Below are 230,686 nucleotides of genomic sequence, written 5' to 3'. Positions count from 1 at the left end.
GGCAGCTCTCCAATACAAAAAAAGCGAGCGGCAAATATGCCGCCTGCCCTAATGGACAAATCGAGAAAACTTAGAACAGCTTCTCGTTCGGTGGCTTGACGCCCTTCATCCGAATATAAATCGTGGCCTGTCCGCGGTGATGGGTCTGGTGCTCGAAGGCCTTGGCGTAAGCAAGCCCGCGGGTCATGTCGCGGCCGAAAAGTTTGACGGATGCGTCCATGTCGGCATCAGAAAGACCATCCAGCGAAGCAAGCATGAAGTCGTAGCTTTCGTTCACTATTTTCGTCAGAGATTCCTTGGTGGTGAAATCTTCTTTTTCCAAATTCTTGCCTTGGTACGGATTGGCTTTACCCGACGCAGCGGACGCAAAATTGAAATTGCCATTGGCCAGGTGTAGCATCTGCTCCCGGAACGACCGGATTTCGGGGGTAGGTTTGTAGTCGAGCCCGTCGGCGGGCATAGTGTCAAGGTACTCCTGCGTGAAGGCTTTGGCGCGCTGCCAGTCGGCAACCATCTGGGACACCGAGCCAGCAGGCTGAAAACTGCTCAAGCCCAGGAAGGCGGCTACTAAAACGAGTGAGATAGAAAGGATTTTCATGGAAATTAGGGTTGGTGAACGTATAAGCTACCAAGATACGCAATTTTCTAAGTACCTGGTTTAAGGTACCTTTCATTTTATCCGGCCATATTTTTTCATCAGATCCAGTACTTTCTCCCTGGGCAATGCCTGTATGGTATGTCCCTGGGTACCCGAAGTAGTTTCGGCCATGAAAAGAGAGTTGACGATGGCTTCTTCGGTAGCTTCAATGGCGGCCAAAAACAGCGGCGACACATAGTCGTTATGCAGCAAGGTCACGGCTGACGTGGGTTGGGTAGCTTCATAAGGAATGCGATAGGCCGTTGAAAAAGCGACGACGTAGTCGCCGCTGCCGTTGGAAGCGATGCCGCCCGTTCGGGCCAGACCCATGATAGCGCGTTTGGCCAGGCGTTTCAGGTTACGCGCGTCGAGGGGCGCGTCCGTCGCTACGATCATCATGCAAGAGCCGTCCGACGATTTGTCCAGCGTTTCCTTAAACGAATATTGCCCGAGCTCTTCACCTACGGGTACCCCGTTGATTTGCAAGACTCCGCCAAAGTTGGTTTGTACCAGTACCCCCACGGTGTAGCCGCCAAGTTTTTCGGGCAATTTGCGCGAGGAAGTACCTATCCCTCCCTTCCAGCCAAAGGCCACGGTACCCGTACCAGCACCCACGTTCCCTTCGGCTACGGCACCGCTTTGGGCTTTTTGAATTGCTTGCAGCACGTGTTCTTTTTTTACGTGGCGTCCCCGGATATCGTTTAACCCGCCATCGTTGGTTTCGCCTACCAGTGGATTCACCGAGCGTACTTTTTCGTTGCCAGCCTGTTGCAAGGTCCAGTCAATCAATGCATCGGCGGCCGTCGGAACGCTAAGGGTATTGGTCAATATAATGGGTGTTTCGAGGGTACCTAGCTCCTCCACTTGCGTAGACCCCGCCAGCTTGCCGAAGCCATTGCCTACGTATACCGCCGCCGGGACTTTCTGCTGGAATACGTTGCCGTCGTGCGGTAGAATGGCTGTCACGCCCGTGCGCACGTCCTGCCCTTGTACTAAAGTTACCTGCCCTACCTTCACACCGGCTACGTCAGTAATGGCGTTGTACGTGCCGATGGGAAGCACGCCGATTTTTATACCCTGAGCGCGGGGACGGAGTTGGGCGGAGGTACCTGTCACGAGAAAGAAGTGGAGGAAAGCAGTTAGTAGAAACGAACCCCTGAACGGAATTGAAACTAGCTTCATGGGGTAAAAGAACTGATTAATTCCAAAGAATCGGTACAAGTGATTCATATGAAGCAAATTTCCTGTCCTGGGTGATCAATGTAAGGTCTTCGCTAATTGCTTGAGCGATTAACATGCGGTCAAAAGGATCGTTGTGATAAAGAGGAAGCGTTTCAAGGCGTGAGTAATGTTTGAAAAAGAAACCCAGGTCCAGGAAGTCATTGTTTATACTGAGCTGCTGAAACTCCGATACGGGCGTCGAAAAACGGAGTTTTCCTGTCATTGATTTTATAGTCATTTCCCAGAATGAGGCATGGCTGACGTAAATTATATTTGATGGATTGATTATTTTTTCCAACACATCAGGATTCAATTTGTGGCTCTCCTCAGCATGCCAAATCAGAATATGTGTGTCAATGAGATAATTCATCCTGTTCGGTGCCATCAAAACCGGGTGGGATAAAATCATCGAAATCTTCCGAAACGTAGGTAATGATACCTTTGCCCCAGCCAGGCTCCCGTGGCTTGGTAGGTCGAGGGTCTTCAAGTAACTTCCTTACGGTATCCAGCAATTTCTCGTCTTCCAGTTCAGAGATTTTTGAGATTACTTCCTTTTTTATTTTTTCTATATTCATGGGCTTCTTTTTAGTACGAATATAGCGTTTTATTTGAAATTAGTTCACCGACCCATTCTACCGTTGCTGACAAACCGGACAAAAGTAGGTCGTGCGCCCGCCCACTCGCATGATTTCCAGTTCGGAGCCGCAGCGCGGACAGAGCAGATGCTGTTCGGAATTGGCGTAGGGTGAGGTGTCCCAGGCTCGCGCGTGGATCAGGAAAGATTCGGGGAAATGCGCGTAGCGTGCTTCCTTTTCGATAGCCGTTAGCAGTACTTGCTGTATGGCTTCACGCAGTGCTTCAACCTCGGTAGTGGACAGTTCATTGGCAGGTTTTTCGGGATGGATGCGGGCCTGAAAGAGCAGTTCGTCGGCGATCCAGTTGCCAACGCCTGCGGCCACGCTCTGGTCAAGTAAGGTGGATTTGATGACTGATTTTCGGTTGACCAAGGCAGCTGCCAATTCTTCCACGGTCAGTTCCAGGGCATCTTTCCCGATTTTCTTGCTTTTCAAAAAAGCATCTACATCCTCTACCAGGCCTACGCGCTCAAATTTGCGCGGACAGATAAAACCCAGATTGAATCCGCCCCGGAAATAAAATACGATGCGCGCATGACGCGGGCGATCCAGCGAACTATGGTAGTACTCCAGGCTGCCCGACATCCCAAAATGCATCCGCACTATTACACCCGGTTTATCCGTAAAAACGAACAGATTTTTACCCACGCGTCGGGTACCTGTGAAGGAAACCCCACTTAAGGTTTCGGCCAGGGTAATCGGGTCGGTGGTAAGGAGTTTGGTGTCTTCTACGTCAAGGGCTTCGATGGGCTGGTGCAGGCAGGTAGCTTCCAGGTACTGCCGGTAGCCTTCGACTTCGGGTAATTCGGGCATTTAGATAAAAGGAAATGGGTAGTGGAGAATTGCTAATGCTAAACAGCCCGAATGCAAAAATGTTGTGCCGGAACGTAATGGCAGATAGTTTTAGGCAAAAGCCAAGGGATAAAGTTTGCGCTGTTCGTGTAGCAACTTTTCATAAGCTACCGCTCCGGCTGTAAAATTGATCCAGCCCAGCCAGCATGAGAAAGGGATCATTAACAGCCACGTACCTTCCAGACTGGGTAACAACCACACATAGCCGATGTAGTAGGTTAGATAGAGGTTAAGAGTCGCCCCAAAATGCAGGACACCGTTGTATTGGATACCCAACAATTTATACTCCTTGCGAGGATTTTTTTTGAAAAAATAGTACACGGATAATAAGGCAGCCAGCAAGGCCAGTACTCCATTGGCAGCGAGGAAAGTAGAAGGCGTCAGCTGGTCAAAGGCTATGAACAGAACCAAAGACAGGACTAGTGAACCGATAACATTGGGAAGCACAAAAAGCCTTTTGATCGCTTTCCAGAACAAGAGCCTGTTCATTTGATTGATCGCTTTGGCTTTTTCCTCTATTACTTCCGTAAACCCAAAAATCCCGAAACCCTGATACACACGCTGTAAAGCAGCATCAAACGTAATGTCCGGTGAAGCGGCCTGCCGTTGCTCTATTTCGCTGGCCAGGTGATCGACAAGTTCCAACTGCACGTCGTAGTAGTCCACGTACTTTTTCTTTACAAATTCAAAAAGTGCGTCAATTTGTTCGTCAGTGAGGGGGAGTGGGTTAGGCATGAGAATTTTTATTTTATAATAAATCAATAAGCTACTGGAAAACGGCTTTTCTAGCTTATCCCAGACTAAGTTTCGGACCTAGCAGAATCTGCATATGCCGCAGGAACTCTTCCAGCTCAGCCAGGCGGTTGACGGTTTCAGTTTGGCCTTTAGGCGTGATGGAGTAGTACTTGCGGAGGCGATTTCCGGTAGGTACCACCTCGACCGTTAGCAGGCCGTCAGCTTCCAGTTTGTGCAGGGCCGGGTACAGGGCACCTTCGTTGATGCTTACTTCTTCGGCAGTTAACTCCTTAACCTTTTGGGTCATTTCGTAGCCGTACATCCGACCATTTTCTTCCAATAGTTTAAGGATTATGGTCGTAAGGGTACCTTTGTAAAGTTGAGAATTGTTCAAAATAAGGCGTTAAAAGGGTAATAGCAGGCTTTCGATCAAATAGGACACCAGGAAAACTGGCCCTATGGGCCTCTTGGGCCGACATTCAAGAAACACAATTATAAACAGGAAAAACAAATATATACCTCAGAATATGATGCATCAAGGATTTATGTAAAAAATAAAACCACTGGATTCTTGACCAACGGGTTTGAAAAGCAGTTCCCGCAAATTTTCCCTAATTTTGCCGGGTACCTAGTGGCCGATTAACAATCACTGTCAACTGTCCACCATCAACTGTCAACTGAATACATGCTGAGCGAACAGGAAATTCTACGCCGCCAGAAGCGCGAGGAACTGATGAAACTGGGGATCGACCCCTACCCCGCCGAAGAGTACCCGGTGAACGCCACGGCGGCGGATATTCATAAAAACTACGAGAACAACAAGCTGGACTATAAAAGCGTGACGTTGGCCGGACGGCTGATGAATTTCCGCATCATGGGCAGCGCGTCCTTTGCCGAATTGCAGGACAGCACCGACACGATCCAGCTCTACTTCCGTCGCGACGACCTTTGTCCGGACGATGATAAGACGCTATATAACACGGTTTTCAAAAAACTGCTTGACATTGGCGATATCATCGGCATCAAAGGCTTCGTATTCACCACACAGACGGGCGAAATTTCGGTTCATGTGCAGGAATTCACAGTATTGAGCAAGTCGTTGCGCCCGCTACCCGTTGTGAAGCGCGACGAGGAAGGTAATATCTACGACGGATTCACCGATCCAGAATTAAGGTACCGTCAGCGCTATGTGGATTTAATCGTGAACCCACAGGTTCGGGAGGTATTCCGGAAACGCTCGCGTATCATCACTACTATGCGAAGCTATTTTGATGAAAAGGGCTGGCTGGAGGTGGAAACGCCCGTGTTGCAGGCCATTCATGGCGGGGCCGCCGCGCGCCCGTTCGAGACGCACCACAACGCGCTGGATATGAAACAGTACTTGCGCATTGCCACGGAGTTGCACCTCAAGCGGCTGATTGTGGGTGGATTTGAGGGGGTGTACGAATTCGGCAAGCTGTTCCGCAATGAGGGCATGGACCGTACCCACAACCCCGAGTTTACGACCGTCGAGCTATACGTAGCCTATAAAGACTACGAATGGATGATGCGGATGATCGAGGAATTATTGGAGAAAGTAGCCGTTGCCGTAAACGGTACCACCAAAACAATTTTTGGCGAAACTGAACTGAATTTTGCCGGTCCTTATCCACGCCTGAGCATTACGGATGCCATCCGACAGTATACCGGGCTGGACGTGGAAACCATGGACGAAGCGGCCATCCGGGACCAATGCCGCGCCTGGGGAATGGATGTGAACGAGACAATGGGTAAGGCCAAGCTCATTGACGAGGTGTTTGGCGAGAAAGTAGAGGAACACATCATTCAGCCAACGTATATTATCGATCATCCGGTGGAGATGTCGCCACTGACCAAAAAACACCGCAGCAAAGCCGGCGCGGTGGAGCGATTCGAATTGTTCGTAAATGGTAAGGAAATCGCCAACGCCTACTCGGAGTTGAACGACCCTATCGACCAAAAGGAACGTTTCGAGGAGCAGTTGAAACTGAAAGAACGCGGCGATGATGAGGCTATGGCCATGGATGACGACTTCCTGCGGGCCCTCGAATACGGCATGCCACCTACCTCGGGCATTGGCATCGGCATCGACCGCCTGGCCATGCTGCTGACTAATAATTCCAGCATTCAGGAAGTGATTTTCTTCCCACAGATGCGTCCTGAAAAGAAAGTAGAGGTAGCTACCGACGCTGATTACGAAGCCGTAGGGGTACCTGTAGTGTGGGTACCTGCTTTACAGAAAATGGGTTTCCATACGATTGAATTGCTCAAAGCCGCTAATCCCAATAAAGTTTTCAATGATTTGGGTGGTATGCGCAAAAAACTGAAGATAGACGCCCCTATGCCTAAAAAAGAAGAGGTAGAGAGCTGGATTTCGTAGGTATGGCTCAACAAAAAGACCGCAGCAGCGCCGCGGTCTTTTTGTGTTTTACTGCCGGAAAAAGTAAAAACTATATCTTACTTACTTGCACAGCGTTCAGTCCTTTTTTGCCCTCAACGACTTCGTACTCGACGCGGTCGTTCTCACGGATCGTGAGGCCGCCTAGCCCCGTCACGTGTACAAAAATGTCTCTGTTTGTGTCGTCTTCAACGATGAAACCGTACCCCTTGGCTTCATTGAAAAATTTCACAGTACCTGTCTGCATGATAATGGAATAATAAGGTTAAAAAATTCACTAACTCTTTATTCGCAAAGAAACAAAAATTGTTTGGAAAACAATGAGTCTGACCAAACAATTTGATTATGCGCGCGTTAAGACCGCTATAAACAGACGGTACAATCGAGTTGGAGTTTATAAATCCAATTTGCTTTCAAGCGTTTGAATGGTTAATTTGAACCTCAAATAAAATTAAAACCGTATGGAACGGATTCGTTATTTTGTCGAAAACCAGGTGTTTGGGGTATGCGCCAGGTTGGGGGAGAAGCTGAATTTCTCGGCGAGCAGCATTCGGCTTTACTTTATTTATGCGTCCTTTCTGACCTTCGGTTCGCCGATCATCCTCTATTTGGTACTTGCGTTCTGGATGGAGGTACGCAAGCATCTGCGACGTCACCAGAGTCCTACGATTTGGGAGTGGTGAGAAGGTCTGGCAGTACCATTCAGTGGGGTAGTTTGGAAAAATACCGATTGCCTTTCACAAAATACTCCCAAACCACACTTCTGGTATAGAGTTTGACCCGACTTTTTGGGTTTTTTTTGATTTTTTTGAGCCGGGGAATGAATCCATAAAAAGCAAAATGAGCGCGCAGGATTGCGCCCACGTCAGGCCATGCGCCCGCCATCATGAATCGGATACTGGAAATTCCGTCCAGCATCAGCCGCACCAGGATCACCTTAGTCGTTTGCCCGGCAGGCATGTTTTTATAAATCATCATCAGATTGTTGCGGTAGTTCAGGAAAGTCTTGCGCGGATTGGATTTGTGCAAGGTACCCCCACCCACATGGTATACCTCGCTATTCCCGCAGCACACAATGCGCCAGCCCCGGTTAAGCAACCGCCAGCAGAGGTCTATTTCTTCCATGTGCGCAAAAAAACGCTCGTCGAATCCCCCTGATTCCTGAAAAGCATCAGACCTGATGAACAGGCAGGCTCCTGTGGCCCAAAACACATCTACCGTAGCATCGTATTGACCGTGGTCTTCTTCGCAGGTATCAAATAAGCGCCCCCGGCTGTAAGGGTACCCCAGGTAATCCATGTACCCTCCGGCCGCTCCGGCGTATTCGAAGCGGCTTCGGTTACGAAAGTCTTTGATTTTGGGCTGGCAAGCCGCGACGTCGGGGTGAACATCCATGTAATCTAGTACCGATGTCACCCAGCCCGGTGTAACCTCTACGTCGGAGTTCAGTAGGATGAAGTAGTCAGCCTGGATGTGGGCGAGGGCGTAATTATAGCCGCCAGCATACCCTTTGTTATCAGGAATCACCAGAACCCGTATGTCGGGTACCTGGCTTAGCCAGGCCAGCGATTGATCGGTAGAGGCATTATCGGCTACCCATATTTCGCAGCCCTCCGAGTACTGCCGTACGAACGGTAGAAACTTTTCGAGATATAATTGCCCATTATAGTTCAGGATAACAATGGCTACATGTTTCATCAAATAGATCCGGCTTTGAAACCGGAAACAGTACGTCGTGCGGTGGTGTGCCCTTACGACGGTGGTGAGGAGGGGACTTGAACTAAATTCTTTTACTTCATCAGATTACCCAGGTCCATACCCGGAATATTGGGTAGTAGGCCTTCGGTTGATTTCTGCAGGTGTTCCTTTATTTTGGGCTCAATATTTTCCATGGCCTTATTGATGGCAGCGACCAGCAAATCCTGTAGCATTTCCTTGTCATCGGGCTTAATCAGGTCGTTGTCAATTTCCAGGCCTACTACTTTTTTCTGGCCGTTGACGGTGACCCGTACCAGTCCGGCGCCCGATTCTGCCGACTCGGTGATGCCGCTCAGCTGTTCCTGAGCCTCTTTCATGCGGGCCTGTAGGTCTTTCATTTTACCCATCATACCCATCATGTCTCCCATATTTCCAAACATAGTCTCTTGGTGTTTAGTGTATTCTTAAGCAGATAGCCAACGGTTATTAATGCTACGTAAAAGAAGAAGTGCGGGCTCTAAGATTGTACAGGAAAAGAAACCTATTCTACTTCGATACTTTTGTAACGTCCGACAGTGCGTAGCACCACCGACAAAGATAAGACCTTTACCGTAAAAGCAGAACGGTCCCGCTCTTGACAAATTCGACACCCGTGCTGTCGGTGATGATCACTTTGTACACATACTGCCCCTGGGGAGCACGGTTGCCCTGAATCATGCCGTCCCATCCCGTAGCGGCGTCGGTAGTTTGGAAAATGGACTGCCCCCAGCGGTTGTAAACTACTAACTGGAAATTATCGTAAAATGTCCCGCTGGGTTTAAAAAAATCATTCATGCCGTCGTCATTGGGCGAAAACGCGTCAGGCATGAAAAGGGCAGCTTCCCGACGGAAAAGAATCACATTGGAGTAACTCAGGAAGGCTCCGTTTTTGGAGCGAACCCGGACCTGGTAGTTGAATTCCTGCTCGTTGGGATCGTCAAACTGGGGATTGTAGGTCGTGTTGGAGCCTACGCCCGTTTCAGTCGAAGCCCCTCCTTTATTCAGTTTTATTACGAAATACGAGTCTACATCGTCGGTAAAGGGGGCTTCGCTGGTCCACTGAATGTTACTACCTGCATTTTTCAGATACACCGTACAAATGGGTTCACTGGGGTCAGAGCGGTTGCCGCAGGCATTTTCATACAGAATCCGGTAGCAATACGATTGCTGCGACGTGAGGGCCGTGCCATCGGTATAACGGTTTCCATTTTGGGTTTCACCTATTTCCGTGAAGCCGGCGTTTGGGCCATCCGCCCGTTCAAAAATCATTTTGAAGCTAGGGGTAGTTCCCTGCGCGGGCGGAAAAGCAATCAGCGAAACGCTGCCATCCTGTTCCACGCTTACAATCGCCTGGCTGACAGCATCGGGTTTGATATCCGATTTTACCGTTACTTCCACAGGTACCGCATTCGATTGGGCTTTATCCGTTATGGCTATGATCTGATAGCGGTACGAAAGACCGCACTGCAGGTTGTTATCTACGTACGAAACTTCGTCGATATCATCGAAGCTTTTCACACGTATTCCATTTCGCAGCAGCTCGTACCGCTTGAATCCCGATGGAAGGGGATATTTCGTCCACGTGACAAGATTTCGTTCATTTTCGGCTGTACCATTCATTACGATGGTACATACCTCATTGGATTCGCTAAAATTGCCGCAGGCATCCGTTGACCTGATTTTAATGCAATGCACCTGCTTGGGGTCCAGCCCGGGTAGGGTGAGCTGTTGTTGGCCCCCTTTAGAACTTTTGACATTGATTGGCGCATAGGTTCCCGCCCCGGTCTTGACCAGAACCTCTGACTCAACCCCTTCGATACCCCCAAAAGTAAGGCCCACCGTGCCGTCAGCCCGGGCATCTAGCTCACTGATAACTACGGCCTCCAGTTTGCTGCCATTTACTACTACCGACAGAATGGTGGAAGCGCTTCCCGAGCAGGAACCCGGATTAGTAGTATAGGTACCCTTATATTGGACGGGACGTGTGCCACTGCCGAAAAAAGTATGCTCTATTTCCAGAGAACCACGTGTATTCACATAGACCAAAGGCGAGCCATCAAACCAGTCAACTGTAATCTGATCGTACTGTTTGGTGGTACTATCGTCGGCAAAGGTAAGTTTGATCTTGCCGCCCGGGCACGAGGAGTAGGTTACCTTGGGGGGCGTGTTGTCGCGGACGATTACTTCCCGGCAGGCGGTTATGCCCGTAGCGCCGCTACTTCCTACCTGCAGTATACGATAGGTGCCCGGTTTGGTATAGGTAAATGTTCGGTTTGTTGTCGTGGATGGATTTGCTTCGCCTTTGTAATCAAAATTATAGGCTATATTGTTAGCGCCTGCTACGGTATTGGCCACTGTTACCAGGAAAGGAGCGCAGCCTGTGATAGGCGCAGTACCAGTATCAAAGTTGATTGTAAAACCTCCTCCCCCGGTCTGGCACAAATCCTGCCCCCTCACCGTAGCCAACTCTCCGATGCCCAACCACAGCAGCCCAACCCACAGGATATTGATCCTACGATATGCCATTCGTACTTCAAGTAAATAGTGCTTCAAAACCCGCCGAAAAAGTAAGTGAATGTGTTCCCAAATGCGCCTTGACGAAACGGAACGGGCCAAACCTTTGTTTCTCAACTATCAAAAGTAAGACTTTCTGCCCGAAGGAGATACCTTTACGAGCTAAAACGCCCTGAACGTCTAAACTATTTTTCATCAAGTGAACTAATGAACAACAATAGTAACAAAATCCACCTCGACTCGATTGAAGAAGCCATTGAAGACATCAAAGCGGGTCGCCTAATCATTGTGGTAGATGACGAAGATCGTGAAAATGAAGGCGATATGATTGGCGCTTCCGAGCTGATCACCCCCGAAATGGTCAACCTCATGGCCCGCGAAGGCCGGGGGCTGATTTGTGTCTCCCTCACCGAGGAACGGTGCCAGGAGCTGGGACTGGAAATGATGGTAGGCCACAACACAGCGACGCACGAAACGGCCTTTACGGTATCGGTGGATCTGCTGGGTAATGGCTGCACAACGGGAATTTCGGCCTCCGACCGAGCTAAAACCATTCGTGCCCTTGTAGATTCCGCCACCAAGCCCGAAGATTTGGGTCGCCCCGGTCACATTTTCCCCCTGAAGGCTAAGCAGGGTGGTGTGTTGCGGCGCACCGGGCACACTGAAGCTTCGCTGGACTTTGCGCGCCTGGCCGGGTTGGCTCCCTCGGGTGTGCTGGTGGAAGTACTCAATGAGGACGGTGCCATGGCGCGTCTTCCCGAACTGCGGGTGATTGCCGACCGACTGGGGATGAAGCTCGTTACCATTAAGGATCTGATCGAGTACCGTTTGCAGCAGGAAACCCTCATCAAACGTGAAATCGGGGTAGACATGCCCACCGAATGGGGGCACTTCGACCTGATCGCCTACCGTCAGCTCAATACCAACGATCTGCACCTGGCGCTGGTGAAAGGCACCTGGGAAAAAGACGAACCCGTGTTGGTGCGCGTGCACTCTTCCTGTGTGACAGGCGACATATTCGGCTCCTGCCGCTGCGATTGCGGCGGTCAGCTCCACGCCGCTATGGACATGGTGGATAAGGCCGGGAAGGGAGTCGTCGTATATATGAATCAGGAGGGGCGTGGCATTGGCCTACTCAATAAGCTGAAAGCCTATAAATTGCAGGAAATGGGACGGGATACCGTGGAGGCGAATCTGGAACTGGGCTTGCCCATGGATGCGCGTGACTACGGTGTGGGGGCGCAGATTTTGCGTGATTTAGGCATATCTAAAATAAAATTGATCTCCAATAACCCCAAAAAACGCGTAGGATTGATGGGTTACGGGCTGGAAATTGTAGATTCCATTGCCATCGAAATAGCCTCCAACCCTCACAACGAGCGGTACCTGTTGACCAAGCGGGATAAAATGGGCCACAGCCTGCTCAATCTCACGCTGGCGGGTAATAAAGGGTAATTCGCTGCACTATGAAAAATGATAGGAAGCCAGCTGTCCAACAGGCTATCACCGACACGGACATACTCAAATGCAGCCGCGCAGTACAGGCCCTGCGCCCGCATCTTACGGATGCGGTATACCCCGAAGCCGTCCGGCAGACGCTGGCCGACAACCGAACCATGGTATTCATTGAAGAACAGGGCGAAGCCGCGGCAGTAGCTGTGTTTGAGTTAGGCTATAACTTGTTTCGGGGGAGGTACCTTTACATCGATGATCTGTCTACCTTACCCGAATACCGGGGTAAGGGCTACGCCGGGCAACTGATCGACTGGATACTCGATTACGCCCGTCAGGAGAATTTCGACGAAGTACACCTGGATTCGGGTGTCAATGATGCCCGTACCGATGCCCACCGCCTGTACCTTACTAAACGCTTCAAAGTTACGAGCCTGCACTTCACCATTAAGTTATAGCGTTTTTACTGCCCGTATATTCTGATAAAGCATGGCGAGACCTTCAACCCAAAAATGGATTGAAATTACGGGACAGACGGGTCTTGTCGCTATTGGCATAGTCTATTCCCTGATTGGGCTGCTGACTTGTGCTGCCGCCCTTGATTTCGGGGATCAAAGCCAGCAAGGGAAGGTTTCCCAGGTACTTGCCTGGATTCAGGAGCAGATTTTCGGTCAAATTCTGCTGGCCTTCATTACCTTGGGACTGCTCTGTTATACGGTATGGCGATTCGTCGAAGCTATTCTGGATACGGATCAAAAAGGTACCAGTATTCACGGACTGGCACTGCGGGTATCCTACCTTTCCTATGGCGTGGTGTATGCTGCCCTGACCTACTTTGCCGCCAGGCTTTTATTCAGCCAGGGCAGCGAAAAAAAAGAATTGACGGATACGATGAATGAAGATACCCGACAGAATCTTGCGCAGCAGCTCCTGGAGCTACCCTTCGGGCGTTGGATACTGGGCGGCCTGGCCGTGGGCACAGCGGGTATTGGCGTTTTCCAGATCTACCTTGCCCTATCCGGTACCTACCGGCAAATCATCGAGGAGAAGAAAATAGATACCCAGGCCAAGGAAATCCTGGTTCGATCGGGAATCGTGGGGTATGTCGCCCGGGCCATCGTATGGCTTATTGTGGGGTACTTTCTTTTGCAGGCCGCCCTGCATGCCGATTCCAGCCAGGCGGGGGATACCGACACGGCATTGAACTACCTGGAGTACGAATACGGCTCCCTGACACTGGCCGTGGTAGGCCTTGGCCTGGTCTGCTACGGAATATTCCAGTTTGCCCGGGCCCGGTACCAGCCCATCGTCAAAGGGTAGAGGGTACCTTCGGGCTTCCTGCTGTGGGCAAAATCTTTCTGTTAGCAAAAGCCGGTGGAATGGTTTTAGTAACGACCGGGACATAAAGCCGGTCCGGCTTTTCTCCACACGCTTCTCAACCTATCTACATTGCTACTATGACTGACTCTTTACTAAGCACTCCATCCCAACGGCAGTGGATCGAAGGCGCGGCCCGCACTGGCCTCGTGGCCAAAGGCATCGTATATTCTTTAATAGGTACCCTCACCTTCATGGCTGCCTTCGAACTGGGTACCGGTGATGATAAGGGAGGTAAATCGCAGGCGCTCAAATGGCTTCAGAAACAGCCTTTTGGGCAGGTTTTATTGGGACTTACGGCCATCGGACTACTATGCTATAGTATCTGGCGATTTGTCGAAGCTTTTCTGGATACCGAAGATAAAGGGAATGACGCCAAAGGCCTGGCCGTAAGGGCCAGGTATGCTTTCAGCGGCCTGATGTACGGCGCATCGACGTATTATGCGGCCAAACTGCTGTTTGGTGGATCCAGCGGAGAAGGTAAGGATACACGTGAAACGATTGCCCAGAAACTGCTCGAACAACCCTTCGGCCAGTGGCTGGTAGGCATCGTGGCCGTGGGGGTAATGGCCGTGGGCGTATACCAAATCTATTATTCAATCTCGGATAAGCACCGCAAGAAAATCCAAGAGTCGAAGGTCGATAAGCGGGTGAAGGAAACCTTGCTCAAGACCGGGAAAGTGGGCTACATCGCCCGGGGTATCGTATGGTTGCTGATAGGGTACCTGTTTCTAAAAGCCGCCATCCAGTCCGATTCCAGCGAAGCGGGTGGCTCCGATTCCGCATTCAGTTTTCTGGAACAAGAGTATGGCTCCTGGATTCTGGGTGTGGTGGCGCTGGGTTTGTTGTGTTATGGTATCTTCATGTTCGTGCGGGCAAGGTACCAGCCTGTCAATACACAGTAGCTTCACAGCATCGTTCATCGTTTCTTCCTTTTTTTGATAAAATAAAATCCCCGCGGGCAACCCTGCGGGGATTTTTGGCATTTCTGAAATGGAAAGCAATCCAAGAAGGAAGTTTCCAACCTTTTGCCAAGGGGTTTCCTCTTGATTGAAAATACAAGTCACGGACAGGAATGGCTTGTCTGACTAACTTTAGCCTACGGCAACTTGCTAAACCCTACTTCCCGATGCTGAAAAACTATTTTATAATTGCCTGGCGCAATCTGCTGCGAAACAAAATGCTTTCCTGCATCAACATCGTTGGGTTGGCTCTGGGTATGGCGTGTAGCCTGTTGATTGGAACGTACCTTTGGCATGAGTTCAGTTTTGACCAGTACAACGAGCATGTCGAGTCCATTTATCGTGTTGTCACCCGTTTCAAAACCGCGGACTCGGACGACGGCGTGGCCACGTCGGGCTTCGACGTGGGCCCGCGCCTCCAGGGTGCCTATCCCGAAATTGTGAACAGCGTTCGCTTCAAGTCGATGGCGGTAGCTACCATTCAGTTGGGTGATGAGGTAGTCAATCAGGAAGATGTGTACTTTGCCGATAGCAGCGTTTTCGACGTATTCTCCTATCGTTTGGTTTCGGGCAGCAAGGCGGCGTTGGCGGCGCCCAATAGCGTGGTTCTCACCCAACGCCTGGCTCAAAAATATTTTGGCACCAGCGAGCCGCTGGGCAAAACACTAAAAATCAACGATCAGCCGTACACCGTCACGGGGGTTTTGGAGAATCTTCCCGCCAATACGGATTTGAAATTCAGCGCGTTGCTCAGTTGGAAAGACGATCCTTCTACCGAAGAAGATGTTTTTGACACGTCCTGTTATACCTACCTGTTGTTCCAAAAGCCACAAAATGCTGAAGATTTTGGCAAAAAGCTGGCCGACTTCGACCGGAATCAGGTAAAGCCGCGCGTGAAAGCATTAGGCTACGATTTCCAGGTCGAACATCAGGTACAAGCCTTGGCCGACCTGCATTTTGTGGAAGGATGGTACGACGATAACCCAAAGGGAAACCGTACCTACCTCGCTATTTTTCTGGTGGTGGCGGCCTTTATTCTCTTTGTGGCCTACATCAATTTTGTCAATCTGCACACGGCGCAGGCGACCCAGCGTCGGAAGGAAGCCGGCGTGCGAACGGTGGTGGGAGCCAGGAAAGAGCAATTGATCGGTCAGTTTATGGGAGAAGCCTGGCTGATTATCGGCATCGGAGCCAGTTTTTCACTCCTGCTGATTTTATTATTCCGTTCTCTATTTGAGCAATTTACGGGCATTTCGCTAGCGTTTCCAGGGTGGCAGTTTGTCGGTCTTGGGGTGGGCGTCATCGGTTTGGCCAGTATTGTAGCGGGTTTGTATCCCGCGCTGTTTTTAGCTACGAAACCCACCTCGTTCATCATCAAAGGAAAGTCAGGTACCACAGCAAAGCAGTACGTCCGAAAGGCCTTGGTGGTGGTTCAATTCACAATTTCCGTCGTGCTGATCGTCAGTACCCTGGTCATCACCCGGCAAACGGATTTCCTGCGCAGCAAAGATCCGGGATTTTCGAAAGAACAAGTCCTGGTGATCGGCGTTCCCCCCGAAGAGACGATCGCGCAAAAAATGCGGGCCTTAAAAGCCACGCTGGCCAAGGACAGCCGGATCGAAGCCGTATCGCTGGGGCTAAGTCCTATTTCGGAGGATGGGTTGGTCGGTGTGATCAAAGAAAGCGCGGGCCAGAAAAGCGAGCGATTCGTCAAATTCGCCCGGGTAGATGAGGACTACCTCGATTTGCTAAAAATCAAACTAATCGCCGGGCGTAATCTGAAGCCCGCCCAGAGTGCTGAAAAAGAACTAGAAGTTATTGTCAACGAGAGTTTTGTAAAATGGATGGGCTGGCCCCAAGATAAAGTCGTGGGCCACGTGATTCCGCTCGTTGCTCCCCCGGACGAAATACTCGCGACTCAACGCGTCGCGGGTGTGGTGGCCGACTACCACTTTGAATCGCTGCACAAGCCCGTCGAGCCGCTCATGCTGTACTACCAATCCGACCGTCCGCTGAATGTTCTGATACGGGTGAAGCCGGAAAGGCTGGCCGTTATTAAATCCATTTGGAAAAACCTCATTCCCGATTATCCCTTCGAAGCGCAATTTCTGGATGTTGCTTTCGATCAGCAGTACCAAAGCGAGGAGAAAGCAAAAACACTACTAAGCTGGTTGACCGGGCTCATTATCCTGATCGCCTGCCTGGGCCTGTTCGGCCTGGCCGCCCTCACCGCCGAGCAGCGCACCAAGGAAATTGGTATCCGAAAAGTGTTGGGAGCCAGCGTGAATAGTATCGTAGCCTTACTCTCGAAAGATTTCCTGAAATTGGTCGTAATCGCCATCCTCGTCGCCAGTCCTATCGCCTGGTACGCCACGGATGTGTGGTTGCAAGGTTTCGCGTACCGTATCGACACTGGTTGGTGGGTCTTCGTACTGGCAGGTTTGCTGGCCGTCGGGATTGCACTATTTACAGTAAGTTTTCAAAGTGTGAAAGCGGCAGTCAGAAATCCGGTAGAATCATTGCGAAGCGAGTAGTCAATTTTCACAAACGCACTCGACCCCGGAAGAATCAAAATAATGTATAACCAGTTGGGAATTATCTATTGAAAGAGATCGTCCGTCAATGCCAACGGGAAAACCCTTTCGCCCAAAAGCGTCTGTACGATCACTATGCCCATCGGCTCTACCGCCTGTGTTGCCGCTACGTGCCGAATCCGCTGGAAACCGAAGAGGTACTCATGAATGGTTTTCTGAAAATATTCCGGGCGATTGTCGATTTTGAATACCGCAGCCCCGATGAACTGGAAGTGTGGCTGAAACGAATCGTGGTCAATGAAGCCCTCATGCATCTGCGCAAAACCAAGTCGGAGAAATGGCTTTTTGCGGAACTGGATTCATCCGAAACTACTGCTGCTGTTTCGCAAGCCTCCAATGCAGAGGGCGATCTGCACGCCGAAGGGATTCACGAGCTGATTTTGTGCCTGCCCGACGGGTACCGGACGGTATTTTGCCTTCACGCGCTGGAAGGATACACGCATCAGGAAATAGGTACCCTGCTGAACATCAGCGAAAATACGTCCAAGTCACAACTCAGCAAGGCGCGGGTCGCTTTACAAAAATTACTAGTCAAGAACGGATACAGCTATGAACGATAACGAACTGGATGACCTTTTCCGGAGCAACGCGGACTATCTAGCCGATCAGCCGCCCCGCGATTTTGATAAGGATGCCTTCTGGCAGCACCTGCAAACGGCCATTCCCCGCAAGGCAGCCCCCCGGAAAAAATCGCGCGTATGGGGATGGGCGGCAGCGGCCGTACTCCTGGCCGGAATGTTTGGTGGAATTTGGTGGATTTATGTCGAAAGTGAGGTAGAAAATCAAAAATGGGCGCGGCAAGCAGAAAAAACTCCCGTCCCGAAAAGTACGGAACGGATAGCCAGGGTACCTCAGGAAATACCCAGTGCCGTCGAAAGTAAAAAATCTCGACCCCAGTCTATGTCCCCACAGAAGGAGGTGTCACAAGAGAAAGGTACCCCCCCAAGGTACCCCTCGCCGAGCCCCGAAAAAGCAGCGCAGGAAGTGCCCCTACGTTCCCCACTTCCTGAAAAAGAACCGGTAAGCTTGGCGATCAAAGAGTTTGCTAGGCCGGACACCCTCACAGGAGTCGACGCTCCGATGCCCGAAGTTGCGCCGGTTTTTTCCGGGAAACCTACGTATCGGGTCGTGCACATCAATGAAATTCGAGAGCGCAAACAGCAGGAAGCCAAAGCCCGTACCCGCATAGCTTTCCGGATTGGCTTGCCCTCAGCTTCCCGCGTGACGACGCAGTCCGACCACTTGTCACCGCTGTCCATACCCATTCAGAACTAACAACCAGTCTTTTAAAATATCCATTTAATCGTAATCTCATGAACAGAATACTCGTATGCATCGCTCTCTTGCTGGGGAGCGTCAGGGACCCCCTTTTGGCCCAAAATGACTTTCCTGACCCCAATTTTGACACAAAACTGGATGCGGAGGCTTTCAAGAAAGAGTACCCCAGCTTGCTGGATGCTACCTCGTTCGAGGTAAAATTGTCAAAAGGAAATATTCTTCTGCTGATAGGCAAAAAGTACTCCCAGCTGAAACTCGTGCAGCGGCCCGATTTGCTGGTACGTCAATTTTGGGCGGAGTACAGCCCAGTGATCGAAAAGCTGCCCGAGGATACCGATGGAACATCAGTGCAGTATGTTTTGAATGATGACGATGACGAGCCCCAACTGCGTTGGAAGAAATACCCGCAGGGTACCCCTGACTTCACGGTTGTGGATAAGGAACTGGTCCGCCTGAAAACGGTACAAGATACCCTGCACATCACGATGAACAAAGCCGACCAGCAGGCCGAACTGTACCTGCTGGCCAATGACCTCAGAGACATACCGCTGCTTTTGGACGAGATTCGTGAGAAAACGACCTACCTCCTGACCAGCATGGAAAAGCGAACCGATCCCGTAGTCCTTGACCGCTCGCCCGAAGTCTACGGCCGTTACCTGGGCAACCGGCAGGTACAGCTGGTCAATTTTGGCTCGGATATGCTGATCTTCAATCCGCGCGTGGGGCTGGGGTACATCCGGGGCCATTGGATGACCTCTCTCGACTTGGGAGCCACGCTCTACCTGGAAAAGTCGCCCATCAAACCTACCGTAGGGTACCAGCATCAGTACTTTTTCGGACAAAATGCAGAGGGTGGTTTCAAGGCCTACCAAAACGGCTTTGTGCTGGCGGGATTATCATTCTTCAAAAAATCGGAGAAGGGTACCATTGGCCGCAAGCCCGTGGTACAAACCGGGCAACTCACGGTGGGGTACCTGGTGCAGCGAAGGGGTACCTACTACGAGCCCCGTACCTGGCGGGTTACCGGAGCGATCGACCTGACGCCCCACCTCAGAGTTGCGCCCGAAGTATATTTCAACGGTACATTCAAAAACCTGACTCCGGGCCTGCGACTGTCGGTAGGGCTTTGAGGAGGATTTTTTCGAAATCAGATGAGGGATAAATTGCTTTGCGATTTGTACAAAATAGACAGGGGCGTTACTCTATAATCGTAGGATGAACTACCGCTGGATTTGGATAAGGTAAGTAAAATCACCCTCCTACCTATCTTTTCCGAAGAAACTGTTTTCACGAAATGATAAAGTACCTCCTTTCCCTCTTCATCCTGGCCGCTACCCTGATCAGCTGCAACCGCTCCGAAAACGACAAGCCCGTGATCGGCGTGACCATGCTGAGCATGCAGAACGAATTCATCGTCAACGTGAGCGACGAGATGGAGAAAAAAGCGCAGGAAGCCGGGGTAGAACTCATCACCGTCGACGCCGAGCGCTCGGCGCTCAAGCAGATCGAGCAGGTGGAAAGCTTCATCGCGCAGGGCGTGGATGCGATCGTCATGAATCCCTGCGAGGTAGAGGCGAGTTCGCCGGCCGTTACCAAAGCGCAGGCGGCAGGTATTCCCATCATCAACGTCAACTCTGAAACCGCCACCCAACCCACCGCTTTTGTGGGTTCCGACGATGTCGAATCGGCTCGCATCGCCATGAAGTACATTGCCGACCGACTCGGCGGCAAGGGTAACGTGATCATGATTCACGGCTACATGGGGCAGGCCGCCCAAATCAAACGCGAGCAGGGCGCCCGCGAAATCCTGAAGCAGTACCCTGGCCTTAAGCTCCTCGCCAGCCAGACCGGCGAGTGGGACCGTGCCAAATCCATGTCCCTGATGGAAAACTGGATTCAATCATATGGCGGACAGATCAATGCGGTTTTTGCTCAGAATGATGAAATGGGAATGGGTGCCCTCAAAGCCCTGACCGACGCGGGTCTGAAAGACAAAATCGTAGTCGTCAGCATCGACGCCATTCCCGACGCCCTGCAAGCCGTGCAGAAAGGTACCCTGGATGCCACTGTTTTCCAAAACGCCCAGCAGCAGGGATCGCAGGCTATCGAAACAGCTTTGAAAATCATCAACAAGCAACCCTACGAAAAGGAAATCCTCGTGCCGTTCCAGTTGGTGACGAAGGAAAACGTGGCGGAATTTATGAAATAGGGGGCCATTTTTGTCGGATATTCTTGCGAATTTTGTCAGGAACTCGCATCAACTACAATCCGCTCATGCCTTATTCTCTTTATTTCAACGGTGAAATTCTGCCGAATGAAACGCCCCTGCTCGAAACCAACGACCTCGGCCTGTTGCGTGGCTACGGCATGTTCGACTACTTCCGCACCTACCAGGGGGTACCTTTCCGCTGGGACGATTACTGGGCACGCTTCGCCAACTCGGCCCGATCGCTGCACCTACCCCTGCCCCTGACGCAGTCCGAAACCGCGGACGTACTAACGGATCTGTACAAACGCGCCGGAGTGGCCGAGGTGGCCTTCCGCTTCGTCCTCACGGGAGGCTACGCTGCCGACAGCGTGACCGTCTCGCAGCCCAATTTCCTGATCCGCTGCGAGCCGCTGCCCAAAGACAATCCCACCGCCATGCGCGAGGGCATCAAGGTGCTGCCCTACGACTATGTGCGCGATTTGCCCGAAATAAAAACCACCAACTACCTGCACATGATTTTGCAGGCCGCCGAGCTTAAGCGGCAAGGTGCTACGGATTTGCTTTTCCATAAGAACGGCGAAATCAGCGAGCTTACCCGTAGCAACGTCTTCATCTTCAAAGGCGATACGCTCATCACGCCCGATCGCAACGTCCTGAATGGCATCACGCGCCGGGCCATGCTAGAGCTGGCCGCTCCGCATTTCGAAATACAGGTACGTCCCGTCCTCTTCGACGAAGTCCTCCACGCCGACGAGTGCTTCACCACCAGCACCACCAAGTGGGCGCTACCCATCGTGCAGATCGGCGACCGCACCATCGGCTCAGGTACCCCCGGCCACCGGACCCTGCTGATGCAAGAATTGTTTACGAAGCTGGTGGAGGCATGGGGTAGGTGAAAACTGATGGTTAGATTAATCCTATGAAATTTTACGTTGATACATCAGTTTGGGGAGGACACGAAGATGAAGAATTTGAAGAATGGACTAAACCTTTTTTCGAACAAGCCAGGCAAGGAAGGTTCTCTATCGTTTTGACCGATTTAACCCTGCGAGAATTAATGCCTGCCCCGGATCGAGTACGCCAATTGACCAATACAATTCCCGATCCGTTTTTAGAGTTGGTTTCTTTAACCGAAGAGGCCGAAATACTTGCCGGTCATTATATAAACGAAGGGGTATTAACTCCAAAGTTCGAGAGCGACGCCCAACACATTGCTATGGCTACCATTCTAAAAGTGGATAGCCTGATTAGCTGGAATTTTAAACACATGGTTAACTTCTTTCGAATTAAACAATATAATTCGATAAACCTTAAATTTGGTTATCAGATTATTGATATCAGGACACCTAAAGAAATAGTTTATGGAAATGGAGATCAAAAAGAAATTTAAAGCGGTTGATTTCATGCGACAGGTACGGAACGATTTGTCAGCCTTGTATCACGCTGACAAAGAGCGGTACCATGATGAATTAAAAAAATCGATGTCGGACTTTCTTGCTGATCGAAAAAAAACGCTCTCTGGCGAAGGGTCATGATTGGCCAGAATAGAGGGACTTCCGTAGGGCTGCAAACGGAAAAGCACGGACTCACAACCTTTACGATCACCCTAATGAATGGTAGAACCATGAAGCTTTCCTTCCTGAAATTAGCTTTGACAATTTGTACGCTGAGTAGCGCATTCGCGCAAAATACCAACCGGGTACTAGCTCTCTTTCCGGAAGGAACGGTATTACATGGCAATATTCCCTACAACAGCGATACCCTGAAAAAACATTTGCTGGATATCTACCTACCGGCCAAAACGCAGGGGAAAATTCCGCTGGTAGTGTTTATACATGGCGGCGGCTGGCTGGTGAACGACAAGTACGCCGACATCGGCTATATGGGAAACACCGTTTCGGCTCTGATCAACAACGGCATGGCCGTAGCCTCCGTTGACTACCGCTTTGCTTCGCAGGCCCAGTTTCCGGCCCTGATTCAGGACTGCAATCAGGCGCTGAGTTTTCTTACTAAGAACGCTGAAAAGTACCAGCTGGACGTCAACCGGATTGCCCTCATGGGCTTCTCGGCGGGTGGGCATCTGGCCTCCCTGCAGGGACTGGCCAATAACAATAAGGTATCGGCATTTTTCATGAACGGCAAACCGCAGCAGTTCAACATCAAAGCCGTGGTAGACTACTACGGCCCCGCCGAACTGGCCTCTATGCCCAGCAGCGAAGACCCCAAAGCTCCGGAGGCCATTCTCTTGGGCGCTACCCCTATCGCCCGGCCCGATTTGGCTAAGGCGGCTAGTCCGGTTACGTACGTAGACAAAAATGATCCGCCCTTCCTGATTTTTCACGGTGAAAAAGACGACATGGTACCCAATCGCCAGTCGAAACTCCTGAGTGGCTGGCTCACGTCCGTAGGTGTGAAAAATGAACTGATCATTGTCCCCAACGCCCCGCACTTTGGCAAGATGTTCGATATTCCCGAGTATCGCGACAAGGTGATTGGTTTTTTACAGGCAGCTTTGAAGTGAGACGGATGCCTATTATCCGAAATAGAATTCACTATTTTTTGTTGATCATAGCTACCATCGGCCTGGGCCTTGCTTCCCGATCTTCTTTTATCCCTTCCCTGATCTACCCCTATCTGGGTGATGGGCTCTATGCCCTGATGATCTATTTCATGATTGGCTTATTTGGCCAAAAGCCCCTTTCCTGCGGGTGGCGGCGCTGTGCGTACTGGTATGCTACTGCATCGAATTAAGCCAACTGTACCAGGCCGACTGGATCAATACCCTACGAAGTACCCGACTGGGTGGACTCGTATTGGGCTTTGGGTTTCTTTGGAGTGATCTGGTCTGTTATTTCGTAGGCACCTTGTTGGGCGTGGGGCTGGAGTATGTATTTTTAAAAAGGTATATTTGAGAGAACAGCCGATCCTTTTGAAAATCAAAAGTTATAATGCAATGCTGCCGGATTTTGAACTTTGTTGTGTCAACTTATAGAATCACTTTTAAATAGTATAGCCCATGAATTCAATTTACAAAGCCCTTTTTGGCAGCATCTTTTTTTGGTGTGTTTCAGCTTCCGGTTACGGACAAACTACCCCCCAAAAACATCTGCCGATTATTGATGTGCACGTACATGCCATGAAAGTAACCTCACAGATCGGAGATTTGTGTCCGTGGTTTTTGAGCAACATGCCGGGAGGGGATCCCAACGAAAAAGCGCCGGCCTTTTTCAGTACAGAATGTGCCAGCCCTTTGAAGGCCGCCAAATCAGATCAGGAATTTCAGGATTCTCTGATCGAAACCATGAACCGGCTCAATATGACCATTGTGGCCAGCGGAGACGCTACCATTATCCGCAACTGGCAAAAGGCAGCCGCTCCCAACCGGGTCATACCAAGCATCGGAATCAGCAATTCAGAACAAATGTCGGTGGTGGCGTTTACCGATTCGCTTTCGTCAGGCTTCTATAAGGTCATGGGCGAGGTGGCGCCTCAGTACCAGGGTATGTCGCCCAGTGATATGAGTCTGGATGCGTATTTTGCTGCCGCCGAAAAATTGAATATTCCGGTTGGGATTCACATGGGAACCGGGGGCAACGGAACCATCAATATTACGAATCCAAAGTACCGGGCCTCGATGGGCAACCCGCTGCTGCTCGAAGATCTGCTGGCCCGTCACCCGAAGCTCAAAGTGTGGGTCATGCACGCCGGCTACCCCATGGCAGACGAAATGATTGCCCTGATGGGGGCCAATGCCTACGTTTATGTGGACATTGCCGGCATGATATGGAGTTATCCGTTGGCTGAAGTAAATGATTACATAAAGAGCCTCGTGCAGGCCGGATTCGGTAAGAGAATACTGTACGGCACTGACCTGATGATTTGGCCCAAGCTACTCGAAACCTCCATCGGGGTCATAGAAAATGCCAACTATCTGTCCTTTGACCAGAAAAGGGATATTCTATTCAATAATGCCGTTCGGTTTTTCAGGTTGGATGAGAGTAAGTACAGGTAGGGGTGATTTGTAGGGAAGCCATCACTGGACGAATTCCGGAAATCTTGCTGTATGGAACGTTTGGCCGGCTAGGAGATTAGTTTGCATTATTTTAGGTGTATGGTTCGCGTTACAAACGCTATGGGATGCAACTCCCAATTACAAATTGGGGTTAACTGGGATCTGCGCATGAGAGTATTCGCGTTGCAAACGAGAAACGACTCAACACCGATTGTAAATCGGTGTTAGCGGGGGAAATTACTATTTCTTAAGCACCTCGCCTATACCTCGCAAGCCGTCCTTAGTACTTTCCCTTAATAGTACGTCGGATACTGGATTATCGCCGAATACCTTTTTGATACCCGCGCTTGCAAGCCCTTTAACGAACCAGCCCATAAAATAGTCTGATGCAGTTGGCTCCACCGGTTGTGTTCTTAATTCCCATGAGCCTTCTGAATTACTAGCAACATAGTTTGCATAATCAGGATTAGAATGTGGCAGTCCGGGTGTCCAAGCAACTTCTAAATCAACACCGGGATTTACAAATTTATAACCAGGATAAGGTATGTATGAATCTTTTTGTTCACCTGACTGAACTTTCAATTCATCATATTTTTGACCTGGATTCCAAACTACATCAGTCCATAAGCCATTCTCAATGACAAATTTATATCCAACAACGGGCATCCAAAGCCCCTCTTTTTCTGTCGCCCAGGCATTATATCCGGGATATACCTGCCCGGGTTCCCAAGTAGTCTCAAGATTATCATTGTTCACAAATTTATATCCCGGTAAAGGTTTCCAACTACCTTCTTGCTGGACAGAAACTACTTTGAAGTTTGGATGAAGTAGGCCCGATTGCCAAACAGTATTGAGATCACCATTCTTATCGTTTGCAAACTTATAACCCGGCAAAGGTCGCCATTTACCAGTTTCTTCTATAGCCACTACATTAAATTCTGGATGAAACATTCCAGGTCGCCATGTTACTTTGTTTTTCTCCCAGAAATAATGAGTTTCACTCATTTCTGGGGAAGGCGGTGAGGGAAGAACTCCCTCAGGCGTACTCATCCAATGAAAGTCATCTATACCAGGATCAGCAATATCCCAAGTGTATCCTGGGGCTGGTTGTACTTGAAAAATATCAACAAGCTTAGTTTCAGATAAAAAAACAATTATACCGTGCCAAAGAATAGCTCCTCCCAAGCAAAGACTGAGAAAGGATTTTAAATTTTCCATTGTCCTATGATTTAGTTTAACGCATTATTGTATCGTCAAGGCTTTGCTTTCTCTGCCCGTCCCGATTTGCAATCGGGACGGTTCGCCGCGCGATGCTGTGCCCTCGCATTTGCAATACTAATACTCTCATCGTATTGCGAACGCGAAACGACCCAACACCGGTCGCAAATCGGTGTTAACGGGTGGGGACCACAAGTCAGGGTGTGCGATTGCCTGCCATCTTCTTCCTCAAAATTTCCAAATTCGATTTTGCAACGGAATTATTAGGATCGATCTGAATGGCCTTTGAGGTAGGCTTTGGCATAGTCAGGCTTGAGTTGGATGGCCCTGGTGTAGTCGCGCACGGCCTCCTCGTGGCGGCCCAACTCATCATAGCCGTTCCCCCGGTTGAAGTAGGCGCTGGCATCCTTGGGATCGAGCTCGATGGCCCTGGTGTAGTCGCGCACGGCCTCCTCTCGGCGGCCTTGCTTGTGATAGCTGACCCCCCGGTTGAGGTAGGCGCTGGCATAGTCAGGCTTGAGTTGGATGGCCCTGGTGTAGTCGCGCACGGCCTCCTCTCGGCGGCCCAACTCATCATAGCGGTTCCCCCGGTTGAGGTAGGCGCGGGCATCCTTGGGATCGAGCTCGATGGCCCTGGTGTAATCGCGCACGGCCTCCTCGTGGTGGCCTTGCTTGTAATAGCTGACCCCCCGGTTGAAGTAGGCGATGGCGTCTTTGGGGTCGAGCTCGATGGCCCTGGTGTAGTCGCGCACGGCCTCCTTGTGGCGGCCCAGCTCGTAATAGCTGTCACCCCGGTTGAGGTAGGCTTTGGCATCCTTGGGATCGAGCTGGATGGCCCTGGTGTAGTCTTGAATCGCGCCTGAAATGTTGCCACTTTCATATTTTATGTTTCCTGAATTAATGTAATTATCGGCTGTCTGGGCTTTGAGCGGAGTTGTCCAGATCAGAAATACATATAGACTTATAATTCTTTTCATGTTTCTTCTTTTTTAGGTCGAATGAGGAAATGATGGTAAAGCTCACTCAGGCAATGGACTAGCCGAATTACTTGCGGCATCTTGTGCCTTTCCAAAGCTCCATTGGCCTCAGCATCATCGTTGGCAGATTGCGGACCACAAGTCAGGGTGTGCGATTGCCCGCCATCTTCCTCATATTTTCTAAATTTGATTTTGCAACGGCATTTTTAGGATCGATCTGAATGGCCCTGGTGTAGTCGCGCACGGCATCTCCTTGGCGGCCCAGCTCATTATAGCTGCCCCCCGGTTGCAGTAGGCGCGGGCATCCTTGGGGTCGAGCTCGATGGCCCGCAAACCTAAACCTGCCTGACTAGGGCGGTTGACTTGTCAGCCACGACCCGCCCAACGAGCAAAAAAAGCCACACTTTTGGGGCGTGTGGTCTGTCGCCGAGACGCTGGCAAACAAGCACTTGATGGGCCTGCCACCCAACTGGCAGGAGGGGCGTAGCACCTTTAGCCCCCTGCTCAGTTGGGCTGAAAACATTAAAGCTCGGCGAGCAACCTGTAGCCCGAAAGATGGAATGGCGAAGCGGACTACACTGCCAAACTTATATCCTTTATTTAATTTACTTTTCTCATACGAATATTGAACCGACTATTCTCATCGACTATCTCGACCAGATACCTTTCATTGCCATATACTAAAGTGGAATAATCTTGCTGTATGGTATAGCCATTTGAGATTAATTTTTCTACAAAACTATCTTTTTTAAAAGAAGAGTAGCCTAATAGATTTATAGTTTTATTTTTTATACCAAAATATGAACTCACGCTATTTTCTCCGTTTTTACAAGCAACAACAAAAAATTCATCATTATATGCTACATACCCTTTTTTTGAAACAAAATTACCTAAGTCAGAAAATGGCATATCAACCATTTTTTCATAGTCTGAAATAGTAAATTCACTGCATTGTGCAAAAGTAGAATTAATCCTAAGAGGCAAAATTAGAATCAAGCAAGTAATCATTCGTGGCAAAGGTTTAATTTTTCTCATGTTTTTGGCTAGTAAGATAAATTCTAATTATTGATAGATGAATTAACCTGTAAAGTCGTTTGCTCGCTCCTAAGCAGTCTTCGTAGAAGACTATTTATCATAGAGTTATAAAAAAATACACTAAAAAACCAGATCATTGACAATCAGTCAACCGGACCGATCTCAACTTGTGGACATACGCAAGGAGGCGACATAGGCCACGGTGAGGCACTCAATTATTCATAAATACATTGATCCGGTATGAGACTCCATTATTTTCTTTCACTACACTCATATTCATGTAATATTTAGCACTTTCATACTCTTTGACGTCTTCCTCTGATCCAGTATATTTATAACCGCGATTCACTAACGACTTAGCTATCGCATCAAATTCAGCTTTACTTGGCGTCTGATAATTGGCCTGTCCTATACGCATAAATCGAATATTCCATGGCCCTTTATCGGTGAAAATTGCATAACTGTAGAGAGGTATATTCGGATTTGCCATGGGCAACAGTTTGTAGCCTTTTTTTCTGCTACTACTTTGTTCTTCGCGACATCAGATTCGCTGACTAATTCTAATTCCGATAGAGAATAAGCCATTGAGTTGGTTTGGGCAGCAAGATTTGTCCATATGCTTGTGCCAATGGACACTAAAAGGATAGTACGTATAGTTTTCATACAAATTAGGTTGGATTCAGGGATAAAAAGTCGGACAAGATCAACTGGTCTGAGTACTGGGATTTACTAAACTTGATGGTAGTTTTCAATGTCCGCATCATAGGTGGCCCTTCGGTTACGGTAACATTATACGTACCCACGAACTGATCCCGTGGATCAACAACATCGTCTTTCTTGCTGCAACCTATGGCCAGTGCCAGTAAGATGAGGTGGAAAGGATAAAGTGTGGTCTTAATTTTCATATGAGTTTTACACCTATATGCTCAGTGGTTTTTGTTTCTCTTGGTTATACTCATTCAATGTTAAATAAAATCACAAACAGACGCCAAGGCGGGCATACAGACTTGGCAATCTTCTTTCCCAATATCACTATCTACTTTCCGGACACCAGCCTGGCTTCAAAAACGATCGATTCAGCTCTCTCCCAGTTCAGCCTGATTTGAGTTAAATTTCTCATTATCAGTAAATTTGGTAGTTGATATGGTGAAAAGCTCTATTTTTACAGTTTACTCCTTCCGGGTAAGATCATTTTCAATATCGATGATACATTTCAAGAGCAGCATCTGGCTTCTGGTACTTCTGGCTGTGTCGGACCTATCAATTGCTCAGCCTCAGGCCGGTATACCTTTGCAGCAGGATAAGCTGAATTATGCCAAAGAGGTGGAACGTGAAGCCCTGGCAAAGAAAGACACGCTGCTTTTGGCCGAAGTCTATTACCTGTATGGCAAAATAAATGTAGATGCCAAGAACTATTTAAAGGCAAAGAGCTATTTCATACAATCCCTACAAATTGTCGAACAAAAGCATCAATTTGACAAGGTCAGTAGGATTTACGGGCGGCTGTCCTGGTTGGAACGGGAACAATTGAACATGGTCAAGCAGCTCGAATATGCCCGTATATCATTGGCTTATGCCAGATTGGGAACCAGGAAAAGCCTTATGTCTGCTTATCAGGAAATGAGCGAGGGCTATATGGCTGTTTGTCACGATAGTTTGGCCAGGTACGGTACACATCCGTTACAGGATAGTGTATTTTACTATTGCAAACTGGCTACAAAAATAGCATACGAATTGAAGGATTCGGTTTCAATTGCAGGCATGAGCGGACAGTTAGGCAAGATTTACGGGTTCCAGCATAATCCCCGGGCATTCTATCATTATCAGGTTGCATTGAAAATGCATGCAGCACGTAACAATACTTTTGGACAGATCGCCACCAGCCAGCAACTTGCTTATACCTATCTGCAATTTAACCAGCCTGATAAAGCCTATCCACTGTTACAAAAGGCAAATGCATTATATAATGCAATGAAAATCAGGGCATTTAAAGCAGAAATGGATTTCAATAGCCTATACATGGAATATTACAGGCAAAAAGGGAAGTGGCAAAAGGCATTTGAGCAGTCACTAAAGGTACGCGCCAATGAGAGAGATCAAATGACCGCTGACCGAAATGGTGCTGTCAGCAGGTTGACTATTGCGTATGAGGCAAAGTATGAGGCAAAAAAGAAAAAAATACTGATTGAAGCTAAGGAGAGAGAGCTGCTGTTAAGTAAACAGAAACTACAAGTACAAAACTGGTCTTTACTTATTCTGCTGGCATTACTTTCAGTTACTGTCGGAACAAGTATCGTTTTGTACCGTACTTCCAAAAAGAACGAGCGATTGAGCCAACAGAATGAAACCTTGGTGCAGGAACAAAATCACCGCGTAAAAAATAATTTGCAGCTGATATCAAGTCTTTTAAGATTGCAGGTGAATGGACTCGATGATGATAGTGCCAGGAATGCCGTCGAGGACAGTCAACGCCGGATCGAAGTAATGAGTTTGCTCCAACGGAAACTATATGATGGCGAAGATGTGGTTAATGTCAACGTGGCCGATTTTGTCGCTGAACTGGTAGATTTGGTACTGCGAGCATTTAATCAGGAGCAAGTTGAAGTCGCATACCATATTGAACCCAACGTGAAGCTACCAGTTGATCATATGATGCGGATTGGTTTGATCATCAATGAATTGATTACGAATGCCTGTAAATATGCGTTTCCAGATAATCCAAAGCCTGCACTTCAAATTTCTGCCCAAATCGTGCAGAAGACATTTCATCTAGGTTTTACCGATAACGGACCTGGTTTTACCAGAACAAACCCGCCTGTTAGATCTTTTGGATTGCGCTTAATTCAAATGCAGGTAGAGCAATTGTTTGGTACCTATAGGATGGAAACCAAAGGCTATTTTCAATTCGATATGAAATTTAATCTCATTCAATCCTTTCAATTTCGAGGCAAGCCAGTATAGTTTAGACACATGAAAGCACTTAAAATTCTGATCATCGAAGACGATATCGTGATCGCTCATGATATCAAAGAAACATTGGAAAAAGGAGGTCATGTGGTAACCGATATTGTCCGTAACAAATCTTCTACCCTGACTGCAATAAGGAATACCCCTCCTGATATAATTTTGATTGATATCCGTTTAGAACATTCTCCCGAGGATGGTATCGATATTGCCCATCACATTTTGGCAACAACCCCTACGCCCATCATATATCTGACCGGGTATTCTGAAAAACCCACTATTGATCGTGCCAAGCAAACACAGCCGGCAGCGTATTTGCTTAAACCATTTCGGAATGAGGAGCTTGTAATTCAAATTGAACTAGCCTACTATAACTATCAGGCCTCGTTTGCAAACTCCGCCGATCCATTTTTATCGGATAGTTTATATTTACCAGTTAAGAATGGGCGCGGGTATTCAAAAATACGGAAAGATGACGTACTTTATTTAAAAGCGGATAGAGCTTATGTCGAAATGTATATGGTAGGCGAGTCGAAAGAAAGGGCTTATGCAATGAACCTGGGTTATATGGCTCAATTTTTCACAGCTCCCAATTTTTACAATCTTTCCCGATCGTTACTGGTTAACCTTGACCACGTTGAGCACATTGAAAAAGGTAAAATTTATCTAAAAGGCAGAGATAATCTCCCAATCGAATTTCCGGAAGCTCACTATAAACGTTTAATCCAGCAGCTTGCCATAGTTAGAACGCCAAAGAAGCGTTAATTAAAATGAAATGGATTTGGCAAAGTACACTGGCCTTATTTTACTTTTAGCCCCAAAAGTAACATAAGAAAATCTCTATGTTACTTTCTAAGCGTAACTGAACATAACAGATTAGAGGAGAAACCTATAGTAGCCTTATCCTCAATCCTCCCGCCCCTCCTTCCGGTTTGCATCCGCCATTCTCACGATCTTGGGCGTAAACTTCGCCAGTACCTCCACTAATTCACTTTGCGCAGCGATGACGGTTTCGATGTCTTTATACACCATCGGGGCCTCGTCGAGGTCGCCGCCGATGAGCTGAATATCGGCTTCCTGTAACGCTTTATTCAACTGTGCATGAGTAATGCTGTTGAGTGCCTTGGTCCGTGACATCAGCCGCCCGGCCCCGTGCGAGGCCGAATTGATAGAATCAGCGTGGCCCCGGCCCCGTACCACAAAGCCGGGTTTGGTCATTGAGCCGGGGATAATACCCAGTACATCGGGCCCGGCGGGGGTAGCGCCCTTGCGGTGCACCATCACCTCGCGGCCATCGGCCAGTTGCTCCTTCCAGGCAAAGTTGTGGTGGTTTTCGATCATCGTCAGCGGTTTTTGGCGCAGGGCTTTGGCAATTTTGTTGTGGATTTCGTGGTGGTTGGCCGAGGCATACTCCCCCGCCAGATTCATCGCAATCCAGTACTCCTGACCTTCCTCTGTATTCAGGTCGAGCCAGGCCAGGTGCGCCGCCTGTTTGGGCAGGTGGGTTTTCTGCATGGCCAGTTTGGAGTAGTAGTTGGCTACATTCCCGCCAAAACCCCGCGAACCCGAATGCGACAGCAAAGCCATATATTGCCCGGGTGGCAGGTCAAGGCCGTTGGTAGCCTGCTCGCCATATACGTCCACAATGCCCCACTCCGCAAAATGGTTGCCCGTGCCGGAGGTACCCAACTGCCGATAGGCCTTGTCTTTCAGGTCACGGATTATCTTGGTAGCCTGCCATTCGGGCAAGTCCATCACGCTCTCGTCGTGCTTGTCGCGCACTTCGCCACCCATGCCGAACTTAGTATTCTCGACCAGCGTCTTTTTTAGTAAATGTGGTTCGCGCTTCAGGAAATCCGGCGACAGGTCGAAAACAGACAGGCACATCCGGCAGGCGATATCGACGCCCACAGCGAAGGGAATTACGGTATTGGGTTCCGTGGCAAGTACCCCGCCAATGGGCAGGCCGTAGCCCTGATGGGCGTCGGGCATGAGCGCCCCGGCCACCGAAATGGGCAGACTCGCGGCCGTTTCCATTTGCAGCAGGGCCCCTTCTTCGATATACTCCCGGCCAAAAATGGCGTAGGGTAGGCGCTCCGTCCGCAGGTCAAAGGCCGTTGTTTCCTGCTTTCCGTCGGCTTGAAGCGGGTAGGGCGTTGGCTCCGGCGGCAAGTAGGTTGCCCCGGCTTCGCTCAGCGGCACGGCGATGCCCTGTTTGTTAAGGTCATAAATAGCCCGGGCCAGATTAGTGACCTTGTTTTTGGAATAGGCGTACTTTTTAGGATTCTGGAGCATCTGCGCCAGCAGGCCCAGTGCTTTTTCTTTGGGGTAGTTGGCGCGTTGGACCAACCCATTGGCTACGCGCAGGAAAGTGGCGTGCAGGTGGTCGGGAATGGCCGCAAGTACCAATATCTCGTCAAGAGTAATTTCGGGATTTTCCATAATCAGATTGTTTAACCACCAAGCACCCAAAGAATGGTACCAGGGTACCTTTGCCTCGAGCGCTTGGTGGCAGGTTTTTTAGTTTTTAGACGAAACAAAAATCTGCTTCAGCTGGTCGATGACCTGACCGCTGCCGGAAACCGAAATGGAGTTGATTTTTTCGGCGATTTTTTCGACGTACTCCATTTCCTTCAGCTTCCACAGCATCTCGTTGTCCTCCATCAGTTTGGCCGTATTCAACAGGCTGCGGGTAGAGGCGGTTTCTTCCCGACGCATGATGATGTTGGCCTGGGCTTTCTTTTCGGCCATCAATACCTGGTTCATGATGTCGCGCATATCGCCCGGCAGGATAATGTCGCGTACCCCGCCGCCACTCAGTTCGATGCCGAGTTGCTCCGCTTTCGCGGCGGTTACCTGCAGAATGGCCTCGGCCATGTCGGCCTTTTTGTCCAGCAATTCGTCCAGGGTCAGTCCGCCGATGTAGGCCCGCAGGGCCAGCTGCATCTGTACGTACAGCTGCTTGTCGTAGTCTTTGTTCTCGACCAGGGCCTTAACGACATCGCGGACGTGGTACTGCACGTAAAAGCTGAGCCGAATCGTGGCTTTGTCTTTCGTCAGGATTTCCTGACCCGAAATTTCCATTTGCTGTCGGCGCGTGTCCACTTTCAGCACGTGGACGGGCGTGTTGTTTTTCCACCAATGGTACACGCCGGGTTCCAGCACGCTATCGAATTTCCAGTCGATGAAAAGTACCCCTTTGTCGTGACCTTCGACGGTGGTAGTCCGCACGTAGGCACTCAACGGCTGCGGCATCAAGGACGCAAGATCCACTTCGGCCGGAATCGCCAATTGCGTGACGTCCAGAATCTGGTACCGATAGTTCTTAACGCCTTTCCAGTAGGCCCAGCGACCTTTTTGGAGAACCGCCCGGAACATTTCGTTCTCGTACTGCAACGCGATTTCGCCATCTCTTACCTCTAACACATCCAGTTCGGCCGCAATTTCGGGGTACGAAAGCAGTACCGTCAGATCACGGGGCGGGTTTTGCAGTAAATCCCCCCGCTTGTAGAAATACAGCGTTTCGTTGGGCCAAATCCAGTGCTTACCCGGCAAAAGTACCTTATGGAAGTCGCCGTTTCTGAACAATAACCCAATTTCCTGGGTCTGGATGCGTACAGTTTTCATGGTTATTATGGATAAAAAATAATTGCTACATAAACCAGCCAGAGGCTACCCATTCAGCCTACGCGGAGGCAGGTGGCGACAACCTTCGGGAAAGGGATTCGGAAAAAGGGTTCAGAACCGGATGCCAACGTGTAAGTAGTTGGCGATACAGATCTTGAATGCTTTTCCAGAAGCGGCCTTCCGGCCCGGCTAACCCCGCTCTGCCCACGAGCGTCGACTCAATGATAGGGTACCCGGCAAGCCGGATACGCTACGGGGTAGCATCTGCTGGTTTTTTACTTGGTGGCCATTTTTTATGAAGTGGCCTGCTTCGCCTTCCAACGGATCATCTGTTTAGGATGATAGCGGGATTCGAACCCGCATTGGTCTGTTGCTCTACCCGATTGAGCTACCTTGCCGAAGCAAGAGGAGGACTCGAACCTCCAACCCACAGGTCATGAGACGATAAACGATCCGTAGCCGACAGCATATCGTCCGTCAGCGACTCCGACACTATGGGGCTATTCAGAAACCCACATCCGGTTCGGCTACGTTGCTTTCGTCGCTACAAAGGTTGGGGCTAAGTGCGCAGTGTTTTTGCGCAGATGAAAAAACTTTCTATTTTTCTGCAAAACATTTCTTTCTGACCATGCCCGCCAACCGCAACGCCCTCGTCCGCTACAAAACCATCGACGCCTGTCTGCGCAACCGGCAACGTAACTGGACCCTTGACGACCTGATCGAAAAGGTTTCGGAAGCGCTTTATGAGTACGAGGGCATCGATAAAGGCATCAGCCGCCGCACGGTGCAGGCGGATATACAGATGATGCGGAGCGATAAGCTGGGGTACTTTGCGCCCATCGTCATCCGTGAGAAGAAGTACTACACCTACGAGGACCCTCATTACAGCATCACGAACATTCCGCTGTCGGATGGTGATCTGGCGCGAATGAACGAAGCCGTGGAGATTTTGAAGCAATTCAAGGGCTTTTCGCACTTCACGGCGCTCAACGAAGTGGTGCAGAAGCTGGAAGACCACGTTTTTTCGACGGCCCGGAAAATGGCCCCCGTCATTGATTTCGAGAAAAACGAAAACCTGAAAGGACTTCATTTCCTCGACGATTTGTACCAGGCCGTGGTGCAGAAGAAAGCAGTTCAGCTGACCTACCAGTCGTTTTCGGCCCGTGCCCCGCAGACCTTCGTCTTCCACGTGTGGTGGCTGAAAGAATTCAAAAATCGCTGGTTTGCGGTGGGCGTGCGCACGGAGCAACGGTACATTACAAATCTGGCGCTGGACCGGATCATCGACATTACTCCCACCTACGAAGAATACCTGTCCAATCAACTGATCGACCCGGAACAGTACTACCGCGACGTCATCGGGGTTACGGTGAGTGGAAACCTTCGGCCCATTAAAGTGAAGTTATTTGTCGCCCAGCTTCATGCGCCTTATGTCGAAACCAAGCCGCTTCACCATTCGCAGCAGGTACTGGAGCGAAACGCCGAGGGTGTCGTCATTCAACTCAAAGTGCAGCATAACTACGAGCTGGAAAAAGAGATCTTGGGCTTTGGCGAGGGCCTGATCGTGCTCGAACCCGAAAAGCTCCGACAAATTATCAAACGACGATTGAAGGAGGCGCTGGCCGTCTATGAGTAGTGATCGAGGTTTAGGCAGGCTCACATACCAAGCAAGGTGTGCAACCAACCAAAGTACCCCGTCCGGGAAAGCCTGAGGGGTACTTTGCCCGAAAAAAAGTATATTTGGAAAAACAACCTACCGCTATGGAAGCCATCACCGGACAAATTCCCGAAACCCTGCTGTACGAAGAATTCGGCGGGCGGAAGTACTACCGCCGGGGCTATCGCCAGATACTTTTGGGACTAAAAAATGAAAGCGAGATTATGGGAAGCAGTGTTTTTCAATCGCTCATTGTGTCGGCGCTGATCTTTTATTTGAAAACCATCCTGCCCAAAAACCACTATTGGGTGCAATCCAGCGAAGCCGGGCTTCATCTCGACCGCGCGGAGAACCTTGCCAATGACATTGCCATCGTAGAAAAAAGTAAACTGAAAGACCCCCGCTCTTTGAAGTACAATGATGTACCACCCCGTTTCGTCATTGAAGTAGATATCAAAATAGATCCTAGAGACTACTCCGCTGAACCGGCCGTGGGTTCAGATATGGACTACATCCTCCAAAAATCGGAGCAGTTGCTGAAATTCGGCGTGGAGGGCATTGCCTGGATTCTGACCCCGAGCCGCAAAACGCTTCTGATGCGCCCTAACCACCGCCTTGAAGTCTACAACTGGACCGACGAGGTACCCCTCTTTGGTGAGTATGCTTTCTGTCTGCAAAGGATTCTGGAAGAGGAGGGGATTTTGCCGGAATCTGAGTAGTGGGCTGCAAATTGGCGGGAGCGGGGGATGCAGTGAGTTGGTTAAATCGTTATGACGACTTTTCCACGGGCATTTCCCTCGCCCAGATAGCGCACTGCCTCCGAAACTTCATGCAGTGGATAGGTTTTATCGATCACTGGCACAACACTACCGGCCTCGAAAAGTAGATTCAATTCGTGCAGATCCTTTGGGTTGGGTTTATGCATCAGGAGGCCAATCTGCTTTCCTTCCGGCTTTGACCAGCTTCCCAGGGTAGCTGCCTGTAGAAGAGTCATGATTGAACCGCCTATCAGTACGTAGCGACCCCCGGGCTTCAATGCTCGCCGACAATCGGCAACCGAATGGCGGGTTACCATGTCCAGAATCAGGTCGTAGGTTTGCCCGGTTTTGGTAAAGTCCTGCTCCCGGTAGTCGATGACATGATCCGCGCCGAGCGAGCGCAGCAGGTCCAGTTTGTCGGCGCGGTCGACGCCCGTTACTTCCGCTCCGGCCACTTTGGCCATCTGCACCGCGAAGGTACCCACGCCCCCACCGGCCCCGTTGATAAGCACCTTCTTTCCGGCCGCGAGCTGCCCCTGCCGAAGTCCCTGCAAAGCGAGTACCCCCGCCTGAGGGGTAGCGGCGGCCTGCTCAAAAGTCATAGTGGGTACCTTGCGCGCCAGCACCTGGGCAGGCGCGCACGCATACTCGGCGAAAGCTCCGAATCCGCTGCCGGAGATATCGCCAAAAACCTCATCGCCCGGCCGGAATTGCGTGACCTCCTTTCCAGCCGCCTCCACCCGTCCGGCGATGTCGGAGCCGATGATGGGGTACCTAGGCTTGAACAGACCGAACATGAGCCGATAAATACGGGGGCGGCCCGTCACCAAATCCCAATCCCAGGAATTGACCGAGGCGGCCTCCACTTGTATTAGTACCTCATGGGCTTTGGGGACGGGCGTGGGTACCTCCTGCTGAGTAAGTGACTCAGGGGCTCCGTAGTGAGTATACACAATTGCTTTCATCGGGGATGGTTTGCGTTTTTGCCGGCGACATGCCTGAAAAGCACGCGTTCTTGCTCCCGAAAGTTGGGTAATTTGATCAGGAAACTACCTCAAAATGTGATAAACGGCTTATTATCAAATCTATTCAATAAGGATTATCTACACAGAAGAAATCCGTTGCTTGCCAGAACGCTGGACTTGCTAGGGTACCCAGTACTTGGCACAAAAAAAGTATATTTGAAGAAAAACGGCTTAGTCCATAGAAACCAGGAGTGATTACATCAGTTAAGGTACCCCAACTCACTTAAATTCACGAAAATCTAGTTAAAGCGGGTTGTGTAGAGCATTCATGGGAGTATTTGTATAGTAGTGCCCGAGACTATGCGGACCAAAAAGGGTTACTGACTATTGAGCTGATTTAAAGTTATGTACAGTCATAGACTGTGATTATATTGAACCACCAGCGGACGCCGCGCGGTCGCAGACTGGCGGTAGCGGGCTACAGTCTAAGACTGTATTTGTTTTTAGCCACCAGTTTCAAACTGGCGGCAGCGAGAGAGCAGTTTGTTAGTGAATTGATCCAGTGAACAGTACAGTCAAAGACTGTATTTATTTTTAGCCACCAGTCGCAGACTGGCGGCAGCAAAAGAAATAATAAATTGTTTTTATCTTAACTATTTATGGACAGTATAGTAAGCTTTATTTTTGGTGGCATCTTGTCTGTTATCATAGGCTGGATTTTTTATAAAAAATCTATTAAAAAGAATTCACTATTTGCTTATTTAGACTATTTCTCAAAGCTATTTGAAAATGTGGAGCCTGAAATTAAAAAAGATTTGAAAATTATTTATAAGGAAAGGGAAATTCAAGACTTATATATAGTGCAATTTACACTCGAAAATAATGGAAATAAACCCATTAGAGATTTAATTGAACCTATTAAATTGTCAATTGATGAAGAGTTTGAGTTAATGGATGCTAGCATTTCTGATGTTTCACCAACAGGAAGAAACATTGAATTAAAGCAAGATTTAAATAGTAATTTGATAAATATTTCATTTTTGTTATTAAACCCAAAAGATTATTTTTCAGTTAGAATATTATTTAAAGGAAATGTTTTAGATTATATTAAAAGTAAGTACAAAAGAGAACGTGGAATCACAGATGAGAATAAGCACCAGTATAAAAATTTTGAATTCGATGAAAAGGATATGATTGATGATTTTGTTCTAAAATTAACGATAGATGAACTACCTCCCACTCTACATATTGAAAAGCAAAAAAAAATAAATAAGGATGAGATTAACTTTAATGTGACAAAATATATATACTATATTTTTATTGGAATCTCAATGGGTTATGTTATTTGGAAACTAACAAATGCAGAAAAAAATTATTTTATATTCAATTATGAGGAGTTTTTCAATGGATATGAGGCATGGTTAGTTGAAGGTAATTTTTTTAAAATTTCGCTGTTTTTTACTTGGGGACAAATTATATATTATATATTTGTAGGGTCGCTATTAGTACTATTCGCTATTGGAAAAAAAATAAATAATTTGTTTTAAATAAAATATTTACCCCGCTACCGCCAGTCTGCGACTGGTGGTTTAAAATAATCCAAGTTTTTAACCGCGCGGCGTCCGCTTGAACCTTTCGGCTGGATTACTTTGCTACCAAATCCAGAAAATCTCTTGTCCTGATGACATTGACCAGCGGGAATCCTGTATCTTTCAGAAGATTGTAGTGCTTATCGTCCGTTACCAGATAGTCGGCTCTCCCGTTCAATGCGCAGTCAACAAACTTGTTGTCGTCGACATCGGTGGTGATGATCGACCAATTGAAATAGATGTCGACCCTTTCCACGTCGGGAGAACGTAGCAGAAAATTAGACGTATTCTCCGCCACTGCAGTGTTTGTCTTTTCTTCTAATTTTTCGACATACTCATTTAGTATGTCGTTCGTAATCAGTAGCTGAATGCTGCCTTCCAGCAAAGCATCAAAAATCGGGCGATACTGGGAGCGTTTCCCAATACATACCAATAAGCTATTCGTATCAAGCACTACGCGCATCCTGACTACTCGGTTAGCCAATCATTCATGGTGTCATTGGACCAGCCGTTGTCGTCCCAGAGTTTTTCAAACTCAGATGAAGCCTTGTCAGCAAAATGCCTGGCAAGCAAACGCTTTACGGCTAACAACTCTTCCTCTGGCAAATTCAGGCTATACAATTGAAGCAACTCCAATTGTAAATTTGTAAGCGGTTTTTGTAATACAGTCATGGTTTTCTTTATATTATAATCTGATCTGAAATTAAGCATATTTTTGCAAATGGTACTATTGTCCCGCAATCGCCGGTCTGTAACCGCGCGGGAGGCGCTCGTCCGGCATCCGCTGGTGGTCAAACATACTCCAACTTGAAATACCCATGAAATACAAAATACTCATTCTCCTAGCCCTTACCATCCTCACCACCGCTACCCAAGCCCAGCCAAACCAAAAAAACGTTTTCCCGGACGGTACCCCCATGTCCGGCTGGTTTCTGGATTACAGCAAGGTACAACTGAGCGGCCTGGGCAAGCAGTACGTCATCACCGACTTCGGGGCCAAGCGGGACAGTACCCTGGTGCAGACGCAGGTCATTCAGCGCACCATCGATGAGGCGGCGCGGCAGGGTGGTGGTGTGGTGGTGATTCCGAAGGGTACCTTTGTGAGCGGCGCGCTGTTTTTCAAGCCCAAAACGCATTTGTACGTAGGCGAAGGAGCCAAACTGAAAGGCTCGGACGACATTGCGGACTACCCCAGCCGGCCCTCGCGCATGGAAGGGCAGAGCCTCGACTACTTCCCGGCGCTGGTCAACGCCTACGGGGTCGATGGCTTCACGATTTCGGGCAAGGGTACCCTCGACGGCAACGGCCTGAAATACTGGGAGGCGTTCTGGCAGCGGCGCAAGGAGAACCCGCAATGCACCAACCTCGAAGTGTCGCGGCCGCGGCTGGTGTTCATCTGGAACTGTGACGACGTGCAGGTGCAGGACGTCAGTCTGCACAACGCGGGCTTCTGGACCAGCCACTACTACCAATGTACCAACGTCAAGATTCTCGACCTGCACATTGCGTCGCCCCACGCCCCCGTCAAAGCGCCCAGCACCGACGCCATCGATATTGACGCCTGTACCAATGTGCTGGTGAAAGGCTGCTACATGTCGGTCAACGACGACGCCATCGCGCTGAAAGGCGGCAAAGGTCCGTGGGCCGACACTGATCCCAACAACGGCGAAAACGTGAATATCCTGATCGAGGATTGCGAGTTTGGCTTCTGCCACGCCGCCCTCACCTGCGGCAGCGAAGCCATTCACAACAAAAACATCGTGATGCGGAATTGCCACGTCAACGAGGCTATGCGGGTACTGTGGCTCAAAATGCGGCCCGACACCCCGCAGAAGTACGAGTACATTACCGTAGAAAACATCAAAGGCCAGGCTCACAGCCTCATCTACGTCAAGCCCTGGACCCAGTTTTTCGACCTGAAAGGCCGCAAGGAGGTACCTTTGTCCTATTCGGAGCACATCACCCTGAAAAACATCGATATGAAGTGCGATATTTTCTTCGATATTGCCATCACCGAATACGATAAGCTGTCCCAGTTTACGTTTGAGGACGTAAAAGTAGAAGCGAAAAATGCCGCCTACGACAAAAGCATCATCGACGGCCTTACTTTCAATAATGTAGTGGTGAATGGAAAAAAGATTCAGTAGAAAAGTCAGTTTGTTCCTGCGTATTGGCCTGTTCGTCTGCCTTGGCGGTTCGGCCTTTGCCCAGCCCGTCCACGTGACATTTTTCGGTTCATCGGTATGCTACGGCACGGGCGCCGAAAAGAATCACGGCTACGCCTGGCAGTTTTTCCACAGCGGCGCCATCGACACCACCCGCTTCCGGTACTTCAACGCCTCTACGGGCGGCGACAATACCTTGAAAGTCGAGAAAGAAGACCGCCTCGGCAAGAAGCTGTACCCTACCGATCCCGACATCGTGGTACTCGGCTTATCGCTGGGTAACGAAGGTATCCTGAACCCAAAAGACGACAACGGCCGGGAGCAGATTCTGGAGCAGTACCGCAGCCGGTTGCTGGCTTTGGCCGATTCGCTGCATCGCGCGGGCATGCAGCCGGTCATTGTGAATTGCTACGCCAATAACAATTTCGGCGCGCCGCACTACGAAGCCACCCAACGCATGAATCGCCTGATCAATACCTGGCCCTACCCGAGTGTCAACGTGCTGGGTACCATCGACGATCTGACCGGAAAATGGGTCGAGGGCTACTGGAACGATGCCCTGCATCCCAACACCGCCGGTCACCGCGAAATGTCGTACGCCCTAGTTCCGTCGCTGTTTGCGGCCATCCGGCAGGGCAAGAAAACACCGGCCTACGACTGGAATAAAAGCTATGCCACCTTGCTGAATAAGCATAAAGTCGAAATGCCCTTGCGGCTCGACCTGACGGGTATCCTGCATTCATTTACACTGAGTTTCCGGTTCAAAGCGGCGGCTGAGGGTACCCTCGCCGGTTTTGTTGCCAACGGGCAACGGCAGGCTATCGACATTACCGGGTCTGAGATTCGCTACAAAAATCTTTCTACAGCCTACCCCCAGGACCCGCAAGCCTGGACGCACGTGGTGCTGAGCCACAGCTACGCCAATCAGGAAACCACGCTGTTTGTAAACGGCGAACGGGTGGGTAGCGTGGCGGAACAATTTGCCCCAACTCAGGTCTTTTTCGGCGGCACCGCTGCTACTCTCGATCTGAAAGACATCGCCCTGCACCGCGCCGCCCTGAACGAAAGCGAAGCGCTCGATCTGTTCAACAAGAAATTCATTCAATCGAGTCTGGAATTTTACAATCCCCTCACCCACGTTCCGACCGGAAATGAGTTGGACAACTATGCGCAGAGCCTGAACCGCATGAAACTAGATAAAGAGGTATCGTTAGAGCGGCAGGCCGTCGACTGATAACTGGGGAAAAAGGTACCTAAGCACGTCATTTCTTGTCTCCCACTGTGCAACCCGCCTACCTTGGAGCGGTTGCAGCGGCGAATAATTGAATGGATAGTGCTCCGCAACCCGCTTTTGGGAAATGGCACACTATTTTAGGGACGTTTTTGTTTGATCCGCTGCGTTAAAAAAAGCAACCGTCCCCACGAAGTTCTGATTGGATTTCAAGAAAATTACTAAGGCCTGGTTGTTTTTTGCCGAACCTATATGGAATCGCCGTGGATTCAGCAATACAATTATTCACAAAAACAACGTAATTTTTTATGAAAAAAGCAAGTGAGTGGACGCGCAGCATCATGCGGGTAGGTATGGCAGTGCTACTGGCAGGATGTATAGGTGCTTGTACGGATAATACTTCGCCCCGGCCAGCCAGCCAGACTGTGGTAGATGTACTATCGGGGAATAGCGATTTTTCTATTTTAAAAGACGCTGTTGAATACGCGGGATTGACGAGGGATCTTCGCCTGAACACAGTGACCGTGTTTGCTCCTACGAACGCGGCCTTCCAGGCATCAGGATTTGCCGATGCGGCGGCGGTAAAAGCACTGCCCGCCAGTACTGTAAAATCACTACTGCAGTATCACATGATTGGGTTTAATGTTCCTTCCTCGCAACTAGTCGTGGGTAAAAACGAAGCGGTGACTACTCTGCAAGGAGGCAACGTGTATGTTACTAAACTGGATGCCAATTCGGGAGTGTCGGTCAACAATGCCCGGGTAACCAAAGCCGATATGCAGGCCCAAAACGGCTTGATCCATGTGATTGATCGGGTGCTGATGGTACCCACCCAGAACCTGCTGGAGATCGCCCAGGCCGATCCGAACCTGACGTACCTGGTGGCTGCCGCTACCCGTGCCGCAGCGAGCAACCCGGCTGTAGTCAGTGCGCTCACCTCGACGAAAAACGTTTATACTGTTTTTGCGCCGACCAATGAAGCATTCATCGCTGCTGGTTTTCCGACCCTTGCTTCCATCCAGTCAGCCCCAGCGGCAACGCTTGCGGGTATCGTCCTCAACCATGTCATTGCTGACCGTGCTTTCAGCCCTACGCTGGTCAAAGGAGAGGCCAATACGGCGTCGGGTGGGAAACTGGCCGTGGATGTCAGTAATGGTGTGACGGTCACCAGTAAAGGAAATGCGCAGGCTTCCAAAGTGGTTAAAGCCGATATTCTGGCTACCAACGGAGTCATACACATCATCGACCGCGTTTTGCTCCCCTGAGAAGAAAGTGGTTAATGAATGAAGTTATCGGAGGCAGGGGCGATGAAAATTCACCTTCCCTGCCTCCGATTAGTGTATTGCATGATATAGCCAAACTACATTCTGCTACCTTTGGTACTGGATTTCAAAACCAGTGCTATGCGTTTCTCCTACCTCTGTCGCGCCCTGCTGTTGAGCATTGCCCTGCTCTCGGGTGCTCACTCGGCTTCTTCCCAAATCCGGCAAAAGAAAGCCCTCTTTGTAATCGTAGATGGTATTTCCAGCGATGTGATCGAGAAAATCGATACGCCCAATCTGGACGTCATCGCCGCAGTGGGCGGGTACACCCGCGCCCATGTTGGGGGCGACAAGGGTACCTACTCGCAGACGCCCACGATTTCGGCGGTGGGGTACAACAGTCTGCTGACGGGTACCTGGTTCAATAAGCACAACGTACCCGACAATGCCATCAAGGACCCCAACTACCACTACTGGACCATCTTCCGGTTTCTGCATGAGCAGTACCCCCATAAGAAAACCGCCGTGTTTTCGACCTGGCTCGACAACCGCACCAAGCTAGTCGGCGACGGCTTACCTCAAACCGGCCATCTGCGCATTACCTACCCATTCGATGGGTTTGAGCTGGATACGATCCATTTTCCCCACGACCAGGAGAAGCACTACATCCGCACGATTGATGAGGAGGTGACCAACGAAGCCGCCGCCTATGTCCAGTCCGACGGTCCGGATTTGAGCTGGGTGTACCTGGAATTTACGGATGACATGGGTCACCGCTACGGCGACAGCGAGCAATTCCACGAGGCCATCCGGCTCATGGACGATCAGATGGGGCGTCTGTGGAAAGCCATTCAGTTCCGGGAGAAAAACTTTGCCGAGGATTGGCTGTTCATCATCACCACCGACCACGGTCGCGACGCCAAAACCGGCAAAGGGCACGGCGGGCAATCGGACCGGGAGCGCAGTACCTGGATGGTCACCAACGCCAAAAACCGCAACGTGCAGTTTACCTCTACACCAGACATATCCACGCCGGGAATCGTAGACATCATGCCCACGCTGGCCCGGCATCTGGATATTACCCTGCCCAAAGAACAAGCCTTCGAGATTGACGGGGTACCCCTGACCGGCCCCCTTTCGGCGCAGCAACTTTCTGCCACCAAAAGCGACAACCACATCAACCTGACCTGGAAATCAGTAGCCAAAGCCGGAAAAGCCAAGATCTGGCTCACTACGACCAATCAATTCAAGGAGGGCGGCCGGGATCGCTATCTGCTGATGGCTGAAGTACCCCTCACCGACGAAAAAGCCCGGCTCGATGTCTCGAAAGTACCCTCGAAGTTTTATAAGATTGTGCTGGAAGGGCCGGATAATGCGTTGAATACCTGGGTGGTGGAGTAAGGGGTACCTTTACACACGACGCTAACCGATTACCCCGCAGGCGATTTAAGGTAGCTTGTGGTAGGTATTCCTCGGTTAGCGTATTTTTTTTAATTGAGCTGTGTAGGTAACTTAGCAAGAATAACTTGGCTCAGGGATTTAGCGCATATTTTCTTACTTATCCAACTTTCAAAAGTTTACGATTTCAAATGCCCAAATTCAATTACCCCGTCAGCAATCCGTTTGAGGCCAGAGCCGTGACCGAGCCTACATTCGAGGAGAATATCTTCGAGAGTGACCTTTATGTGGACCTCGACGAGATACGCGGTAAGGAATATTTGCGCGACATCAAGTTCGACTTGGGAATCAGTTCAGACGGAACATTAACTACCACCCACGAATACGTAAAACTCATTTTTTCCGGTCACATTGGTTCGGGTAAGACCGTCGAATTGACACGCCTCCACCATCAGTTGAATAAGCCAAAGGAGTACTTTTCTATTTTCATTAGTATTGAAGAAGAGCTCGAAATTTCACGATTTGAAGCCGAGGATTTTTATGTACTGCTTATATCAAAACTGTTGCAAAGACTGGACGAAGAAGGAGTTACCCGCAAGTCCAAGTCTCTCGAAGAGTTGTCTAGCCTATTTCTAAGTGATGAGGAAATAAAAAAGGAAATCAGCGAGACTTATAAAGATGAATTGGAGGGTAAAGTAGGATTGGAACTTAACTTTCTCAGTATCTTCAAAGTGGGTGGGTTGCTGAAAAACATTTTGGGTAGTGAAACTAAAACGTCCCGAACGATCCGGCAAACTACCCGCAAGAACTTACTCCGACTGATTCAGCTCTTCAACGATTACCTGTCGGATATTCGGGAAGATGTCATTAAAAAGGGTTTGGGCCAGGATATTTTGTTTGTGGTAGATGGTTCCGAGAAAATCACATTCGACAAGTACGAAACGTTATTTGTAAAAGATGCCAGCGTGTTGATCAGTCTGAATGTCAATATGATCATGAGTGTGCGCATCGATGCTTTTTATCAGATCGAGAAGTCGCCGATCAAGTTCACGAGCCAGTACATTGTGCCCATGATCAAGACGGAGGAGCCGAAAGCAAAGGAAGCCTTATGCGACATCATTACCAAACGTATCGACTTCGCTACGTTTTTTGAGAACTGGGAAGCGTTGAATGCCTGCATTCATTATTCGGGCGGCTGCATTCGGCAATTGTTTCGGGTAGTGAACGCTGCTATCCGAAAAACCCGGGGTGAGCGGAAAATTACGACCGAGGTAGTTGAAAATGTGGTAAAGGAGATTGGTAACACGATGCGGGAGAGCATTGACAAAACCTACATTGATGTACTGAAAAGCAACGATTACGAACCTGCCGACGCCAAAGTAAAGGAAATGTTGTATGGTCTGTTGCTTTTGAAATACAATGGTATCCGTTCGATCAGGATCAATCCGATTTTAGAAAAATTCATGCGAGATGGCGGAGAACTTTGAGCAAAATAAAGCCCACAACGCCGAACTGCTGGAAGAAGCGCAGTTTGTGCTACAGCAACGCACCGAGCCGAACATCGTCCTGATGAGCGCGAGCGACTATAGACTGCAACGGAAAATGGTGGAACGACTCAAAGCAAAACTACCCGAATACCAGTTTTACGATATCGACTTAACGCCCTTCAAAGTAGTATCGCTTCATAAAGCTCTGCAAGAACATCTTCCCGCCAAAGTTCTCTATTCTCCCCCCATTACCTTTTGCGTCAACGTTTTCGGTTTGGAAAACAGCCGCCTGGCTTCTGAGGATGGGAAAATCATTGATTCGGGCATGATTGCTCAGTTAAACTACGAACGGGAAGTTGTTTTCCGAAAGCCCAACTACCTCACAATTCTGTGGGGCGATCATGATTTCTTCGTGCAGCTGCAGCGACAGGCTCCCGATTTTTGGAGTTGGGTGACGTATTATTTTGAGTTTAAGCAGGAGGAGGTTTACGAGGAGGTAATTTTTGAAAAAGAATCTGTTCCCGAGTTTTCTGCCAGACTACCCGAACGTGAAGAATACATTAGAAGTTTGGAAGCGAAATTAGAAAGCTTGCCATTGAAAGATTCTGATAAGTCGCGTACAACGCAGGAACGAATAAATTTATATAGCCTTCTAGCAGAGGAGTATGCAAAGTATTTTGATTTTGAAAATTCTTGCAGATACTATGATAAGGCTATTGGATTATTGGAGCAAATAGAAGAAAAGGAAAATATTTTAACTAAATTAATATATGATTATGGCACCTTAAATTTAAAATTCAAAAAGTTTGATAGGGCTATTGTTCTATACAAGAGAGTTTTGAATAATATTATAGAGCAAAAGGATTTAATAAATATAGGCAATACATACCATCAAATTGGATCAGTCTATGAAATGCAAGGTGATTGGGTAAATGCCTTAATGAATTATAGCAAAGCACTTGATTGGAATGAAAAAACATTTCAATTAGAATTTATTGGTGGAACCTTTCATCAAATTGGAATGGTATTTCATCAAAAGCAAGATTGGAATCAAGCACTGGAAAGTTATCTTAAAGCAATTTACTGGAATCAGGTATCAAAACAATACTTTCAGTTAGGCGGTAGCTATCATCAAATTGGGAGATTATACGAAAGTCAAAATATTTGGGATTTGGCATTGACAAACTTTAATGAGGCTTTGAAATGGAAAATTGAGACAAATCAAGATCATGAAATAGGAAGTACATACCATCATATTGGAAGAGTTTATGAAAGCTTGAAAGACCATGACATAGCTTTAAAACATTATCAAAATGCTCTGAAATGGAAGCAAGACACAGGGCAAATTAATGAGTTGGGAAGTACTTATCACCATATTGGAATAAATTATGAAAAAAAGAAAGAATGGGTTCTGGCAATAAAAAATTTTGAATCTGCTTTGAATTGCTACATAGCTTCAAAGCAATACGATCAGATGGCTGGGACTTATTATCATATAGGAAGAGTAAAGGAAGAGCAAAATCAATTCAATGAAGCCTTGCGAATGTTTGTTAGGGCAATTCACATAATTCCTGATAATTCGAAACAAAAATATGAAATGTTAAAAGAAGCTATTCAGCAAGTAAAAATCAAAATCTCAGAGGGTCAGTCCACTAATGTACATTCTTAATTTTTCTCATATCATTTGCAGAATGATCCATCATATAAGCAGCTTTTTATGAAAAAATTCTTACTATCTATTCTTCTTCTGATAATTATATCAGCAACACCAAAACTCCACGCCCAAACTACCCCCACCTGGCTGCGCTATCCCAGTATTTCGCCCGACGGCAGCACCATTGTCTTTACCTACAAAGGCGACTTGTGGAAGGTACCTGCTGCGGGTGGCAACGCCACGCCGCTCACGCTGCACGAGGCGCAGGATTTCATGCCGGTGTGGTCACGCGATGGGAAGAACATTGCCTTTGCGTCGGATCGTTATGGGAATTTCGATGTGTTCGTGATGCCCGCCACGGGCGGCGAGCCGAAGCGGTTGACGTTCCACTCGGCGGATGAGTTTCCCTATGATTTTTCACCTGATGGTAAAACCATCGTGTTTGGCTCAGCGCGGCAGGATTTGGCGGCCAATCGTCAGTTTCCCACGGGCTCGCAGCCGGAATTGTATAAGGTACTTACCCAGGGCGGCCGGGTGGACCAGGTGTTCAGTACACCAGCCGAGGACGTAAAGTACAGCAAGGATGGCAGTAAGCTGGTGTATCACGACAAAAAAGGCGGCGAGAACGCCTGGCGCAAGCACCATACTTCGTCCATCGCGCGGGATGTGTGGGTATACGATACCAAATCGGGCAAACACACCAAGCTCACGACTTTTGCCGGGGAAGACCGCAACCCAATTCTGAGCGACGACGGCAAGACCGTTACGTTCCTCAGCGAGCGGCAAGGTTCGTTCAACGTACACCGCTTTTCGATGGACAATCCCGCGACCGTCGAAACGCTGACTTCCTTCAAAAAGCATCCCGTCCGTTTCCTGAGCCGTGCCAACGAGGGTACTTTGTGTTTCAGCTACGACGGTGAGCTGTATACCCTGAAACCCGACGCCAAGCCGCAGAAAGTCAATGTCCAAATCGCCTCCGACGCCCGCAGTAACAACGAAAAGGTAATGACGGTGAGCGGCAACGCGCGCGGTATGGCGGTGTCGCCCAACGGCAAGGAAGTGGCCTTCATCTATCGGGGTGAGGTATTCGTCACGGCGGTGGAAGGCGGTATGACCAAGCGCATTACTCACACGCCCGAGCAGGAGCAGGAAGTGAGCTTTTCACCCGATGGTAAGGCGCTCATCTACGCCTCCGAGCGCGGCAATAGTTGGAACATCTACGAATCCCGCATCAGCCGCAAGGAAGAACCCTATTTCTACGCTTCCACGGTGCTGAAAGAGACGCCGATTATTGAAAATAAGCAGGAAAACTACCAGCCTGTGTACTCGCCCGATGGCAAGGAAATCGCCTACATCGAAGACCGTATGACGCTGAAAGTATATAATCTGGACAGCAAGAAATCCCGCACCCTGCTCACCAACCAGGAATTGTTTTCGATGCGCGACAACGACCAGTACTTCCAATGGAGCCCCGATGGCAAATGGATCGCTTTCGATTACAGCGTTCCCGGCATCGCCAGCGGCGAAATCGGCCTGATTGCTACCGATGGCAAGGGGAAAGTCGTGAACCTGACCGAAAATGGTTTTCAGGACTACCGCGCCAAATGGGTGCAGGGCGGCAAAGAAATCCTATGGTTCAGTACCCGCGACGGCCTACGCAGTCAGGCGCAGAGCGGCGGCGCGCAATCGGACGTGTACGCCATGTTCTTAACCCAGAAGGCATTTGACGATTTCAATATGAGCAAGGAAGAGGCGGCTTTGGCCAAGGATATCGAGAAAGCGGCCAAGGGCGATTCGACGAAAAAAGATTCCACAAAAAAGAAAGAAGTACCTAAGGACTCGACCGTGACGATTGACTGGGACGGACTGGACAGGCGTAAAGCCAAACTGACGATCCACTCATCGAGCCTGGCCGACGCACTGCTGAGTAAAGACGGTGAAACGCTGTACTACCTCGCCAAATTCGAAAAAGGCTACAACCTGTGGAGTACCAATCTGCGCACCAAGGAAACCAAGCAGGTACTGGTAATGAATTCGGGCAGTGGCTCGATGGATTGGGACAAGGAGCAGAAGAATATTTTCCTGAACGCCGATGGCAAAATCCTGAAAATAGATCCTGAGAAAGCCAAACAGGAAACCATCAAGATCAACGGCGAAATGATGGTGGATCTGGCCGCTGAGCGGCAGTTCATGTTCGACCACGTGTGGCGGCGCACCAAAAGTACTTTTTACACGGCCAGTATGCACGGCGTGGACTGGGACAGCTATCGCCCCGATTATGAAAAGTACCTGCCGCACATCGGCACCAATTTCGAGTTTGCCGAAATGCTCAGCGAACTTTTGGGCGAACTTAATGTCTCGCACAGCGGTGCGCGGTATAGTACTTCCAATCCCACCGACGACGCTACGGCGGCGTTGGGGGCTTTTTACGATTATGATTACAACGGCAACGGCGTCCGGGTGACGGAGGTCGTCAAGGGCGGACCGCTGGACAAGGCCGGTTTCGACGTGCAGCCGGGTACGATCATCGAAGCGATCAACGGCGAGACCATCGCGCCCGACCGCGATCTGGCGCAGTACCTCAACCGCAAGGCCGACCAGAATACGCTGCTCACCTTGGTGGAAAATGGCAAACGCCGCGACATCGTGGTGAAGCCCATCAAGCCGTCAGAAGAAAGCCGCCTGCTGTATACCCGCTGGGTGAAGCGCAATCAGGAGGAAGTCGAAAAGCTGAGCAAAGGTACTTTGGGCTACGTACACATCCCGGGCATGAACGACGGCGCCTACCGAACTACCTACGAGGAAATTATGGGCAAGTACGCGGGTAAAAAGGGCATCGTGATCGACACCCGTTTCAACGGCGGCGGCGACCTGGTGGCTGATCTGGCGATGTTCCTGAGCGGCAAGAAGTTCATGGACTACACTACCGATAACCGCTCCAATGGCTATGAGCCTAATTTCCGCTGGACCAAGCCGAGCGTGTCGCTGGCCAACGAAGCCAACTACTCCGACGGCCACTGCTATGCCTTTATGGTGCAGGATCAGAAGATCAACAAGCTCATCGGGCAGCCCGTGCCAGGTACCTGTACCTTCGCGGGTTGGGAAAGTTTGCAGGACAACTCCATTCGCTGGGGGGTACCGCCGCTGGGCGTGAAAGCCATGACCGGACAGTACCTCGAAAACGCCCAAACCGAACCCGACGTGAAAGTCTGGAATGCCTACGAAGAAGTAGCCAAAGGCAAAGACGCGCAGTTGGAAAAGGCGGTGGAGGTACTTATGGCGGAGGTGAAGTAGAATACAGATGATCACAACAATGATCTCAGTACGTCAGAATATGAAAATTGAAAACTATAGATTCCCGTTCGAAATTTTTGTAGGAAATGATGAAGGTGATTTTAAACCGAAATACGAAAACATTGATAATTTGAAAGAGGGAGATATCATTTCAGTATATTTTTACGAAATAGAAAATACTAAAAAAGAAGGACTTAATAGATTTGTTCAATTTATTGATAAAGATAATATCTCTTTTTTTGAGAGGAGTAATTCAACCAGAACTGTTGCATATATTATAATTTCTCTTTCTATAATACTATTATTTTTTGGGTTATTGATGTGGAAACTTGGCAAAATTGGATGGTAAACAGTAATGGTGTTATAAATTCTACAGACTGAGTAGTATGAAGATAAAAACTACCACAAATTCGAAATCATCATCTATTGGAGCAAAGAGGACGAGTCCTACATAGCCGAAGCACTGGAGTTAGCTGGCTGCATGTCCGAAGCAGCAGCATATAAGGCAGAAGTCTCTAATTTTCAAGTAGTTATTGTTGAATGAATTAAAAGTGCCGAACAGCTTGGTCGGCCAATTCTCCAACCCAAAGGGAAGTTGATGTATGCCTGAAAAGCGAGGACAATGAAAAACCCTAAAAACTGGAAAGGTCTACTTTATGGCATTGCGTACGGATTGTTATCCCGCCTCGTATTTGGACTGGAAGGGGATTATCTGCAAAGTTACCTTTATGCCGGGGAGCTGATGACCTTTTCTTTTTTGTTTTTAGTGCCTTTCGTAATTGGGTTGATCGTCGCTTATTACCATGATACAGTCACGCGATCAGGAAAAATCCTTGGTATTATCATGTCTCTGTTTTCCATCCTTGGCTTCGTCGGCATATCGGTCATTGTGGGCTGGGAAGGTTTCATCTGTGCACTCATGGCTTTGCCTATTTTCGCTATCATGGCCTCTCTGGGTGGTTTTATTGGAATTAATCTATTTAAAAGGAACCGCAGCAAAGTACTCGTCTCTGCCTTGTTGGTACTTCCCTTACTGGTCGCGCCCATTGAAAGTCAATTCAAACTCAGCGAAAAAATATTTTCAGAAAATACGTCCATTGTTATCAACGCTACGGATGAGGTAGTTTGGCAAAACCTTACCCGCGTCAGGCCGATTACGGAGAGTGAAAACAAGCGGTCACTCTTTCAATTCATGGGTTTTCCGCGCCCCTTGGAAGCAGAACTCGACACCGTAGCGGTAGGGGGTGTCAGAAAAGCCATTTTCGACCGGGGTTTGTTTTTTACGGAAACAGTGACCCAAATGCTGCCTTTGCAGGTACTTGCGTTCAGCATCGAAGCTGATCCCGAGTCAATTCCTCCCGCCGCGCTCGACGAACACGTGATGGTAGGTGGCAAGTACTTCGATGTGCTGGAAGGCAAATACGAAATTGAAAAACTGAACAATGGGAAAATCCTCCTGCACCTCAGCTCTCAGTTTCGGCTATCCACGAGATTTAACTTTTACAGTGGTTTTTGGAGTAAGCTAATCATGCGGGATATTCAGGAAAATATCCTGGAAATCATTAAGGAGAGATGCGAACAGACGTAGCTCTTTTCATTACTCTGAAAGTACTTAAACCTGCTTTATTTTTCACTGCTGCCATCCCACCGGCTTTTGCGCGGTCTGTTTTTCATTTTCCACGCAGACCGCTGTGTAGGGGCGCGACGAGGTGGTTTTGGTATCCACGATTTGTATGTAAGAAAATCCGGGGGGCGGGGGTTCAGGAATGGGTTCGCGTCCCATTAACGCCATGAACAAGCCTGGTGGTACACCGATGGCGTCCGAGCGGTCGAGCCAGTAACGGGCGGTGGCTACGGACGATGCGGTGAAGAAACCGATCGTAATCTCTCGCGGGTCCGCTGCATTTTTAACATTACCAACCGAAGCAGTGGGTGGGGGATCGGCTACCCCTCCATTATTCTGCGTCTGATCCTGTAAATCTTTAAAGAAACGATACGCTGCCGGGGTGAGTCCCAATTGCCTGATTTCTACCAGTGCCGGAGCGCGTTGATAAAAGGGAATCTGGGCGACTTTCCGGTGCGTGATCGCACCACCATTGGTATAGCTGTCGGCAAAAAGGTTTAGCTCGCTGCTCCACAGAATGGCCCAGCATTGGGTGCGGCATTCATAATCATAGACCCAGTAAGGCGTAGGAAGGCCATTGCGGGGCCTGGGAGGATAAAAACAGCTTTCGAACAAATTGTCCCCGGTCTCATAGTGAGCCCCTCCGTATTCATCATACGTAGTAACGACATTGTAAATCGAGTAAGCACCCTGTTCGCAGGTACGGCACCAACGTCGGCTTTCCCACAGCCGCCAGTCCCAGCGGTAATAATTGGACTGGTCGGCCGGGTCCTGCGTGTCCAGAAAAAAATCGTGTCCGGCGGTGTGGCCCTGTACCAATAATGGCGATATACTTTTTGGGTTGAACTCAGCCGTAACTTTCCCGATGGGCGGCACGGCCGGCATTATCTGTTGAGAAGATTCGTAGCGGGTACCGTCGCTCAACGTAAAGCGCAATTGGTAAGCATGCCCCACTTTTCCCCGAAAATCAGCGGGCAACCGGTAGGTACCTGCTACGGTTTCGAAGGCTTCCACCACTTCAGCAGAATCCACCAGTACCTCAACTTTGGCTCCGGAAATGGTCAGAAAACCAGGACGGCCTGTCAGCGGATCACTCTTTGACCGGCTTAGGCGGATTATTTGCGGTTCAGCCAAATCGGTAAGGGTACCTTCTACCACTACCACATCCACGGTACCCGGATAGTCGAGCTCAATGGCATCGACACAGCCCGTTAATTCCCACAGGAGAAGTAGTACATAGAAGAAAGCATTTCGTATCAGAATCCGCATAATGCGAGGCTGGCTGAATGAATTGGTAAATTCTTAATTTAATCTAATAAAATAGGATTTTAAGATATAAATTATTTTTTTACAAACCTTGCGTAGTGGGCGATGGGCTGAGGACTGCGTAGGCTCAATCGTTCTATTTCTGACCAGCCGTCTTGCCTTTAAAACCTCGTTTATGATTCGGTTTTACCTGATTGTCTTCACCGCGTTGACTTTGACGCTAGGTACCCGCGCGCAGCAGTTACCTAGGTTGTCGGGTACTGTCAGCGATTCGGCGACGGGCAAGCCACTAACCGGGGCGACGGTCGTTGTGGATTACGGCAAAAACAGCACAGGCGTCGCCACCGGAAGCGACGGTAGCTACGCCGTCACGGTTCCACGCGGGCCACGGACGGTGGTAGTGCGGTATGTGGGGTACGTACCTTTTCGAACCACACTTTTCGTTCAGAGGGATACGCAACTGGATGTGAAACTGGCTACCGTAGCCAGCCAGTTGGAGGAGGTGGTCATTATGTCCAAAGGGTATGACCCCAACGTCCGGAAGCCGCTGTTGGGCGTCAGTCAGATCAACATCGAAGCCATCAAACGCATGCCCGCCGCTTTGGGCGAGGTGGATATTCTGCGCAGCCTGCAAATGCTGCCTGGGGTAACGAGTGTCGGAGAGGCCGCCAACGGGGTCAATATCCGGGGAGGTACCACCGACCAAAACCTGATTCTGCTGGACGACACGCCTATTTTCAATCCTACCCACATGTTCGGACTGTTTTCGGTTTTCCCACCCGATGCGGTAAGCGGACTGGATTTGTACAAGGGAAACGTACCCGCCCGCTATGGGGGGCGGGCGGCTTCGGTGCTGGATATTACGCTGCGCAATCCCGACCTCGAAAAAGCCAAAGCCAGCGGTGGCATCAGCCTGGTAGCCAATCGGCTGACGCTCGAAACACCTATCGTGAAAGGAAAACTCGGTATATTCGTAGCAGGGCGCGGTGCGTTCAATGATTTCCTGATTCGGCTGGCCTCGCCCCGGCTCGAGGGCATCCGGGCCAAATTTGGGGATGGTACGGCTAAGCTTTTCTGGCGGGTCAATGATAGAAACACCGTGACGGCCATGGGCTACTACAGCTACGATCTCTTCCAGACCAATCTGCTGGGTAGCCTCTCTAACATCAACGCCACGGCTACGAAGTACCAGCACGAAACCACCAACGGCATGGTGCGCTGGTTCCACGCCTTTTCGCCCCGATTCAACCTGCAAACCACTGCGCTGGTGGCGCGATACATTCCCCGAATCCTATCCATTGAAGATAGTACGGCCAATCCGGTGGTACTGAAGCAATCGCTGCAACAACGGCAGGCCAAGACCAATCTGAACTATCAACTGGAAAAGCAGAAACTGGAGTTTGGTCTCAGCGCCACGCAGTACCTACTCAATCCGGGCGAGTTGCTTCCCAACAATAGCCCGGCCGTGCGCTACCTTTCTACCCCAAAAGAACAGGCTCTCGAACTGGCCGCGCACCTTGAAGACGAAATCAACTTATCGGAGCGACTGGCGGTGTCGGCGGGGCTGCGCTATTCCTACTTCCTGAACCTGGGACCGGCGGTAGTATACCGCTACGCCTCTGGCGAGGTGGTAGATGCTTCGACGATCGTGGATTCACTAACTTACGGTACGGGACAGCCCACCGCCCGCTATGGGGGCCTTGAGCCAAGGGTAGGTCTGCGGTATTCACTGGGTCAGGATGCTTCCATCAAGGTAGGGTACAACCTCATGCGGCAGTACCTGCAGGTGGTTTCCAACACCACTACGCCGCTACCGACTTCGCGCTGGAAAACCTCCGGTGCGCACATCAAGCCGCAGGTGAGCCAGTTGTGGTCGGTAGGGTACTATCAGAACTTCAAGGAAAGCATCCTGGAAATGTCGGCAGAAATTTACTACCGCCAAACAGCCAATATCCTCGACTATAAACCGGGAGCGAATTTTTTGCTCGAACCCTATCCCGAAACGAAGCTGCTGGCGGGCCGAAGCCGCGCGTACGGTCTGGAGACGATGCTTACCAAAAAGAAGGGCGAGTTGACGGGCTGGATCAACTACACCTACGCCCGAACCTTTAACCAGGTATTGACCGGGGCCGATTTTTTTCAGCAAATTAACGGGGGTACCTGGTACCGTGCCAACTACGATCGTCCGCACAGCATCAATGCCAGCCTGAACATTCAGCAGGGCAGGCACCATAGTTTTTCATTCAATTTCGTGTACAGTACCGGGCGACCCTACACCGCGCCGGAAGGTTTTATCCGCTATCAGGACCGTACCTACCCTTTCTACAACACCCGCAATCAGCGACGCCTGCCCGCCTACCACCGGCTCGATCTGGCCTGGAACATCTACAACCCCAGTCTGCGCGACCGCCGCTGGCAGGGCCACTGGACTTTCACGGTCTATAACCTGTATGGCCGCAAGAATGCCTACTCGATCTATTACCGCACCGAGGGAAAAGCGACTAATCCCTACCGCCTGGCCATTTTTGCCGCACCCATTCCGAGCCTGACCTACAATTTTGAGTTTAAATAGCTGGCTACGGATTGGCAGGAGTATGCTTTTTCCCGAAAAAGACCCCAATCACCATTCCTATCCAACTAGCCAGTAGACCATAAATCAAGGGTGGGTACTCCGTTTCTAATTCAATGCACGCCAGCCATACCACCAGGCCGACTACCATCGAAATCAGGCAGCCCAAGGCGTTAGCCCGCTGCCAGTAAACCCCCGCCGCCAGTGGTACGAACAGCGAAACCAGACTAAATGCGGACGATTCAGCGACCAGCTCGAAGATGCTCTCGCGGGTCGTAGCCATAAATATGCAGATGAGGGTAATGCCAAATATACTGAAGCGAATAATGCGTAGCAGTTGCTGGTCGGTGAGGTCGGGCTTGAAGAATTTGACGATATTCTCGCCCAAGACTGCTGCTGGGGCCATGATGGCGCTGCTGGTGGTACTGAGGATGGCGGATACCAAGGCTCCGAAAAACAGAATTTGCAGCAACAGGGGCGTGTGCATGAGTACCATATTGGGAATAATCATCTGGCTGTCTTGTTGTTCCAATTCCGGGTACAGCACGTGACCGCAGAGCGCAATGAAAAGCGGAATGAAAGCTACGCTCAGGTACATGAAAGAGGAGATCAACGTAGCCTGCACCGAAACGGTGGCGGACTTAGCCGACATGACCCGCTGAAAAACATCCTGCTGCGGAATGGAGCCCAGGCCAATCGTAATCCAGGCCGCGAAGTACTCCACCGAGGCCTTAAAGGTGAATTCGGGATAAAACCGAAAGAAACCATCCGGTAGTTTTTCAGTAATGGCTGTGAGCCCGCCCGTTTTTCGAAAAAGAATAATGGCTACGATGCTTAATCCAATGATAATAAGGAGCGTCTGGATGAAATCAGTAATAGAAATGGACCACATACCGCCCCAAATGGTATAAAGTACTACCACGAACGAACTCAACAGAATACACTCAGTCAATGACCAGCCCAGTACGATTTTCAGCACAATACCCATCGCCAGCAGTTGGGCCGCGATCCAGCTGAAATACGAAGGGATAATAAGGATGGCCGACAACAACTCGGCCCGGCGGCCGAAGCGAATCCTGAAATAATCGCAAAAGGTGATGATGTTCATCTGGTAGAAACGTCGCGCAAAAAACAGCCCGACCAGGAATAGGCACAGCGCCGCCCCGAAAGGGTCTTCAATGATTCCCAGAACGCCGTGTTCGATGAATTCGGTGGGAGCTCCCATGATGGTTTCGGAGCCAAACCAGGTCGCGAAAGTAGCCGACGCTGCCAATACAAGGGGCAGATTGCGGCCCGCCAACACAAAATCCTGTGTGGTGGTCACGCGGCGTGATGCCCACCAGCCGATGCCCAGGTTAAGAAGAAGGTACCCAATAATGGAAATGGCCAACATAGAATTCCGGTCCAGGCATAAAAAAGAGCCGCCAGGTACACCTGACGGCTCAAAAATAAGAAAAACAAGATTATTTAAAACTTCAGCGATCCTGGTAGATACTTCGCCACCAAATCCTCGTAGTAGGGACGGAGCTTGGTCCAATCGGGTGGAGTAGGTACCTTGGAGTACAAGTCGTAAGGATTGAATTTCTTCACCCACTCGAACATCGCCTGATCATGGTTGTCGAGCAAATGATCATAGGCATGTTCGCGGTGCTGGGAATAGAACGAATGGTAGCGTAGCATATACTGCCCTTCTTCAGGCATCCCGTGCTTGGTCATCTGGTACACGTACTCGTCATGTCCCCACGACATGTGGACATTGCGCAGGCCGCAGTTGGGTTCGTACACGCCGTATTTGGTATTGTAGCGTTGATCGTAGGTATCGGGGTTAGCGGCGAAGTACTCAGGGTACACGATCTTATCGGAATGTGCGCAACCTACCGGGAAGGTATCGCCCACCACGGCCCACTGCGGCTCGCCAAATAGGCAAAGTACCTTGCCCATGTCGTGCATCAGTCCCACCAGCACAAACCAGTCGGGGTGGCCGTCGGCGCGGATAGCCTCTGAGGTCTGCAACAGGTGTTTCCATTGATCCAGATCCGTATCGGGGTCAGAATCGTCCACCAGCGTGTTCAGAAAGTCGAACGCTTCCCAGATGGGCATTTCTTTTTTGTCAAATTTCAGGTATTGGCGCTCCTTTTCCAGCACGAAGTCGTAGGTCTGGTAGGTATGGTTGAGCCGGTAAAACTCCCGCACCGTGTCGCGCCCCGGCTCGTCGTAGTTGCGGTACTCTTCCTTGGCTTTTTCAAAAGGTTCGGGGTAGCGGGTCAGGACGTCGTCTTCCCATACGTCGAGACTAGGCAGCGGATTGTTGGTGTCAGTTGTCATAGGTAATCGAGTTTTTTCTGAATCAGAACGTAAAAATACAACTTATCAACAAGTTATGGCGAGAGTTTCAGAGAATTTTACCGCTTTTCTAAACGCTCTATACGTTCTGGAACGGTACTTTTTGTGCATAGAAATCCAAAGAAATGGTTTTCTCGATCCGGTCAGTGAACTGGCGTGCGGCATGAAACCATTGCTATACAAAAAGTTTTTGCTTACCTTTTCATAATTTTCGACTTTTGTGAAAAAGCCACGGGTACCCTATGTAGGTACCCACAACCACACGACGTATGCGTATTCTTTCCTATATTCGGACAAATGTGTTTGGCATGGCAGTCCTGCTGGGGCTGTTTATCCTGTCTGCGAGGCCGAATTGCTACGCACAGACCGATTACTTCATCCAGGATTTCACCTATCCAGTGGGTTATACTTCAACCACTCCGAACAATACGCAATTTAACGTCTTGGTGGCCAACAATAACTCCAGTATTGTATTCAGCGGAGGTAAAATGATTATTACGCGGGTAACTACTCCAGCGCAGGCATTTTTTGCCAGAAATACCAATTTTTCTCCTGTTCCATCCACATTATATCTCGAAGTGGACATCAATGTTCCTCTTGTTACTTCGCCGATCAATGGTGCGGCCATATTCAATATAGGCCAAAACCTTGCAACGAATGGAACCGCCAATCCCAACGCCGATTTATTCGCGCGGTTTTCCATCAACCTGGGCGCAAACAATACATTTCAAATACGCAATGTGTCGGGCGGCGGGTCTACCATTGACAGCCCCACTTTTCCTAGTTCCCAAACAGTCAAAGTGATTGTGGCCATGAACAATGGTAGTAAAAGCACTACTTATTTTGATCCCCGCAATGCCCGTGCCCCTCAAATCGTGCTACAACCCGGTACTTATGATATATGGGTAAACAATGTTCCTCTGGTGCTTGGCCGGGGCAAGGTAGCAGGCCCGGCGGGTAACGTTACACTGACCAATTTTAACTTTCTATTCAATTCGGGTGGAGGGAGCATTGTCATGGACAACCTGCGTATCCGGGATATTTCGGGTGTTTTGCCCGTCAACCTCACCTACTTCACCGCCCAACCCATTGGCCAGCAGGTAGAACTGGGGTGGGAAACCGCCTGGGAAAAGAACAGCCGCGAATTTGTCGTACAGCGCAGCAGCGATTTGCAGGAATTTGGCGACCTAGGCAGCATAGCGGCGGCGGGCGAAACAGACGGCCGTCGGCAGTATTCCTTTACCGATATGGCTCCTTTGCCCGGAGTCAATTATTACCGCCTCCGCATGGTGGATAAAGACGGCACCTACGAGTATTCCAAAGTAAGGGACGTGATCGTACACTCCGACCAGCCTACCCTATGGGTAACCCCCAACCCTACCACCGGGGAACGGATCCGCTTCCGGGCTTCTTCGGTGGATATTTCGGCGCTGAAACTAACCACCATCTCGGGGCAGAACATCAATTTTCGGATCAACCAAGGCAGTGATGGGTATACTGAGCTGATTCCTCATTCCGTTCTTTCGCCGGGCATGTACTTTCTTATCCTGAATCAGGATGGTTTCCGAAGCCATACGAAAGTGCTAGTACAGTAAATAGCGTGTATTTTAGTTAAATCAAATCCATCGGGTACTTGACCGGGCGCATCATCCTGTTTACATTTGCGGCTATTGATCTAATCCAGAAACTGCCTATTCCTAAATTCTTTACCACAATTATTTTTTTAGAGTACCTAAAAATCGGCGGGTAAATTGGTGATGAATTTAGTGTTGAAGCGAGGAATGTGGGCCTTTGGTATGGCCATTGTGAGTGTTGTGTGGGTAGCTTGTGACCGAACGCAGCATAGTAAGGTGACCAAAGCCAACGACTGGTACACCGAGTGTGTAGGTACCCCCCTGAGCGCGGAAGAAGAAACCAAAATCAGGCAGCAAATCAACGCTGAACAAAAGGTAGCCGAGATTGAAGAGATTTTTCGCAAAAAACGTCTGGCTGGCTTTAATGGCAACGTGCTGATCGCCCAGAAAGGCGTAGTGCTGTATGAGAAATCATTTGGCTACGCCCATCTCAAAGAAAAAGATTCCCTCCGGGTCGACCATGCCTTTCAGTTGGCATCGCTCTCCAAGCCCTTCACGGCCGTAGCGGTACTCAAGCTCTACGAGGCCAACAAGCTCAGTCTGGAAGATACCGTCCAGCGCTTTTTCCCCGATTTTCCCTACCATAACATTACTATTCAGGAATTGCTTTGCCATCGAAGTGGGCTCCCCAACTACACCTATGCCTTTATGGATAGCGTGCGTCATGGACATAAGTACCCCTCTAATGCGGCGGTAATGCACTGGTTTGCAGCCGTGAAGCCTACACCCAGGCCGTACAACCGTCCGGACCGCTCGTTCAGTTATAGCAATACCAATTATATGGTGCTGGCGGCTATTGTCGAAAAGGTGACCGGGGCGGCATTTGGAGACTATCTTCAAAAACATATTATCGAGCCTCTGGGCATGAAGCATACGTTTCTGATCACGCAGGCGGCCGATTCTACACAGCTCTACCGCACAGCCGGGTACCAGTACGGGCGCTTGGTGCCCAAAGACTACTACGACGAGGTAGTGGGCGACAAGGGGCTCTATTCCACAACGCGGGATTTGTATCGATTTTATAAAGGATTATCGGCCGACTGCCTGTTGAGCAAAAAGACGATGCGGGAGGCTTTCTCTCCTCGAAGTTTCGAGCGTCCTGGCCTCAAAAACTACGGCTATGGCTTCCGACTGCACCTTAATGACCAGGAAAAAGCCGAGCACATTTACCACGGCGGCTGGTGGAAAGGCTACAACACCATGCTGTGGATGAACCCAGCGGATGACTATGTCATCATCATCCTGGGTAACTCCTACAACCGTTCTGTGTACCAGATTAAGGAACTGCTGGACATTCTGCACGGGCAGGTACAAGCGGACGATATAGAGAAAGACCTGTGAGTTAGGTTTGAAATCGGGGTTGAATTGAGGATATTTGCCGAGCCAAATACTGTATCCTAGTTCATGCCCTCTGCCGCATTGCCCTTTTCCATCTTGTTTTTGCTGGCTTTACCGCTTCTGGCATGTACCGGAATCGGGCTGGCGGGAAAACGATTCAACGGTCCGGCAGGCTGGGGAGCTGCTACATTCACCCTGGTCGGGCTCCTGTTCAGCGCCTTCTATTTTTCTCCCGACGAGATTTACGCATTTCGATTCGATTGGATCACCTTGGGTGATATCCCTTTTCAACTTACGTTTCGTCTCGACAAGCTGGGTTGGCTGATGCTCTTGCTAGTGCATTTTGTGGCCTTTTTGGTGCAGCTGTACTCCATCGCCTATATGCACCACGATGCTGCGCGCTTCCGGTACTTTGCATTTATTCAGTTGTTCATATTCTCCATGCTGGGAATCGTGCTGTCCGGCAGCCTGCTGCTGATGTACATTTTTTGGGAACTTGTGGGCCTGTCGTCGTATCTGCTTATTGGATTCTGGCATCACAAACCCCTGGCAGCCTGGGCCGCCAAGAAAGCGTTTATTCTCAATCGCATCGGCGATGCCGCCTTTCTGACGGGTATTCTGCTGCTGATGTATCAGGCAGGCACCAGCGACTTTGTGGCCCTGCCTACTTCTCTGGATACTATTCCGCCTAACTACCTTACCATAATCGGACTTTGCCTGTTCGGAGGATGCGTAGGCAAATCGGCCCAATTCCCACTGTCGGACTGGCTGCCGGACGCCATGCAAGGCCCCACGCCCGTATCGGCCCTGATTCACGCGGCCACGATGGTAGCAGCGGGGATTTTTCTATTGGCCCGAATCGCCTTTATGCTCACCCCGACGGCCCAACTGGTGATAGCGCTGGTAGGTACCTTCACCATGCTGCATGGTGCCTGGAAGGCCATGCACGTGTGGGATATCAAGCGCGTGTTGGCCTACTCTACCATTTCGCAACTGGGCCTGATGGTACTGGCGGTAGGGGTAGGTAGCTGGCAGGTAGCCATGTTTCATCTACTTACGCACGCTTTTTTTAAAGCCGGGCTTTTTCTGTCGGCGGGTTCGGTAATCCACGCCCTCACTTCCTCCGATCCCTACTCACCGTTTGATCCGCAAAATATGCGAAATATGGGCGGCCTGCGGACTCTCATGCCACGTACGTTCGTCTGCTATGTCGTGTGCGCTGCGGCTTTGGCGGGAATTCCCCTATTTTCGGGTTTTTTATCCAAGGACGCCATTTTTGTGGTGGCTTTCGCGCGGGCTGCCGAAGCGGGTGGTCTATGGTACCTCTTCCCGCTTTTAGCCGTGCTGGCCGCCGGGCTCACTGCTTACTACATGGTGCGGCAGATCTGGCTGATCTTTATGGGTGAGAAACGCTATACCGCCGAAGTGAACGTACAACCGCACGAATCCCCCGCTCTGATGTGGGTTCCGATGGGATTGCTGGCGGCAGGGTCGCTGTTTTTCTGGTTTTCGCCTAATCCGCTGGATGCTTTTTCGGGCTGGTTTTTGGGCGGATTGCAGTACCAACCGGAGGTACATGCGAGCTGGGTACCTCTGCTGTCGGTCATTGCCACGGGAGTCGCGCTGGGACTGGTATACCGGCAGGTCAGACGGGTGGAAGGTTTTTTTGAAAAAACGATTTTTGAAAAATACTCTGACCGCCATCCCGTATGGCAGCAAACCTACGGGCGTTTCAGGACGCTGGCCGCCCACGATGAAACCACCCAACACCGTACTTTTTTCCTGATAGCCTTTCAGAAAATAGCCATCTTCTGCGCGCAGCTTGACCGCGAAGTGCTGGATGCCGTGGTAAATGGCCTGGGGCGCCTGACGGTCGTGCTGGCGCACCTGATTGCCTGGACGGATCGGCATATTACCGACGGCGGTGTAAAAGTGGTGGTCGGGGCGACCCGGGGAGCCGGGCAAGTGGTGCGATTGTTCCAGAATGGTAAAATACAGTCCTACTTTTTGCTGACCTTCGTCAGCATGCTCTTGCTGCTGCTTTGGGTCATGCTGCTTTGATGAGTTATCTTTCCAAATTTTATAAAAAGCCAATGGCTATCAGCCAATGGCCATTAGCTGCATAAAACGAATGAGTGACCATTTACTCACCCTTCTGATTTTTATTCCGTTCCTGGGGGCAGTCCTCACACTTGCGTGGCCCGCCGAGCGCAGCCTGCGCGTAATTGCAGTGGCCGTGTGTGCTGTGGAGGTGGGGCTGGCTATGCTGCTCTATGCGGGTTTCGACACACTATCGTCCGGTTACCAATTCCGTGAAGCCGTGGACTGGATTACCCTACCTCTGGGTTCGCTGGGTACCGTGTCCATCGATTATGCTCTGGCCGTGGATGGCATTAGTCTTCCGCTGGTGCTGCTGGCTACGGTTGTCATGCTGGTGGGAGCAGTCAGTTCCTGGCACATCGAATCGCGCCGGAAAGCCTATTTTTCGCTATATCTCCTACTAAGTGGTACGGTAATCGGCTGCTTTCTGGCGCAGGATTTTTTCCTGTTCTACCTGTTCTTTGAGTTCATGTTGCTACCCATGTACTTCCTCATTGGCTTGTGGGGCGGTCCCCGGCGTGAGTATGCAGCCATCAAATTTTTCATCTATACCTTTTTGGGCTCTCTGTTGATTCTGATCGTCATGATCGCCCTATACCTTTCGGCCATTGATCCTGTCGAAACGGCGCGGGCGGTCGGCCTACTGGCTTTGGGGGATGAAAGTAACGCGGGTATTGTCGCACAGATCCAACAAGCCCTGGCGCAGGGGCTGATTGCCCCGGAACAGCTGGTACACACGTTTCGCTTTGAGTACCTGGCCGACGCGGCCAACTACCTGCCCAATGCCTGGCTGAATCCTGATTCCGGAATCTTTTTGGGCGACACGCCCGTCCGAATCTGGGCCTTTTGGCTGTTATTTGCCGGGTTCGCCGTCAAGCTACCCGTGGTACCTGTCCACACCTGGCTCCCCGATGCTCACGTGGAAGCGCCCACGGCCATATCCGTAGTTCTGGCGGGGATTCTGCTGAAAGTGGGCGGGTACGGTTTCATTCGGATCGTAGATGGTTTTTTTCCTCAGGAAGCCTTATTTAATTCCGTGCCGCTGGGGCTTCTGGCCATGGTTTCTATTGTGTACGGGGGTTTTAATGCCTTGGCACAGAGCGATCTGAAAAAGATGATTGCCTATTCGTCGGTATCGCACATGGGTTTTGTGTTGCTGGGCATTGCGGCGTTCACGGCAGAAGGCTTTAACGGGGCTATCTACCAGATGGTAAGCCACGGGGTACTTTCGGCTATGTTGTTTTTGCTGGCAGGAGTCTTGTCCGACCGCACGCACGACCGGCAGATCGAACACTATCGGGGGCTGATCGCTCCTATGCCACGCTATACGGTATTGACGGGTATCGCTTTTTTTGCTTCACTGGGCTTGCCGGGTTTTTCCGGCTTTGTGGGTGAACTATTTACATTGATGGGTGCCTTTCGGGCGGGCCAGATGCCGGTCTGGATTCCGGCCTTCTCTACGCTGGGTATCGTGCTGGCGGCGGCGTATTTCCTCTGGACGTTGCAACGCATGTTCTTCGGAGGTTTCTGGTATCGCAATGCGGCGGAGGTTGTATCTCTGAATGACCTGACGACCCGTGAAATCGGGCTGTTAGTAGTTCTGGCTGTACTTACAATGCTGCTGGGTATACTTCCTGACTTGCTGTTTTCTATCAGTAGTCCCACTGTGCAAGCCTGGTTCGGTACCATGGCCTGATTTACTAAGGGGGCAGAGAGTGCAATTTAGTTTTATATAGTACTATTCTACTATTTTAAAATAAGTTTCTTAGTTCCGGCGGGATTTCTTTTTCCTATTGCTAATCGTTGTTTATATTAGTCTTTCTGAAAAATAAAAGGAGCCCTGAAATAATTTTCCCTGTGGATTCTTTTCAGGAAAAGATTAGCTCTGTCCGACGATGAAAGTGATCCGCTTGTTCTTCCTAGTTCTTCTGTTCCAACAGGCCGTGTTCTCCTCGTTTGCTTCAAATAGTACTATTCCATTTTTAAAGGCCTGTTCTTCCGAGGTACCCTCACACTACTCTACGAATAAATCATCCCTTTTTGAAACGAATACACTCAGCCTGAGGGGCCAGCAGTGGGTGGATAGGGAACTGCCCGATGGGTTGGCTGATACTGAAGACAATATCCCGTCGGAGGCGGGATTGCAAATAGCGGTGAAGTATGACTGGATCGTTCAGGGGAGAGGTATTCTGTGCCCACTATCGCAACAGTGGTACAATTTTTTCAGGCAATTAACTATACCTCCTCCAAAGCTCGCTTGATTTCTCTGTTTTAATGAGGCTTATGCACCGATTGGAAACAATCAGGGCCCTATTCTTTTGTGTCAAATGAGTAAGTTGTCAAAAGATACAATATATTTTTTTTCTTCACTCGTTCCAGAACGACCGCCTTCGAATACAACCAAAATAGCAGTAAGAAACTACTATAAATTATTTTAAAATACTAAAAATCAACTACTTATATGGAATCACTGTCTCGTTATACAGCGCTGCTGCTGGGTGTACTAATGATGGGTTGTACAGCCAACAGCAAAGAAAACGCCACCAAAGATTTTTCCAAGTCCACCATTCAGGAACTGCCTGTAATCGACTTGACCGCCCAGACCACAGATCTGCACCGTGAATACGTGGGCGACATTAATGCCCTACAGAATGTGGAAATTTACGCTCGGGTGAAAGGGTACCTGGAAGAAATTTATGTGGATGAAGGTCAGAAAGTCAAAAAGGGCCAAACCCTGTTCAGAATCAACGACGAGGAGTACGAAGCGGAGCGTGCCCGCGCTAAGGCCAATCTGCAGAGCGCCATTGCCGAAGCCAAAGCCGCCGAGTTGGAAGTGAGTCGCCTCAAAATGCTGGTCGATAAGAAAATCATTTCCAAGATCGAGTGGGAGGTAGCGGAGGCACGCCTGTTGGCGGCTCAGGCCAAAATTGAAGAAGCACGCTCGGCGCAGACCAATGCAGCCATTCACCTGGCCCGTACCCGCATCAAAGCCCCCTTCGATGGTATCATCAACCGTATTCCCTATAAAGCGGGTAGCCTCATCGATGAAGGTACCCTGCTGACGTCCGTTTCGGATACCCGGAAGGTGTACGTGTACTTCAATGTATCGGAGAATGAATACCTGGAATATATCAAAGCGCAACGCGAAAATGCGGGTGGGCAAAGCGGTGTGGTGGAGCTTGAGCTGGCAGACGGCTCGCCTTTTCCGGCCAAGGGCCAAATTCAGACGATGGAAGGTGAGTTTGATGAAGGTACCGGTTCCATTGCTTTTCGGGCCCAGTTTCCCAATGCCGGCGACCTGTTGAAACACGGCTCGTCGGGTACCATCCGGCTCACCAATACGGTCGATGATGCCATTCTGATTCCCCAGAAAGCCGTGTTTGAGATTCAGGACAAAAGCTACGTATACGTAGTGGACAGCACTGATCATGTGAAGATGACCAGCTTTGTGCCTAAGTCACGCTTTTCCAACTACTACCTGGTGCGATCGGGTATCGAGGCAGGTGATCGCATTGTGTACGAAGGTATCCAGTCGCTTAAGGATGGTGTCAAGATCAAACCGAAACCTACTACGCTGGATTAGATGACTTTCCAGTTCAGACGCTTGAAAGACCAAAGTCCGGCAACCCGTGTCCTTTACAAACCCAATCTTTGCTAAATGTTTGACATCTTTATCAAGAGACCTGTCCTCTCACTAGTCATCTCGCTGGTCATTACGATCCTGGGGGGGCTGGCCTTAACGGGTCTTCCTATCACGCAGTTTCCCGAAATCGTTCCTCCTTCGGTCACAGTTACAGCTAATTATACCGGAGCAAACGCCGAAGTATGTACCAAAGCCGTAGCGACTCCGCTCGAGCGGGCCATCAACGGTGTACCGGGCATGAGCTATATGACCTCGGTATCCACCAACAGCGGCATGACACTCATCACGGTGTTTTTTCAGGTAGGTACCGACCCTGACCTTGCAGCGGTGAACGTCCAGAACCGCGTGCAGTCGGTTATCGATGAGCTACCCGAGGAAGTAATCAAGGCTGGGGTCATTACCGAAAAAGAGGTAAATAGTATGCTCATGTACCTCGACATCATGAGCACCGACTCGACGGTCGGCGAGAAGTTTGTCTATAACTTCGCCGACATCAATGTACTGGCGGAGCTGAAGCGCATCGACGGGGTAGGTTTCGCCGAAATCATGGGCCACCGCGACTATTCCATGCGCGTGTGGCTCAAGCCCGACCGCATGGTCAGCTACAAGGTATCCACCGACGAAATAATCGACGCCATCCGCGCCCAAAACGTGGAAGCTGCTCCCGGAAAATCGGGGGTAGGTTCGGGTAAAGTATCGCCTCCCCTACAGTACGTGTTGCGCTACACCGGAAAAATGTTCGAGCCGCAGCAGTACGAGAACATCGTGATCCGTGCCGAGGCCGACGGCTCCATGCTGAAATTGAAGGATGTCGCCTACATTGAGTTCGGCTCGCTGGATTACGACATGGCTTCTAAGTCCGATGGCCGCCCTTCGGCCTCCATCATGCTTAAGCAGCGTCCGGGCTCCAACGCCCGCGAAGTGATCGCCAATGTCAAAAAGCGCGTGGCCGAATTGAAAGAAACATCCTTTCCCCCCGGCATGACCTACACGGTTTCGTACGACGTATCCCGTTTTCTGGATGCATCCATCCACGAGGTGGTACGCACGCTGTTCGAGGCATTCATTCTGGTATTTTTGATCGTGTACCTGTTTTTGCAGGACTTCCGTTCCACGCTCATCCCGGCACTGGCCGTGCCCGTGGCCCTGATCGGTACCTTTGCGTTTATGCAGCTGCTGGGTTTCTCGATCAATCTGCTTACCTTATTTGCCCTGGTACTGGCCATCGGAATCGTGGTAGACAATGCCATTGTCGTCGTAGAGGCCGTTCACGCCAAGATGGCCGAGAAACATATGTCGGCTCGGGAAGCCACCTTCGCGGCCATGAAGGAGATCAGCGGGGCCATCATAGCCATTACGCTGGTGATGTCAGCAGTGTTCATTCCAGTAGCTTTCATGTCGGGTCCAGTAGGGGTTTTTTACCGGCAGTTCTCCCTAACGCTGGCCATCTCCATTGTTATTTCGGGGATCAATGCCCTTACACTCACCCCTGCTCTATGCGCTTTGCTACTTAAAAACACCCACCATGAGCAGAAGCAAAAACTGAATCCGCTGGATCGCTTTTTCGGAGCTTTCAACCGGGGCTACGAAGCGGTGGCCAGTCGCTACAAAGGGTTGGTCGGGGTAATCGCCAGCCGACGTCTGGTCACGGTACTGATTCTGGTGGTTTTTTGCGTCGGTACCTGGGGTATCAACACCGTACTTCCCTCGGGCTTTATCCCCACAGAAGATCAGGGCGTCCTGTATGTCAATGTGACCACGCCAGTGGGGGCTACCGTAGAACGAACCGAAACCGTACTAGACGCTATCCAGGAAGCCGCCGAGAGTATCGAAGAGGTCGAGTCGGTTTCGACCCTCTCGGGGTACAGTCTACTCACCGAGTCGGACGGCGCCTCGTACGGCATGGGCATGATTAACCTAAAGCCCTGGGATGAGCGCAAGCGGTCGGTGGACGACGTGATTGCGCTTATGAAGGAAAAAACAAAAAGCGTGTATGACGCCAGCATCGAGTACTTTCCCCCACCTACCGTGCCTGGTTTTGGTAATTCCAGTGGTTTTGAGTTACGGCTACTGGACAAGACCGGCAGTGGCAATTTTCAGCAAACGGCCCGCGTCACGAATGAGTTTATCGAAAACCTTCGCGCGACACCGGCCATTGCCAATGCCTTCACGGGTTTTGATGCGAGTTTTCCGCAGTACCTCATCCACATGGACCAAGATATGGCTGCCAAAAAGGGCGTGACCGTCGAAAATGCCATGAGTACCCTGCAAACCTTGATCGGGAGCTACTATGCCTCCAACTTTATCCGCTTCGGGCAGATGTACAAAGTGATGGTACAGGCAGATCCACTTTATCGACTCAATCCGGAGGATATCACCAAAATGTACGTCAAAAATAACCGGGGCGACATGGTACCCTTCGCTACCTTTACCCAGCTTGAGCGGGTATACGGTCCAGAGCAATTGACCCGCTACAATATGTTTACCTCCGCGATGATCAACGGAGAGCCCGCACCGGGCTTCAGCAGTGGCGACGCCATCCGGGCGGTGGAAGAGGTAGCCGCCCAAAAACTGCCCAAAGGCTATACTTACGAATGGTCGGGCATGACGCGCGAAGAAATCCTGTCGGGCGACCAGGCCTTTTACATTTTCCTGGTCTGTTTGGTGTTTGTGTATCTGTTGTTGGCGGCCCAGTACGAAAGTTTCCTGCTGCCTTTGCCCGTGCTGCTTTCACTCCCGACCGGGATTTTCGGGGCTTTTCTGGCCCTCAAACTCATGGGACTGGAAAATAATATCTATGCGCAGGTATCGCTGGTCATGCTCATCGGGCTCTTGGGGAAAAACGCCATTCTGATCGTGGAATACGCCATTCTGCGCCAAAAAGAAGGACTATCGGTACTCCAGGCGGCCATGGAGGGGGCTACCGAGCGTCTTCGGCCCATCCTGATGACCTCTTTTGCTTTCATTGCGGGGTTGATTCCACTCTGTATCGCTTCCGGGGCAGGCGCCCTGGGCAACCGCTCCATCGGTACCTCAGCGGCGGGAGGAATGCTCATTGGTACCTTGTTCGGGGTGATTCTGATTCCGGGTCTCTACGTTCTTTTTGCCAGTATTACCGAGCGGAGAAAGAAAACCGAAGCCACCCAGACCCCCGAGCCCGTCGAAGCGAGTTTAATGGATTAATTGAAAGCAAGCAATGGACCTACCTTTAAAATATTTAAATAGATTCCTCGCGGGATTATTGCTAAGCGCGCTTTACGGCTGCAAGGTAATGACTCCTCTTCCTCCCAAAGTGTCTTTGCAGGCACCGCGTACCTTTCTGGAACGAGTTGACAGCACCAGCATCGGTACCCTGCCGATCCGGGAATTTTTTACCGATCCCAACCTGGCGGCTTTGATCGATACGGCCCTTCTGCGGAATCCGGATATTGCCATGGCCATCCAGCGGATCGAAATCGCGCGCGCCAGTGTATTGGAGCGTGAAGGTACCCTGCTACCCAGCGTGAGCGCGGAAGCTTCGGGTGGCGTTCGGCGCTTCGGCAAGTATACCTCCGACGGGGTAGGAAATTATGATACCAATTTCTCGGATAACATCGAGCCTGACCAAAAGATGTCAAACCCACTTCCCGATTATTTTCTGGGAGTCCGGAGTTCGTGGGAGGTAGATATCTGGGGCAAATTACGTACCCGGCGCAAGGGGGCGTACCTGCGGTTCCTGGCAACTGAAAAAGCACAACAACTGGTGGTGACCAATCTGGTCGCCGAGGTGGCCCGCCTATACTACCAACTGCTCACGCTGGACAATCAGTTGGAAATAATCAGGAGCAACGAAGATCTGCAGAACAAGGCCGTCGAAACCATCGAGATTCAGAAAGACGCGGGCCGGGCCAATGAGTTGGCCGTGCGGCAGTTCGCCGCGCAGCTTCTGAATACTCAGGCGCTGGACATTCAGATTCAACAGCAAATCCTGGAAGTCGAAAATCGCATAAACCTGCTGCTGGGGCGCTTCAGCCAACCCATTACGCGGGGCAATCCAATTCTGCGTCAGACTTTCCCTGATCAGATAGGGGTAGGGGTACCCGCCCAGATGCTCCGGCGACGGCCCGACGTGCAACAGGCCGAACTAGAGCTGAAGGCCTACGAGGCAGATTTGCAAGCGGCCCGACTGGATTTCCTACCATCGCTCAATATCACCCCCTACCTGGGGCTGCATGCTTTCCGCGGCTCAGTGCTGTTTTCGCCGGCCTCACTGGCGTTTGGGTTGCTGGGGGGCGTAACGGCTCCCATCCTGAACCGCAAAACCCTGAAAGCCGGTCAGAGGCGATCGCAGGCTCAGGCTACCGAAGCCCTCTTCGCTTACAACAAGGCGGTCATTAACGCCTTCCAGGAAGCAGCGCTCAGTATGCGGACCATGGATAACCTGAAAAAAATAGTAGACCTTAAAGAGCAGGAAACCACTACTTTGCAGCAAGGGGTATCCATTTCCAACGATCTGTTTCTGGCGGGCTATGCTAACTATCTTGAGGTAATCACCGCCCAGCGTTCGGTACTGGCCGCCGAATTAGACCAGACCACCATTCAGCAACAGCGGTTCATTACGCTGGTGAACCTGTACCGGGCCTTGGGTGGCGGTTGGGAATGAGGGAGCAGGGCTGTAACTGATAACTTGAAAAAGGTACCTGATGGAGCAGGAGGGCCGTTTATCCCGCCCCTTCGGGAAAGGTCGGCTATTCTTCGTAAATTACCCGTGCAAGAGTTTGCCAAAGTGAGGGCTACGGAAACCAGTATTTGACCGAAAAGCCTCCCTTCCTATCTATCCAATTAACCCTTCAAACGTATGTTTTTCATAGTCATCGGTCTGCTGCTAGTAGTGGCGGGCTTTGCCATCAATACCCCTTCCCTTCCCGTTTCCCGGTATTCACGCCCCGTCAAAATCATCGGCATTGTCATTGCCTTGGTGGGCGCACTTACCGCCAGCATCCGGCAAATCGACGCGGGTACTGTCGGCGTGCAATCGCTCTTTGGAAAGGTGAGTTCCAATGTACTTGAAACCGGCCTGAACTTCGTTAACCCCTTGGTTGAGGTTGTTGTATTCGACACCAAAACCCAAAATTACACCATGTCGGCTACTACCGCCGAAGGCGATCAGTCGGGTGACGACGCCATCCGTGTGCTGTCGGCTGATGGGCTTGAAGTGGTGATCGATCTTACGGTACTTTATAAAATTCTACCTACCTCTGCGCCCAACATTTACAAAGAGATTGGGCGTGACTACAAGGACAAGATTGTGCGCCCCCTGGCCCGTACCCGTATCCGCGACAACGCCGTGTATTATGATGCGGTTTCGCTTTATTCCAAAAAACGCGATGAGTTCCAGGACCGGATCTACAAAACCATTGATAAGGATTTCAAAGACCGGGGACTGATTCTCGAACAACTCCTGATCCGGAATATTGATCTACCGGAATCGGTCAAGAAAACCATTGAGTCTAAAATCAACGCCGAACAGGATGCCCAAAAGATGGAATTTGTGTTGCAGAAAGAAAAACAGGAGGCCGAGCGGAAGCGCGTAGAGGCCAAGGGTATCTCGGACTATCAGACCATCATCGCCAGCAGCCTGACCGACCGGCAGCTACAATACGAGATGATCAACGCCCAGAAAGAACTGGCCAAGTCGCCCAACTCCAAGATCGTTATCATGGGTGGCTCCAAGGGGGGGTACCCCTCATCCTGAACGAAAAGTAACACTATGCTGTGGTACGGACTTCCAGTCCGTCAAGGTACCCCCGTTATTTTCAACTGAAATTCCACCCGCAACCACAAAAAAAGAGTTAGCCCCTTGTGGAGGCTAACTCTTTTTACTTAAAAGCATTTACCCTACTTCCCCCAATCGACCTGCTTAGAGGGATAATAATCAATCCCCATCGCTTCCATGCGCTTTCCGTGCTTGCCCAGTCGGGTACGGTACCCTTCCCAGTTACGTACCGATTTGGGCGACCAGCCGATCTCAGCTAAGCCCGGCAGGCGCGGAAAAGCCATGTATTCCAGTGCTTCCATGTTGTCGATAGTTTCGGTCCAGATGGGGGCCTCGATACCCAGGATATTAGTGCTGGTCACGCCCGGTACCATGGTGGAGGGCTCCCAGTTATAGGCACTATCGAGTTCAATATAGGCAGCCCAGTGCAGACCGTACTTCGATGTGGAGTCATACTGCATATCCAAATACGCTTTTTTCGCGGGCGATACAATCACCTTCGCACCTTGCTTAGCGGCTGACTGCGCATACTCGGCTTTGGCCCAGTACTGGGCCACGGAGGTAGGCTTCAGACTGGCGTTAGTGACTTCGTCCCAGCCGATCATCTGCTTGCCGTGCGACTGCACGATGTCCTGTACCCGGTTCACAAACGGAATGTAATCTTCCATAGGTGTCACGTGCGACTCGTCGCCACCCATGTGCAGGTAGGGCCCCGGCGTCATTTCAGCCAACTCACGAACCACGTCATCCACAAACTTATAGGTAATTTCCTTGCTGGTACACAGCGTGCTGAATCCCACTTCGATACCTGTATAGGGCTTTGGGTTCGGATCTTTTTCGTTGCAATTCAGCTCGGGGTAGGAGGACAGTGCGGCATTGGTGTGTCCCGGCATGTCAATTTCGGGGATGATCATGATGTACCGCTCCTGGGCGTACTTCACAATGTCTTTGTATTGTTCCTGTGTGTAGAAGCCGCCTTCGCCGCCCCCTACTTCGCTCTTGCTGCCTAAGGAGGTAAGCTTAGGCCAGGATTTTATCTCGATCCGCCAACCCTGATCATCCGAAAGATGCAGGTGTAGTGCATTCATCTTGTAGGCGGCAATCAGGTCGATGTAGCGTTTCACGTCCTCGACACTGAAAAAATGTCGGGCCACGTCCAGCATCGCGCCCCGATATGCATAGGTAGGGTAATCGCGGATGGTACCTGTCGGTATTTTCCAGGAACCCGATTGCTTGTCCGATTTTTCGACATCGGCCGGCAGGGCCTGTCTCAGGGTCTGAATGCCCCGGAAAAGTCCGGCCGGCTGGTGGGCTGTGAGTTTTACCCCGGTAGTCGATATGGCCAGTTCGTAGCCTTCGTCACCTAAGGTGGTATCGGCTTCGGTAAGGGCGAGATACATATTGCCCGCGGCCGGAGCTGCATCCGTGGGCTTTACTTCCATGCCCAGCCCGGTGGACGGATTTAATTTATCGGCCAGGTACTGGCCAATCCCTTTGACTTCTTCCGAATTCTGAGGAACGTAGATGTCGGTATTCTCCGTCAACTCAAACAGGCTATCAGAAGCTGTGACGGTCACCGGCAGGGGAATCAGGCTTTGCTCCGAAAGAATGGCGGGGTTATCGCTGCCGCAGGAGAAGAGTAGGGTCAGCGCGGCAATGGATAGCGCAGGTTTTAGTGGGAGGGTTTTGGTTTTATTTAACATTAGAAGATTGGTAAAAAAGATGAAAGCCAAAAATACTGAGTTTTTGACAAATGCACATTTTTACTCACATTAGGCCGGCATTCAATTGAGCGTGGCTTTTAGCTTATTCAAACCACGAAAAGAATTCTTTACGGCCCGTTTCAATCCCAAAATCCTCACATAACTTCAAAAACTCTTCTTTGAAAGTCCTTTTCCTATGATGTTCTTTTTGATTCAGGATATACTTACAGACCGCGTCCATTTGCGAACGACTGTGCGAGAACGCGCCATAGCCATTTTGCCAGTCGAACTTGAAGGGGCTCAGTCTTTCCTTTTTCACAAAATCATTTGAAGCGTTTTTGATTTCCCTGACCAAATCAGGAAGGGCTTCCGAGAGTTTTTGACCAATAAAAATATGAATGTGATCCGGCATTCCGCCGATAGCCAGCAATTTGTGTCCACGCTCCTGCACGATGCCCGTAATATATTGATGCAAACGTACCTCCCATTCAGGGCGAATCAGAGCCTCCCGACGACGGGGTGCAAAAACGAGATGAATGTATACCTGCGTGAAAGCGTCGGCCATGTAGGTTGGTTACTTTTTAAAAAGGTTAGGCTTCTCCGAAGCCGTACGTTGCGGACGGTGACGTAGTTTTCTACAAAAGTCAGGATTCTCCGAATCCCCAGTTTCATTTTAAATTTATTTCTAAATTCGAAATAGGATAGCTTCGGAGAAGCCAAAACATTTGTAGAAAAACCAGACAAAAAGCTGATTCCAAGCTTCGGAGAAGCTTAACATTTGCTTCTCCGAAGCTTAAAGAGGAACCGCATAAATCCCAGAAAAAAAATGCATTAGCTACTTCAAATTCGCCAAAAACTCCACCACATCCCGAATTTCCCGCTTCGACATGATGTACCCCATGGGCGGCATGCTTGAGGGTAGGTTCTCGCGCTTCGCGATGCGGGCCACGGGTACCTTCAGCGGCTCGGCCTCGGAGGTTTTTAATACCAGTTCCTGGGGACTTTCCTCGGTGAGAATGCCCGATACGGACTGCCCGTCTTTGAGCGTAAGCATCACCGTACCATAGCCAGGCGAAAGTCTTGCGCTGGGTTCGACAAGCGCCTGCAGCAGTTGTTCGCGGCTTAAGGTACCCCCAATTTTAGTAAGGGAGGGCCCCACTTCACCACCGCGCCCGTTGATGGCGTGGCAGCGTACGCACTGGCCAGTCGAATTGGTGTAGAAGTACCTTGCCCCCTGCTGGCGGTCACCGCCCGTAAGAGCATCCATAAAGTTGGCCATACCTTCGCCTTTAGGTTTGGAAGACGCCAGCCGTGAGCGGAGACGCTCGGACTTGGTGGAATCCACGGCTTCGGTCAATTCCAGGTTGATGTTGGGCGAAAGTTCCTTGTTTTCCAGACGGGTCACGAGTCGATCCAGAATGGGTTCGGTCTTGGATGCTGGCAGGGTACTGAGCGTCCGCAGCATCTGCTGCTGCTCCTTCACCGACCCTTTTTCAAATACTACATTCACTACGTCGGCCAGGGCAGTCGGCGAGAGCGTTGAGCCATCGACCAGGCTTAAAGCCCGCGCGCGGACATTTTCGTCGGCATCGTTCATCCCCAGCTTGATAATCGGCTCCATATCGCTGTACTTTAAGGTACTCAGTGTTGTCAGCATCGCCGCCCGCACATCGGGCGATTTGCTGTCGTTCAAAATTTCGACCAGTTTGGGGTTGTAAGCCGTTATGCCCAGACTGCCCATCATTTCAGCGGCAGCAATCTGGATTTCCGGTTGATTTTCCTGTAATAACACGGCGAGACTCGGCTCGATCTTAGCCCGGGTTGCCACGGGGTCACGCTTGACTACCCCCGGTAGCGGCCGTCCACGCGATCAAGCACCGAAGGGTTGGCCCAGGTACCCAGAGCCGCGAGGGCTTCGGTGCGTAGCTCCTTATTCACATCTTTACGCTTGGCAAAATCCAGCAATGCCTGCAGTTGGGGGTCACCTCCTACGCGCAGACTGGCGTTGATGGCGCGGCGCAGAAGGGGTTCGGACGTAAAGCGGGTTTCTTTAAGCGTAGCGGCCAGGTCGGGCAATGCGCCGGGAATAGACAGGTCGTCATTGATAGCCCGGGCCGCTTCGGCCACAATATACTCGTCTTTGTCGTTCAGGAAGAGACGCACGTTCTCGTTGCCCCAGCGGCGCAGCACCAGCACCGCCGCCAGCCGCAGCGATTTGTTGGGATGATTGGCCAGCGCAATGATGGGCTCCACCTGATTGAGGCGGGCCAGAGCTACCACGGCCGCATGACGCAGGTACAGGTCCTCATCCTTGTTGGCCTCGATCATTTTTAGCAAGGCAGGTACCGACTCTTTGTAGTCCACGCGGCCCAGGGCCTGCGCCCCGAAGAACTGCACGCGGGGATTGCTGCTAGTCAACAAAGGTACCAAGAGCGGGCCTGCTTCGGGCACGGCTGCATCGCCCAGTACCTTGGCCGCCTGCGCCACGATTTCGTTGTCCTTATCTTTAAGCAAAGCCAGCAAGGGACTGGCGTAGGATTTGTTTTCCCGCGCCAGTTGGCCGATTCCCCACACGCCATGGACCCGGGCCAGTTGGTTGGTGGTCTGTACAATTGCCCGGCCAAACTCAGCGGCGCCCTTGCCTCCGCGTTGGGCGAGTTCCAGTTGGGCTTTCTGCCGGATGCGCATATCCGGATTGGACAGCAGATCAAACAGGGCATTTTCTTTCTGCGAGGCGTAGTCAAGCTGCATCAACCGCTGGGTTTCCAGGCGCAGGGCTTTCATGTCGTTTTTGTCTTCGGTCACGTCCAGCCGCCACACGCGTCCGGCGTTCTTGGTATCCCAGCCGTTGAGCCAGTCAGCTACGTACAGCGCGCCGTCGGGACCAAAGCGGATACCTGTGGGAAGAATACCCCCCAGTACCTTCTGCTCGCCATCCAGCACGAACGATGCTCCCTTAGGCTTCAGTCCAAACGACCAGATGGGCGAGCGGGCCGGATTACCCACGAATTCTACCAGGAAAAACTTATTCTTCCAGGCCGAACCCAGTGCCGTACCCGGATTATAAACCATGCCCGTTGGACCGTTGTGAAAATTCTGAATCGGTGGTATAAAGTATGCTGCCTGTCCGGCCTGATGCGGCTTGAACATCTGTTCGTCCATCCAGACCTTGTAGCTGTTGTTTTTAGGATCAGTATACTTCCCGTATTGCCAGTTGGAGCGCCAGCCCGCGTCGGAGCCATCGACAATATGCACCAGCCGCTCGCTCTCGCCGGGGTGGTCGCCGTCATTGTCCGAACTGATGAGGTTGCCGTATTCGTCAAAAACAAATTCGTGCGTGTTGCGCAAGCCCGAAGCGAATACCTCGAAATCGGTTCCGTCAGGGTTGGAACGCACGATCACGCCCTCATTAGGGTAGCTGTACTTCTTGCCTGTCACGTCCACCAGATTGGCCCCAATATCGCCAATGCCCCAGTAAATCCGCCCGTCAGGCCCTTCGATGGCTCCCGACATGCCGTGCCCACCGAAACCGATATGAACGCCAAAACCGTGGCTGATGGAAGTTTTCCGATCCAGGATACCGTCACCGTTGGTATCCGTGAGCCGCCACATGTCGGGAGCAATGCCCACAAACACGTCCTTGGCCCGCACCAGCAAGGCCCCGGCCACGTCGGAAACTTCCTCGAAGAAATCGCTCAGGATGCGCGTCGATACATCGGCGATGCCGTCTTTATCGGTGTCTTCCAGCCGCCACACCTCGTCTTTTTCCACGGCCAGATCGTGCCAGTCGTGCGAGCCGTCCTCGTTGAGGTCTTTCAGCCACTCGTTTTCCTTGCTCTTGGCGGGGTCGAAAGTCTTGCGCAGGAAAGCCCGGCGATCTTCGACCGATTGCAACGCGATGGAGGGCGTCATCCAGTCGCGGTGACCTCGAATGTCGAACTCAGAGTTTTTCTGGCGGTTGGTACGCGTCAGGTACACCCGGCCCTGGTCGTCGATGGACATGGCGATGGGATCGGGAGCCAGGGAATCGGAAGCCCATAAATCCACTTTCAGGCCGTCGGCCAGTGTCAGAGAGGTAGTTTCGCGTATTTCCTTCGCCCGGGCCTGGGCGGTGCTGCCGTCTTCCTTGACTACAGCCAGCGGTTCGGCCGGTACAGGTACCGAATTGCCCGTTGGGGCAAGTTGTTTGGCGCAGGAGACGATGACAATCCCCGCCGCGAGGACGTACCATGTGCGCGGCGACTGGTGGAGTTTTCTGAAGTTCATGGTGAATGTTGGTATTGCGTAGTGGGGTAAGGTCTTTTGTGGGTAAATTGTTTGTAGAAGAAAGGAGTAAGAGGGGTAGTTTTTACTTTTCTGCACACTTTGGAAAATCAATTGGCTTCGGGATTCTCCCTAATTCGATGAGCCAGGTAGAAGCTAAGGTACCTTTTGATGTTTTGGTCTGAGTCAGGCCTATGTACTTTTATGACGCCTCTCTACTACCTTACAAAATCTCACCTTTTAGCTTTCAAAAAAGCGAAAATTCGGGTCTGATAGTCTGCCCTGAACGAGTAAGAACTATTTTTACCATAATGCCGTGGAGGTACCCTATGGCCGTTGAAATATTTAAACTCCTACTCTGAGTTACCGGCGCTCTTACGCTATTGCTAAGTCGGGAGCTACTGCATGATTTGCCAATGGTAGCCATTTTCTTTGTTGCTGGATTTTTTATTATTTAATTGTAAATCAATTATTTAACAGTATGCTAAGAGTTTGAAGAAACTAAAAATTAAATAGTCTGAAAATACGTAAGCATGGAAATCAAATCCAAAACCGCTGTGAGTGTATTACCGAGTTCTATCGAAGTGTTGGCTAAAAAGCGGACCGGAGGCCGAGTGAACTTACGAGGCATCGAATATCAACTATTGTATGGCATTTACAAGGCCCTTACAATTTTGTCGTCAGACTCTACATGTCACCAAATAAGGTTGGAGGGCATCGAAGACGTTGATGTACTGCACAAGCTTGAAGTTGATAACCAAAATTTATATCAACTTAAACATACGTCCCGACCACTAGTATCAAGTAAAATATGGGATTTGGGTGTATTTCAAAATTTCGCAGAAGCACACCTTCTCAACCCACAAGCAACTTTTACTATCGTAACTAATAATGCTATAACAGATCCTAAGTTAGCATCAATATTTGATGGAAGCGCTAGTGAGCAAGTTTACTCGTATTGGGAAAACCGATTTGAGCAGTTTCGCCAAGAGTCACGAACTAGCGATTGGAATTGGCAACAATTCGATCTACACAACTTTTTAAGCTCAATCAAAATTGAAATTGTCGAAGCAAGCACTTTGCGTAGTGCGATTGAGAAGTTGATTATACAATATTTCACCCTTACCAACTCTACCTATTCGGTTTATCTCAACGCGTTGTTCCTTCATTTTTTCCTGTCTTCTCAGGTAGGTGGCACAATTGACCGCATGGGATTACTAAGGATAGGCCAGGAAGTGCGGGATCAGCAGTCAATGGGCACGATAAACCCTGCCATTCAGCTACGCCAAATCGAGCCCGTTAACTTTGCTGTAAAAACAGATAAAGACTACACGGCATATTTTGACGGTCAGCCAGCTCAACCAGTGCATATCGCTGCCGGACTACCGGCTCCCCGACCAAAACTGGAGAAGCAGATTTTAGAACATTTGGAATATTTCGATGCTTCCGTAATTAAGGCGTCAAGTGGACAGGGGAAATCAACGCTAGCTTGGCGCGTTGCCCAAACAATGCACGAACAAGGTCGACAAATTTACCAGCTGCATAATTCTGCCAATGCAGAAGCAGTAGGTGGTTTGGTCGAATTCCTAGAAACGAGAGTGCTGATTGGTGAAGCACCCGTCGTGATTATCGATGGATTATCGGCACGACATGCTGAATGGGCAACATTGGCTGATCGGCTCTTGGATCAGCCTGTACAATTTATTGTGACTACTCGAGAAGAGGATTGGGTCCGTTTCGGTAGAGAAGCCTACCGTGTTAGAACAGGTAAACTTATCAAACTATATTTTAGCCAGGCAGAAGCAAAACAATTATACGATGAGTTGAAACGTCGTCAACGGATTCATCCATTGTGCGGACACTGGCAGGCCGCTTGGGAAAAGGTACATCAGCGCGGGCTTTTAATGGAATATGTGTATTTGCTCACGAGGGGAGAAATGTTGCAACAGCGTTTAGCAGCTCAACTTTCGCAGTTAAACGGCGAGCGCGATGGTGCTGTTAAACTCACTATTCTACGATTAGTTGCAACGGCTGATGATATCGGAATACCCTTGCAAACTCTTCGACTCCGCCAACACGTCAATGAGCAATATAACTCACAAGGTGATCTTGGAGAGCTACTGCGCCAGTTAGAGGAAGAATATTACGTGCAATTCGATCGACAATACGTTCAGGGACTGCACCCAGTTCGTTCGAATCATCTTAAAGCAATATTACATCAGTACGTACCGCTGAGTGAAACATTTCTCACACTAGCAAAACTCATTGAACCCTCAGCTTTGCTTATGTTGGGCAAAGCAATTCCAAAGCAAATAGACCAAGATGAGCAGATTGTATTCCTGAAAAGTTTAGTCGAATCTTTGAGAGCGGTTGCGCCGAATGAACTATCCAAGCTTTTACTGGGCATCTATCAGGGTGAAGTGAACGTACACCACAAAAAGCATAGTGCGCTGTGTAACAGTGTTTTTATGAACGGGGGTTATGAATTATTTGCAATGTTAACAATTCCCTTTCCTCATAAAAACGCTAATTCTGATTTGTTGAGCTCATTGGCTGAATGGACTGGTAATCCAGACAATCATGTACTAAAAGCAGTTCCTGAATTACCCGAACTGCCAATCCAACAAACAATGCTACGTCAGATAGTACCCGAAATCCATAGATACCTATTGCAACAGAAGGTACCCATAGGCCAAATGGGGGAGTTGATGAATTGGTTCGCACTATTTGACTTGCGCGTCTCTATGCCGGAAGACAAGGAAATATTGAGTTGCTTAGAAACCTACGAAAAGGAGGCGTTCTATCAGTTGGGGTTGGGACTAAGTACTATTTGCAGCGAGATGTTCGATGATTTCATTAACAGGAATATAGATTTGATTATCCATTGGCTCAAGCGAAATACAAATACATTGAGTATCGAACCCGACGGCGATCGCGTTTTAATCGAATATTTATTAACAGAAGACCTCACTGAAAAAGCTAATGCCGAAAGTGTAAAACGTATTGAAATCATTCGTGCTTGGTTGCCGATGTTTCAGGCCTATGAAACCAACGCGCTCATGTTTCCATTTCCTAACGAAGAAATTATTGCGTTTACTAAGCAGAATGCCTACAAAATACTCTCGCCAGAAGTTATCTTCACGCCTTTCAAGGTCAGTTTAAACTGTTCTTGGCGTGACTCTTTACTTGAACCATATCGTGCGGACTCTCTCTATAAATGGCAGGCAGCACATATCGAACTTCGCGAACAAGCATTTGACTGCGCTCGTGCAGGGTATAGTCTGTTAGAGCAGATATTGAAAGGAAATGCACGAGCTAGGTCATTCGATAAAGCATTTCAAAATTGGGAGCGGATTTCAGATACATTCTTAGATACAGATAAGAAACATCCTATTTTTCCAGCGCTTGAAGTCAATCCTTCAAAGACAGGAAATAATTTAAAATTGCTATATAGCTCAATAGAAGATTGGACTTCTTGGATTCGCAATTTTTATCAAAAATTTGCTAGTCTTCTGCCTGTGGATAAAGTTGATACCAGGCATTTCATCCTAATGAGCTTGCGTCAAGCGGAATTTCATCTCCCTAAAATGCAAGAGGCATTCAATTTGATAGGTAAACAGACACTGGTCTATTTCGATACAACAGAATTGGTCAAACAAGAAAATTATTGGTATGGTCGACTACGCCGAGCGTCTGAATATTATGGCGAACATGTAATGGACTCTTCTTTTAAAAGAATAAATGAGATATCTACAACCGTAGCCGATTATTGGGAGAATAGAGAATCTTCTAGGTACCATAAATTATTGGCTTCCCTGGATAGATTTTCCAGCCTAACTGGCTACTCTATTTATAAACCAAGCCAATTGACCGAGGAAGAATTTACTACTCATGCTGTCGTAGGTATTGAAGGTTTAACGCGACGTGAATTAGAGAATGATTTTGAAAGGTTAGCTTTCAACTTGGTAAGTGTGGGATTAACTGATGTGGATTTCCTTGCGGTACTTATTTGCAAGGAGAAGAAGGTCACAAGTGGTTTTCAGTTTAAACGGGATTTTTTCGACAAAGCTGCCAAACTGATTGATGGTGGAGAAGAAGAATTATCTCCATCCGATTTTCTTATTCCAATCATACCTGATGAGGATACAATCAAGACTCTGCCGCAAGTGACTTTGGCTTTACCTGAATCGCCTTCGATCGGAAAGCCAGTTGGTGATCTATATCAAACTTTGTGGAAATTAGTCGAAACGGTCAAGCATAGTAAGGTGAAGATAGAAGCAGATGAATCTTGGAAGCAACAACAAATTAGTAATTATAGGAACCAAGCAACATCTTATTTGAAGGAGATCGAGCGAGGCGAATACGCTGATATCGCAGACATTACCAAGAAAACATATCATGATGTATTAGCCAATCCCTCCGACTGGACTGGCAGGCTACTTGCGGAACGTTTATTAGAGACGCTAAACCTTCTTCTTGAAGACTAATGTGCAAATGGCCAAACCAGTTCAGTATTCCTGCACAAATACTTCGGTGGGAATATGGAGCGAGGTGTTCAGTTTTCGGATCATCTCCAGACTGAGTTTCCGTTTTCGATTCAAAATCTCACTGACGCGGCTTTTGAAACCCAGCACCTCGGCAAGGTCTTTGGGTTTCATCCCCTTTGCTCCACCCTAAACTAGATGGCCTCCCCCGGATCAGGTAGCCTGATGGGAAAATGATCGTTTTCGTATTGGTCAATTAGGATGGAGAGGATTTCCAGATAGTCGCCTTCGGGCGTTCCCTTTTTGGCGTCAAATACCGTTTCTAGTTTGTTTAAGGCTTCCTGGTAGTCTTCCTCATTTCGTATGGGTGTAAGTTCCATGCTAATTTTTGTTTGAATCGATCTTATCGTGTTTGCCGTAATGTTTGGGTTAGCCATTATTCCTGTACTCAGGTAGTCTTAAACAAATATAGCATTTTTGATACCGTAAAAGGTCCGACTGACAAGTTAAGGTACCCTCGTCATAAAGTACGTTCCGAGCTTGCTGAAATTTGCCGTTCACCCATGCCGAAGGCATCAAAGCCTTCGGCTAATCATTCAGTAGTAGCTGGCTTAGGGATAAGGTAACAGGAAGAGGACAAACCAAAAAGTTGTGCTAAAAACCGTTTCCTTCATAGATGCACCGTACCTTGCGTCTGATCCTGAGTTGACAAACAATCAATTGAACAGGAGCGTTGTTTAAGGAACTGTGCCGTAGCTACCTGACGAACGATAGAAACGTAACCCCACCTACCTATTGAGAAGAAATGGCTATTTTTCCCTCACCTCCGGAGGATGATAAGCGCCTTGACGCGCTTAGGAACTACAATATCCTGGATTCCCTGCCCGAGTCAGACTATGACGCCATTACCCAACTGGCCGCCCAAATCTGTCAGACTCCCATTGCGCTCATTAGTCTGGTGGATGCTCAGCGGCAGTGGTTCAAATCCAACCATGGACTTCAGGTACGGGAAACACCCCGTGAGGTTGCTTTCTGCGCCCATAACATCATTGATCCTTCGAGTCCGTTGATCGTCGAGGATGCCCGGCTGGACGAACGCTTCGTTGAAAACCCCTTAGTTACGGGCGATCCGCATATCGTTTTTTATGCGGGTATGCCCCTGGTCGACTCCGATGGTTTTGCCTTGGGATCTTTGTGTGTGATCGATGATCGGGTCAGGCAGTTGGACGCCGATCAGCTTTCGGCCCTAAAAACCCTGGCCCGGCAGGTAGTCAATCTTCTGGCGTTGCGAAAAGCCAATCGGATATTGTCAGAAAATCAAGGGCGTATGCAGACCGAAGCCCATGAACAAGGCAAAATACAGGTAGCTCTGACCCGCAGCGAAGCACGCTTCAAAAGTCTGATTGAAGAAGCGCCCGTGGCTACCTGTTTGTTTGTGGGACGTACTATGATCATTGAGGTAGCCAATCAGCCCATGCTCGCTTTTTGGGGCAAAGGAAATGATGTATTGGGTAAGCCCCTGGCCGAAGCGGTTCCCGAGTTAATAGGGCAGCCTTTCCTGGACATTCTGGATCAGGTGTATACGACGGGGGTACCTTATGAAGCCAAATCTGCCCGCGCCGACCTGAAGGTGGACGGTACATTGGGTACCTACTATTTTGACTTTACCTACAAACCGCTGCGCAACGCCGCGGGTGAGGTGTACGCCATCATGGATATGGCCGTCGATGTCACGCAGCAGGTCATTACCCGCCGGCGAGTCGAAGAAAGCGAAGCCCGTTACCGGGCGCTTTCGCAAGCCCTGGAAATCAGGGTACAGGAGCGGACCCAGGAACTACTGACCGCTAACCAGGATCTGCAGCGATCGAACGAAAACCTGCAACAGTTCGCTTACGTGGCTTCCCATGATCTGCAGGAGCCCTTGCGCAAGATCCAATCCTTCAGCTCGTTGCTGCAGGTTAAGTACGGGCAGGCAGTTGGGGAAGAAGGCCTCGATTACCTGAGCCGCATGAGTACCGCCGGCAAACGCATGTCGGCTTTGATCAAGGACTTGCTGACCTATTCCCAGATTACCACCCGCCAGCAAGTGTTCGGGCCAATCTCGCTTAATAAGGTACTGGGTGATGTATTAAACACCTTGGACTGGGAGATCAAAAACCGACAGGCCCGGATTGAGATCGCCGGGCTTTCAGTAGTCAACGGCGACCAGTTCCAACTCGGGCAACTTTTTCAGAATTTGCTTTCCAACGCCCTGAAATTTACTCCTCCCGAAAAAAAGCCGCAGATCGAATTGACCTGTTCGCTGCATAACCGCACCGAGCTATCCACGGATATACGACCAGCCAGTACTGCCACCCGCTTTTGCCAGATCAGTGTCAGCGATCAGGGGGTAGGTTTTGATATCAAGTACCTGGACCGCATCTTTCAGGTGTTCCAGCGCCTGCACGGTAAAGACGAATTTCCAGGAACGGGCGTGGGACTGGCCATCTGTCATCAGGTGGTCGAGAATCATGGCGGGGCCATTACCGCCACCAGTACGCCCGGCGAAGGCTCGACGTTTAGCGTCTATCTGCCCGTATAACTTCCAAAGCTTTAGGGCGTTTCTCTTCTGTCGTCATACCCGGTGAGGTACAAAAAAGAATGCTGCATTACCTCGCCATCCTGAAAAATAGCTATACCGCTGGCTAGTAGGCTATGTAGTCGACATACGGATCGTTCCAGGTACCCCAACTGGCTGATAGGCAGTCATCCTGCAACAAATATTGTAACGAGTCAACAATCAACTGGATCTTTTTAATAAAATTTGTTAGTTATATCGGTATATGATATGATTGATTTGCAATGACTTCATTTACAAAATATACCATGGTTGGTGTGTAGTAGTGAAAAATATAATTCTGTATCATGTAGTTAATTTTTATTATGCTCAGAAACAGAAGCACACCCTTCATCTCCGGCATTGCAACGGTGCTCATGGAAGCAGCCTTTCAGCCCATATAATCAAAACCTATTCTAACCTAACTCCCAATTCGAATGAAGAATTTCTCTGCCAATCGTCGTGATGCCCTCAAAAAGGGACTGCTTACTTTGGGTAGCCTGGCTGCCCTGCCTCAGCTCAGCGAAGCGGCCAGCCGTCGGATTAACGATGGGGCATTTGCCGATGCGCCCCTTTCACTGGACCCTGAATTGCGGATTTTCCGCAGCCCCATGGTACGGGAGCATTACCTGGATGCAGCGGCACCCCGGCCCAAGATCACGACCAAACTCAGCTCCAACGAAAACCCCTATGGCCCGCCCATGTCGGCGCAGGAGGCTATCGCGGAGTCGGCTAAACGGGGTAATCGCTACGCCTGGCAGGAAATGGCCGATCTGATTGACAAAATCGCCAAGAAAGAAGGCGTGACACCCGAGCACATCATGATGGGGCCCGGCTCGTCGGATTTGTTGGAAAAAACGGCGCTGGTATTATTTATGGACGGCGGCAACATCGTGTCGGCCGACCCCTGCTATATGTCGCTGATCAACGTGGCCAAGTCTGTTGGTGCTACCTGGAAAGCCGTACCCTGCAAAGATGATTGGTCGCACGACCTGAAGGCGATGGAGGCGGCTATCGACAAAGACACCAAGCTGGTGTACATCTGTAATCCCAACAACCCGACGGGTAGCCTTACCTCGGGCAAAGAACTGCTGGACTTCTGCTCGCGCGTATCGGAGAAGGTACCCATTTTTGTGGATGAGGCCTATATCGAACTGGCTGTGGGAGGCGATACCCAGAGCATGAATACCCTGCTGGCGCAGAATAAAAATGTGATCATTGCCCGTACCTTCTCCAAGATTATGGGGATGGCGGGAATTCGGGTAGGCTACATGGCCGCACAGCCCGAGTTCCTGAAAAAAATCCAGAAGATTACCCGCGGTGGTATGGGCGTGTCGTATACCTCCATTTTCGCGGCCAACGCCAGCATGGACGACCTGGCTTTTCAGGATAACACCCGCAAGCTCAACCACGAGGCCAAGCAATATTTGTATGCCAACCTGGACAGGATGGGATATAAGTACATTCCGTCCTACACCAATTTTGTGATTTTCCCGATCAATATGCCGGGCAAAGATTTGCTGGCCAAAATGACAGCCAAGGGCATTGCGGTAAAAGCGTACGATATTCAGGACAAACCCTGGTGCCGGGTGAGCCTGGGTACCCTGGACGAAATGAAAGTCTTTGTCGGAGCTCTTCAGGAAGTGAGCTAGGTTCAGCGTCCAATCATTTCCCTATGTATGGCAGCCGTTATCGATTCCGATAACGGCTGTTTTTTGTAGGATAAAACTAAAAAAGGCCAGGAATGAATTGTCAACGGATTCTCTTTTGTACCGCGTTAGGCTTTCCGCTTCTACTTCCCTATTTTCGCCTTACCCTAAACTACATCACTCCATGCGATTAATTCTACTAATCCTTTTGGGAATCGGGGCAGGTATGCCCTTGGCCTTCACCCAAAAACTCGATCCCGACAATTTCAAACAACTTAGCTACCGTTTCATTGGTCCGGATGGTAACCGGGCCATCGCCATTGCGGGCGAGCCCGGAAATAACAATGTGGTGTACATCGGGGCTGCCTCGGGCGGGATTTTCAAAACCGAAGATCAGGGTGTGACCTGGAAACCTATTTTTGATAATCAGGAGGTGTCGTCCATCGGGGCGCTGGCACTAGCGCCGAAGTACCCCAAACAAGTTTGGGCTGGTACGGGAGAAACCTTCGTGATTCGTCCCGCGCACTCGCTGGGCGACGGGATTTACAAATCGTCGGACGCGGGTAAGACGTGGAAGAACATGGGGCTGGCACAATCGGGTCGGATCGGGCGCGTAATTGTTAGTACCAAAGATACCAATACCGTTTTCGCCTGCGCTCTGGGCCATGCCTACGGCCCGCAAAAAGAGCGGGGCGTCTATCGTACCAAAGACGGCGGCAAAACCTGGCAGCAGGTACTTTTCGTCAACGAACAGACGGGCGCTAACGATTTGGCGATCAACCCAGAAAATCCTGATATCCTTTTTGCCGGCATGTGGAATATCAATATCAATACCTGGGGACTGCACAGCGGCGGGCCGGGTGGCGGCGTGTACCGCTCCAAAGACGGCGGCGAAACCTGGGAACCGCTACACACCAAAGGGTTGCCGGGTGGGCCCGATACTCCCGTGGGGAAAGTGGCAGTAGCTGTCGCGCCGGGTCAGCCCAATATTGTATATGCGCTGTTCGAAATGGATAGTCCGGCGCTGTATCGCTCGGAAGACAGCGGCGAAAGCTGGAAACTGATGTCGCGCGACCACAGCATCATGGAGCGCGCGCCCTACTACGGCCGAATCACCGTGGCACCCGACGACGCCAACGAAATTCACACCATCAGCGTGAAGCATGGCGTGTCCAAAGATGGCGGCAAAACTTTCGATTTTGGCTACAAGGGCGGCGGCGACAACCACGACTACTGGATCGACCCGCAAAACGGCGACCGCCAGATGATGGCCCACGACGGCTGCGCCAGCATCACGCTCAACCGCATGAAATCGTTTCAGGGCGTGACGCTACCCATCGCCCAGATGTACCACGTATCGCTCGACAATCGGGTACCTTACTTTGTCTACGGCAACCGGCAGGATGGGTACTCGTACCGCGGCCCGAGCAACAGTCTGAGCCGCGGTATTCCGCTCAGTAGCTGGACCGCCGTGGGTGGCTGCGAAAGTGGTTTTGCCAAGGTCGATCCTTTTGATGACAACATCATCTGGTCGGGCTGCTACGACGGCGGACTCGACGTATACGACCTGCGAACCAACCACGCCCGCGACGTGCGCGTATGGCCCGAGTCGGGCTACGGCTGGACGCCCGCCAACATGAAGTACCGCTGGCACTGGAATTTTCCGCTGAGTTTTTCGCCGCACACGCCGCACCGCGTGTACGTAGGCAGTCAGTACATCCACAAGTCGGACGACTTCGGCCAAAGCTGGCAGATCATCAGCCCCGACCTGACGACCAACGACAAAACCCACCAGCAGAATTCAGGCGGCATCGCGACGGATAACCTCATGACCTTCGACGGCAATCTACTCTTCGCCATTGAGGAATCACCGTTGCAGAAAGACCTGATCTGGGCCGGAACTAACGACGGACAGGTACAACTCACCCGCGACGGCGGCAAGAACTGGGAGAACGTCACCCAAAACCTGAACGTACCCAAATTGGGTACCATTGCCAACATCGAGCCGTCGCGCTACGCGGCGGGTACCGCTTACATCAGCGTGGATTTGCACCAGATGGGCGACTTCGATCCATACATTTTGAAGACCGCTGATTTTGGCAAAACCTGGACAAAAATCAGCGACGGTATTCCTAAATCCATTTTGAGCTTTGTGCATGTCGTGAAGGAAGATCCCGCCGTTCGCGGACTGCTTTACGCGGGCACCGACAACAGCGTGTACGTCTCGCCCGACGACGGCGCTACCTGGTCGTCGCTGCGGCTGGACATGCCGCCCGCTCCGGTTTACTGGCTGGAAGTACAGAAGGATTTCGGCGATTTGGTGGTAGCCACCTACGGACGCGGCTTTTACATTCTGGACGACCTGACGCCGGTCCGGGAAATGGCCAAAACCCGGTTGGCCCAAAGTACCTTACTCCTGATCCGCAAAGGGTACCGCTTTCAGGAAGTGGAATCACGCCATACCGAAAGTACCCTCAGCGACGGGCGCGGCCCCAGCTACGGCGTCCCGATTCAGTACTACCTGAAAGACACGCTCATCAAAGCGCCCGAAATCAGGATCTTACAAAATGGCAAGGAAATCCGTACCGTGAAAGGGACCAACAAGCCGGGCATCAACCGCGTGTGGTGGGACTTACGGTACGAGTCGCCCGAGCGGCCCAAACTGCGTACTCTGCCTCCCGGCAAGACGTGGGTACCTTTTGGGAAAGATAGTACCCGCACCCTGCTGGTCTGGGACATCGACATCCATTCCGGCCTGCTGGGTCCGCGCGTCGCGCCGGGTACCTTCACGGCGCAAATGAATCTTGGCGGCCAGGAGTTGACCCAACCCATTGAAATTCTGAAAGACCCCAACACGGCGGGTACTTTGGCCGATATTCAGGCGCAGGAAACATTCAGCCTGGAACTCCGCGCTGCCCAGAATCAGGTAGTACAGATGATCAATGATCTGGAAAAAAAGCGGGCAAAGATGGATCGGCTACTCCCCCAGATTTTGGATAAAAAGGTACAGCCTGCGCTGGAAAAGCTCAATGCTGCCGCCACGCAAATCTCGGCGCAACTCTACGACATTCACCTTACCGGGGCGCGGGAGGATGCTTTCCGAAACCCTATCCAACTGTACGGTCGGCTCGGGGCACTGGCCAGCGATATTGGGGCAAATGGCGTTGATTTTCCACCGACTAGTCAACAGCGGGAAGTATTTGACCTACTTAAAGCGCAGGTATCCCAAGCCCGGCAGGCGTATGATACGTTGATAAAGAACGAAGTACCCGGCGTGGAAAAAGCCTTGACGAAAAAAAATAAAGCGTGGGTACTTGAATAATCCGGACTTTTCAAAAAATGGATAATAAAAAAAATGCCAGGTACTGGGTCGAGAAGTACCAGATGCAGCCACACCCCGAAGGGGGGTACTTTGCCGAAACCTACCGCGCAGCGGAGCAGATTCCGCATGCCGCCTTGCCGGAGCGTTTCGCTGGGAGCCGCGCATTCAGTACGGCCATTTACTTTTTGCTGGAAGGGCATCACTTTTCGGCTTTGCATCGCATTCAGGCCGATGAACTCTGGCACTTTTACGCAGGCGATCCGCTGGAAGTATTCGTCATCCATCCCGAAAGCGGCGCGCTGGAAATCATCCGGCTTGGTCCTGATCCCGACGCGGGCGAAGTGTTTCAGGCCGTGGTTCCGGCGGGTACCTGGTTTGGTTCGAGGCCCGTGGCGGGCGCTACCTATTCGCTGGTGGGCTGCACCGTGGCTCCGGGCTTTGATTTCGCGGATTTTGAACTGGCGGAGCGAGAGAAAATACTGGCGGAGTTTCCGCAGCACTGGGCGGTGGTGGAGGGGTTGACGTGAGGGGAAGGTAGGTTGGCTTTTGCGAATATGCAAGGCTCATGGCCGTGGTTCAAGTTTGAAAAGTGAATTCAATCCAGGGTTCAGCGTAGTACCTAGGCAGAGAAGACATGGCAGGGAAAATAGAAAGATCTGTTTCGATAGAAGCACCGCCTGCAAAGATTTGGAAGTATCTAACCGATACAAGCCTTATGAAAAAATGGATGGGCGACCCGGAAATGAACATTGAAATAACTACCGACTGGGTAGTCGGGAATTCTATCCAAATCAAAGGGTACCATCATGTGCATTTTGAAAACAATGGAATTGTCCTACGATTCGAGCCCGAAAGGATTCTTCAATACAGTCATCTAAGTTCAGTTTCACACCTACCCCACACAAAAGAGAATCATTCGGTCATCACGTTTACAGTGGTACCCCTTGAGAAAAAGACATTGTTGAAAGTGCAAATTGAAAACTTCCCGACGGAATCAATTTATAAGCACCTGGATTTTTATTGGCAGGGTACCCTGGCAGTATTGAAAGACCTCATCGAGCGATAAGACATCGCATCATCCTCAGTCGGCACCACAGCAAGTAAAAACTTTCTAAAAAAAGTTTCTACAAAATTGCGTAGTCAAATAGCTACGCGTATATTTGTAGTCAAATAACTACACAATGAATCTACGACGAGACGTATTCCAGGCCATAGCCGATCCGACCCGCAGAGGTATTCTGTTACTATTGGCTACGCAATCCATGACCGCGGGTGCCATTGCGGCGAACTTTGATACCGCCCGGCCGACCGTTTCAAAGCATCTCAGGATACTCACGGAGTGTCAATTATTGGCGCAGAAACAGGACGGCCGGGAGGTTTACTACCAAATCAATGCGAACAAGATGAAAGAAGTCGCCGACTTTATTGAACCCTTCCGCGAGATGTGGGACGAGAGGTTTAATAAACTGGAAACCCTAATGAAAGAGTACAACTCCAACAAGTAGAAACGTATGGGACGAAAGACAGAAGTCTATGCCGAAGACGGTAAACAGGATTTGGTGATCACCAGAGAGTTTGATCTGCCATTGGAAATGCTTTTTAAAGCCTATGTCGAGCCCGAGATTGTGGAGCAATGGATGAGTACGAAGGTACTGAAGCTGGAAAGCAGAAAGCACGGTAGCTATCAGTTTGAAACCACCGATCCCAAGGGAAATGCACACGGATTCAATGGGGTGATCCATGAATTTATTCCCAACCAGAAAATCACCCGGACCTTTGAGATGGAGAATACGCCTTTTGATGCCTGGATCGAGTACCTGGAATTTGAAAAGCTTACCGAATCTACCAGCAAACTGAATATGCATGTGGTGTACAAATCCATTGCACAAAGGGATCAGATCGTACAGCTACCCTTTGCCCAGGGGCTAAATTGGGCGCATAACCGCTTACAGGACGTGGTAGGAAAAATATAATAACATACTATGATCAGGAGAAATAAAATCATCTACTGGGTGGCTACTCTGTGGCTGGCTTTGGGGATGGTATCAACCGGGGCGTTGCAGGTATTCCAAGGGAAAGAGGGTACGGGGGGATCGGACAGCATTATTCATTTAGGGTACCCTGTCTATTTTTTGACCCTACTTGGTGTCTGGAAAATTATGGGTGTATTTGTAATGCTCCTACCCAAATTCCCCCTGTTGAAGGAATGGGCGTACGCCGGTTTTTTCTTTACCATGACAGGCGCGATATTTTCGCATATCGCTTTGGGCGATGCGGTTACAGAACTATTGCCGGCCTTGCTGCTGCTAACCCTTACGGCCCTATCCTGGTACTTCAGACCGGCGGACAGAAAAATCGTTCCGATCAGTCAATAAGGTACCTGATCTATTCAATTAAGATAATCAAAAGCTAACCGATATGAATAGTACCAAAAAAGAACTGCCAGCGGAGCAACGGGAAGAACTGCTTCGAGCCTTGAAAACCCGTTTCGAAAAAAACATGAACCGGCATCGGGATTTGGAATGGGATGCAATACAGGCAAAACTGGAAGCTAATCCTGAAAAACTATGGTCGCTCAGTGAAATGGAAGAGACGGGCGGTGCGCCAGATGTGGTAGCTTATGATGATAGAACCGGTGAGTACACATTTTATGACTGCTCCGCGGAAAGCCCCAAAGATCGCAGGAGTCTTTGTTACGACCGTGAAGCGCTGGAATCAATGAAAGCCCATAAACCGCAAGACAGTGCACTTGATGTGGCAGATGCCATGGGTATTGAGCTATTGACCGAAGAACAGTACCAGGAGTTGCAGCAACTTGGGGCGTTTGACACGAAGACGTCGAGTTGGATAAAAACCCCTTCGGCTGTCCGAGCGCTCGGAGGCGCTCTCTTCGGGGATCGCCGCTTCGGCAGAGTCTTTATGTACCACAATGGGGCGGATTCTTACTATGCTGGCAGAGGGTTCCGGGGTGTATTGAGAGTCTGAATTCTGTACAGATCGATATTAGAAAAAACTGGAATTGCTGAGAATGATCGCGCTTGGCTGCGGGCTAACAAAAAAATTGAAGTAGGGTACCCTCTTTCCTATTTTAACCCAAAGATTCAGGGAGAAAAGGGTTCCAAATAACAAAAAGGAACTTCACGCATCCTTTACGGAAAATTCGACGTAGTATATACGAGCCCGGACGGTGTTTACTGAATAACCCTGCTCGTTAGAAGCCCATGATCGATGCACTTGACCTTACGCCTGCTGCCCTATGAAACGTGTTGTTCATAAGCACCCCTTAGCCATCCGCTGGTTCCACTGGATCAACTTCCCGGTACTGTTTGTCATGATCTGGAGCGGCTTGTTGATTTACTGGGCCTATGATCCCTATACGATCCGCGTAGGTACCTTTACTATCGTGTCGTTTTTCCCCGATGGTTTCTATAAATTCCTGTACGTTCCGTTCCGCCTGGCCGAGGGCATGGCCTGGCACTGGGTTTTCATGTGGCTGTTTATCTTGAATGGAATCCTGTATGTAGGGTACACCTTTATTTCCGGCGAGTGGCGGCATCTGGTACCTACCCGCCGCTCGTTTCGGGATGCCATCGACGTAACATTGTACGACCTGGGCCTGCGCAAAACCCAGCCTCCTTTTATCAAATACAACGGGGCTCAGAAAATTGCGTATTTCTCCATCATGCTCATGGGCGTCGGATCGACCCTGACGGGCTACGCGATTTATAAACCTACCCAACTAGCGTGGCTGACCAGTCTACTCGGGGGTTACGAAGCGGCCCGGCTGGAACATTTTATCCTCACGATCGGCTTCGTCCTGTTTTTTGTGATTCATATCGCGCAGGTTGTCCGGGCGGGTTGGCAGAATTTCCAATCCATGGTGACAGGATTCGAGGTAATCAGATCAGGCACGCCTCCCATAAACCCTGAATCACCCAGCGCCGAACCGCCGACGGTCGGCGGCCCGACCAGTGACCCAACACCTAGCCCTACCTTAGCATGAGCCAGCCAGAAAAATTGGGAGAAGAAAATCTTCCGGAAAGCGATGTGGCCGAGTCGGAGGTACGCCGGCGTATGATCAAATCATTCGGTTGGTTTGCTTTGGCGGCAGCCGTACCCGTGGGTGTATATAAATGGATTAGCAATAGTCCCAAGCTGTACGCGCTTCGGAAACCCCTGCGGCGGGTGCTGGATGTGAACGCGCAGGTAGCTCAGGCCTATTTCAGTCCTACCCATCTGGTACCTACCTTTGAGATAGAAAAAGCCGTTAAGAAGGCACGGGTCAATGGAAGCGTTGGTCTCAAAAGTCCGCTGCCCGAAGCTTGGCGTTTGCAGGTTGAGGTACCTCAGGGGGTACCCTTGCAGCTAACGCTGGAAGATATAAAAGCTCTGCCCAAACACGAAATAATATACGAATTCAAGTGCATCGAAGGCTGGAGTCAGGTGCAGCATTGGGGCGGGGCGCGATTATCCGATTTTTTAACTCAGTATAAGCTCGGTTCGAAAAGCGGTGAGGTACCCCATCCTGATAATACCGCTGACCTTTTTGCGTATATGGGTCTGGAAACGCCCGATAAAGCCTACTATGTAGGAATCGATGTGGCTAGTGCGCTTCATCCGCAAACTTTACTAGCCTACGAATTGAACGGTCAGCCCCTCTCAGAGCCGCACGGCGCGCCCTTGCGGTTGATTATTCCGGTGAAATACGGAGTTAAAAATCTAAAACGTATCGGTCGGATATTTTTTACCGACGAGCGGCCGCGCGACTACTGGGCCGAACGGGGTTATGACTATTATATAGGGTTGTAAGGAATAAATGACTTACCCACGTAATTCCTGCACAAAGCTCAGGCACTCGGCAATTTTCTTCTCCACCCACATGTAGTTCTTTTCTTTCAGGACCTCCTTGGGGAAAAGGTGCGACCCCATGCCCACGCAGTAGGCGCCCGCGCCAAACCACTCGTTAAAACTCTCCATTGTAGGACGTACCCCGCCCGTCACCATGATTTTCAGGTCAGCCATCGGGCCGCGTACCGCTTTCAGAAAAGCCGAACCTACCACTTCGCCAGGAAATAGCTTCACGACTTCGGCGCCGGCTTGCCGGGCGTTGTATATCTCGGTGAGCGTGGCCACGCCTGGGAGCCAGGGTACCTCGGCGGCCACACAGGCGGCACCAACGGCGGTATTCAGGATGGGTGTCACTACAAAATCGGCCCCGGCGTAAATGAATTTATTGGCCGACTCGGCGTCGTAGATTGTTCCGATGCCCATCGCCATGTCGGGCAGGTGCTCGTGGGCGTATTGGACCAGTTGCTCAAAAGTCTGCAAAGCGTTGCCACCCCGGTTGGTAAATTCGAACACCCGCAGTCCGCCCCGGTAGCTGGCTTTCAGAACCTCGATGGCCACTTCGGCTTCGTCGTGGTAAAACAGCGGCAAAATGCCCCCCTCGTGCAGGGAGTTTAGGACGGTATCTTTGTTGATATGGGCCATAATTAGCTGATGGCCAGTAGCTGATAGCTAGTAGCCTTTTGAAAATTGAGAGACAAAAAATATAAAAATTTCAACACTTGGAATAGTAACAAAGCTAAAAGCCCTAGGCCAGTAGCTAAAAGCTTTAATGAAAACCTATCTTTTAATTCTCCCTGAGGTTTCACCCTGGCGGATGGCTTCCACCTCGGCTTCGGTACTGACAAGGGCATCGCCTTCGATGGTATGCTTCAGGGCCGAGGCCGCTACGCCAAATTCCAGGGCTTTCTGCTCGTCGCCGAATCGGATCAGGCCGTGAATCAGGCCGGCGATGAAGGCATCACCTCCTCCCACGCGATCCACGATGGGATTGATGTCCACGTCCGGGGTTTCCAGCATTTCATTGCCGTTCCAGAGGTAAGCCCGCAGCAAATTGTGGCTGGCACTCAGGGAAGTTCGGTGCGTATCGACCACGCGGCTCACCTGGGGGAAGGCCTGCTGGAGTTTTACGCACGCATCTTTGAAATCGGTACATTCGATGCCGAATATTTCCTTCACATTGATATGGTTGGCAATCACGATATCCGTTCCGGCGGTCAATTCAGGCAGAACATCGGAAGGCTTTTTGCCGTATTTCCAAAGATTGGAGCGATAAAATATATCACCCGAAACCGTGATGCCTTTCTTACGAGCGGCCTGGATTCCCTGCAAACAGACATCGGCGGCTTCCTGCGATAGGGCTGGCGTAATCCCCGCCCAGTGGAACCAGGTGGCGTCTTTCAGAATATCGTCCCAATCGAATACTTCAGGATCGCAGGTAGCGAAGGAAGAGCCCGCCCGATCGTATACGATCTGACTACCGCGCAGGGCCGCACCTGTCTCTAAGAAATACACCGCCATACGCGGCCCCCCGTATTGGATATGGGAAATATCCACTCCATGGAAGCGCAGATACTGACCGGCCGCCCGGCCAATGGGTGAGTCGGGAAAGCGCGTGACGTGAGCCGTACTGTGGCCCCAGTAGGCCAGCGCCGAGGCCACGTTGGCTTCGCCCCCCGCGTAGGTTACGTCGAGGGAACGGGCTTGTTCGAAACGAGAAAAACCGGGGGTACTGAGGCGCATGAGAACTTCGCCAAGGGTAACGATTTGGGCCATGGATCGGGAGCTATTGGCTGAGGGCTTTTAGTAATTAGCTTTTTTGAGCGGATAATTAGTTTTTATTAGATAAAGCAAAGGTATGGATTTTCGGAAAGTTTGGAAACCCGCCGAAAACCCATACCTACTGTTTCCCTTAGCCGAATTATGGGAATAAGACTTTCAGAATGACCTTTTCAAAATCCAAAGTACTCCTTGGCATTGTTGTACGATATATCCTGTACCATTTTGCCCAGCCAGGGCAGGTCGTTGGGTAGCTCGCCGTTCTCGACATCGGTACCGATGAGGTTGCAGAGAATGCGGCGGAAGTACTCGTGGCGCGGGTACGACAGGAAGCTACGCGAATCGGTGAGCATGCCCACAAAGCGGCTGAGGAGCCCCATGTTGGATAGAGTATTCATCTGTTTTTCCATGCCATCCTTCTGATCCTGATACCACCAGCCCGAGCCAAACTGAATCTTACCCGCTACACTGCCATCGTTGAAGTTGCCCACCATGGTGGCGATCAGTTCGTTATCGCCCGAATTGAGGTTGTACAGGACGGTTTTGGCCAGTTGGTCCGTAGAGTCCAGCTTGTCCATAAACCTGGAAAGGGCCTGCGCCTGGCTGAAATCACCAATGGAGTCCCAACCCGTATCGGGGCCCAGCGTGCGTAGAGCCCGCGAGTTGTTGTTGCGCAGAGCGCCCAGGTGGAACTGTTGCACCCAGCCTTTGGCATGATCCATCTTAGCCAGTTCGTACAGCAGCGTGGATTTGTAAGCATTCTGGGCGTCGTTGTCGGGTACGCTACCGGCCAAGGCTAATGCCGCTGCATCGTAAGCCGCCTGGTCGTCAAATTGCGTGGCGTAAATGTGCTCCAATCCGTGATCCGATAGCCGTCCGCCCATTCGTGCAAAGAATTCGTGTCGCTTTTGCAAGGCCTCCAGCAGATTATCGTAGTCGCCATCGCCCTGGACGCCCGCTACCTGGCAAAGTTTTTCCACATAATCACGATATGCCTTCGGGTCGCCGATGAGTAGCATGGATTTATCGGCCCGAAAGGTAGGCAGTACCTTTATTTCAAAGCCACTGTCCTGAATAGCCTGGTGATGTTCCAGCGAATCGGTAGGATCGTCCGTGGTGCAAACCACCCGCACATTCATTTTCAGCAGCAGATTCCGCACGCTATACTCAGGACTGCGCAGCTTGGCCGAGCATTCTTCGTAAATATCCCGCGCTGAGTCTTTATTGAGGATTACGTCAATATCAAAATACCGTAACAGTTCCAGATGCGTCCAGTGATACAGCGGATTGCGCATGGTATAGGGTACCGTAGCCGCCCATTGCTCGAATTTCTCCCAGTCTGAAGCATCACCCGTGCAGTAACGCTCGTTGATGCCGTTGCTTCGCATGGCCCGCCACTTGTAGTGGTCACCATAAAGCCAGGCCTGCGTCAGGTTTTCAAACTGCTTGTCTTCCGCAATTTGGTCGGGCGGTAGGTGGCAATGGTAGTCGATGATGGGCATGTCTCGCGCGTAGTCGTGATAGAGGTGCCGGGCGGTTTCGCTACGCAACAGAAAATCCTCGTTAATGAAGGTCTTTTGGGCTTTGTGCTGAATTACAGTCATTTGGCTTTATAAGGCTAATAGCTAATAGCCATCAGCCATTAGCTTTTTGAACATATTCCTATTTTTTATGAAAAACTCCGTTCGATACCCAGTTCCAGGCCGCGCAACTCGGCCAGGCCGCGCAGGCGACCGATGGCCGTATAGCCCGGATTGGTTCGCTTAGTGGCGTTCAGGTCGTCGAGCATCCGATGGCCATGATCGGGACGGAACGGTAGACGGAGGTCAGCCCGTCCCGTGTTTTTCCGTTTCTTTTGCTCTTGCAGCAGGGCTTTCATCACGCTGTACATATCCACGTCGCCATTGAGGTGGTCGGCTTCGTAAAAACTGCCATCGGCCTCCCGGTGCGTGGCGCGCAGGTGGACAAAATGAATGCGATCACCCAGCCGCTCTACCATGCCTACCAGATCGTTGTCAGCACGGACCCCGTATGAACCAGTACAGAAACACAAACCGTTGGCCAGTACATCGCAACTGTCCAACAGCGCCCGGGCATCTTTTTCGGTGCTTACCACCCGGGGCAGACCCAGGATTGGATAAGGAGGGTCGTCGGGGTGAATCGAAAGCCGGACGCCCGCGTCCTGAGCTACGGGGGCAATTTCATTAATGAATTGGTAGAGGTTGGCGCGTAGTTCCGCATCGCCCACCGAGGAATAGGTAGCCAGTACCTCCCGAAATTCTTCAATGGTAAAACTTTCTTCGGACCCCGGCAATCCTGCAATGACATTGCGCGTCAAGCGGTTCACACTTTCCTCATCGGCCCCATCGAGCCAGGCCCGGGCCGCCGATTGCTGCTGTTCCGTATACAGATGTTGGGCTTCCTTCCTTTGGACAATATACAGGTCGAAGGCAGCAAACTGCGTGGCGTCGAAGCGCAAGCCCGTGGAGCCGTCACGCATGGGGGCGTCGAGGTCGGTACGGGTCCAGTCCAGTATGGGCATAAAATTGTAGCATACGGTATCGATGCCACTATCGCCCAGATTCTGGATGGATTCCTGGTAGTTTTTAATGTATTGCCGAAAATCGCCGGTTCGGGTTTTGATCGCTTCGTGGACGGGGATACTCTCCACCACCGACCAGGTAAGGCCCGCCGCCTCCACGGTGGCCTTCCTTTTTCCGATTTCTTCTTTCGTCCAGGCTACTCCGTTCGGGATGTGGTGCAGGGCCGTAACGATGCCCGTAGCGCCGGCCTGCCGGATGTCGGCCAATGAAACCGGATCATTGGGTCCGAACCAGCGCCATGTTTGTTCAAGTGCCATGTAAAGTGTAGTCAATAAATCGAAATAACCTGTATACTGGATAAGACGAAACAGGTTTCCTTCTACCGTACCTAGGCTACCAAACGATTTTCCGGCACGCGCTCACGAAGTACCTTAAGGGCACGGCCCATCTGCGTTTCGACGGTTTTGATGGATATTTTCAGGGCTTCGGCAATTTCACGATACCGCAAGCCTTCTTCCCGGCTCATCCGGAAAATCAGTTGGCACTGCCGGGGCAGGTCATTGATGTGGCCCTCTACGCGATCATAAAATTCGTTGAAAGCCACTTCCTCTGCGGGTGTGTAGTGATCGGCATAAGCCAAATTCCACTGAATACTTTCAAGGGGTTCCCGCTCGTGTACGCGGTGAAGTTTCAATTTGAGGTAGTCGAGCGATTGATTACGTACCGCCCGGAAAATGTAGGCTTCAAATGAAGTGTGGACTTCAATTTGCTCCCGGTTTTTCCAGAGCTTCACAAAGACATCGGCCACTACTTCTTCGGCTACTTCGCGGGCCACGACTACCCGCATCGAGTACGTACACAGAGAGCGGTAGTAGCGGGTGAACAGTTCACGATAGGCGATGTAATCGCCTTCCTGCACGACCTTTTTGAAGAGTACCTCCATTTTACTTGGGCACATACGGGCCTTGCCAAGCGGCTTGGTAATAACTAGGTTTTCCATTACTTGTGTGAGGTTAGGAATTGAATAATTCAGTGATAAAAAAGGCAATATTCAATAGTACGATTGTGTGATTCCTAACGAAGATTACGCATTCGTTCGATGTATAGCAAAAAATTATCTTGAAAAAAATCAATATTTCTACGCAACCGTTCCCGGTACCGTTCCCGAAACACGAAAATTTTCCGGGAATTAAAGGTGATTTTTGTAGTTTGCGGTAGATTGCGTGCCCAGAGCGCAATTTTAGAAGTCCAAATAGTTTGCACTTTTCCGATATAAAATCCAAATAGAGTATGGCCCGAAGAACCGTAACCATTAAAGAAATAGCGCGGGAGCTGAGAATTTCGAAATCTACGGTGTCGCGCGCGCTCCGCAACAGTCCCGAAATCAGCGAAGAGACTAAAAAACGGGTAATCGAACTGGCAGATAAACTCAACTATACTCCCAATCCGATTGCGCTGAGCCTTTTGAAAAACCGTACTCATACTATTGGCATTATCGTACCCGATATTGACAATCCGTTTTTTTCCATGGCTATCAGCGGAGTCGATGACGTAGCCTATAGCCGAGGGTACCATGTGATGATCTACCAAAGCCACGAGTCGTATGAACGGGAGCAGATCGATGTGCGCCATATTGCCGACCGCCGGGCCGATGGCCTGATCGTTTCGGTGGCGAGCCAGTCGCTAGATCATGGCCATTTTGAGGAATTACAGGAGGGGGGCATTCCGCTGGTATTTTTCGATCGGGCCAGCGACAAGGTGCAGACCCATAAGGTACTCGTGGATGATTATGAAGGTGCGTTCCGGGCCACCGAGCACCTCGTCGAGCAGGGCTGCCAACGAATCGCCCACATTTCAGGGCCACTGAGCCTGACCATAAGCCGTAATCGGTATGAGGGCTACCGGGATGCCCTGTCGAAGTATAACCTGCCCTTTCGGGAGGAATGGGTCGTATCGGCCGAATACTGTCAGAGCGAAGGTACCGACCGTGCCTACCAGCTGATGGCTCTCCGCGAACGGCCCGACGCCATTTTTGCGGCCAGCGACCGCATTGCCATTGGCGTACACTGGGCTTTGCGGCAATTAGGCTATCGCATGCCTGACGATATAGCCTTACTGGGCTTTTCTGATCTGGGGATTTCTGCCCTTTTGGACCCCCCCTGAGTTCGATCGCCCAGCCTGCCTTCGAAATGGGGCGGCAGGCGGCCAAATTGCTGCTGGAACTCATCGAAAACAAAAATACCCCGGCTTCGTACGAAACCAGGGTATTGAAAACGACGTTGATGCCACGGGAAAGCAGCCTGAAGAAGGCTATCCCATCCGTTCCAGCTTTCGCTGAAACTCCCGCAGGATCTTATCCTTCATAGCGATTTTCCTTTTTTGGATATTCAGGCGGCCCAGCATCCGCTTATCCTCCTCTTCATTGCCGGTCAGGCTGCGTTCCACGTCGCGGGTAGCGATTTCCAGGTCATTCCGCTCCCGGGTTACCAGCCATTCCATCTCCCTGACCTGTGTGCGGAGTTGCTCTTCTTCACTTTTCATTTCGAAGGCCGGGTACTTCCGGCTAATCACACGGGCCAGGTAGCTGAGTTCAAATATCTTATCACAGGTGTTCCGAAACTTCTCAGCCAGTTCCTTGTCGGCCTGCTTGTACGGAATTCTGATCTCTTTCCATTTGCTCAACAGTACCTTGGCTTTTTCGGAAGCCAAAACGATATTGTCGTTTTTGAGCGCATCTTCGGCTTCGGCCAGCAGCTTCTGCTGTTCCAGAATCCGGGGGTCTACCCGTACCTTGGGTTCAATGCCTTTGGCTAAGTTGTACTTGTCGTAGAAAAGCTTCAGAAAATGGCGGTACGCCTTGTTGATCTTGAAAAATTTCTTGGGAGGTACCTCGCCGATGGCGTTCCAGGCGTTGCGGATGTCACGCGTTTTCTTGTAGGATTCGTCGAGGTCGTTGCTCCAGGATAGCTGCTTGACCTGTTTGATGAGTTTTTCGTACTCATCCACCCTTCCCTGGACGATCTTATTTTGCTCGGCGAAGTATTCACGGCGCCGGTGAAAGAAATCATCAAGAATTTCCTGAAACTGTGTGTCCACTTTTTCCTGAAATTCATTGTCGACCGGCCCGGTGCGTATCCATTTCGACTTGACTTCCTGGACCGCATCGGTGGCCGCCTGCCAGTCTTCGATGGCGGCCGCCTGGCGTGCGTCCTCAATGAGGGCTTGCTTGATTTCAAGGTTTTTGGCCTGGTTCACCAGAATCAAACCCGACAGGTAATCCTCGGCGGTATCGAGGCGCTGGAGCAAGGGGACAAAGTCGCCGATGGCATCAAAACCAATTAGCTTTCGGCGTAGCTGAATCAATTTAGTCAGGTAAGAACCTTTGTTCTGGGCTTCTTCGATCTCTTTTTCCAGGAGGGCTACCTTTCCTTCGGCAATTGTGAACCGGTTCTTGAAATAGTCGATCGCTTCCTGTTCTGTTCTTTTTACCTCGCCGATCTGCCGGTCGGGATTTCCGAGGTACCCTTTCAAAAATACTTTGCCATCCTTAACGTAGCCGTATTCTTTCGTTTCTTGGGCATTTTCCATTATTTCACTTTTTATCTGCTGGTATAGGGTTATTTAACGATATTTGTCAGGTACAAATTAACTAAAAAATGAGTAACGAAACCATTATTTTCTCAATGGCGGGGGTTAGTAAGGTTATTCCGCCCAATCGTCACATCATCAAAAATATTTATTTGTCCTTTTTCTATGGGGCAAAAATAGGCGTGCTTGGTCTTAATGGCTCTGGTAAATCCACCCTGCTGCGCATCATTGCGGGGGTAGATAAAGACTTCCAGGGTGAGGTGGTGTTCTCACCCGGCTATTCCGTGGGAATGCTGGAACAGGAGCCCATCCTCGACCCGACAAAAACCGTGCGTGAGGTCGTAGAGGAAGGAGTACAGGAAGTAGTTGATCTACTCAAAGAATTTGATGAAATCAACGAGGCCTTCGGCGAACCCGATGCTGATTTTGACAAACTACTTGAACGTCAGGGTGAAGTACAGGAAAAACTCGATCACCTCGATGCCTGGAATCTGGATAATCGTCTGGAGGTAGCCATGGACGCCTTGCGCTGCCCGCCCTCGGAGACCTCGGTGGCCACGCTGTCGGGCGGCGAAAAGCGCCGTGTGGCCCTGTGCCGCCTGCTGCTGCGCCAGCCTGACGTTTTGCTGCTCGATGAGCCCACCAACCACCTTGATGCCGAAAGTGTGCTGTGGCTGGAAGAACACCTGCGGCAATACAAAGGTACCGTCATCGCTGTGACCCACGACCGGTACTTCCTCGACAACGTGGCGGGCTGGATTCTGGAACTGGACCGGGGCGAAGGTATTCCCTGGAAAGGAAACTACACCTCGTGGCTGGAACAGAAACAGGATCGCCTGCAGAAAGAAGAAAAACAGGAATCGAAGCGGCAAAAGACCCTGCAACGGGAGCTGGAATGGGTACGTATGGTGCCCAAAGCCCGGCAGGCCAAGTCGAAAGCCCGCCTTGGCGCTTACGAGAAAATGCTGGGCGAGGATGCCAAAGAGAAAGAAAACAAACTGGAACTATTCATTCCGCCCGGACCGCGCTTGGGTGGCAAGGTCATCGAAGCCAACAACATCATGATGGCCTACGGCGACAAGCTGCTGTACGATAACCTCAATTTCGCCCTGCCTCCGGCGGGCATAGTAGGTATCATTGGGCCCAATGGCGCGGGTAAAACCACGTTGTTCAAACTCATTACCGGACAGGAAAAACCCTTAGGTGGAAACTTTGAAGTGGGCGAAACCGTACAATGGGCCTACGTAGATCAGGAGCACGATAATCTGGATCCTAACAAAACCGTTTTTCAGACGATCTCGGAAGGCAACGAATGGGTGATGCTGGGCGGCAAGCAAGTCAATGCCCGTGCCTACGTGAGCAAGTTTAATTTTGCGGGATCAGACCAGGAGAAGAAGGTAGGTACCCTGTCGGGTGGTGAGCGCAACCGGGTTCATCTGGCGATGACCCTTAAAGAAGGGGGCAACTTGCTTTTGCTTGACGAACCTACCAATGATCTGGACGTAAACACCCTGCGCGCGCTGGAAGAAGGCCTCGAAAACTTCGCGGGTTGCGCCGTGGTCATCAGCCACGACCGTTGGTTCCTCGACCGCATCGCTACGCATATTCTGGCTTTCGAAGGCGATTCGCAAGTCTATTGGTTCGAGGGAAATTTCTCAGAATACGAAGAAAACCGTAAGAAGCGCCTGGGCGCCGACGCCACGCCCAAGCGAATCAAGTACCGCAAACTGGCTTAACAGCACGCGCACAGGTCAGGTACAAGCAAAAAGAAAAGCCCACTCAGTAGGTGTCTACTGCATGGGCTTTTCTTATTCAAGGGGTACCTTAGGTGGTTTAGTTCTGCTGCGCAGACTGGAAGAATTCGTCCATCAACAGATAGCGATCCCGGGTTTTCTCGGTTTCGGCCTCGGTATGGGTGTTGATGCGCATGACGGGTGCGGCTTGTCCGGCTTTGACCGCGGGCCACTGAGGTACCCCCAGGCCATTGGGATTACCGGTTTTAATAAAATTGGCAAAGAACAGCTGCATGATTTCCGAAACCTTGTAGTCTTCGGGCTGCCAGTCGTACACGCGGTTGGTGGGTAGGTTCCCCAGGGCATACTCGATTTCGGCCGAATGCACGGCACCCTTCGGAGCGGGTGGCCTTTTGGCGTTCGCATCGTCGTTGCGGGTGATGCCGCCCGCCAGGTTGGCAGTCGCCGCCCCCATTTCCGCCCGCATTTCGGGCCGCGGGCGCTCGTAAAAATAGCGGTACACGGGTTTACCACCCGTTTTGGCGTGCAGATCCGACCATTTCCAGGTACTGAACCCGATGAACCGATCACCGGCCAGGGCGGTGGCTACCTGCTCTACCTCCTCATCATTCGTGGGGTTATACACCTTCAGCAGTTTGTCGGCCTGATCGCCATACATCTTTTTGACGGCATTGGTGTAATTCTCCCGGGTAGGTGCTTCCTTGCCCAGAATGCCCTGGTAGCCCCCTTCCTGCGAGTTCCAGCCCACCAGTAGCGGCACGTGGGCCTGCTGTCCGGCTTCAAACACAGCGGTAGGCGATTTAGGAAAAAAATAGCCATCCACCACGGCCGAAAACCGGGGTACCCCCGGCTTGGTGGTCGTTTCCAGCAATGCCTGCGCGGGCATGGCCCGCAGGGCCGCCAGGGAGGGCGCGTTGACGGCTTTGCCAAACTCTATCCCCATCTTTTCGGCTTCCTGCAAGCTGGTAACGGGCCGGAAACCCAATAAGGAGCCGCTCTCCCCGATGGCCCCGGCCATGAGGTCTTTGGCCAGCGGGGAAGCCATCTGGGCACTGACCGAAAAGGACCCTGCCGATTCGCCGGCGATGGTGACGCGCTTGGGATCACCACCAAAAGCGGCAATATTTTTCTGCACCCATTGCAGGGCGGCGTACTGATCCAGAAAGCCGTAGTTGCCCGAGGCTTTGTGAGGCGATTCCTTAGTCAGTTCGGGATGGGAGAAAAATCCAAAAATCGTGAGGCGGTAATTGACCATGACCGTCACGATGCCATGACGGGCCAGACTTTCACCGTCGTAGCGGGGCTCCGAGCCGTCGCCGGCCATCAAGCCGCCGCCGTAGAAGTACACCAGCACCGGCAAGCCATCGGAAGCCGCCTTGGCGGGCGTCCAGACATTGAGGTAAAGGCAATCCTCGCTCACGCCATCCGAACGAAAATTCATGTCTCCAAACAACGGCAACTGCATGGCGCGGGGGCCAAATTTATCGGCTTTGCGTACACCCGTCCAGTTTTTAACGGGCTGAGGTTCCCGCCAGCGCAGATCGCCCACGGGCGGCGCGGCAAAAGGTACCCCCTTGAAGGCGCGGACGCCTGACTCATCGATGCCTTCCAGTACCCCATTGGCCGTTTTGACCTGCAAAGGAGGAGCACTCATACCCGACTGGGCGTGAAGTGCCTGTACTGACCAATAGGAGATTAGAACCAGGATAAGTAGTTTTTTCATAGGTAAATAAGATAGGTTGAATGATAAAGCCCCGTTCGCTACATAGGTAGGTGCCTATCTAAAAGCGATAGACAGGTAAGAATATAACCATTGGACTGGTAAAATAAGTAGGGAGTTATTTTGCTTAAAACTCAAAAAAGGGCGGTTCAATATCGTTCAACCGCAAATACACCAGCGTTTCGGCGCGATGGTGCGCCACGTGCATAAAGGCCCGCAGCAGCAAATCCCAGCCCGAATGTTTTTGCCAATAGGCGTTGTCGCCGTAGCCCGTACCCTCAAGTTGCTGGTTGGTAAGTTCGCGGATCAGGGCCGTGCAATGATTGTGGCATGCCGTGTAATAATCACGGATGGCCGCTTTGGTAGTTTCGGCGGGTTCGTTCAGCGGCCCCTGACCGACGATCATCCCGATGAAAAAGGTATTCCAGTAGGCTGCGTGGGTGTACTGCTTGCCAAACGACATCTGCTTCGGCGTGGGGCGGTAGTCAAACAGGGCTTCGGGCATTTTATCGAGCACCTTCAGGCTATACGGCAAAGCATTCTGCCAGCGGTGCACGTAGTCATCTAAAAAAGAAACATCCGCCGGGGGAAAGCCCGGCTTTTCGCCCGTGGTTAAAATCAGGCTTCCCGCAATTTTTAATAAAGCTTCTTTTCTTTCCATAAGCTTGGTGATTGGGTGTGCAGGTACCTTTCGTAGCGTATTTGTCTTACCGGCATGTAGGTACTTCCGAAAAATAAAGTCGTATTTTAGCCCAAAGACTTAAACCCAAAGACATGAAACCGCTATCTCTACCGCTTGTCGCCCAGACCCGCCGTACCTTCCTGACCCGAACCACCCAATCGGCTGGACTGCTGGCCCTAGCGAGCCTGTCGCCCTTCACATCGCTGGCGACTGGCCTTACCAAAGCCATCACTGTACAGCAAATCATCGATTTGATTCTTAAAGAAGGGCAGCTTTCTCCTATGAAAAACACGGTGGATACTATCAAGGCCGGAAGCGCCGATCAGGTCGTGACGGGCATCGTGACCACCATGTTCCCGACGATTGAGGTCATTGAGGAAGCCACCCGCCTGAAAGCCAATTTCATCATGGCCCACGAACCTACCTTTTATAACCATACGGACAATCCGGATTGGGTAGAGAACAATTCGGTAGTGAAACAAAAGCAGGAATTATTGGCCAAGCGTGGCATAACCGTCTGGCGGTTTCACGACTACATTCATCAGCTGAAGCCCGACGCCATCAGTTACGGGGTAGCCAAGAAAGCGGGCTGGCTGTCCTACTACAAAACCGGAAACTTGATGCTCAGTATTCCTGCTTTATCCCTGGGGAAGCTAGTGCAGCATCTTAAAACCTCGCTGGGTATCGATCACCTGCGAGTCATCGGTGATCCGGCGCAGACCTGTGAGCGGGTCGCGCTGCTGCCCGGTGCCTGGGGCGGCCCCCGGCAGGTAGGTACGGCTGAGCGCGAAAAGCCTGATGTACTGATTGTAGGAGAGGTATCCGAATGGGAAACGGCCGAGTACGTCCGCGATGCCCGGCTGCTGGGCCGTCCTATCTCGCTCATTGTGCTCGGTCATTCGGTGAGTGAGGAGCCGGGCATGGAGTACTTCGTGGACTGGCTGCAACCCAGATTGCCGGAAATAAAAATCACCCACGTGGCCTCAAACAATCCATTCCGCTGGATGTAGTGTAAAAGTCGATATAGGTTCCATGCAAACCGACTTATCCCATGAAAGCAGTCAATCCGCTGGTTGTTTTTTTCCTTTTAATTGCCCTGGGGGCCTGTAAATCTGAGAATAACACCCAAGATACCATGTCAGCAAGCGATCGAAAATGGTGGAAAGAAGCCGTCATCTATCAAATTTATCCCCGCAGTTTTCAGGATAGCGACGGGGACGGGGTAGGTGACCTGAAAGGGATCATTTCCCGGCTGGATTACATCAAAAGTCTGGGTATCGATGCCGTGTGGCTCAATCCGATTTATGCCTCTCCCAACGACGACAACGGCTACGATATCAGCGATTACCGCAGCATCATGGCCGAGTTCGGTACCATGCAGGATTTCGACGCCCTGCTGAAAGGTATGCACGACCGGGGTATCAAGCTGGTGATGGACGTGGTAGTGAACCATAGCAGCGACGAGCACGAGTGGTTTAAACAAAGCCGTAGCTCGCGCACGAATCCCTACCGTGACTACTACCACTGGTGGCCCGCCGAGCAAGGTACCCCTCCCTACCGGTACAGCCTGTTCGATGTCAATCACGACGCCTGGAAGTATGACTCGCTGACTGATGCGTACTACCTGCACTACTTCTCGCGGAAGCAGCCCGACCTGAACTGGGAGAATCCCAAACTCCGGCAGGAGGTGTACGACATCATGAAGTTCTGGGCCGACAAGGGGGTGGATGGATTCCGCCTCGATGCCTTTCAGTTTGCTGCCAAGGATACCACCTTCCCGGTTTTTCCCAAGGGCTATGAAAAGAACTTCACCCAATACTATGCCATGCAGGGCAACCTGCACGAGTACCTGAAAGAGATGAACCGGGAGGTATTCAGTAAGTACGATGTCATGAGCGTGGCCGAAGGTGCGGGCAATACGTTTGAAGATGCCCACAACCTGGTGGACGCCGACCGCAATGAGCTGAACATGGCTTACGCCTTCGAGGGCGTGGACCTGGCCAAGCCCGAAGGGTACAGTGTGCTGAAATTCAAGGAGGTGTTCAGTCGCTGGGATAGTTCATTCGCCGAAAAGGGCTGGCTGGCTATTTTTCTGGCCAATCACGATCAGGCCCGGATGGTGAGCCGGTTTGGCAACGACAGTCCGGCGTTCCGCGCCCCGTCGTCTAAGATGCTCTCCACCTTTATCATGACCATGCGGGGTACCCCCTATTACTATTACGGCGATGAACTAGGCATGACCAATGGGGGCTTTGAGCGAATCGAGGATTTCAGGGACATTCAAACGCTGAATGAGTTCGAATACCAAAAAAATCGTGGAGCAGATATGGCTGAGGTGCTGGAACGTAAACAGTTCGAGTCGCGCGATAACGGCCGGACGCCCTTTCAGTGGGATGCCACCAAAAACGCGGGTTTTACGAAAGGTACCCCCTGGATCAAAGTAGGGCCCAACTACCAAACCGTGAATGCCGCCGCCGAGGAGAAAGACCCCAACAGCTGCCTCAATTATTTCCGCGCGCTGGTGAAGCTGCGTAAAGATAACCTGGCCCTGGTGTACGGCGATTACACGCTGCTGGATAAGGATAACCCCGACACGTACTCGTACACGAGGGAACTGGACGGCAAAAAATTTCTGATCATGCTCAATTTCAAAGGTACCCCCGCCGGTACCCAAACCGGCCTGGATTTGAGCAAAGCCAAAGTAATATTAGGCAACTATCCGCAACCCTCCACGGATGGGCGATTGAAACCCTACGAAGCGGTGGTTTATGAAATACCCTGAATTTTAACCCTCAACCATTTCTTTCCAAACAGCCTTTCATGAAAAAGTACGCCCTCTTGATACTATTCGTATTCCCAATCAGTCGGACGGCCTGGGCCCAATCGCCGGAGGTACTGGCCATCCGAAAATACGGTACCCAGAACGCCGATAAAATGATGCGGGAATTCGCGGCCTTTCTGGCCATTCCCAACATCGCCCGCGATACGGTCAACATCAAAAAGAACGCGGCTTTTATCATGTCCATGATGACGGAGCGAGGCATCAAAAACGTACAACTACTGGCACCCTCCACCGCGGGTGCACCGCCGGCCGTCTATGGGGAAGTGAAGGTACCCGGCGCTACCCAAACGTTGATTTTTTACGCCCATTACGACGGACAACCCGTCAACCCCGCCCAGTGGGCGCCGGGTCTGGAACCCTTCAAACCGCAGCTGTACACGGGTACCATCGACAAAAGTGGAAAGAATATTCCCTTCCCGACCGACGGCCAATACAACCCCGACTGGCGTATCTACGCCCGCTCCGCTTCGGACGACAAAGCGGGGGTATTTACCATCCTGAGTGCTTACGAAGCGCTTACTAAAAATGGGCTGGTACCTACCTCCAATCTGAAATTTTTCTTCGAGGGAGAAGAGGAGGCTGGCTCGCCCCATCTGAATCAAATCCTGGAAAAACACAGCGCGTTACTGCAATCGGACCTGTGGATCATCTGCGATGGCCCCGTGCACCAGACGGGCAGGAAGCAGATCGTATTCGGGGTGCGGGGCGACGCCCACATGGATCTGACGGTTTATGGCCCCAAACGGCCTTTGCACAGCGGCCACTACGGCAACTGGGCACCCAATCCCGCCCTGCTCTTGGCCAAACTACTGGCTTCGATGAAAGACGACGAAGGCCGGGTGACTATTAAAGGCTTTTACGACGATGTAACACCGCTCACCGCTTCCGAAAAAAAAGCCATGCAGGAGGTACCTTCGGTAGAAGCGCAAATGAAGCGGGAGCTAGGACTGAGTACGGTGGAAACGACCGGCGCGGTGCTGAATGAGGCCATCAGTGTGCCATCACTCAACATCAACGGCATGCAGAGCGGTAACGTGGGTAAAATGGCCTCCAACCAGATACCCACCTTCGCCACGGCCGTACTGGACCTACGGCTGGTGCTAGGCAATGATTGGCAGCGACAACAGCAGAAAGTAGTGGATCATATCAAAGCCCAGGGGTACCATGTCATCGACCACGAACCGACGGACGACGAAAGGGCGCAATATGGCAAGCTGATCAAAGTGATTCCGGGAGAGGACGGCTACAACGCCCAGCGTACCCCGATGGATTTACCGATTGCCCAGCGCGTTATCAAAGCCGTACAGACCACGACGACCGATCCACTGGTACTGCAACCTACCTCAGGCGGAAGCCTGCCTTTGTATTTGTTCAAAAAGTACCTGAATGCGAACACTATGACGGTTCCCATCGCCAACCACGACAACAACCAGCACGCCGAAAACGAGAACATCCGGCTGGGGAATCTGTTCGACGGGTTGGAAACCATGACGGCCGTGATGCGGATGAAATAGGGTACCTAGGCTTTCAGAATCGCTTTCACCTCGTCGAGGCTGCTTTCGTAGGAAGCCCCAATAGGGATTTCCCGGTTATTGATCCAGACGCCATGTCGGCTGATTTTCTGAATATGGGAAAGCGCTACGACGAAGGAGCGATGGATGCGGATGAAATGCTGACTTGGCAAGGTGAGCAGGGCATCGGCAATGCTTTGCCGGCAAAGCAGTTGACGGTTCCGCAGGACGTAATTCACGTAATTTCCCTCGGCTTCCAGGTAGGTTAGATCGTCTAAGGGTACCTTTTCCTGCTCGTAGCCGGTTTTTACAAAAATGAATTGTTCGTTGAGTAAGGTACCCTCTGGCGAAAAACTCTGACGCATCTGTTTTATTTCCAGTGCTTTATTGCAAGCCTGAGTAAACCGAACCAGCGAGTAGGGTTTGAGCAGATAGTCCACGGCATTTAGCTCAAAACCTTTCACGGCGTACTCGGAATAGGCCGTCGAGAAGATAATCATAGGTACCCTCTGTAAACAATAAAGAAACTCGATCCCCGAAATGTCGGGCATTTTTATATCCAGAAAGAGCAGGTCGATTTTCTGCTGTTGTAGGTGGGGAATTGCCTCGAACGCATTGGTGAAGGTACCTTCCAGGCGCAGGAAGGGTACCTTGGCGGCGTGCATCTGAATGACTTCCAGGGCTAGGGGTTCGTCGTCGATAGCTAGGGCGGTGAGTAGCATGCTGATTATGAGATCTCCAGAACCAATGATACGAAATAATCGCGTTCCGTGGCCTGAATGTCGAGCGAATAGCGGTTAGGGTACAGCAAATCGAGGCGTTTGCGCACATTTTCCAGGCCAATTCCCGAATGATTTTCCTCTGGATCATTCCCTGTTTTGGGATGAATGCTGTTGTGTACCTTGAAATACAACTTCGTGGCATCCAGCGTGAGCGTGATGTAAATCCAGGAAGGCTGGCGCAGGCTAATGCCGTGCTTGAAGGCATTCTCCACAAAAGGATTCAGCAGCATGGGAGCCAGGTACCTATCCTGTTCGAGCTCCTGAATGTTGACTCGAATCTCGATCTCGTGGCCCTCGTCCAGCCGCATGCGCTGCAAGTTCAGGAAGTTGTGCAGGTACTCGATTTCCTTCCGCAGCGGAATGCGCTCCTGATTATTTTCGTCCAGCATGAAGCGCATCATATCGCCCAGTTTCTGGATACAATCGGCGGTTTTCTCGCTACCCTCTTTCAAAGCCACCGAATAGAGTGTGTTGAGCGCATTGAACAAAAAATGGGGATTGACCTGCGAGCGCAGCGTGTCGAGTTCCGTGGATTTACGAAGTACCTGGGTTTGTAATTGTTGGTTTTTCTCAAAAAAATACCGCCGCATGTAAGCCGTTACCAGGCCGACGGCGCTGGGTAGTAGGTACAAGTAAAGGTAGGGGTAAGGAAGGCTCGATGCCGCCACCAATTTCCATAAAAGAAAAAGAACAAAACTTGCCAGATCATAGAGTAGTATTCCTGAGAGATAGTACCAGCCTGACCGGGAATTGGACAAATAGTTAGCGAAGAAAGGGAGTAGTTTTTTATAGAATAGGTAATGAAACCCTACCGTGAGCGCCACGATAACTAACCCCACCAGTACCCCTCCGCGACCCATGGCAAAATTGGCGATACTACCCACAAAAATCCATAAAATCAGGCACGAACTTGCCAGAGTCAACAGCAGATAGTTTAGGATTCGATGCCGTGATAATCCCTGCTGCTCGTGTAGCTCGATGGTACGGTAGTAAAACTGAGCAAAAGCCTCGTAAATCAGCAAACACACCAGCGCCGCCAAAAGGCTGGTGGGAATGTTTACAAGGTCGGAGTCGTGTACCTGAAAGCCAGCGATTTGTCCATCACCAGCACGTCGGAACTGAATTCCGCGCTGGAAAAAGCTATACAAAAGAATGCTACTGAGCGTCAGACCCACCGTGAGTACAATCAGCCAGTTGGTAGTGGTTCCGTACCTCTTTTCCATGATTCGGGGAAAGGCGTGATAATGAAAAACGTACCACGCCGCCATGAAAAGTACCCCTCCGGCCACGGTAGGAAAAATGACGTTTTGGTTATAATCAAAAGCGGCCAGGTCGCGGAGAATGGTCGCGTTGCTCACCCCGGCGCTCTGTGCATTTCCGATGTCTAGGTAGAAGTACCTTGCCAGCTCCAGCAAGCGGCGGATGATGTAAGCCGTGGCAGCGGCAAGAATGATGAAGAGTTCGTAACGACGGGTAGTAGCGATGGAGGGCATAAGCGGGTTTGATTTATTTGAATCAAAACTACGCTTTGCTAACTAGTGCCGGGGGAAAATGACGTGAATGGGTGGATTTTTGGGATGAAAACAAAACATCCCGAAAGTTTAGCCGTCTGGCGTTCAAGACTTTCGGGATGTTGCCGGAAGATGGGCGGCTCGCCCGTTCCAAATTATTCCAGCTTAAGATTGCCCATATTAGTAAACGTCAGGCCGCCGTCGTTAAAAAAGATGGTTTTGGCCTCCGCGTTCGTCCGTACCGTGATAAGGTGGCCACTAGGTATAATCACTACTTCGCCCTTGGCAGGAATCTTCCCATTTTTCCAAGTACTAGCATCGTCCCAGTTGCCGCTTCTAACGCTTTCCCGGAAAATATCGCTGGACGTGACGGAGATGGTTTGACCCGAAGCGGTCTTGCCAACAATCATTACGTTGCGTGAATCGGGAAAGTTGTAGCCACTCGGAAAGCTGAATGAAACAATATTGCCCGTTTGCCGGCCGACATAAATAGAGTCTTTGGAATAGGACACATAGGTCGTTATTTCGGTTAGCTCTGACCCTTCTGCGGTGATGTTATAGCTCTCGGGCGTCAGCACAATTAACCCTTTTGCGGGAGAAGTCAAGTTCAGGGATGGGTTGCTGGTTGATAGCGGAGTACTGGTTGCTGTTACTGGAGGGGAGACAAAAGTCAGCGTTGGCGGATTGAATCCATTTTTACAAAATAAACTGCTCTTGGGGCTAAGATAAATGAGCGTTTCGACCGTATTTATTACATCCATATTATCGGTAGAACCTATATGGTGTTGATTGCCGATCGTGGTCACGCAACCCGACATACCTCCCTTTTGGCTGGCAAATTCAACAACACCATCATGATCTGTTCCTAAGATGTTTTCAAAGAATTTTCCAAGACTAATTGCAATTGCGCTTGCTTTTTCAACTAACAAAAGAGTATCACCATCATATAGCTCTTCACTATCTGAGTAAAATTTTTTATAATAATCGTAAGGAATCCAAGTGGTGATTACGTGTGAGGGTACCTTATTACGATTAAGATTGCCTTCGCCATTGAGGTAACCTCGGATGTCGCTACCATTCACACTAAGGTCTCCAATAGCATCGCAAGTGCCAAGTATTGATAAGTTCGTGTTAGATATTTTAAGAAGACTACACCAATCAAAGGGCGAGTTAGGGTTGGTTGACAAGTCACCTAGTTGAGAACCAGAATGGGGCGTGTTTATCGTGATGAGTTTTTGGATATCATCACGATACTCAGCATCTGAAGCATCTTGTAAGTAGAGCCGTGCCAGTATGCCTCCCATGCTGTGTCCTACTACGATTGCTTTGCCCGTCGCAATTCCGATATTGCGCAAACCCGTCAAAAGTTCCAAAATCGCATCAGGTACCACATTACGGTTCACATAAAAACGGGAGCGATTGGTAGAGCTGTAGTCTGCTCGATGCAGAAAATCAAGGTAATAAGGATCATCTAGGTGCCTAAAGTATAGGCTATATAACATTTCCTTAAACGAATCGCCATTAGAATCTAATCCATGCACCATCACTAGAGGTGCTTGGTGCACCTCCAACGCCGATGAATCCAGGACGGTAGTGGGTGAGTTAAGATCATAAAGCTCAATTGTTAGGGTAGAAAAAGAGGCATCGGGATATTCAGAGATATATTCAGGGTGAGTATAGCGTACTACCAGGCTATCGGTTGTTTGAGAAATCACCGTAAACTCACCATACAAATCTTTATTCTGTAAATAATTTTCCATGATCCGAACGCCAAGCCCGGTGAAATTCCTGCCCGTAAACTTGAATATCGAAGCCTGGGAGCCGTCGGCGGCGATTTTGTAGGGAGGTGATGCGCTTAAAAGTTTACGCTGGCTGAATGATGGAAATTGAGGGAGTTGGTGGTAGTGTTCTGTCGTTAAGGCTGGCTTATCTGGTGCGAGTTTAACAACTCGGAAATCAAAGCCACGAGACTGTTTAGCAAGCGAATCGTAACCGATGTAAATTCCTCCCGCCATGATATACCCATTGTCTGAAGTCTGTTGGATAGAATAAGCGTTATCATCCTTCGGCCCACCCAGTGATTTCTGCCATTGAATCTGCCCCTGCGGATCGAGTTTTACAATCCACTGGTCAAAAAATGGGCCAGGTGGGTATCCAGTAGGTTCGTGATGTCCGAAAATATCACCATCGTTTGAGTAAGAGTCTCCTGCTACAATATATCCTCCGTCCGAGGTTTGTTGGACGGAGGTTGCAACATCGTAATTAGACCCACCCAGCGATTTCTGCCATAGAATTTGCCCTTGCGAACTAAGTTTTACTATCCAAAAGTCAGAGGACCATGCTGGAAAACCAAAAAAATCAACACCAATGTGATTTCCGGAGACATCACCGTCGTTGGAGTTAGAACTTCCCGCTACGATGTACCCCCCGTCTGATGTCTGCTGGATCGACTTAGCTTTATCATCATTTGACCCGCCCAACGATTTCTGCCATAGAATTTGCCCCTGTTGATCAAGTTTCACAACCCAATAGTTGGAGTCGCTCCGATTGTTAATAAGGGAGTCAGATTCTCCTGCTACAATATATCCTCCGTCCGAGGTCTGTTGGATGGAATAAGCTTTATCATTAAAACTAAATCGTGACAGCGATTTTTCCCATTGAATCTGTCCCTGTGGATTAAGTTTTACAATCCAATAGTCGTAAAAGAAACCAACATAACCAGATGGGTGATGATGTCCAGAAACATCACCGTCTTCCGAGTCAGAGTACCCCGCTACGATATAGCCACCGTCTGAGGTTTGCTGGATAGATTCTGCTCTCTCATCACCTCTCCCACCTAACGATTTTTGCCATTGAATCTGTCCCTGTGGACTTAGTTTCACAACCCAAATGTCATCGGACCATGAGGGTCTATCGAAAACTCCGCGCGCGCCATGATTTCCGGTAACATCACCGTCGATAGAATTAGAAAACCCCGCAACAATATATCCTCCATCGGAAGTTTGTTGGATCGAATGAGCTTCATCACCATTCGATCCACCTAATGATTTTTGCCATTGAATTAGTCCTTGTGAGCTTAGTTTCACAATCCAGTAATCAGAGCCACCATGATTCCCGGTAACATCACCACCGTTGTAGTAGGAATATCCTGCTATGATATACCCTCCATCTGATGTTTGCTGAATGGAATTAGCAATATCATCACCCACCCCACCCAGCGATCTCTGCCATTTTATTGCAGGAGCCTGTGAGAAAGCAAAATATGGGACCATTAACAACAGTAACAGTGCGTGCGTAAAGTGCTTCATGTGGGCTGAGGAGTTGGTGAGCAGGAGGGCAAACAAAGATATTTGGCAGATTAGAAAGAACTTTTCGAATATCCAAAAAAGATTATCAAGCGGTACTTCGGTAGCTTTTTTGTGCTGGTTTGCCCCTAGATGTATTTGCAAACTGAGTAAGGGGAATCTGGAAAAATAGCGACGCCTTCCCTGATTTCAGGGAAGGCGTCGCTATTTTTCCAGAAAAACGGGCAAACAAGATGCCCATATCCCGTTCACATTAATTCCTCGGCGGCTTTCCACCCGTCAGCAGTCCCTGCATCCGTTCGAGCGTTTTCTTTTCGCCGCAAAGGGAAAGGAAAGCCTCGCGTTCCAGATCGAGAAGGTACTGCTCCGTGACGGTTTGGGGTTGGCTGAGGTCGCCGCCGCAGATCACATAGGCCAGTTTATTGGCCAGCTTGGCATCGTGATCACTGATGTAGTTGGCCAGGCGCATTTGCGCCACGCCCGCCATAAACAGTGCGATACCGGTTTTGCCCTGTACCTTGATGTCGGCGCGGGGTTTGGGTTGGGTGTAGCCATTGTCGGCCAATTCCATGGCCGCCTGCTTGGCTTCGGCAATCAGGCGGCTACGGTTCAATACGATCTGATCTTTTTCTTGTAAATAGTGCATGCCGAATGCCTCTTGTGCTGAGGTAGATACCTTGGCCTGGGCGATGTTCATGAACGCATTTTGCAAGATATTCAATTCGGGATCACCGGGCTGGTACAGGTCCGAGCAGCGCGCGGCCATTTCTTTGGTACCTCCGCCGGCCGGAATCAGGCCTACGCCTAGTTCCACCAAACCTATGTAGGTTTCGGCGTGGGCAACGACTTTATCAGCATGAAGACTCAGCTCGCAACCGCCGCCCAGCGCGAGGGTGTGCGGGGCTACCACCACCGGAATGGAGGAGTACCTTGCCCGCAGGATCGTCTGCTGGAACTGCGCGATCATCAGGTTAATTTCGTCAAATTCCTGCTCGATGGCGTACATAAACAGCATGGCCAGGTTAGCGCCCGCGGAGAATGCCTCGGTCGATTCATTGGCGATTACCAGTCCCCGAAAATCTTTCTCGGCCAGCGCGATGCCCTTATGCATCCCTTCGATGACTTCTACCCCGAAAGTGTTCATTTTGGAGCGGAATTCGAGGTTCAGAATCCCGTCACCCAGGTCGTAAAGCGCCGCTCCGGCGTTTTTCCAGACAATATTGTTCGTCACATTACTCAGGATGATGAAGTTATCCTGTCCTGGTATTTCTTTATACGATTTGGTCGGAATATCGTAGTACTGCTTGCGGCCGTTTTCGACTTTATAGAAGGACTCATTTCCGACTTCCAGCATTTCATACACCCAGGCGGCCGGTTTTTTGTCAAGTTTCTCCATGATGTCCAGCATCGTGCGCACGCCGATGGCATCCCAGGTTTCAAACAGACCCATCTGCCAGCCGAAGCCCGCCGTGATGGCCTGGTCGATGCGGTAGAGTTCATCCGAAATTTCGGGGATGCGATACGTAGCGTAGCGAAAACTATCCGCAAAAGTTTGTCGGTAAAATTCTCCGGCCTCGTCTTTCCCTTCCAGCAACACCCCAAAGCGCTTTGCCAGATTGTCGATGGCCTTGGTACCTTCCAGCGTGGCGAATTTAACTTTCCCAGAAGGGCGGTATTCCAGCGTTTTGAAATCCAGCGCCAGAATCACGGATTTGCCGCTTTCGTCCTTTATTTTTTTATAAAAACCCTGACCGGATTTATCGCCCAGCCATTTTTTATTGAAAAGCTCCTGCATTACCCCCGGTACCACGAATGCCTCCCGCGACTCGTCGGTTTCGGCACCCGATTCGTAGAGGTTGTTGGCTACGTGGACAGTCGTGTCCAGACCCACTACGTCCGAAAGCCGGAATGTACCCGACTTGGGGCGACCCACCACCGGCCCAGTCAGTTTGTCCACCTGCTCTACGGTCAGGCCCATTTTTTCGGCCACGCGGACGGTCTGAACCATGGCGTGAATACCCAGGCGGTTAGCGATGAAGCCGGGCGTATCCTTGCAGAGTACCGTTGTTTTTCCTAGAAATAAATCGCCGTAATTCATCAGAAAGTCAATGACTTTCGGGTCGGTTTTGGGGCCGGGGATGATTTCAAGCAGGCGCAGGTACCTGGGTGGGTTGAAGAAGTGAGTACCACTGAAATGCTTCTGGAAATCATCACTGCGGCCTTCCGACATTAGATGGATGGGAATCCCCGAGGTGTTGGAACTCACCAGGGTACCCGGCTTGCGGAGCTTGTCCACTTTCCCGAACAGACTTTGCTTGATATCGAGCCGCTCCACGATCACTTCGATGATCCAGTCGTACTCTTTGATTTCGGCCAGGTTGTCGTCAAAATTGCCCAGCTTAATTCGGCTGGAAAATTCGGGACTATACAGCGGCGCGGGAGAGCTTTTCAGGGTGTTTTGAAAAGATTCGGTCACGATGCGGTTGCGCACGGCGGTTTTTTCCAATGTCAGCCCCTTGGCTTGTTCGGCGGGAGTAAGTTCACGGGGAATGATATCGAGCAGCAGTACCTGAACGCCGATGTTGGCGAAGTGGCAGGCTATACGGGAGCCCATGATGCCTGAGCCCAGTACGGCTACTTTGCGGATGGTACGGTTCATTAGGGTTGTTGATTTGGTTATGTATGGATCTGGTTATTTTTTGTTTTTTGTGGGACTGGTTTTGAGAATCACACGCGCAAGCACCTACTTTATCTACGTGTACCCCAAACAAAGAAACAATTCCACAGAAAACACCTTCACGCCTCTTTCGCTTTCTGATTTTCGCTATCCACTAAAAAATTGATCTCCTTGATCACATCCAGGAAGACCGCTAATTTTTCCGGTGCGATTTTCTCACGGATGATCTGGTTGAAGGTAATGACTCCTTCGCGAGCCTGCTCGCGCTTGGCTTTACCCTCTTCCGTAAGGGTGATGCGCACAAATCGTTTATCGCTCCCATCGACTTCCCGACGGATCAGTCCCTTCTCTTCCAGGGTTTTTAGCATGCGCACCAGACTGCGGGGCTCCATACCCAGTAATGGGGCGATTTTGGTGGCTGGGGTACCTTTCTCAAGATCTATGTTCAACAGTACGTAGCCTACCGCCATAGTCATATCGTACTGGGCAGCGTAAGTGTTATAAAGGCGGGAAATCGAGTGCCACGCCCATTTTATATGAAAATCGATCGTCTTTTCTTTCCGCATCACTGTTGCCTCTGTGAGTGGGCCGCAATTGCCACGGCCTTTCCACAAATGTACTAAAATCCGTAATTAGTATGCAAGCATACTTTTATTCTCACGTTTCCGTCCAGCGAGTTACGTGCGGTTCAGGCAAAATTGGGTCAATAATATCCAAATCCTCGATCATCTGTTTGGTGTTTATACAAATGGCCTTTACTTTTGCGCAAAACCTTTTTATCGAAGACTCTGATGAAATTTAGAAAGATAGCAGCCTTGATAGCCGGTGTGGCGTTGTTGTCATCGTGCGAGTATCAGAAATTCAACCACGCTGAGCAAAAGGACGTGCGGGCAGGTAGCGAATGGGTGTACGGTGTAAGCCCTGATTCGGCAGCCCGTCAGCTGGCCAATAAGTACGCCGAGCAGCCCGAAGTAGAAAAGCGGGTGAATGCGATTCGGGAGAAGTTGTTTGGGAGTGGTAGCATTGCCCAAGGTAACTAGGGCTTATTTATACAGAACATGGAAAGCAGTGCCTTCAACCGGGGCGCTGCTTTTTTCATTTTATTTCCTGGTTCCCTGCGGTCATTTATTGTTTGACTCCCCGGCCGTCTTTCCGTTTTGGGACAATTGAACTTTTTTAATTTACTTTACACTCCCTTTTGGGGAAGAAGAATAGTATTTTTCCTACACAGCCATCACATTAAAAATACCGTTGACGATGAATATTGCCTTAGTAACTGGATCGGCCGGCCTGATTGGCAGCGAATCCGTCGCTTTCCTGGCCGATAAGTTTGATCTGGTCATTGGAATCGACAATAACCTGCGACAGTACTTTTTCGGGGAGGACGGCAACACCGCCTGGAACCGCAACCGCCTCGAGGAGGCCCATGCCAACTACAAGCATTATAGCGCCGACATTCGTGAGGTCAGCCAGCTGGAGCCGATCTTTAAGGAGTATGGTGACGATATAAAAATGATCGTGCACACCGCCGCACAACCCAGCCACGACTGGGCCGCCCGCGAGCCCTTCACGGACTTTGGCGTCAATGCGGTCGGTACCCTCAACATGCTGGAGATGACACGCCTGAACTGCCCCGAAGCCGTATTCATCTTTACCTCCACCAACAAGGTCTACGGCGACAACCCCAACTACCTGCCCTTGGTGGAGTTGGAAACCCGCTGGGAGATCGACGAGAGCCATCCCTACTTCGAGCACGGCATCGACGAGCAGCATAGCATCGACCACACCAAGCACTCGATTTTCGGGGCATCCAAGGTGGCGGCCGACATCATGGTGCAGGAGTACGGCCGGTACTTCGGCATGAAGACCGGCGTGTTCCGCGGGGGCTGCCTGACGGGCCCCAACCACTCGGGCGCGCAGCTGCACGGGTTCCTGGCCTACCTGATGAAGTGCGCCATCACGGGAAATCACTACACGATCTTCGGCTACAAGGGCAAGCAGGTGCGCGACAACATCCACAGTCACGATCTGGTGAACATGTTCTGGCATTTTTACCAGAATCCCCGGCCCGGCGAAGTGTACAACGCGGGTGGCGGTCGCTTTGCCAACTGCTCGATGATCGAGGCCATCGCGCTCTGCGAGCAGATATCGGGCAAGAAGCTCTCGCATTCGTATTCGGAGACCAACCGCTCGGGCGACCACATCTGGTACATCAGTGATCTGTCAAAGTTCAAAGCGCACTACCCGGGCTGGAACTGGGAGTTCGGCCTGGAGGAGACGCTCACCCAGATTCACGACGGTATTGCGGCCCGCTTAGCTACTAATCCGGCCTGAATCGAACGCCATGCCCGAAAAGTACATTATCCTGATCCCTCAATTTAATGACTGGGAGGCGCTTAATCTTCTGATTGCCAAAATCAACACCGACGTAGCGGGCGACATCCTGGCCCATACGTCGGTGTTGGTGGTAGATGACTGCTCCTCACGTGACCGGACGGAGGCCTTCACTCCATTTGGCGGAACAGGAATAAGGGTACTGCGGCTGTACCGCAATTTGGGCCACCAGCGCGCCATTGCCATTGGGCTTTCCTACATTGCCACGGAGCTACCCTGTGAAAAGGTGATCGTCATGGATGCCGACGGGGAAGACGCCCCGAGCGACATCAATACCTTATTTGCCAAGTCGGTACAGATGCCCGGTACCATTATTTTTGCTCAGCGCAGTAAGCGGCAGGAGGGTTTTGTGTTCCAGTTTTTCTATCAGATCTATAAATCAATTTTTAAGCTTCTGACGGGGAAGGTCATCACTTTTGGGAATTTCAGCGTCATTCCGCAGCGTCGTTTGCAAAACCTGGTGCGGGTGTCGGAAATCTGGAACAACTTTCCCGGCGGGGTGATTCGCTCGCGGATTCCCTATGACGGAGTACCCATCGAACGCGCCAAACGGCTGGCCGGCAATAGCCAGATGAACTTTGTGTCATTGATTCTGCATGGTCTGAGCGCCATTTCGGTGCTGATCGATACTACGGCCGTACGGATTCTGATCTTTTCCATTCTGATGTCAGGTTTCGTGATTGCGGTCATTGTGGTCATTTTGTTTCTGAAACTGATTGGCAATACTACCCCCGGCTGGGCATCCACCCTCAGTACCACGCTGCTGATCGTGATGATGCAGTCGTTTCTGATCTCGCTTTTTCTGGTGTTCATGGTGCTGCAATATCGTACCCAGCAGCACTTCATACCTGCCATTCATTACCGTGATTTTGTAGAAAGCGTAGAAACCGTCGCGTAGCCTATGATTACCTTTGATGCGTCACCAACCGTATACTGGGCTCTAGTCTACGCATTTGTGGTGCTGGTGATCGGGCTGAATCTGAGGAAACGAGTCTCCTTGGCGCTGTATCTGCCTGCTGCGGCACTAATTCTGGTGTTAATGCGGCTTCCGGCTCTGGTGCTAAACCGCGAACTCAATGCGGATGAGAGCCAGATGATCAGCCATGCCATCACGTTGTTTCAGCATCCGGTCTACTGGCGTTCGGTGGATGGTACCACCATTGGGCCGCTGGATAATTACCTACTGGCGATTCCCCGTTTACTGGGATTTCAGCTTGACTACGTTTCGGCACGGGTTATGGGCTTGTTATGCGGCTTGGGGGCGCTGTATTTCTACTTCGTGGCCATAAGGCGCTGGTTTGGTAACGCAACGGCTCGGATTTCCCTGCTGATTCCCCTCATTTTCCTGGCTTTTACGCAGGAACTCGATTTTGTGCATTATTCCAGCGAGCAGGTGCCCCTCCTGCTCCTCAGCCTATGCCTGGCACTAGTAGCCAGGATTTCGATCCAAAAAAGTCCATCGGCCTGGCCGGCTTTCGGGCTGGGTTTTGTGGCAGGTATGATTCCCTTTGCCAAGGTACAGGCCGTTCCGCAGGCTTTGGTGCTTGTGCTTGGAGGACTTTATCTTACCTACCAACAGTATCGCCAAACCCGAAACAGCACGCCGTTGCTGGTATTGCTGGTCGGTGGTATCATATTTCTGGTCATGGCGCTATTGTGGATGCTGGCCAATGGTGTATTTCAAGACTTCATTGATTTTTACATCCTGGGTAACGCCGTGTACGCCGCGGGTGCAGGCCTGGATACCGGTCCTTCCCAATTTGGCAGGCTGGTACTGGCCAGTCCTGATTTTACAGCCCTTTTGATTATTACAAGCGTGGTGCTGGTCGTAGGATTGCTGGCCGGTGGGCGTACTTTAACGAAGACGCCTTCCTCGTCCCAGAATCTGTTCATTTCGCTGTTGCTGCTGGGGTATGGCCTCGCGGCGGTATATGCGGCGACCAAATCGGGCAATGTGTTTGTACATTACCTCAACTTCTGTATTTACCCTCTGGCGCTGGCGTCAGCCCTGGGTGTGCAGCGGGTTAGCACACAGCGCCTACTGGCGCTGGTGGGGCCCATGTTGTTGCTGGGCTGGTTTGGGCTGAACGATGCCATTTCTTTCTACCAAAGCCGCCAGCTAAACGCCCTAGTCTCCGTGGATGCTACGACTTTGCTTCAGAGCCCAGTGGTAAAAGCACTGGCGCCTTACACTCGACCGAACGACCAGATGGTGGTATGGGGTTGGCAATGCCGTTATTATGTAGAAGCCCAACTGGCGCAGGGTACGGCCGAAAACCACTCTGGAAGGGATGTTTTTCAACACCCTATGCGTGACCAATACCGTGAGCGGTACCTGAGCGACATGAGGCGCAATAGGCCGGCCATATTCCTGGATGCCGTCGGCAAAAACAGCCTGTGGCTGCAGAATGTATCTACGCAGGGCCACGAAGTATTTCCTGCGTTAGCTACCTATGTCGCAGCGAACTACCAATACATTGGCGATGTGGACGGTACCCGGCTGTATGTACGCAACGATCGGGTTTCCGCGGGTAGGTAGCTATTTCTGAGAAGCTTTGAGCATATCGGCCAGGGTGGTTCCATCCAGCACGGCCAGGTTGGCATCCCGCCATTTTTCCATCACCGTGCGTAGCGAACAAGCCTCTTCATCGACACAGTCATCACATTTCCCATAAAAGAAGAGTGACACACAGAGCGTAGGTGCAATGGGGCCGTCGATGATCCGTAGTACCTTCGAGAACTTGACTTCATCCGGCGGAATGCGCAACAGATAACCGCCGCCTTTGCCTTTCTGACTTTGGAGCACTCCGTTGTTTCGTAAATCCAGCAGTATGGCTTCCAGGAATTTACGGGGTATTTTTTCGCGTTCTGCGATGTGGGAAATTAACACCGGGCCTTTCCCGTAGTGCTCGGCCAAAACTTTCAGAGCTTTGAGGGCGTATTTCGCTTTTTTGGAAATCATAGGATAAGACGAAAACGAAGAAGTCAGGTAAGTGGGGGGATCAAATATACCGAATCTATCAGATACTAACGAAACTGCCTGCGACATCGGGGTCTAAGCGAGCGGATTGCCCACAACCCACAGATAGAATCTTTCTCCAGGCTAATCCGTTTAGAAGGCTATACACTCAAAATCTATACCTCATGGCCGCAATTGCCTCACTCGATGCCTTTCAAAAAGAAGTCCAGATCCAGGCCCGACTGGTATTTTACGGCTCGGAAGCTACCGATGAGGCAGCCCGGGCAATTGTGGAAGAAATCAATCGCATGTACAACGAACCGCAGGCTGTAGTAACGATAGCGGGGCTGCCGTGCCGCGTATATTTTGTGATCGAGTATGCTCTGCTGCAATTGGAAGAATCCGCGGTTCTGATCGCTACCAATGACGATTTTAGAAATAACTTCATTCGCCTGGAAAAAGAAAATATCATTACACGCTCGTTCATGGGCTTCGGACTGGGCGATAATGCCGGGCATTGGATTGTCAGCGATCATCTGGGCCATTCGACCACGGCGGCTCACGAATTCGGCCATGGCTTGGGGCTTGACCATCCCACCCGGCTCGACTTCCGGGGAACCGGCACACCGCCCCCATCATGGCTCCGCGAGGTACCCTGGTCGACCCCCAGTATCAGTGGGATCCCACAGCACGGGCGGGCGAGGTAGGAGGTACCATGAAACCCATCCATCGGCGGGTCTCCGTTGCGGAAATTGAACAGATCGTGCGCAATCTTACGTTTCAGCCCGACGGTCAGGCCCGGCTGGGTGAGCTCTCCAATAGAGTTTTTGATGAGCTGGGGCGACCCTTGGGGAATCGCCCTGGAGAAGCCTATGCCTGAGGTTTAGTTTCTAGAATCCTTCTACGCCCAGTTGATTTCTTAACGTCGAATCGCCGGGCGCGTTGTGCGACCAGTAATCCGACTGGATTTGCTCCGATTTGGTGGCGCGGGTCGTCAATTCTTTTCCGCGTGAAGGATAGGTTTCTTCCCATCCCGCAATGGAATGCGGAAACGCTTTCTCAAAAACGATTCGTAGTTCCCGTTTTGCGTCGGGGTACCTTAAGGAAAACTGCTGCAGTGCTTTACCCGTAAAAGCGTTGCCTGTATAGGCCGCCAGGGTACCTACTGCTTTTTGTGGTTCCAGCTTCTGTCCGGCGATGCGAGCGGCGTAGGCCGCCGGAATTACGCTGGTTTCACCCTTGGGCAGGCTTTGTGGGTCCATGCGCAGTCGTGTCCAGAGTTCATCTTCCAGCCAGGTTTCATCTATTTTATAATCTTCGTTCGCGTTTTTTTCAAAGTAGGAGCGTACCATTACGTCGTACTTGTTCCCGGAGAGATTGAGCTGGTTATACACCTGTCCACACCAATCCTGCGACGACATGGTGACTTTCAGGCTGTGCTCATACTTTTTCGTATTGATCGGGGTGAATACCGAGCTGTAGAGCGAGTAGTCGTAAATGCCCGTAACAAATCGGCGGATCGAATTCAGCTTCAGGACCGAGGTAGCTTTGTCTTTAGCTTCCGACTCGAGCTTGACCTGAGTATCGGTACGGAAATCTTCTGTCACAAAAATCAGCACTGCCTCCCCCGGATTCACAGCGCCGTACTGTACCTGATCCAGCGCATAGCGACTGATTTCGGCCTTTCCGTTGTACCAGTAGTCGCGGAAATTCTGAGGAGCCGTGAAGTTGTCGGTCCCTCCGGCCCGTTCACAACCACTTATCCCGAGGATACTGGTTAAGAGAATACATAGTAGTATGGGCAACTTTTTCATAGGTTGGTTTTAGTTCACAGGATTTCACAAAGTCGCGAGGTACCCCCAGGAGGTTCAGCCTACTGCTTTCCCTAGCCAGAGGCCCAGAAAAGATGCACTCAGGCACAGAACCACGCTGAGGGTTATGTTCAGAACGGCGTCTCCCCAGCGATTGTTCATCAGCATCAGCAGGGTTTCGTTGCTGAACGTGGAAAACGTGCTAAAGCCGCCACAAAAGCCCACCGCCAGAAAGGCCCGGTAGGGAAGCACGGCCTCGGAGGAACGCAGCGCCACGGCGCCCGTGAAAAAACCTAGAACAACACACGCCAGCACATTGGCCGCCAGGGTACCATAGGGCAGATTGACCGACCACGAGGCCAGGGTACGACCTATGCCAAACCGGGCCAAGCTGCCCAGTCCCCCGCCCAGAAATATCAGGATAAGGTTATTCATCAGGGCAAATTACGGTTTCCCAGTCGAAAACAGACTTCCGGCATTAAAAAATCCACGCAGACCGGGGGAATTGCCTCGGTCTGCGTGGAAAGGACGGGGTACCCTGACGGCCTCTAGTTAGCCAGTTTCGGATTCACATTGACCTCTGACTGCGGAATCGGCCACACGTAGTCCTGTTTTCTAAAATTCTTGGACGTAACGTACCACCGTTTCTGCGGATCCTGTTTTTTGGAAGTCTTAGGCAGCAGCGTGGAGTTCGGGAAAGGCGCTCCCCAGAAGTCGCCCGTAAGTACCTGTTCGCCGATCCCCCAGCGGAAAATATCCCAGAGACGCTGTCCTTCAAAAGCCAACTCAATACGGCGTTCGTTGCGCATGATGGGCCTCAGCTGCTCGGCCGACATGACTTTCAAAGGAGGTAGCTTCACCGAAGGCCGGGCTCTCACGGCATTGATGGTCAGATCCAGAAGCTCTTGCGTAATGGGTTTCCCGGCTTCCAATTCGGCTTCCAGGTAGCTCAGCAGTACTTCGGCGTAGCGGATAATGGGAAGGTTGGCACCGTAGTCCGTGACCAGGTTACCGGAGAAATTTTCATCGAAAAATTTACGTAGTCCGTAGCCCGTCCGGGTAGCCTGTTTCGAATAGGTTAACTGATCAAGCGATTTGGTCGAATCCGGGTGGCACACGTAAGTTTTGCTGCCGAATTTGGCCCCGTCCCACAGCAGATTATACCGGAACCGGGGATCGCGATTGGCACCCATATCACTCACCTTGAATCGCGGGTCGGCGTAGGAAAGGGGCGTTCCATCGTCAAAACCGTAGGCATCGGCCAGGCTACCCAGCGGGTTGACGATATGCCACCCCGAAACTACCGCTGGCAAAGCATGTTGCGTGAGGGCATTGGGGGCTTGTCCGGCCAGATATTGCACGCTGAAAATGTTCTCGCTGCTATTCTCATTGGAAGGTAGGAAAAGGGACTGGTAGTTGGCATCGATTTTATTATCTCCCTTGTCGATGATTTGCTTGAAGGCCGCCGCCGCTTCGGTGTACTTTTTCTCACTCAGGTACATGCGTCCCAGAAAAGCCAGCGCCGCCTGCTTGCTGGCCCGCCCGATTTCGTTAGCAGTCAATTTTTCAAAATAAGGGAGCGATTCCGTGGCCGCGGTTAACTCGGCGATCACAAACTGAACAATCTCTGCTTTAGAGGCTTTATCAACGTTGTTGGCTTCGTCGGGCGTCAGCGTTTTTTGCACAAGGGGTACCGAGCCAAAGAATTGCGACAGATAAAAATATTGCGCTGCCCGAATGAACCTGACTTCGGCCTTCATACGGTCGATCTTGGCTTTATCGATCTGGACTTTGTCGATATTTTCCAGGAAGTCGTTACAAATGGCAATGCGCTTGTAAGATCCTCCCCAATACCCATTGATCACATTGTTGTCGGGCAGCAGGGTACCATTGGTCAGACGGTTCTGGGTGGAATTGTCGCCCCGGCGGTCGTAGGCATTGTCGGTGGCAAATTCCAGAAAAATGACACCACAATATGTCCACCAATCGGAAGGTACCACCTGGGTACCGTACTCGATGGCACCCCGATACACGCCCGTCAGGGCGATGTTGGCGTTGGATTCGGAAGTCCAAAAATTGTCCTTTGAGAAGGAATTGCTGGGAAACTGTTCCAGTTCTTTGTCGCATGAAGTGGAAAGAAACAGCAAAGCTGGCAGCAGCAGGTAGCTGGCTCGTTTGGTCAGAGTTTTATATTGTTTCATGATTTGTCAAAGTTTGAGGTTGAGGCCAAATGTTACTGTTCTCAGGATGGGATAGTAGGCACCGCCGCCATTGATTTCGGGATCCCAGCCCTGTCTGTACTTGCTGAACGTCAGCAAATTTTCGGCACTCATGTAAATTCGGGTTCTTTTGACATGAAGAGGTTTCAACCATTTTTCCGGCAAGCTATATCCTAATTGCAAGTTCTTGACCCGTAAATAGGAAGCATTCAGGACCCAGAAATCCGAGGTGACCGTGTTGGGCGTTCCGCTGTTCGAGATCACTTCCAGGCGCGGGTAGTCGGGATAGCGGGTCGGATTATCGGGATTGAAGCGACCGTCCATCTGCCAGCGCTGGATATTACCCAGATTGAAAAATGCGTAGCCCGCATATCCATTGAGTTGTCCACTCACGCCCGCTACTCCTTGCAGGAAGGCCGAAAAATCGAATGACTTGAACGTGAATCCGAGGTTGGTACCGAAGGTGTACTTGGGGATCTGGCTTCCGAGGTAGGTACGGTCGTAGGTAGGATCCACCTTGCCGTCGGGTACCCCGTCGGGCCCACTTATGTCCTTGTAGCGGATGTCACCCGGTACGGCTTTGGGCGTTACTTTAGTCTGGTCAGGCCATTGGGTGATGTCGTCCTGGCTGATGAAGACCCCATCGGAAAGGTAGCCGTAGTACATCTGCATGGGGTACCCGATGAAGAGGTTGGAGCCGTTGCCCACCAAGCCGTTGGGCTGGTTGACATTTCCTAATCCCAGCGTGACTACCTGGTTGTTGATGATCGAGAAGTTGGCGTTGATCGAGTAGCTGAAATCTTTGAAGCGGTTGCGGTGGCCCAGATCGAACTCCCAGCCTTTGTTCGACATGGCACCCGTGTTGGTTTCACCGATGTTGACCCCTAGTACGGACGACACACTCGAAGAGGGCTTGAATAGGATGTCGTCGGTTTGCCGGTTGAAGTAGGTGACGTTGAACGTGAGTTTATTGTTGAAAAATGCCGACTCAATACCGAAGTCAAAAGTAGTGGTGCTTTCCCACTTGATATTGGGATCGGTATAATTAGAGTAAGCCGCCCCGATGTTCAAATTATTACCAAAAGGATAGTTGCGGCCTGCCGCCAGTACCTGCTGGTAAGGGTAGTTCCCAATGTTCTGGTTTCCCAGCACCCCGTACGAGGCTTTCAGTTTCAGGTCAGACAACCAGGAGAGCGGTTTCATAAAAGGCTCCTGCGCGATGCGCCAGCCTACCGCAGCCGATGGAAAGAAAGCGTACTTCTGGCCCGTGGGGAAGCGGGACGAACCGTCGTTTCTGACTGTTACCTCAAAGAGGTACTTCTCCATGAAGCTATACTTCAGGCGCGAAAACAACGACTGAATCGCCCAGGCGGCATCGTACCCACCCGACTGCTGATTGTCCAATCCGCCCAGATCCAGAACCGTATACTGGTTGCTGGGGAAATTCTGGCGGTACCCACCAAAATAGGAACTGTCTTGCTTTTCAAAAGAATAGCCTATCAGGACGCTAAGAAAGTGGTTGTTTAGTTCTTTGTCATACTCCCCAGTAAATTGAAGCGTCTTATAAATTTGCTTGTTGCTTAATTGGTTCAAAGAAGACTGGTTCAAAGTAATCTGATCGTCTAGCCTTTGTGAGGCTAGATAAGAACGACGCTCAACCAAAGAAAAATTATACCCGCCAATGGCCGAGAGAACCAAACCAGCGATGGGTTTCCAATCCAGCTTGGTGTTGATGCCAAAACGTGAGGTTGGCGCCCGGAAGTAGGAATCGGACTGCAACCAGGCGGCGGGCGTACCCCCACTCTCGGGCCCAATGCCAAAGTCGCCATTGGAGGCCTGGCCCAGGTAGATGGCAGGGTACCTTACGGCATTCTGGATCAATTGGTCGGTCAGTTCCCCTCCCTTATTGCCCGTGGCTTGCGGTTCTTCCCGTTTGTCAATAGAACCGGAGAGCCGGGTCGTCAACTCGAACTGACTGCCGATTTTGTTTTGCAGATTCGCCCTGAGGTTGTAGCGGTTATACTCGTTCTTGGGGATGATGCCCTGCTGCTGCAGGATGCCACCCGAGAGGAAAAATTTGTTATTCTCGTTGCCGCCGTTGAGTGTGACGGTGTGCTGGGTTTGCCGCCCGTTGCGGGAAAACAGATCTTCTAGAAAACGGGTGTTGGGGTAATTGTCAGGATCGGACTGGGAACGGTACTTCGCAATGTCATCGGCCGAGAAACTGTTGCTGCCTGAGGCGATATTGAACATCTCGGCATATTCCCACGAGTTCACAAAATCAGGCAACTTCGTCGCGCTGTTGAAACCGGTGTAGCCGTCGTAGCTGACCGATAACTTGTCGGAGGTACCCATTTTGGTCGTAATTAGCACCACGCCGTTCGCGGAACGGGCTCCGTAAATGGCCGCCGAGGAAGCATCCTTGAGGACCGAAATCGTTTTGATGTCGTTGGGATTGATATCGTTCATGTCGCCCGGAATGCCATCGATCAGAACCAGAGCGTTCGGGGTAGCGCCAAACGACCCAACTCCCCGTACCCTTATCGTTCCGCCACTCACGCCCGGCCGACCGGTGCTCTGGGTTACCGTCACGCCCGGCATCTGGCCTGTAATGGCCTGGGAAGCCTGGGTGACGGGACGATTCTCGATATTTTCCGAAGTAATCTGAGAAACCGAACCGATCACATTCACTTTCTTCTGGGTACCATACCCTACCACCACTACCTCGTCGAGCGCGCTCTCGTCGGGATTCAGGGTAAGATTGACCGTGGTTTGGTTCCCGACAGCGACCTCCTGGCTACGGTACCCTACAAAGCTGAAAACCAGAACGGCAGTCTGATCGGGTACATTCAGACTGAATTTGCCTTCCGTGTCGGTGGTAGTGCCGCGTTGGGTACCTTTCAGCACAATGCTTACCCCCGGCAGCGGTCCCCCGTTTTCGTCTTTGACAGTACCGGAAACATTAATGTCGACCGCTATGGCGCTGGGAGCGGAACTATGGATGGCGGTGGGTGAATCGGTGCTTTTCTTAAGGACGATGAAATCACCCGAGACTTCGTAGGAAAGGCCGTTCGAAAGCAATATTCGATCCAGCACAGAACGCAGCGTTTCATTTTGGGCGCTTACCGAGAGTTTCCGATCATTGTCAATAAGCTGCGGGATGTAGGCAAAATGCACCTTGGCCGCTTTTTCAAGCCGTTGGAGTACTGTTCCCAAATCCTTATTTTGTACTTTGACGGTAATCTGCTGATCCAGCAAATGCTGGGCCAGTACATCGCGGGCCAGCGACAGGCTGGCGAATGCCAGGATGAAGCCGCATTGCAGAAAGGCAATGCCCATGATCCGACGCGGCCTGGTAATCATTCGTAGTTGTTTTTTCATGAAGGTGAAGTTGGTTAGGTTTATAAATACATCATTTGTTTTCATTTGCATCCACCCCCTGACACCACGATCCGGGTACCCCACACTTCATAGGTAGCCCCAACCGTTTGGCAAACGATGTCTAGCTTGCGGAAAAGAGGCTCGTTGCCGAGGGGTGCAGTAATGCGACAGTCTTTGAGAAGTGCTTCATTGAACTCGATCTTTACACCGTAAGAATCCTCCACTGTTTTGAATACGTCCGATATGGCTACGTTTTTGAAGTAAAAATCAGGATGTGCCTCCGGGGCTTTAATTACCGCGGGTTTGGGTACATAGCCAATATCAAAACCGCTACTGGCCACATTATAGCGTACCTGCTGGTTGGCCGTCAGCAGCACCATTACTTCGGGCTTTCCCTGTTCCGAATCCCGGTACTTTTCCAGCGTGAATACCTTTACGCGGCCCGTCCTGACCTCCACACTGGGCGACTTATTTCCTTCAAAGGCATCAATCGTGAAGCTTGTCCCCACTACCTGGGTAACCAGCTGGTTGGCAAAGACGGTGAAGGGCTTGGTGTCGTCTTTAACTACCTCGAAGTAGCCTTTTCCCGAAAGAAAAACCTTCCGGCTTTCTTTCTCAAAGGGGTTCGCGTAGCTGATTCGACTACCAGGATACAGAACCACCTGGCTGCCATCGCTCAGCCGAACCTTCTGCAACTGGCCGGATTCATTGGCCTTTTCTACCAACGTAAGCACCGACTCCGGTGGGTTGCCCGAGTAGGTATCTGGCCCCTGATTTGCCTTCCGGAGGGTTACCCAGCCCAGCCCAGCCACTAATAGTACGGCGGCGGCAACCGAAAGCCATTTCCAAAGCGGGCGCACGGCTGCCGAACGTTGCTGTATTGTTGCATCTTCCCTGATTCCTGAAAGGAACAGGTCTTGCGTTTCTTTGTCGATACCCGTCCACATGCGTTCGCCTTGCTCGCTGGTAGGAAAAGACTGTGCTTCGTGCAGGGCGCGAAGCAGGACTTGGGCAGCTTCCAGAACGGTTTTGCGTTCAGGGTACTGCTGTTGAAAATCCTGCCAAAAGTCGTCGTCTTCAGAATAGCCGGAAAGAAACCATCTCCGGAATCGCTCGTCCTGGATGAAATCTTCGGCCGTAAAAGTTGGGTAGTTTTCCAAAGAAAAGTCTAAGTGGTTGGCTTGAAATATGCGTTATAGAAGGTAAAGGCATGAAACTGGAAGATGACCCAATCATCGTGAAGTTTTTTGCAAGAAAAAGTTGAAAGAGTGCAATTCGAAGACCTTGATATAAATACAAAATGCTTTATATCAAGATAATAGAAATAAAATCAAAAGTATCTCGAAACAGGCTTTCAGGATATGCGAGCTCTCGCGTAAGGTAGTCATGGCATTGAACAGAGTATTGCGCACCGTCTTTTCCGAAATCCCCATCAGGAGGGCAATCTCCTCAGTCTTGAAACTCTCATAATAGCGGAGCAGCACCACCTCCCGCTGGCGTCGGGGTAGTTGATCAATAATCGATTTCAGGCGGCGATTCAGGAGGGCTTCATCATTGCCATCGGTAAAGGCAGGGGTTTGTAGCTGATCGGCCAAAGAGCCAGCCGATGCGGAGAAATCCTGGGGCTGGCTTCGTTTCTCACGTTCCGACAGGCGTCGGATGTTACGCCGCAGGCAGCGAAACAGGTAAAACTTGACATTATCGACCTCGGACAGATTGCTCCGGGTTCGCCACAGGGTGATGAACAGATCCTGAATGGCATCTTCTGTCAGGGAGCTATCGGTCAGGAATTGCTTTCCGTAAGAATAGAGTTGCCGGTAATGCAGCTCAAACAATCGGGCAAAGGCAGTTCGATCCCCCGCCCGGAACGCATTCCAGGTTAGCTTGTCATGTGTTACTTTGTCCTCAATTCCCACGGCTTAAGGTACCATGTAAAGCTTTGAATAATACACAAAGATACATCAATGATTCTACCCGATTCCCGACGCGCCCTGATTTGGTCGGGTATATTTTTTTGAAAATAGTGTAATTCGGAATGGGTAACGGGGGGTAAGGGGATCCTCTGACTCCTTGATAGACCCGTGGCTAGGGTGGAATCAATGAAGCCTTTTTCACTGATCCTTTTCTACTCCTAGCTCTCAAACCTTAACCAATCTGTTGCTCGGAAATCCCGTGTGAGCGATTTTAAAACCCATGGAATCAAATAAAAATAGCCGCCGCCAATTCATCAAGAAAACATCGTCTCTCGCCCTGGCGGCCTACCTACCCTCACTATACGCCAGTGCCTACGACAAGATGAACGCTCCGTTTCCCTTCGGTACCGAGCGCGGCAAGCCGCTGGACGCCTGCGCCACGGGCGAATGGTGGAACTGGAAAGGTGACGAGCAGATGAGTCGATTTATGCAGAAACGTCCGCGTTCCAGGGTAATCGCTTACGCCGTCTACACCCACGACCGCGGCGTACTGAAAATGACCACCCAACTTTTTCCCCTCTATCCCAATGAGCCCGATACCGTAACGCTGGAATTGAAGCAGAAGGGCAAATGGAAAAAGGTAGCAAAGGAGAAAATCGTCTATCCGGGCTGGAGCGCGCATTTTAGGATCGAGAAATGGGATGATACGGCGGAGGTACCCTACCGGGTGAGTCTGGGTAAGCAAGCTACATTTGAAGGTACCATCCGTCCTGACCCCATTGGCCGGGACGAGATTAAAATCGCAACCATGTCGTGCAACTCTTTCCGTGACGAAACGGTCGAAGAACGGCAGGAGTACATACGAAATCTGAAATTCCATGACCCCGACATTCTGTTTTTTGCGGGAGACCAGTCGTACGTCCATCAGTACCATACCTACGGCATCTTGCTGTTCGGCGTGCAATTTGCCGAAATCATGAAAGATCGCCCCACGATTATGATTCCCGACGACCACGACGTGGGGCAGGGTAATTTCTGGGGGGCAGGTGGAGGCGTGGCCGATAGTCCGGCCGGTGATACGGGCGGCTACTACTATCCGCCCGAGTATGTGAAAATGGTAGAACGCTGCCAAACCTGGCACCTGCCCGATGCCTATGATCCTACACCCATCCAACAGGGTATCGGTGTTTACTACACCAATCTCAAAATAGGCGGCGTGGATTTCGCCATCATCGAAGACCGCAAATTCAAGAGTGGGCCCAATGGGAATATCCCCAAAATGGGCCCTCGCCCCGACCACATCGTAGACCCTAGCTACGACCGCAAAGCTGTGGATCTGCCCGGTCTGGAATTGCTCGGCGAGCGGCAAATTAAGTTCCTGCGGGAGTGGGGGCAAGATTGGCAGGGTGCCGAAATGAAAGTAGTCCTGTCCCAAACGGCCTTTTGCGGAGCCGTTCATCTGCATGGTACCATGGAAAACCGATTACTGGCCGACCTCGACTGTAACGGCTGGCCCCAAACGGGCCGGAACAATGCCCTGCGCGAAATCCGCCGTTGCCTCGCTACCCACCTTTGCGGCGACCAGCACCTGAGCGTGATTGTCAAGCACGGCATCGACACCTATCGCGACGGCCCCATGTCGTTCACCAATCCGGCTCTGGTCAACACGGTCTACGGCCGTTGGTGGTGGCCACTCGATGAAAAGGCAGGCGGTGGCCCCAAAATAGATGGTCCGTTACCGTGGACAGGTGATTATGAGGATGGCTTGGGGAATAAAATTACGATGTACGCCTACGCCAACCCCGCCCCAAAAGACGCCAAGGAGCTTCGGGACAATCGCAATGCCCGTGCCGATGGCTATGGACTGGTACGCTTCAATAAGAAAACCCGCATGATTACTCTGGAATGCTGGCCGCGCTTTGCCGATGCTACCCAAGGCAGCGGGGGGCAATTCGCGGGCTGGCCTCGTACATTTGCGATGGCTGAAAACGACGGCCGTACCGTGGCGGGGTACCTGCCTACGCTCAAATTTGTCAGCGAAAATCCGGTAGTGCAGGTTATCGACGAGACAACCGGAGAGCTGTTATATACCGAGCGTATTCAGGGAAAGGAATACCGACCGAGGGTTTTTGGCGACGGAAGTTTTACGATAAAAGCGGGAAAAGATAAGCCGGAGAATTTGGTAGGTATCAGGATTGAAAAAGGAGATGGGACCCTGGAGGTAAAGATATAGCTTCGGTAGGGTTTGTACCTACCTAAGAAGACCTGGATTAACCATCAGGTACCCCAACTGCCGTCTAGAAATATCAGGATAAGCGTATTCAATAGGCCAAATTAAGGTTTCGGTCTAAATATCCGGATAGCCTGGTTGCCTTTCGCAAAGATTTGGTACTTTCGGAAGGTCACTCTATCCGAAAAACCATCCATGCAAACCTCTGCTCCGACTTCCCGTAACGAACTACTCAAAATCCTGGGTGTCGGCTTCGGCGTTGCCGTCACCATTGGCGGTACCATTGGCACCGGTATCCTGCGCAAGCCCGGCCCCATTGCCGCCCAGCTCGGCGATGCATGGCTCATCATGGGTCTTTGGCTGCTGGTGAGTTTGTACGCATTCTTAGGTACCCTATGTACCATCGAGCTAGGTACCTCGGTGCCCAGGGCGGGGGCGTGGTATGTGTATGCCCAACGGGCGTTCGGCGGCTACGCGGGATTTGTGGTGGGGCTCAACAGCTGGTTCGGTACCTGCGCGGCGTTGGGTTTCGGGGTGTACACCATGAGTGAGTACCTGGCCTTGTTGTTGCCGGCTTTGGTAGGGTACGAGCCTTATCTGGCGGTTGCGATGTTGGTTACGCTGGCCGGATTTCACTGGATTGGGTTAGCGCTGGCGAGTCAGTTTCAGAATGTAATGAGTTTTGTCAAGGCGGTAGGTCTGTTCGCTTTTGTGGCTTTTTGCTATTTCTATGGTCAGGAAGTGACGGCGGAGCAAACGATTGCTACCACCAGCCGCATTGCCGAATCGGGTAGCTGGATCGGCCCCGTCATATTTTCTTTACAGGCCATTTTCTATACCTACGACGGCTGGCACACTGCCGCCTATTTTGCCGAAGAAGACCGCGACCCGACCCGCAACCTGCCCCGTTCCATGATCGGCGGTGTAAGCCTGATTATTATCATCTACCTACTCTGCAATCTGGCCATTCTGTACATTCTGCCGATGGACCAGTTGGCAGGTTCAAAGCTTGCCGCCGCTGATGCCGTCCGACTTATTTTCGGCGAACGTTCGGGTAAGTTTGTCACGCTGTTTTTGATGATTTCCATTCTGGGTATCGTTAACGCGCAACTTATGTTCAACCCGCGCGTGCTTTATTCCATGAGCCGCGACGGGCTGTTTCTACGTGCGGGAACGCGTGTCAATGCGGGAGGTACCCCTTCGGTGTCTATGCTGCTCACGGCGGTACTAGCCGTTCTCCTGATTTTGATTGGAAAAGAAGCCTGCGAAAAACTCTCAGACATTGCCACGTTTTTCTTCGTACTGGGATATACGTCGGGCTTCGCTTCGCTGCTGGCTCTTCGTCGAAAAGAACCCAACCTGCCCCGCCCGTGGAAGGTACCTGCCTACCCTTTGCTGCCCATCGTAATGCTGATCGCCTCAGTGGCCTTTCTGGTCGGAGCCGTGGTACAGGACCTACCCAGCTCGCAGTTTGCGCTACTATTTCTGGTGGTGAGTTATCCACTGTACCTGGGGGTGAAGCGGCTGAATGCCTAAATCAGCGTAGATAGGTTTAGTGCTGGATGAAAAAATTAGACTTCTGCAAGACTAGCCCAAGGTAAATCTGGCGGGGTATGCATGAAACTGCCTTACTCTTTCTTAGTAGCGCCATTTCTGTAAATCTTTCAATATTTTAAAATAAAATTTCAATAGCTATTGATTTATTAATACGCAGGTTATAGTTTTGTTGCTATTAACTTAGTGCGTTAAGTAAATGAATCATTCTTCTACCCGTTGGTTTATTGTTTTCCTGCTTTTTGTGGCTACCGGCCTCAGCTTCCTGGACCGACAGGTACTCTCTATTGCGATCATCAAAATCCAGAAAGAATTTGCCTTTACAGATGTACAGTACGGCATGATTAACACCAGCTTCCTGATCAGCTACGCCGTGATGTTCACCCTGGGCGGATGGCTGATCGATAAAATCGGGAGCAAAGCCGGACTGGCCCTTTCGGTTGGACTATGGTCCGTGGCCAACTGCATGCACGGTTTTATGACTAGCTTCAATCAACTGCTCGCCTTCCGGTTTTTACTGGGTATGGGCGAGGGAGGATGTTTTCCGGGTGCTGCCAAAACCGTGTACACCTGGTTTGATAAAAAAGAACGGGCGCTGGCCAATGGCATTGCCATCGGCGGTTCGGCCATTGGGGCGGTAGTGGCTCCGCCACTTACGATTTGGCTGGCTTCTTTGTACGGATGGCGGGGCGGTTTCATCGTTCCGGGATTGGTAGGCATAGTATGGGTAGTCCTGTGGCTTGCGGTTCCGTGGAAGAAAAATGTACCCTCAGTACAGCCTACTGATAGTCCCAGGATCGAAGACGGTAAGCAGACGGTTTCTTTTGTCAGCTTACTGAAAAACAGGCAGGTATGGATATTTATTTTAGTCCGGTTTCTGCTGGACCCGGTTTTTTATTTCCTGATGTTCTGGATTCCCAAGTACCTCAGTGAGGTAAGGAATGTGTCGTTCGAGCGAATCGGTAGTCTTTTCTGGATACCCTTTCTCGCCCTGGGTATTGCTAATATTCTGGGGGGAGGCCTGTCGGACCGATTAATAAAGGGCGGCTATTCCATCGACAGAGCACGTAAAACCATCATGGGGGTAGCGGCGGCGCTTACGCTGGTAGCTCCTGTTATTGAGTGGGTCGCTTCCGTAGAAGTAGCCATTGCTCTGATGTCCGTTTTTATGTTCGCTCATGGTTTCTGGATTACCAATTACATCACCTCTATTTCGGATATTTTTGGAGAAAAAGCTACCTCGACCGTGGTAGGACTCAGCGGAACGGCCGGAGCCGTTTCCGGGCTCTTGCTCAACCCTCTGATGGGGGTGATTATCCAGGACTATACCTATCGTCCTCTTTGGATCGCCTCGGGGCTGATGTACCCCATCGCTTTCGTTATTTTCCTGTTTTGTATTCCCAAAATCAAACCCCTGTACGACTCGGTCCTGCGACCGGTACCTACGGGGGATGCCTGAAGAGAGGGCCACGTTTTCCCGGGATTTTTTTTGACAAAATTTACTTAGTGCACTAACCAGACAACAATTTAAAAAATGAAGAATAACACGGCAGTACAAGGGGAAGCGGCTGAAAACCTGCTACCTCTCCGGCATCGAAAGCAAAGCAAAGCCAGAATCGGAGTATTTGGAGTAGGGTACTTTAAATACTGGAGTCAGTTCGACGGACTACTGGATCAATTGCTTCAGAAGCAGGAAGCACTGCTCCATAAAATTGAAGCCATCGGCGATGTGGAGATCCTGGATTTTGGCCTGATCGATGACGCCACCAAGGCCTACGAACTGGTCCCGAAGCTGAAAGGGGCCAACCTGGACCTGATATTCTGCGACATGCTCACCTACGCTACATCCAGTACCTTCGGCATCATCATCAAAAGCATCGATACGCCCATTGTACTGGTAGCTCTACAACCCGACAAGGCTCTGGATTATGGGAACGCGTCCACCTACCTGCAGCTCTACAACGACGACATCTGTTCGCTGCCCGAATTTGCCGGGGTGGCGGTCAGGATGGGCAAAAAGGTACCGGAAATGATCATCGGCACTCTGCACGACGACCCCGCTGCCGAAGCAGAAATCGAAGAATACTGCCGGATCGCCCGGGTACTGCACGATCTGAAAACCGCACGCATCGGACACATTGGGCATCCCATCGAGGCTATGCTGGACATGCATTCGGATTCTACCATGCTCACCGCCCATTTCGGTCCGCACATTGTCCAGTGCGAGGCGCACGAAATTGTTTCCCGTTTCCGAACGGCCGCCGATGCGGAAATCGACCCCGTCAAGGAGCGGATTCTGGATTTCTTCGATACGCCGGATCCGGTATCTGATCCCATTTCGGAAAAGCTGAAAGATGCCGATCTGCACATTTCGGCCCAGGTCACGGTTGCCCTCGAAAAATTTGTAAAGGATAAGAACCTGGATGCGCTCGCCTACTACTACGATGGCGAAGACGGAAGTGATACCCGGGTCGTAATGTCCAATCTGATCGTAGGCAACTCCCTGCTGACCGGGGCGGGATTTCCGATGTGCGGGGAGTCGGACCTGAAAACTTGCATCGCTATGCTGATTATGGAGCGGCTGGGCATCGGGGGTAGCTTCGCCGAATTCCATCCCGTCGATTTCAGGGAAGACTTTGTGCTGGTTGGGCACGACGGCCCTCACAATGTGGCCATCGCCGAAGGGCGGCCGGTGTTGCGCAGCCTTAAGAAATACCACGGAAAACCAGGTTTCGGGGCGGGTGTGGAGTTTCAGATCAAGGAAGGGCCCATCACTATGCTCAGCATCAGCTCTACCTACGAGGGCAAATTCAAATTTGTGCTGGCCGAAGGGGAATCACTCAAAGGGCCCATTCCGCCTACGGGCAACACCAATACCCGGGGCTTTTTCAAGCCCGACGTCAGGACTTTTTTGAAGCGGTGGATGAAGGAAGGGCCCACGCACCATTTTGCTCTGGGGGTTGGGCACCATGCCGGTACCATCCAGAAAATAGCTAATTATCTCGGCATCGAATCCGTAGTAATCAATTGAGGGAGAAGTAGGTACCTCCCTAATTCTAAATTCTCACTTCTAAACCCTTTAACCATGGAACACATTTTCAAGCATCGCCTGGCGCTGCTGTTCTTATGCCTGGCCGCGGGTCTGTCGGCGCTCTTATCGAAAGCCAGCGCCCAATCGGCCGAAAAACAACTTGTTCAGGGTAAGGTAACTTCTGCCGAGGATGGAAGTCCGCTGATCGGGGCTACCATTGCCGAAAAAGGTACCACGCTGGGTACTACGACAGATGCCAACGGCAACTTTCAGTTGAATGTATCGCCGGGAGCGACGCTGGTGGTCAGTTTTATCGGGTATGTCTTCCAAGAGGTACCCATTGCAAATCGTTCGCAGATTGAGGTAGCCCTGAAAGCGGACATGCAGCAACTCAACGACGTGGTGGTTGTCGGCTACGGTACCCAGCGGAAAAAGGATTTGACGGGTTCCATTGCCAAAATTTCCAACGAGCAGCTGATCCAGCCTTCGGCCGCCAGCTTCGATCAGATGTTACAGGGCAAAGCTCCGGGAGTGCAGGTAACCCAAACCACCGGGGCACCGGGCGGGAATATGAATATCCTGATCCGGGGCGTTAGCTCCATTACGGGCGGCAACCAGCCGTTGTACGTAATCGATGGATTTGCCATTGGCTCGGGCGGAGGTGGTTCCGATATGCGCAGCTACGGAGGCAATAGTTTTTCCTCAGCCGGCATGGCCAGCAATACCGGCAACCGGGTCAATCCGCTTGCTTCCATCAACCCTTCGGACATCGAATCCATCGAAATTCTGAAAGACGCTTCGGCTACGGCCATCTATGGGTCAAGGGGGCCAACGGCGTGGTGATAATCACCACCAAGCGGGGTACCTATGGCAAGTCACAAATCAGCGTGGATGCTTCCTATGGTTTTCAGGAGGTGGCGCATAAACTGGAATTGTTGAACTCAAGGCAGTACGCCGATTACCTGGCTGATGGCCGCGACAATGCCTGGGTATATGCCGGGGGCAAAATAACGGACCCGAACGAGGTACGGTCGGCGGCAACCCGGGTCAGACCCGAGTTTAGGAACCCGGAATCCATTACCACGGATACCGATTGGCAGGATGTGCTGTTCAGAACTGCCCCGGTTAGGAACGTGCAGGTATCTTCTACCGGCGGTACCGAACAGGTCAAGTACTTCCTATCAGGGGGGTACTTTTCCCAGGAAGGAATCATTATCAATTCAGACTACAACCGCTTCAATTTGCGGGTGAACGTGGACGCCCAGGTCACCAAGCGGATCAAGCTGGGTACCTCTACGTTTGGTTCCTATGGGTTCGGGCGCTTTGCCAACACGGAATCCCACTACGGACAAGGCGGGCTGCTGAGTAATGCGTTAGCGGCCTCTCCTACAATTCCGGTGTACGACGATCAGGGCAACTACTACTTCAATCAGGCCGACGTAACCGATGGGCTGGGCTTTCTGGCCAACGTATTGGCGGTGAGTGAGGGTACCGACGACCGCCGGAAGGTCATGGACCTGGTTACGAACAATTTTGTGGAGGTAAACCTGACCAATGATCTTACTTTCCGCAGCTCCGTGGGTATTAGTTTTAGCTCGAACAATATCAAACTGTGGCGCTCCTCAGCGGTACCTAATTTCACCACCCTCAATTATCCGGCCTCGGCGGGTGTCTCCAAAGCCGAAAACTTGAACTGGCTCAATGAGAACACGCTGACCTACAACCGGGTGTTCAATAATAAGCATTTTGTGAATGGTCTGGTGGGGTTCACCGCGCAGAAAAACCGCTTCGACCGGGTATCAGTAGGAGCGTCCGATTTTCCTACGGAATACGTCCCGTTTATCACGGCGGGTATTGTGAACGCCGGTACCCAGACCGTTAATGAATGGGCGCTTCTGTCGGTTATGGCGCGGGTCAATTACTCCTACGCTGGCAAGTACCTGCTCACGGCCACCGTCCGCCGCGACGGTAGTTCCCGGTTCGGGGCCAACAACAAATGGGGCTCTTTCCCGTCGCTTTCTATCGGGTATAACCTGGCCGAAGAAGATTTCATGAAAGATGTCCGGTTCATCAGCAATCTGAAGCTACGAGCCAGCTATGGTATTTCGGGCAATAACCAGATCGGTGACTACACCCACATCGGTTTACTCTCCACCACCCGCTACATCAAGAACAATGCCCTGAATCCCGGCTTGGTACCCGCTACCTTATCCAATGATAACCTGACGTGGGAGAAATCGAAGCAAACCAATGTAGGTCTGGATCTGGGTCTTTTCAAAGATCGGGTCTCCCTCACAGCGGATGTATACAAGGATCTCAAAACCGACCTGCTCCTGGCGGTACAGCTTCCCGCCGCTTCGGGCTTCACCAGTTCCACCCAGAACATCGGGGATATTGAGAACAAAGGGTTTGAACTGGGAATTCAAAGTACCAATATTCTGAAGAAAAACTTTGAATGGAACACCAATTTTACCTTCAGTCATAACGAGAACAAGGTACTTAAGCTGGCTACCGAAGGGGGCGGATTGCCAATTCCAGCTACCAGATTACGGAAGTAGGGTCACCCATTTCCAGTTTTTATCTGATTCATAAGCTGGGGGTGTTCATGACCAGCGCCGAGTTGGATGGAGCGGCCTTGCAGCATCCCAAGACTCAAGCCGGTGATCTGAAGTTCGAGGATGTCAACGGCGATGGCGTGATCAACCAGAGCGACCGGAAAATCGTAGGTACCCCCTGGCCTGATTTTACCTGGGGACTGGATAATAATTTCAAACTGGGAAATCTTAGTTTGAATATCAGCCTGGTGGGTTCACAGGGTGCCTATACCTACCTGGATGCCGGCGCGAGCCTACTGGGATCGAATGGGGTGCAGAACAACCTGGCCCTTACGGATCGGCGATGGCGGTCGGAGGCCGATCCGGGCGATGGCATCATGCCCCGGTCCATCCGGAGCAACCATGCCCTGGGCTTTGGTACCTCCTCGCACTACCTCTTCGAGAATTCTTTCACCCGCATCCGGAACATCAAGTTGTCCTACGACCTACCCAAAACCCTGACCAGCGTTTTGCATTTGAACAACCTGAATGTGTACGTCAACGTAGCCAACGTGTACACCTTTACCGACTATCCGGGCTATGATCCCGAATCGAGCATCACCGGCGACAACGTCGTGAACGCGGGTATCGACTACCTGAATTACCCCTTGCCACGTACCTATACCCTGGGCATAAAAACAACTTTCTAAACCTACCGCTATGAAAAAATACATAACGCTAATCCTACTGGGGACCATGCTGAGTTCCTGCTCGGAATTCCTCAATCTCCAGCCCGAGTACCAGATCAACGAGGTTTCATTTTACAAAAGTGCCAAGGATTTCGAAACCGCTCTGGTGGGCAATTACGCCGGACTCCAGGTACTTTATAATACCGCCCTGGTCGACATCGGCGACCTGACGACCGACAACGCGGAAATAAAATGGACGTCGCCCACCGTGTCTGAAACCGAACTGGACGAGGTAAATCCCACCGCTTCCAATGATTTCCTCAACACCGTGTGGAGTGGTAGCTTTGCCACCATTGCCCGCAGTAACAATATCCTGTCGAGGCTGGATGATGTGAATTTGACCGAAGCCCAGAAAAACCAATTCAAAGGAGAATCTCTGTTTCTGCGGGCGTTCAGCTATTTCAATCTGGTTCGCCTTTTTGGCAATGTACCGATCGTAGACGTCGCTTTCCGGAGTCCTGATGCGATCATGGATTTTGACATGACCCGTCGGCCGGTGAGCGAGGTGTACGCCCTGATCACCAAAGACCTCACCGATGCCGCAAGCCTGCTGAATGGCATTACCCTGCCCAGTAAGTCCCAGGCCTCCACCGGAGCGGCTAAAACGCTGCTTGGAAAAGTGTACCTGACCACGAAGCAGTATGATCTGGCCAAAAACGTACTTAAAGAAATAATTGACCAAAAGACGTACTCGCTCAATCCGGATTATAAAAAACTGTTCACGAATGGCAACAGCGAGCTGCAGGAAACGATCTTCGAAATCAAGTATCTGTCGGGCAATGTGGGCGAAGGCAATTCCTTTTCCAGTATTTTCACCCCCGCCCGCTTCGACATGGCCATCTTTCCGGGCAATATGCAGGGCTCGGGCCGGGTACTGCCTACCAAACAGATGGCCAATGTATACGAGCCGGGTGATTTGCGGAGAAAGGCCTCCATCGGTGACTCGGTAAGGCTGAATACCGGCAAGTACGAAAAGGAGACCTACGGGCTCAAATTTGTGGATTTTACAACCGGCATTGTGGGTGATGGGGGCATCAACTTTACGGCTCTGCGCTACGCGGATGTGTTGCTGATGTACGCCGAAGCATTGAACGAAACCAACGGTACCCCCGAGGCCCATACCTACCTGAATATGGTGCGGCAACGGGCTGGGCTTGCTCCGCTTTCGGGATTGTCCAAAGCTGAATTTACGCTTGCCCTCGAAAAAGAAAGAAGGGTGGAGTTTTTGTTGGAAGGCCACCGCTGGTTCGACCTGGTACGTACCGGACGGGCACAGGAAGTTTTGAACAAGTACTTTCAGGACAATGGCCTGAGTTTTACGGTCGCTCCCCACGAGCTGATCATGCCCATACCACTGCGGGAAATCGACATCAATCCCAACTTGGGTCAGAATCCAGGCTATTGAAATAACAAGTTGGGCCATGAACGCCGGGAAGGCTTCATGGCCCGCTATTTCCTAAACCCTTTTGAAATGATGCATTTTGTCAAAGGAATTCTCAGGTACCCCTTCTTGCTTTTCCTGCTGTCTATACCGCTGGTTGGCCAGTCCCAATCCAACCTGGGTACCCTCAAAGGCAGAAACTTCAACAACATCACGCTGGAGGCTTCGCTGAAACCTTTCAAGAAGAACGACCAGGCCTACATCCGCGAGGTAGCCACGGAAATGTTCACGCAGTGGCACTCGCTGCTGCGCCATACCGACACGGTATCCGTAATGCTATGGACCGGCGATGGGTCGGAGATTCTGGATTACAAGGGTACCCCGTCCGAGCCCCTCGAATGGGCCAGGTACCTGGGCAATCCCAACACCCAGCATGCCGTAGGCTCCGGCCCCGAGGAGCTTTCCATTCACGAAAGGGCCTACCTTTATATGGAGAATCCGCCGGTGTTTTCGTACGCCGATCTGGCCTTTATCATAAAAACGCTGAAAGAAGAAGGGCGGAAAGTTACGGGTAAGCCCATTCAGGTGGGTGCTACGTTCGATCCCGGGCCCGAATTCGCTAAGTCGGAGTTCAAGTACAAGAAGCACCCCGAAATCCTGGGTGGCAACGCCATGGGACATAAAAGCTTCGTAAGCTGCTACTCCGTGCTAAACGCCGATCGGGAGGCCTACGCGGGCTTTCCCAAGGGTATCCCGGCCAATACGCCCTTTGGTACCTTCTTCGGTCGGCAAAGTCAGCATTTTCTGAAGGATCTGGGCTACGATTTCATCTGGTTCAGCAATGGCTTCGGGTTTGGGGCCGAAGGCTGGTCGGCCACCGGAGCTACCTTTACCGGTAAGGAATTTGAGCAGGAAAAACTGGCCGGGCTTACCGCCAAAATCAATGAGTTCTGGCAGTTGTTCCGGAAGGAATGCCCTACCTTTCAAATCCAGACGCGCGGTACCAATCTGTCGGTGGGCGCCGACCTGGCCCGCGATGCGGTGAACCTGAAGCAGATCTACGAGGGCGGATACAACATGCTGCCCCCACCCAACTCGCCCTGGGCGGCTCTGGATGGCGATTTCGGGCTGGAAATGGTGGGGTACATGTCGCGCATGGCCGAATTGCCCGACAACCGGTTCTTGTTTCGCTACTATACCCACGATCCCTGGTGGCTCAACAGTCCCTGGCTGGACCGCTACGGGCGGGAGCCGCACGATATATACCTACCCATGGCGGTGAGCCGGATCGATGCCAATGGAGAGATCGGTATTCCCACGCACCTCAATTTCCTGACTATCGACAATTCACTGGGCGAAATGCCAACCCAGGTACCCGACGAGGTCACGCCGCACATTCTGAAAGCCCGCTACGATGCACCTACTGCGCCCGGTCCGCTGGTGTGGGTGTATCCCTTCGATGAGTACCACCGCTGGGCGTATGAAGCCAAAAATCGTTTGCCGGAAGTGTACTACGGCGACTGGTACATCCGGCAGGCGATCAATAATGGTTTTCCCCTTAATACGGTCATTTCCACGGGTTCTTTCCAATCGGTTCTGGGCAAGAAACCGGATTATTTTAAAGAGTCCACGCTGGTGACGATAATGCCTGATGCAGGTACCCCCTGGAAAAAGCGTTGATGGAATTTGTGCAGAAAGGCGGAAAGCTCATGCTGTTTGGCCCCGCCGATCACGCCAGTCCGCAGTTTCTGGATTTTCTGAATTTACAGAACGAAGCCCCACTGGAAGGAGAATTTGAAATCAAATCGTCCATGAAAGGAGATGTTTTGGAAAGAGGGTACCCCCACCGCATCAACCACCGCGCACTGTTCGGCGGCGGGGGCGTGAGGACCAGTCTGAAAGACCGTTCCGATGCCAGCACGACATTGCTAGTACAACTTGAACAGGCCGGAAAAACCCGTGATGTCGTGTGGGTCAGATCCCGCCCGGAATGGGGAGGCGGTAAAGTAGCCTACCTGCGGGGTACCAATTCCAGCAGCTTCACCGGAGGGCGTTTACTCACTCCGGATGATCCCGAAAAGTGGTTCATCGGTCCGCTCCACCTAAGGTACCTGTTGCCCGAATTTGGCCTCGGCCACCTGGTGGAAAAGCAGGACCCTTCCCTGAAAAATCCGGTTTTGACCATTTCGAGAAGCCACAATGCTTTCCTGTTTTCCGGCTATAATCCCAGCAGCACTGTAAGGCAGCACTTCAAATTCCAACAAGGTGCTCCCCTGTTGCTCGGATTGGAAACCAAACTGGAAAAGGGAAATTCGACCTACACCATGCCCACAGCCTGGAACCGCGAGTGCCGGGCCTTTGTGGAGCAAAATGAGGGAATCGTTACTTTCCGGGAGTTGCACTCGGGCCAGAAAGGTATCACCAAACGGTACAGCATCGAGGGGCTTCAAAACGCCACGGTTCGGATTTATCCCGAGGATCACGTTACGGAAGAACAGTTTCATACCTACGTCAATGCCACCTACCCCTGGAAAACCGGCCAGGTACCCTTCAAGCGGGGCGACGATGCGTTAGGAAAGCATTATGTAGTGGAAAACGTGACGGGAAGCCTGGTAGTCTCCTGGTGATATGATGCATACCGTGGGATGCCCCTATGTGGCATCGAGCCAGTTTCATTTCCATGCTTTGCCATGCATGATCTCTAAAACCTTTTGCTTATGAAAGCCTTCTTTTCTCTTTTTCCGGTTTTTGTTATTTTAACAGCCGTTGGTCTGCTATCAAATACCAACCTACCCCCAACCGGAAAATTAGCTGATTACGAATCGCTGAAAGCGGGCTTCAAAGATCCTCGGGGTACCGCGCGCCCCAAGGTATACTGGTGGTGGCTCAATGGCCACACTGACACCACCTTGCTCAAAGAAGAATTGCGCAGCATCAAAAAGGCTGGCCTGGGCGGGGTGGATATCTTCGAAATCGGTTTTCGGCCTGATGGCCTGGTACCTGCCGGCCCGAAATTCATGGGCGATAGTTCGCTGAATACCATCGTGTGCGCGATTCGGGAAGCTACCCGGCTCAATCTGGAAGTGGGTCTGAACCTGGCCAGTAGCTGGAATGCCGGCGGCAGCTGGGTGACCCCCGAGTATGCCGCCAAATCGCTCTATGTATCAAAGCTGAAATTGTCCCAGCCGGGCCGACAAACCATCAAGGTACCTTTTCCCGACATACCCAAAAAAGACAGCCGCGGCGAACTTTATATTCCATTGGGTCCGGATGGCAAGCCCGTGTATCAGAAAGAAGTGGCCGTTCTAGCCATTCCTGCCCAAAAAACCGGTGGTCATTTGGATACTGCCCGAATCGTGGATGTGTCACGCTTTTTCAATTCCAAAACCGAAACCCTAACCTGGGAGGTACCGCCTGGGACCTGGGAAATTCAACGCTATGTTTGCTCCAATTCGGGCGATCCACTGCTGTTGCCGAGCCCTAATTCCAAAGGACCCATCATCGATCACTTTGACTCCACCGCCACCCGGATGCATTTCATGTACTTCATCAACCGGCTCAGACCGGTGCTGGGGGATTTTCGGAAAACGGCTTTGAAAAATCTGTACTTAGCCAGCTTCGAGGCCAAAAATGCCCTGTGGACGCCGTCGCTGGCGGATGAATTCAGAAAAATAAACGGATACGATCTGGCCAAGTTTCTTCCGTATATTTTTGACAAGCAGGCTTTTGACTCCACAACCACCAACCGTTTCCGGCAGGATCTGAACCTGACGATTTCGGAACTGATGATCAATAACCACTACCGGAAAGGAAAGGAAATTGCCAATGCATACGGGCTAAACCTTATTTCTGAATCGGGCGGGCCAGGGCCACCCCTGCACAATGTACCCGTGGAAGCCATCAAGGCGCTGGGTTCGCTGGATGTGCCCCGCGGCGAATTCTGGATCAACCACGAGCGGCTGGACGAAACGAAGGATAGCGTTGATTTGCTGATGCTGGTCAAGGAAATAGCGGCGGCCTCGCATCTTTATCAGCGCAAAATTACTGAGCTGGAAGCCTTCACCAGCTTTCAAAACTGGCAGGAAGGCCCCGGCGACATGCGGCCCGTAGGCGACCGGGCCTTTTGCGAAGGGATGAGCCGGGCGGTGATCCACGGCTTTACCCACAACCCGACCCGGGAGGGGTACCCTGGCAACGTCTACGCGGCGGGTACCCATTTCAATGTCAAAACCACCTGGTGGCCCAAGGTGAAGCCATTCAGTGACTACCTGGCGCGCGTGTCCTACCTTTTGCAGGAAACTAATTTTACGGCGGATGTCCTTTATTACTACGGCAATAAGGTACCTAATTTCGGCACCCCGAAAAACGCCCGTTTTGCGGTAGGCTCGGGCTACGATTATGAAATCATCAATACCGAAAAACTGCTGAATGACCTCCGCGTACAGGACGGGCTGCTGACGCTGCCCTATGGTGCCCAGTTCAAAGTGCTGGTGCTGGACGAAATCGTTGGGGATGACCCCGCCGTGCTGCGCAAAGTGGAGGAGCTGGCCCAAGCGGGCGCCGTCATCACCGGTACTAAACCCGAAGGTACCTGGGGAGACAGCCGACAAGTGGCGGACCGGCTATGGGCTGGTGCGGGGAATTTTTCAAAAAATGAAGTGAAGAAAGGGAAGGTTTTTACCACACCGGCGCTGCAAATTCTGCAAAAAATGGGCGTCAAGCCCGATTTTGACTATCCCGACAAAGGGTCGACCCGATTGGACTACATGAAAAAAAGTCAGCCCGTGCTCGACTTCATTCACCACCGGAAAGAAGATCTGGATTTTTACTTCGTCAGGAATACGCAGGATAAAGCCCTGTCCCGGTTGTGCTCTTTCCGGCAGCAGGGGAAGGTACCCGAATTGTGGGACGCTCAAACCGGCGAAGTCATTCCCATCGGCGTGTACGAGCAGGAAGGGGAGCTCATCAAGGTACCCTTGACTTTCACACCCCACGGCTCCTATTTCGTCGTTTTTTCAAAAGCTGACCGACCATCCCCGCACATTCGGGAAGTCACTTCTGCTTCGCCCCATCCACCCCTGTTTTCCTATACATCCCGGGGTTTGGAGTTTCTGGCGGAGGGTACCTATGTACTGAAAGGTACCTCAAAAACCCGGACCGTCGAAAACAAAATCGAAGTTGAGCCCATTGGGGGTAGTTGGGAGGTGCACTTTACCAAAGGCTGGGGCGCGCCCGAAAAAGCTACCTTTCCGGAGTTGACTTCCTGGGCGGCCTCGTCCGATAAGGGAATTGCGCATTATTCGGGTACGGGTACCTATACCAAGGACTTTACTTACACCCCATCCGCTCCATCTTCGGGCCGGGTGTACCTGGACCTGGGCGAGGTGGGTAAGGTAGCGGAGGTGTGGCTGAACGGTAAGTCGCTGGGCATTACCTGGACGGCTCCCTACCGCTACGACGTAACCGATGTCATCAGGCCGGGCGCGAATGCCTTGAAAGTAGAAGTAGTCAACACCTGGGCCAACCGGATTATCGGGGATATTCGGGATAAAGAAAACTACACCCGTACCAATCTCAAAGTGAGGGCATCAAGGGAATTACTTTGGTCCGAAGCCCCCCTGCTGGAATCTGGCCTGCTGGGGCCCGTAACGATCAGAACCGTCAAACCGATTGAGCTATGAACCGTATAGCCTGGGTGCTGGGTACCCTGCTTTCAATAAGTATTGCTGGCTTTGCCCAGGACAACCGCTGGCCCGACCGTCAGGAATATCTGTCTGCCGTGAAAAAAGAGTTGAAGGCGGTATGGCCGAACAACCGAACGGTCAACATTGTCTTCCACGGGCATTCGGTTCCGGCGGGCTTCTGGCACGATCATGAGGTACATACCCTCGAATCGTATCCGCATCTGGTGCTGGAAAAGCTGAAAGAAGAATATCCCTACGCCGTCATTAATGTGATCGTCACCGCGATCGGTGGAGAGAATTCCCAGAAGGGTAGCCTGCGGTTTGAAAAGGAAGTGCTCAATCACCGGCCGGACGTCCTGCTGATCGACTATGCGTTGAACGATCGGTTTCTGGGACTTGAAAAAGCGAGGGTAGCCTGGGAGGATATGATCAAAAAAGCGCTGGCCCAGAACATCAAGGTCATTCTGCTGACTCCTTCCCCCGACCAGCGGGTGGATTTGTTGGCGGCTGACAATCCGCTCGAGCCGCACGCGGAGCAAATCAGGCAATTGGCGGAACGGTTTCAGGTAGGTCTGGCCGATCCGTACGCGGAGTTCAAAAAAATAGCCGCCCAGGGCAATCTACCCGATTATATGTCGCACGTCAACCATCCCAACCGCGCGGGACACCAGATTATTGCCGATACCATTGTGAAGTGGCTGATCGATAAAAAAGAAAACTAGGCCTGCGTAGCTTTATGACCGTGATCCTGATAGTCCGGATTGGCGATGATGGCAAACTTGTACTTATCGCCGCGGTAGTAGGAGCGCTCCAGTTCTACCACCTTGCTTTGGGTACAGACCACCGCACTATCCAGAATGAACATGGGGGTAGCTTTTTTGAGTTCAAAATTGTTCTCCCTGGCGTCGGGTTGCACGATTTCCACGCTCAGGGTCTGTTTGACTTCTTCGATCTTGAGGTGGTAGGTAGTCTCGTAAGTTTTAAAATAGGAGATTTCGGTGGGTAGCCGATTGATGTTCGGGCAGAGCCTGAGGGATACGTATTTCAGCTCGTCCTTGATAATTTCCTCATCTGCGTAGCGCAGCTGATGGATTTTCAGCACCGGTCCGTCGATGATAAAATGCTTGCCTCCGATCTCGGACGATATGCCATCCGGTAGGATCGTTTTTTCCAGCACCAGGTTTTTGGGCAGAAAGCCTTCGGCCAGCAAACTCTCGTGAAACCCCCGCCGGGTGGCGTAGATCGAGCCCAGGGTACGTACTAGGTGGTGGTCGGGCGTGCGATTCAGCACGTAGGTACCTCTGCCTTTGATCCGCTTTACCCAACCCTTCGATTCCAGATCCAGCAGACTCTTGCGGGCCGTGGTGTTGCTGACCTGGTGGTCGCGGATCAGCTCGTTTTCCGACGGAATCTGATCCCCAGGTTGTAGTTCACCCGCTTTGATTTTCTCAACAATGGCTTCACTGATTGTAATGAATTTGGGCTTCATCGTTATGCTGGAATGAGGTAATGGGGATAGGCGATTGCGGAATGCGGTTTTTATCCTCCCCTCAAGTCTTACCGAACTGGATAATTACACCCTAAACATACGAAGGTACAAAGACATAAAAAAAGTACAACCGAAGTACTCCCCTTGCTCAACGGAACGACTGCGCATGTTTAAACCTTTCCGTATAGGCAATTTTGCTGATCGATGGATGGGCCGTTGGCGGTTTTTTCGTTTTGTACTAACTTCCGTTCCGGGAGGCCGCATCCATAAGTCGGCTATTGTATCATTTTTGCTGAAAACCTACCCTAATTACACGATGACTCTTGATTTGACCGGCATAAAAACCAAAGCAGCATTGCACCAGCTCTTCAAAAACGAACTGCAATTTCCGGACTGGTACGGTGTGAGCTGGGATGCTTTCTGGGACTGTATTGTCGCGGTGGTAGAAATGCCCGAGCAGCTAACGCTAGTGCATTGGGATGAGTTTGCCCGGGAGTGTCCGCGCGATATGCAGATTCTGCAGCAGGTAGTCCAGGATTATGGTGCCACCATGGCACCGAAACGCATCGTGCTGGCTTAGCATTGTAGCGGGTGGGGTACCCGGATACCAGCGATTCGATTCACCAGAGTTCCCTTATTTTGACTACGACAACCCGGGATTTGGCTACGTACGGGGTTTTATTGTTGCGGAATTTTGCCAAAACAAAAAACCAGAAAGCACTATGATACTAGTAACAGGAGCTACCGGACACCTGGGTAGAGCAGTCATGCAATTGAATACGTTTCTGGTTCTGTAGCAAGGTACCTGTTTGGAACGACATCCTATACTCCAGAGGAATCTTAGGCCCAAATCGACGTAATAGGTAATCGCTACACTGAACAGATGGATAAATCGACGGGACTGTAAAAGAAGAGTCTAGCCAACGCGTCATCTATAAAAAAGACCAGGTAACTAAGAAGTTTCACTCCCTCAGCCAACTGTATTCAAACTGCGCGTAGACGATGCGTTTGTAAGCGTCCTTCTCGTATAGGACGCCGATTTTGTCGTCGGCCTGAACCACTAGATCAGAATAAGCCGCCGAGCCGCTGTAAATCACTTGGCCCGATGACCAGGTTTGGCCATTATCGGGACTGGTACGAACGGTGAGGTTCTCGCGTTTGGTCTGGCTGTTGGCATTGGAAAAAAGAAGTACGGGTTGCCCTTTTTTCGGCTGGTAGCTGATCAGGCTGCCCTCACAGACCGGATCGGGTAGGCCTTCCATGACCCGTACTTCCTCCCACGTGGTACCTGCATCGCGGGTGAAGCCCTGCAAACGGTACTTGACATCGCCCGATTGGTTGCGAAAATTCAATAGCAGGCTGCCATCGGAAGTTTCGGCGGCGGTGGCCTCGTTGCCGCCGGCATAGTCGAGGCTGGGACTCAGCTTGAATGTCTGACCGTGGTCGTCGGAGTAGTAGGCATGGGCGGCGTAGTCGCGGTAATGCTCCTGCGGTGGACCCGCCGAGTGGTTGGCTGCCACAAAAATCCGCCCCCGGTATTTCCCGTTCCGGATTTGCAGCGCGTGGCCGGGCGTATTGGCGTAGGAACGCCAGTCTTCACTGAACGTATAGGTAGGGTTGGTATTGGGGGCGTTGGGCCGCGAGGTCAGCAGTGTGATGTTCACAGGGTCGTTCCAGGTATGGGCACCGTCAGTACTGGTTTTGTACCATATTTCCCGCACCGCCTTACCCTTGCGGACATCGGCCTCGTGAGCGGTACCTGTGTTGTAAAACAGGAAAAGCCGCCCCTTCGGATAGGCCGGGTCTGTAAGGTCGTAGACCGGTGCCGGATTGCCCGCCTGGTACTCGGCGTAGTCAGCCACCACCTGGAGCGGCCCCCAGGATCTTCCGTCATCGCTGCTACGTTTCAACACAATTTCCACGTCGCCGAAATCGCTGCAACTGGTGCGCCGGGCTTCGGCGAAGGCCAGCAGATCGCCATTGGGTGCTTTCACGATGGCCGGTATACGGTAGCAGAGGTACCCCTCTTGCCCGCTTTCAAAAACGGTTGTTTCCATAATGCCCGCTTTGTCAGGTACCTTGCTCCCCATCGTTCGGGGCGACTGAACGGTCTGACAGGCAAAAAGGCAAAAGTTTAGGAAAAGGGCGACCAAGGCTGATGAATTGCGGATGCGGGACATTACGGGACATTAAAAGTTGAATTTGGGTTTTCGCTTGGCCTTAAAATTAGAGCTAATATTAGTGAATGATAAGAAAAAAAGGAACAGAATGGATGTTGGATGCTCACCTAACCTACCTTCTTTTGCGCGAATAGGTCCGAATTCTGAGCCGTAATAAGTTGTGAAGTGGTCAACGATTTTTGCGGCAGGAGTGGCTGGTACCTACTCAACCCAGGGCCTGATCCAGAGGCTTAGTTTTAATAGACCCACGCAAAACCTGCGTAATGGGATGCAAAAATCCTACTGGTGGGTGCTCGGAATTATTGAGTGAAGTAATGTGATATTACTCATTTATAAATAATTCATTGTCATTTAATTTTCATTCCAGGGATCAAGGGAACCGTTTCGACCAGCTCAAGGGACTTGACCATAGCCTGTGTCCCGTTTTTGTATTTGATGAAATGAGGGGTTTGCAGATGCGCCCGGTACGCCGCCGTATCCGCATATATTTCCAAAATTGTGATGTGATTGGGGTTTTTCTTTTCCGAGACAGCGTACAAGGTGAGTACACCAGGTTCGAGGCGCACCGAAGCTTCAATTTCCTCCTTCAATGCGGCTTTATAACTTTCCAATTGGGTCGAGTCGATGACGAGTTTTGCCAGTCGCACCATTTGATTATTCTCTTGCGCCAGGGTACTATTGCTGATAAAAAAGGGTAGCATGATTGTAATGAGAAGCAGGGCTAATCTGCCCGTTTTTTTTGTGCGCATCATACTCAAGGGTATTTATAAATAAGAAGTTGTTATTTGTAGGATTCATTATTTACTCAGCAACAAAACCCAGTCGCCAGGGCCGGGACAGACAAAAGTCTGTGGATAAGTAAATGATTTTTTTACTTCCTGTCTAACCAACCCACCGACGTTCAAACCCATATCCTACACAAACTGATTCGGAGGGTACCCTTCATTTAAAAAAGACAAATAACCCAATGATGATGAAGGGTACTACCAACAAAAGCATGAGGCCCAGTAAAATCATGATGGCAATGCGGTAGGGGTGTTTTAGTACATAATTCTCTGTTGAAGTAAGACTCAGTTTTTCCTGGGGCTCTTCGGCTTGTTTGACCTTTTCAGCCACCAAAAGATAGGGGGGGATCAATGCTTCCAGGGCCTCCAGGTCAACCGTCTTCATTCGATACGCATAGGTAAGCTGCAAAGGATCGAGGGATAAGCTTTGCTGTCTTCTGATTTTATCGTCAGTATGGAAAAGGGTGGTGAGTGCCTCCTGTACCTCGACATCTTGGAGAATATTTTCGCTCCATGCTTTGGAAGCTACCCAGGCACTGAGAAGGCTCCTCGGATCTTTCAGCTTTATCAGCTCGCGCCCCCGCTTTTTATTGACATAGTTGGCAAGCCAATTGCTGATGGCGTTCGAGTCTCCCACCATAAAACGAGTGGGTACATTCAATTTCATCGCCAGCGTCACCCGACATCCTACAAATTCCTGGTAGCGGATTTCTCCGGCATATTTTGTCCTTTTCAAGGGCTGGAACCACAACTCCAAAGGACCTAGCTCCGTTTCCCGGATGTATTTTAATCGTTTATCTCCCTGGACAAAATGATTTTTCTCTAGAAATGCAGTAAGATTTGGGTTGGTCATGGTTCCATCTTTTTGAGTAGGTACCCCGAAAATAGAATTTCTTGTAAACCCTACCCAAAACAGTTAGCAAACGGTTGCGGATCGACAAAGCTATCTGCCCCAAGGCTCTACTTCTCTCCCAACGACTTTACAAACAAAATCACCGATTCGATGTCCGTGTCCGAAAGGATACCCTGGAAAGAGGGCATTTCGGCGTTATAGCCCTTCACGATTTTAGCGGTTGGATTCAGGATGGATTCCCGTAGGTAGGCGTCATCGGCCACCACGGTAGTACCATCTTCGAGCGGACGCTTGGCGCCGTATAAGCCCTGGAAGGGCGGGCCGTACATGCCTTTGGTTTGGGTACCCTGCGAATGGCAGCCCGCGCAGGCGGTCTTGGTAAACACCGCCTTGCCCTTTGCCACTGATGCTACCTCGGTAGCTTTACTCGCTGTTTCCCGGCGGGCTGTCAGAAGGTTGTAATCCACATTAGTAAAGCCATACTTCGCAGCGGAGAGGTCTTCCAGGTAGTTAACCGTAAACCAGAACTCGTCGGCTATGGAGTGTCCATCTTTGGCTTTTACCTCATAGGCTACCTCCATTTGCATCACTTCGGCCATTTCGGGTACCAGGAGCAGCACCGACTTTTGGTCGGGAGAAAGGTAGCTGGCGGACACGGGTATTTTTTCTTCGCCCGTTGAGCCGTCCAGTTTATAGTGCCCGGAGCCATACTCTTCGGTCCGGAGGTAATTGTATCGTTTGATCTGGAAATTATCGGGATTCGTAGCCGTAGCAGCATCGAGGGGAGAGTCGAAACGCAACACGATGCCCTGTTTACCTGCCTCGAATGTATTCACCATGTAGCTGGGTTTTCCGGTGTAGCGCAACCGTAGCAGCGCACTCAGCCCTTTGGAATTGGACCCCCACAAATTAAAGCCCGCCACGTAGAGCTGGCCATCCTTCGGGTTGACGGTACCCTTCGAAGTAGGGGCGGGATAGTCGGCATGGATCATGGAGAGCCCGCCCTGAATGCCTTGCGAAGTAGTGTCGATCAATACCCGAAACAGGCCGGGGCGCCCAAAGGAAAAATGCACCAGATCGCCATTCAGTGGGCCCATTTGGGTACTCGTCACCCAAGCCTGACCAATGCTCGACTGATCTACATGGTGAGGAATCCAGGTCAGCGGCGGGGCAATGGGCGGATTATCCGTGCGGTGTACCGTAGGACTTACGCCATAATAATCGCCTTTTTTGATCAAATAAATGGGCGAAGAAGGTACAAAATTGCCCTGCTGATCGGAGGCGGTGAGTACCCCGGTCTGAGGATTGATACCCAGATACGGTCCCCGCAAGCCAGTTGCGATGACTTCGAAATCGCGCCCATCGGGCGTGATACGCAGAATAACCCCGTTATGCTCCGAGCCTTTCCGAAAGCCCTTGGCCACCTGGGGTGTCACGCCGGGGCCATTGCTCAGGCTTCCGCCCTTGGCCACGTAGAAACCTCCGCCGGGCGCAGGTACCATGTCGCCCGCCCACTCGCGGCCCTCGGGCGACTGGGACATGACGTTGGAGAAATTCTCGTAGTAGTCGGCCACACCATCATTATTCAAATCGTGCAGCCGCAGGATGCCTTCCCGGCCGAACACGTAGATCTTTTCGTCCACTACCTCGATACTCATGGTTTCATGCATACCGGAGGCAAAACGCTTCCACCGCAAGTTTTGCAGACCGCGATCAATACCGTCAATCGTCCATACGTCCCCTTCAAAGGTGATAACGGCCGCGCGGCCGTCCTTGAAGAATGAGACATCCGCTACGCGTACATTCCGCTTCCAGGGATTAGGTAGGGGTAAAGTCAGCTTGTCGGTCACGAAGGCCGCCGTATCGGGTGCCAGGGTACCCTGCGTAGCCACCTCCTGCTTCCAGTAGGCGGGGCCGCCCTTTTTCAAGTCGGGCAACGTAATTTTGGTAGATTTTGCCGCTTTCTCAAACTGCTTGATGAGGCGGGCCGGGCCTTTCCATACCAGGACGGTAGCTTCGGCCCCCTGAGCAGAGGGAGCTACCCGAACCGTCAGCAGGTTTTTTCCGGAAATTTCGGGCGTCAGGATACTTTTTCCTTTGCCTGCCACCCCCACGGCCGTAACCGTATCCTGCTGGGTACCCTGATAGATGTACACAAAGCGGCCATCCTGCTCTACTTTCGTTCCGTTGGGTACCTCGGCCAGCACCAGTCCCAGGGGGGTAGGCGAGGTACCCATTTTGAAGGTCCGGGTAAAGGCGGTCTGTCCGTCAAACTCCCTGCTGCCCGGTAGTTCCAGAATATCCGTGCTTCCTACCGTATAGCTGAGACCTACCTGACTTCCGTACGTATACACGCCATTCCAGCGGGCCTCCTGGGCGGGCAGCGGGAACCAGTCGGTTTTGGGAATGGGAGCCGCAAAGGTAGATTGCCCGCCTTGCAGCGTAACCCAGCCCGCGTAGCTTCCGGTGGCGAATTGCGGTACGCCGGCGATCTTGGCCAGCTTGTTGTTCTTGTTGAAAAAATCATCGTAGGAAACCTGGGCCATCAGGTTCATGGGCATGAACTTACGTGTCCAGGCTACTGACCACCGCAACAGGTCGGTATCGAAGCAGACATATGCGCTGTCGCCCAGTTTGATAGCCAGTGTACGCGCCGCCTGATTGTCTTGCGGAAAGCCCGGTCCCAGTTTCCGCGCATCGATGGAGGTAGAAATGAACGGAAAGTTAGGCTCGACGAAATTACCGATTTCCAAAGAGTCGGGTGGCGTGGATATAACTTTGGTAAAATGGGAGTTGCTGGCCAGGAACAGGGCAGCCAGGAGCAGAATCCCGGTGGAAGCCAGGCTGTATGCAGTACGCGAAAAATTAGGCATCGCTAGGTATTGATTGACGTGTGAAGGAGGCTTTGCTAAAAAATTAAAGGCTTAAGAGAGGTACCTATACCGAAACATGCGAGGGTACCTTGTGTGAAACATTCTCTCCGATATAGTGACGATGAAAGCCGGTGGGTACCTCTATTTTTATCGAAAATCTGAATTAAAGAATCCCACGACCGAACCCGCCTGGCAGGCCAGGCCGTAGGGTACCGACCGGGTACCTACCTTATTTCCGCATACCGTTCAGGACGTTCACATCCATTTCCGAGAGCTTCTCGCCGCCTTTGATGCCAAAATCCAGCGTGCGAATCGGGAACGGAATCATAATATCGTTGGCGTCGAAGGCTTCTTTGATATACATAATGGCTTCGTGGCGGCCTTGCAGGAACGTAGGCTGTTCGGTATCCTTCATCCAGATGCGAATGTTGAAATTGATGGAGCTATCCCCGAATTCGGTATAAAAGAGCGTCACCTCGTCATCTGGCGAGCGGACGCTTACTTTCAGGGCAGCCTGAATGGCGATGTCTTTCACTTTCTGTAAATTATCCCCGTAGGATACTCCTACCGTCAGATCCAAGCGGCGCTTATGCAGGGCGGAGTAATTCTCGATCGTGTTCTGAAAAACGTCTTTGTTAGGAATAATCACCCGTTGCCCCTGAAAAGTGCGGATCATGGTATCGCGCAGGTTGACTTCCTCCACAATGCCCATGTGGTCGTTGGACTTGACGATATCGCCCACCGCCAGGGGCCGCCGGAACGACAGAAAGATACCCGACATAAAGTTGGCAGCGATATCCTGAAACGCAAAAGCCAGCGCCAGTCCCAGGATTCCCGCCCCGGCCAGGATCGAAGTGACTGCCTTGTCGAGATTCAGCACGCTGAGCACGACGAAGAACACCACCCCCACCGAAATGGCGTAGACGAGTGACGAGAATAGGGTATTGATGGTTTCGATGTGCGAAACCTTCCGGATGAGTTTCAGGGAAATCCTGCGAATGAATTTGGCAATGAAAAGCCCGAGCACCAGAATGAGCGAGGCCAGCACGATGTTGGGCAACAGCCGGATGAGTTCCTTAACCCACACCGTGAGCTTGTTCGAGATTAAGTCAATGGCCTGGTTGATATCGAGGTTCATGTCGAGTTTTATTCTTTATTTTTTGCTAAAACTTTCTTTTTAAACGGCCTGCCGACCCAAATGGTTTAGAAGGGCTTTAAACGAAGAAAGGAGAAGCACGGCTTCTCCTTTCTCAATCGGTGTACTTTTAAAAAGGCAGATCGTCATCAGAGCTGCTGGGTGCAAAGGCGGGATTGGGGGGAGGGCCAAAGTCGCCGGACACGTTGCTGGGAGCCGATTGGCCGCTGCCGGCTTTTTCTACTTTCCAGGTTTTTACTTCGGTGTACCAACGTTGGTTATACTCGCGGCTCTCTACGTCTACCGATGCCGTTACGGCATCACCCACGTTGAGGCCAAACTGATCGATTTTGTCGCCCCACATCGCGATGCATACTTTCTTGGGATATTGCCCTTCCGTTTCCAGAATGAACTCCTGCTTGCGCCATGTGCCGTTTTTTCCCTGGCCGGTCACTTCGGGAAGGATCGAAATGACGTTTCCTGTTATTTCCATGAAAATGATTTTTTACTGATTTAATTGGAATTGAATACGTCCAAAAGTAAAATATTTAGCCCGCATATCAAAAAATGCCTTCCGGCTAGTTGCCTATGGCGTTCAGCCCATCAGTTTGAAGCCTTCTCCGTGCAGATTCATAATCTGTACCTGTGGATCATCTTTGAGGTGTTTGCGGAGCTTCGTGATGTACACATCCATGCTGCGGGCGTTGAAGTAGGTATCATCACCCCAGATTACTTTCAGCGCAAAGCTGCGGCTGATGGGCTGGTTCAGGTTCTGGCAAAGTAGCTTCAACAATTCGGACTCTTTGCTGGTGAGGCGCGTCGTGTCGCCGTTCCGGCTCAACTGCTGATGCTCATAGTCGAAGGTGTAGGTACCTACCCCGAATATGTCGGGTTCTGGCTCGGGGGCGCTTGTCCGGCGGTACCGCCGCAGAATGGCCTCAATGCGGAGCAACAATTCGTCGCGGTCGAAAGGCTTGGTGATGTAGTCGTCGGCACCCATCCGGAAACCCTGAATGGTATCTTCTTTCATGGATTTGGCAGTCAGAAATACGATAGGTACATCGCGACCACTCATGCGGACTTCCTTCGCTAGAGAAAAGCCATCCTTGCGGGGCATCATTACATCGAAAATGCACAAATCATACTCGCCGTCCACAAAGCGCTGCCAGCCTTCCTGTCCGTCGGTGGCGAGTACGGTAGGGTACCCTTTGTCGGTCAGATATTCCTGCAGCAGTGCGCCCAGGTTCGGATCATCTTCTACGAGTAACAGTCGGTTCATGTAGTTGACATTGAGTAGTTGAAACAGAGCCGCCGAGTTGGTCGACAGCCTTTTAGTAAAACCGGCAGTGCTATTTTGAGAGGGTACCTATAAGATGCATTATTTATTAATACTCCTTTAAAACAGCACCAGAAAAGAACTGTCAACCGTTCGTGGCCAAGGGGCCACTGAACACAGGCAACCACAGGCTGAAGGTACTTCCCTGGCCGGGTTCGCTCGTGACCTGCACAGTGCCGCCGTGGGCATCGATCATTTTCTTTACGTAGCTCAGGCCCAAACCAAATCCTTTCACATTGTGCAGATTGCCCGTAGGTACCCGGTAAAACTTATCAAAAATACGCTGCGTTTGCTCGCGCGACAGTCCCAGCCCTTCGTCGGTTACTGCAATCCGGATACCCTCCCTTTCATTGGTAGTGCGTACTGTCAGATGTAGTTTCTGAGGCGAATATTTGATGGCATTATCCACCAGATTGTACAGCACATTGGTCAGGTGTACCTCGTCGCCCTGCACCAGTTCCTCCGAGGCCTCAAAATCAAGCTCTACTTCGCCTCCACGCTGTTCGATCTGTACACTCAGGCTGTTGAGCACTTTGGCGATCACGTCGTGCATGTTCACGGGGCTTTGCTTTAGCTTCACCTCACCCTTATCCAACAGGGCCATTTGCAGTACCTTCTCCACGTGGGTACCCAGGCGCCTGTTTTCTTCCCTAATAATGCCCAGGTAGCGGTCGATCCGGGTTGGAAGCTCGTTTGGCGAAACCGAATAGGCATTTTCACGGGCCATGTCGGTAGCCAGGGCGATGGTCGAGATGGGGGTCCTGAACTCGTGGGTCATGTTATTGATAAAATCATTCTTGATGTCCGAAAGCTTTTTCTGTTTGAGTATGGTGCTCACTGCCACATAAAAGCAAATCAGGATTACCAGCACCAGTACCCCCGAACTGGCAAACATCGCAGACATATTACGAAGGATATAGCTTTTCTGATCGGGGAAATACACATAGAGCAAATTGTTGCCACTCAACATTTCGCTCGGAAAAAGAGAGGCTTTATAAGCCCGCTGTTCCCAGTCGCCCGGCCGCTGCTCGGCGGTTGAAAAGAGTACGTTCTTATTGGCTTGTGCCCGCACGGCAAACTCGTAAGGCAGCGTTATGCCATTCTGAATCAGTTCCTTTTTTAACAAAGAATCAAGCAAAAAACGGTTAACCCGCTCTTCGATAGGACGCTGGGTGTACATCAGATCCTGCATTACCTCCCGCAATAGATCGGCGCGGTCCGGCGTCCGGCGGCCTAACGTCTGGCGGTCGGTACGCTGCGGGGCCGCGGTTTGTTGATCCGATTGGGTGGCCGACTGAGGTTGCGATTTGGTCGATGGGTTTTTTTGGGGCTTGTCAGCTTTTGCTGGCGTCAGGGTTTTAGTAGAGTTGGTGTTTGCTAGACGCCTGGGGTCGTCCGCCATGGATTGCAGCACATTGCCCAAATTCTGTTCTTCCGCGATGCGGCGGCGCATGAACTCGTCCAAACCAGCCGCGCCAAGCTGCTGGGCTTGGAAAAACTCCTCGATAATCCGCTGCTGATGTTCGGCCATGACCCGGAAATTAGGGCTCAATACGTCCGATGGTGCAACTTCAGAAAAGTACTGGTAGCTCACCTCCCCGCTGGGTCCGATCGAGATTTCCATACCCGTTGGCACCGGAGTTTGCCGCACGGGTTCCTGCCGAGCCGCCACCCGGGTCCTCGAGGCGTTTTTCGACCGTTCGGAACGTGATGCCTCATTGACCTTCGTAATCTGTTCAAGCCGGGCCTTTTGCTGTTCGTTCTCGATGCGTTGCTGCAGGAGGTACATCATTTCCTGCTTTTCGAGCCGGTGTACTACCTGTTGCACCGATTCGGCTACCTTATGGTTGAATTGTTCGTTCCGCACGGCAATCGCCTCCCGGATAAAGTACCATTGGAAGCCGATCAGTCCGATCAGAGCCAGGCACATCAACCCTACAATATGTTGTATTCTTCTTTTTGTCATTTTTTTCAAATCCTGATGCAACCTTCTCTGTTTTGATGCCGACTTTATCAAAATCCCGGTTACGGATTATACGCTGGGTCCTGTTACAAAGTACGGCCTCCACAATTCGATCCCCAAGTTTTTAACATACTTTAACATCCTTCTATTGTGGCTGAGTACTTAACTTTACAAACCATTGATTCACAAACCAAACCAAAAGATTTGTCATGAAAAAAACAATTTCCAACATCATAGGCCTAGGGCTGGTGCTGATTCTGGGTGCCGGAGTGGCAGCTACCGCCCAATCGGCCGATGAGAACAAAACCACCATCCAGGTGACAGTAAAAGAAAAAAAGGATGGTAGGACCGAAGTGAAGGAGCGCCGCTATGAAGTGAATCCCATGTCCGATTCTGAGCAGAAGAAGTTTGTTGATAAGGTACTGGATTCGCTGGGTGTAGATGGCAAAGGACAGCAGCAAGTCAGTATCATTGTCAACGATAACGAGGGTAAAATCAGGGTAGAGAGCCGCGGGGCGGGAGCGCCCACCCTGGCTAACCGCAACCAACGGCAGCGGGTCGAAATCAGAAGCCGCGATCAAAATGAGCCTCTGATACTCGACTGGCGGGATGGCGAGCACCAGTTCCATTTCGATACGGACGAGCTGCGGAGCAGCGTACGCCGGATGCAGCGGGACCTGGAACCCGGCCTGAACGAACTGCGGCGGAATATAGAGCCCGGCCTGAATACCATGCAGAGAAGATTTGAAGGCTTTGGTGACCGCATGAATGGTCTCTGGACTACCGAGTCGGCCAGTAGTATACGGTCTCTTAATACCTACCCTAACAATCCTGACAATAACCTGCTTAATCTGCGGTTCAGTACCCCTGACAAGGGCGACGTGCACATCACCGTGACTGATACGCAGGGTAAGGAAGTAGGTAAGAAAACGATTAAAGATTTCAGTGGCGAATTTGTCGGACAGATCGAGCTGAAGAAAAATACCAGAGGTACCTTGTTCGTAACCGTAGTTCAAAACGAAGATGGTATGGTACGCCGGGTTGTGATAAAATAAAACGTTGGCAGTATTTCTAATGCCCGCCTCTGTCGACAGAGGCGGGCATTTTTTGTGTTAAAAAAAAAGGGAAAAATAACTGCCAGTTGGGTAAGAATCGTAAATTTGCCAGTTAAGTCCTCCTACTAATTGGAATGCATTCAACTACGCAACTATGCTGAATCTTGTACTGTTTGGTCCTCCGGGTGCTGGCAAGGGTACCCAAAGTGAAAAAATAATTGAAAAATACCATTTGGTACACCTGTCTACCGGTGACCTTCTGCGCTCACAGATTCAGGCAGGAACTGAGCTGGGTTTAAAAGCCAAAACCCTGATGGATCAGGGGATTCTGGTGCCGGATGAGGTCGTGATCGGCATGATCGATTCGAAGCTCAGCGAGAATGAAAAGGCTGCCGGATTTATTTTCGACGGCTTTCCACGTACCGTTAAGCAAGCCGAAGCATTGGATCGTTTGCTAGCTTCCTACAATGAAAGTATCACCGTCATGGTGGCGCTGATCGTGCCTGACGAAGAACTCAAAAAGCGTCTGCTGACCCGCGGCCTCACTTCCGGGCGCCCCGACGACCAGAACGAGGAAAAAATAAAAACCCGCATTCACGAGTACAACAGCAAGACCACACCCGTGGCCGATTACTACCGGCAACAAAACAAATTTGTCAGTGTTGAAGGGGTAGGAGAAATAGAGGAAATCTTTGAGGCAATCTGCGGGGCTGTCAAGCAGGGGGCCTAACCGAGCGCCAAGTGTCCTGACGGAAGGCGTTTATATAAGGTAGCCTACAAAATTTGTTGAGCATTCCAACCTCTCTGCGCTAGAATGGAACTCAATGGTATATAAATCCGTAGAGGAAGGCATGGCATCATCCAATTTTATTGATTACGTAAAAATTAACGCCCGTTCCGGGGCGGGTGGGGCGGGTTCCGTCCACTTCCGCCGTGAGAAATATGTCGACAAGGGCGGACCCGATGGCGGAGACGGCGGGCGCGGTGGCCATGTCATCCTGCGGGGCAATACCCAGCTCTGGACTTTACTGCACCTGAAATACACCAAGCATGTACGTGCCGAAGCTGGAAAAGCGGGTGAAGGAGGACGCCGGGCGGGCGCTCAGGGCAAGGACATAATCCTGGAGGTGCCTTTGGGTACGATTGCCAAAGACGCCGAAACCGGGGAACAACTGATGGAAATTACGGAAGACGGGCAGGAAATGATCCTGCTGCCCGGCGGTAGGGGAGGGCTGGGTAATGACCACTTCAAGACATCCACGAAGCAGACACCCCAGTACGCCCAACCCGGCGAAGAGGCCCAGGAAGCCTGGATTGTGCTGGAACTCAAAGTACTGGCTGATGTGGGCCTGGTGGGGTTTCCTAACGCGGGCAAATCGACCCTACTCTCGGTAGTGTCGGCGGCTCGTCCCGAAATTGCTGACTACCCGTTCACTACCCTGGTACCTAATCTGGGGGTGGTGGCCTACCGCGATTATCGCTCCTTCGTGATGGCCGATATTCCCGGAATTATCGAGGGGGCTTCCCAAGGCAAAGGACTGGGCTTACGTTTTTTGCGCCATATTGAGCGCAACTCCCTACTGCTTTTTATGATTCCAGCGGACAGTGAGGACATTGCCGCCGAATATCAAACCCTTCTGAACGAATTATTACAGTACAACCCTTCCCTTCTGGATAAGCAGCGACTGATCGCTATTTCAAAAATTGATTTGACCGAAACCAGTGAAAGAAAAAAGCTAACGAAGAATCTGCCGGTCGATGTACCAAGCTTATTTATTTCTGCAATTACACAAGAAGGAATAGAACAATTGAAGGACCTGATATGGAAAACCCTGAACGAGCCTTTGTCCGTTAGCTAATTTTGCGGTCAAAATATTGCTTGCGGGTGGTTCTTGTCTGATATTGTGCAAAAGTTCCCTAGAGAAAACCGCTATATAGGCATGAAATTTATTGGGCGTTTGCTTTTGGTTACATGGGTAACCTTAACAAGTATTTGGGCAAAGGAAGCCTACGGCCAGGTTAGCATAACCTGGCCAACCAGTCGAACGGTCCTCCAAAGAGATAAGAACAATTCGGCCACGGTGTACATCCGGGGTACCTATGCCCGTACCGTTGATCGGGTGGAAGTGCAGTTAAGGGCTATCAATGGGGGAGCTACGTCGGGCTGGATTACCATCCAAAATAATCCCCAGGGAGGTAGCTATGCGGGGCAAATAGATTGGACCGGAGGCTGGTACGAAATGGAAGTAAGAGGCTGGTGGGGCGACCAGTTCGTGGGCAGCTCTACGCTTGATCGGGTGGGAATCGGAGAGGTGTTTTTGCTGGCCGGGCAGTCCAATGCTCAGGGGTACCTTGGGTATGGAGGACCCGGCGCGGGCGACGACCGGGTCAATTGCATCAATTATTATAATTTGGACCCCCCATCTGATCTGCCTAAGCCCGAATTCGTGCATTTGAATTCTGATTCATACATTTCTCCTCGTGGCAATTCGGCCTGGGCGTGGGGACGCCTGGGTGATTTGCTAGCCAGTCGACTAGGGGTTCCTATTTTGTTCTACAACGCGGGTTGGTACGGCAGTGCCATCAAAAACTGGCAGGAAAGCATCAATGGTACCGCCTATTCCGTCTATAATGGTGATCCATTCGTTCCCAGCGGAATGCCGTACGGAAATCTCCGGCTTATTTTTCAAAATTACCTACCCGTTACCGGGGTAAGGGCTGTACTGTGGCAGCAGGGCGAAGCAGATAATTTCACCAGTACCTCCAAGGCAGCCTATAAAAACGGCCTCCAGGCAGTCATAAACCAAAGCCGGAACGAATCGGGCAAAAATCTCTCCTGGGTGATCGCCCGTACCTCTTACGACAACCAGCGAGGCAGTAGGGCGGAGGTAATCAACGCACAGAATGAGGTGGTAGCCGCTATATCCAATACTTTCCTGGGTCCTGAAACCGATAAGATACAGGCTCCACGGCCTGATGGCGCTCATTTTCAAAACGAAGGGCTCACTCAGCTCGGAGAAGGGTGGAATGCGTACCTGAACGACGATTTTTTTGCCCGGTCCGAACCCTTCAAGGCTATTTCTCCCCCTCAGTTCCGTCTGGCCTGCGGCCCTAACAATACAGTTTCAATTGCGGTAGAAGGAGGTAACTATACCTCAGTAGAGTGGAACAACGGACAAAGTGGTACCAATATTTCGGTCGGAAATGGCCGGTATTCGGCTAAAATAAAAGATGCTGCGGGTCATATCTTTTATTTGCCTGATATCGCGATTTCCAATCAAATCCGTCCCTCAGTACCCTTGATAATCCTGGAAAACGGTGATAAAATCTGCCAGGGAAGTTCAGTTGCCCTGGTGGCATCCACCAGCGATAATATTCGCTGGAGTACCGGGCAGACCCAGCAGCGCATCACGACCAGTACTGCCAGTACGTTCACCGTAACAGCCACCAGCGTATACGGATGCGAAGCTACTTCGGCCCCCGTGACCATTGGCGCCTTCACCACCCCTCCACCCCCAAAACCTACGGTTACGGTCATAGGGTCTACTACTTTCTGTGCCGGTGGTGCTGTGACCCTGAAGACAGATGCCAGTCTGCGGAGTATCTGGTCAAGCGGACAAGAGGGTACCTCTATCGATGTCGGCCTTACCGGAGACTACCGGGTGGTGTCGGTTGACGACAATGGGTGCCGCTCGCCGGAATCCGATCCGGTGACTATCAACGTCAATCCCCTACCCTCTCGTCCCTCCATCAGTGTCAGTGGGAACACCACCTTCTGCGCCGACCAGAACGTGACCCTTACCTCGAGCTACGCAGAAGGCAATCGCTGGAATATCAATACATCCGATCGCTCGGTAACGGTAAATACCTCCGGAGAATACTCTGTATCGGTGACCGATGATAATGGCTGCGTAGCTACCTCCGACGCCGTTCGGGTTCAGGTCAATCCTCTGCCTGCCGTTCCTACGGTCACCGCTCTACGCCCAACTACTTTTTGTGAACGGGATTATACGGTATTGCAATCCAGCAATTCCAATACTTACCGCTGGAACACAGGCAGTGGTCAGCGCGAGCTGGAAGTGAGGGCGTCGGGTAACTATTCCCTCAGCGTATTGGATGCAAACGGCTGTCAATCTCCGGTTTCCGCTCCCATAGAGGTTACTGTCAACCCCTTACCCGCCCGGCCCGCTATAGAAGCTTTGGGGGCTACTACGTTCTGCGCAGACAAAATCCTCACATTACGGGCTACCCAAGCAACGGGTTATGTCTGGAGCAATGGGGCGGTCAGTAGGGAAATCACTACCAATCAAACTGACTCGTACCGGGTGCAGGTAAAAAATGAAGCAGGTTGCCTTTCGGATGCTTCCGACGTGGTGGAGGTCCGAGCACTTCCGCTTCCCAATGCCCCGACCATTATCGTGTCTGGCCCCGCCGCGTTCTGTGAAGGGGATACTGTTCGATTAACGGCGAGTGCCAACGGGAAATTGATCTGGAGCACTGGTGCGACCGGCCAGACCATTGCGGTTGGAACTACGGGCAATTATTCTGTGCAAATTCAGGGGAACAACGGCTGTTTTTCGGCTTTTTCGCCACCCGTACGCCTTGAAGCCAAGCCCTCTCCTCAGCAACCGGTCATCCGGCAAGTCGGAACATACACTTTGGAAGCAAGCGGTACTCTGCCGGATGAAGAGTTTTCCTGGCTTCGTAATGGCACCGCTTTGCTCGATAAGACGCCCGTCATTAAAGCTGTGCAGGCAGGTACCTATACCGTACAAGCACTTGTGCAGTACAGCGAATCCCTTATCTGTGCATCGGCCTCCTCAACCGTTTACACATTTGTACCCGAAGTAGGAGGCAATGGGATGAGCGTGTATCCGAATCCTGCCCGAGAAGGGCTAGTCACTCTGGAAACGCTGCAAAATCTTGAAAACGCCACCGTACAAATCCTGGATTTGAAAGGTGTGGTCGTCCAATTCTTTTCCATTCCGTCGTTTGAAGAGCGTAAGACGATTAACGTATCTACGTTAGCTGACGGAATATATATTATACGAATCCAGGCTCCGGGTTTCAAAGCCACACAAAAACTAATGATAGGGCAGTGATGCAGGTGTGGCAAAAAAAGGATATATCCCAGACAAAAATAATCTGCTATTTTTGTGAAATTTTTGCCTTGCTACCAAACGCAACCGTTTGGAGACGAGGCTTTTTACAGTAACCAATACCTTTATCAGCACACTTCAAATGCATAGTACGTCTACTCTTGTTACTTTAATTCATACTCTGTTTTGGAGCGTTGTAGTTACTCTTAGTAATCCTACCCAGGCACAAATCAAAATCACATCTCCAACTGACCGTTCTGTCTATCAACGTGATATCACCGGTCAGACCACTATTTCGATATCCGGTACCTACTCGCAACCAATCGATAAGCTTGAGGTAAGGGCCGTTCCGGTAATTCCGGGACAGGGAATCGCCACCGATTGGAGTACCCTACAGGATAAGGTATCGGGTGGAGTGTTTTTGGGTACCCTGCGCTTGCAGGGAGGGTGGTACACCCTGGAGGTACGGGGTGTCCGGGCGGGCGCAGTTGTCGACCGGGATGTGGTTTCTCGTATGGGGGTAGGGGAGGTGTTTCTCATTGCCGGACAGTCCAATGTACAGGGGCTGAGCGAAACGCCAGGCCCTGCCGCAACGGATGACAGGGTCAATTACATTGTATACGATAATACTGTCAATTCGCTCTTTGACCCACCGGCTCCTACATTTGCACATCTGGAGTCTACCGTAACGGTTGGTCCACGCGGACAAACCGCCTGGTGCTGGGGAATGCTTGGCGATCAATTGACCCGCAAACTCAATGTGCCAGTTCTTTTTATCAATACGGCCTGGGAGGGTACCTCCGTGCAGAATTGGGCCGAAAGTGCCGCCGGAAAACCCACTAAAAACGCTTATGGAGGCTTTCCCTATCCGGCTCAGATGCCCTACGGAAACCTGTTGATTTCTACTCATCACTATGTACATCAATTAGGTGTGCGGGCTATCCTCTGGATGCAGGGCGAAACAGATAACTTCCCACTGCATACCAGTGCGACGGCCTACCAGCAGGACATGCAATTCCTAATCAATAAGCTTAGCAGCGATACGGGTAAGCGCATCAACTGGGTAATATCCCGCACTTCCCGTGCTCAAAACACCGATTCAAACCAATCTACCACGAGCCAGGCCGTACTCAACGGGCAAAATGCCGTGCTCAATACTGCTTTCAATAGTACTTTTCCCGGCCCCGAAACGGATAATTATTATGTACCCCGTCCTGATGGTACCCATTTCAAAGGACAGGAAGGATTACGTGTTCTGGCCGATCTTTGGAATAATTCACTGAATACGACTTTTTTTTCCACCATTACCCCCGTTCTGCCCACTGCTGCCCCTAGTCTTACAACATCGTGTGGCCCGGATAATGCTACGGTTAGCCTGAGCTTGCCAGAAGGCTATTCGTCGTATTCATGGTCGACAGGGCAAACTGGAAAAAGCATCGCCATTACCTCCCCGGGTACCTACCGCGCCGTGTTGAAGGATGTCTACGGCAACGCCATTCTGAGTCCCGCCGTGACGCTGAATACAACCGTTCGGCCCTTCAAACCTACCATCGTTCCGGGGGGCAGCAGCAGGCCTGCGCCGATTCGGGTTTTGTGTTCTCGGCTTCGGGGGGGACCGATTTTTTCCTGTGGAGCGACGGCAGTACCACCAAGTCGTTCAAAGCTTTGCAATCGGGAAATTATACCGTAAAAGCCCGTAATGTTTTTGGCTGCGAGTCGGAAATATCTGCTCCCGTCACGCTTACGGTACGTCCTAAAATCACGCCGCCAGTCCTTGAACAATCGGGGCCTTTTAGCTTGAGCAGCGCTATTCCCGAAACCGGCCTCAATGAAAAATACGAATGGAAAGTGGGGAATAGCTTTTTAAAACCTGAAACACCAGCCATCAAAGTGACCCAGTCGGGTAGCTACACGTCCCGCGCCAAGGCTGTCTTTACGCTGGGGAGCAACAATTCCCTTACTTGTTATTCGGCGTTTTCCGCTCCGTTCGCCTATGACACCTCGGAGGGTGATGGGGTCGTGATTTTTCCTAATCCCAGCCGGGGGGGATTATTGCAATTGAAACCCGCGATGACCTCACAAACGCCGAAGTAGCCTTTTATAATGTCAATGGAGCCATTATCCGCACCCAGCATTTTGCCTTACTCAATCAACGTCGCACCATCGATGCCCGCGCGCTACCTCCGGGATTGTACATTGTGCGGGTTAGGGCTCCGGGACTGGACGTAACCAAACGTATTGTGATTGATTGATAAAATATAACTTCCCAAAGGCTCTCCATGAAAGGGACTTTTGGGGGCTACACACTTTGTGATTTCTGCTTCTGACGCATTTGGTTGGTAACCTTACACCATGTAATTTTGAGCCTATTTGAATCGTATACCCCTGGGATCAGCGGGTAAACTTTTCTTATTGATAATGCGTTGAAAATACAGTTTTATGAATACGAGTTACCTTCCGTCCGATTTCCTTCCTATTGTCGTCCAGTTTGTGCTGGCGGCGGCTTTTATCGTAGGTACTATGATCGTTACCCACAATATTGGCCCCAGCCGTAAAAACAAGCAGAAGGACGACCCCTTCGAGTGCGGCATCGAAGTGGTAGGAAATGCCCGCACCCCCATTTCAGTCAAATACTTCTTGGTGGCAATACTCTTCGTACTTTTCGACGTAGAGGTCATTTTTATGTACCCCTGGGCGGTGAATTTCAAGAAACTGGGAATGCTGGGTTTTATCGAGATGGTACTGTTCATGGCTCTGCTGCTGGCGGGCTTCTTTTACATTATTCGTAAAGGAGTCTTGAAGTGGGAAGAGTAAGTTCTTTATTCGATTTTTACAAAAGGCTGGTAGCTTATGGCTATTAGCTAATAGCCACTAAATATATGAAGCCTGAAATAGTTGAAGCCCCTAAGGGGCATACAGGGTCCGGTTTCTTCGCTACCTCATTTGACGAAGTGATCGGCATAGCCCGTAGTAATTCGCTTTGGCCGTTGCCGTTCGCCACCTCCTGCTGTGGTATCGAATTTATGGCCACGATGGGTTCGCATTACGATATTGCCCGTTTTGGCTCCGAGCGGCCCAGCTTTTCGCCCCGCCAGGCCGATTTGCTGATGGTAATGGGTACCATTGCGAAGAAGATGGCACCCATCGTGAAGCAGGTGTACCTTCAAATGGCCGAACCCCGCTGGGTACTGGCCATGGGTGCCTGCGCTTGCAGCGGGGGGATCTTCGATTCATACAGCGTGTTACAGGGTATCGATCGCATTATTCCGGTCGATGTGTATGTACCGGGCTGTCCGCCCCGCCCCGAGCAAGTGCTTGAGGGGCTGATGCAAGTGCAGGAAATGGCCCGCAATGAGTCACTGCGTCGTCGGAACTCGGAAGAATACGCGCATTTGCTCCAATCGTTCAACATTCAATAATCCCTATGCTGACTAATCAGGAAGTAGCCGAAGCGTTGATCGGGAAGTTCGGAGAGGATGTATTTGATTTTGAAGAGCCGTACGGGATGCTCACACTCACCACCACGCGTGAGCAGATTATGCCCATGCTGGAATTCCTTTTCAACCATGAGAAATTCAAAGCCAACTTCCTGACCGACCTCACGGGAGTCCACTATCCCGATACCCCGGGACGGGAGTTTGCGGTAGTATATCACGTACACAGTCTGATTCATAATTTCCGATTGCGGATTAAAGTCTTTTTGGCCGAGGAAGATATCCATATTCCCACGGCCACCAGCCTTTATTCCTCAGCCAATTGGATGGAGCGCGAAACCTACGATTTCTTTGGTATTCTGTTCGACGGGCACCCGAACCTTACCCGCATTTTGAATATTGAGGAAATGGATTATTTCCCGATGCGGCGGCAATATCCGCTGGAAGACACTACGCGGGAAGACAAAACGGACGCACTCTTCGGAAGATAAAAATAACATTAGAATGAGCGAATGTTGGAATAGCCGAAAGAGGGAGTACCCTAACCTATCCATCGATTCCGATACGCGCTTTTTCAAAATTGACTCGCGATGCCAGACCTAGAACTCATACCCAGTGCCAGTACCTTAGCGAAGCGCGATCAGCCCGAACTCGTTGGTGAGCTCACTACGCTTAACCTCGGGCCCACGCACCCCGCCACGCACGGCATTTTTCAGAACATCCTGCAGATGGATGGTGAGAAGATTGTGTCGACTGAGCAGACGATCGGCTACATTCACCGTGCCTTTGAGAAAATTTCGGAACGCCGGCCTTACTACCAGATCACGACGCTCACCGACCGGATGAATTACTGCTCGTCGCCGATCAACAATCTGGGTTGGCACATGACGATGGAGAAATTCCTCCACGTGGAGGTACCCAAGCGGGCGCAGTACATCCGGGTAATCATGATGGAGCTTGCGCGGATTTCCGATCACCTGATTTGTAATGGTATTTTAGGAGTAGATACCGGAGCCTTTACCGGATTTCTTTACCTATTTGAAAAGCGCGAGGAAATATACGAGATATATGAGGAAGTCTGTGGCGCGCGCCTTACCACCAATATGGGCCGGGTAGGCGGTATGGAGCGGGATCTTTCCAGTGAGGCTATTCGCAAGTTGCGGGAATTCATTAAGTCGTTTCCACCTGTAATGCGGGAGTTTGAACAGTTGTTCAACCGGAATCGCATTTTCATGGACCGGGTAATCGACGTAGGTGGAATTTCGGCGGAACGAGCGCTTAATTATGGCTTTACCGGACCCAACCTACGTGCCGCTGGTGTTGATTACGATGTGCGGGTGATGAATCCCTATTCGTCCTATGAAGACTTTGACTTCATTATTCCCGTAGGACAGAGCGGCGATACCTACGACCGTTTTATGGTACGCAACGCCGAGATTTGGGAGAGCCTGAAAATAATCGAACAAGCCCTCGAGAATTTGCCTGAGGGCCCCTATTACGCCGATGCGCCTGAGTACTACCTACCTCCCAAGGACAATGTGTACACCAGCATGGAGGCGCTTATCTATCACTTCAAAATCGTGATGGGGGAAATCGACGCACCCATTGGTGAGGTATATCACGCGGTGGAGGGTGGCAATGGCGAGCTAGGCTTTTATATGATCAGTGACGGCGGGCGCACCCCCTACCGTCTGCACTTCCGGCGGCCCTGTTTTATTTTCTATCAGGCATTTCCGGAAATGATCAAAGGAGCTACTCTGTCGGATGCTATCGTTATTATGAGTAGCATGAACGTAATCGCGGGCGAATTGGATAGTTAAAAAGCGGATGGCATTCATGAAAATCAGCTCATGAATTGATTCCGCAGGTTTGAATTGAATACTGGTTAACAGCTATTTGCCGAGTGCCGATAGCTATTTCTTGAACTATGACCGAAGTAGCGAATCCCATAGAATTTACGCCGGAACGTCTGGCCAAGGTGAAGGACATGATTGCCCGCTATCCCGAGGGTAAGCAGAAATCAGCTTTACTACCCGTATTGCACGTGGCTCAGGACCAATGGGGATGGTTGAGCAGCGAGGTAATGGATCACGTAGCTGAGATGCTGAGCATCCAACCCATTGAGGTATACGAGGTAGCCACTTTTTACACGATGTTCCACCTGCAACCCGTCGGGAAGCATGTGATTGAATATTGCCGTACGGGCCCCTGCTGTCTGATGGGCGCAGAAAGTGTATATGACCACTTGCAGCAAAAGCTGGGCATTAAAACGGGCGAAACCACACCTGATGGCTTATTTAGTTTGAAAGAAGTAGAGTGCCTGGCCGCTTGCGGCTGGGGGCCTGTCTTTCAGATTAGGGAAAAATACTATATGAATCTAACCAATGAAAAGGTAGATTCAATCATTGAAGAACTGAGCCAATAGCTGTACTTCAAAGCTAATGGCCATTAGCCAACAGCTAATAGCTTTAAAAAAAATGGCAAGAAAAATATTACTAGAGCACGCTCACATCGCTGGAATTGAAACCTTCGATACGTACCGTAAAAATGGCGGCTACGAGGCGTTGGAAAAGGCTATTAAAACCATGACACCCGAGGCGGTGGTGGAAGAAGCCAAGAAATCGGGGGTACGGGGACGGGGTGGAGCTGGCTTCCCAATGGGTATGAAGTGGGGGTTCCTGGCCAAGCCCGAAGGGGTACCCCGCTACCTCGTCTGTAATGCGGACGAATCAGAACCGGGTACCTTTAAGGATCACTACTTGATGAAGACAATCCCTCATCTACTGATCGAGGGTATGATCATATCGAGCTTTGCACTAGGGGCCAACAAGTCCTTCATCTACGTACGCGGCGAGTTGATGTACGTGATCCAAATCCTGGAAAAAGCCATCGCCGAAGCCAAAGCTAAGGGCTTTTTGGGGAAAAATATTTTGGGATCAGGATATGATCTGGAACTAGTGGTACATCCTGGTGGCGGTGCTTATATCTGTGGCGAAGAGACTGCCTTGCTTGAATCGCTGGAAGGGAAGCGTGGCAATCCGCGTAATAAACCACCTTTCCCAGCGGTAAAAGGGCTATATCAGTCACCTACCGTTGTAAACAACGTCGAATCCATTGCCAACATGGTGTGGATCATTAACAATGGGGGCGAGGCTTATGCTTCCATTGGAATCGGACGCAGTACGGGTACCAAGCTCATTTCTGCCTCGGGCCACATCCGAAAACCCGGCGTGTACGAAATTGAACTGGGGCTGTCGGTGGACGAATTCATGAATTCCGACGAGTATTGTGGCGGTATCCGCGAGGGACACCATCTGAAGGCATTGGTCGCGGGCGGTTCGTCCGTCCCCATCATTCCGGCAAGACTGGTGTATAAGACAGCCAACGGCGAGGATCGGTTGATGAGTTACGAATCGCTTTCTGACGGCGGATTTGCCACAGGTACCATGCTGGGTTCGGGAGGCTTTATCGTTTTTGATGAAACGGCGTGCATTGTGCGCAATACCTGGAACTTCTCGCGTTTTTACCACCACGAATCCTGCGGACAGTGCAGCCCCTGCCGGGAAGGTACCGGCTGGATGGAAAAGGTACTGCACCGTCTCGAACACGGTCATGGCCACATGCGTGATATCGACCTGTTGGTGGATGTCGCCAAGAAAATAGAAGGAAATACGATTTGTCCGCTTGGTGATGCCGCTGCCTGGCCCGTTGCGAGCGCTATCCGTCATTTCCGTGACGAATTCGAGTGGCACGTCACCCATCCCGCGGAGGCTACCAAACCGGGAGCGGTTTATATGGGCGAAGCCGTGCTTATTTAGTTTTGAATTAGTGATTCAGAAAGATGGAAGATATCAAACCGCAGCTATTCAAAATCACCTTCGACGGCATTGAGGTCGAGGTAGAACCCGGCACGACCATCATGCAGGCGGCGCGCCGGATCGCCGAAGCTGACGCCAGTCAGGGCCATCTGGTACCCCCTGCCATGTGCTATTACAAACCCCTCGAAGGTTCTGGCGGTAAGTGCCGTGCGTGCCTGGTGCGGGTTGCCCAGGGGTCAGCGAAAGATACGCGTCCTATGCCTAAGCTTGTTCCTTCGTGCATTACGCAGGTACAAGATGGTATGGTGGTCGAGAATGTGACCAATCCCGCCGTGCTGGAAGAACGCAAAGCCATTGTAGAATTTCTGCTGCTGAACCACCCCCTAGACTGCCCCATCTGTGATCAGGCGGGCGAGTGCCATCTGCAGGATTTTGCATATGAACACGGATCGTCCAACCAACGCTATGAGGAAGAGCGCCGGACCTTCGAAAAGCACGACATTGGCCCCTACATTCAGTTGCACATGACGCGTTGCATCCTGTGCTACCGCTGTGTGTATACTGCCGACCAAATTACTGAAAAACGTGTACACGGTGTATTGGGCCGGGGCGATGCTGCCGAAATCAGCACCTATATTGAAAAAGCCATTGACAACGATTTTTCGGGTAATGTAATCGACGTATGCCCCGTGGGTGCTTTGACCGACAAGACCTACCGCTTCAAAAATCGCGTGTGGTTCTCAAAGCCGGTTGATGCCCATCGCGACTGCGACAAGTGTAGCGGTCATGTTACTCTGTGGTACCGCGGTGAGGAAGTAATCCGGGTCACCGCCCGCAAAAATGAATGGGGCGAAGTGCAGGAGTTCATCTGCAATACCTGCCGTTTCGAGAAGAAAAAGACCAGCGACTGGGTGATAGAAGGCCCGACCAAGGTAGTCCGGAGTTCGGTCGTATCGGCCAACAAATACCGGGCTGATACGGTTAAGAAACCTGACTTTGCGCTTCGGCTAGCCAATTCACAGTATAAGCCCATCGACGATTCGCGGCCTTTCATTACGGATGATGAAACGATTCGTCAACTAAGTATTGAAAATAACAAGAAAGCCAACGAGCGCTCGCTGGCGGAAAATAGCAATAACTAGGGAAAAGTATAAGTTAAAGGGTTGAAAAACGGGGATGCTTACCATAATCGAATTCGACAATTCAACCCTTTAATTACTAAACAAAAAGATATCTCCCATACATGGAACTTACCGCATTCATCATCAAGGCCATCGTCATTCTGGTCATTTTTGGCTTGACTTTGCTGATCGCCATGTACTCTACCTATGGCGAACGGAAGGTGGCTGGTTTTATTCAGGATCGCCTTGGCCCCGACCGAGCTGGGCCCTGGGGCTTATTGCAGCCGCTTGCCGATGCCGGAAAAATGTTTTTTAAAGAGGATTTTATTCCTGCTCAGGCCAACAAATGGTTGTTTATTGCCGGGCCCTGCCTGGCGATGCTCACAGCCCTGATGGCTAGTGCCGTTATTCCGTTTGGCAGTACCTTGCGCTACGATGGTGTGGAGGTAGCTGTGCAGGCCGTAGAGGCCAACATCGGGATTCTTTATATTTTTGGAGTCGTATCACTAGGTGTGTATGGCCTGATGATCGGCGGTTGGGCTTCGAACAATAAGTTTTCGTTGCTCGGCGCTATCCGTGCGGCTTCGCAGAACATTAGCTACGAAGTAGCCATGGGACTTTCCATCGTAGCAATTCTAATGATCAGTAGCTCATTGTCCATCGGTGATATTGTGGCTCAGCAGCATGGCGGCAACTGGAACATCTGGTACCAGCCACTGGGTTTTATCATTTTCCTGACTTGTGCCTTTGCCGAGTGCAACCGTACACCTTTTGACCTACCTGAATGCGAAACCGAACTTGTGGGTGGGTACCACACCGAATACAGCAGTATGAAGTTGGGCTTTTATCTCTTTGCCGAGTATATCAATATGTTCGTATCATCGGCGGTGATTTCGGCATTGTACTTCGGAGGGTATAATTATCCGGGTATGGACTGGGTGTATAACCAGCTGACGGGAGCCTTTGGAAACGTGGCGGGTCATAACGTAGCCACGCTGCTGGGTACGGGGGTATTTTTTGCCAAGTCGCTGTTCGGAGTATTCTTCTACATGTGGGTACGCTGGACATTACCCCGCTTCCGCTATGACCAACTGATGAACCTGGGCTGGAAGGGATTGATTCCACTGGCCATCCTGAATATTGTAATCACGGGTCTGGCAGTAATGTTTTTGCAACCCGCCCTGACTGCGATGTTAAAATAAGACTTTTGGACGTTGGATGGTTGACTTTTCAGGATACAGTTTCCGAAAATCGAATGTCAGCAATCCAACGTCGAATATCATTTTGCTATTTAGATTATGCAACTAACCAATCGTTCCAAGCAGGTAAGTAACAAGCAAATGACGCTGGCCGAACGGATATACCTACCGGCTATTGCGACGGGCATGGCGATTACGATCAAGCACTTTTTTCAAAAGAAAGTCACGATCCGCTATCCCGAAGTGAAGAGGTACTTGGGGCCCGTTTTTAGAGGGCGTCACGTGTTGAAGCGCGACGCGGAAGGCCGTGAGCGGTGTACCGCCTGCGGCCTGTGCGCCGTAGCCTGCCCGGCCGAAGCCATTCAGATCGTAGCCGAAGAGCGCAAGAAGGGTGAGGAGCACCTGTACCGAGAGGAAAAATACGCGGCGATTTATGAAGTGAATATGCTGCGGTGCATCTTTTGCGGCCTATGCGAAGAAGCTTGTCCGAAGCAGGCGGTGTACCTACGTCACGACGAATTTGTACCTGTTTTCACTGAGCGCGATCAGGTAATCTGGGGAAAAGACTTGCTGGTAGAGAATATGAACAATCGTTATCTGCGCAAAGCCTGGACCAAAGAAGAAGCCCAGGCGCAGGACGATGCCAAAGTAAGGGGGGAAATAAAGGAAGTAGAACCCCGGGCAATTCCCTGATTTGGTCAATCCAGATACTCATCTCCTAACTTATACATAAGGTGAATCCAACACTCTCCCTTTTTTACTTCCTGTCGTTCCTGACCATTCTCAGCGCGCTAATGGTAGTTTTCTCCCGCAGTCCCATTCATAGCGTTCTGTATCTGATTCTTACGTTCTTCTGTCTGACGGGCCACTATATTCTGTTAAACGCGCAATTTTTGGCCGTCGTCAACATCATTGTATATGCTGGTGCTATCATGGTACTTTTCCTGTTCGTCATCATGTTTTTGAACATGAAGGAAGATGAAAGGGATCTGGTACCCAATGTGACCAAAATTGCCGCCTCCATTGTCTGCGGTACCATTTTCATCATACTTTTTGGCGCCTATCGCAAATCGCAGGCAGGTACCTATGACCCCGGCACCTACAATTCACAAACTGGTATGGTGGAAAGTCTCGGGCAAGTATTATTCCGGGATTACCTGTTGCCTTTTGAATTAGCCTCAGTACTTTTCCTGATCGCGATGGTAGGGGCGGTGATGCTGGGGAAACGGGAGTTGGGTGAGCGGCATTTTTAACATCGTTAGCGCTTATACTCTTCTGGATGGCTTAATTTCTTAGGACATCGTTTATCTTAAAGTAATGTGGGTACCTATACGACCTAAGGTAGGTACCGTTAATAGAGGCCTAACTTACTTTCGGCTGATAACAAAGCACGACGATCCCGCAGTCAAAGGCCTGGGATTTCACCAGAGTCAGGTTTTGCTTTTCCTCCAAATCACCAAATATCATCATGCCGTTGCCAATCGCGGTAGGATTGATGAATAGGTGGTATTCATCGATAAGTCCGGCTTTGATCAGGGACGAAACAAATCCCGCACCGCCGTAGACAATAATATCCCCGCCATCCTGATTTTTGATTTGATTGACCTCCTCGGTAAGATCTCCTTTTGCCAGCGTTGTGTTAGCCCAGATTGATTCCTCCATGGTTTTTGTAAACACCACTTTGGGAGTATCTATCATTTTTTTGGCAAAGGGAAATTCACGGCTTTTGGGCTGGTTGTTTACTACGTCAGTCCAGTAATTAACGAAGCCATCCGTCATGTTTCTGCCCAATAGAATGGTATTAGAAGAATCAGTAAGAGCGTTGACATAGGCCTCAAGGCCGCTGTCCCAGTTCCAGACCGTCCAATCCAACTCGCCTTTGGGTCCGCTGATATAGCCATCTACTGACATCTGTACCTGCAATTTTAGCTTTCTCATGGTCATGTTCAGTTTTACCAAATAGGTTTAGTTCTGTTATTAGTTTTCTTCGCTCAGTTCCTTCACTTTTTCCAAAGCCTTCGGCCAGGTACTCAAGAAATAATCCATATGCTCATCGGCAATGTCCATGACTACTGTAAGGACAGTTTTTCCATCCGCATTTTCGAGCGTATAAGTCTCGATGGCCCCCGCCCACTGCTTTGCTAGCTCGCTGTCCAGGTATTCCTGTCCGTCTTTCACTTCGCCCAGATGCTCAAAAGCCATACATTCGTATGGCCGGTTAGCCACCACCCGGCTCAGCATACCATCGCCCGTGGCCGAAAGGAAAAGTGCCTTGCTCCCCTCCTTCCAGTCGGTTTCGGCCCGCGAACCTTCGCCAAAAATCGTGGTCCATTTCGGATAAGTGGCATCGTCCCACAGTATCTGCCAGACTTGCTCGCGCGGAGCATCGATCGTTATTTTGAATTCTTTCTTTTCCATCAGTCAATATTATTTGAAATTGTTTAAGAGATTTTCCGGAATATTTATTTCATTCTGAATTTGACAATTCTGTCGATCAAATCTAGCGGCATCGGCTCGTCCAACGGGAACCGCGCCGAACCCTTGCCTGTCTTGTAGCGGGAAAACTCTTCCCTAAATGCTTCGTGCCCGGTCGGCGTGGCATAAAAGCCAATGTGATTTTTGAAGGCCGCAAAATGGACCAGGACTTTCCCCCGATGGGTGAATGTGGGCATACCGTAGCTGATTTTCTCTTCTGCATCTGGACACGTTTTACTGATCGTAGTCCGAATCTGTTCCAGAATCAGCTGCGTTTCTTTTGGAAATCCGGCGATGTACTCGGCGACATTTTCAGGTTTTACGGTATTCATGCCCGGGCTGATAAAGGGTGATTTAATTTATGATAGTAGATGTACGAGACACCCAGAATGGCCAGGATCACCATTGGAAAAAAGGATTGAGGGATTGGACCATCCACTACGATGAGGCTGATTGTGGCAAACAGAAAGTCGAAGACAAAGCCCGCGTACACCCATTCCTTCACCCTGCCCCGGACTTGTGGAATGACCAATGCCAATGAGCCCAGTACCTTAAAAACCACTAGGATATTGCCGAAATAGTCGGGATAGCCCAAGTGCCGGATACCTTCCTTGGCAAGTTCGGTCTGAGAAGTCAGCGCGGGCATTACACCTTCGAACAGGAAAATAAATAGGGTTGCTGCCCAGTAGATGATTTTGTCCTTTTTCATTTTAATTAGAGTTTTATTGTTCGATTAAGTCTATACATTTTACAAGTATTACCTGTACCTCGAAGGCTTTCTTTTTCACTTCGTCCAGATCATCAAACCGTATGATCCGCCGCCCATCGGTGTAGGTACCCTTTAGCAAGCTGCTCGTATCTTCTATGGTGGCACCGGTAGGAAAAATCAGCAGAACCCGACCCTTGCGCAGGTTCATGACCGCCATATCCCGTTTATATTCTTTTGGGTTAAAAGGCTTCATTTCACCGGTGTAGAAAAAACTGGGTGAATTCCATTTGATCTGCTCCCCAATCATTTCACTACTACTCAGAACAATTTGCCTCACTTCCTCTACCATCCTGCCAAAGTCAGGATCAAGAGTTTGAATCAATGCGGTCACGCTTTTGGAGTCATGGATGTCTTTGGCCATGGTTAGTTTTTAAATGTTAGTCCCGCATTTTTCAAAGCAGATCGAAGTTTTAAGAGGGTACCTGGCCCCACCCCGTGGAAATGTTGGATCTCTGCTTCGCTATACTCGGCAAGCTGCTGTAAGGTAGAAATACCATGACTATTTAGGGCGCGTTTTGCCGGTGAGGCAAGTAGGGGAGAGAGGAGTTTTGAGATTCAGCAAGGTTTACGTTTTTTTGAGTTGCCATTGCGTTATAAAATTGTATGTTCGAAAAAGTCAATAGGCATTACGATCAAAGTGCAACAGCCATTGATTGCCATATTTATCCGTTAAGCCGCCAAACAAGGCTCCCCAGAATGTGTTTTCCAGCGGATGCGTGGGGTTTCCATCTGCTGCAAGTTTGTCGAAACAGCCTCGCACTTCAGCTTCACTCTCACAGTCCAGCATCAACGAGATGCTATTTCCCCGGTTTAGGGTTTCCTCATCCACCATATCACTGGCCAGTAGCGTGAGTCCGTCTTTTCGGAGTGTAGCGTGCAGAATGCTGTCTTTCATTTTCTTTGGCATCCGTTCGGCCATCGGGGATTCACCGATCGTCATCAGGCTTAGTTCACCACCCAGGCATTTCTGATAGAAAGTCATGGCTTCGCGGCAGTTGCCGCTGAAAGTCAGATACGTGTTAATTTTTGCCATCTGGTTCGCAAAGGTTAGGTAGGTTATAAAGTTCGAAGGGGTACCATGCACCGCATTTCGTCATCGCTCACATACACTTCCAGGCAGTAGCCCTCAGGATCGAGGCGAGGATCGGCCAGGAGTTTTTGGAAAGTCTCGCCGATCTGTTTTTCATCCTCACGCCAGTTAGTCAGTGTTTCGCTCAGGTAGTCGCCTTTCTTTATAGTAAAGGCCTCGCAGCCGTACTTTTCGGCTTCGCCTGTATAAGCTTCTTCCACCGCGGCTCTGTAAATAATTTCTTTGCTGTCGGAAGGCCGGGAAATACCGTAAAAGTTTCGCCCCTCTACGGAAGGTAGCAGACTATGAAGTTTTTGATGAGCCTGCATGACACCTTCGGGAAATGACATAGCCTCGACATAGAAAACGGTAATAGCTTGGTCTAGATGGTATATAATCTTCTTTTTGTCAAACTTTATAATGCAAATTTGGTAGATAACAGGTATATATGAACGGTGCAAAACCGACACTTTACCGGGTTGATTGCGACAAAAGATTTTATTATTTTTATCAAAAATTTTTCACGCATTCTTCTGCTCTTTCCATCAAAATTGAAAATGAAAACCGTCTCGATTCTCGTTCCCGAATCCGCAGTGCTGGAAGCCGTAGCTGACCCACGTTATCTTTTTACAGCGGTGAATCAGTTCTTGCAAGCCAGTGGTAAGCCCCCTATATTCGAGGTACAGCTGGTGGGAGCGACCCGGGACGTACACTATCAGAATGGCCTTTTTTCGGTACACACCGATCGGCTGCTGCACGAAGTGAATCGGACCGACCTGGTAATAATTCCGGCCTTATTTGGTGATATGAAAAGTGCTATCCGAAAGAACGATGTGCTCATAGACTGGATCGTGGAGCAGTACGCTAAAGGGGCGGAAGTGGCTTCTCTTTGCGTGGGCGCTTTTCTGCTGGCATCAACGGGCCTACTCGATGGGAAGCGTTGCTCTACGCATTGGGCTTTCGCTAGTGAATTCCGGGAGTTGTTTCCCGAGGTAGAACTGGTGGATGGTAGCATCATCACCGAAGAGCACAACCTGTATTCGAGTGGAGGAGCCAACTCTTACTGGAATTTGCTGCTGTATCTGGTGGAAAAATACACCGATCGCGATACGGCTATCCTGGCTTCAAAATACTTTGCCATCGATATTGACCGCGACAGCCAATCCGCCTTTATGCTTTTCAAGGGACAAAAGGATCACGACGATGCGGAGGTACTGAGAGCCCAGGAATTTATCGAGGAAAACTATTGTGAAAAAATCGCCGTAGACGATCTGGCGGAGCGGGTAGCAGTAGGCCGTCGGAGTTTTGAGCGTCGGTTCAGGAAGGCCACGCACCATTCGGTGGTGGATTACATCCAACGCGTGAAAATAGAAGCTGCCAAGCGGAGTTTTGAGCGTAGTCGCAAAAATATCAGCGAGGTGATGTTCGATGTAGGGTATACCGATACCAAGGCGTTCCGGGAGCTCTTTAAAAAAATCACGGGCTTGACGCCCATCGAATACCGCAATAAGTATTACAAAGAAGAAGTGATCCTGGTGTAGCCTATTCGCCCAGGAATTGCCGTATTGATTCCAATTCACTGGTTTGGCTTTGCTTTTGCTTCTGCTCTGTATATTTGTAAAAAAAATCTGCTGCAATCGAACCACCCATCCACCTTGACGAGCCACAGCCACAGGAACCTGACCTGGCGAAACGCATGCGGCAGCGGCATCTGTGGATTATTCTGCTGGCCAATGGTTTGTTTGCGCTACTGGCCAATCTGTTGTTTTTCTTTGACATCATAGGGCCCGTTAAGTCGTTTACCAACAAATGGCCACTGATTTTGTTGGGGGTGATGGTGTACAGCATTCAGATCGGATTGATCTATTTTTTGGTAAGGAAGTACGCGCCTCCGCGTTGGCTTATTCAGCCTTTCAGAGGAAAAGAGTGGCTGTTGGGAGTGACCATAGGCCTGTTGGTTTGGTTGGTAGCCAATATCGCCCAGGCTTACCGGTTACCCGATGGTTTTTCAAAACTAGGCTCTACTCGAAGCTTTGCCCGATTCTTACCCGTTTTTTTATTAAACTCAATACCGGGGGCCGTAATTGAAGAATATCTGTTTCGGTTTCTGCCCGTTCGCTTTGCGGAAAGTCAGGGTCTGTCCCGTCGACGTACAATCGTACTGTTCCTGGCAGTATTAGTTTTCTTTACCGCTACCCACATCCCTGCCTACCTATGGCAATACCACAATCCGCTTTGGTCGTTGTGGAGCCCTTTCACCATGGGGGGAGCTTATCTTTTCGTGTACTATGCTACCCGCAATCTGGCATTCACGACCTTATTCCATGCCTTCTACAATAATCACTGGATGCTCTATGGTCCGTCTGTAATTAAGGATTATTCGCTTGTCATCATGGTAAGCATGCTGTGGTTTCTGTGGCGAACGAATCGGAAAAACGATTCCTCTCCTTTATAATTTTATTATTCCTTACCTTAATCCCTATGAAAAAATTCGTTCTTCTTCTCGGCTTCGGTTCACTCTTCTTTACAGTTCTTGCGAGCCTTGTTGCCAAAAAGCGTAGCACAACCTACGTAATTGCCCATCGGGGTGCTTGGAAAAACACCAATTCTCCACAAAATTCCCTGGCTTCCCTGCGGGAAGCAGCCCGGCTAGGTTGTTATGGCAGTGAGTTCGACGTGCACATGGCTGCTGACTCGGGACTTTTCGTTAATCATGATCACACGATTCAGGAAGTTCCGATCGAAAAAAGTACATCGGCTACTCTGGCGGCGGTAAAACTAAGTAATGGCGAAACGCTGCCAACTCTGTTGGAATACCTTACTCTGGGTAGAGAACTTAAAAAGACGCGGCTGATATTAGAGATCAAGACCTCGCAACTGGGTAAGGAACGGTCGTTGGCGCTAGCCGAAAAGTGTGTGGAAATGGTAAGGAAAACCAAAACCCGACCCTTGGTGGACTACATCGCATTTGACTATGACGTGTGTAAAAAAGTGAAGGAACTGGACCCAAAGGCAAAGGTGACCTACCTTAATGGAGACAAAACGCCCGCCCAGGTAGCTGCTGATGGCCTCGACGGACTGGATTACAACCAGAATGTGTACAAAAAGAATGAGTCGTGGATTCAGGAAGCCCAGCAGCACAAGCAGACCCTGAATGCATGGACCGTAAATGATAGCACGTCCATGGCGTGGTTTGTGGCAAAGGGATTTGATTTTCTCACGACCGATGAACCCGAACGCCTGCTGGATTTAACCAAAAAATGAGCACCTGCTGCTACCTGATCAAAACGCCAGAAATAGCCGGGCCTGATCATCGATGAGCTGATCAATGAATCGGTCGGCAATTTTTCCTTTTACAAAATTCTTTTGCATGAACGGAATCCTGACTTTTTGAGCCAGCACATGCATACCTAAATAGTTAAGTACATCCGTAAGATGACTCAAACCTAGGGCATTGCCTTGTACACCATCCGAAAGGCCCACCAATGCGCACTTCTTATATTGTAAAGCGTTAGGGTAGCTCAGCCCGTCGATGAACGCTTTGAAAACGCCGGGAAAGGAATTGTTGTATTCCGGCACAACGAATACGAATTTTTGCGAAGCATCCATCAGGCTTCGCAACACATTGAATTCTTCATTCTTGCCTACATTACCATACAAGGCCGTAAAAGTGAAGTCAGCGGGGAGTTTGGCCAGATCCAGAATCTGACTTTCGACCTGGTGGCTGGCGAGCAATTGCTGGTAAAATTCGGCAACCTCAATTGTTTTGGAATTAGGGCGATTGGTGCCAGAAACGATCGTAATCATTTATTTGGTTGACAGTGAAAATAGAAACGGAGCGGTTGACTGCCCAACGGCTATCGTCTTATTTTCTCCTTTTGAAAAAATACCACTTCGTCATTATAAGGAAAACGGGCGCCAAATAGTTTAACCGACGCAGTTGTTATAATTGCAGTAGGTACCTGTGGCGTTTTCCGAAAACCTGTGGTACCTTGCCTTACCAAAAGAAATCCTGGTTATCTGCGTTAGTAGTATATGAACACCAACAACTTCCACAATCGTCGTGGTTTTCTCAAAAAAAGCGTTCTGGCGTCTCTTGTAGCCACATTGGGTACCGAAGTGGCCTTTGCTGACAAAATGCCTGCCCATTACACACCGTTGATTTTAGAAGGTGGGGAACTCCCGGCCGGTAAAAACAAGGATCTGATTGTACTGAGTGATCGGCCCTGGAATGTAGAAACGCCTGCTCACTTGTTGGACGATGCGGTGACTCCCGCCGACAAGATGTTTATTCGTAATAACGGCAACCCACCCTCAGAAGTGGACGCAAAAAACTGGAGCCTGACTATTGATGGCGAGTCGGCAAAGGCAAAGAAAACGTTTACCCTACAGGATCTGAAAACCAAATTCAAGCCACATACCTACCAGCTCACGCTGGAATGCGGGGGAAATGGGCGGAATGGCTACAATCCGCCCGCATCGGGCAACCAGTGGGGTGAAGGCGCGGTAAGTTGCGCCGAATGGACAGGAGTACGGCTAAAGGATGTACTCGAAAGCGTAGGTATCAAACCCGATGCGGTCTATATTGGGTACTACGGGCAAGACACCCATCTTAGTGGTGACCCCAAAAAGGTACCTATTTCGCGAGGCGTTCCAATAAAAAAAGCCCTTGAAGATGAAACATTGCTAGCCTGGGCCATGAATGGACAGGATATTCCAATCATGCACGGACATCCTTTGCGATTGGTTGTAGGTGGCTGGCCTGCCTCCACATCGGGTAAATGGCTGAGCCGGATTTCAATCCGGAACATCGTGCACGATGGTGAAAAAATGGGAGGAGATAGCTACCGCGTACCCGCTTACCCGGTTGAGCCGGGGGCGGAAGTGCCGGATGAAGACATGAAGATCATCGAATCAATGCCCGTAAAATCCGTCATTACCTACCCTCGTTCGGGTGCGATCCTGGAATCAGGCCAGTCACTCGCAGTACGAGGGCACGCATGGGCAGGTGATTTGTCGATTAAGGAAATGATGGTATCCATGGATTATGGGGCCTCTTGGCAGAAATGCGAGCTGAAGGCGCCCAAAAACCGTTTGGCCTGGCAGCATTGGACTGCCAATCTCAAGTTTCCCGGAAAAGGGTACTACGAAATCTGGGCCAAGGCAACCGACAGCATGGGAAAGTCGCAGCCCATGGTAATACCTGCCTGGAACCCCAAAGGGTACATTAATAATGCCTGCCATCGCATAGCGGTGAAGGTAGTTTAGAACTACCAGGTACCTTGTTCAGAGTTTGGATCATTATTTTGTGTCCCTGAAAGAAATGAAGCTATATAAAATTCTTCCCCCGACACTGATTATCGCCTGTTTTCTCATAGGAGCGGCGTTTCGGGCCGATCCGTTGTTTCGTGTCGGAGCGGGTAGCGCTAAGGTAGAACTGGATACTACTAAAAAAGGACTCGATCCCACTACAGGCTTCGTCATTGATGAGGGTATCGACCTGATGCGGGCTCATTGCACGGGCTGTCATTCTAGTAAGCTGATTACGCAGTTCCGTGCCACGCGTGAGGTGTGGCTGGAAAAAATCCGTTGGATGCAACGAACACAGAATTTGTGGGATTTGGGGAAGGCTGAACCAAAAATATTGGACTACCTGGCCAAGCACTATGCGCCGGCCGATACCTACGAGCGGCGCCAACCCTTGAAGGATATCGAGTGGTATAAGCTGGAAAAGGGGAAATAGGTACCCTGCCTCCTGCGAATATTTGAATCTATTTTAGGAAGCAAATATTCATTGCCACTTTGTGCTTATGTCCCTTTGCACCTCTTTTCACAATAATTCATAAATCCCTGCCACGCCCTGTCCACCCCCGACACAGGCCGTCACCATGCCGTACTTTTGCTCGCGGCGACGCATTTCATTGAACAGCTGCACCGAAAGACGGGCCCCGGTTGAGCCAAGTGCATGACCCAAGGCAATGGCTCCACCATTGGGATTAACTATGTTAGGGTTCATATCCAACGTCCGCATCACCGCCAGTGACTGCGCGGCAAATGCTTCATTCAGTTCAATTTGCTCGATATCGGATAGTTTCAGGCCGGCTTGCTTCAATGCCTTAGGTACTGCTGCCACTGGGCCGATGCCCATAATGCGGGGATCGACCCCTGCCGTAGCGTAAGCCATCATGCGGGCAATAGGTGTCAGACCCAATTCGTTCACCATTTTTTCCGACATGACTACCACGAAAGCCGCACCATCGGATGTTTGGGAAGAGTTGCCTGCCGTCACCGAGCCACCTGCGGCAAATACCGGGCGCAGCCGTGCCAGCGCCTCGGGCGTCGTGTCGGGCCGGGGGCCTTCGTCCTCCGTGACGGTATATTCCCGCGTTTTCTTTTTGCCAGCTTCCGCGTCGAAGTACGTTTCCTTTACAGTAATAGGTACAATGTCATCATTGAACAAACCTGCCTTTTGCGCCTCCAAGGCTTTCTGATGCGATTGGAAGGCAAATAGATCCTGGTCCTCGCGACTTATCTTATAATCCTGGGCTACCTGCTCGGCGGTGAGGCCCATGCTGAGGTAATAATTGGGATTCGTATGGGCAATTTCGTAGTTCAAAGCTGTTTTCCAGCCCATCACTGGTACCATCGACATCGACTCCGTACCACCCGCAATGATGCAGTCGGCCATACCTGCATTGATTTTACCGGCAGCCAGCGCAATTGCCTCCACACCCGAGCCGCAATAGCGATTGATAATCATGCCGGATACACTTTCCGGCAAGGATAGCAAAGACACGAAGCGCCCCATTTGCATGCCTTGCTCGGCTTCGGGAACAGCATTGCCTACAATCACATCATCCACTTGGGCGGGATCAAGTTGCGGAATTTTGGCCATCATGTATTTGATCACATCGGCTCCCAGATTGTCCGGGCGGGTAAAACGGAATACACCCCGGGGGCCTTTCCCACGGCCGAACGGTAGCCTGCCACAATATATGCGTTCATAAGTCAGTGTTTATTTATGGAGATTCTATTAAAGCTGATAGCCATTAGCCGAAATTAGTATGCCTGCATACCATTTGTAAAAGTACAGATTAAAAACAAAACAAAAAACCGCCATCCGATTGTTTCCGGACGACGGTTTATGCTGTGTTAGGTACCTGAATCCTTAACTCTGAGGATTGGGCCCAGCGGGTAGCTGGCGGATCGGGGCAGGCTGTTTAGGCATCACGATCCAGAGGATGATGTACAGCAATACCATGTGTGTAGGGACCGGAATAAAGATGGCGAGGACGAACAGGACGCGCATCAGGACGACATCCACGTCGAAGTAATCGGCCAATCCGGCGGCTACGCCCCCGATAACCCGTTGGTTCATGTTGCGGAATAATCTGTTATTTGTGTTCATGGCTCTGTTGTTTTTCGTTACTGATGAATCAAAGGTACTAGGCTATGCCAAGTAGTCCATACGTATTTTTATGAGTGGATCACAGCAATGAGGAAAGGAAAAAAAACGGGAGGATGGGCCGTGTGGATGAGCATTAAATTTTACTTAAAAAGTCTGCAAGAGCCTACCATTCCTCCCGCTGTTCTTTACTATTGTAAAAATGTTGTTATTAAACTAAGAGCAAAGAATTAACTTTGCCCTCCCAAATCGTTGAATTACTGACAATCTGACATTCAGCGGCTTTCAGGCGTATTATTTTAAGTAGGGTATGTTACCAAAGGGATCAAAGATCCCACACGCTTCATTTTTGGTGGGTATGTATATGCCTGACCGGAAGTGGACGTTTCAACAGTATATTAGCTAATACACGATCATGATAAAATTATTCACCAAGTTCTTCGGTACCAAGTCGGACCGTGATTTAAAAGAACTTACCCCTTATGTGGGAAAAATTAACGCGGAGTTTGTTCAACTGGGTACCTTGTCAAACGACGAACTGCGCCAGCAAGTAACGGATCTTAAAGCCTACATTGCCCAGCAACTCAAATCCATCGACGACCAGATTGGTACCCTGAAGCAGCAGGCCGAGGATGAACCCGATGTGGATTCCAAAGAGACGATCTTCAAGCAGATCGATGCGCTGGAACTGGATCGCAACAAGGAATTGGAAAAGGTGTTGCTGGAGATTCTTCCGAAAACCTTCGCCATTGTGAAGGAAACGGCCCGGCGCTTTAAGGAGAACGAACAGCTGGAAGTAACGGCTTCTTACTTCGACCGCGAAATAGCGGCCAAGAAAGGGCACGTCACGATTGAAGGTGACAAAGCCTATTGGAAAAGCACATGGGATGTGATGGGGCAGCCTATCAAATGGGAAATGGTGCACTATGATGTGCAGTTGATTGGGGGCGTAGTACTGCATCAGGGTAAAATCGCCGAGATGGCTACGGGCGAAGGAAAAACGCTGGTCGCGACTCTTCCCTCATTCCTAAATGCCTTGGCTGGCCTGGGGGTACATATCGTTACCGTAAATGATTACCTGGCCAAGCGCGACTCGGAATGGAATGCGCCATTGTTCGAATTCCATGGTATGAACGTGGATTGCATCGACCGTCACGAACCCAATACGCTGGCGCGCCGCAATGCTTATAAGGCAGACCTCACCTATGGAACCAACAACGAATTCGGGTTCGACTACCTGCGTGACAATATGTCGCGAACACCCGACGAGCTCGTGCAGCGCAAGCATCACTACGCCATGGTGGACGAGGTCGATTCCGTACTGATCGATGATGCCCGTACTCCGCTTATCATCAGTGGCCCTGTACCGCGTGGCGATGAGCAGGAGTTTATGGAACTGAAACCCCGTGTGGCCCGCATTGTGGAAGCGCAGAAGAGATTGGCGATGGACTTGCTCAATGAGGCCAAACGCAAGATTTCCGCCGGGGATAAGAAAGAAGGAGGTTTGGCACTTTTCCGCGTGTTCCGCGGTATGCCCAAATATAAGCCCCTGATCAAATTCCTGAGCGAAGGCGGTATGAAGGCGCTATTGCAAGAAACGGAAGGTATCTATCTGGCTGAGAACCAAAAACTGATGCCCGAAGCTGACGCACCCCTATACTTCACTATCGACGAGCGCCACAACAGCATCGAGTTGACTGAAAAAGGAATTGACTTCCTGACTGGAGAATCGGATGAGTCCAATTTCTTTATTATGCCCGATATCGCGGTGGACCTCAATACTATCGAGAAAGATCCCGATCTGACCGAGCAGGAGCGCGTAGTAAAGAAGGAAGCCCTGATCCGCGACTATTCTGTGAAAGCTGCCCGCATCCATACGGTCAACCAGTTGTTAAAGGCTTACAATCTTTTTGAGAAGGATGTCGAATATGTCATCATGGACAATAAGATTAAGATCGTGGACGAGCAGACGGGCCGGATTATGGACGGTCGCCGGTACTCCGACGGGCTGCACCAGGCAATTGAAGCCAAGGAAAACGTAAAAGTGGAGGACGCTACCCAAACCTATGCTACCGTCACGCTACAGAACTACTTCCGTATGTACCACAAGCTGGCGGGTATGACGGGTACGGCCGAAACCGAAGCGGGCGAATTCTGGGAGATCTATAAGTTGGACGTTGTGTCTATTCCTACCAATGTACCTATTGTAAGAAAAGACGAAGAAGATAAAGTCTATCGCTCGGTGCGTGAGAAATACAATGCCGTAGCTGACGAAATCGTAGACTTGGTCAATAACGGCCGCCCGGTGCTGGTAGGTACCACATCGGTAGAAAACTCGGAGATTATCAGCCGCATGCTGACCATGCGTAAGATTGGCCATCAGGTACTGAATGCCAAGCAGCACCAGCGTGAGGCCGAAGTGGTAGCTGAAGCCGGTAAGCCAGGTACTGTGACTATTGCCACTAACATGGCCGGACGCGGTACCGACATCAAATTGACACCGGATGCCAAAGGTGCGGGCGGTCTGGCCATCATTGGTACCGAGCGCCATGAGAGTCGCCGGGTGGACCGGCAGTTGCGTGGTAGGGCCGGCCGGCAGGGCGACACGGGTTCTTCGCAGTTTTTCGTGTCGCTGGAAGACAACCTGATGCGTTTGTTCGGTTCGGACCGCATGGCCAAGGTCATGGATCGCATGGGCCTCGAAGAAGGCGAAGTGATTCAGCATAGCATGATTACCAAGTCTATTGAACGCGCCCAGCGGAAAGTAGAAGAAAATAACTTTGGTACCCGGAAGCGTCTGCTCGAATACGACGACGTGATGAACTACCAGCGTGATGCCATTTACCGCCGCCGCCGGAATGCGCTCTTCGGCGACCGTTTGGCAGTAGACATTGCCAATACGCTGTTTGATGTGTGTGAAGATATTGTGGCCAATACCGACGGCAGCTATGCTGAGCTGGAACTAGCTACCCTAACCGCTATTGGTATCGAGCCTCCTTTCGATGAAGGACAGTACGGCGGTATGAAAGATAACGAACGGGCTCAGAAACTTTATCAGGCGGCCGAACAGCATTACCGCGAAAAGAACGACGCCATTGCGCAGAAGGCTCTGCCAATCTTGAAGCAAATCTACGCAGAGCGCGGCGCGACAATTACCGAAATCATGATCCCCTTCACAGACGGGATTCGGCAGACGGGTGTGGTGGTAGGTCTTAAAAAGGCCATCGACAACGAGGGCCGGGAGATCATCCGCGAAATGGAAAAAGCCATTGTTCTGTCGCTCATCGACCAGGAATGGAAGGAACACCTACGCGAGATGGATGATCTAAAGCAATCGGTACAGAATGCGGTATTTGAACAGAAAGATCCACTGCTGATTTACAAATTCGAATCGGTAGAACTGTTTAAGCGTTTCCTGAGCAAAGTAAACTTCGATATGATTTCCTTCCTGATGAAAGCCGACATCCCTCAGGAGCAAGCTGCCCCTGAACAAGTACGGCAACCGCCTGTACGCCGCCAGGCTAGTCCGGCTCTACAGACCAACCGGGGCGATGAAGCCGACGACTACGAGGAAAGTGGACCTGACGCGCACGCCCGGCATATGGAGAACACCGTGCGACAGCAACCCGCACGGGCAATCAAAATAGCGGATCGTAATCAGAAGGTAACAGTGCAGTACCGTGATGGCCGGGTATTGAAAGATGTCAAATACAAAAAAGTGGAGCAGGATGTTGAGAATGGCGCCTGTGTAGTGGTAGAGTAATTCGCTTTATATAAGATCATTCAACCAAAAGCCCGGACTGGCAATATACCAGTCCGGGCTTTTGGTTGGGTAGAATGCAAAGTTTTAACCGCTAATTTGTATTTTTACCGCTGTCAAACAATACCTATCCCTATGAATTTGCACAAGGAAGGCTATGCGATCATGGCCGGAACGGCCCTTCTTTTACTACTTATCAATTGGGCCATTCGTTATTTTCTTCCTGAAATGGTGGGGTTTCATGGTCTGGTTCTGATTGCCAGCATTGTCTTCTTTATCCTCATTGTGCAGTTTTTTCGTGTACCCAAGCGGGTTGTTACGACGCATGAAAGCCGGGTCGTAGCTCCCTGCGACGGAAAAGTGGTAGTAATTGAAGAAGTGGTAGAGAATGAATATTTCAAAGGCCCGCGTCGGCAGATCAGCATTTTCATGTCGCCTCTTAACGTACACGTCAACTGGAACCCCATCAGTGGGGTAGTTCAGTACTTCAAGTACCACCCGGGCCTGTATCTGGTAGCCTGGCACCCTAAATCCAGTACTGACAACGAACGGACCACCACCGTGATCCGCACCTCCCAGGGCGTGGAGGTACTGTTCCGACAAATTGCCGGGGCGGTGGCGCGGCGAATCCGCTGGTACGTCAAGGAAGGTGATACCGTGCAGCAAAGTACCCAGATGGGTTTTATCAAATTCGGCTCGCGGGTGGATGTATTTGTACCGCTTGATGCTAAGATCAAGGTCAATCTGAATGATAAGACCGTGGGTAGTGTGACGGTACTGGCCGAGTTGTAAAATAGGGAATCCTGAATGCAGACAGCATTTTGAATACTGTCTGCGTTTTTCATCAGAATAACCTCCAGCCGCTAATTTGCTCAAAGAAGCCAGGTACCGCTGCCGGATACACGATGGCCATGAACAGCATGCCGAAAATCGCCCCGTACATGTGGGCATCATGATTCACGAATCCACTGCCGCGTCGGGATTCGTAAAAGGAATAGCCAATGAAAAGAATGCCAAAAATAAAACCTGGCATACAGATCAGAAAGTACAGGCAGATTTCAAGTAAGGGTGCGTATAGTACCGCCGCGAACAGCACGGCCGCTACTCCCCCCGAAGCCCCCAGCGAATTATAACTCGACTTGGTACGATGCTTCAAAAAACTGGGAATATCCGATACGATGATTCCCAGAATATAGAGTGCCAGAAAATAGATGCGCCCATTACTCCCGAAGAGCATTCCGAACAGGCGCTCGATGCTTTCCCCGAAAAACCAGAAACTCAGCATGTTGAACAGCAAATGCCCGAAATCGGCATGGACGAAGCCCGAAGTTACGAAGCGGTAGTACTCATTTTTTTGGGAAACCTTATACGGGTTTAGCACCAGCTTTTCCAGCACAGAGGGATTTTGCCATGCGTAATAGCTGATACCAACGGTAATGAGGATAATAATAAGGGTAATTGACATTTATTGAATTTTGAATGGGAAATGAGTGAACAGTGAGCGAAGGTAAAAGTAGTCACTCATTCTGACATTAGATTAATATTCGCGCTCCACCAGTTGATGTACAAAACCTAAAAGGGGTACCTTGCGGGCCGGATCAGCTTCTACTCTCTCTAGACAGTCGAAGCCCTTATCAAAATATTCACTGATCTTTGCCTGTGTCAACGACCGGATTTCCAGTGTATTATAGATCTGGGTTACGGCCTGTACCTTTTCTTCTTTGTCAAATTCTTCCGCAATCAACCACCGGTTCAGTTCGGTCTTCGTAGTACCCTCCGCCCTTTCCAGCGCCTCAATCAGCAGGAATGTTTTCTTATTGGCAATGATATCCCCTCCTACCTGCTTACCAAACTTGGCTGGATCGCCGTACACGTCCAGCAGGTCATCTTTCAGTTGAAAACCAATCCCCATGTTGACGCCCGCTTCGTAAAGTAATGAGGTAGCCTGTTGGTTGGCCCCGGCAATGATGCCTCCCATTTCGAGCGCAAAGCCCAGCAGAACGGATGTTTTCAGCCGAATCATATTCAGGTACTCGGCTTCAGTGACGTCCCAGCGGGTTTCGAAATTCATGTCCAGCTGCTGCCCTTCGCACACCTCTGCCGCCGTATCGTTGAAGCGCTTGATTACGCGCTTAATGCGGTCGCTTTCCACATCAAGCAACAGGTCGTAGGCACGTACCAGCATCACATCGCCTGATAGAATAGCAATATTGGCGTTCCATTTTTCGTGCACGGTAGGTTGGCCCCGCCGCAGCGGAGCGCAGTCCATGATATCGTCGTGCATAAGGGTGAAATTATGGAAAACCTCCACGGCCTGTGCGGGTTTGAGCGCCTTTCGCCAATCATCGGTATAAAGAGCCGCCGCCATAAGGGTCATAAGCGGACGGAGGCGTTTGCCACTCAGCGACATGATGTAGCGGATGGGTTCGTACAGTTCGACGGGGTGAGCGCCGTAGGTATTTTTTTCAATCTCCTGCTGTAAGGCTTGCAATAATTGTTCGGGTGTTGTCATGCGCGGTCTAGATCTGCTCTTTTCAACCCAATTTGGTGGAGTAGGGTTTAATAAAAACGATAAATCGTCAGAATTGATGGCTGCAAAGTAGCTAAATCAGGTGCAGAAAAGGAAAGCTTATTTATAAGCGGGGGGATGGGGTTCTATGAAATTTCCCAGACTCACTTGTGCTGGTAGACCCGTACATAATCGACTTCGAAGCGCGCAGGGAATTCCGTCGCCGCAGGATCGCCGCCATTCAGGCCGCCGATCGCCAGGTTCAAAAGCAGGTAGTGCGGCTGCTGGAATGGATTTTTCTTTTCCCCGCCGGCATTATAGGTTTTTTCCAGGTCCACCTCGTTCAAAAGCAGGTCATCGACAAAAAACTGAATCCGCTTTTCATCCCAATCCATGCGCCACACGTGAAATTTGCTGGACCAGGCCGGATCATCGAACTCCGTGATGGGTTTGCGCGAATCGTCCCAGGTAGCTTTGTAGCGCTGGTCCGATCCCCAAGCGGCATTGGCCAGGAGCATACCCCGGTAGTACTCCATGATATCGAGCTCGCCGTTGTCGGGCCACCCGCCCGCAACGCCCAGCGTCCAAAAGGCCGGCCACAGCCCCGGCCGGGTGTCGATCCGGCCCCGCATCTCGAATCGCCCGTACTGCCAGGCGTGCAATCCGCGGGTCTGCAGGCTGGACGAAGTATACTCAATCCGGGGCCGATTGGTGCGCCAGGAAGCACTCCCTGGTTGGTAGGTTGGGTTTGGCTTATCTACTTTTCTCCCTTCTATCACAAGCAAACCTCCCCGGCAGTAGGCATTGTCGGGCTGGTACCACTGGAATTCTTCATTGCGGGCATAGCCCTGCTCAAACTTCCAGTTCTTGGGATCGGGGGTACCTTCGGTGTTGAATTCATCGGCCCACACCAATTTCCACTGGGCGTGAGCCGAGAAGGATATACCCAGTAAAAGTACCAGCCAGTAATTTTTCACGATTCAGGCGAAATGACTTTTCGCATTGATGACCTGGGGCTTGCCGCCTCTTTCCGTGACGGTATAATTGAACCCCTTCTGGATGGAGTAGGCGCCTACCTCGCCCTGCTTGTTGATGGCGATAAAGCCTACCTGAAACGTTTTGGCCCGTCCCGGGTCCGGTTTTATAATCCGTTCCACGGCTTTTTTGCAGGCTTCGTAGGGCGAAAGCCCTGACCGCATCAGCTCCACCACCAGGTGGGTACCACACACCCGGATCACTTCTTCGCCCTGGCCCGATGAGGTGGCGGCCCCTACCTCGTTATCCACAAACAGTCCAGCCCCGATGATGGGCGAGTCACCTACCCGGCCCCGCATCTTAAACCCCATACCACTGGTAGTACACATACCCGACACGTCGCCGTTGGCATCCAGCGCCAGGGTACCCATGGTATCATGGTTGAACGCGCCGTTTTCCAGCCGGGCAGGAGCAAAGGGCCCGTGTCCTTTTTGATCCTTGGCTTTATTCTTATTCTGTTGCAGCTCCACGTTGATCACGGGTTTATATTCCGCCTTCTTGAGCCAATTCTCGTACGAATTTTTGGCATCGGCCGACAGTTCCCCCGATTCCAGCGGAAAGCCGTTTTCGAGGGCAAACTGCTGCGCACCTACCCCCACCAGGAATACATGCGGCGTGGCTTCCATGAGCTTGCGGGCAACGGATACGGGATGCTTGATACGCTCCAGGAAAGCGACGGAGCCGCAATTGGCCTTTTCGTCCATGATGCAGGCATCCAGCGTTACGTGCCCGTCACGATCCGGATTGCCGCCCAGTCCTACGCAGCAATTGATGTCGTTTTCGATGGCGATGCCCGCCTGTTCCACGGCATCCAGAGCTTTTCCGCCTTTTTCCAAAATGGGCCAGGCGGCCCCGTTGGCGATCTGGCCGCTATCCCAGGTCGAAATTACGACAGGTTTGTTGACAGCGTTTTTGGCAAAAAGGCGGTTTACTTGCGCGAAAGGCAGCGCCAGCGCGGTAAGTCGCAGGAAGGAACGTCGGTTTGGGGTCATAAGGTAGGGTACTTTGTTTCGTGATGGATAACTTCGATATAAGGGCACACACGCATGAACAGCACACAAGCTATTTGGTTTGTCATTCTTCGGCTTTGTTATGAAAATCTAGGTAGAGCATCGAGAGCAACTATTCCCCCCATCCCTTTTTTATATCAAGGTACCCCTGCCTACCTATCAATTTATTCCGGTCTGAGTTCTCGCAAATTCAGTCCAATTCGGATGAAAGCGGCGGCTACGGCCAGGGTAATGATTATTAACGTCCGTTGGTCAAATTCCGGTGTAACCAGGGGATTGAAAGCAAATGCAGCCACGAGTAATGCGAGGGAGGTAATCAGCGATTTTCTTCGGTATAGAAAAGCAGCGTACAGGGCTAAAAGGGGAACCGCAATTTGTAGAACTATATACAGTCTGTCGGGTATGGAAAGCGCATTCAGTGTTGTCAAAAATAGCAATGCTGCTACAATGAATAAGGCTACTTGGTAGATTTTCATAATAAAGTCAGGTATTTATTTGGTATATCAATCAAATAACAGGGTAACAACCGCTCCCTACATTTATTCTTCTGGTTCGCTGCGCTTGGCCAATTCGGCGTCGATAAGGTAGGCACCCTTCACGACCAATTGTTTATCAACTAGATTAACGGACGTCTTTATTTCAGTGTTGCCCGAATCGGCGGTACTGCCGATCTGTACGGGAATCCGACGAAATTCGTAATTTTTTTCCTGAATATAAATAAATCCGTGCTCTCCTTTCCGCACCACCGCCTCGGGTGGGACGGTCAGCGCCTGTCGGTCGCCCGTGCGGATGTAGGCATTGACGTAGGCGCCTGGGATCAGATCCTCCTCCCGTTTTTCGTCACGGACGTGCGCATGGATGTTCAAAGTACGGGCATCGCCCTCAAACATCCGGCCTACCAGGTAGACATAAGCTTCCAGCGGCGGCGTGTTTTGTTGCAGAATTCGCACCGATTGTCCCTTTTTTATCGAGGAGGCATCCTGTTCGAATACGTTAAGTTCGATGTGCATGTGGGTCTTGTCAATAACTTCCAGCATTTCCTGGCCAGCGGCTATCTCTTTGCCCAAGTTAATGTTGGCTACCGTAATATACCCATTGACGGGGGACACAATCCCCACCGTCGGCGCAATGCCGTTTTTGATCAGGGATTCGCTCGAAAGTCCCAGAAGCCTCAGTTTGGCGGCTAACGATTGCGTCAGGGCTTTCGTGGCTTCATAGTTGGCCTGAGCCTGTTCGTAATTCTTGCGGGCACCTACGTTTTCCGCACTCAGCGTCCGCTGGCGTTCCAATTCTTTTTCCAGGAAGGTCAACTGACTGGTGTTCTGCAAATAGTCCTGCTGCAACTGGATAAACTCGAAGCTCTCAAGTGTCGCCAGCAATTCGCCTTTCCGGACAGGCTGACCGGGCAGGGCATTCACATACCGGATTTTACCGCTCACAGGTACACTCACTGTTGCCCGGTTCTCGGGCGGGAGGTCTACGCGACCATTGGCTTTCACCTCAGTGCTGACCGTTTCGGTTTTTACGCTACCCAGCTGCACGCCGATGGCTTTGTACTGCGCCCCGGTCAGGGTAATTTCATTGATCGTGGTACTATCGGAAGGTACCCTATCCGCAGCCGGGGTATTGTTGTCTGGCCCGGATTCTTTCTGGCAGGAGCCAAGTGCCACCAAAAGCGATAGGAAGAATATTCGATGTATCTTTTTCATAAATATTTTCGATTGAAAATCTGATTTATAGGTCTTGTCAAAGTGTAGCTACTCTATTCCCAAAATCTCCTCGATCCGAATCAGACTGGTGTCGAATTCGAGAACGTTGGTCAGGTACTCTTCCTGCAACAGGTACGCCTGCTGAATAGCCGCGAAGAACTCCACGTAGCCAATCTCACCGCTGGTGTAGGCCGTAAGAGCCGTTTGCTGAATAAGTTCGGCCTGGGGTAAGGCAAAGCTTTCGTAGTAGTCCAGTGTAGCGGCCAGGCTGCGTTGCCGTGCGCGGGCTACCTCCAGTTCGGTGGCCAGTTGGCGCGTGGTGAAGTTCAGTTGGGTCTCCCGGATTTGCTGCTGAATGCGGGCCGCCTGCACGCGGGCATTCTGGGCTTTGGTGAAAAGCGGAAATGATACCCCCACGTGCAGCGCGCTGTACCCGTAGGTGCGTTCGATGGATTGGTTCAGGACACCCAGCCGCCAGTCGGGCAGGCGGTTGGTTTTTTCGAGTTTGGTTTGCAGACGGCTATTTTCGATCTCCTGTTTCAATACGCTCAGTTGCGGGTTATTTTCCACAGCCATTAAAGCCGAAACCTGATCGTTCAGCGGGCGTTTCAACGCCACGAGGGTGTCGATATGCAGACTATCTGAGGTCTGGAGCAACAGGCGTAGTGCCGCATAGTGCATTTCCTGCTCGCGACGGGCGTTGCGTATGCGCTGGCTCAGGTGCTGGTTGCGACTTTGGGCCGTAACGGCCTCCAGCCGATTGGATTCGCCGGTTTGGAAGCGTATCTCCGCTGCCCGCGCCGATTCACGGAACAGTTCACTCTGCTGCCGCAATACATCCAGTAACTTCTGGTCAAAGAGTAGTTGATAGTAGGTCCGCTTTACTTCGTTAGCCAGCCGAATACGGCTTACGACCAGGCGGTATCGCGCACTTTGGACATTACTCTCAGCCACTTCACGTTGCGCCCGGTACAGTCCCGGCGCTGAAAATGACTGGATGGCGGTTACCGTGTAATCGAGCGGTCGGGCCTGGGTTTGGCCATACTGCACATCCACGGCCGTTTTGGGCGGGTTGAACGAGGCAGGCAACAGCGCCTGCTGTTCCTGTATCCCCAGTTGGTCGGACTTGATCAACAGGTTCTGCGCGGTAGCCTCCTGCACGGCCTCATCGAGCGAAACGACCCTCTGAGCTTGTGCGGTAGAATTGAGGCATAGAGTTCCCAGGGCACAGAGGCACAAAGAGAGAATTGTTGCCGGGCCGCCGGACCGCTTTGTGCCCTGGCCGCTTTGTCCTTTGGCCCCTCCTTTTACCAAACTATATAATACAGGTAAAACCACTAAGGTAAGAAGCGTAGCCGTAATCAAACCTCCGATCACTACCGTAGCGAGGGGCCGCTGTACTTCGGCTCCTGCCGAGGTAGACAGCGCCATGGGCAGGAAGCCCAGCGATGCGACTGAGGCAGTCATGAGTACCGGGCGGAAGCGAGCCTGTACTCCGTGCAGAATACGCGCGCGCAGGTCGCGGTCACCTTCTTTGGCCAATTGATCCAGGTAGCTGATCAACACGATTCCATTGAGCACGGCCACACCAAAAAGGGCAATGAAACCGACGCCCGCCGAAATACTGAAGGGCATATCGCGCAGCCACAACGCCCAGATACCCCCCACCGCCGAGAAAGGTACCGCCGTGAAAATCAGCAAAGCCTCGACCAGCGAGCCAAAGGTGAAATAGAGTAAAACGAAAATCAATAATAGCGCCAAGGGTACGGCGATTAACAACCGCCGACTGGCCTGCTGCAGGTTTTCAAAGGCCCCGCCGTAGCTGAAATAGTACCCTTCAGGCAGGGGTACCCGCTTTTCAATCTTGGCCTGAATATCCTCCACCACGCTTGCTACATCCCGATTGAGTACATTGATACCAATAGTAATCCGGCGCTTGGTGTTATCACGGGAAATCTGGGCGGGGGCTTCTTCGTAGCGAATATCAGCTAGTTCGCCCATAGGTACCGCTCCACCCCCGGGTAGGGGTACATATAGATTACGTAAATCGGTGAGGTCGATGCGGTGGGTACTGTCGAGCCGCACGACCAGGTCGAAACGTCGCTCTCCTTCAAACACTACTCCGGCGGTTTCTCCGGCAAAAGAGGTTCGAATGAGTTGGTTGACATCGGCTACGTCGAGGCCATACTGCGCCAGGCGGTCGCGGTGGTAGACGGCGTTGATCTGAGGGAGTCCTACGATCGGCTCTACCCGGCAACTGACTACTCCCGCGATGGGCGTGATGAGCGCAGAAGCGGCATTGGCTCGCTCGAAAAGCGTTTTCAGATCGTCACCATAAATTTTCACCACCACATCAGAGCGCGCACCGGTAATCATTTCGTTGAAGCGCATCTGGATGGGCTGCGTGAATTCGGTCATAACGCCAGGTACCTCGCGCGCCAGTACCTCATTCATTTTTTCGGACATTTCCTCTCGAGTTTCGGCCGAAGTCCAATCAGCGCGGTCTTTCATGTTGATCATCTGATCGGTCATTTCTACGGGCATTGGGTCGGTGGGTACCTCCGAGGCCCCGATGCGGCCCACTACCTGGCGTACCTCAGGAAAGTTTTTCAGGAGTGCCCGCTGGGCTTTGAGCGTCGCATCGATGGTTTCGGTCAGGGAGGTACCCGTAGGCATTCGTAGGTCGATGGCGATGTCGCCTTCGTCGAGTTGGGGGATGAACTCGCCTCCTAACGTACTGAACAGCCAGCCGCTCATTAACAAAACAACCACAGCTACGCCCACGATTGCAACCCGAAAATCCAGCGCTCGACGTACCATCGGCTCGTAGAAGGAGTAGAGTTTACCGACCAAACGATCCGAAAAATTCTTTTCGTTATTGATTTTTTTCTTCAAAAACAGGGCGGTCGCGGCGGGTACGTAGGTTAGTGATAGCAGCAACGCTCCAATGATCGCGAAGCTGACTGTCAGCGCCATCGGCTGGAACATTTTTCCCTCGATCCCTGATAATGACAGAATCGGGATGTACACGATGAGAATAATGATTTGTCCAAAAACAGCTGATTTCAGAATTCGGGACGCAGTACTTTCTACGGTATCGTCCATTTGTTCCTGCGTAAGCCGATCTCCCGTTTTCCAATGACCGTGCAGAAAATGAAGTACCCCCTCCACCACAATCACCGACCCATCCACTACCAGTCCGAAGTCAATGGCACCCAAGCTCATCAGGTTGGCCGACACGCCAAAGACGTGCATCATCCCGAAGGTAAACAGCATCGCCAGTGGGATTACGGATGCTACGATCAGCCCTGCCCGCCAGTTGCCCAGCAGCAATACCAGCACAAAAATCACGATCAATCCACCTTCCAGCAGGTTTTTTTCTACCGTGCGAATAGCCCGGTCAATGAGCTCGGTGCGGTCGATGAAGGGTTCGATGCGAACCCCTTCGGGTAGCGATTTTTGAATACGGGCCACGCGTTCTTTCACCAGCTTGATTGTCCGCTCGGCGTCCGCTCCTTTCAGCATCAGTACCACCGCTCCTACGGCCTCACGTTCACCGTCGCGGGTCATGGCACCATAGCGAACCGCCGAGCCAAACTTCACATCGGCGACGTTCCGCACCAACAAGGGTACCCCCTCCGTGGATTTGATGACAATGTTACCGATGTCGTCCAGGCTTTTCACGGTACCCTCGCCCCGGATAAAGTACGCCTGACTGCTTTTTTCAAGGTAGCTACCGCCCGTATTGCCGTTGTTATGCTGCATGGCGTCGAAAAGCTCGGTCATCGTAATACCGGCCGCGCGCAGGCGTTCGGGATCGATGCTGACCTCGTACTGCTTCACGTACCCGCCAAAACTACTTACCTCCACAACCCCCGGAATGCCCGTGAGCTGGCGTTTCACGATCCAGTCTTGCATGGTGCGCAGTTCGGTGAGGTCGTAACGGGTTTCGTAGCCGGGTTGTGGCACGAGGGTGTACTGGTAGATTTCGCCCAGGCCCGTAGTGATAGGTGCCAGGTAGGGTGTCCCGAATTCCGCTGGGATATCCTGCGTGGCCTGCGCCAACTGCTCACTGACCAGTTGGCGGGCTTTCAGAATATCCATGCCGTCGTCGAATACGACGGTGATTACGGAAAGGCCCAGCCGTGATACAGAACGGATTTCCTCCACGCCCTGCACATTGGCTAGGCTCAGCTCGACGGGCGTGGTAATGTACTGCTCCATTTCCTGCGCGGCCAGGGCAGGCGACTGCGTGAGCACGACGACCTGATTGGTCGTGATATCGGGTACGGCGTCGATCGGCAGACGGGAAAGCGCGTACGCACCCCAACCGATCAGACCCAATACGAGGAGGCCAACGATAAGTTTGTTCCGAATACTGAATCGGATAATGGCATTGAATAGCATGTAGACTCAATTTTACGTCATGAGCCGTTCGCGTCAAACAGGCGAATGACTACGGACAGAAATACAGAATGGAAGGATCTTACTCTGGGAGCAGATCATGAATGACAAGAATCGGGAGCAGGTAGGGTACCCCAACCGACTGTACGGAAAGAATCAGTACTTGGGAGGATTGAGCAGGATTCGCTGGAACTGAAAGGAATAGAGGTTATTCCAGAAGAAATTTTTCAAGCCGGATAGCTCGGGGGATTTGCCGCCGGGAAAATACATGCCCAAGACGGTCGGTACGAACAAAGCTACCAGCAAATGGACATGCAAGGAAGGTAGTGAGGAATGATCTTCGGTGTTGACATGCTTAGAACCCGCGCCGTAGTGCATGTGCAGGAAAGTCAGGAAGCTGATTTCTCCTCCACTCTTCTGTACGTGAAGCTGGTAGTGCCGGATAAGGTCAGGCAATTTGGCCAATTCTCCGCATCCTCCGCCGGGCAGCATACTGCCGACTAGGAGATTGATGCTCAGCATATAGGCCAAAAACCGCTTCATTCGAGAAAAGTCTCTTTGTCTTTATGATGACAAAAGTAACGAATAACTTGTGAAGGTGTTTTGGGGAGCAGGAATTTAGAATGAGTTTAAGGAGCACAGCCCACAATTGTAGACTTAGGTTATAAAAAATGAGTCAACCTTTAAAAATACACCCGCGTCCCCCCCTGTACCTGTTGGATTTCCACTTCCATATGGTAGGCCGCCCGGATGTTTTCGGAGGTCAATACTGATTCTTTGGTTCCGCTGGAGAGTACCTTCCCTTCGTGGAGCAGGACGACGTGGTCAGCATATTTTCCTGCCAGGTTCAGATCATGAACGACTCCGGCTATCACCAGGTCTTGCTGCTCGGCCAGTTTGGCCAGCTTGTTCATAAAATCGAACTGGTAGTACACATCCAAAAAAGTGAGGGGTTCGTCAAGAATTAGATAGCGTCCGCCCGTCGAGGTAGGGTACCAGATTTGGGCAGTCACCCGGGCAAAATGGGTACGTTGTTTTTCACCACCACTGAGCGTCATATAATTCCGTGCGGCCATGTTGTTCACAGCGAAAAACCGCATGGCGGCTTCGCAGGCGGCCCGGTCTCGGTCGGTAGGTCGGCCGGTGAAATGGGGATAACGGCCCATCATCACGACTTCGGCTACGGTCAACGGAAAGGCCAGGGCGACATTCTGTGAAAGTACCGCTCGGCTCCGCGCCAGGGTAGCCACGGAAGTGCGCGCAATGGGTTCTTTTTGATAAAAAACCTCTCCGGCTGTTGGTTTGAGTTGCCCGCAGAGAATTTTGACCAAAGTCGATTTACCCGCGCCATTCGGCCCAATGATAAGGTTGATCCTGCCCGGATGAAACTGCACTGAAACCGCATCGAGCAAGGAGCGGCCTGAAATCCGGAAGGAGATATTTTTTGCTTCGAGCATGTCAGAAGAAGTAGTCTTTTCTCCGCAATAAAATAATGAACACCGGTACCCCCACCAGCGACGTGACAATCCCGATGGGTAGTTCGGCGGGCCGCACAACCAGACGGGCGGTCAGATCGGCCAGATTGAGCAGAATCCCTCCTGCCAGGGCACTATTGCGGAGCAAGGTACGGTTGTCGGAGCCGTGCAGCATCCGCAGCAAGTGCGGCACCACCAATCCTACGAAACTTATGACCCCCACAAAGGCTGTGGCCACGGCGATCATCACTACGTTGAGCGAGAGGACGATCAGTTTCAAACGCCGGATGTCGACACCCAAAAATAACGCCTCTTCTTCTCCCATCATCAGGGCGTTGAGCTGTTTGGCGTAGGGAAGCGACAACCCCAGACAAAGTACCGTGGAAATCCCGACTACGAGCACCGAATGCCAACTCGCGCCGGACAAGGTACCCATGCCCCAAAAAGTAATGGAACGCGCCTGCGGGTCGCGGGCGATGTAGGAGAGAAAACCCACTCCGCTCATAAACAGGGCGTTAATGGCAATGCCCGTCAGCAGTAGTACAATCACCGAACTTGACCCATTTTCCTGGGACTGCGACAGCACGATCACCAGAAAAGTCGAAAGTACCGCCCCGGCGCAAGCCGCCAGCGGGAGCGTCCATTCTCCGGCGTCGAAGCCGAAGGTAGCTCCCAGCACAAAGTAGAGCGCCGCCCCGAAGGCCGCCCCGCTTGAGGTACCAATCAGGCCGGGCTCGACGATGGGATTGCGAAACAGCGCCTGCATCAGCGCCCCACCTACCGCCAGACTCGCGCCCACAAACAGGCACAGAAGCGCTCGGGGCAGGCGTATGTCCATAAAAATCCGCTCGTTCAATTCCAGATCCGGGGAGGAATGGGCGAATTTAGTAAGGGCCGAGCTGATTTCAGCCAGGCTGATGGACACCGCGCCGTACCGCGCCGACAGTAAGGTAGTGAGCACCAGAAGTACCAGCAGAAGCGGAAATACAAGATTTTTTTTCCTAGGGTTGGGTACCTTCATGAATCAATTTTTGGAGCATGGAAACAACTTCCCCGCTGCGCGGACCCAGGTACACCATGTCGTGTTCCTCGACGCGGTAGATGCGGTTATTTTTGGCGGCTTTGGTCCCCGCTAGGCCAGGCAATTCCTTTATTTTATCCAGGGTACCCAAACGGTCGTAGCCGAAATCGGTGAGCAGAATCACATCCGGGTCGGAGGCGGCTACGGCTTCGGCCGAAAATTGCTTCATGCCTTTGGTATCGTCCACCGCGATTTTTCCCCCGGCCCAGCGCAGCAGCTGAGCGGCGGTACTTTTTTGGGTCATCAGCAGAAATACATTGTTGGCCTGGCCAAAATGCACCACTAGTACCTTCACGGAATCGGGGTACTGTTTAGCGCTTTCCAACGCTTTGGCCATGTCGGCGTCCAGCTTTTGGCAAAGTTCTTCGGCGCGGGCCTGCTTCTGAAAGTACTCACCCATTTCGCGGATGAGCCTTTTGGTGCTGTCGATGTCGCTGCCCTTATTGGCAAATACCTTCATTGGAATCTTCAGCTCTTCCAGCTGCTTTACGACGTGTTCAGGACCGATATTGTTGTCGTGCAGAATCAGTGTGGGCTTGGCTGCCAGTATACCTTCCGTGCTCAATGCCCGGTGGTACCCTACCGTCGGAAGTTTTTTTATTTCGGGCGGGTAGGTACTCGACACGTCCACCGCGACGATGTCTTTTTCTGCACCCAGGGCGTAGATGATTTCGCTGTATTGCTTGGCGATGCACACGATACGGGTTTCCTGATTCTGCTTTTCATCGGAATTGGAAAGACGGCCACACGCCGCAAGTACCGCCGAGAGGGTCAATAGGAGGAGTAGTTTTTTCATGAAATTAAAAATAAACACCCGGTAACCGGGCGGCTACCGGGTGAGATTAAGTACATCAGAAAATATATTTTAAATTTATACCGCCGAAAAAATTGGCTTCGCGCGGGGCGGGCAGGTAAGCATCGGGGAGCTGATTCAGGAACACCATGGCGTAGTTCTGGTGACCCGTGATGTTGTTGACGCCCACAAAGGCATCGAGACTCAAATGCTCGGCCAGTACCCGCGAATAGCCGACTTTTGCATTGAGCAACTGGTACTTGCCGGTTTCGTTTTTGTTGTCGGAGGTGTAATACATTTGGTCCCGGTAGGAATACGTCATGTTGGCGTAGAAACCAGGCCGGGTGGTCAGGTCGAATCCGACGTTAAAGGTTACCGGGGGTACTCCCGCCACTACGTTGTCGGTATAATCGGTTTCGACGATGGACTGCCGGTTGCCGCTCAGCTGCTGAAACTTGAAATCCCCGTAGCGGAAATGGGAGTAGGCGAAATTGGCAAAAGGCATGAGCGCTTTCACAAAGCCCGCCGATTGGTAGGCGGTACCCCGCACCGCCACTTCGAGGCCGGCGTTGGTCTGGTTGCCGGCGTTGGCCATATACACGTACGAAGTCGCCGTGTTAGTGGCATTGGGCACGGCCACCGGCGTGAGCTTATCCGCATATTTGGTGTAGAAAGCCGCGACCTGATAATTGAGTTTTTCGCCCAGCAAGGCCCCCTTGGTACCTACCTCGAACTGCGTACCTACCTCGGGCTTCAAGTCCGTCAGTACCTGGCCCGTCAGTGGAATGAAGAAGTAAGAACTCACGGGTGCTTTGTACGCCCGGCTGAACGAAGCGTAGACCGACAACTGCTTATCGAAGACTTTATTCAAAGCCAGGTGTGGCGATACCATGTTGTCGAAGGTGTTCTTGTACTGCGAGGGTTTGCGCGTCACATTCGGATTACTGGGATTGTTGTTACTCGCTGCGTAGAAGCGGTCGTTCAACTCAATGCCCAGTGTACTGTACCCAACGCCGGCGGTGAGGGACAGGGCGTAGGGTAGGGTCAGGGTCCATTCCGTGAAGGCCGACAGCGTGCGGGAGATCGTATACTGATTGCTCCGCAAATTTCCGATCAGATTGTAGCCTTTCAGGTTAAAACTGTCTGCTACCATCGGATAGCCCAGCGTTTGGGCATTTTGCATCTGAGCTTCCAGTCCGGTAATGCCCGAAAGTACGAAGCCGTTCAACAGCGAAAACCGGGTATCGAACGTCGAGCGGAAACCGTAGTTGGCCGACGATTTGTCGGTCCAGCCGCCCGCCGAACTGACATTACTAACTAGGCCGGTTCCAAAAATGGAGGTCGTGTTCGAAATACCTTCTCGGAAGCGGTAGGTATGGCCGATTCCGGTCCGAAAAGTAATTACATTAGAGTGAGCGTTGTTTTTGATGTAGTTCGGGTTGCCCGAATAGTCCAGTGTTTCGTACTGTTCTTTGGTCAATTCACCGTTTCGCTCGTCGTAGCTGTTGCTATAGCCGAAATAGCTGTTGATCGTCTGCTTGGGATTGGGAGAAAACTCGCCCACCACATTGACAAAATCCTTCTTCGACTGGGTATGCGGCATGAAGCCATTGTACTTCTGCTTGCCGTAATTGACCAGCAGCGAGGCGTGTTCCTTACTCACTTGTAAGTGGGTGGTGTAGCGCTGCAGACCGTAGCTGCCCAGCAACACATCCTGCCCTACTGAGGTGCGGCCCGGCTGAGGTTTGAGGGTAGTAAGATTAACGACCCCCGCAATGGCTTGCCCGTACAGGGTTCCGGCCGGGCCTTTCACGATTTCAACATTGCCAACTGAGCCGAAATCAATGTCATCCATCAAAGTGATACCTTCCGCATCCGTAACCGGAATTCCGTTGAGGTACACTTTGTAGCCCTGTCCATCGAAATTACTATTGATGCCGTTGGTACCCCGGGCGCCGTTGCCGTAGCCGCGAATGTTAAACTGCTGGCCCGCAGAGAACGTCCGTCGCTCCATCAGTACCCCCGGAATATTGGTATTGATGGCGTCGTCCAAGAGAATACCCGCACCGCGCTTGATTTCGACTTCGCCGATTCGGGCAATCGAAACGGGCTGGTACAAGACGGTTTTGTTCGGGCTCGAGGTGGCGGTGATTTCGACCGTGTTCAGGTCTCTGGCTGCCAGAATTAGCCCGATGTTCAGCTCCTGGCCACAACCTACCCGCTGCCGGAAAGTTTCGTAGCCAATGTAGGAAACCGTAACCAGAGTAGAATCGCGACAATTCAGCGAAAACTGACCGTTTTTGTCGCTCGTTGCGCCTTGGGTACCCGCCGCCCGAATGGTGGCGTTGGCAAGCGGCGTATTATTTTCGGCATCGAAAATCCGTCCCCTGATCTGGGAAGTTTGCGCCGACAAACTACCTGCAGCCATAAGTCCCAGAAATAGAATAAATAGTTTTTTATACATACTAATTGGTTGATAGAGTATTTGAAAAAGTAATACCGTCCGCCGCCGATTTCTTCCTGAAATCAGTGCGTACAGCCACGCATAGCCCTTCGCTTCAGACTTCGGGCATGGAAATCGGTGGCGAGGAACGGCGCGAAAAATGGATAGGAGATTGGAAACCGCCTTTTATTAGATCAATGAGTGCGGAGTTCGGGGCGGTGGGGAGGTAATGCTAAGGAAAATGGATCGGTAAGTATTAAAAAAATACCAGCTGCTCCTGAAATTCAAGATACTGCGAAAGGGTATTGCTTCCTGGTCTTTGAAATAGAGGCCTGCCAGAAAATTGTAAAGTTTCTTGACCATGTTACTCCACGGCTCATGTCCTGGTTTACTGTGCTTAATCAGGGCATCGAGGTTGGCAAACAGGTTTTTTTCCAATACATCGTTGATACAATAATATACGGCTTCGGTTTCGCTGAGGGCTACTTTTCTTACCACATCGTACATGCTGCCTTGGTAGAAAAATTCGTCGTCTTCCAGCCAGAAAAAATCCGACGCATTGGCTTCGCTGACTGGGATGGCGTACAATTTTTCGTCAGGTACCCCCCGCAGGATTTGGCGTTTGATTTCGCAGCGTATCTGAAACTGCTGTACCTTGAATAGAATCGTAACTCCCACCAGATTGAAGGAAAATACGAAAAGCAGAAATATACTACACGCTTTTTTCAAGGTAATTCCGGGGTCATTTCATAGACTCAATTCTGCCTCGCTATTCCAACCAGCCGGTTCGCAGATTGCTAAATGTAAGGACTGTTTTCAATTGTCACAAATCAAACCGGTCAAATCAATTGAATATCCAATAACGCCTTTACATACTAGTAGTTACGGGTTCGATTTGCTCTTTTTGTATGTCCGTCAGCCAGTAATTGATAACCCTGTCATTCGGCGAATCTCTTTTTTTATTTGTTGTTAACAAAAGTTATGGATAACTAGAGTTGAAGTGTCACAAGAATCAGGGAATAAGACCATAAATTCTGAAATGCATGAAACCATCCAAAATCAGAACCGTTATTTACGCAGCGCCGGATCTGGCTTCGGTCCGCGACTGGTACCGCCGTGCCTTTGAACAGGAGCCTTATTTTGACGAGCCCTTCTACGTAGGGTTCGATATAAATGGCTTCGAACTAGGCCTGGATCCGAATGCGCCTTTGCACGATGGCAGCACCGTAGCTTACTGGCAGGTAGAGGATATTGCCAGCGATTTTGCCGGACTCCTGGCTATGGGAGCCACATCTTTCGAAGACCCGCACGAAGTAGGCGGAGGCATCAGCACGGGAACCGTAAAAGATCCTTTTGGCAATAAGATTGGTCTGATCCAAATGCCATGAGCTATTGTAGCTACGTCAATAATTCGTCTTCCGAAACAGCCGATCTGCTGTTGCACCGTCAGTATCATGATCATCAGTACGGCTTTCCGATCGAGGATGACAATGAGCTTTTTGGCCGCTTATTGCTTGAAATCAATCAGGCAGGGCTGAGCTGGACGCTGATGCTGCGGAAGCAGGAGGGTTTTCGGAAAGCATATTCCAATTTTTCAATAGAAACGGTAGCGGCCTATACTGAAGAAGACATTTTGCGTCTCCTGAGCGATGCGGGCATTATCCGTAATCGTTTGAAGATCAACGCCGCCATTACCAATGCCCGGCGGATTCTGGAACTACGGGAAGAGTACGGCACTTTTAAAAACTGGCTGGACGCTCATCATCCTCTTCCCAAAGAACAGTGGGTGAAGCTTTTTAAAAAGAACTTTCGCTTTGTGGGCGGTGAAATCGTAGGAGAGTTCCTGATGAGCACCGGGTACCTGGAAGGCGCGCATGATGTAGATTGCCCCATTTATTCAAGGCTGTCAGGGTTTCTAAACCCTGACAGCCTTACGGGAATTACCGAATCTCAAAGCTAGCCAGGCTCACGAATTCCAGCACGCGCTGGTTGATTTCTTTTTCCGTAAGATTGACCAGCCGCTCGCTGCCGAATTTCTCTACGCAGAATGATGCCATCGCCGAACCGTAAATAATGGCCCGCTTCATATTCTCGAACGAGATATCGTCCGTACTGGCCAGATAGCCAATGAAGCCGCCCGCAAAGGTATCGCCCGCCCCGGTGGGATCGAAAACTTCTTCCAGCGGTAGCGCCGGAGCGAAGAAAATCCGGTCCCCTTGGAACAGCAATGCCCCGTGTTCGCCTTTCTTGATAATCAGGGTTTTTGGGCCTTTCTTCATAATTATGTTAGCCGCCTTACGCAGGGAATATTCGCCCGAAAGCATACGGGCTTCCTCGTCATTGATGGTAAGCACATCCACTAAGGGGAGTACGGCTTCAAGATCAGGCATGGCGATGTCCATCCAGAAATTCATCGTGTCCAGCATCACCAGTTTGGGGCGGGTGTTCATGCGGTCGAGTACCTGTTTCTGAATGGCCGGAGCAGTGTTGCCCAGCATCAGGTACTCACAACCCTGGTACGAATCGGGGATGATCGGGTCGAAGTTGCCCATGACGTTTAGCTGTACGTCTATAGTATCGCGGGTATTCATGTCTTCATGGTACTTGCCCGACCAGAAGAACGTTTTGCCCTCTTCCTTGATCTGTAATCCTTCGGTATTGATGCCGTGCGATACCAGGATATCAATCATTTCGGAGGGAAAATCGCCCCCTACGACGGCCACCAGATTATTGGCTTTAGTAAAGTACGAAGCCGCCAGCGTGATGTACGTGGCAGCACCACCGATGATCTTATCGGTTTTGCCAAAGGGGGTTTCAAGGGCGTCGAACGCTACGGAACCTACGGTAAGAAGACTCATTTATAGTAGTTGAAAGTTTAAAAAAGCCATAGACTGATAGCGAATGGCATATAGCTTGAAATAAATATTTACATCGCCGGGTGCCGCTTGAATTCTTTATCCCGATCGAAAAGATAGCGGTAGGTGATATGTTTTTTGATAATCACACCCCCCAGCATTTTGGCAAAGTTCATCATTTTGGGGTTAAAATCGCCAATCCAGTTCAGTTCCAGGTCGGTGTACTGGTAGCCGGGCCGCCAGGCTACCTTGGAATAGGCCATTGCGATGGCTGACTCGATGCCTTTTTTCTGGAATTCAGGAATGACCCCAAAAATGACTCCAAAAGCGCGGTGATTGGTTTTCATTATCTTATGGTACAGGAATTTGAGTTTCCCGATCCAATCCAGTTTGCCATTGACGTGCTTAAAGATCTGGTTCAGTTCGGGCAGCATGATAAAGAAAGCGATCGGCTGGTCTTCATAATAGCCAAACCACATTAGTTCCTCTTCCAAAACGGGTTTCATCCGCTGCATCAGCGCGCGGGATTGCTCCATGCTCATATCGCTGGTACCCAAGTTGGCCGCCCAGGCTTTGTTATAAATCACCCGGAAATCTTCGGCAAACTTTTCCAGCTGATTTTTCCTGACGTGCCGGAAGTCATAGCCGGGCGTGGCGTATATTTTCTCCGCGCGGCCAAAAACAGCTGGATGCAGGAGCGGGCGCACTACCTCTTCGCGCATGGGTAGGTAGTAGGTATACTGCTCAAAGTAGTTTTCAAATCCGTAGTCTTCAAAGAAACTCCGGTAATACGGCATGTGGTAATCCATGCCGTAGGTGGGTTCTTTATCGTAGCCTTCCACCAACAGGCCCCAGTGGCTATCACGTTCACCAAAGTTGATAGGACCGTCCATAGCTTCCATACCTCGTTCGGCCAGCCAGTTGCGGCAGGCATCGAAAAGCAGCCTGGCTACCCCGGCATCGTTGGCACATTCAAAGAAACCCAGCCCTCCTGTAGGTTGCTCATTCCCTTTGTCGACCGTTTTTTGATTGATAAAGGCCGCTACCCGCCCGACGGTCTGGTCGCTGTGGTCAATTACGAGCCAGCGGATACACTCGCCGTTTTTGAAATACTTATTGGTTTGAGGATCAAATACTTTTTCAATATCCTCGTTCAGAGGCCGAATCCAGTAGGGATTGTGACGGTAAATCCGCACGGGCAGTTGCAGGAATTCGTTACGCCGTAAGGGATCGGTACCTACTTCTACTATTTTCATGCGTTCAAAACAAATGCATCTGGCTCGATAATGGCTGCGAAGATAGGGAAAAGGCTTCTATTCAAAGAAGCGATCGGATGTTCTGTGCAATAATTGGCAGCCAATTACCTATTTTTGCGCCAAGCTCATAAAAAAGTACCGATGGTTGTTTAAAAAGGCTGACCGCCTTTCTAACGCAGTCAACATTGGATCATGATTGGTATGCAACCACTTAAAATATACAATACCCTCACCCGGCAAAAAGACCTTTTCGAACCTCTTGCTCCGCCTTATGTAGGTATGTACGTCTGCGGGCCGACGGTGTACAACAATGCGCACCTGGGTAACGTCCGCACGTTCATGACGTTCGATCTGTTGTTTCGGTACCTGAAGCATATCGGCTACAAGGTACGGTACGTGCGCAACATCACCGATGTAGGGCATTTGGTAGGCGATGGCGACGAGGGCGAGGACAAGATTGGCCGTATGGCCAAGCTCGAACAACTGGAGCCGATGGAAATCGTGCAGCGCTACACCAACGATTTTCACCGGGTCATGGAGGACTTCAACATCCTGCCGCCCAGTATCGAACCTACCGCCACGGGCCATTTGATCGAACAGATCGAGGCCGTGCAGGATTTGATCGGCAAAGGCTTAGCCTACGAAGCCAACGGCTCGGTCTATTTCGACATCAATGCCTACAACGAGGCCGGCAACAACTACGGCAAGCTGTCGGGCCGGATTCTGGAAGATCTGCTAAATGAAACCCGGGAGCTCGACGGTCAGTCTGAAAAACGCAATCCGCTGGACTTTGCGATCTGGAAAAATGCCTCACCCGAGCACCTCATGCAGTGGAATTCTCCTTGGGGAAGGGGATTTCCGGGCTGGCACCTCGAATGTACCTGCATGAGCGCCAAGTACCTGGGCAATCAGTTCGACATTCACGGCGGCGGCATGGATCTCAAATTTCCTCACCACGAGTGTGAAATCGCCCAGGGAAAGGGGCTGACGGGACAGGATCCTGTGCGCTATTGGATGCACACGAATATGCTCACGGTCAACGGACAAAAGATGTCCAAATCCCTCGGCAATTCGTTTCTTCCCGCCCAACTGTTCAGTGGCGACCATGAGTTACTTGATCAGGCCTATAGCCCTATGACCGTACGGTTTTTCATGCTACAAAGCCAGTACCGCAGTACGCTTGATTTCTCCAACGATGCCCTGAAAGCGGCGCAAAAAGGCTTCAAGCGATTGGCGAACGGGCTCAGGATTGTGAAAAGCCTGGAATATAGCGCCGCGGAAGGGGTACCTTTGGACGAGAAGAAAATCGAGGATATAGAAAAATCATTAGAGGGCTTCTACGGTGGCATGAACGACGATCTGAACACCTCCGTCGCGATTGCGCATCTCTTCAATTTGTTGAAGTACATCAATATGTTGTACATGGACCAACTGAAGAGTGCAGCCCTGGGCGAAGTAATATTTATCAGATTGAAAGAAAAATTCGTCGTTTTCTTCGAGGACGTGCTGGGCTTGCAGGAAGAAACCGCCGAAGGTACCTCTGTGCTGGCAGGAATGTTGAACCTCTACCGCGAATACAAAGCCGCGCAGCGGTACGACAAAGTGGACGAAGTTCGTTCTTATTTCAAAAATCAGGGCCTGGTCGTGCGCGACATGAAGCATCGGATCGACTGGGCGTATGAAGAATAATAAAAAAATAGGCTATTGTTCAATAGCCATTCGCTGTCAGCTTATACATTATGCGTGCTCGTAGATCTTATTCGGCTTACATTTTATTGACTGTCTTTGTGGTAGGTGGCTTAGGGTACCTTATTATTCCTTACCTGCGCAGCAAATCCTCTGAACCTGTTGCCTCTATTCCTACCGAATCGGCCAGTGCCCCCTCGTTTGTCAAAGAAGGGGAAGTCACTTTCCTGAGCGGAGGAAAAATGATAAAAAAGATCGACGTGGAGATAGCTGAAAATGAGGCCGAGCGCAATAAGGGCCTCATGTACCGCCCTTACATGCCCGATTCGGTGGGGATGCTGTTCATTTTTCAGGAAAGCGCACCCTTGGAATTTTGGATGAAAAACACGCAAATTCCGCTGGATATCATCTATGTGGACAGCAATAAAAAGATCGTTTCCATACAGAAAAACGCGCGTCCCTTCTCTGAGGAAAACTTACCCTCCTATGCCGATGCGCAGTACGTGGTGGAAGTCAATGCGGGCTATACCGATTTGCACGGTATCAAGGTTGGAGACAGTATTCAGTTTTAATACTATTTTTTTAACATTCTACTCCAGCATAGATGATAGCACGGTATTCTTCTTCAATTCGTCTGCTAGTATGCACCCTGAGTTTGGTAGGGTTCGCGCTCTCCTGCAACACCAAAGACACCTCGGAGCAAACCACTGAACAAACCACAGCCATGGCCGCCGCTCCTACTTTCGATGCCGATTCTGCGTATGGCTTTGTAGAAAAACAGGTCGCCTTCGGGCCGAGGGTACCCAATACGAAAGCGCATGAGCAAGCCGGAGATTATCTGGTAAGAACGTTGGAACAGTATGGTTTCTCGGTCACGGAGCAAAAATTCGTCGCCACTACCTACGACGGAAAAAAACTCAACGCCCGCAACATCATAGGCAGCTACCAGCCGCAGGCTTCCAAGCGTATCATGCTAGCCTCGCACTGGGATTCGCGCCCCTTTGCCGACCAGGATTCGACCCGCAAAACCCAGGCAGTACCCGGTGCCAACGACGGAGCGAGCGGGGTAGGAGTACTGCTGGAAATAGCAAGGGTACTGCATGAAGCAAAAAATAAACCCGAATTGGGCGTCGATATCGTTTTCTTCGACGCTGAGGATTGGGGCAAATCAGCCGTTACCAGTGATGGGAATTACGCCGGTTTTTGCCTGGGATCACGCTACTGGGCCGAGAACCGGCACGTACCCAACTACACAGCTTACTTTGGTATTTTGCTGGATATGGTAGGGGCCAAAAACGCTACTTTTCCCAAAGAAGGTTTCTCGACTAAAAATGCTAGTGAAGTGGTGCGTACGGTCTGGAATACAGCCAGTCAGTTAGGATACAGTACTTACTTTATCGATCAGCAGGGGCCTGCTATCACCGATGACCATGTGCCGGTAAATGAGACCGCCAAATTTCCTATGATCGACATTATCCATACCCGGGTAAACGACCTGAGCCGTACCTTCTTCGACGATTGGCATACGACGGAAGACAATATGGATAATATTGATCCAAAAACCCTGAAAGCCGTAGGACAAACACTCCTACAGGTACTTTACAATGAAGGTCAACCTAACGTATGAGAATCATGAAGCATGGGTTTTTGGCAGTGGTTTTGATGGGTTGGCTAATAAGCTGTAAATCGGCACCCGACAAATTGGGAAGGCTGGACTTAGTAAAATGGCGGCAGGACCGTGGTGCCTGTAACGGAGTGCGGCCCACTCTGGTAAAGGATTTCAAGATCGAGCAGGCCAATCTGATGGGGAAGTTTGCCGATGACGTGGGCCAAATTCTCGGCAGGCCTGATATACATCAGCTAGGGGCCCGAAACCAGAAATTCTATGTGTATTTTCTGGAAAAAGGTACCCAGTGCGATGATATCACTAAAAAGTCTACCGCCTCAAAAGTGATTCTGCGGTTCAATGCGGTTGGACTGCTGTCGGAGATAACCTATCAGAACGATTTGCCAGAATAGGTAGGTCTACACATAAAACTTCTTCCGTACGATCATTTCTTCCACTACTTCGGGTACCAGATAGCGGATGGAGCGCCCGCTGCGCAGAGCATCCCGGATGAAGGTAGCCGAAATGTCCAGTAACGGTGCGGGTACGAAAGTCACGCGCGGATGAGCACCGAAAGCATGGGTGGCGGCGTTCGGGCGTGGATACACGTAAAGTCCTACGTATTCCAGAATTTTGTCGTGGTTTTTCCAATTGGGAAACTGCGCCAGATTATCCTCCCCCATGATAAGTTTGAACTCATGCTGAGGGTACCTCTCCAGCAGCCGGATCAAGGTATCAATGGTGTAGCTGGGTTTGGGCAAATGAAACTCGAAATCGGTGGCTTTTAGCCGGGAATTATCGGCAATGGCCCGTTCGACCATATCCAGGCGGTCGAATTCGTGCAGCAGACTTTTGTTTTTTTTGAAGGGATTGTGTGGGCTTACCACAAACCATACCTGTTCCAGATCCGTAGCGGTAGCCATGGTGTTGGCTATGATCAGATGCCCAATATGAAGGGGATTGAACGAACCGAAGAACAGGCCAATTTTCATTTGACGAAATCCTCTACCAGTTTCTCTGCCTGGCGCAGAGTCATTTCCAGATTGTCATTGATAAGTACCTCATCGAATTCTTTCTCGAAGCTTGCCTCATAGCGTACTTTGGCCAGTCGGACTGCCATGGTACTTTCGGTTTCGGTACCCCGGAAATTAAGTCGGCGCTTGATTTCTTCTTCAGAAGAAACTTTTACAAAGACAGCCAGTGCGCGGTCGCCATAAGCCTCCTTCAGTTTCAAGCCGCCCTTTACGTCCACGTCGAAAAGTACATGCTTACCTTCCGCCCAAAGGCGTTCGATCTCGGCTTTCAATGTTCCGTAATAATTTCCGGCATAGACTTCTTCCCATTCAGCAAATTCGTGGCTGGCGATGCGCTGCCTGAATTCCGAAACAGACAGGAAATAGTAATCACGGCCGTCCACTTCATAATCGCGACGGGGCCGGGTGCAGGCCGAAACAGAAAAAGCAAGGTACTGAGGAAAGGTATCGAGAAGGTGCCGGACGATGGTTGTTTTACCGGAGCCGGAAGGTGCAGAGAAAATGAGGAGTTTTCCTTTCACCGGGCTAAAATCAGTGGTTGAGTTGGGCTTTGATCGCGGCCACCAGTCGTTCGGGGCAGGGACGACGCTCTACTTTATATTGAAGGGAATCCTTGATGCACTTTTCGAGGTGATAGGTTTGGATACACGGCATACACTTGTCCATGTTTTGCCTGAAATGCTCCTTTTCCTCGTCGTTGGCTTCGCCATCCAAAATCATTTGGATCATTTTCATGCATTCGGCATGATTTTCGCAGTGCTGCTTCATAGGCTGCGCTTGCTTCTCTCCGGCAGCCTCGGTTGTTTTAGATGATACATTCATCGCGGATGGGGTGTTTGTAAAACCAGTAGTAGTGATACAGTTGCCCTTATAACCGTAAGGCCCGCAAAAAAAGTTTCAAGCCCTAGGCATCATAACCCATCGAACCTGCATAATTTCTTAATTTTTCTTTCAAAAGGTTTCGAGCGCGGTGCAGGCGCGAACGGACCGTGCCGATGGGAATGTCCAGAATTTTGGCCATTTCTTCGTAGGTAAAGCCCTCGATATCGCAAAGGATAATGACTGTCCGGAAATCCACCGGTAAAGAGTTGAGGGCATTGGCTACCTCGTCGCCAATCATGTCCTGTACGGCATCGGCCCGGAGGTCCACCGTATGTGAAGTATCAGCCGCATCCTCCGAGTTGTAGGTGGTTTCTACCTCTTGGTAGTCTACCTTGGCGGGTTGCTTGCTCTTCTTTCGATAGTCGTTGATAAAGCTATTCTTCAAAATCCGAAACAGCCATGCCTTAGCATTGGTACCCTGCTCGAAGGATGAAATAAATCGGAAGGCTTTTAGGTAGGTGTCCTGAACCAGATCGTTGGCGTCGTCTTCGTCGGTAGTAAGCCGAAAGGCGAAGTTGTACATCGAATCGATATGCGGCATGAACTCACGGTTGAAAACTTCATGTTTCTCAGCGTCCGTGTAGCCTTTCTTCATAGGTGCTTCTGACATAATAGCTGACATAGGAATGCACAATTTACAAATTTTAAGACTAGCTCCAAATCCGGGGTATCAGTACTTGATGAACGGTACCTGGAATCAATCAATAGCGATTTATCACAGATAGAAATGCGGGAGGTTTTTAAGTACCAACTTGGAAACAGGCAAATGGTTTGTTGACTGTGGGTGGATTGGAAATTATAGAATATCAAATTCCGCGCCAACCAGTCGTGAAACAGCCAAATTGTCAGGAGAGTGAAGGACCTTAGCGCTTTGAGAATAATTGGATGACCGTAATCAGAAAGGTAGTGAATAGGGTACTGGCTACAATGCGAAGTAAGGTGTAGCCAATCATTCCAAAATGACTCATTTCAATTAAAAAGAGTGCCGCATGGTGTATAAAAACCAGCGGAAGCAGGTATGTCAGATAGCCGCCAATGCCCAATTCAGTCATCGAAATCTCCAGACGCTCGGTGGTACCTTTGGTTTCCAGTTGAATCTGAATCCAAAAAGGACGCAGATAAGCGATCAGGACAGCGGCCGCTGCATGCATACCCAGTGTGTTGTAGAAAACATCCACCAGTAAGCCCGTCAGAAACCCCAAGATGAGCAAAAGCGTCCGGTTCACTTCGGCAGGCAGCAGTAGGATTCCAGCAATATACACAAAGCAGAAAGCGTAGTCGAACAACACGATACTGCGCAGAATCAGGATTTGCAGTACCAGATAGAGCAAAAACCAAAGGGAATACTGTAGGATCTCGCGAAGGGTCATCGGCGTTCTTCGTCCAAAGGTTTTTGTAAGGCTTCCTGCTCAGGCTGTAGGTTATTCTGTACTACATACACGTACGATAAGCTGGCAAAATCCGTCGCCACATTAAGATCGATATCATAAAAGGTCTGATCGGGCCGGATCGTTACTTTCCTGACCGTACCTACCATAATACCCGGTGGAAACACGGAGTTGAAATTAGAGGTTACGGCCGAATCACCCCTGATTACTTTTTTGTACCGCGAAACATCCATCATCGAAATGACAGTCGGGTCCTTGCTCAACCAGCGGACAGGCCCTATTTCACCGCTACGAACCAGCCGGGACGACACCATGAACTGCGAATGCAGAATGGACGTAACTACAGAATAATGTTCCGAGCACAATTTTACTTTACCTACTACCCCAGTCGCTGAGATTACACCCATCCCCGGACGTATACCTTCCGCACTGCCTTTGTCAATGGTTATGTAGTTATTGGGGCGGCTTGTCTCACTCATAATCACCTTGCTGACAATGAATTCGAAGCGGCTGGCAAACACCGAGTCGGGTTTATAACCCGCCGGAGCATTTACCGGATTTTGTTCTTGCAAACGGGCTACCAGGCTATTGAGTTTGAGATTTTCCTGGGCCAGATTTTCGTTTATTTCTCGTAAGTGGGCGTATTCCCGAATGGAATTGGATACGGTGAGTACTTTAGCTACGTAATAGTTGGAAGTGTTAAAGTACGTAGCGCTCCAATAGGAGTTGTTTTGGACAATCAGCCAAAAACTGAATACCTCCAGCAGGACGAAAAAAATAAAGTTACGGTTCCGGGAAAAGAACTCGACAAGTTGAAACATGAGCCAAAAGAAATCGCGGCAGCCGAACTAAAATTTCCTAGGTAATCAGTACGGGCTTGTAGAGTTCCAGGTTCTTCAAGACGTCTCCCGTGCCCAGCACAACAGCTTTGAGGGGTTCGTCGGCTACATGAATGGGTAGCTTGGTCTTGGCGGCCAAACGCTTGTCAAGTCCGTGGAGTAATGCTCCACCCCCTGTGAGGTGGATGCCGTTGCGGTAAATATCCGCCGACAACTCGGGCGGTGATATTTCCAGCGCTTTCATAACGGCTTCTTCAATCTTAGAAATGGACTTATCGAGCGCGTAGGCGATCTCGCTATACGTCACCTTGATTTCTTTGGGAATACCTGTCATCAGGTCGCGGCCCCGGATCTCATAGTCGTCGGGGGGGGTATCCAATTCGGGTAGGGCCGAGCCGATGGCAATCTTGATCATCTCGGCGGAGCGTTCACCAATGAGCAGGTTATGCTCGCGACGCATGTAGTCCACAATATCGCGCGTGAATACGTCCCCGGCTATGCGCACCGACTGCTCGCACACAATGCCCGATAGGGCGATAACAGCGATTTCGGTGGTACCACCACCAATGTCCACGATCATTACGCCGTTGGGCTGGGTAATGTCGATACCAATGCCAATGGCCGCCGCGATGGGCTCATGTACCATGTATACTTCCTTAGCACCGGCATGTTCGGCGGAGTCCTTTACGGCCCGCTTCTCTACTTCCGTTATACCCGAAGGAATGCAAATAACCATCCGGTGGGAGGGCGTGAAAAACCGGTTCCCCGAGTCAATCATCTTAATCATGCCCCGGATCATCATTTCTGCGGCTGTGAAGTCAGCAATTACGCCATCTTTCAGAGGCCGGATGGTCTTTATATTTTCGTTCGTCTTTTCGTGCATCTGCATAGCCGTGTGGCCAATCGCCAAAACTTTACCCGTTGCCTTATCGATAGCGATAATTGAGGGCTCATCTACCACTACCTGGTCCTTGCTGATGATCAGGGTGTTGGCAGTACCCAAATCAATCGCAATATCACTCGTCAAAAAATCAAACAATCCCATATTTTTTTCTTAAAAATCACCCTCTGAATACAAGTCCGCAAAATTACAGATTATTGCCCACAAACAAAGTCATTTCTTAAAATAAGCCAAACGTCTAGCAATCAGTAAGTAATGCAGTAGGAACTAGGGTAGGGAACGGTATTTTATAAAAGTAATTACCTTTACGTAACTATGGGAATTAGAGCATTGCTGAGCCTCCCGCTGGCTCGCTACATTGTGGATAATCAACGCCGCTGGATGGCGGAAGGACCGGCTATACAGGCCGGATGGCAGAATAAGCTGATAAACAAAGCAGTAAGTACCCGATTTGGGAAAGACCATTTTTTTAAGGATGTGCATTCCTACGATGAATTCAGGGAGGCTGTACCTATCCGCGACTATGAAGATTTGAAACCCTATGTGGAGAAAATCCTCCATGGGGAGCCGGACGTACTATGGCCGGGTAAGCCCACCTATTTTGCCAAAACCTCAGGTACCACCTCGGGAGTCAAGTACATTCCCATTACGGCTGATTCCTTACCCAACCACATTAATTCGGCCCGTGACGCGCTGCTCAATTATGTACATGAGACGGGAAAGTCCGACTTTCTGGACAAGAAGCTGATATTTCTGTCGGGTAGCCCCGAACTGACTACTAAAGCCGGTATCCATATTGGCCGGTTGTCGGGGATCGTCAATCATCATGTGCCGGCTTATCTGCGTACCAATCAGCTGCCCACCTACGAAATCAACTGCATTGACGACTGGGAAACCAAGCTGGAAAAAATCATTGACGAAACGATCCAGCAGCCGATGTCGCTCATTTCGGGCATCCCGCCTTGGGTACAGATGTACTTCGACCGCATCCGGGCCCGAACAGGCCAGGATATTAAGGATGTATTTCCTGATTTTTCGCTTTTCGTGTACGGGGGCGTCAATTTCGAACCCTATCGTGCCAAACTTTTCGAGGCCATTGGCAAGCGGGTGGATTCTGTTGAAACCTACCCGGCCTCTGAGGGGTTTATCGCCTATCAGGATTCTCAAACCGCCGAAGGGCTGCTGCTGCTGTTGAATTCAGGTATTTTCTTTGAATTTATTCCGACTGAAAACTACTTTGATGAAAAACCCAGGCGGCTTTCGATTGCAGAAGTAGAGGTAGGAAAAAATTACGCGGTGATTATTAACAGCAATGCCGGGCTGTGGGGTTATTCGCTGGGTGATACCGTAAAGTTTGTATCAACTGACCCCTACCGGATATTGGTTACGGGTCGTATCAAACATTTTATCTCGGCCTTCGGGGAACACGTAATTGGGGAAGAGATTGAAAAAGCGCTTCAATATGCCATGCAGCGCCATCCCGAAGTTGAAGTGACTGAGTGCACGGTAGCCCCCATGGTGGCTCCGCCTCAGGGTGGGCTACCCTACCATGAATGGCTGGTGGAGTTTGCCACGCCACCAGCCGATCCCGTAACCTTTGCGGAGGACCTCGACCGGCGACTCACGGAGCTGAACGTATATTACGACGATCTGATTACCGGGTCAATTTTACGGCCCTTGGTGATTACATCGCTGCCTAAAAATGCTTTTATCAATTATATGCGTTCGGAAGGGAAGCTGGGTGGCCAGAACAAAGTTCCCCGGCTGTCCAACGACCGTAAAATTGCGGATGGATTAAAGCAAAGTTGAAACCAAAAACAGCGTGATCGAAGAGAAATGTCTTTAATCGATCCTAGTACCGCCAAACCGGTCAACATTAACAGGAATGACTAAAAAAAGAATTGCCCTGCTCGGGTCTACGGGCTCCATTGGCACGCAGGCCTTAGAAGTGATTGCGGCGCATCCCGATGCTTTTGGGGTGTCGGTACTTACCGCGCAGAATAATGCCAAGCTTTTGATTGCACAAGCGGTCCGGTTTCATCCCGATGTGGTGGTAATCGGGAATGAAAAAATGTTTGATCCGGTACATTCGGCACTTTCGCACCGGGGTATACGAGTATATGCGGGCGACGAAGCGCTGGCTTCGGTGGTAGAGTCAGATTCTATCGATGTAGTACTTACCGCCCTGGTAGGGTACTCGGGTTTGTTACCTACCATTCGCGCAATCCGGGCGGGTAAAACCATCGCCCTGGCTAACAAGGAAACGCTTGTAGTGGCGGGTGAACTGATTACGCAACTGGCTAAAAAACATCAGGTAGGTATATTACCCGTAGACTCAGAGCACTCCGCGATCTTCCAGTGCCTGACCGGAGAAGAACAGAACCCAATCGAAAAAATAATCCTGACTGCTTCGGGCGGACCCTTTCGGGGCAAAGACCGCGCCTACCTCGCTACCGTGACCAAAGCTCAGGCGCTCAAACATCCCAACTGGACCATGGGGGCTAAAATCACGATCGATTCGGCTACCCTGATGAACAAGGGGCTGGAAGTTATCGAAGCCAAGTGGCTCTTTGACCTGACACCGGAGCAAATTGACGTAGTGGTACATCCACAAAGCATTATCCATTCGATGGTGCAGTTCGAAGACGGTAGTATCAAAGCCCAGATGGGCTTGCCCGACATGCGCCTGCCCATCCAGTATGCTTTGGGGTACCCCCAGCGCATGAAGGCCGACTTTCCCCGCTTCGATTTTACGGCCTACCCTACCCTTACCTTCGAGAAGCCCGACAGTGGTACCTTCCGAAATCTAGCGCTCGCCTACGACGGACTGGCCAGGGGAGGTAATCGGCCGTGTGTGATTAACGCGGCTAACGAAGTCGCTGTAGCGGCTTTCCTGAATGATGAGATCGGTTTTCTGGAAATTTCGGACGTTATCGAGCACTGCACTACCCGTGTTGCTTTTGTAAGCACCCCTCAGTACGACGACTACGTGGCCAGCGACCGGGAGGCACGGCGCGTGGCCGCCGAATTAATTCATGCCAACGTATGAGAGAGGGGTTAGCAATCAAATATTTGTCCGTGGCACTAGCTGCGGCGGTCAAATTCTTTGCCGGACCGATCACGGGCCTGGCGTTGGGACTCGAATGGTACGAAACCGCCATCTGTTCAGCGGCAGGTATGATGCTGGCCGTGGTGGCTACCACCTATATTGGGAAAGGCGTTCAGGTACTTATCAAGCGCTGGCGCAAGGAAAAGCCCCGTCGGTTCAGCAAGTCCAGCCGGATGGCGGTCCGTATCTGGAAACGATTTGGTATAATCGGCATCGCGCTGCTTACGCCGCTTCTTTTCACCCCTATTGGAGGGACCTTTATAGCCGTAGCCTTCCGGGTACACCGGCAGTCGATCTTTTTGTGGATGCTGATCAGCGGAGTTACCGTTGGGACGGTACTTTCCTACCTGGTGTATAGCCTGAAATTTGTGGAGCGGTGGTTTACGCGATAGGTACCGTAAAGAAGAATTCGGTAAACTCGCCCTCTCGGCTAACCAAATCGATGGTACCCCCGTGGTCATTGATGATAATATCATACGCCAAAGCTAATCCTAACCCGGTACCCTGCCCTGCGGGCTTCGTGGTAAAAAAGGGTTGAAAAATCTTCCTTTGTAAATTTTCCGGAATGCCCACGCCATTGTCCCGAATCCGCATTTCGATGCAATCGGGCAATTGCCGTGAGGTAACGACCAGGCTGGGTTCGTAGGCCTGCATCCCGGCTTTTTGTTTCATCTCGATGGCATAGTAAGCGTTGTTGAACAAGTTGACGAAAACCCGACTCACATCCTGAACTACCACGGGTACCTGGTTGAGGGAAGGGTCGAGTTGGGTGTGTAGGGTAGCCTTAAAACTTTCTTTTTGAGAACAGTACCCCTGGTAGGAAAGCCGCAAGTATTCATTAGCCAGTTGATTCAGATCGGTAGGTTCTTTAAGGCCCGTGCTGATGCGCGATTGGAGCTGCATGTTTTTCACGATCGCGTCGGCGCGCTTGCCGTGTTCGTTTATTTTTTTCAGGTTCAATTCGATGCTCCGTACGGTTTCGGCCTGAAACTCCTTGTCGATCACAGGTTTTGTTTCTTCCGCTTTCCACTCTTCGATAAGCTCCAGCCCGAATTCAGAAAAGTTATTGACAAAGTTCAGCGGATTCTGAATTTCATGGGCGATGCCTGCCATGAGCTCACCCAGGGATGCCATTTTCTCGCGCCGGATGAGGTGTGCCTGGGTAGCTTTCAAATACTCCAGTGACTCCTGTAGCTGTGTGGTGCGTTCTTCCACCTTCTTTTCCAGATCCGAAGCATAGGAAGCCAGTTCGGAACGGGCTTGCTTAAGTGTG

General features: G+C 50.8%; 196 protein-coding genes and 3 pseudogenes (1 of these 199 only partly in view). 109 read left to right on the top strand and 90 right to left on the bottom strand.

From position 1 onward, the window contains the following. Positions 1 to 70: 70 nt before the first annotated feature. The 7 genes from GBK04_RS11890 to GBK04_RS11860 form a co-directional block, all read right to left on the bottom strand. Positions 71 to 598, bottom strand: a complete 528-nt coding sequence (locus GBK04_RS11890; protein WP_152759936.1) for a DinB family protein — start codon at positions 596 to 598, stop codon at positions 71 to 73. A 72-nt stretch (positions 599 to 670) separates the two neighbouring features. Continuing rightward, the gene (locus tag GBK04_RS11885; RefSeq protein ID WP_152759934.1) at positions 671 to 1,819 is read right to left on the bottom strand and encodes a DmpA family aminopeptidase; all 1,149 of its coding nucleotides are present in this window, start codon (positions 1,817 to 1,819) and stop codon (positions 671 to 673) included. A 16-nt stretch (positions 1,820 to 1,835) separates the two neighbouring features. Beyond that, positions 1,836 to 2,228: a type II toxin-antitoxin system VapC family toxin gene (locus tag GBK04_RS11880; RefSeq protein WP_152759932.1), complete on the bottom strand. Its 393-nt coding sequence runs from the start codon at positions 2,226 to 2,228 to the stop codon at positions 1,836 to 1,838. Then, positions 2,212 to 2,433, bottom strand: a complete 222-nt coding sequence (locus GBK04_RS11875) for a hypothetical protein (protein ID WP_152759930.1) — start codon at positions 2,431 to 2,433, stop codon at positions 2,212 to 2,214. The genes GBK04_RS11880 and GBK04_RS11875 overlap by 17 nt, the downstream gene beginning before the upstream one ends. Before the next feature lie 57 nt (positions 2,434 to 2,490). Beyond that, positions 2,491 to 3,306 (bottom strand): Fpg/Nei family DNA glycosylase, encoded by an 816-nt coding sequence (locus tag GBK04_RS11870; RefSeq protein ID WP_152759928.1) that lies wholly within the window; start codon positions 3,304 to 3,306, stop codon positions 2,491 to 2,493. A gap of 90 nt (positions 3,307 to 3,396) precedes the next feature. Then, on the bottom strand, positions 3,397 to 4,080 hold the full coding sequence (locus tag GBK04_RS11865; protein WP_152759926.1) for a hypothetical protein: 684 nt from the start codon (positions 4,078 to 4,080) through the stop codon (positions 3,397 to 3,399). Positions 4,081 to 4,135: 55 nt separating this feature from the next. Then, complete coding sequence (locus tag GBK04_RS11860; protein ID WP_152759924.1) at positions 4,136 to 4,474, bottom strand: PadR family transcriptional regulator; 339 nt, start codon at positions 4,472 to 4,474, stop codon at positions 4,136 to 4,138. 291 nt (positions 4,475 to 4,765) lie between these two features. Here GBK04_RS11860 and lysS point away from each other — a divergent pair, with 291 nt between their 5' ends. After that, entirely contained in the window at positions 4,766 to 6,478 is a 1,713-nt protein-coding gene (gene lysS, locus GBK04_RS11855; RefSeq protein WP_152759922.1) for a lysine--tRNA ligase, read from the top strand. A gap of 70 nt (positions 6,479 to 6,548) precedes the next feature. Here lysS and GBK04_RS11850 read toward each other — a convergent pair whose 3' ends face one another. Continuing rightward, positions 6,549 to 6,743, bottom strand: a complete 195-nt coding sequence (locus tag GBK04_RS11850; RefSeq protein ID WP_152759920.1) for a cold-shock protein — start codon at positions 6,741 to 6,743, stop codon at positions 6,549 to 6,551. Positions 6,744 to 6,957: 214 nt separating this feature from the next. On the opposite strand from GBK04_RS11850, the gene GBK04_RS11845 reads away from it, so the two are divergent. Then, positions 6,958 to 7,179, top strand: a complete 222-nt coding sequence (locus GBK04_RS11845) for a PspC domain-containing protein (RefSeq protein ID WP_152759918.1) — start codon at positions 6,958 to 6,960, stop codon at positions 7,177 to 7,179. A gap of 19 nt (positions 7,180 to 7,198) precedes the next feature. On the opposite strand, the gene GBK04_RS11840 is transcribed toward GBK04_RS11845, so the two are convergent. From GBK04_RS11840 to GBK04_RS11830, 3 genes are all read right to left on the bottom strand, one after another. Continuing rightward, positions 7,199 to 8,194, bottom strand: coding sequence for a glycosyltransferase family 2 protein (locus GBK04_RS11840; RefSeq protein WP_152759916.1), 996 nt, complete (start codon positions 8,192 to 8,194; stop codon positions 7,199 to 7,201). A gap of 92 nt (positions 8,195 to 8,286) precedes the next feature. After that, positions 8,287 to 8,634 carry a YbaB/EbfC family nucleoid-associated protein gene (locus GBK04_RS11835; RefSeq protein ID WP_152759914.1) on the bottom strand — a complete coding sequence of 116 codons (348 nt, stop codon included), beginning with the start codon at positions 8,632 to 8,634 and terminating at the stop codon, positions 8,287 to 8,289. A gap of 166 nt (positions 8,635 to 8,800) precedes the next feature. Continuing rightward, positions 8,801 to 10,759 carry a T9SS type B sorting domain-containing protein gene (locus tag GBK04_RS11830; RefSeq protein ID WP_152759912.1) on the bottom strand — a complete coding sequence of 653 codons (1,959 nt, stop codon included), beginning with the start codon at positions 10,757 to 10,759 and terminating at the stop codon, positions 8,801 to 8,803. Positions 10,760 to 10,954: 195 nt separating this feature from the next. Here GBK04_RS11830 and GBK04_RS11825 point away from each other — a divergent pair, with 195 nt between their 5' ends. The 15 genes from GBK04_RS11825 to GBK04_RS11760 all read left to right on the top strand — a co-directional run bounded on the left by GBK04_RS11825 (position 10,955) and on the right by GBK04_RS11760 (position 24,631). Then, positions 10,955 to 12,202, top strand: coding sequence for a bifunctional 3,4-dihydroxy-2-butanone-4-phosphate synthase/GTP cyclohydrolase II (locus GBK04_RS11825; protein ID WP_152759910.1), 1,248 nt, complete (start codon positions 10,955 to 10,957; stop codon positions 12,200 to 12,202). 11 nt (positions 12,203 to 12,213) lie between these two features. Next, positions 12,214 to 12,657, top strand: coding sequence for a GNAT family N-acetyltransferase (locus tag GBK04_RS11820; RefSeq protein WP_152759908.1), 444 nt, complete (start codon positions 12,214 to 12,216; stop codon positions 12,655 to 12,657). Positions 12,658 to 12,688: 31 nt separating this feature from the next. Next, complete coding sequence (locus GBK04_RS11815) at positions 12,689 to 13,519, top strand: DUF1206 domain-containing protein (protein ID WP_152759906.1); 831 nt, start codon at positions 12,689 to 12,691, stop codon at positions 13,517 to 13,519. 137 nt (positions 13,520 to 13,656) lie between these two features. Beyond that, positions 13,657 to 14,481: a DUF1206 domain-containing protein gene (locus GBK04_RS11810; RefSeq protein WP_152759904.1), complete on the top strand. Its 825-nt coding sequence runs from the start codon at positions 13,657 to 13,659 to the stop codon at positions 14,479 to 14,481. Between the two features lie 224 nt (positions 14,482 to 14,705). After that, positions 14,706 to 17,072: an ABC transporter permease gene (locus GBK04_RS11805; protein WP_152759902.1), complete on the top strand. Its 2,367-nt coding sequence runs from the start codon at positions 14,706 to 14,708 to the stop codon at positions 17,070 to 17,072. 68 nt (positions 17,073 to 17,140) lie between these two features. Beyond that, the gene (locus GBK04_RS11800) at positions 17,141 to 17,692 is read left to right on the top strand and encodes an RNA polymerase sigma factor (protein WP_152759900.1); all 552 of its coding nucleotides are present in this window, start codon (positions 17,141 to 17,143) and stop codon (positions 17,690 to 17,692) included. After that, positions 17,682 to 18,407 (top strand): hypothetical protein, encoded by a 726-nt coding sequence (locus tag GBK04_RS11795; RefSeq protein WP_152759898.1) that lies wholly within the window; start codon positions 17,682 to 17,684, stop codon positions 18,405 to 18,407. Before GBK04_RS11800 ends, GBK04_RS11795 begins: the two co-directional genes overlap by 11 nt. A gap of 38 nt (positions 18,408 to 18,445) precedes the next feature. Continuing rightward, positions 18,446 to 19,540 carry a hypothetical protein gene (locus GBK04_RS11790; RefSeq protein WP_152759896.1) on the top strand — a complete coding sequence of 365 codons (1,095 nt, stop codon included), beginning with the start codon at positions 18,446 to 18,448 and terminating at the stop codon, positions 19,538 to 19,540. A gap of 164 nt (positions 19,541 to 19,704) precedes the next feature. After that, positions 19,705 to 20,619, top strand: coding sequence for a sugar ABC transporter substrate-binding protein (locus GBK04_RS11785; RefSeq protein ID WP_152759894.1), 915 nt, complete (start codon positions 19,705 to 19,707; stop codon positions 20,617 to 20,619). 65 nt (positions 20,620 to 20,684) lie between these two features. Continuing rightward, positions 20,685 to 21,515: an aminotransferase class IV gene (locus tag GBK04_RS11780; protein ID WP_152759892.1), complete on the top strand. Its 831-nt coding sequence runs from the start codon at positions 20,685 to 20,687 to the stop codon at positions 21,513 to 21,515. A gap of 23 nt (positions 21,516 to 21,538) precedes the next feature. Next, on the top strand, positions 21,539 to 22,009 hold the full coding sequence (locus GBK04_RS11775; RefSeq protein WP_152759890.1) for a PIN domain-containing protein: 471 nt from the start codon (positions 21,539 to 21,541) through the stop codon (positions 22,007 to 22,009). Between the two features lie 219 nt (positions 22,010 to 22,228). Continuing rightward, the gene (locus tag GBK04_RS11770) at positions 22,229 to 23,140 is read left to right on the top strand and encodes an alpha/beta hydrolase fold domain-containing protein (protein WP_373330911.1); all 912 of its coding nucleotides are present in this window, start codon (positions 22,229 to 22,231) and stop codon (positions 23,138 to 23,140) included. Positions 23,141 to 23,178: 38 nt separating this feature from the next. Next, complete coding sequence (locus GBK04_RS30565) at positions 23,179 to 23,370, top strand: hypothetical protein (protein WP_373331494.1); 192 nt, start codon at positions 23,179 to 23,181, stop codon at positions 23,368 to 23,370. Further along, positions 23,328 to 23,531, top strand: coding sequence for a ribosomal maturation YjgA family protein (locus tag GBK04_RS30560; protein WP_373330910.1), 204 nt, complete (start codon positions 23,328 to 23,330; stop codon positions 23,529 to 23,531). The genes GBK04_RS30565 and GBK04_RS30560 overlap by 43 nt, the downstream gene beginning before the upstream one ends. 104 nt (positions 23,532 to 23,635) lie before the next feature. Then, the gene (locus GBK04_RS11760; protein ID WP_152759888.1) at positions 23,636 to 24,631 is read left to right on the top strand and encodes an amidohydrolase family protein; all 996 of its coding nucleotides are present in this window, start codon (positions 23,636 to 23,638) and stop codon (positions 24,629 to 24,631) included. 240 nt (positions 24,632 to 24,871) lie between these two features. On the opposite strand, the gene GBK04_RS11755 is transcribed toward GBK04_RS11760, so the two are convergent. From GBK04_RS11755 to GBK04_RS11735, 5 genes are all read right to left on the bottom strand, one after another. Continuing rightward, entirely contained in the window at positions 24,872 to 25,849 is a 978-nt protein-coding gene (locus GBK04_RS11755; RefSeq protein ID WP_152759886.1) for a hypothetical protein, read from the bottom strand. Between the two features lie 263 nt (positions 25,850 to 26,112). Next, positions 26,113 to 26,826, bottom strand: a complete 714-nt coding sequence (locus GBK04_RS11750) for a tetratricopeptide repeat protein (RefSeq protein WP_152759884.1) — start codon at positions 26,824 to 26,826, stop codon at positions 26,113 to 26,115. Positions 26,827 to 27,426: 600 nt separating this feature from the next. After that, positions 27,427 to 27,861, bottom strand: coding sequence for a hypothetical protein (locus GBK04_RS11745; protein WP_152759882.1), 435 nt, complete (start codon positions 27,859 to 27,861; stop codon positions 27,427 to 27,429). Between the two features lie 211 nt (positions 27,862 to 28,072). Then, complete coding sequence (locus GBK04_RS11740; protein WP_152759880.1) at positions 28,073 to 28,351, bottom strand: hypothetical protein; 279 nt, start codon at positions 28,349 to 28,351, stop codon at positions 28,073 to 28,075. Positions 28,352 to 28,529: 178 nt separating this feature from the next. Continuing rightward, a complete protein-coding gene (locus tag GBK04_RS11735; RefSeq protein ID WP_152759878.1) occupies positions 28,530 to 28,766 on the bottom strand; it encodes a hypothetical protein in 237 nt (78 codons plus the stop codon). A gap of 298 nt (positions 28,767 to 29,064) precedes the next feature. On the opposite strand from GBK04_RS11735, the gene GBK04_RS11730 reads away from it, so the two are divergent. Next, complete coding sequence (locus GBK04_RS11730; RefSeq protein ID WP_373330909.1) at positions 29,065 to 30,822, top strand: sensor histidine kinase; 1,758 nt, start codon at positions 29,065 to 29,067, stop codon at positions 30,820 to 30,822. Between the two features lie 9 nt (positions 30,823 to 30,831). After that, positions 30,832 to 31,590: a response regulator gene (locus GBK04_RS11725; RefSeq protein WP_152759874.1), complete on the top strand. Its 759-nt coding sequence runs from the start codon at positions 30,832 to 30,834 to the stop codon at positions 31,588 to 31,590. 141 nt (positions 31,591 to 31,731) lie between these two features. Here the strand turns inward: GBK04_RS11725 and GBK04_RS11720 are convergent, their stop codons facing one another. Both GBK04_RS11720 and GBK04_RS11715 read right to left on the bottom strand, forming a co-directional pair. Beyond that, positions 31,732 to 33,267, bottom strand: coding sequence for an RtcB family protein (locus GBK04_RS11720; protein ID WP_152759872.1), 1,536 nt, complete (start codon positions 33,265 to 33,267; stop codon positions 31,732 to 31,734). Positions 33,268 to 33,345: 78 nt separating this feature from the next. After that, positions 33,346 to 34,452 carry a slipin family protein gene (locus tag GBK04_RS11715; RefSeq protein ID WP_152759870.1) on the bottom strand — a complete coding sequence of 369 codons (1,107 nt, stop codon included), beginning with the start codon at positions 34,450 to 34,452 and terminating at the stop codon, positions 33,346 to 33,348. Positions 34,453 to 35,080: 628 nt separating this feature from the next. Between GBK04_RS11715 and GBK04_RS11710 the strand changes: the two genes are divergently transcribed. Together GBK04_RS11710 and GBK04_RS11705 are read left to right on the top strand one after the other, a co-directional pair. After that, positions 35,081 to 36,088, top strand: coding sequence for a helix-turn-helix transcriptional regulator (locus GBK04_RS11710; RefSeq protein ID WP_152759868.1), 1,008 nt, complete (start codon positions 35,081 to 35,083; stop codon positions 36,086 to 36,088). A gap of 125 nt (positions 36,089 to 36,213) precedes the next feature. Continuing rightward, positions 36,214 to 36,828, top strand: coding sequence for a PDDEXK family nuclease (locus GBK04_RS11705; protein ID WP_152759866.1), 615 nt, complete (start codon positions 36,214 to 36,216; stop codon positions 36,826 to 36,828). A gap of 41 nt (positions 36,829 to 36,869) precedes the next feature. Here GBK04_RS11705 and GBK04_RS11700 read toward each other — a convergent pair whose 3' ends face one another. After that, the gene (locus GBK04_RS11700; protein ID WP_152759864.1) at positions 36,870 to 37,832 is read right to left on the bottom strand and encodes an NAD(P)-dependent alcohol dehydrogenase; all 963 of its coding nucleotides are present in this window, start codon (positions 37,830 to 37,832) and stop codon (positions 36,870 to 36,872) included. Positions 37,833 to 38,491: 659 nt separating this feature from the next. Here GBK04_RS11700 and GBK04_RS11695 point away from each other — a divergent pair. Further along, complete coding sequence (locus tag GBK04_RS11695) at positions 38,492 to 39,379, top strand: hypothetical protein (protein WP_152759862.1); 888 nt, start codon at positions 38,492 to 38,494, stop codon at positions 39,377 to 39,379. 97 nt (positions 39,380 to 39,476) lie between these two features. Here the strand turns inward: GBK04_RS11695 and GBK04_RS11690 are convergent, their stop codons facing one another. Further along, positions 39,477 to 39,884: a putative toxin-antitoxin system toxin component, PIN family gene (locus tag GBK04_RS11690; RefSeq protein ID WP_152759860.1), complete on the bottom strand. Its 408-nt coding sequence runs from the start codon at positions 39,882 to 39,884 to the stop codon at positions 39,477 to 39,479. 5 nt (positions 39,885 to 39,889) lie between these two features. Continuing rightward, positions 39,890 to 40,093 (bottom strand): DUF8507 family protein, encoded by a 204-nt coding sequence (locus tag GBK04_RS11685; protein ID WP_152759858.1) that lies wholly within the window; start codon positions 40,091 to 40,093, stop codon positions 39,890 to 39,892. A 146-nt stretch (positions 40,094 to 40,239) separates the two neighbouring features. Here GBK04_RS11685 and GBK04_RS11680 point away from each other — a divergent pair, with 146 nt between their 5' ends. From GBK04_RS11680 to GBK04_RS11635, 9 genes are all read left to right on the top strand, one after another. Then, on the top strand, positions 40,240 to 41,568 hold the full coding sequence (locus GBK04_RS11680) for a rhamnogalacturonidase (protein ID WP_152759856.1): 1,329 nt from the start codon (positions 40,240 to 40,242) through the stop codon (positions 41,566 to 41,568). After that, positions 41,549 to 42,820 (top strand): SGNH/GDSL hydrolase family protein, encoded by a 1,272-nt coding sequence (locus tag GBK04_RS11675; protein ID WP_152759854.1) that lies wholly within the window; start codon positions 41,549 to 41,551, stop codon positions 42,818 to 42,820. The genes GBK04_RS11680 and GBK04_RS11675 overlap by 20 nt, the downstream gene beginning before the upstream one ends. Positions 42,821 to 43,125: 305 nt before the next feature. Then, positions 43,126 to 44,082 (top strand): fasciclin domain-containing protein, encoded by a 957-nt coding sequence (locus tag GBK04_RS11670; RefSeq protein WP_152759852.1) that lies wholly within the window; start codon positions 43,126 to 43,128, stop codon positions 44,080 to 44,082. Positions 44,083 to 44,220: 138 nt separating this feature from the next. After that, positions 44,221 to 45,480: an alkaline phosphatase family protein gene (locus GBK04_RS11665; RefSeq protein WP_152759850.1), complete on the top strand. Its 1,260-nt coding sequence runs from the start codon at positions 44,221 to 44,223 to the stop codon at positions 45,478 to 45,480. Between the two features lie 188 nt (positions 45,481 to 45,668). Further along, on the top strand, positions 45,669 to 46,964 hold the full coding sequence (locus tag GBK04_RS11660) for a hypothetical protein (protein WP_152759848.1): 1,296 nt from the start codon (positions 45,669 to 45,671) through the stop codon (positions 46,962 to 46,964). After that, entirely contained in the window at positions 46,948 to 48,633 is a 1,686-nt protein-coding gene (locus GBK04_RS11655; RefSeq protein WP_152759846.1) for a tetratricopeptide repeat protein, read from the top strand. The genes GBK04_RS11660 and GBK04_RS11655 overlap by 17 nt, the downstream gene beginning before the upstream one ends. 48 nt (positions 48,634 to 48,681) lie before the next feature. After that, positions 48,682 to 51,912, top strand: a complete 3,231-nt coding sequence (locus GBK04_RS11650; protein WP_152759844.1) for a S41 family peptidase — start codon at positions 48,682 to 48,684, stop codon at positions 51,910 to 51,912. A gap of 40 nt (positions 51,913 to 51,952) precedes the next feature. Continuing rightward, positions 51,953 to 52,261 carry a hypothetical protein gene (locus GBK04_RS11645; protein ID WP_152759842.1) on the top strand — a complete coding sequence of 103 codons (309 nt, stop codon included), beginning with the start codon at positions 51,953 to 51,955 and terminating at the stop codon, positions 52,259 to 52,261. A 495-nt stretch (positions 52,262 to 52,756) separates the two neighbouring features. After that, positions 52,757 to 53,500 (top strand): hypothetical protein, encoded by a 744-nt coding sequence (locus tag GBK04_RS11635; protein WP_373330908.1) that lies wholly within the window; start codon positions 52,757 to 52,759, stop codon positions 53,498 to 53,500. A gap of 42 nt (positions 53,501 to 53,542) precedes the next feature. Here GBK04_RS11635 and GBK04_RS11630 read toward each other — a convergent pair whose 3' ends face one another. Next, on the bottom strand, positions 53,543 to 54,805 hold the full coding sequence (locus GBK04_RS11630; protein WP_152759838.1) for a DUF4249 domain-containing protein: 1,263 nt from the start codon (positions 54,803 to 54,805) through the stop codon (positions 53,543 to 53,545). A gap of 172 nt (positions 54,806 to 54,977) precedes the next feature. Between GBK04_RS11630 and GBK04_RS11625 the strand changes: the two genes are divergently transcribed. Next, entirely contained in the window at positions 54,978 to 57,374 is a 2,397-nt protein-coding gene (locus GBK04_RS11625; protein WP_152759836.1) for a TonB-dependent receptor, read from the top strand. A gap of 4 nt (positions 57,375 to 57,378) precedes the next feature. Here the strand turns inward: GBK04_RS11625 and GBK04_RS11620 are convergent, their stop codons facing one another. Continuing rightward, the gene (locus GBK04_RS11620) at positions 57,379 to 58,764 is read right to left on the bottom strand and encodes a high affinity choline transporter 1 (protein ID WP_152759834.1); all 1,386 of its coding nucleotides are present in this window, start codon (positions 58,762 to 58,764) and stop codon (positions 57,379 to 57,381) included. Positions 58,765 to 58,838: 74 nt separating this feature from the next. Then, entirely contained in the window at positions 58,839 to 59,696 is an 858-nt protein-coding gene (locus GBK04_RS11615; RefSeq protein WP_152759832.1) for an inositol oxygenase family protein, read from the bottom strand. A gap of 287 nt (positions 59,697 to 59,983) precedes the next feature. On the opposite strand from GBK04_RS11615, the gene GBK04_RS11610 reads away from it, so the two are divergent. The 8 genes from GBK04_RS11610 to GBK04_RS11575 all read left to right on the top strand — a co-directional run bounded on the left by GBK04_RS11610 (position 59,984) and on the right by GBK04_RS11575 (position 74,163). Continuing rightward, positions 59,984 to 61,309, top strand: coding sequence for a T9SS type A sorting domain-containing protein (locus GBK04_RS11610; protein ID WP_152759830.1), 1,326 nt, complete (start codon positions 59,984 to 59,986; stop codon positions 61,307 to 61,309). Between the two features lie 162 nt (positions 61,310 to 61,471). Continuing rightward, a complete protein-coding gene (locus GBK04_RS11605) occupies positions 61,472 to 62,689 on the top strand; it encodes a serine hydrolase domain-containing protein (protein WP_152759828.1) in 1,218 nt (405 codons plus the stop codon). A gap of 63 nt (positions 62,690 to 62,752) precedes the next feature. Beyond that, on the top strand, positions 62,753 to 64,747 hold the full coding sequence (locus GBK04_RS11600; protein WP_152759826.1) for an NADH-quinone oxidoreductase subunit 5 family protein: 1,995 nt from the start codon (positions 62,753 to 62,755) through the stop codon (positions 64,745 to 64,747). A gap of 70 nt (positions 64,748 to 64,817) precedes the next feature. Beyond that, a complete protein-coding gene (locus GBK04_RS11595) occupies positions 64,818 to 66,482 on the top strand; it encodes a complex I subunit 4 family protein (RefSeq protein WP_152759824.1) in 1,665 nt (554 codons plus the stop codon). A gap of 765 nt (positions 66,483 to 67,247) precedes the next feature. Continuing rightward, entirely contained in the window at positions 67,248 to 68,369 is a 1,122-nt protein-coding gene (locus tag GBK04_RS11590; RefSeq protein WP_152759822.1) for an efflux RND transporter periplasmic adaptor subunit, read from the top strand. A gap of 75 nt (positions 68,370 to 68,444) precedes the next feature. After that, positions 68,445 to 71,612, top strand: coding sequence for an efflux RND transporter permease subunit (locus GBK04_RS11585; protein ID WP_152759820.1), 3,168 nt, complete (start codon positions 68,445 to 68,447; stop codon positions 71,610 to 71,612). 88 nt (positions 71,613 to 71,700) lie between these two features. Continuing rightward, a complete protein-coding gene (locus GBK04_RS11580) occupies positions 71,701 to 73,071 on the top strand; it encodes an efflux transporter outer membrane subunit (RefSeq protein ID WP_373330907.1) in 1,371 nt (456 codons plus the stop codon). A gap of 195 nt (positions 73,072 to 73,266) precedes the next feature. Then, entirely contained in the window at positions 73,267 to 74,163 is an 897-nt protein-coding gene (locus GBK04_RS11575; protein ID WP_373330906.1) for a prohibitin family protein, read from the top strand. Between the two features lie 143 nt (positions 74,164 to 74,306). Here the strand turns inward: GBK04_RS11575 and GBK04_RS11570 are convergent, their stop codons facing one another. The 4 genes from GBK04_RS11570 to GBK04_RS11560 form a co-directional block, all read right to left on the bottom strand. Next, positions 74,307 to 75,887: a beta-N-acetylhexosaminidase gene (locus GBK04_RS11570; RefSeq protein ID WP_152759816.1), complete on the bottom strand. Its 1,581-nt coding sequence runs from the start codon at positions 75,885 to 75,887 to the stop codon at positions 74,307 to 74,309. A gap of 103 nt (positions 75,888 to 75,990) precedes the next feature. Then, positions 75,991 to 76,452, bottom strand: coding sequence for an IS200/IS605 family transposase (gene tnpA, locus GBK04_RS11565; RefSeq protein ID WP_152759814.1), 462 nt, complete (start codon positions 76,450 to 76,452; stop codon positions 75,991 to 75,993). A gap of 270 nt (positions 76,453 to 76,722) precedes the next feature. Beyond that, entirely contained in the window at positions 76,723 to 77,715 is a 993-nt protein-coding gene (locus GBK04_RS30555) for a HEAT repeat domain-containing protein (protein ID WP_373330905.1), read from the bottom strand. Positions 77,716 to 77,729: 14 nt separating this feature from the next. Continuing rightward, positions 77,730 to 80,153: a DUF7133 domain-containing protein gene (locus tag GBK04_RS11560; RefSeq protein ID WP_373330904.1), complete on the bottom strand. Its 2,424-nt coding sequence runs from the start codon at positions 80,151 to 80,153 to the stop codon at positions 77,730 to 77,732. A gap of 530 nt (positions 80,154 to 80,683) precedes the next feature. On the opposite strand from GBK04_RS11560, the gene GBK04_RS11555 reads away from it, so the two are divergent. Continuing rightward, positions 80,684 to 84,637 carry a hypothetical protein gene (locus GBK04_RS11555; RefSeq protein ID WP_152759812.1) on the top strand — a complete coding sequence of 1,318 codons (3,954 nt, stop codon included), beginning with the start codon at positions 80,684 to 80,686 and terminating at the stop codon, positions 84,635 to 84,637. A gap of 21 nt (positions 84,638 to 84,658) precedes the next feature. Here the strand turns inward: GBK04_RS11555 and GBK04_RS11550 are convergent. Beyond that, positions 84,659 to 85,014: pseudogene (locus GBK04_RS11550) on the bottom strand (helix-turn-helix domain-containing protein). A gap of 425 nt (positions 85,015 to 85,439) precedes the next feature. Between GBK04_RS11550 and GBK04_RS11545 the strand changes: the two are divergent. The 11 genes from GBK04_RS11545 to GBK04_RS11495 all read left to right on the top strand — a co-directional run bounded on the left by GBK04_RS11545 (position 85,440) and on the right by GBK04_RS11495 (position 97,010). After that, the gene (locus tag GBK04_RS11545) at positions 85,440 to 87,215 is read left to right on the top strand and encodes a sensor histidine kinase (RefSeq protein ID WP_152759810.1); all 1,776 of its coding nucleotides are present in this window, start codon (positions 85,440 to 85,442) and stop codon (positions 87,213 to 87,215) included. A 452-nt stretch (positions 87,216 to 87,667) separates the two neighbouring features. After that, positions 87,668 to 88,882 carry a pyridoxal phosphate-dependent aminotransferase gene (locus GBK04_RS11540; protein WP_152759808.1) on the top strand — a complete coding sequence of 405 codons (1,215 nt, stop codon included), beginning with the start codon at positions 87,668 to 87,670 and terminating at the stop codon, positions 88,880 to 88,882. Positions 88,883 to 89,063: 181 nt separating this feature from the next. Then, on the top strand, positions 89,064 to 92,201 hold the full coding sequence (locus GBK04_RS11535) for a WD40/YVTN/BNR-like repeat-containing protein (RefSeq protein ID WP_152759806.1): 3,138 nt from the start codon (positions 89,064 to 89,066) through the stop codon (positions 92,199 to 92,201). Positions 92,202 to 92,218: 17 nt separating this feature from the next. Beyond that, positions 92,219 to 92,728, top strand: a complete 510-nt coding sequence (locus GBK04_RS11530) for a cupin domain-containing protein (protein WP_152759804.1) — start codon at positions 92,219 to 92,221, stop codon at positions 92,726 to 92,728. 107 nt (positions 92,729 to 92,835) lie between these two features. Next, the gene (locus GBK04_RS11525; RefSeq protein ID WP_152759802.1) at positions 92,836 to 93,267 is read left to right on the top strand and encodes an SRPBCC family protein; all 432 of its coding nucleotides are present in this window, start codon (positions 92,836 to 92,838) and stop codon (positions 93,265 to 93,267) included. A 115-nt stretch (positions 93,268 to 93,382) separates the two neighbouring features. Further along, positions 93,383 to 93,706 carry an ArsR/SmtB family transcription factor gene (locus GBK04_RS11520; protein ID WP_152759800.1) on the top strand — a complete coding sequence of 108 codons (324 nt, stop codon included), beginning with the start codon at positions 93,383 to 93,385 and terminating at the stop codon, positions 93,704 to 93,706. Between the two features lie 6 nt (positions 93,707 to 93,712). Then, entirely contained in the window at positions 93,713 to 94,174 is a 462-nt protein-coding gene (locus tag GBK04_RS11515; RefSeq protein ID WP_152759798.1) for an SRPBCC family protein, read from the top strand. Positions 94,175 to 94,183: 9 nt separating this feature from the next. Beyond that, on the top strand, positions 94,184 to 94,576 hold the full coding sequence (locus GBK04_RS11510) for a DoxX family protein (RefSeq protein WP_152759796.1): 393 nt from the start codon (positions 94,184 to 94,186) through the stop codon (positions 94,574 to 94,576). 43 nt (positions 94,577 to 94,619) lie between these two features. After that, positions 94,620 to 95,186, top strand: coding sequence for a DUF4256 domain-containing protein (locus tag GBK04_RS11505; protein WP_373330903.1), 567 nt, complete (start codon positions 94,620 to 94,622; stop codon positions 95,184 to 95,186). A gap of 271 nt (positions 95,187 to 95,457) precedes the next feature. After that, the gene (locus tag GBK04_RS11500) at positions 95,458 to 96,204 is read left to right on the top strand and encodes a cytochrome b/b6 domain-containing protein (protein WP_152759794.1); all 747 of its coding nucleotides are present in this window, start codon (positions 95,458 to 95,460) and stop codon (positions 96,202 to 96,204) included. Further along, positions 96,201 to 97,010, top strand: coding sequence for a molybdopterin-dependent oxidoreductase (locus tag GBK04_RS11495; protein ID WP_152759792.1), 810 nt, complete (start codon positions 96,201 to 96,203; stop codon positions 97,008 to 97,010). The genes GBK04_RS11500 and GBK04_RS11495 overlap by 4 nt, the downstream gene beginning before the upstream one ends. 12 nt (positions 97,011 to 97,022) lie before the next feature. On the opposite strand, the gene GBK04_RS11490 is transcribed toward GBK04_RS11495, so the two are convergent. The 5 genes from GBK04_RS11490 to GBK04_RS11470 form a co-directional block, all read right to left on the bottom strand. Continuing rightward, the gene (locus tag GBK04_RS11490; RefSeq protein ID WP_152759790.1) at positions 97,023 to 97,691 is read right to left on the bottom strand and encodes a bifunctional 4-hydroxy-2-oxoglutarate aldolase/2-dehydro-3-deoxy-phosphogluconate aldolase; all 669 of its coding nucleotides are present in this window, start codon (positions 97,689 to 97,691) and stop codon (positions 97,023 to 97,025) included. A 135-nt stretch (positions 97,692 to 97,826) separates the two neighbouring features. Then, on the bottom strand, positions 97,827 to 98,822 hold the full coding sequence (locus tag GBK04_RS11485; protein ID WP_152759788.1) for a PfkB family carbohydrate kinase: 996 nt from the start codon (positions 98,820 to 98,822) through the stop codon (positions 97,827 to 97,829). Positions 98,823 to 98,998: 176 nt separating this feature from the next. Continuing rightward, positions 98,999 to 100,429 carry a glucuronate isomerase gene (gene uxaC, locus GBK04_RS11480; RefSeq protein ID WP_152759786.1) on the bottom strand — a complete coding sequence of 477 codons (1,431 nt, stop codon included), beginning with the start codon at positions 100,427 to 100,429 and terminating at the stop codon, positions 98,999 to 99,001. A gap of 65 nt (positions 100,430 to 100,494) precedes the next feature. Beyond that, on the bottom strand, positions 100,495 to 101,685 hold the full coding sequence (gene uxuA, locus GBK04_RS11475) for a mannonate dehydratase (RefSeq protein ID WP_152759785.1): 1,191 nt from the start codon (positions 101,683 to 101,685) through the stop codon (positions 100,495 to 100,497). Positions 101,686 to 101,756: 71 nt separating this feature from the next. Next, on the bottom strand, positions 101,757 to 102,368 hold the full coding sequence (locus tag GBK04_RS11470) for an RNA polymerase sigma-70 factor (RefSeq protein ID WP_152759783.1): 612 nt from the start codon (positions 102,366 to 102,368) through the stop codon (positions 101,757 to 101,759). Positions 102,369 to 102,658: 290 nt separating this feature from the next. Between GBK04_RS11470 and GBK04_RS11465 the strand changes: the two are divergent. After that, a pseudogene (locus GBK04_RS11465) lies at positions 102,659 to 103,734 on the top strand (LacI family DNA-binding transcriptional regulator). Here the strand turns inward: GBK04_RS11465 and GBK04_RS11460 are convergent. Further along, positions 103,679 to 104,956, bottom strand: a complete 1,278-nt coding sequence (locus GBK04_RS11460; protein WP_152759781.1) for a DUF349 domain-containing protein — start codon at positions 104,954 to 104,956, stop codon at positions 103,679 to 103,681. The pseudogene GBK04_RS11465 and the gene GBK04_RS11460 sit on opposite strands and share 56 nt — an antisense overlap. Before the next feature lie 68 nt (positions 104,957 to 105,024). Here GBK04_RS11460 and ettA point away from each other — a divergent pair, with 68 nt between their 5' ends. Further along, entirely contained in the window at positions 105,025 to 106,692 is a 1,668-nt protein-coding gene (ettA, locus tag GBK04_RS11455) for an energy-dependent translational throttle protein EttA (protein ID WP_152759779.1), read from the top strand. A 97-nt stretch (positions 106,693 to 106,789) separates the two neighbouring features. Here ettA and GBK04_RS11450 read toward each other — a convergent pair whose 3' ends face one another. Beyond that, positions 106,790 to 108,433 carry a carboxylesterase/lipase family protein gene (locus GBK04_RS11450; RefSeq protein WP_152759777.1) on the bottom strand — a complete coding sequence of 548 codons (1,644 nt, stop codon included), beginning with the start codon at positions 108,431 to 108,433 and terminating at the stop codon, positions 106,790 to 106,792. A 124-nt stretch (positions 108,434 to 108,557) separates the two neighbouring features. Beyond that, positions 108,558 to 109,091: a DinB family protein gene (locus tag GBK04_RS11445; protein WP_152759775.1), complete on the bottom strand. Its 534-nt coding sequence runs from the start codon at positions 109,089 to 109,091 to the stop codon at positions 108,558 to 108,560. 113 nt (positions 109,092 to 109,204) lie between these two features. Here GBK04_RS11445 and GBK04_RS11440 point away from each other — a divergent pair, with 113 nt between their 5' ends. From GBK04_RS11440 to GBK04_RS11430, 3 genes are read left to right on the top strand one after another with little or no spacing between them, the layout of a single operon-like run. Then, a complete protein-coding gene (locus GBK04_RS11440) occupies positions 109,205 to 110,122 on the top strand; it encodes a Nif3-like dinuclear metal center hexameric protein (protein ID WP_152759773.1) in 918 nt (305 codons plus the stop codon). Between the two features lie 41 nt (positions 110,123 to 110,163). Continuing rightward, positions 110,164 to 111,894: a glycoside hydrolase family 13 protein gene (locus tag GBK04_RS11435; protein WP_152759771.1), complete on the top strand. Its 1,731-nt coding sequence runs from the start codon at positions 110,164 to 110,166 to the stop codon at positions 111,892 to 111,894. Positions 111,895 to 111,932: 38 nt separating this feature from the next. Continuing rightward, a complete protein-coding gene (locus GBK04_RS11430; RefSeq protein ID WP_152759769.1) occupies positions 111,933 to 113,468 on the top strand; it encodes a M20/M25/M40 family metallo-hydrolase in 1,536 nt (511 codons plus the stop codon). Between the two features lie 5 nt (positions 113,469 to 113,473). Here GBK04_RS11430 and GBK04_RS11425 read toward each other — a convergent pair whose 3' ends face one another. The 5 genes from GBK04_RS11425 to GBK04_RS11405 all read right to left on the bottom strand — a co-directional run bounded on the left by GBK04_RS11425 (position 113,474) and on the right by GBK04_RS11405 (position 122,306). Beyond that, entirely contained in the window at positions 113,474 to 114,187 is a 714-nt protein-coding gene (locus tag GBK04_RS11425; protein ID WP_152759766.1) for a LytR/AlgR family response regulator transcription factor, read from the bottom strand. A 5-nt stretch (positions 114,188 to 114,192) separates the two neighbouring features. Further along, complete coding sequence (locus GBK04_RS11420) at positions 114,193 to 115,740, bottom strand: sensor histidine kinase (RefSeq protein WP_373330902.1); 1,548 nt, start codon at positions 115,738 to 115,740, stop codon at positions 114,193 to 114,195. 173 nt (positions 115,741 to 115,913) lie between these two features. Continuing rightward, positions 115,914 to 119,066: an esterase/lipase family protein gene (locus GBK04_RS11415; RefSeq protein WP_152759764.1), complete on the bottom strand. Its 3,153-nt coding sequence runs from the start codon at positions 119,064 to 119,066 to the stop codon at positions 115,914 to 115,916. Between the two features lie 250 nt (positions 119,067 to 119,316). Next, on the bottom strand, positions 119,317 to 121,722 hold the full coding sequence (locus GBK04_RS11410; RefSeq protein ID WP_152759762.1) for a 3-hydroxyacyl-CoA dehydrogenase/enoyl-CoA hydratase family protein: 2,406 nt from the start codon (positions 121,720 to 121,722) through the stop codon (positions 119,317 to 119,319). Positions 121,723 to 121,859: 137 nt separating this feature from the next. Beyond that, on the bottom strand, positions 121,860 to 122,306 hold the full coding sequence (locus GBK04_RS11405) for a MarR family winged helix-turn-helix transcriptional regulator (RefSeq protein WP_152759760.1): 447 nt from the start codon (positions 122,304 to 122,306) through the stop codon (positions 121,860 to 121,862). 225 nt (positions 122,307 to 122,531) lie between these two features. Between GBK04_RS11405 and GBK04_RS11400 the strand changes: the two genes are divergently transcribed. The 4 genes from GBK04_RS11400 to GBK04_RS11385 all read left to right on the top strand — a co-directional run bounded on the left by GBK04_RS11400 (position 122,532) and on the right by GBK04_RS11385 (position 126,673). After that, positions 122,532 to 122,780, top strand: coding sequence for a hypothetical protein (locus GBK04_RS11400; protein ID WP_152759758.1), 249 nt, complete (start codon positions 122,532 to 122,534; stop codon positions 122,778 to 122,780). A 217-nt stretch (positions 122,781 to 122,997) separates the two neighbouring features. Then, the gene (locus GBK04_RS11395) at positions 122,998 to 124,074 is read left to right on the top strand and encodes an NAD-dependent epimerase/dehydratase family protein (protein ID WP_152759756.1); all 1,077 of its coding nucleotides are present in this window, start codon (positions 122,998 to 123,000) and stop codon (positions 124,072 to 124,074) included. Between the two features lie 10 nt (positions 124,075 to 124,084). Then, on the top strand, positions 124,085 to 125,032 hold the full coding sequence (locus GBK04_RS11390; RefSeq protein ID WP_152759754.1) for a glycosyltransferase: 948 nt from the start codon (positions 124,085 to 124,087) through the stop codon (positions 125,030 to 125,032). 3 nt (positions 125,033 to 125,035) lie between these two features. After that, complete coding sequence (locus GBK04_RS11385) at positions 125,036 to 126,673, top strand: glycosyltransferase family protein (protein WP_152759752.1); 1,638 nt, start codon at positions 125,036 to 125,038, stop codon at positions 126,671 to 126,673. On the opposite strand, the gene GBK04_RS11380 is transcribed toward GBK04_RS11385, so the two are convergent. Then, positions 126,674 to 127,096 (bottom strand): RrF2 family transcriptional regulator, encoded by a 423-nt coding sequence (locus GBK04_RS11380; RefSeq protein WP_152759750.1) that lies wholly within the window; start codon positions 127,094 to 127,096, stop codon positions 126,674 to 126,676. It abuts the gene before it with no gap. A 182-nt stretch (positions 127,097 to 127,278) separates the two neighbouring features. Here GBK04_RS11380 and GBK04_RS11375 point away from each other — a divergent pair, with 182 nt between their 5' ends. Further along, the gene (locus GBK04_RS11375) at positions 127,279 to 127,800 is read left to right on the top strand and encodes a hypothetical protein (RefSeq protein WP_152759748.1); all 522 of its coding nucleotides are present in this window, start codon (positions 127,279 to 127,281) and stop codon (positions 127,798 to 127,800) included. Continuing rightward, positions 127,731 to 127,973: a hypothetical protein gene (locus GBK04_RS11370; protein ID WP_152759746.1), complete on the top strand. Its 243-nt coding sequence runs from the start codon at positions 127,731 to 127,733 to the stop codon at positions 127,971 to 127,973. The genes GBK04_RS11375 and GBK04_RS11370 overlap by 70 nt, the downstream gene beginning before the upstream one ends. Positions 127,974 to 127,983: 10 nt before the next feature. On the opposite strand, the gene GBK04_RS11365 is transcribed toward GBK04_RS11370, so the two are convergent. From GBK04_RS11365 to GBK04_RS11340, 6 genes are all read right to left on the bottom strand, one after another. Beyond that, positions 127,984 to 128,907: a P-loop NTPase family protein gene (locus GBK04_RS11365; protein ID WP_152759744.1), complete on the bottom strand. Its 924-nt coding sequence runs from the start codon at positions 128,905 to 128,907 to the stop codon at positions 127,984 to 127,986. Between the two features lie 54 nt (positions 128,908 to 128,961). Next, a complete protein-coding gene (gene crcB / locus GBK04_RS11360; RefSeq protein ID WP_152759742.1) occupies positions 128,962 to 129,339 on the bottom strand; it encodes a fluoride efflux transporter CrcB in 378 nt (125 codons plus the stop codon). A gap of 113 nt (positions 129,340 to 129,452) precedes the next feature. Continuing rightward, on the bottom strand, positions 129,453 to 131,105 hold the full coding sequence (locus tag GBK04_RS11355; protein ID WP_152759740.1) for a RagB/SusD family nutrient uptake outer membrane protein: 1,653 nt from the start codon (positions 131,103 to 131,105) through the stop codon (positions 129,453 to 129,455). Between the two features lie 6 nt (positions 131,106 to 131,111). Further along, positions 131,112 to 134,504, bottom strand: a complete 3,393-nt coding sequence (locus tag GBK04_RS11350) for a TonB-dependent receptor (RefSeq protein ID WP_373330901.1) — start codon at positions 134,502 to 134,504, stop codon at positions 131,112 to 131,114. Positions 134,505 to 134,545: 41 nt separating this feature from the next. Next, positions 134,546 to 135,664: a FecR family protein gene (locus GBK04_RS11345; RefSeq protein ID WP_152759738.1), complete on the bottom strand. Its 1,119-nt coding sequence runs from the start codon at positions 135,662 to 135,664 to the stop codon at positions 134,546 to 134,548. A 150-nt stretch (positions 135,665 to 135,814) separates the two neighbouring features. Further along, positions 135,815 to 136,420, bottom strand: coding sequence for an RNA polymerase sigma factor (locus tag GBK04_RS11340; RefSeq protein ID WP_152759736.1), 606 nt, complete (start codon positions 136,418 to 136,420; stop codon positions 135,815 to 135,817). 277 nt (positions 136,421 to 136,697) lie between these two features. On the opposite strand from GBK04_RS11340, the gene GBK04_RS11335 reads away from it, so the two are divergent. The 12 genes from GBK04_RS11335 to GBK04_RS11295 all read left to right on the top strand — a co-directional run bounded on the left by GBK04_RS11335 (position 136,698) and on the right by GBK04_RS11295 (position 154,302). After that, entirely contained in the window at positions 136,698 to 138,650 is a 1,953-nt protein-coding gene (locus GBK04_RS11335) for a hypothetical protein (protein WP_152759734.1), read from the top strand. A 192-nt stretch (positions 138,651 to 138,842) separates the two neighbouring features. Next, positions 138,843 to 140,183 (top strand): APC family permease, encoded by a 1,341-nt coding sequence (locus GBK04_RS11330; RefSeq protein WP_152759732.1) that lies wholly within the window; start codon positions 138,843 to 138,845, stop codon positions 140,181 to 140,183. A 217-nt stretch (positions 140,184 to 140,400) separates the two neighbouring features. Further along, on the top strand, positions 140,401 to 141,660 hold the full coding sequence (locus GBK04_RS11325; RefSeq protein ID WP_152759731.1) for an MFS transporter: 1,260 nt from the start codon (positions 140,401 to 140,403) through the stop codon (positions 141,658 to 141,660). A gap of 75 nt (positions 141,661 to 141,735) precedes the next feature. Further along, complete coding sequence (locus GBK04_RS11320; RefSeq protein WP_152759729.1) at positions 141,736 to 143,232, top strand: L-fucose/L-arabinose isomerase family protein; 1,497 nt, start codon at positions 141,736 to 141,738, stop codon at positions 143,230 to 143,232. A gap of 54 nt (positions 143,233 to 143,286) precedes the next feature. Then, positions 143,287 to 144,075 carry a TonB-dependent receptor plug domain-containing protein gene (locus tag GBK04_RS30550; RefSeq protein WP_373330900.1) on the top strand — a complete coding sequence of 263 codons (789 nt, stop codon included), beginning with the start codon at positions 143,287 to 143,289 and terminating at the stop codon, positions 144,073 to 144,075. Continuing rightward, positions 144,069 to 145,790, top strand: a complete 1,722-nt coding sequence (locus GBK04_RS30545; RefSeq protein WP_373330899.1) for a SusC/RagA family TonB-linked outer membrane protein — start codon at positions 144,069 to 144,071, stop codon at positions 145,788 to 145,790. The genes GBK04_RS30550 and GBK04_RS30545 overlap by 7 nt, the downstream gene beginning before the upstream one ends. A gap of 47 nt (positions 145,791 to 145,837) precedes the next feature. Beyond that, on the top strand, positions 145,838 to 146,476 hold the full coding sequence (locus tag GBK04_RS30540) for a hypothetical protein (protein WP_373330898.1): 639 nt from the start codon (positions 145,838 to 145,840) through the stop codon (positions 146,474 to 146,476). Between the two features lie 10 nt (positions 146,477 to 146,486). Further along, positions 146,487 to 147,920 carry a RagB/SusD family nutrient uptake outer membrane protein gene (locus GBK04_RS11310; RefSeq protein WP_152759727.1) on the top strand — a complete coding sequence of 478 codons (1,434 nt, stop codon included), beginning with the start codon at positions 146,487 to 146,489 and terminating at the stop codon, positions 147,918 to 147,920. Between the two features lie 66 nt (positions 147,921 to 147,986). After that, entirely contained in the window at positions 147,987 to 149,576 is a 1,590-nt protein-coding gene (locus tag GBK04_RS30535; protein WP_373330897.1) for a hypothetical protein, read from the top strand. Then, positions 149,576 to 150,523 carry a hypothetical protein gene (locus GBK04_RS30530; RefSeq protein ID WP_373330896.1) on the top strand — a complete coding sequence of 316 codons (948 nt, stop codon included), beginning with the start codon at positions 149,576 to 149,578 and terminating at the stop codon, positions 150,521 to 150,523. Before GBK04_RS30535 ends, GBK04_RS30530 begins: the two co-directional genes overlap by 1 nt. A 90-nt stretch (positions 150,524 to 150,613) precedes the next feature. Beyond that, a complete protein-coding gene (locus GBK04_RS11300; RefSeq protein ID WP_152759725.1) occupies positions 150,614 to 153,577 on the top strand; it encodes a glycosyl hydrolase in 2,964 nt (987 codons plus the stop codon). Continuing rightward, positions 153,574 to 154,302, top strand: a complete 729-nt coding sequence (locus GBK04_RS11295; RefSeq protein ID WP_152759724.1) for an SGNH/GDSL hydrolase family protein — start codon at positions 153,574 to 153,576, stop codon at positions 154,300 to 154,302. Before GBK04_RS11300 ends, GBK04_RS11295 begins: the two co-directional genes overlap by 4 nt. Here the strand turns inward: GBK04_RS11295 and GBK04_RS11290 are convergent. Beyond that, positions 154,299 to 155,069 (bottom strand): GntR family transcriptional regulator, encoded by a 771-nt coding sequence (locus GBK04_RS11290; RefSeq protein ID WP_152759722.1) that lies wholly within the window; start codon positions 155,067 to 155,069, stop codon positions 154,299 to 154,301. The genes GBK04_RS11295 and GBK04_RS11290 overlap by 4 nt on opposite strands. 166 nt (positions 155,070 to 155,235) lie before the next feature. Between GBK04_RS11290 and GBK04_RS11285 the strand changes: the two genes are divergently transcribed. Further along, complete coding sequence (locus tag GBK04_RS11285; RefSeq protein WP_152759720.1) at positions 155,236 to 155,649, top strand: barstar family protein; 414 nt, start codon at positions 155,236 to 155,238, stop codon at positions 155,647 to 155,649. 382 nt (positions 155,650 to 156,031) lie between these two features. Here GBK04_RS11285 and GBK04_RS11280 read toward each other — a convergent pair whose 3' ends face one another. The 8 genes from GBK04_RS11280 to GBK04_RS11245 all read right to left on the bottom strand — a co-directional run bounded on the left by GBK04_RS11280 (position 156,032) and on the right by GBK04_RS11245 (position 166,197). Further along, positions 156,032 to 157,249 (bottom strand): sialidase family protein, encoded by a 1,218-nt coding sequence (locus GBK04_RS11280; RefSeq protein ID WP_373330895.1) that lies wholly within the window; start codon positions 157,247 to 157,249, stop codon positions 156,032 to 156,034. A gap of 347 nt (positions 157,250 to 157,596) precedes the next feature. After that, on the bottom strand, positions 157,597 to 158,001 hold the full coding sequence (locus GBK04_RS11275) for a putative quinol monooxygenase (protein WP_373330894.1): 405 nt from the start codon (positions 157,999 to 158,001) through the stop codon (positions 157,597 to 157,599). Between the two features lie 190 nt (positions 158,002 to 158,191). Continuing rightward, positions 158,192 to 158,887 (bottom strand): hypothetical protein, encoded by a 696-nt coding sequence (locus GBK04_RS11270; RefSeq protein WP_152759718.1) that lies wholly within the window; start codon positions 158,885 to 158,887, stop codon positions 158,192 to 158,194. A gap of 107 nt (positions 158,888 to 158,994) precedes the next feature. Beyond that, entirely contained in the window at positions 158,995 to 161,760 is a 2,766-nt protein-coding gene (locus GBK04_RS11265) for a DUF6797 domain-containing protein (RefSeq protein ID WP_152759717.1), read from the bottom strand. A 229-nt stretch (positions 161,761 to 161,989) separates the two neighbouring features. Further along, positions 161,990 to 162,898, bottom strand: coding sequence for a mechanosensitive ion channel family protein (locus GBK04_RS11260; RefSeq protein WP_152759715.1), 909 nt, complete (start codon positions 162,896 to 162,898; stop codon positions 161,990 to 161,992). 127 nt (positions 162,899 to 163,025) lie between these two features. Next, positions 163,026 to 163,388, bottom strand: a complete 363-nt coding sequence (locus tag GBK04_RS11255) for a DUF3127 domain-containing protein (protein WP_152759714.1) — start codon at positions 163,386 to 163,388, stop codon at positions 163,026 to 163,028. 102 nt (positions 163,389 to 163,490) lie between these two features. Beyond that, positions 163,491 to 164,174 carry a response regulator transcription factor gene (locus GBK04_RS11250; protein ID WP_152759712.1) on the bottom strand — a complete coding sequence of 228 codons (684 nt, stop codon included), beginning with the start codon at positions 164,172 to 164,174 and terminating at the stop codon, positions 163,491 to 163,493. Positions 164,175 to 164,316: 142 nt separating this feature from the next. After that, positions 164,317 to 166,197 carry a sensor histidine kinase gene (locus tag GBK04_RS11245; RefSeq protein ID WP_152759711.1) on the bottom strand — a complete coding sequence of 627 codons (1,881 nt, stop codon included), beginning with the start codon at positions 166,195 to 166,197 and terminating at the stop codon, positions 164,317 to 164,319. 206 nt (positions 166,198 to 166,403) lie between these two features. On the opposite strand from GBK04_RS11245, the gene GBK04_RS11240 reads away from it, so the two are divergent. The 17 genes from GBK04_RS11240 to GBK04_RS11170 all read left to right on the top strand — a co-directional run bounded on the left by GBK04_RS11240 (position 166,404) and on the right by GBK04_RS11170 (position 183,173). Continuing rightward, positions 166,404 to 167,249 (top strand): T9SS type A sorting domain-containing protein, encoded by an 846-nt coding sequence (locus GBK04_RS11240; RefSeq protein ID WP_152759709.1) that lies wholly within the window; start codon positions 166,404 to 166,406, stop codon positions 167,247 to 167,249. 154 nt (positions 167,250 to 167,403) lie between these two features. Beyond that, positions 167,404 to 167,979, top strand: a complete 576-nt coding sequence (locus tag GBK04_RS11235; protein ID WP_152759708.1) for an adenylate kinase — start codon at positions 167,404 to 167,406, stop codon at positions 167,977 to 167,979. 121 nt (positions 167,980 to 168,100) lie between these two features. Continuing rightward, positions 168,101 to 169,108, top strand: coding sequence for a GTPase ObgE (gene obgE, locus GBK04_RS11230; protein ID WP_152759706.1), 1,008 nt, complete (start codon positions 168,101 to 168,103; stop codon positions 169,106 to 169,108). A gap of 81 nt (positions 169,109 to 169,189) precedes the next feature. Beyond that, positions 169,190 to 172,351, top strand: coding sequence for a T9SS type A sorting domain-containing protein (locus tag GBK04_RS11225; RefSeq protein WP_152759704.1), 3,162 nt, complete (start codon positions 169,190 to 169,192; stop codon positions 172,349 to 172,351). Between the two features lie 139 nt (positions 172,352 to 172,490). Beyond that, positions 172,491 to 174,038 (top strand): sialate O-acetylesterase, encoded by a 1,548-nt coding sequence (locus GBK04_RS11220; RefSeq protein WP_373330893.1) that lies wholly within the window; start codon positions 172,491 to 172,493, stop codon positions 174,036 to 174,038. Next, positions 174,014 to 174,442 carry a hypothetical protein gene (locus tag GBK04_RS30525; protein ID WP_373330892.1) on the top strand — a complete coding sequence of 143 codons (429 nt, stop codon included), beginning with the start codon at positions 174,014 to 174,016 and terminating at the stop codon, positions 174,440 to 174,442. The genes GBK04_RS11220 and GBK04_RS30525 overlap by 25 nt, the downstream gene beginning before the upstream one ends. Continuing rightward, the gene (locus tag GBK04_RS30520; RefSeq protein ID WP_373331449.1) at positions 174,397 to 174,600 is read left to right on the top strand and encodes a T9SS type A sorting domain-containing protein; all 204 of its coding nucleotides are present in this window, start codon (positions 174,397 to 174,399) and stop codon (positions 174,598 to 174,600) included. Before GBK04_RS30525 ends, GBK04_RS30520 begins: the two co-directional genes overlap by 46 nt. A gap of 187 nt (positions 174,601 to 174,787) precedes the next feature. Continuing rightward, the gene (locus GBK04_RS11215) at positions 174,788 to 175,162 is read left to right on the top strand and encodes an NADH-quinone oxidoreductase subunit A (RefSeq protein ID WP_152759702.1); all 375 of its coding nucleotides are present in this window, start codon (positions 174,788 to 174,790) and stop codon (positions 175,160 to 175,162) included. 65 nt (positions 175,163 to 175,227) lie between these two features. Continuing rightward, on the top strand, positions 175,228 to 175,767 hold the full coding sequence (locus GBK04_RS11210) for an NADH-quinone oxidoreductase subunit B (RefSeq protein ID WP_152759700.1): 540 nt from the start codon (positions 175,228 to 175,230) through the stop codon (positions 175,765 to 175,767). A gap of 5 nt (positions 175,768 to 175,772) precedes the next feature. Continuing rightward, a complete protein-coding gene (locus GBK04_RS11205; protein ID WP_152759698.1) occupies positions 175,773 to 176,273 on the top strand; it encodes an NADH-quinone oxidoreductase subunit C in 501 nt (166 codons plus the stop codon). 99 nt (positions 176,274 to 176,372) lie between these two features. After that, entirely contained in the window at positions 176,373 to 177,602 is a 1,230-nt protein-coding gene (gene nuoD / locus GBK04_RS11200) for an NADH dehydrogenase (quinone) subunit D (protein WP_152759696.1), read from the top strand. A gap of 107 nt (positions 177,603 to 177,709) precedes the next feature. Next, positions 177,710 to 178,207: an NADH-quinone oxidoreductase subunit NuoE gene (nuoE, locus tag GBK04_RS11195; RefSeq protein WP_152759694.1), complete on the top strand. Its 498-nt coding sequence runs from the start codon at positions 177,710 to 177,712 to the stop codon at positions 178,205 to 178,207. A 52-nt stretch (positions 178,208 to 178,259) separates the two neighbouring features. Further along, complete coding sequence (nuoF, locus tag GBK04_RS11190) at positions 178,260 to 179,600, top strand: NADH-quinone oxidoreductase subunit NuoF (protein WP_152759692.1); 1,341 nt, start codon at positions 178,260 to 178,262, stop codon at positions 179,598 to 179,600. Positions 179,601 to 179,623: 23 nt separating this feature from the next. Further along, positions 179,624 to 180,742: an NADH-quinone oxidoreductase subunit G gene (locus tag GBK04_RS11185; RefSeq protein ID WP_152759690.1), complete on the top strand. Its 1,119-nt coding sequence runs from the start codon at positions 179,624 to 179,626 to the stop codon at positions 180,740 to 180,742. Between the two features lie 101 nt (positions 180,743 to 180,843). Further along, positions 180,844 to 181,923 carry an NADH-quinone oxidoreductase subunit NuoH gene (gene nuoH / locus GBK04_RS11180; RefSeq protein ID WP_152759688.1) on the top strand — a complete coding sequence of 360 codons (1,080 nt, stop codon included), beginning with the start codon at positions 180,844 to 180,846 and terminating at the stop codon, positions 181,921 to 181,923. A 96-nt stretch (positions 181,924 to 182,019) separates the two neighbouring features. After that, positions 182,020 to 182,613: a NuoI/complex I 23 kDa subunit family protein gene (locus GBK04_RS11175; protein ID WP_152759686.1), complete on the top strand. Its 594-nt coding sequence runs from the start codon at positions 182,020 to 182,022 to the stop codon at positions 182,611 to 182,613. Between the two features lie 101 nt (positions 182,614 to 182,714). Next, complete coding sequence (locus tag GBK04_RS11170; RefSeq protein ID WP_152766032.1) at positions 182,715 to 183,173, top strand: NADH-quinone oxidoreductase subunit J family protein; 459 nt, start codon at positions 182,715 to 182,717, stop codon at positions 183,171 to 183,173. Between the two features lie 109 nt (positions 183,174 to 183,282). Here GBK04_RS11170 and GBK04_RS11165 read toward each other — a convergent pair whose 3' ends face one another. The 7 genes from GBK04_RS11165 to GBK04_RS11135 all read right to left on the bottom strand — a co-directional run bounded on the left by GBK04_RS11165 (position 183,283) and on the right by GBK04_RS11135 (position 186,583). Continuing rightward, positions 183,283 to 183,858: a dihydrofolate reductase family protein gene (locus GBK04_RS11165; RefSeq protein WP_152759684.1), complete on the bottom strand. Its 576-nt coding sequence runs from the start codon at positions 183,856 to 183,858 to the stop codon at positions 183,283 to 183,285. Between the two features lie 39 nt (positions 183,859 to 183,897). Then, positions 183,898 to 184,338, bottom strand: coding sequence for an SRPBCC family protein (locus GBK04_RS11160; protein WP_152759682.1), 441 nt, complete (start codon positions 184,336 to 184,338; stop codon positions 183,898 to 183,900). Positions 184,339 to 184,382: 44 nt separating this feature from the next. Beyond that, on the bottom strand, positions 184,383 to 184,727 hold the full coding sequence (locus GBK04_RS11155; RefSeq protein ID WP_152759680.1) for an iron chaperone: 345 nt from the start codon (positions 184,725 to 184,727) through the stop codon (positions 184,383 to 184,385). After that, positions 184,724 to 185,104 (bottom strand): DoxX family protein, encoded by a 381-nt coding sequence (locus GBK04_RS11150; protein ID WP_152759678.1) that lies wholly within the window; start codon positions 185,102 to 185,104, stop codon positions 184,724 to 184,726. The genes GBK04_RS11155 and GBK04_RS11150 overlap by 4 nt, the downstream gene beginning before the upstream one ends. Positions 185,105 to 185,117: 13 nt before the next feature. After that, positions 185,118 to 185,525: a DUF1801 domain-containing protein gene (locus GBK04_RS11145; RefSeq protein ID WP_152759676.1), complete on the bottom strand. Its 408-nt coding sequence runs from the start codon at positions 185,523 to 185,525 to the stop codon at positions 185,118 to 185,120. Positions 185,526 to 185,780: 255 nt separating this feature from the next. Beyond that, positions 185,781 to 186,197 (bottom strand): VOC family protein, encoded by a 417-nt coding sequence (locus GBK04_RS11140; protein WP_152759673.1) that lies wholly within the window; start codon positions 186,195 to 186,197, stop codon positions 185,781 to 185,783. 23 nt (positions 186,198 to 186,220) lie between these two features. After that, on the bottom strand, positions 186,221 to 186,583 hold the full coding sequence (locus tag GBK04_RS11135) for a transcriptional regulator (protein ID WP_152759671.1): 363 nt from the start codon (positions 186,581 to 186,583) through the stop codon (positions 186,221 to 186,223). A gap of 207 nt (positions 186,584 to 186,790) precedes the next feature. Between GBK04_RS11135 and GBK04_RS11130 the strand changes: the two genes are divergently transcribed. The 3 genes from GBK04_RS11130 (at position 186,791) to GBK04_RS11120 (ending at position 189,497) form a co-directional block, all read left to right on the top strand. Then, positions 186,791 to 187,774: a GlxA family transcriptional regulator gene (locus GBK04_RS11130; RefSeq protein WP_152759669.1), complete on the top strand. Its 984-nt coding sequence runs from the start codon at positions 186,791 to 186,793 to the stop codon at positions 187,772 to 187,774. A 155-nt stretch (positions 187,775 to 187,929) separates the two neighbouring features. Next, the gene (locus GBK04_RS11125) at positions 187,930 to 188,688 is read left to right on the top strand and encodes a CPBP family intramembrane glutamic endopeptidase (RefSeq protein ID WP_152759667.1); all 759 of its coding nucleotides are present in this window, start codon (positions 187,930 to 187,932) and stop codon (positions 188,686 to 188,688) included. A gap of 26 nt (positions 188,689 to 188,714) precedes the next feature. Beyond that, a complete protein-coding gene (locus GBK04_RS11120; protein ID WP_152759665.1) occupies positions 188,715 to 189,497 on the top strand; it encodes a glycerophosphodiester phosphodiesterase in 783 nt (260 codons plus the stop codon). An 18-nt stretch (positions 189,498 to 189,515) separates the two neighbouring features. Here GBK04_RS11120 and GBK04_RS11115 read toward each other — a convergent pair whose 3' ends face one another. Then, positions 189,516 to 190,040 (bottom strand): NADPH-dependent FMN reductase, encoded by a 525-nt coding sequence (locus tag GBK04_RS11115; protein ID WP_152759663.1) that lies wholly within the window; start codon positions 190,038 to 190,040, stop codon positions 189,516 to 189,518. A gap of 228 nt (positions 190,041 to 190,268) precedes the next feature. Here GBK04_RS11115 and GBK04_RS11110 point away from each other — a divergent pair, with 228 nt between their 5' ends. Continuing rightward, positions 190,269 to 191,501, top strand: coding sequence for a sulfite oxidase (locus tag GBK04_RS11110; RefSeq protein WP_152759661.1), 1,233 nt, complete (start codon positions 190,269 to 190,271; stop codon positions 191,499 to 191,501). A 55-nt stretch (positions 191,502 to 191,556) separates the two neighbouring features. Next, positions 191,557 to 191,976 carry a hypothetical protein gene (locus GBK04_RS11105; protein ID WP_152759659.1) on the top strand — a complete coding sequence of 140 codons (420 nt, stop codon included), beginning with the start codon at positions 191,557 to 191,559 and terminating at the stop codon, positions 191,974 to 191,976. Positions 191,977 to 192,063: 87 nt separating this feature from the next. Here the strand turns inward: GBK04_RS11105 and GBK04_RS11100 are convergent. Both GBK04_RS11100 and GBK04_RS11095 read right to left on the bottom strand, forming a co-directional pair. Next, positions 192,064 to 193,238 (bottom strand): annotated as a pseudogene (locus tag GBK04_RS11100) (acetyl-CoA C-acyltransferase). 163 nt (positions 193,239 to 193,401) lie between these two features. Then, the gene (locus GBK04_RS11095; RefSeq protein WP_152759657.1) at positions 193,402 to 193,641 is read right to left on the bottom strand and encodes a PspC domain-containing protein; all 240 of its coding nucleotides are present in this window, start codon (positions 193,639 to 193,641) and stop codon (positions 193,402 to 193,404) included. Positions 193,642 to 194,053: 412 nt separating this feature from the next. Here GBK04_RS11095 and secA point away from each other — a divergent pair, with 412 nt between their 5' ends. Continuing rightward, positions 194,054 to 197,401: a preprotein translocase subunit SecA gene (gene secA, locus GBK04_RS11090; RefSeq protein ID WP_152759655.1), complete on the top strand. Its 3,348-nt coding sequence runs from the start codon at positions 194,054 to 194,056 to the stop codon at positions 197,399 to 197,401. A 132-nt stretch (positions 197,402 to 197,533) separates the two neighbouring features. Next, positions 197,534 to 198,190, top strand: coding sequence for a phosphatidylserine decarboxylase family protein (locus tag GBK04_RS11085; protein WP_152759653.1), 657 nt, complete (start codon positions 197,534 to 197,536; stop codon positions 198,188 to 198,190). Between the two features lie 52 nt (positions 198,191 to 198,242). Here the strand turns inward: GBK04_RS11085 and GBK04_RS11080 are convergent, their stop codons facing one another. From GBK04_RS11080 to GBK04_RS11025, 12 genes are all read right to left on the bottom strand, one after another. Then, positions 198,243 to 198,863: a rhomboid family intramembrane serine protease gene (locus GBK04_RS11080; protein WP_152759651.1), complete on the bottom strand. Its 621-nt coding sequence runs from the start codon at positions 198,861 to 198,863 to the stop codon at positions 198,243 to 198,245. A 72-nt stretch (positions 198,864 to 198,935) separates the two neighbouring features. After that, complete coding sequence (locus GBK04_RS11075) at positions 198,936 to 199,910, bottom strand: polyprenyl synthetase family protein (protein ID WP_152759649.1); 975 nt, start codon at positions 199,908 to 199,910, stop codon at positions 198,936 to 198,938. A gap of 161 nt (positions 199,911 to 200,071) precedes the next feature. Then, a complete protein-coding gene (locus GBK04_RS11070) occupies positions 200,072 to 200,884 on the bottom strand; it encodes a glycoside hydrolase family 16 protein (protein ID WP_373330891.1) in 813 nt (270 codons plus the stop codon). A 3-nt stretch (positions 200,885 to 200,887) separates the two neighbouring features. Further along, positions 200,888 to 201,934, bottom strand: coding sequence for an isoaspartyl peptidase/L-asparaginase family protein (locus GBK04_RS11065; RefSeq protein WP_152759647.1), 1,047 nt, complete (start codon positions 201,932 to 201,934; stop codon positions 200,888 to 200,890). A 557-nt stretch (positions 201,935 to 202,491) separates the two neighbouring features. Next, a complete protein-coding gene (locus GBK04_RS11060) occupies positions 202,492 to 203,661 on the bottom strand; it encodes an efflux RND transporter periplasmic adaptor subunit (protein WP_152759645.1) in 1,170 nt (389 codons plus the stop codon). A 48-nt stretch (positions 203,662 to 203,709) separates the two neighbouring features. Further along, the gene (locus tag GBK04_RS11055; protein WP_152759643.1) at positions 203,710 to 208,068 is read right to left on the bottom strand and encodes a CusA/CzcA family heavy metal efflux RND transporter; all 4,359 of its coding nucleotides are present in this window, start codon (positions 208,066 to 208,068) and stop codon (positions 203,710 to 203,712) included. Between the two features lie 153 nt (positions 208,069 to 208,221). Then, positions 208,222 to 208,608, bottom strand: coding sequence for a hypothetical protein (locus tag GBK04_RS11050; RefSeq protein WP_152759641.1), 387 nt, complete (start codon positions 208,606 to 208,608; stop codon positions 208,222 to 208,224). A gap of 140 nt (positions 208,609 to 208,748) precedes the next feature. Continuing rightward, positions 208,749 to 209,522, bottom strand: a complete 774-nt coding sequence (locus tag GBK04_RS11045) for a heme ABC transporter ATP-binding protein (protein ID WP_152759639.1) — start codon at positions 209,520 to 209,522, stop codon at positions 208,749 to 208,751. 1 nt (position 209,523) lies between these two features. Then, on the bottom strand, positions 209,524 to 210,561 hold the full coding sequence (locus GBK04_RS11040; RefSeq protein ID WP_152759637.1) for a FecCD family ABC transporter permease: 1,038 nt from the start codon (positions 210,559 to 210,561) through the stop codon (positions 209,524 to 209,526). After that, positions 210,542 to 211,417, bottom strand: a complete 876-nt coding sequence (locus tag GBK04_RS11035) for a heme/hemin ABC transporter substrate-binding protein (RefSeq protein ID WP_152759636.1) — start codon at positions 211,415 to 211,417, stop codon at positions 210,542 to 210,544. Before GBK04_RS11035 ends, GBK04_RS11040 begins: the two co-directional genes overlap by 20 nt. Before the next feature lie 55 nt (positions 211,418 to 211,472). Then, on the bottom strand, positions 211,473 to 213,878 hold the full coding sequence (locus tag GBK04_RS11030) for a TonB-dependent receptor (RefSeq protein ID WP_152759634.1): 2,406 nt from the start codon (positions 213,876 to 213,878) through the stop codon (positions 211,473 to 211,475). Positions 213,879 to 214,046: 168 nt separating this feature from the next. Beyond that, positions 214,047 to 214,586, bottom strand: coding sequence for a hypothetical protein (locus GBK04_RS11025; RefSeq protein WP_152759632.1), 540 nt, complete (start codon positions 214,584 to 214,586; stop codon positions 214,047 to 214,049). A gap of 314 nt (positions 214,587 to 214,900) precedes the next feature. Here GBK04_RS11025 and GBK04_RS11020 point away from each other — a divergent pair, with 314 nt between their 5' ends. Together GBK04_RS11020 and GBK04_RS11015 are read left to right on the top strand one after the other, a co-directional pair. Continuing rightward, a complete protein-coding gene (locus GBK04_RS11020) occupies positions 214,901 to 215,245 on the top strand; it encodes a VOC family protein (RefSeq protein ID WP_152759630.1) in 345 nt (114 codons plus the stop codon). Next, positions 215,242 to 215,817, top strand: coding sequence for a DNA-3-methyladenine glycosylase I (locus GBK04_RS11015; RefSeq protein WP_152759628.1), 576 nt, complete (start codon positions 215,242 to 215,244; stop codon positions 215,815 to 215,817). Before GBK04_RS11020 ends, GBK04_RS11015 begins: the two co-directional genes overlap by 4 nt. Here GBK04_RS11015 and GBK04_RS11010 read toward each other — a convergent pair. Continuing rightward, positions 215,798 to 216,715 carry a PfkB family carbohydrate kinase gene (locus GBK04_RS11010; RefSeq protein ID WP_152759626.1) on the bottom strand — a complete coding sequence of 306 codons (918 nt, stop codon included), beginning with the start codon at positions 216,713 to 216,715 and terminating at the stop codon, positions 215,798 to 215,800. The genes GBK04_RS11015 and GBK04_RS11010 overlap by 20 nt on opposite strands. A gap of 68 nt (positions 216,716 to 216,783) precedes the next feature. Continuing rightward, positions 216,784 to 217,968, bottom strand: a complete 1,185-nt coding sequence (locus GBK04_RS11005; protein WP_152759624.1) for a hypothetical protein — start codon at positions 217,966 to 217,968, stop codon at positions 216,784 to 216,786. 201 nt (positions 217,969 to 218,169) lie between these two features. Here GBK04_RS11005 and cysS point away from each other — a divergent pair, with 201 nt between their 5' ends. From cysS to GBK04_RS10985, 4 genes are read left to right on the top strand one after another with little or no spacing between them, the layout of a single operon-like run. After that, positions 218,170 to 219,657: a cysteine--tRNA ligase gene (gene cysS / locus GBK04_RS11000; protein WP_152766028.1), complete on the top strand. Its 1,488-nt coding sequence runs from the start codon at positions 218,170 to 218,172 to the stop codon at positions 219,655 to 219,657. A gap of 50 nt (positions 219,658 to 219,707) precedes the next feature. Further along, positions 219,708 to 220,226 carry a DUF192 domain-containing protein gene (locus GBK04_RS10995; RefSeq protein WP_152759622.1) on the top strand — a complete coding sequence of 173 codons (519 nt, stop codon included), beginning with the start codon at positions 219,708 to 219,710 and terminating at the stop codon, positions 220,224 to 220,226. 32 nt (positions 220,227 to 220,258) lie between these two features. Further along, a complete protein-coding gene (locus tag GBK04_RS10990; protein ID WP_152759620.1) occupies positions 220,259 to 221,281 on the top strand; it encodes a M28 family peptidase in 1,023 nt (340 codons plus the stop codon). Between the two features lie 5 nt (positions 221,282 to 221,286). Beyond that, on the top strand, positions 221,287 to 221,673 hold the full coding sequence (locus tag GBK04_RS10985; RefSeq protein ID WP_373330890.1) for a hypothetical protein: 387 nt from the start codon (positions 221,287 to 221,289) through the stop codon (positions 221,671 to 221,673). 6 nt (positions 221,674 to 221,679) lie between these two features. Here GBK04_RS10985 and nadD read toward each other — a convergent pair whose 3' ends face one another. The 7 genes from nadD to GBK04_RS10950 form a co-directional block, all read right to left on the bottom strand. Next, complete coding sequence (gene nadD, locus GBK04_RS10980) at positions 221,680 to 222,252, bottom strand: nicotinate (nicotinamide) nucleotide adenylyltransferase (RefSeq protein ID WP_152759618.1); 573 nt, start codon at positions 222,250 to 222,252, stop codon at positions 221,680 to 221,682. Continuing rightward, entirely contained in the window at positions 222,249 to 222,815 is a 567-nt protein-coding gene (gene gmk / locus GBK04_RS10975; protein ID WP_373330889.1) for a guanylate kinase, read from the bottom strand. The genes nadD and gmk overlap by 4 nt, the downstream gene beginning before the upstream one ends. 10 nt (positions 222,816 to 222,825) lie before the next feature. Further along, positions 222,826 to 223,116 carry a phosphohydrolase gene (locus tag GBK04_RS10970; protein ID WP_152759616.1) on the bottom strand — a complete coding sequence of 97 codons (291 nt, stop codon included), beginning with the start codon at positions 223,114 to 223,116 and terminating at the stop codon, positions 222,826 to 222,828. An 82-nt stretch (positions 223,117 to 223,198) separates the two neighbouring features. Continuing rightward, complete coding sequence (locus tag GBK04_RS10965) at positions 223,199 to 223,798, bottom strand: sigma-70 family RNA polymerase sigma factor (protein WP_152759614.1); 600 nt, start codon at positions 223,796 to 223,798, stop codon at positions 223,199 to 223,201. 241 nt (positions 223,799 to 224,039) lie between these two features. Next, complete coding sequence (locus GBK04_RS10960; protein WP_152759612.1) at positions 224,040 to 224,546, bottom strand: hypothetical protein; 507 nt, start codon at positions 224,544 to 224,546, stop codon at positions 224,040 to 224,042. Further along, on the bottom strand, positions 224,543 to 225,385 hold the full coding sequence (mreC, locus tag GBK04_RS10955; protein WP_152759610.1) for a rod shape-determining protein MreC: 843 nt from the start codon (positions 225,383 to 225,385) through the stop codon (positions 224,543 to 224,545). The genes GBK04_RS10960 and mreC overlap by 4 nt, the downstream gene beginning before the upstream one ends. 37 nt (positions 225,386 to 225,422) lie before the next feature. Further along, positions 225,423 to 226,448 carry a rod shape-determining protein gene (locus GBK04_RS10950; protein WP_152759609.1) on the bottom strand — a complete coding sequence of 342 codons (1,026 nt, stop codon included), beginning with the start codon at positions 226,446 to 226,448 and terminating at the stop codon, positions 225,423 to 225,425. Between the two features lie 171 nt (positions 226,449 to 226,619). On the opposite strand from GBK04_RS10950, the gene GBK04_RS10945 reads away from it, so the two are divergent. The 3 genes from GBK04_RS10945 to GBK04_RS10935 all read left to right on the top strand — a co-directional run bounded on the left by GBK04_RS10945 (position 226,620) and on the right by GBK04_RS10935 (position 229,805). After that, the gene (locus tag GBK04_RS10945) at positions 226,620 to 228,113 is read left to right on the top strand and encodes a GH3 auxin-responsive promoter family protein (RefSeq protein WP_152759607.1); all 1,494 of its coding nucleotides are present in this window, start codon (positions 226,620 to 226,622) and stop codon (positions 228,111 to 228,113) included. Positions 228,114 to 228,189: 76 nt separating this feature from the next. Further along, positions 228,190 to 229,353 carry a 1-deoxy-D-xylulose-5-phosphate reductoisomerase gene (locus GBK04_RS10940; RefSeq protein ID WP_152759605.1) on the top strand — a complete coding sequence of 388 codons (1,164 nt, stop codon included), beginning with the start codon at positions 228,190 to 228,192 and terminating at the stop codon, positions 229,351 to 229,353. Then, complete coding sequence (locus tag GBK04_RS10935; RefSeq protein ID WP_152759603.1) at positions 229,350 to 229,805, top strand: hypothetical protein; 456 nt, start codon at positions 229,350 to 229,352, stop codon at positions 229,803 to 229,805. The genes GBK04_RS10940 and GBK04_RS10935 overlap by 4 nt, the downstream gene beginning before the upstream one ends. On the opposite strand, the gene GBK04_RS10930 is transcribed toward GBK04_RS10935, so the two are convergent. Continuing rightward, a protein-coding gene (locus GBK04_RS10930) for a sensor histidine kinase (protein ID WP_152759601.1) crosses the window boundary here: on the bottom strand, positions 229,795 to 230,686 show its final stretch. 1,031 nt of this gene lie beyond the right edge of the window; only the last 892 of its 1,923 coding nucleotides appear in the window; its start codon lies beyond the right edge, outside the window — the gene reads right to left on this strand; its stop codon occupies positions 229,795 to 229,797. The two genes, GBK04_RS10935 and GBK04_RS10930, sit on opposite strands and share 11 nt — an antisense overlap.

It is taken from the genome of Salmonirosea aquatica (assembly GCF_009296315.1).
GTDB lineage: Bacteria > Bacteroidota > Bacteroidia > Cytophagales > Spirosomataceae > Salmonirosea > Salmonirosea aquatica.
Note: the sequence above shows the minus strand (reverse complement) of the source record. Positions and strands in the feature narration are given on the sequence as shown.

Bases quoted from the DNA above. Each gene is read 5' to 3' on its own strand.
- GBK04_RS11890 (WP_152759936.1), bottom strand. From the start codon at position 598: ATGAAAATCCTTTCTATCTCACTCGTTTTAGTAGCCGCCTTCCTGGGC.
- GBK04_RS11885 (WP_152759934.1), bottom strand. From the start codon at position 1,819: ATGAAGCTAGTTTCAATTCCGTTCAGGGGTTCGTTTCTACTAACTGCT.
- GBK04_RS11880 (WP_152759932.1), bottom strand. From the start codon at position 2,228: ATGAATTATCTCATTGACACACATATTCTGATTTGGCATGCTGAGGAG.
- GBK04_RS11875 (WP_152759930.1), bottom strand. From the start codon at position 2,433: ATGAATATAGAAAAAATAAAAAAGGAAGTAATCTCAAAAATCTCTGAA.
- GBK04_RS11870 (WP_152759928.1), bottom strand. From the start codon at position 3,306: ATGCCCGAATTACCCGAAGTCGAAGGCTACCGGCAGTACCTGGAAGCT.
- GBK04_RS11865 (WP_152759926.1), bottom strand. From the start codon at position 4,080: ATGCCTAACCCACTCCCCCTCACTGACGAACAAATTGACGCACTTTTT.
- lysS (WP_152759922.1), top strand. From the start codon at position 4,766: ATGCTGAGCGAACAGGAAATTCTACGCCGCCAGAAGCGCGAGGAACTG.
- GBK04_RS11850 (WP_152759920.1), bottom strand. From the start codon at position 6,743: ATGCAGACAGGTACTGTGAAATTTTTCAATGAAGCCAAGGGGTACGGT.
- GBK04_RS11845 (WP_152759918.1), top strand. From the start codon at position 6,958: ATGGAACGGATTCGTTATTTTGTCGAAAACCAGGTGTTTGGGGTATGC.
- GBK04_RS11840 (WP_152759916.1), bottom strand. From the start codon at position 8,194: ATGAAACATGTAGCCATTGTTATCCTGAACTATAATGGGCAATTATAT.
- GBK04_RS11835 (WP_152759914.1), bottom strand. From the start codon at position 8,634: ATGTTTGGAAATATGGGAGACATGATGGGTATGATGGGTAAAATGAAA.
- GBK04_RS11830 (WP_152759912.1), bottom strand. From the start codon at position 10,759: ATGGCATATCGTAGGATCAATATCCTGTGGGTTGGGCTGCTGTGGTTG.
- GBK04_RS11825 (WP_152759910.1), top strand. From the start codon at position 10,955: ATGAACAACAATAGTAACAAAATCCACCTCGACTCGATTGAAGAAGCC.
- GBK04_RS11820 (WP_152759908.1), top strand. From the start codon at position 12,214: ATGAAAAATGATAGGAAGCCAGCTGTCCAACAGGCTATCACCGACACG.
- GBK04_RS11815 (WP_152759906.1), top strand. From the start codon at position 12,689: ATGGCGAGACCTTCAACCCAAAAATGGATTGAAATTACGGGACAGACG.
- GBK04_RS11810 (WP_152759904.1), top strand. From the start codon at position 13,657: ATGACTGACTCTTTACTAAGCACTCCATCCCAACGGCAGTGGATCGAA.
- GBK04_RS11805 (WP_152759902.1), top strand. From the start codon at position 14,706: ATGCTGAAAAACTATTTTATAATTGCCTGGCGCAATCTGCTGCGAAAC.
- GBK04_RS11795 (WP_152759898.1), top strand. From the start codon at position 17,682: ATGAACGATAACGAACTGGATGACCTTTTCCGGAGCAACGCGGACTAT.
- GBK04_RS11790 (WP_152759896.1), top strand. From the start codon at position 18,446: ATGAACAGAATACTCGTATGCATCGCTCTCTTGCTGGGGAGCGTCAGG.
- GBK04_RS11785 (WP_152759894.1), top strand. From the start codon at position 19,705: ATGATAAAGTACCTCCTTTCCCTCTTCATCCTGGCCGCTACCCTGATC.
- GBK04_RS11780 (WP_152759892.1), top strand. From the start codon at position 20,685: ATGCCTTATTCTCTTTATTTCAACGGTGAAATTCTGCCGAATGAAACG.
- GBK04_RS11775 (WP_152759890.1), top strand. From the start codon at position 21,539: ATGAAATTTTACGTTGATACATCAGTTTGGGGAGGACACGAAGATGAA.
- GBK04_RS11770 (WP_373330911.1), top strand. From the start codon at position 22,229: ATGAATGGTAGAACCATGAAGCTTTCCTTCCTGAAATTAGCTTTGACA.
- GBK04_RS11760 (WP_152759888.1), top strand. From the start codon at position 23,636: ATGAATTCAATTTACAAAGCCCTTTTTGGCAGCATCTTTTTTTGGTGT.
- GBK04_RS11755 (WP_152759886.1), bottom strand. From the start codon at position 25,849: ATGGAAAATTTAAAATCCTTTCTCAGTCTTTGCTTGGGAGGAGCTATT.
- GBK04_RS11750 (WP_152759884.1), bottom strand. From the start codon at position 26,826: ATGAAAAGAATTATAAGTCTATATGTATTTCTGATCTGGACAACTCCG.
- GBK04_RS11745 (WP_152759882.1), bottom strand. From the start codon at position 27,861: ATGAGAAAAATTAAACCTTTGCCACGAATGATTACTTGCTTGATTCTA.
- GBK04_RS11740 (WP_152759880.1), bottom strand. From the start codon at position 28,351: ATGGCAAATCCGAATATACCTCTCTACAGTTATGCAATTTTCACCGAT.
- GBK04_RS11735 (WP_152759878.1), bottom strand. From the start codon at position 28,766: ATGAAAATTAAGACCACACTTTATCCTTTCCACCTCATCTTACTGGCA.
- GBK04_RS11730 (WP_373330909.1), top strand. From the start codon at position 29,065: ATGATACATTTCAAGAGCAGCATCTGGCTTCTGGTACTTCTGGCTGTG.
- GBK04_RS11725 (WP_152759874.1), top strand. From the start codon at position 30,832: ATGAAAGCACTTAAAATTCTGATCATCGAAGACGATATCGTGATCGCT.
- GBK04_RS11720 (WP_152759872.1), bottom strand. From the start codon at position 33,267: ATGGAAAATCCCGAAATTACTCTTGACGAGATATTGGTACTTGCGGCC.
- GBK04_RS11715 (WP_152759870.1), bottom strand. From the start codon at position 34,452: ATGAAAACTGTACGCATCCAGACCCAGGAAATTGGGTTATTGTTCAGA.
- GBK04_RS11710 (WP_152759868.1), top strand. From the start codon at position 35,081: ATGCCCGCCAACCGCAACGCCCTCGTCCGCTACAAAACCATCGACGCC.
- GBK04_RS11705 (WP_152759866.1), top strand. From the start codon at position 36,214: ATGGAAGCCATCACCGGACAAATTCCCGAAACCCTGCTGTACGAAGAA.
- GBK04_RS11700 (WP_152759864.1), bottom strand. From the start codon at position 37,832: ATGAAAGCAATTGTGTATACTCACTACGGAGCCCCTGAGTCACTTACT.
- GBK04_RS11695 (WP_152759862.1), top strand. From the start codon at position 38,492: ATGGACAGTATAGTAAGCTTTATTTTTGGTGGCATCTTGTCTGTTATC.
- GBK04_RS11690 (WP_152759860.1), bottom strand. From the start codon at position 39,884: ATGCGCGTAGTGCTTGATACGAATAGCTTATTGGTATGTATTGGGAAA.
- GBK04_RS11685 (WP_152759858.1), bottom strand. From the start codon at position 40,093: ATGACTGTATTACAAAAACCGCTTACAAATTTACAATTGGAGTTGCTT.
- GBK04_RS11680 (WP_152759856.1), top strand. From the start codon at position 40,240: ATGAAATACAAAATACTCATTCTCCTAGCCCTTACCATCCTCACCACC.
- GBK04_RS11675 (WP_152759854.1), top strand. From the start codon at position 41,549: ATGGAAAAAAGATTCAGTAGAAAAGTCAGTTTGTTCCTGCGTATTGGC.
- GBK04_RS11670 (WP_152759852.1), top strand. From the start codon at position 43,126: ATGAAAAAAGCAAGTGAGTGGACGCGCAGCATCATGCGGGTAGGTATG.
- GBK04_RS11665 (WP_152759850.1), top strand. From the start codon at position 44,221: ATGCGTTTCTCCTACCTCTGTCGCGCCCTGCTGTTGAGCATTGCCCTG.
- GBK04_RS11660 (WP_152759848.1), top strand. From the start codon at position 45,669: ATGCCCAAATTCAATTACCCCGTCAGCAATCCGTTTGAGGCCAGAGCC.
- GBK04_RS11655 (WP_152759846.1), top strand. From the start codon at position 46,948: ATGGCGGAGAACTTTGAGCAAAATAAAGCCCACAACGCCGAACTGCTG.
- GBK04_RS11650 (WP_152759844.1), top strand. From the start codon at position 48,682: ATGAAAAAATTCTTACTATCTATTCTTCTTCTGATAATTATATCAGCA.
- GBK04_RS11645 (WP_152759842.1), top strand. From the start codon at position 51,953: ATGAAAATTGAAAACTATAGATTCCCGTTCGAAATTTTTGTAGGAAAT.
- GBK04_RS11635 (WP_373330908.1), top strand. From the start codon at position 52,757: ATGTCTCTGTTTTCCATCCTTGGCTTCGTCGGCATATCGGTCATTGTG.
- GBK04_RS11630 (WP_152759838.1), bottom strand. From the start codon at position 54,805: ATGCGGATTCTGATACGAAATGCTTTCTTCTATGTACTACTTCTCCTG.
- GBK04_RS11625 (WP_152759836.1), top strand. From the start codon at position 54,978: ATGATTCGGTTTTACCTGATTGTCTTCACCGCGTTGACTTTGACGCTA.
- GBK04_RS11620 (WP_152759834.1), bottom strand. From the start codon at position 58,764: ATGTTGGCCATTTCCATTATTGGGTACCTTCTTCTTAACCTGGGCATC.
- GBK04_RS11615 (WP_152759832.1), bottom strand. From the start codon at position 59,696: ATGACAACTGACACCAACAATCCGCTGCCTAGTCTCGACGTATGGGAA.
- GBK04_RS11610 (WP_152759830.1), top strand. From the start codon at position 59,984: ATGCGTATTCTTTCCTATATTCGGACAAATGTGTTTGGCATGGCAGTC.
- GBK04_RS11605 (WP_152759828.1), top strand. From the start codon at position 61,472: ATGAATTTAGTGTTGAAGCGAGGAATGTGGGCCTTTGGTATGGCCATT.
- GBK04_RS11600 (WP_152759826.1), top strand. From the start codon at position 62,753: ATGCCCTCTGCCGCATTGCCCTTTTCCATCTTGTTTTTGCTGGCTTTA.
- GBK04_RS11595 (WP_152759824.1), top strand. From the start codon at position 64,818: ATGAGTGACCATTTACTCACCCTTCTGATTTTTATTCCGTTCCTGGGG.
- GBK04_RS11590 (WP_152759822.1), top strand. From the start codon at position 67,248: ATGGAATCACTGTCTCGTTATACAGCGCTGCTGCTGGGTGTACTAATG.
- GBK04_RS11585 (WP_152759820.1), top strand. From the start codon at position 68,445: ATGTTTGACATCTTTATCAAGAGACCTGTCCTCTCACTAGTCATCTCG.
- GBK04_RS11580 (WP_373330907.1), top strand. From the start codon at position 71,701: ATGACTCCTCTTCCTCCCAAAGTGTCTTTGCAGGCACCGCGTACCTTT.
- GBK04_RS11575 (WP_373330906.1), top strand. From the start codon at position 73,267: ATGTTTTTCATAGTCATCGGTCTGCTGCTAGTAGTGGCGGGCTTTGCC.
- GBK04_RS11570 (WP_152759816.1), bottom strand. From the start codon at position 75,887: ATGTTAAATAAAACCAAAACCCTCCCACTAAAACCTGCGCTATCCATT.
- tnpA (WP_152759814.1), bottom strand. From the start codon at position 76,452: ATGGCCGACGCTTTCACGCAGGTATACATTCATCTCGTTTTTGCACCC.
- GBK04_RS11560 (WP_373330904.1), bottom strand. From the start codon at position 80,153: ATGAACTTCAGAAAACTCCACCAGTCGCCGCGCACATGGTACGTCCTC.
- GBK04_RS11555 (WP_152759812.1), top strand. From the start codon at position 80,684: ATGGAAATCAAATCCAAAACCGCTGTGAGTGTATTACCGAGTTCTATC.
- GBK04_RS11545 (WP_152759810.1), top strand. From the start codon at position 85,440: ATGGCTATTTTTCCCTCACCTCCGGAGGATGATAAGCGCCTTGACGCG.
- GBK04_RS11540 (WP_152759808.1), top strand. From the start codon at position 87,668: ATGAAGAATTTCTCTGCCAATCGTCGTGATGCCCTCAAAAAGGGACTG.
- GBK04_RS11535 (WP_152759806.1), top strand. From the start codon at position 89,064: ATGCGATTAATTCTACTAATCCTTTTGGGAATCGGGGCAGGTATGCCC.
- GBK04_RS11530 (WP_152759804.1), top strand. From the start codon at position 92,219: ATGGATAATAAAAAAAATGCCAGGTACTGGGTCGAGAAGTACCAGATG.
- GBK04_RS11525 (WP_152759802.1), top strand. From the start codon at position 92,836: ATGGCAGGGAAAATAGAAAGATCTGTTTCGATAGAAGCACCGCCTGCA.
- GBK04_RS11520 (WP_152759800.1), top strand. From the start codon at position 93,383: ATGAATCTACGACGAGACGTATTCCAGGCCATAGCCGATCCGACCCGC.
- GBK04_RS11515 (WP_152759798.1), top strand. From the start codon at position 93,713: ATGGGACGAAAGACAGAAGTCTATGCCGAAGACGGTAAACAGGATTTG.
- GBK04_RS11510 (WP_152759796.1), top strand. From the start codon at position 94,184: ATGATCAGGAGAAATAAAATCATCTACTGGGTGGCTACTCTGTGGCTG.
- GBK04_RS11505 (WP_373330903.1), top strand. From the start codon at position 94,620: ATGAATAGTACCAAAAAAGAACTGCCAGCGGAGCAACGGGAAGAACTG.
- GBK04_RS11500 (WP_152759794.1), top strand. From the start codon at position 95,458: ATGAAACGTGTTGTTCATAAGCACCCCTTAGCCATCCGCTGGTTCCAC.
- GBK04_RS11495 (WP_152759792.1), top strand. From the start codon at position 96,201: ATGAGCCAGCCAGAAAAATTGGGAGAAGAAAATCTTCCGGAAAGCGAT.
- GBK04_RS11490 (WP_152759790.1), bottom strand. From the start codon at position 97,691: ATGGCCCATATCAACAAAGATACCGTCCTAAACTCCCTGCACGAGGGG.
- GBK04_RS11485 (WP_152759788.1), bottom strand. From the start codon at position 98,822: ATGGCCCAAATCGTTACCCTTGGCGAAGTTCTCATGCGCCTCAGTACC.
- uxaC (WP_152759786.1), bottom strand. From the start codon at position 100,429: ATGACTGTAATTCAGCACAAAGCCCAAAAGACCTTCATTAACGAGGAT.
- uxuA (WP_152759785.1), bottom strand. From the start codon at position 101,685: ATGGCACTTGAACAAACATGGCGCTGGTTCGGACCCAATGATCCGGTT.
- GBK04_RS11470 (WP_152759783.1), bottom strand. From the start codon at position 102,368: ATGGAAAACCTAGTTATTACCAAGCCGCTTGGCAAGGCCCGTATGTGC.
- GBK04_RS11460 (WP_152759781.1), bottom strand. From the start codon at position 104,956: ATGGAAAATGCCCAAGAAACGAAAGAATACGGCTACGTTAAGGATGGC.
- ettA (WP_152759779.1), top strand. From the start codon at position 105,025: ATGAGTAACGAAACCATTATTTTCTCAATGGCGGGGGTTAGTAAGGTT.
- GBK04_RS11450 (WP_152759777.1), bottom strand. From the start codon at position 108,433: ATGAAAAAACTACTTATCCTGGTTCTAATCTCCTATTGGTCAGTACAG.
- GBK04_RS11445 (WP_152759775.1), bottom strand. From the start codon at position 109,091: ATGGAAAGAAAAGAAGCTTTATTAAAAATTGCGGGAAGCCTGATTTTA.
- GBK04_RS11440 (WP_152759773.1), top strand. From the start codon at position 109,205: ATGAAACCGCTATCTCTACCGCTTGTCGCCCAGACCCGCCGTACCTTC.
- GBK04_RS11435 (WP_152759771.1), top strand. From the start codon at position 110,164: ATGAAAGCAGTCAATCCGCTGGTTGTTTTTTTCCTTTTAATTGCCCTG.
- GBK04_RS11430 (WP_152759769.1), top strand. From the start codon at position 111,933: ATGAAAAAGTACGCCCTCTTGATACTATTCGTATTCCCAATCAGTCGG.
- GBK04_RS11425 (WP_152759766.1), bottom strand. From the start codon at position 114,187: ATGCTACTCACCGCCCTAGCTATCGACGACGAACCCCTAGCCCTGGAA.
- GBK04_RS11420 (WP_373330902.1), bottom strand. From the start codon at position 115,740: ATGCCCTCCATCGCTACTACCCGTCGTTACGAACTCTTCATCATTCTT.
- GBK04_RS11415 (WP_152759764.1), bottom strand. From the start codon at position 119,066: ATGAAGCACTTTACGCACGCACTGTTACTGTTGTTAATGGTCCCATAT.
- GBK04_RS11410 (WP_152759762.1), bottom strand. From the start codon at position 121,722: ATGAACCGTACCATCCGCAAAGTAGCCGTACTGGGCTCAGGCATCATG.
- GBK04_RS11405 (WP_152759760.1), bottom strand. From the start codon at position 122,306: ATGCGGAAAGAAAAGACGATCGATTTTCATATAAAATGGGCGTGGCAC.
- GBK04_RS11400 (WP_152759758.1), top strand. From the start codon at position 122,532: ATGAAATTTAGAAAGATAGCAGCCTTGATAGCCGGTGTGGCGTTGTTG.
- GBK04_RS11395 (WP_152759756.1), top strand. From the start codon at position 122,998: ATGAATATTGCCTTAGTAACTGGATCGGCCGGCCTGATTGGCAGCGAA.
- GBK04_RS11390 (WP_152759754.1), top strand. From the start codon at position 124,085: ATGCCCGAAAAGTACATTATCCTGATCCCTCAATTTAATGACTGGGAG.
- GBK04_RS11385 (WP_152759752.1), top strand. From the start codon at position 125,036: ATGATTACCTTTGATGCGTCACCAACCGTATACTGGGCTCTAGTCTAC.
- GBK04_RS11380 (WP_152759750.1), bottom strand. From the start codon at position 127,096: ATGATTTCCAAAAAAGCGAAATACGCCCTCAAAGCTCTGAAAGTTTTG.
- GBK04_RS11375 (WP_152759748.1), top strand. From the start codon at position 127,279: ATGGCCGCAATTGCCTCACTCGATGCCTTTCAAAAAGAAGTCCAGATC.
- GBK04_RS11370 (WP_152759746.1), top strand. From the start codon at position 127,731: ATGGCTCCGCGAGGTACCCTGGTCGACCCCCAGTATCAGTGGGATCCC.
- GBK04_RS11365 (WP_152759744.1), bottom strand. From the start codon at position 128,907: ATGAAAAAGTTGCCCATACTACTATGTATTCTCTTAACCAGTATCCTC.
- crcB (WP_152759742.1), bottom strand. From the start codon at position 129,339: ATGAATAACCTTATCCTGATATTTCTGGGCGGGGGACTGGGCAGCTTG.
- GBK04_RS11355 (WP_152759740.1), bottom strand. From the start codon at position 131,105: ATGAAACAATATAAAACTCTGACCAAACGAGCCAGCTACCTGCTGCTG.
- GBK04_RS11350 (WP_373330901.1), bottom strand. From the start codon at position 134,504: ATGAAAAAACAACTACGAATGATTACCAGGCCGCGTCGGATCATGGGC.
- GBK04_RS11335 (WP_152759734.1), top strand. From the start codon at position 136,698: ATGGAATCAAATAAAAATAGCCGCCGCCAATTCATCAAGAAAACATCG.
- GBK04_RS11330 (WP_152759732.1), top strand. From the start codon at position 138,843: ATGCAAACCTCTGCTCCGACTTCCCGTAACGAACTACTCAAAATCCTG.
- GBK04_RS11325 (WP_152759731.1), top strand. From the start codon at position 140,401: ATGAATCATTCTTCTACCCGTTGGTTTATTGTTTTCCTGCTTTTTGTG.
- GBK04_RS11320 (WP_152759729.1), top strand. From the start codon at position 141,736: ATGAAGAATAACACGGCAGTACAAGGGGAAGCGGCTGAAAACCTGCTA.
- GBK04_RS30550 (WP_373330900.1), top strand. From the start codon at position 143,287: ATGGAACACATTTTCAAGCATCGCCTGGCGCTGCTGTTCTTATGCCTG.
- GBK04_RS30540 (WP_373330898.1), top strand. From the start codon at position 145,838: ATGACCAGCGCCGAGTTGGATGGAGCGGCCTTGCAGCATCCCAAGACT.
- GBK04_RS11310 (WP_152759727.1), top strand. From the start codon at position 146,487: ATGAAAAAATACATAACGCTAATCCTACTGGGGACCATGCTGAGTTCC.
- GBK04_RS30535 (WP_373330897.1), top strand. From the start codon at position 147,987: ATGATGCATTTTGTCAAAGGAATTCTCAGGTACCCCTTCTTGCTTTTC.
- GBK04_RS30530 (WP_373330896.1), top strand. From the start codon at position 149,576: ATGGAATTTGTGCAGAAAGGCGGAAAGCTCATGCTGTTTGGCCCCGCC.
- GBK04_RS11300 (WP_152759725.1), top strand. From the start codon at position 150,614: ATGAAAGCCTTCTTTTCTCTTTTTCCGGTTTTTGTTATTTTAACAGCC.
- GBK04_RS11295 (WP_152759724.1), top strand. From the start codon at position 153,574: ATGAACCGTATAGCCTGGGTGCTGGGTACCCTGCTTTCAATAAGTATT.
- GBK04_RS11290 (WP_152759722.1), bottom strand. From the start codon at position 155,069: ATGAAGCCCAAATTCATTACAATCAGTGAAGCCATTGTTGAGAAAATC.
- GBK04_RS11285 (WP_152759720.1), top strand. From the start codon at position 155,236: ATGTTTAAACCTTTCCGTATAGGCAATTTTGCTGATCGATGGATGGGC.
- GBK04_RS11280 (WP_373330895.1), bottom strand. From the start codon at position 157,249: ATGTCCCGCATCCGCAATTCATCAGCCTTGGTCGCCCTTTTCCTAAAC.
- GBK04_RS11275 (WP_373330894.1), bottom strand. From the start codon at position 158,001: ATGATGCGCACAAAAAAAACGGGCAGATTAGCCCTGCTTCTCATTACA.
- GBK04_RS11270 (WP_152759718.1), bottom strand. From the start codon at position 158,887: ATGACCAACCCAAATCTTACTGCATTTCTAGAGAAAAATCATTTTGTC.
- GBK04_RS11265 (WP_152759717.1), bottom strand. From the start codon at position 161,760: ATGCCTAATTTTTCGCGTACTGCATACAGCCTGGCTTCCACCGGGATT.
- GBK04_RS11260 (WP_152759715.1), bottom strand. From the start codon at position 162,898: ATGAACCTCGATATCAACCAGGCCATTGACTTAATCTCGAACAAGCTC.
- GBK04_RS11255 (WP_152759714.1), bottom strand. From the start codon at position 163,388: ATGGAAATAACAGGAAACGTCATTTCGATCCTTCCCGAAGTGACCGGC.
- GBK04_RS11250 (WP_152759712.1), bottom strand. From the start codon at position 164,174: ATGAACCGACTGTTACTCGTAGAAGATGATCCGAACCTGGGCGCACTG.
- GBK04_RS11245 (WP_152759711.1), bottom strand. From the start codon at position 166,197: ATGACAAAAAGAAGAATACAACATATTGTAGGGTTGATGTGCCTGGCT.
- GBK04_RS11240 (WP_152759709.1), top strand. From the start codon at position 166,404: ATGAAAAAAACAATTTCCAACATCATAGGCCTAGGGCTGGTGCTGATT.
- GBK04_RS11235 (WP_152759708.1), top strand. From the start codon at position 167,404: ATGCTGAATCTTGTACTGTTTGGTCCTCCGGGTGCTGGCAAGGGTACC.
- obgE (WP_152759706.1), top strand. From the start codon at position 168,101: ATGGCATCATCCAATTTTATTGATTACGTAAAAATTAACGCCCGTTCC.
- GBK04_RS11225 (WP_152759704.1), top strand. From the start codon at position 169,190: ATGAAATTTATTGGGCGTTTGCTTTTGGTTACATGGGTAACCTTAACA.
- GBK04_RS11220 (WP_373330893.1), top strand. From the start codon at position 172,491: ATGCATAGTACGTCTACTCTTGTTACTTTAATTCATACTCTGTTTTGG.
- GBK04_RS11215 (WP_152759702.1), top strand. From the start codon at position 174,788: ATGAATACGAGTTACCTTCCGTCCGATTTCCTTCCTATTGTCGTCCAG.
- GBK04_RS11210 (WP_152759700.1), top strand. From the start codon at position 175,228: ATGAAGCCTGAAATAGTTGAAGCCCCTAAGGGGCATACAGGGTCCGGT.
- GBK04_RS11205 (WP_152759698.1), top strand. From the start codon at position 175,773: ATGCTGACTAATCAGGAAGTAGCCGAAGCGTTGATCGGGAAGTTCGGA.
- nuoD (WP_152759696.1), top strand. From the start codon at position 176,373: ATGCCAGACCTAGAACTCATACCCAGTGCCAGTACCTTAGCGAAGCGC.
- nuoE (WP_152759694.1), top strand. From the start codon at position 177,710: ATGACCGAAGTAGCGAATCCCATAGAATTTACGCCGGAACGTCTGGCC.
- nuoF (WP_152759692.1), top strand. From the start codon at position 178,260: ATGGCAAGAAAAATATTACTAGAGCACGCTCACATCGCTGGAATTGAA.
- GBK04_RS11185 (WP_152759690.1), top strand. From the start codon at position 179,624: ATGGAAGATATCAAACCGCAGCTATTCAAAATCACCTTCGACGGCATT.
- nuoH (WP_152759688.1), top strand. From the start codon at position 180,844: ATGGAACTTACCGCATTCATCATCAAGGCCATCGTCATTCTGGTCATT.
- GBK04_RS11175 (WP_152759686.1), top strand. From the start codon at position 182,020: ATGCAACTAACCAATCGTTCCAAGCAGGTAAGTAACAAGCAAATGACG.
- GBK04_RS11170 (WP_152766032.1), top strand. From the start codon at position 182,715: ATGGTAGTTTTCTCCCGCAGTCCCATTCATAGCGTTCTGTATCTGATT.
- GBK04_RS11165 (WP_152759684.1), bottom strand. From the start codon at position 183,858: ATGAGAAAGCTAAAATTGCAGGTACAGATGTCAGTAGATGGCTATATC.
- GBK04_RS11160 (WP_152759682.1), bottom strand. From the start codon at position 184,338: ATGGAAAAGAAAGAATTCAAAATAACGATCGATGCTCCGCGCGAGCAA.
- GBK04_RS11155 (WP_152759680.1), bottom strand. From the start codon at position 184,727: ATGAATACCGTAAAACCTGAAAATGTCGCCGAGTACATCGCCGGATTT.
- GBK04_RS11150 (WP_152759678.1), bottom strand. From the start codon at position 185,104: ATGAAAAAGGACAAAATCATCTACTGGGCAGCAACCCTATTTATTTTC.
- GBK04_RS11145 (WP_152759676.1), bottom strand. From the start codon at position 185,525: ATGGCCAAAGACATCCATGACTCCAAAAGCGTGACCGCATTGATTCAA.
- GBK04_RS11140 (WP_152759673.1), bottom strand. From the start codon at position 186,197: ATGGCAAAAATTAACACGTATCTGACTTTCAGCGGCAACTGCCGCGAA.
- GBK04_RS11135 (WP_152759671.1), bottom strand. From the start codon at position 186,583: ATGTCATTTCCCGAAGGTGTCATGCAGGCTCATCAAAAACTTCATAGT.
- GBK04_RS11130 (WP_152759669.1), top strand. From the start codon at position 186,791: ATGAAAACCGTCTCGATTCTCGTTCCCGAATCCGCAGTGCTGGAAGCC.
- GBK04_RS11125 (WP_152759667.1), top strand. From the start codon at position 187,930: ATGCGGCAGCGGCATCTGTGGATTATTCTGCTGGCCAATGGTTTGTTT.
- GBK04_RS11120 (WP_152759665.1), top strand. From the start codon at position 188,715: ATGAAAAAATTCGTTCTTCTTCTCGGCTTCGGTTCACTCTTCTTTACA.
- GBK04_RS11115 (WP_152759663.1), bottom strand. From the start codon at position 190,040: ATGATTACGATCGTTTCTGGCACCAATCGCCCTAATTCCAAAACAATT.
- GBK04_RS11110 (WP_152759661.1), top strand. From the start codon at position 190,269: ATGAACACCAACAACTTCCACAATCGTCGTGGTTTTCTCAAAAAAAGC.
- GBK04_RS11105 (WP_152759659.1), top strand. From the start codon at position 191,557: ATGAAGCTATATAAAATTCTTCCCCCGACACTGATTATCGCCTGTTTT.
- GBK04_RS11095 (WP_152759657.1), bottom strand. From the start codon at position 193,641: ATGAACACAAATAACAGATTATTCCGCAACATGAACCAACGGGTTATC.
- secA (WP_152759655.1), top strand. From the start codon at position 194,054: ATGATAAAATTATTCACCAAGTTCTTCGGTACCAAGTCGGACCGTGAT.
- GBK04_RS11085 (WP_152759653.1), top strand. From the start codon at position 197,534: ATGAATTTGCACAAGGAAGGCTATGCGATCATGGCCGGAACGGCCCTT.
- GBK04_RS11080 (WP_152759651.1), bottom strand. From the start codon at position 198,863: ATGTCAATTACCCTTATTATTATCCTCATTACCGTTGGTATCAGCTAT.
- GBK04_RS11075 (WP_152759649.1), bottom strand. From the start codon at position 199,910: ATGACAACACCCGAACAATTATTGCAAGCCTTACAGCAGGAGATTGAA.
- GBK04_RS11065 (WP_152759647.1), bottom strand. From the start codon at position 201,934: ATGACCCCAAACCGACGTTCCTTCCTGCGACTTACCGCGCTGGCGCTG.
- GBK04_RS11060 (WP_152759645.1), bottom strand. From the start codon at position 203,661: ATGAAAAAGATACATCGAATATTCTTCCTATCGCTTTTGGTGGCACTT.
- GBK04_RS11055 (WP_152759643.1), bottom strand. From the start codon at position 208,068: ATGCTATTCAATGCCATTATCCGATTCAGTATTCGGAACAAACTTATC.
- GBK04_RS11050 (WP_152759641.1), bottom strand. From the start codon at position 208,608: ATGAAGCGGTTTTTGGCCTATATGCTGAGCATCAATCTCCTAGTCGGC.
- GBK04_RS11045 (WP_152759639.1), bottom strand. From the start codon at position 209,522: ATGCTCGAAGCAAAAAATATCTCCTTCCGGATTTCAGGCCGCTCCTTG.
- GBK04_RS11040 (WP_152759637.1), bottom strand. From the start codon at position 210,561: ATGAAGGTACCCAACCCTAGGAAAAAAAATCTTGTATTTCCGCTTCTG.
- GBK04_RS11035 (WP_152759636.1), bottom strand. From the start codon at position 211,417: ATGAAAAAACTACTCCTCCTATTGACCCTCTCGGCGGTACTTGCGGCG.
- GBK04_RS11030 (WP_152759634.1), bottom strand. From the start codon at position 213,878: ATGTATAAAAAACTATTTATTCTATTTCTGGGACTTATGGCTGCAGGT.
- GBK04_RS11020 (WP_152759630.1), top strand. From the start codon at position 214,901: ATGAAACCATCCAAAATCAGAACCGTTATTTACGCAGCGCCGGATCTG.
- GBK04_RS11015 (WP_152759628.1), top strand. From the start codon at position 215,242: ATGAGCTATTGTAGCTACGTCAATAATTCGTCTTCCGAAACAGCCGAT.
- GBK04_RS11010 (WP_152759626.1), bottom strand. From the start codon at position 216,715: ATGAGTCTTCTTACCGTAGGTTCCGTAGCGTTCGACGCCCTTGAAACC.
- GBK04_RS11005 (WP_152759624.1), bottom strand. From the start codon at position 217,968: ATGAAAATAGTAGAAGTAGGTACCGATCCCTTACGGCGTAACGAATTC.
- cysS (WP_152766028.1), top strand. From the start codon at position 218,170: ATGCAACCACTTAAAATATACAATACCCTCACCCGGCAAAAAGACCTT.
- GBK04_RS10995 (WP_152759622.1), top strand. From the start codon at position 219,708: ATGCGTGCTCGTAGATCTTATTCGGCTTACATTTTATTGACTGTCTTT.
- GBK04_RS10990 (WP_152759620.1), top strand. From the start codon at position 220,259: ATGATAGCACGGTATTCTTCTTCAATTCGTCTGCTAGTATGCACCCTG.
- GBK04_RS10985 (WP_373330890.1), top strand. From the start codon at position 221,287: ATGAAGCATGGGTTTTTGGCAGTGGTTTTGATGGGTTGGCTAATAAGC.
- nadD (WP_152759618.1), bottom strand. From the start codon at position 222,252: ATGAAAATTGGCCTGTTCTTCGGTTCGTTCAATCCCCTTCATATTGGG.
- GBK04_RS10970 (WP_152759616.1), bottom strand. From the start codon at position 223,116: ATGAATGTATCATCTAAAACAACCGAGGCTGCCGGAGAGAAGCAAGCG.
- GBK04_RS10965 (WP_152759614.1), bottom strand. From the start codon at position 223,798: ATGTCAGCTATTATGTCAGAAGCACCTATGAAGAAAGGCTACACGGAC.
- GBK04_RS10960 (WP_152759612.1), bottom strand. From the start codon at position 224,546: ATGACCCTTCGCGAGATCCTACAGTATTCCCTTTGGTTTTTGCTCTAT.
- mreC (WP_152759610.1), bottom strand. From the start codon at position 225,385: ATGTTTCAACTTGTCGAGTTCTTTTCCCGGAACCGTAACTTTATTTTT.
- GBK04_RS10950 (WP_152759609.1), bottom strand. From the start codon at position 226,448: ATGGGATTGTTTGATTTTTTGACGAGTGATATTGCGATTGATTTGGGT.
- GBK04_RS10945 (WP_152759607.1), top strand. From the start codon at position 226,620: ATGGGAATTAGAGCATTGCTGAGCCTCCCGCTGGCTCGCTACATTGTG.
- GBK04_RS10940 (WP_152759605.1), top strand. From the start codon at position 228,190: ATGACTAAAAAAAGAATTGCCCTGCTCGGGTCTACGGGCTCCATTGGC.
- GBK04_RS10935 (WP_152759603.1), top strand. From the start codon at position 229,350: ATGAGAGAGGGGTTAGCAATCAAATATTTGTCCGTGGCACTAGCTGCG.